This window comes from Streptomyces sp. NPDC050485 (assembly GCF_044458185.1).
Classification (GTDB): domain Bacteria; phylum Actinomycetota; class Actinomycetes; order Streptomycetales; family Streptomycetaceae; genus Streptomyces.
The window spans coordinates 1-170,724 of record NZ_JBITHR010000018.1 but is presented as its reverse complement, the minus strand read 5'-3'; the positions used below and the strand labels follow the sequence as shown (position 1 = coordinate 170,724).

Here is a 170,724-nt window from a genome sequence, read left to right as displayed (position 1 = left end):
CATCGAACACACCCCGGAAACGACAAAGATCCCGCCCGATCTTCCGATCGGACAGGATCTCGTCAACCGCTCCCGAGCTAACTCAAGAACAGTCGTTGTTGTGGACCTGAGGGGATTCGAACCCCTGACCCCCTCGATGCGAACGAGGTGCGCTACCGGACTGCGCCACAGGCCCTTGCAACGAGTGAAACTTTAGCACCCCGATCGGAGTGCTTGGAAATCCGTTCCCCGCTGGTCAGCGAGAGCCGGCTCACTCATTGGCGGCGCGGGGCCGGTCCTCGTCCGCGTACTGGTCGAAGAGCGGGGTCCGGCGGCGACTTGGGCCCGAGCGTCGGCGCGGCGGCGGCTCGGCGGCGGGCCCGGCCGGGGTGGGCTCGGCCGTCGAGGAGCGGGCCGAGGACCAGGTGTCCGGGGCGCCGAAGTCGATGCTGCCGGTGGCGCGCGGGGCGACCGGCGCGGTGACGTACGTGGGCAGCGGGACCGGCACCGGGTCCCAGCTGTCGCCGCGCTCGGGCCCGCGCTCGCGCTGCTGGTCGACCCACTCCGCGTGGTCGGTCTGCTCGACCAGCGCGCGCCGGCCCGCCTCCTGCGGGGAGACGGCCGGGGCGGGCGCTGGTTCGGGCACCGGCGGCGCCTGGTGGGACTCCGCTTCGTCGTCCGGCTCGGCACTCGGCGCCGCGGCCCTGGTACGCGGCCTGCTCTCGCGCAGCCGCTGGGCCGCGGCCTCGGCGCGTCGGCGGTCCATGGTGAAGGCGAAGCGCCGCCGCTCCTGGATGCGCAGATGCACGATGTACGCGCTCAGCAGGACGGCCGGGATGGCCGGCGCCCACAGGAAGCCGAGCCCGCCGACCGCCGCGACGACCGCGCCCAGCGTGAAGGCGAGGAAGAGGACGACGGTGGTGCGCCGGCGCCGCGCGAGCACCGCGCTGCGCTGGGCGCGCCGGGCCCGCTCCGCCGAGGCGGCGTTCGTGGCGCGGTCGCGGTTCGCGGGGCGCTCGCGCCGGGACTCCTCGGCCGGGCGCTCGCGGCGCTCCTGACGTTCCGGGTGCATGGGGGGCTCCGGGTGCGCGTGATCCGCCGGGTGCGCCCGGTGCTCCGGGTGCACGTGGCGCTCCGGGTGCCCGTGGTCCACCGGGTGCGCGTGGTGCTCCGGCTGTACGTGGGGCTCGGGCTGCTCCTGGCGGGCGGGGCGCTGGGGGCGGGGCTGGGGCACGGCGAAGTCCCGGGCGCCCGCGGGCTCCCCGGGCGCGGCGAGGGGTTCCGTCAGGGCGTCCGGGGGGACCGCGGGGCCCGCCTCGGACGCCGCCTCTTCGGCGGCCCGCTGCCGCAGCTCCTTGGCGTACCGGCGCTCCATGGCCGACCGTCCGGACAGCAGCCGGATGGCGGTGCTGAAGCGTTCCGTCGGTCGGGCCTCGTTGAGCTCGTCCTGCCTGCGGAGCCACATCGGCACCAAGTAGGCGGCCCAGGCCCCGACGATGACTGCGTAAATGAGGCCGCTGCTGCTCACACACCACACCGTAGAGGGACGGGCGCGCGGGGATACGCCAATTGAGCCGGTGTGTCGCACGATCTGGCTGATATCACCGGCTTTTTTTGTGATTCTTCAGATCGTTCGGCGGAGCGAAGGGATCAGATCGCGAACGAATTCGAACATTTATTTTATTTCTCGTGATGCGACTGCCGCGCCCGCTGCCACCGGGCAAGGAGCCCCTCGGGAACCTCCTCGGCCGTGAGCGCGTACACCAGGTGATCGCGCCATGCGCCGTCGATGTGGAGATAGCGCGGGCGCAGGCCCTCCTCGCGGAAGCCGAGCTTTTCCACCACCCGGCGACTTGGCCCGTTCTCGGGGCGAATGCAGACCTCCATGCGGTGCAGCCCGACCGTGCGGAAGCAGTGGTCCACGGCGAGCGCGACGGCCGTCGGCATCACACCGCGGCCCGCCACCTCCCGGTCCACCCAGTAGCCGACATGGCCCGAGCACATCGAGCCCCAGGTCATCCCCGCGACCGTCAACTGGCCCACCAAGCGGCCCTGGTACTCGATGACGAACGGCAGCATGCGGCCCGCGTTGGCCTCGGCGCGCAGATGGCGGACCATCTGCCGGTAGGTGGGGCGCTGGGCGAAGGGCGCGCCGGGCGCGGGCGGCGGGACCGTCGCCTCCCAGGGCCGCAGCCAGTCGCGGTTGCGCCGGTTGACCTCGCGCCAGGCCCGCTGGTCGCGCAGCTTTATGGGGCGGAGGACCACATCGCCCTCCGCCAGCTCGACCGGCCAGGAAGGAACGTTCAGCTCGGGCTCCCCGCGGGTCTCGGGTGGTCGCCGCCGCGGATCTGGTCGACGGCGTGCACCAGGATCCGCGCCAGGACGGCGAGTCCGTCGCGTACGCCGCCGGTGGAGCCCGGCAGGTTGACGATCAGGGTGCGGCCGCCGGCGACTCCGGCCAGGCCCCGGGAGAGCGCGGCGGTGGGAACCTTGGCCAGGCCCTCGGCGCGGATGGCCTCGGGGATGCCGGGCACCTCGTAGTCGATGACGCCCCGGGTGGCGTCCGGCGTGCGGTCGGTGGGCGAGATGCCGGTGCCGCCGGTGGTGACGATCACGTCGTACCCGGCGGCCGCTCCGGCGCGCAGCGCCTGCCCGACCGGGTCGCCGTCGGGCACGACCAGCGGCCCGTCCACCGCGAAGCCGATGGCGGCGAGGCCCTCGGCGAGCAGCGGGCCGCCCTTGTCCGCGTACACACCAGCGGCCGCACGGTTGGAGGCCGTCACCACGAGGGCCGCGTACGGGGCGCGCAGGGCCGCGCCGAGCGCCTCACCGCCTGCGGGGAAGGGCGTCGCGGCCTGCGGGCCCGGCCTGGTGGGAGCGGCCCGGTCCTGCTGGGGCGCGGTCACGCGCCGGCCGCCTCGGTGCCGGGCCGGTGCCAGTCGCCGGACTTGCCGCCGGTCTTCTCCTCGACCCGGATGTCGGTGATGACGGCGCCCTTGTCGACCGCCTTGATCATGTCCACGACGGTGAGCGCGGCCACGGACACGGCGGTCAGCGCCTCCATCTCGACGCCCGTGCGGTCGGTGGTCTTGACCGTCGCGAGGATCTCCACCGCGTCGTCGGCGACCTTGAGGTCCAGCTTCACGCCGGAGACCGCGAGGGGGTGGCAGAGCGGGATGAGGTCGGGGGTGCGCTTGGCGCCCATGATGCCGGCGATCCGGGCGGTGGCCAGCGCGTCGCCCTTGGGGACGCCCTCGCCGCGCAGGAGTTCCACCACACGCGGCGAGACGAGCACGCGGCCGCTCGCGCGGGCGGTGCGGGCCGTGACGTCCTTCGCGGAGACGTCGACCATGCGGGCCGCGCCCGCCTCGTCGATGTGCGTGAGCCTGCCTTGCGTCGTACTCATTCGGTGGCGCTCCCGGTACGGCTTCTGTGGGCAGACACCGTACCCCCACCGACTGACACTCAGCCGAGCAGGATCACGTCGACCTCGCTGCCGGGCTCCGCCGATGTGGTGTCCTCGGGGATCACGATCAGGCAGTCGGCCTGCGCGAGGGCCGCGATCAGATGCGATCCGGTCCCGCCGACCGGGCTGACGCTGCCCGCCCCGGCGTCGTGGGTGCCGCGCAGGAACTGGCGCCGGTCCGCCGGCGAGGAGAGCGCCTTGTCGGCCTTCAGGACGGCGCGCACCGTGGGCCGGTGCACGTCTTTCAGACCCATCAGGGTGCGGATCGCGGGGCGTACGAACAGCTCGAAGGAGACGTACGACGACACCGGGTTGCCGGGCAGCGCGAGGAGCGGGGTGTGGTCGGGGCCGATCGAGCCGAAGCCCTGGGGCTTGCCCGGCTGCATCTTCAGCTTGCGGAAGTCGATGCCGCTGCCCGGCTCGTCCTCGTCGCCGACGGAGGACAGCGCCTCCTTCACGACGTCGTACGCTCCCACGCTGACCCCGCCGGTGGTGACCAGGAGGTCGGCGCGGATCAGCTGGTCCTCGATGGTGTCGCGCAGCACCGCGGCGTCGTCGGTGACCGCGCCGACCCGGTAGGCGATGGCGCCCGCGTCCCGGGCGGCCGCCGCGAGGGCGAAGCTGTTGGAGTCGTAGATCTGGCCCGCGCCCAACTCCTCGCCGGGCTGGACCAGTTCGCTCCCGGTGGAGAGCACCACCACGCGCGGGCGCGGCCGTACGGTGACGGTGCCGCGGCCGATCGCGGCGAGCAGGCCGATCTGGGGCGGGCCGAGCACGGTGCCCGCCCGCAGCGCGAGGTCGCCGGCCCGGACGTCGCTGCCCCGCGCGCGGACGTGGGCGCGCGCCTCGGCGGGGCGGTGCACCCGGACTTCGCCGCTCGCCCCTTCGGGGGCGTGGCCGGCCGGGCGCATGGCGGTGGCGGCGCCCTGGCCGGTGCCGCCGTCGGTCCACTCGACCGGGACGACGGCTTCGGCGCCGGGCGGCATGGGGGCGCCGGTCATGATCCGGGCGGCCTGGCCGGGGCCCACGGTGGGCAGTTCGCCGCTGCCCGCCGCGACATCGCCGATGACGGTGAGCACCGCGGGGAACTCCTCGCTGGCGCCCGCGACATCGGCGGTGCGCACCGCGTAGCCGTCCATCGAGCTGTTGTCGAAGGGCGGCAGCGCGACGGGCACCGTGACGTCCTCGACCAGGACGCAGCCCTGGGCGTCGGGCAGTTGCAGCTCGATGGGTTCGAGCGGCCTGACCGCGGCGAGGATGTCGTCCAGGTGCTCGTCCACCGACCAGATCGGGTTGCTCACGGTGTCTGCATCTCCTCGGTGACGTACCGGCGAAGCCAGGCCTTGAAGTCCGGGCCCAGGTCTTCACGTTCGCACGCCAGTCTGACAATGGCGCGCAGATAGTCTCCGCGATCGCCGGTGTCATAGCGCCGGCCCTTGAAGACGACGCCGTGCACCGGGCCGCCGATCGACTCGTCCACCGCGAGCTGCTGGAGGGCGTCGGTGAGCTGGATCTCGCCGCCCCGGCCGGGTGCGGTGGTGCGCAGTACGTCGAAGACGGCCGGGTCCAGGACGTAGCGGCCGATGATGGCGAGGTTGGAGGGCGCCTCGGACGCCTCGGGCTTCTCGACGAGTCCGGTGACGCGTACGACATCACTCTCGGCGGTGGTTTCGACGGCCGCGCAGCCATAGAGGTGGATCTGCTCCGGATCGACCTCCATCAGCGCGATCACACTGCCACCCTGGCGTTCCTGGACCTCCACCATCCGCGACAGCAAGTCGTCCCGCGCGTCGATCAGGTCGTCGCCGAGGAGCACCGCGAAGGGCTGGCTGCCGACGTGCGGGGCCGCACACAGGACCGCGTGCCCGAGCCCTCGCGGGTCCCCCTGGCGTACGTAGTGCATCGTCGCGAGGTCGCTGGACTCCTGCACCTTCGCGAGCCGGTCGGCGTCGCCCTTGCGGGTCAGCGCCGACTCCAGCTCGTAGTTCCGGTCGAAGTGGTCCTCAAGGGGGCGCTTGTTGCGGCCGGTGACCATGAGCACGTCCGACAGGCCCGCCGCCACCGCCTCCTCCACCACGTACTGGATGGCCGGCTTGTCCACCACCGGCAGCATCTCCTTCGGCGTGGCCTTGGTGGCCGGAAGGAACCGGGTGCCGAGCCCGGCGGCGGGGATGACAGCCTTGGTGATCCGAGGGGGCGACTGAGTCATGCGGGCACCCTATCCGCTGCGTATGTGCGCAAGATTGTCCTCAGGTGAATTCGCTCCCTTACCCGCGCATTTGAGGGGATTACAGAAGCACGGTGAGTGATCAGACGTCTGAAAAGTCCCTCTTGCGGCGCAGCCTCCTCGACGCCAGGAAGCAGCTGAGCGACGACGAGCTGTGCGCCTCGGCCCAGGCGCTCGCCGGACAGGCCCTCGCGCTGCCCGAACTCGCGCGGGCCGGCATGGTGGCGGCGTACGTCTCGGTGGGCCGCGAACCGGGCACCCGCACCCTCATCGACGCGCTGCGCGCCCGGGGCGTGCGGGTACTGCTTCCGGTGCTGCTCGCTGACAACGACCTGGACTGGGCCGCCTACGACGGGCCCGGGCACCTGGTGCGGGCCGGGCGCGGACTGCTCGAACCGGACGGCCCCCGGCTCGGCCCCGACGCCGTGACGGCCGCGGACACCGTGCTGCTGCCCGGCCTCGCCGTGGACTCCCGCGGGATGCGGCTCGGCCGGGGCGGCGGCTCCTACGACCGGGTCCTGGCCCGCATCGAAGCCTGCGGGAACGCACCCGCCCTGGTGGTGCTCCTCTACGCGGACGAGGTGGTCGCGCGGGTCCCCGAGGAACCGCACGACCACCCCGTGCAGGCTGTCGTCACCCCCTACGGGGTGACGCGCTTCACCGCGTGAAGCTCCGTACTACGGCGTGAGCTTCAGCGTGTCCACGGTCGCGCCGTCGACCGCCTTCGCGCCGAACGACCAGTCCAGGAGCTGGCCCTTGGCCCACTTCTCGGTCTGGTCCGAGTAGTGCGCGCTGTAGGCGTGGCCGGAGGCGCCGGTGAGGTTGATCCACTTGGACTTGTCGAAGTCCTTGAGGTTCACGACCATCCGCATGGACGGGACCCAGGTGACGCCGTAGTCGCCGCTCGCCGCGTTCCAGCCGGTGGCGTTGACGGCGGCCTCGCCGCCGCCCAGGTTCCACGGGCCGCGGTTGAGGATGTACTGCAGGAAGCCCGGGCCCTCCTTGCCGAGGGTCTGGTTCTTCAGCATCAGCTGGTGCAGCCGGCCCCAGGTCCAGGTCGTGGTGTCCTTGCCGAGCTTGGCGGTCAGCTCCCAGCGGGCGTCCTTCAGGGCGCGCGCGAGCAGCTGGTCGCGGGTGGTGGTCGCCTTGTCCGTACGGGTCTGTGGCGACTGCCACCAGGCGTTGTTCTGGTCGTTGAAGATTTTGCGCACGACCTCGAACCAGCGGTCGCCGCCGTCCGGCTGCGCCGAGTCGCCGTCGCGCTCGCCGCACTCCATGACCTTCTGGTTGGGGTCGTCGACCGGGCCGGTGCCGGCCGGCGGAGTCACGTACAGGCACTCGCCCTTGGGGCGCAGCTCCTTGGGCAGCTTGTTGCCGAACGCCAGCTTCAGGACGTTGCGCCACACCGCGTTGAAGTAGGCGGCGGCCGCCGAGTCGTTCTCCTGGGTGTAGTCCCAGCCCTCAAGGAGCTTCTGGGCCTCGCGAACCGAGGGGTCCGACACGTCGATCTTGAGCAGGGCGGGCGTCAGCAGCGCGGCGATCTCGCTGCTGTTGTCCATCTGCATCTTCTGCATGTCCTCGGTGGAGATCTTCCCGCCGCCCTTGATCTTCGACTCGATGAGGTCGTTGATCCGCTGGCTTCGGGTGCCGTATCCCCAGTCCTTGGTGAGCAGGTACGGGTACTTCTTGTCGTCGATCACGGCCTGGTTGGCGGTGACGATGAAGCCGCGCGACGGGTTGTACTCGTAGGGCAGCGCGTCGAAGGGGATGTACTTCTTCCAAGCGTACTTGGAGTCCCAGCCGGGGGCGGGCATCGTGCCGTCGACACCTTCGGCGCGCACCGGGATCTTGCCCGGCGCCTGGTAGCCGATGTTGCCCTTGGTGTCGGCGTAGATCAGGTTCTGGGAGGGGACTTCGAAGTCCTTGGCCGCGGCCCGGAAGGACTTGAAGTCGGCGGCCCTGTCCAGCTCGAAGACGGCGTCCATGGACTTGCCGGGTTCCAGCGCGGTCCATTTCAGGGCGACCGCGTAGCCGGAGCCGCGATCGGGTGCCGCCGCGTTGACGGGCGCCTTCTGGCCGACCTTCTCCAGCTCGTCGTTGCGGTCGGAGACCAGCGGACCGTTGCCGGTCTCGCGGATGGTGATGGTCTTGCTGGCTCCGCCGGCCACCTTGATGACCTCCTCGCGCGTGGCGAGCGGCTTCTCCTCGTTGTCGTAGAGGTAGTTGGAGCCGGAGATCTTCTCCAGGTACAGGTCGGTCACATCGGCGCCGAGGTTGGTGAAGCCCCAGGAGACGTCCTGGTTGTGGCCGATGACCACGCCGGGCATGCCGGAGAAGGTGTAGCCCGCCACGTCGTAGCCGCAGCTGCTGGAGACCGTCCTGCAGTGCAGGCCCATCTGGTACCAGAGCGAGGGCATCATCGGCGCGAGGTGCGGGTCGTTGGCGAGCAGCGGCATGCCCGTCGTCGTGTACTTGCCGGACACCACCCAGGAGTTGGAGCCGATCCCGCTGCCGTTGGGGCCGAGCAGCGCCGGGATCTTGTCGAGGGTGTCGGACAGCGAGGAGAGCTGGCTCTGCATGCCCTGGAGCGCCCCCTGGGCGGTGCCTGAGGTGCCGTCACCGCTCGCGGGGGGCTTCTGGGGGTCGAACTTCCCGGTGGCCTTGTTGTACGAGCCCTCGTCCACGATGGGGCGGTGGGCGGCGGGATACGCCGGGTACAGGTCCTTGATCTGCTGGGCGCTGAGCCGGCTGGTCATCAGCGAGCGGTCGATCTCCTCCTGCATGTTGCCGCGCAGGTCCCAGGCCATCGCCTTGAGCCAGGCCACCGAGTCGACCGGCGACCAGGCCTCCGGCGTGTAGTCGTTGGTGAAGCCGAGGGCCGCGTACTCGACGGAGATGTCCTTGCCGTCCTTGCCCTTCAGATACGCGTTCACCCCCGCCGAGTACGCCTGGAGGTACTTCTTCGTCGAGGGCGACAGCTTGGTGTCGTACTCCTGCTGCGCGACCTTGCGCCAGCCCAGCGTGCGCAGGAAGGCGTCGGTGTCGACCTGGCCGCTGCCGAACATCTCCGAGAGCCGGCCCGAGGTCATGTGGCGGCGGACGTCCATCTCCCAGAAGCGGTCCTGCGCCTGGACGTAGCCCTGGGCCATGAACAGGTCCGCGTCACTGTCCGCGTAGATCTGCGGGACGCCGTAGTCGTCGCGCTTGACCTCGACCTGGCCGGCCAGGCCCGGGAGCTTGATGGTGCCGGTGGTCTGCGGGAAGGAGGCACGCACGGTGCTCACTCCCCAGTACGCGCCGTAGGCGACACCCGCCACGAGCGCCAGCACCAGGACGAGCACGAACAGCCTCAGGCGGCGCCCCCGCTTCCGGCTCGTCTTGCCGGCCGTCGTAGCGGCGGAAGGGGCGGTTGTGGTGGCGGGCATCGCTGTCCTTCGCGGGGCAGGGTGGTCCAGGAGTGCTGGAGCAACCATAGGCGCAGCCACTGACAGCGCCGGACGCGGTGTCTGCGTTGGCGCACCCGTGCGCCGCACAAAGGACCTCCTCCGTAAAGAAAGCGTCAAAGATTAGGTAAGGTAACGAAGTACCTTGGGCGACGGAACGTTTCATCAGGTGCGCCCGAGGACTCCCCGGATGCGCGCACGGCGCTCCGGGATGCACGATTTTCAGGGGGCGCCCAACGGCGTCTGAGGGGAAGGATCGGCCACTGACTGTCCACCAGCTCAACGAACTCCTGCTCATCTGCTCGCTCGTCCTGCTCATCGCCGTCGCGGCGGTGCGCATCTCCTCCCGCAGCGGGCTCCCCAGCCTGCTCCTGTATCTCGGCATCGGGATCGCCATCGGGCAGGACGGCATCTTCAACGTCAAGTTCAACAACGCGGAACTGACGCAGGTGATCGGCTATGCCGCACTGGTGGTGATCCTGGCCGAAGGCGGTCTGGGCACCAAGTGGAAGGAGATCCGGCCCGCGCTGCCGGCGGCGGTGGTGCTGTCGCTCGTCGGCGTCGCCGTGAGCGTGGGCGTCACGGCGGCCGGTGCGCACTACCTGGTGGGCCTGGAGTGGCGGCAGGCGCTCATCATCGGCGCGGTGGTGTCCTCGACGGACGCCGCGGCCGTCTTCTCCGTCCTGCGCAAGGTTCCCCTGCCCTCCCGCATCACCGGCGTCCTGGAGGCCGAGTCCGGCTTCAACGACGCCCCCGTGGTCATCCTGGTCGTCGCCTTCTCCACGCCGGGACCGGTGGACTCCTGGTACCTGCTCGTCGGGAAGATAGCCCTGGAGCTGGCCATCGGCGCCTCGATCGGCCTCGCGGTGGGCTGGCTCGGATCGTTCGGACTGCGCCATGTGGCGCTGCCCGCCTCCGGCCTCTACCCGATCGCCGTCATGGCGATCGCCGTGACCGCCTACGCGGCCGGCGCGATGGCCCACGGCTCCGGGTTCCTCGCCGTCTACCTGGCCTCCATGGTGCTCGGCAACGCCAAGCTGCCGCACTGGCCCGCCACCCGCGGCTTCGCGGACGGGCTCGGCTGGATCGCCCAGATCGGCATGTTCGTCCTGCTCGGCCTTCTGGTCACCCCGCACAACCTGGGCGCCGACTTCTGGCCCGCCGTGATCATCGGCCTCGTCCTGACCATGGTCGCCCGGCCCCTCGAAGTGCTGCTCAGCCTGCTGCCGTTCAGGATTCCGTGGCAGGAGAAGGCCCTGATGTCCTGGGCGGGCCTGCGCGGCGCCGTGCCGATCATCCTCGCCACCATCCCGATGGTCTCCGGGATCGACGGCAGCGAGAAGGTCTTCAACATCGTCTTCATCCTGGTCGTCGTCTACACCCTGGTCCAGGGGCCGACGCTGCCGTGGCTGGCCCGCAAGCTCCAGCTCTCCGACGCGGACGAGGCCGCCGACCTGGGCGTCGAATCGGCCCCCCTGGAGCGGCTGCGCGGCCATCTGCTGTCCGTGGCGATCCCGCCGAAGTCGCGGATGCACGGCGTCGAGGTGCACGAACTGAGGCTGCCGCCGGGCGCCGCCGTCACCCTGGTCGTACGCGACGGCAAGAGCTTCGTACCCGGGCCCACGACAGTGCTGCGGCACGGCGACGAGCTCCTGGTGGTCGCGACCGATCCGGTACGGGACGCGGCCGAGGCCCGGCTGCGCGCGGTCGGCCAGGGCGGCAAGCTGGCCGGCTGGCTGGGCACCGGCGTCACTGTGACCGAACCCGCAAAGAAGGCGAAGCCCAGGCGAACAGCGCATTAAGCCGCGCCGCGGCCGAATAAACACAGGCCGAAAGTTGGCACTCCGTGCTGAATCACAGGCACGGAGTGCCAAACCTCTGTATCATGAAGGCACACCACTGATCGACCAACTCTGCCTGACGCAGAGCTGGCGCGACCGTATGGCGGTCGGGAGCTCCCCGCAGTAGCCCCCGGCATCTACCGCAGTTCCGCGCAAGAGGACAGCTCTCGGCAACGCCCGCACCCACAAATCCGTGCATGGGGCGCGCTACCAGGCGGCAGAAAGGCAAGGGGCCGTGGCATCCACGGTCACTTCTGACAAGCGGCCCGGTTACGGGCAGCTTCTGCGCACACCTGGCGCACTGTCCTTCCTCCTGCCCGGCTTCGCGGCCCGGCAGCCCTTCGCGATGCTCACCATCGGCATCCTGCTGCTCGTCCAGCACACCACCGGCTCCTACGGCGGCGCCGGTGCCGTGGCCGCCTTCACGGGTGTCTCCATGGCCCTGTTCGCCCCGCAGAGCGGCAAGCTCGCGGACCGCTTCGGTCAGCGCGCGGTCCTGGTGCCCGGCGTGCTGGTGCACGCGGCCTCCGTATCGGCGCTGACCGCGCTGGCCCTGGCCGGCGCCCCCCTGTGGGCGCTGTTCATCGCGGCCGTGCCCACCGGCGCCTCGGTGCCGCAGGTCGGCCCCATGGTGCGGGCCCGCTGGGCGAACAAGCTCGACGGCTCGCCCCTGATGGCGACCGCCGCCGCCTTCGAGTCGGTGACGGACGAGTTCACCTTCGTCATCGGCCCGGTCCTCGCGACCGCTCTGTGCACCGGCGTGCACCCGGCGGCCGGCCTGATCACCGAGGCGTCGCTGACCCTCGTCGGCGGCCTCCTGTTCGCGGCCCGGCGCGGTACGCAGCCGCCGGTGCGCAGCGCCGCCGAGCACGAGCTGGCCGAACACACCTCGGCCCTGTCCATCCCCGGCGTACGCGTCCTCGCGATGGCCTTCCTCGGCATCGGCGCGGTCTTCGGCGGTATGCAGGTTTCGCTGACCGCCTTCGCGGAAGAGATCGGCAACCCCGGCATCAACGGCGTCCTCTACGGCATCTTCGCCGCCGGAAACATGCTGGCGGGCATCGCCTGCGGCGCCATCGCCTGGAAGTCCGCGCCCCGCACTCGGCTGATCGCCGGCTACGCGGCGCTGACCCTGGCGGCCTCCGGCCTGTGGGCGGCGCACTCCGCTCTGCTGCTCGGCGGCCTCGGCCTGATCGTCGGCCTGTGCATCGCGCCCGCCCTGATCACCGGCTACACGCTGGTCGAATCGCTGGTACCGGCCACCTCGCGCACCGAGGCGTTCACCTGGCTGACCGGCGCGGTCGCGCTGGGCCAGGCCGCCGCCGTCACCGTGGCGGGACGGCTGACCGACGCCCACGGTTCGACCGCCGGATTCCTGGTGCCGATGGCGGGCACGGCGCTGGCCCTGGTCACGCTGCTCGCACTGCGCTCGCGGCTCGCTCCGCGCGCCCAGGGACGTACCGTGGCGCGTGGCGTGGGTCACCGTGTCCCTGTCACGGTGGACTGATTCCCGGGAATACGTCACTATGGACCGTCGTTAGCACTCAATGAGTGAGAGTGCCAGGAGGAAGACAAGTGCCGACCTACCAGTACCAGTGCACCGAGTGCGGCGAGGGCCTCGAGGCGGTGCAGAAGTTCACCGATGACGCCCTGACCGTATGCCCGAACTGCGACGGACGCCTGAAGAAGGTGTTCTCGGCGGTCGGCATCGTCTTCAAGGGCTCGGGCTTCTACCGCAACGACAGCCGCGGCGCGTCGTCCAGCAGCTCGCCCGCGTCGAAGTCCTCGGCCTCGTCCAGCTCCTCCGGTTCGTCCGGCTCGGACTCCAAGCCGGCCGCCTCCACGTCGAGCTCCGGCTCGTCCTCGTCGAGCGCGAGCCCGGCCGCCTGACCCGCACACCGCGCAGAACCCCCGCCGTCACGACGGCGGGGGTTCTGGCATGTGAGCCCCCGGTTAATGTGACCGGCATGGCTAACGCAGAGATCGGCGTCATCGGCGGCTCGGGCTTCTACTCGTTCCTTGAGGACGTCACCGAGGTCCAGGTGGACACTCCTTACGGCGCCCCCAGCGACTCACTCTTCCTCGGCGAGATCGCCGGCCGCCGGGTGGCCTTCCTCCCCCGCCACGGCCGCGGCCACCACTTGCCGCCGCACCGCATCAACTACCGCGCCAACCTGTGGGCGCTGCGTTCGGTCGGGGCGCGCCAGGTACTCGGACCGTGCGCGGTGGGCGGCCTGCGCCAGGAGTACGGGCCGGGCACGCTCCTCGTACCGGACCAGCTGGTGGACCGTACGAAGGCGCGCACCCAGACCTTCTTCGACGGGCTGCCCCTGCCCGACGGCACGGTCCCCAACGTCGTGCACACCACGTTCGCCGACCCGTACTGTCCCGACGGCCGCAAGGCCGCGCTGACCGCTGCGGGCGGGCGCGGCTGGCAGGCCGTGGACGGCGGCACGATGGTCGTCATCGAGGGCCCGCGCTTCTCGACCCGCGCCGAATCGCGGTGGCATGCGGCGATGGGCTGGTCGGTGGTCGGCATGACCGGGCACCCCGAGGCCGTCCTGGCCCGCGAACTGGGGCTCTGCTACACCTCGTTGTCCCTGGTGACCGACCTGGACGCGGGCGCCGAGACCGGCGAGGGCGTCTCGCACGCGGAGGTCCTGAAGGTGTTCGGCGAGAACGTGGCGCGCCTGCGCGAGGTCCTCTTCGACGCGGTCGCCGCACTCCCGGCGGCCGAGGACCGCGACTGCCTGTGCGCGCGGGCACATGACGGCTGGGACCTGGGCATCGAGCTGCCGTGAGGGGCGGGGCGGGCGCCGCGCCGGGCGGGGCCGGTACGCCTGGGCAGGCTCGACCGGGGCCGATCCCGGGCGGGGCCTGACCGGCTGAGACGGGTCCGGGCGAGAGCCATCCCGGGCGAGGCCTGTCCGGCTGAGGCGGATCCGGGCGAGAGCCGTCCTGGGCGGGGTCCGACCACGGGCGGGTCCGACCATGGCCGACAGTCAGGCTGAATTCCCCTTCCGGGTGAGCGAGTTGTCCACAGGGGCCCGGTGGTCCACAGGCCCCGGCAGGATCCCGCGTGGCGGGGGATCGTGGGGAGCGTCCGAGCAGCACCGGCTCCTCACGATCGGCAGTGACCGCCATGTCCACGACCCCCGCATCGCCCGCCTCCCCCGCTCCCCGCCCGCTTCCCTACCTGCCTCCCGTGCCCGCGCCCGAGCCCGGCGGGGTGCCGTTCTTCCCTCCGCTGCGGGTGCGCGGAGGGCGGCACGGGCTGCGGCGCGCGATGCGCAGGCGACGGCGCGCCATGGCGGCCGGCCTCGCCGTGACGGCCGCGGCCCTCGCCGTCTCCAGCCCGCAGGCGGCAGAACGTCCGCACCCGGTCGCCGCACCCGCGCCACGGGAGCGCGGACCCGCGCGGCCGGCCGCGGTGGTGTCGGCACCGGTACGCATCGCGGACGCCGAAACCGTACGGTTGCTGCGCCCCGGCGACCGGGTCGACGTGATCGCGGCCGCCAACTCCCCCTCGGGCGGCGGGGGCGAGGCCCACGTGGTGGCAACGGACGTGCGGGTGATGGGAGTTCCGGGTGCGCGTGGCGCCTCGGCGGAAACGGGAGCGCTCGTCCTCCTTGCCGTGCCGCGCGAGACCGCCACGGCACTGGCCCGCGCGGGCACCACGTCCCGACTGGCGGTGACCTTGTGCTGATTCGCACGACCGAACGGTCAAGTCCCCCATTTACGTGTGCGGATTGGACAGCACGGGTGTGCGCTGCCCAAGGTGGCGCAGGAGTTTGCCCGACCCCCTGCACATGCGTAGAAAGGCTCATTGGTGAGCGAGGACAAGACAGGCGTACTGGCCGGATTCAAGGCCTTCCTGACCCGCGGCAATGTGATCGACCTGGCCGTCGCCGTGGTCATCGGCGCCGCGTTCACCAACATCGTGAACTCGGTCGTGAAGGGCGTGATCAATCCGCTGGTCGGCGCGTTCGGCACCAAGGACCTGGAGAGCTACAGCTCCTGCCTGAAGGGCCCCTGCACCGCGAACTCCGGCATCCAGATCCTGTGGGGCGGGGTGCTGAGCGCGGTGCTCAGCTTCCTCATCACCGCCGCCGTCGTGTACTTCCTGATGGTGCTGCCGATGGCCAAGTTCCTGGCCAGGCGGGCCGCGCACGAGAAGGCGAAGGAAGGCGTGCGGGAAACCATGGAGATCAGCGAGCTGGAGGTGCTCAAGGAGATCCGCGACGTCCTGATCGCCCAGCGCGGCTCGGGCCCCACGGGCTCCTAGCGCCACATGGTCCGTACGGCTCCAATGTTCCGTACGGCTCAGATGTGGTGGGGCGGCTTCTCGTCCAGGAAGCGCGCGAGGTCTGCGGCGCTTCCCGCGGAAGCGGGCCGCTCGCCCCACCCGCGGTCCGTATCGTCCGCGGATTGCTGGTCCAGCGGATCATCGAAGATCAGCGTCGGCTTGGACTGCTCCTTGGGCGCTGGTTCCCGATCGCGCGGTCCGGGGGCGGGGGCGGTGCTCATACCTCAAGGGTACGGCGGGTGCCGACGGTGTACGCGGCGGCCCGCTCAGCGGTCCCTCGGGTCGATCAGCCAGAGGCCGAGGACCACGAGGAACGACAGGCCGAGGAATCCGGCGCCCCACCAGGCAGTACCGGTATTGCCCTTCATCCACTCGTTGACCACCACCGTCAGGCCCCAGAGCTGGCCGATGACGACGGTGATCGCCAGGGTCAGCCGGGCCGTCAGCTTCGAGGACCGCTCCGGCTCCTGCTCACTGCCCGCGCCCGGACCGGGCCCGGTGTGCCTGATCCGGGGATCGCCGTAGCCGCTGGTCGCGCGGATCTGCGGATAGCGCTCGTGCACCGGCCGGTTGAGCCGGGGCTGCGCGGAGCCGGGGGCGTACGAAGGCCGCGGGGGGACGGCGGGTCCGTCGCCGGGGCCGGGGGGTGCGCTCAGCCCCGGACCGATGTGCCCGTCGCCGCTCGGGCCAGAACGCCCGTCCGGGCCAAGGCCCCCGCCGGCGCCGGGCCCGATGTGTCCGTCGGTGCTCATGTCCGTCCACTCCTCTCGGCCGCCCTGGCGTTCCCGGCCGCCTTGGCGTTTCCGGCCGCCTTGGCGTTTCCGGCCGCCTTGGCGTTTCCGGCCGACTTGGCGTTTCCGGCCGACTTGGCGTTTCCGGCCGCCTTGGTGTTCTCGGCCGACTTGGCGTTCGCGCCGGGGCAGCCCATACGGGCTGCCAGGTCGGGCCGTTTGCCGGCGAACTGCCTGCACATGGCGCCCTCGACGCTCTCCCCGGAGCGGGCCGTGGCCACCGCCCAGACGCTGCCGTCGGCCTGCTCGACGAGCAGCACCCTGGGCAGCGGGCGCGGCGGCGGGCCCGCTGTGACCTCACCGGTGCGGGCGTCGAAGACCCCCTCGTGGCAGGGGCAGTACAGCTCGCCCTCGCTGCCCCGGTCCTCGCGCCACAGCACCCCGCACGCCAGATGCGTACAGACGGCGGAGTAGCCGACGAGGGTGCCGTCCTGGAGGCGGACGGCCACCGCGCGGTCGTCGTCCCCGGGGAAGCGGAACGCGATGGACTCGCCGGGGGCCAGCGCGGCCGCGATCCGCCTGGGGTCGGGCGGGGCGTCACTGTCGCCGTGCCGGTGCAGCACTCCCCCGGCCACGGCGGCCCCGCCGACGGCGAGGCCGCCGGAGACGGTGACGACGATGCGGAGGTAGTCGCGGCGGGTGGTGAGGGAGTCGGCGGCGATGCGGTCGTGCAGGGCGGCCCGGGCCGGGTTCGGGCCGGGGTTGGCGCCGGGCGGCTGGTCGATGGCGCTCATCGGGTGACGTCCTTCCCGTTGACCTCGACGATCGGGAGGCCGCCGGGCACCGGCCACTGGACCTTGTCGGCGGGGACGACCATGGCCACGCCGGTGGAGACGACGACATCGCCGAACGTGAAGGAGTCGGCGACCCGCACACCGGGGCGCTCGGCCTGGAGCTCCTCAAGGGTTCCGTAGAACAGCGCACCGGTCGGGCAGACCGTGGCGCACATGGGGGCGAGGCCGTAGGCGGTGCGGTCGTAGCAGAGGTTGCACTTCATCTGCAGCTTCGCCTGGAGGTCGATCTTCGGTACGCCGAAGGGGCAGGCGTTGACGCAGTTCGCGCAGCCGATGCAGCGGGTGGTGTCGGCCTGCTGCACCACTCCGTCCGCGGTCACCAGGATCGCGTCGGCGGGGCAGACCTCGGCGCACGGCGCGACCGGGTCCTCGCAGTGCATACAGACGGTGGGAAGGGAGGCGACGGAATGACCCTCGTCGGGATAGTCGAGATGGATCATGGACTTGCCGCGGTGCGAGTCGCACTCGCGGCAGGCGGAGACACAGGCCTGGCAGCCGATGCAGCGCCCCGGGTCGATGAAGATCGTTCTGCCCATCATGGCGGGCGTCAGCTCCTCTCCGCAGTGCCGCGGCCCTGCGGCGACGTGGGCGGCAGGGGGTCGGTGCGCGAGACCTGGGTGGCCGGATACGCCTGCCGGCCCGGAGCGGTCGGCGGCGCCGGCACCTCGTCGATCCGCTCGGCGGCCTCGATACGGCAGGCGCACACCTTGTACTCGGGAATCTTGGAACGGGGGTCGAGGGCGTCGATGGTGAGCGCGTTGGCAGCCGTGGGAACGGGCCAGTGGTACGGAATGAACACGGTGTCGGGACGGATGGCCTCGGTGACCAGGGCGGGGAAGACCTCGCTGCCGCGCCGGGTGACGACCCGGACCGGGTCGCCGTTGCGAAAACCGTGCGAGGGGTGCACCTCAACCCACGGACGCGGCGTCTGCTCGACCAGCGCGCCGAGCCGGCGGGTCTGGTTGCCGGACAGGAAGTGCGCCACGGTGCGGCCCGTGGTCAGCGACATCGGGTGCTCTTCGTCGTACGGGTCCATCGGCGGATGCCATTCGACGACCTGCAGGTGCACCGTGCCGTCCGGGTGGAAGGTCTTCCCGCCCTCGAACAGGCGGGGCGTGCCCGGATGGTCGGTGGAGGGGCAGGGCCAGGCGATACCGCCGGTCTCCTCAAGGCGCTCGTAGGTGATGCCGTAGTAGTCGTTGACCGTTCCGGCCGATGCGGTCCGCAGCTCCTCGAACACCTCGCGCGAGCCCGCAAAGGCGAACTTGTCGCCCACGCCCAGGCGTTGGGCGAGCTGGCACATCACCCAGGTGTCGGTGCGCACCCCGCCGGGCGGCTCCTGCGCCTTGTTGTGCTTGACCACCCTGGCCTCGGCGTTGGCCATCACGCCCTCGTCCTCGGCCCAGGTGGTGACGGGGAAGACGACGTGCGCGTTGGCCGCTGTCTCGGAGAGGAAGAAATCGAATTGAGCGTGGAACTCCAGGGTGTCGTAACCGTCCTTGACCGTCCCGTAGTTGGGAAGGGAGACGAACGGGTTGTTGCAGATGCCGATCAGACCGCGGATCTCCCGGCGCTGCATCTGCCAGACCATTTCCATCATCGAGGTGCCCGCGGGCGGGAGTTCGGACTCCTCGATGCCCCAGATCTCGCAGATCTGCCGCCGGTGCTCCGGGTTCGTGATCGACCGTCCGCCGGGCAGCAGATCGGCCTTCTGGCCGTGCTCCCGGCCGCCTTGGCCGTTGCCCTGGCCGGTGATGGTGCCGTAACCGGCGCCGGGCTTGCCGAGGTTGCCGGTGGCCGCGCAGAGGTTGATGACGGTCAGGCAGTTCTCGACGCCCTGGGAGTGGTGCTCGATGCCCCGGGCGTGCCAGGCCATCGCCCGGGGGGCGCCCGCGAAGGCCCGGGCGACCTGGACGACCTGGGCGGCGGGGATGCCGCAGATGTCGGCGGCCCGCTCGGGGGTGTAGGGGGCGACGGCGGCGCGCACTTCGTCCCAGCCGGTGGTGTGCTCGGCGAGGAACCGCTCGTCCGCGAGCCCCTCGTGGATGACGACGTTCAGTACGGCGTTGAAGAAGGCCGCGTCGGTGCCGGGCTTGAGGGCGACGTGGATGTCGGCGGTGCGCGCGATGGCGGTCTCGCGCGGATCGACCACGATGAGGCTGGCTCCCCGGTCCCTGGCGCCCCACAGGTACTGGGTCATGACGGGGAAGCACTCCCCGACGTTGGACCCGGCGATCAGCAGGCAGTCGGTGAGGAGGATGTCGGAGAACGGGTTGCCGGCCCGGTCGATACCGAAGGCGAGCTTGTTGGCACCTGCGGCGGAGACCATGCACAGCCGGCCGTTGTAGTCGACGTGCCGCGTCTTGAGCGCGACCCGGCCGAACTTGCCGACCAGGTACGTCTTCTCGGAGAACAGGCTGGCGCCGCCGAGCAGCCCGAAGGCGTCGTTGCCGTGGGCGGCCTGGATGCGGCGGATCTCGGCGACCGTGAAGTCCAGCGCCTCCTCCCAGGAGGCCTCGCGGAACGGCTCGTCGCGGGAGCGGCGCAGCAGCGGGGCGGTCAGCCGGTCGGGGTGGTTGACCTGCTGGTAGGCGTTGATGCCCTTGGGGCACAGCCGCATCCGGTTGATGTCGTGGTTGCGGGGCTCGACCCCGAACACCTTGCCCGCTCTGTCGACGCGCAGATACATGCCACACTGCACGCCGCAGAAGCAGCAGTGGGTGGGGACGAGGGTCTCGCCGTTCTGGTCGGCGTGCCACTGGTCGGCGGGGATGCCGCCCGCGTCGCGGAAGTTGCGGGTGCCGGGCGGCGCGATCGAAGGATCGAGCGGAAGGGGCCGGCTGCTCACTCAAAAGCCCTTCTTGACGTGGCCGAGGTATGCGGAGCCGCGCAGCACCCGCTTGCAGCGCGGGCAGTACGCGGCCCAGGCGTCGAAGCCGAGCTTCAGGTCGCGCATGGTGCCCTGCAGGTTCTCGACGTACGGGGACGTGTCGATGGGCTCGCCGCAGCGCTTGCAGGGGAACACCTGCTTGTCCTGGCGGCCCGTGTACTTGAAGAGCTGCATGCCGACCGCGGCCGGGCGCTGCACGATGTGGAAGAACTTCCCGAACGGGATGTAGATGAGGGTGAACACCACCGACACCATGTGCAGCACCGCCAGGAACTGGTAGCCGCCGCCGTGCAGGAAGATCGACGAGAAGGTGAGGAGGAGCCCCGTCACGGAGATGACGATCAGCGCGATCAGCGGAACGAGGTCGTAGGCGAAGCGCTGGCCGGTGATGGCCCCGCGGTCCTTCATCCGCCGCCACAGGAAGTACGAGGCGCCGGGAATCACCAGGACGGCGGCGATGTCCAGGCCGTGGAACATCAGCCAGCCGACGAAGCTCAGCGAGTCGAAGCCAAGGATCTTGAACCCCCAGATCCGCATCTCGTAGCCGGGGCCCGGGCCGGAATCCCCGGTGAAGGTGAACCAGCCCCAGGTGAGGGGGAAGGTGATCGCGGCGGCCAGGATGCAGCCCCAGAAGATCAGTTGGTGGGCGGCCCAGCGGGCGTGCGAACGGGCGCCGAGGAATTTCTGGAAGCCGAGGTAGGTGGCGGTCATCCTCGGCAGGGCGGTGGGTGCCTGGCGGAAGTTGGCGACCGAGAACAGGCTGCGCCAGCCCTGCTTGAACAGGCGGCGCGCGCCGGGAGAGGAGATCCACACGGTGTAGCGGTAGGCGACACCGAAGGCCAGGAACACGGTGGCGACCGCGTACGGAAGGAGCGCGGAGTCGAAGTCCTTGAGCAGCTGGCTGCCGAACACGATGGCGAGGACGAGGAGGAGGGAGACGGCTGTGCCGGCCAGCGAGGCACGCAGCGCCACGGCACGCGGGGCGGCCGCCGTGGCTCTGGCCGGCACCGGTGGCGGCGGCGCATCCGGCAAAGACGCGTCCGGCGGTGCGGCGGGGGGTGCGGGTGGCTCGGTCACTCCGCCACGTTAGGGATATTTAAGCGCATACCACCTGTTTTAGTAGTCAACAGGGTGAGTGACCCCGGACGGAAGAGCCCGTCACACCCTCCGAGCAGCGGCCGGAGAAAGAATCTACGGAGGTGCTGCCGGACAGGGGGGTGAGGCGGTCTCCGGACACGACAAGGTCAGCGCGACAAGGTCAGATCGCGTTCAGGCCATGCGAGGTGAAGATGTCGCGGGCGGTCGCCACCTGGTCCGGGGGTGGTGACGGGGTGTCGTGGAGGGTGAAGTTCATGCCGAGGGCCTGCCGCTCGCAGGCGATGGCGGTGTCGTCGCCGTACTTGGGGCGCCTGAGTTCGTCGGACTCGAACTGGATGGCCGAGGTGTCGATGGCGGCCTTGGACGCGAAGTCCTTGAATCCGGTGGGGAGTTGCGGGGCCCGGCCCAGAAGACGGTGAGGTTGGGCTCGGGGGCGGGGCTCAGGTTGTAGAGGGTCTGCAGGGCGCGGAAGGTGGTACGGGAGACGAGCGCGCGGCCGTCCTCGCCGATGCCGGCCATGGACCAGGTGACCCAGGTGGGGTCGCCGGAGTACAGCTCGTTGCATTCGGGGGTGCGCAGGAAGCAGACGATGCGGAGCTTGATGACGAAGTCTTCGATGTACTCCTGGGCTTGGGCCTCGGTGATGAGGCCCTGCGCGATGTCGCGCTGGAGGTAAATGTCGAGGAAGTTGTCGATGCGGCCGATCGACATGGCGGCGCCGTTCTGCTCCTGGATGAAGAAGAAGCCGTACGCGGCGATCGCGGAGGTGAAGCCGTGACCGACCCCAAGGTCGAGGCCATCAACCGCTTCTTCGCCGCCTACGCCGCCAGCGACGTCGAGGGAATGAGCGCCATCCTGGCGGCGACCAGCACCAGATGGACACCTACGTCTGGGCCAACTTCCCGCTAGCTCCGCTTCCGGCGCGCCTTGCCTGACGAACGACACCCAGAACGACGGTCAGACGGACGAAGGGAACCCACATGAAGATCGTTGTGCTCGGAGCGACCGGCACCATCGGCCGCGCGGTGGCAGACGCGCTGGAGCCCGACCATGAGGTGATACGGACCTCACGCACTGGCGGCATTCAAGTCGACCTGGAGAATCCGGCCTCCATCGACGCTCTTTTCGACACCGTCGGCACGGTGGACGCGGTCATCCGCTGCGCGGCCAGCGGTCAGCTGGCTCCGCTCACATCGCCTTCCGACGACGACTTCACTCTCGGTCTGAAGGGCAAGCTGCTGGGGCAGGTGGCGCTGCTGCGCCGGGCGCTGGATCACGTCCGGGACGGTGGATCCATCACTCTCACCAGCGGCGCCTTTCGGGAGCCGACGCCGGGCGGCTCGTTCGGTGCTCTCGTCAATGCGGGACTGGAGGCATTCGTCCGGGCGGCGGCCGTCGAGATGCCCCGGGGGCTCAGGGTGAACGCCGTCAGCCCGGGTTGGGTGACGGAGACGCCCGAAAGGCTCGGCATGGACACCGAGGGAGGCACCCCGCCCGGCCAAGTCGCCCGCGCCTACGTCGAGGTCCTCCTGGGGGAATGCAGGGACAGACCGTGACCCCGTAGCTCGACTCGGCTCCACTCGCTCCGCAGGGACAAGACGGCCCCCGGGGAAGAACAGTCCAAAAGTCCCTCCCATCAAGGACTTTGGCAGGGCTCCGCTCCCCTCCCCCAGCGTTGGCGTGAGAACGCCGGGGTGCCACGACACCACCCCGGCACCTACGAAGCGCCGCTGCGGCCGAGCGGGCCATCGCCACGCACACGCCTCCCCGCCCCCCTTGTGCTGAACCGGTACGAATCCGCGCGGCCGGAGGTGTTCGCCGCTTGGCGCGGCGGGCCGGATGGTGTGCTGTGCGCATGCCACGTATGACCGCACGCAGCCGCCACGAGGCGCACCGCGCCTCGACCCCGCTGGAGCTGTTCTTCGACCTCTGTTTCGTCGTCGCCGTCGCCCAGGCGGGCGCCCGGCTCGTGCACGCGCTCGCCGAGGGCCACGTGGGCGCGGGGCTCGCCGGTTACGCGGCGGTCTTCTTCGCCATCTGGTGGGCGTGGATGAACTTCACCTGGTTCGCCTCCGCGTACGACACCGACGACGCCCTGTACCGGGTGGTGACCCTCGTCCAGATCACCGGCGTGCTGATCCTCGCCGCCGGGGTGCCCCGCGCCTTCGACAGCAACGACTTCACGATCTCCGTCATCGGGTACGTCGTGATGCGGCTCGCGATGACCAGCCAGTGGCTGCGGGCCGCCACGACCTGCCCGGACCCCGCCGAACGCCAGGTGTGTCTGCGGTACGCGGCGGGCATCGTGGTGTGCCAGCTCGGCTGGGTCGGCATGCTGTTCGTGCCGGAGTCGGCCCGCGCCTGGGTGTTCCCGCTGCTGGCCCTCGCCGAACTGTCCGTACCGATGATCGCCGAACGCCGGCACAGCACCAGCTGGCATCCGCACCACATCGCCGAGCGGTACGGCCTGTTCACGCTGATCGTGCTCGGTGAGACGGTGTCCGCCGCCACCATCGCCGTACAGCAGGCGCTCGACGAGCACGACGTGCTCGGTGATCTGCTGCCGCTGGCGGCGGGCGGGCTGCTCATCGTGTTCGCCGCCTGGTGGATTTACTTCGCCGTCCCCATCCACGCCCACCTGGCGTCCAACCGGCAGGGTTTCGTGTGGGGTTACGGCCACTACGTGGTGCTCTCGTCGGCGGCGGCGATCGGCGCGGGCATCGAGGTCGCGGTCGAGCAGACCGTCGGCAAGGCCCACATCTCGACGGCCGCCGCCGCGTCGGCCGTGACCGTCCCGGCCGCCGTGTTCATGCTGACGGTGTGGCTGCTGCACTCCCGCCACTTCAAGCAGGGCCTCGCCCAGCAACTGACGCTGCCCATCGCCGCGTTGGTGATCCTGCTGTGTACGTTCGCGGGCCGCACGGCGGTGCCGCTGGCCGGTGGTGTGGCGGCGCTGACCGTGGCGGTGGGCTCGGTCCTGAAAAGCCGCCGCCCGGAGAACCCGCAGAGCCCGGAGACCCCGCAGCGGACCACCCCACCGGACTAGCCCGCCGCCCGGAGAGCCCGAAAGAGCCCGAAAGAGCCAGAAGAGTCCCGAGCGGACCACCCCACCGGACACCCCCTGACCGCCCCGTGGGCCAGAATCGGCCGCATGCGCTATCTCCTGCTCGGCCCGCTGTGCATAGAGGGCCCCGAAGCCGTCCCCGCCGGGGCGCGGCTGCGCTCGCTGCTCGCCTTCCTGCTGCTGAACGCCGGGCGCACGGTGCCGGCCGGGCGCCTCGTGGACGCCCTGTACGGACAGGAGCCGCCGGCCGGGGCCTCGGGCGCGCTCCAGTCGCAGGTCTCCCGGCTGCGCAAGACCGTGGACATCGAGTACGGCCCGGCCGGTTACCGGCTCGTGGCGGACCCGGACGACGTGGACGTACTGCGCTTTGAACAGCTGGCCAGGGACGGTGCGCGGGCCCGGGAGGCGGGTGACCCGGCGCGCGCGGCGGTGCTGCTGCGTGAGGCGCTGGGGCTGTGGCGCGGGCCCGCGCTCATGGACGTACCGGACGCCCCGTTCGCCGCCGCGCAGAGCGCGCGCCTGGAGGAGCTGCGCGCGGGGGCCGTCGAGGAGCGCGCCGAGGCCGAACTCGCCCTCGGTACCGATCCGGCCGAGCTGCTGCCGTGGCTGCGCGAGGCGGTGGCGGCGCATCCGCTGCGGGAGCGGCTGCGGGGGCAGTTCATGCGGGCGCTGCGGCGTGCCGGGCGGGCCGCCGAGGCGCTCGCCGAGTACGAGCGGGCCCGCGCGCTGCTGGCCGATGAACTCGGCACCGATCCGTCCCCCGAGCTCGCGGCCGTGCACCTGTCCATCCTGCGCGGCGAGGAGTCGCGGCCGGCCGCCGCGTCCCGGCTCCCCGCCCAGCTGACCTCGTTCGTCGGCCGCGACGGTGAACTCGCCGCGCTGACCGGCCTGTTGGGGGCCTCGCGCCTGGTCACGCTGATCGGGACGGGCGGCACCGGCAAGACCCGGCTCGCCCTGGAGGCGGCGGCGCGGCTGCCCGGCGAGGTGTGCTTCGTGGACCTGTCGGCCGCGAGCGGATGCGTATCCGCCGTACGCACCGCTCTCGGCCTGCGCGACAGCGGCTCCGAGGACTCCGAATCCGCCCTGGTCGCAGCCCTCCAGGACCGCGGCCTGCTCCTCATCCTCGACAACTGCGAGCAGATCGTCGAGGACGCCGCCGCCCTCGCCCACCGCCTGCTGTCCCACTGCCCCGGCCTGCGCGTCCTGGCCACCAGCCGCGAGGCCCTCGGCATCACCGGCGAGTCCCTGCGCCCGCTCGGCCCCCTGGAGACGGCGGCTGCCGTACGCCTCTTCACGGATCGCGCGACGGCGGTCCAGCCGGACTTCACTCCGGACGGCCCCGACTCGCCTCTCCTGCACCGTATTTGCTCAGCCCTGGACGGACTTCCGCTGGCGATCGAGCTGGCGGCGGCCCGGCTGAGGCAGCTGCCCCTCGCCGAGATCGCGGGCCGCCTGGACGACCGCTTCCGGCTCCTGTCACGCGGCGACCGCACGAAGCCCGCCCGGCACCGGACGCTTCGCGCGGTGGTCGAGTGGAGCTGGTCGCTGCTGAGCGGGGAGGAGCGGGAGTTCGCGGCGAAGCTGACCGTCTTCGCGGGCGGCGCGACGGCCGAGGCGGCCGCGGGGGTCTGCGGCACCGGCCCCGACACGGACGACCTGCTCGCCTCGCTCTGCGACAAGTCGCTGGTGGAGGCGGGCTCCGGCCGCTACCGCATGCTGGAGACGATCCGGGCGTATGCGGCGGGGCAACTGGCCGATACTGAAGGGGAGTTGGCGGGCCGCGCCCATACGGCGTACTTCCTCGAACTGGCCGAGGCGGCCGACCCGGAGCTGCGCTCGGCGGACCAACTCCGGTGGCTGGACCGGCTTTCGGCGGAGCACCCCAACCTCCGGGCGGCCCTCGTCCGGGCGGTCGGAACAACCGGGACGGGAGCTGCCCAGCAGGAACGAGGGAACCGGCACGACCGCCCGTCCGCCCTGCGTCTGCTGTCGGCGCTCTCCTCCTTCTGGTGGCTGCGCGGCCTGCGCGGCGACGTGGCCCCCGTCGCGGCCGACCTGCTGCGCGCGCTCGACGGCTCCGTACCGGCGGGGTTCGAGGAGGAGTACGTGCTGTGCGTCCTCGCGGCGGGGGCGGGCGGGACGGTCCCGGAGGCGGACCGGGCGCGGGCCGCGCGGATCGTGGCGGGCCGGGACCGGGCCTTCGGCCAGCCGTTCACCGCGTTCCTGTGGGCGATCGCGGCGGGCCCGTCGGCGGGCGCCGAGCGACCCGAACTGGTCGGCGCCGACCCCTGGTCGCGGGCACTCGCCCGGGCGGGGGCGGGGCATCTGCACCTCTTCCACTCCCGGGCCGAGGAGGCCGCCCGCGAGCTCTCGGCGGCTCTCGCCGCCTTCCGCGAGCTGGGCGAACGCTGGGGGACGGCGACCACCCTGACGGGCCTCGCCGCCCTCTCAGCGGCGCAGGGCGACCCGGTGGCGGCACTGGCCCGCACCGGCGAGGCGCTGGAACTGTTGCAGGAGATCGGCGTCTGGGAGGACATCGCCGACCTGCACGACCAGCGGGCCGAACTCCTCGAATCCCTGGGGGACTTGGCGGGCGGGCGGCAGGAGCGGGAGCGGGGGGCGGCGGCGGGGCGGCGGGCGGGGGTCGCCCGCTGACGGCGGTCCGGGCTCCTCGTCAGCGAGCGGTGCGCGGGCGGTCAGCGCGCCCGGCGAGAGTCGTTCTCGCCGGGCGGGAAACACCCCCGGCGCGGACCGCCGACCGGCGGACCGCGAACAAGTAGCCGCGAACACAAGGGAGCATCACCATGTCCGAGCGTCTCGGAAAGCTGCACGACAAGACCGCCCTCGTCACCGGCGCCTCCCGTGGGATCGGGCGCGGCATCGCGCTGCGGCTCGCCGCCGAAGGGGCGCTCGTGGTGGTCCACTACGGGCACGACGGGGCCGCCGCCCAGGAGACCGTGGACGCGATCGCGGCGGACGGCGGCCGGGCCTTCGCCGTCGGCGCCGACCTGGGGAGCACCGAGGGCGTGGAGCGGCTCGCCGACGCCGTGCGCAGCGGGCTGCGCGCGCACACCGGTGAGGAGGCGCTCGACATCCTCGTGAACAACGCCGCCCTGACCGGTGCGCACGGGCCGTTCGCCGCGACGACGCCCGACGTCTTCGACCGGCTCTTCGCGGTGAACGTGCGAGCCCCTTTCTTCCTGGTGCAGAAGCTCCTGCCGAGCCTGCGCGACGGCGGGCGGATCATCAACATCGGCTCCGCCGTCACCCGGATCGCGCTCGGTGACGAGCTGGCGTACGCGATGACGAAGGGGGCGATGGAGACGTTCACGCGGACCCTCGCGAACGAGGCGGGGGCGCGGCGGATCACGGTCAACACGGTGGCCCCGGGGCCGACCGAGACCGACACGACCCGCGCCTTCCTGCGCTCCTCGCCGAAGGTGGAGGCGATGATGCTTCAGGGGCAGGCGCTGCCGTGGATCGGGCAGCCCGCCGACATCGCCGACCCGGTCGCGTTCCTCGCCTCCGAGGACGGACGCTGGATCACCGGCCATGTGCTCGACGCCACGGGCGGCACCTACCTCGGCCCGAAGTTCTGATCGAACTGGCGTGGTAGGCATGGGGCCATGAAGAGCTCCCTCACCGATGTAGCCGGGTTCCGGGTCGGCCACGCGGCCGTGCCCGGACCGGACGCCCTGAGCGGTACGACCGTGGTGCTGGCCCCGCCCGGCGGTGCGGTCGCCGCGGTCGACGTGCGCGGGGGCGGCCCCGGCACCCGGGAGACCGACGCGCTGGACCCGAGGAACGTGGTCGAGCGGATCGACGCGGTGGTGCTGACCGGCGGCAGCGCGTACGGGCTCGACGCGGCGGCCGGGGTGATGGCCTGGCTGGAGGAGCAGGGGCGCGGGGTACGGGTGGGGCCCGAGCCGCACCAGGTGGTGCCGGTGGTGCCCGCGGCCTGCCTGTTCGATCTGGGGCGCGGCGGCGACTGGCGGGCGCGGCCCGACGCTTCGGTGGGCCGGGCGGCCGTCGAGGCGGCCGCCTCCGAGGTCGCGGAGGGCAACGTCGGGGCCGGGACGGGCGCCGTGGTCGGGGGCCTCAAGGGCGGCGTCGGGACGGCGAGCGTCACGCTCGCCTCGGGTGCGACGGTCGGCGCGCTGGTCGTCGTGAACGCGGTCGGCTCGGCGGTCGATCCCGACAACGGTGCGCTGTACGGGGAGTACGGCGCCGGGCCGCTCCAACTGCCCGCGCCCAACGTGCACTTGGCGGCCCGGGAGCGGCTCGCGCGGGCGCGTGAGGGCATGGGGCTGCCGCCGCTCAATACGACGCTCGCGGTCGTCGCCACCGATGCCCGGCTCAGCCGGCCGCAGACGCAGAAGCTCGCCGGGACCTCGCACGACGGACTGGCCCGGGCGCTCCGCCCCGTACACCTGATGCACGACGGGGACACCGTGTTCGCGCTCGCCACCGGATCGCACGATTCCGGTACGGCCGGGGTGTTGGGCGCCGAGGAGCTGAACTTCGTTCTGGCCGCCGGGGCGGACGTCGTGGCGCGGGCGATCGTGCGCGCGGTGCGGGCCGCCGGGAGCGTCGAGGGGGCCGGGGGGACTTTTCCCTCTTATGGGGATCTGTACGGGAGTTGAGACTCCGGAACACCTGAAATGTGACTGCCGTCACAGTCGATTCCCGCAACCATTCACCCATTTGGGTGCTCTATGCACGTACTGGATTTTATCCCGCAGTACATCACGCAGACATGGAGCAGCCCGTGACACCGCCGGCGTCGGACAACGCAGCGCAGCCTCAGCAGTACAGCACTTCGCGCACCGCGCGTCCGCTTGCCCGGCGCCGCGCCCGGCTGATCGCAGGGGCGGCGGGGCTGCTGGTCGGCGCGCTCGCGCTGACCGCCTGCGGCGGCGACGCGAAGGCGAAGGACGACGGCAAGAGCGGCAAGGACGGCAAGGGCACGGACGCCTCGGCCGCCAAGGACGCCTCCACGCTGAAGATCACCATCTCGGCGAAGGACGGCTCCGCAAACGCCTCCATCAACGACGTCACCGTCAAGGCCGAGGGCGGCAAGCTGTCCGACGTGACGATGACCGCGGTCCAGGGCGGCAAGGCCGTGGCCGGCACGCTCGCCGCGGACGGGCTCTCCTGGAAGCCGACCGGCAAGGTCGAGCGCGGCACCCAGTACAAGATCACCGCGAACGGCAAGGACGACAAGGGCCGGGCCGCGACCGAGAATTCGCAGTTCACCACCGTCTCCTCGAAGAACAGCTTCATCGGCACCTACACGCCCGACGACGGCGCCACGGTCGGCGTCGGCATGCCGGTCTCCTTCACCTTCGACAAGGAGATCACCAACAAGAAGGACGTCCTGTCGCACATCACGGTGACCAGCAGCAGCGGGCAGCAGGTCGTCGGGCACTGGTTCGGCTCGCAGCGCCTGGACTTCCGTCCCCAGGACTACTGGAAGGCCAACTCCAAGGTGACGATGAAGATCGCCCTGGACGGCGTGCAGGGCGCGAACGGCGTCTACGGCGTCCAGTCCAAGGAAGTCACCTTCACCATCGGCCGCAACCAGGTCTCCACCGTCGACGTGAAGACGCAGGAGATGACCGTCCAGCAGGACGGCAAGACCATCAAGACGATCCCGGTCTCCACCGGAAGCGCCGAACACCCCACCTACAACGGGCAGATGGTGATATCCGAGAAGTTCACCCAGACCCGGATGAACGGTGACAGCGTGGGCTTCGGCGGCGAGTACGACATCAAGGACGTGCCGCACGCGATGCGCCTGTCGTCGTCGGGCACCTTCATCCACGGCAACTACTGGGGCGACCCGTCGGTGTTCGGCAGCGACGGCACCAGCCACGGCTGCGTCGGCATGAAGGACGTGAAGGGCGCCGCCGGGGACACTCCGGCCAAGTGGATGTTCGACCACAGCCTGATCGGCGACGTCGTCGTCGTGAAGGATTCGCAGGACAAGACCATCGCACCGGACAACGGCCTGAACGGCTGGAACATGCCGTGGGCGCAGTGGACGGCCGACAGCGCATCCTGACCAACTGCCGCTCTGCTGCGGCGATTTCTCCGGCCGGCCCCTCCGCCGCGAGGCGCCGGCCGGAGAATTTTTCGGCCATGCCCGCTGCGCGAACCGCGATCAGGGGCTACGTTGAGCACCTTCCACGTGACCAACAGCGACGGCCGGGAGAAGCCTTGGTGCGCAACGTGCCCAACCAGAGCGGCGGCGAGCACGAGCGGGGGCCCGGCGGCGAGTCGGCACCGGAGCAGCTGACCGGCCTGCTCGGCCGCGCGCTGAACTCCTTCGACCTGCCCGACGAGCTGGTCGGGCGCCTCGACTCCGCGCTGGCGCACACCACTTCGCTGCACTCCTCGCTGCACACCTCGGCGGCGGGCCCGGCCGGCCACCGCCTGAGCCGCGAGACGTACCGGCACTGCTACCTCCTCCTGGACGGCAGCACCATCACCCTGTGGGAGCTGGCCCACCACGACGGCCGGGCGTACACGCACGAGGTGTACGCGGCCGAGGGGGACGCCCGCATCGCCGCCGCCCGGCTGCACCACGCGGCGGGCGCACCGGAGTCGGCCCTGGTGGCGGAGGAATTCGGCTGCACCGGGGGCGAGTTGGGAGCGGTCGGCGCCTGCTATCCGCTGCACGAATTCGAGGACCTCGCGGGCTGCTGGGAGGCCGGACTCGGGCCCGACGCCCTCCTGGAGCCGGACGGCGCCGCTCTCGACCGGGAAGCCGGGAGCGACCTCGCCCTCCTGGCCGCACTGAGCGCCGCCCCGCTCCCCCGCCGGTACGCCCCCGACGACTCGGCGGACCACGCGCGCCGGCTGCTGCGCCGCGCCGAGAACCCGGACCGGCCCGGCGAGCGGACCGCGCGGCTGCTGCGGTCCGCGCACGCGCACCAGATCACCCAGGCCTTCGGCAGCCACTGCCGCGCGGCGGGCCGCGACGCCGGGTTCGTCCTCTACGAGCACGCGTTCCTGCTGCTCGACGGCGGCGAGCTCAGCCTGTGGGAGGTCGAGCACACGGCGACCCCGGACGGCCGCCACATGTGCGAGGTGTACGCGAGTGAGCAGGCGGCCCGGAGCGCCATGGAGCGCCGCGCTCGGGTGAGTTGAGACCCCGGCGGAGTCTCTTCTTACGTACGCTCAGGAGCGGCGGGGGCCGAGCTGGCGGATCAGGCCCGCGAAGGCGTCCCGCTCCGCCTCGGTGAGCGCCACCTTCTCCCGGGCGGGCGGCCCGGGCTGCCGGCCCACCGCGCGCAGGGTGCGCATCGCGCGCCACTCGGCCCGGCCGGCGCGCTCGCGGCGCAGGATGCGGACCAGGCCGACGACCCAGGCGACACTCGCCGCGGCGAGCACGGAGAGGCCTATCTGCTGAATGATCGTGATGTTCTGAGCCACGCGCCCCAGTAGACAGCACGGGGCGGGACTTGTGGCGGGGACCGCCGGGACTTTGGTCCTCAAGTGGTACATGTCACGCCAAGCCGGGCCGAAGACGCCCGGCCTCTCGGAGCCGGGCGTCCCCACCTCCCGGCACTGGCGCGGCGGGTCAGCCCCCGGCGACGCGGCGGTCCCTGCGGCGGCGCCTGATGGACGCCATGTACGTGACCAGCGACACCGTGATGATCCCGATGCTGAGACCGAGGATCAGGTGGTCGAGGTCCTCCACCCGGGTCAGCGCGTAGGCGATGCCCGCCAGCACCGCGCAGACCCCCAGGCCCTTGAGGGAGTTCATTGCTCTCCTTGAGTCATTTCCACGCGGATACGCGCGTCACGTAGGACTTCACGATCGACGAAACAAGCCAGTAGGTCCGCACCACGGTGTAGACCAGCTCCGGAATCAGCGCCGCTTCGACGAGCATCGCCTTCCAGCCGAGATTCCGTACCCGCAGCGCCGGATAGATGATCCAGAAGCTGAACAGCACCAGGAAGAGCGGGTGTCGGGAGAAACCGTGCTTGGCGGCGACCACGAGTTGCGTCGAGCCCCAGCCCAGAATGTAGGCGGCGCCGATGAGCCCCAGAATCATGGTGGTGATGGAGTGCCAGGTCAACTTCTCGGCCCTAAAGGACCGAGCTTGTCAGCCCAGTCCGTTAAGCCGAGTCGCGCTCCCGACTGCCCCCTACGGCGGGGCGGTCACGGGTCGCATCTACCAGTCGGGTGGTGTTAAGTCCGTTGTGGTAGGGGTCTGTTGACGAAAACCCACGCCGAGCGTGCGCGGTTGCGCACGTTGACCCCGGCAACGACATCGGCGGGGCCAGCGAGCCCGCACCGACGACAGGAGAAGGAGTCCCGGGTGGGACGGTTGTTCCTCGCGGTGTGCCCGCACCGGGGGCACATCTGCGAGGTGTAGTGGGCGTCCACCGAGATCACCGGCACTCCGGCCCGGCGGGCCTTGTACCGCAGGTGTTCTTCGAGCTGGTGGAACGGCCAGGAGGAGAGCACGGCCCTTCCCCAAGCTCTCGGCTTCGCTCGAGCAGGGGAGACCCCATCGTCGCGGGAGGGCCGTACCCGTTCGCGGATGCCATCGAGTTCTTCGACGGCGATTCCGCGTCCGGTGCGTTGTGCGACGGCCACGATCTCCTTGCTGATCTTGTGGTTGATGTGCGCGGCGTGCCGCGCCTCCTTCTTCGCCCGCCGTTTGGCCCGGCGGTTCGCACTGCGGGTCTGCCTGGCCTGGAGTTCGGCTCGTTTGGCCGTGTGCCAGCGCCGGTACCGACTGAGCCTGCGGCCCTGGTAGTTCGTACCGTCGGAGGTAGTGGCCAGGTTGGCGATGCCCCGGTCCACGCCGATCCAGTCGACCGGCTCGAACTGCGGCGTCTCGGGGATCTCACACACCGCGACCAGGAACCACTTCCCGCTCCGGTACACCAGATCCGTCTCACCCCGGCGGTAGCCGCGCAGGGTCTTGAGCTGGTCGGGGTGGCCCGCGTACCGCACGCCCTTCAGGCGCCCTGCGGTGGTCCAGACGGACACGGTCCGGGCGTCGTACTGCCACGACAGAATCCGGTCGTCAAACGGCTGCGCCGCATCCTGGCGGAACACGACCGGCTTCGACTCCGCACGCCTGCGGCGCTTGGATCCTTCGGGCCCGAGGTTCCCGGCCTTGATGTTCGCCTTGAGCGTCGCGTAGGCGTCCGCGACCTTCTTCACCGTACGCAGGGTCGCCTCAAGCGCCGCCGCCTCCTGGGGCGTCGGCAAGAGCTTCACCTGCACCACAACCTTCACCCGTTCACCGTAACGGGAGCCACTGACAATGACTGGCCATCCGTGCATCCCTGCACATCAGAGCAGTTTTGGGATGCGATTCCTCCCGGCCCTGAAGGAATGGGCTTCCTCTCAAGGAGTCAGGTGAACTTCGTCCAGCCGCGGGCGCGCAGGGTGTCCACGGTGCCCCGGCTCCACCGCTCGCGCTGCTGGATCAGCTCGCGCAGCGTGGGCATGAGGTCGGTGTAGGCGATGCAGAGCTGGTTGGCGGTGACCTTCCAGACGGATTCCTTGAGCGCCAACGTGGTCTCGTAGTCCTCGACCAGATTGCTGTGGTCCTCCCAGAAGACCTCGCTCTTCAGCGGCAGCAAGCACTTCCCGCGCGAGCACACGGGCATCCACTTCAGCGCCTGGCTCGTCGACCTCGGCTTCAAGGGGAGCCCGCGCACCTGGGACATGAAGGTCAACTGGCTCTACTACCAGGCCGGTCAGGCGGTCTCCATGCCGGATGTCCAGAAGGCCGTGGACGGTTACTACGCCGGCGGCACCCCCTACATCAACACCCTGCCCAAGTCCTGAACCAGGACTGCCGCCGCAGCCAAGCGGGAGGCCCGGCCCCTATCGGAGGCCGGGCCTGCTGGCCGTCAGGCGGCCACCGCCACCTCCGGCTCCTCCACCACCGGGGACGGCTCGGGCCGTCGCGTGCGCAGGCCCTTGAGGAGGACGACCAGGGCCGCGCTCACCGAGGTGCCCGCCGCGATCGCCAGCAGGTACAGGAAGGCGTTGCCGATCAGCGGGACCACGAAGATGCCGCCGTGCGGGGCCCTCAGGGTGCAGCCGAAGGCCATCGACAGGGCGCCGGTGACCGCGCCGCCCGCCATCGCCGACGGGATGACCCTGAGCGGGTCGGCCGCGGCGAACGGGATCGCACCCTCGGTGATGAAGGACGCCCCGAGCACCCAGGCCGCCTTGCCGTTCTCGCGTTCGGTACGGGTGAACAGGCCGCCCCGCACGGTCGTCGCCAGCGCCATCGCCAGCGGCGGCACCATGCCGGCGGCCATCACGGCCGCCATCACCTTGAAGCTGCCGTCGGTACCGGCGGCGAGCCCGCCGACCGCGAAGGTGTACGCGACCTTGTTGAGCGGTCCACCTAGCTACCTTGAAAGCACATCAAGGCAGAGAGGACCCCACCAGTGTCGGCAAACCATCCGCTGACCAGCCAGGATCTAACTACCCTCTCCCTCAAGGACGTTGAGGAGGAGGTTCCACGCGTGTTCCAGTTAGGTGCTTATCTACGGATCTCCGATGACGACCGCGACCCCGTAACGGGGGAACTCAGTCGTCAGGGCGTCACCAACCAGCTCAAGGACTGTCGCGCGCTCGCCGTCCAGTTGGGGGGCGAAGTCGTCAAGGTCTACGACGACAACGACACGTCAGCATCGGACCCGTACATCGTGCGCAAGCACTTCGAGGCGCTGCTGAAGGATCTAGCGGCAGGCGTTCTTGACGGCTTCGTGTTCAAGCACTCTGACCGTGTGGCCCGCCAGGCGTTCGACGCAGCTCGCGTCTGCCAGATATTCGAGCGCAACGGGAAGTTGGTCGGCCGAGCCGTAACCGGCGGCACCGACCTCAGTACCGACAATGGTCGCGCAATGTTCGTCATGCAAGCTGTGATGGGTGGCGTCGAGGCCTCATCAATTCGCCGTCGCAAGGCAGACGCAAACCGCCACAAGGCCATTGACGGAAAGGACCACATCGGCCGTCGCGCGTGGGGGTGGGACGCTGATGGGAAGTTGGTCCAGCCCTACGCAGATCTACGCAAGAAGGCAATTCTTGACATTGGCGATGGAGCCACAATCACCCAGGTCCAAGCCGATTGGGCCAAAGCCGGAATCACCGGAAAGAACGGAAAGCCCGTTCTCTACAAAACCGTAGTCTTGCGAATTACACACCCTCGCAACTGCGGATACAAAGCGTACATGCCCACGCGTGAGCGTCGGGAAAACCCTCACCCTTGGGGGCCCGACATCATCGTCTACGACTCAAAGGGAAAGCCTGTCATCGGCAAATGGGAGCCGCTAGTTACGCCCGAGGAGTATTGGCGAGCCGTCCGGGTGCTCGAAGAGAGGAAGGAGGTCGCTAAGGCAAAGGGACAGACAGGCGGCACCAGGCCAGGCCACAGAACGCACTTACTGTCTGGCCTCGTCCGGTGCGGAAAGTGCGGCACACGTCTTACGGCGTCCGCTCGAACGATCAAAGGAGAAAAGGTACCGTTCTACAGGTGCCCCACTACCAATAACGGGTGCGGAGGTATCACGCGTTCGGCAGCAACCTTGGAAGATCACGTGGAGGAAATCTATCTCGACGCCTTCGCGAAGAAGATTGCGCGCCAGGCCAAGCGGTCCAGCACCGCTGAGAGCACCCAAATCGCCGCCGACGAAGCCCGCCTAGAGGAAATCTCAGCAGAGATTGAATCAGTAATGGAGCGGAGAAAGCCCGGAGCAGTGAGCAGGATCTCTACGAGCACGGCCATGGACCTCATTGCCGAACTCGAAGAGGAGCGAGGGATACTCAGGCATCGCGTGCGCGACCTGTCAGCGAAGATCGAGGATCACAGGAAGACGAATCCGGCCCTCCTGAAGGAGTGGGAGGATTACACGCCGGACAAGAAGCGCCACGAAATGAGCAAGCTCATTAAGGCGATTATCGTGGAGAAGGCGCCTCGCGGTAGGCACTTTGACCCCGAGAGTGTTGATATTGCATGGGAAGAGGAAGACTGAGGACGGGGAGCCCCTGGAAGCGCCAGGGGCTCCCCGTCCTTCTACAGCTCAAGTCCCCAGCCTCGGAGAAGTCTTCTCCGGAACGCGTCGCTATAGTCAGGCATTTTCTCTAATTGCTTCTCCTTCCATGCCTCCTTTTTTAGCATCGTTCTACCCCAGCGCTCCACACGGGCTCTGCACTTTTGGCATTCCCTCATTGCCGCCACTCCCCGACTGCCCGTATCTCGTGGATCAAGTCGCGGTAGAGGGATTGTTCTGTAGCGATGCCTGCCGCGCATTCGGCTTCGGCGAGGGTGTAGCCGGAGCCGACGTAACGCCAGGCTGATTCCGTGGTCACGCCTGGGTCGCCGTCCCAGTCGGCCAGGGTGCCGCCGCTGTTGTGATCGGCGCGGGCCAGTCGAAGGGCGCCGTATGTGGTCGAGTAGTGCCGCGATTTGGTGATGATGTGGCCCCGGTAGCCGAGGGTGTGTGCCCAGGCCTGAAGGCGGAGTTCTTCGAGTTCCGGCAGGAAGCCGAGGCGCCAGCAGGTTGCCATGAGGGCGCGTATATGGGCGCTGACCGGGGCGCGGGTGATGGCGCTGTAGTGCCGTATCCGGTGGTCGATGCCGCCCGCGTCGCCGACCGACTTGGACACGTATTTGGCGACGTACGCGGCTACCGCATCATCAGTGACAACGCTCTCGCCAGCGAACGCGGTTGAGTGGATGGGGTGGGCGTCGAGCTGCGTACCGAAGCGCACCACGCGTTCCCCTACCGCGTCCGTGTACGGGGTGCGCACTTCCACCGCGTCAGCGGCCGAGCGCACCGCCGCGTCCAGGAGTTCAGCCGTTGCCCAGGAGGGCGGAGGGCTGTCGGGGCCGTCCGGCCCGTCGAGGCGCGCGACGGCATGGAAGTGCACGGCGCCCCGCTTCTGGTATTCGGCGACTTTGGCAAACGCCAAGGTCAGGTGCTCTTTTAGCCGGGTCTGGGGTATGCCGGCCGCCGTGGCCAGGTGGCGGCGCACGGTGTGGCAGTAGCGATTCCACAGCCGTCCCGCGCTGGCGTGCCAAAGGACGTGTCCGGGGTAGTCGTAGCAGTCCGGGCACAGCGGCTGACCCACCGCCGTATCCGAGTCAGGGTGACGGTGGAAGCACCCCAGGGGCCGCCCGTGCTCGCATCGCTCAGACGCACGGCGAGGGCGGCACACCTGGCCTGTGTCACCGGCTGCACGGTGTACCGAGCCGAACGAGGGCGCCGTGAGGGTCACGAACAGACGCGGGTGGAGCTGCACGCGCTCAACGACGCCTTTGCCGCCGAGGAGGCCGGAGCGGACCAGGTGGAAAGTATCGCCAGCGTGCAGGCGTGAGCAGGGTTCGCAGACTGTCGCGCGCCGGTTGCGGCACCGCACGGCGAGACGCTCTCCCGGTTCGCCCCGGGTGTCGTAGTGGTGCAGCACCTCACCCGCATCGGTGCGGGTGGTGGTGTATCCAGCGAGATAGATGGGGTGCGAGCAGCCGCCGACGGCTTGGATCTGTTCGCGCCACCGGGCGAATCCCGGATCGGTAATCATGCGGATCAAGTCGCGTTCGGTCAGCGACAGCGTGCGCTCATATGCAGCGATGGCCAACGCGGCGCGCCGGGCCTCATGGGTGGACGGGTACTCGCGGACTGCGGGCATGGCAGGACTCCTTGCAGACATGGCCCTGTGTGCAGGGCCGGAGATAAAGAGCGGCGCCCCGCACGGTGGAAAAGAACGTGTGGGGCGCCGGTAATGGATCAGGCAGCTGCGCGGCCGGATTTCGGGCGGCCTATTTCGTCCCGAAGAAATAGACGATGGTCCACCAGACGGGATAGGTCAGGGGCGTCATGGCGAACAGGTATCCGGCGAGAGCGATACCGATTACCTGATACGCCTTAATCTCCCGGGACCGGGCGAGCATGACGGCGAAGAGCCAGAGGAATCCGTCCCACATGTAGATCCAGTTTTTATCCATCCGCTTGCCCTCCTTCCTTTTCGAGGACCGGTCCGGACAGGAACGGCCAGCGCGGGCCGCGCGTGTGGGCGATCTGCGCGACGTCCGCCGCGCCGACGAGATCGGAGCGGGCCCGCTTCCACCGGCCGCCCGAGACCACGACCGCAACACCGCGTTCGTCCTCGCTGATGGTCTGCGCGACGATCACGGCGTCCTCGTTGACGTCGCCCAGCGTCATCACTGCCGACGCCTCGTCGTGGGAACGGTGCGCGATCCGGCCGCCGAGCTGTGAGCGCAGCGCGGTGACTCGGGGCCCGAGGTCGGAACCGACGCGCTGTCCGGCCAACACCAGGTGCACGCCGAGGGCGGCACCGAGTTGGGCCAGCCGCAGCAGACACACCGCGCACTGTTCGGTTTCGTCGCGCGCCTCCCGGGAGCCGTCCGACAGGAACAGCTCTGCCAGTTCATCGACGATCACGACGACGGGCGCGGGGCGCTCGATCTCGTGCAGGTCCCAGATCGAACGGACGCCCGCCGTGCGGCAGGCCCGCATTCTGGTCTCGATCTCGTCCACCAGGTCGCCGAGCACGCCGAGCGCTTCGGTGCGGCTGGTCGCCAGCAGGTGAAACCGGTTCTGAAACAGCCCCAGTTCCATGCCGCCCTTGCAGTCGATGCCGACCAGCGCCACCGGCTGTACGGACAGTGCGCGGATCAGCGCCGCCAGAAGTGTGGACTTCCCGCTCTGGGTAGCACCGGTCACGAGCCAGTGAGGCACCTTACGGAAGTCGATCACCCAGGAGTCACCTTCCTCGGTGCGGCCCACGTTCGCCTGCAACAGCCGCAGTTCCTCGCCGCCTTGTGCGGGCCGTTCTCCGGTCAGCGGGTCCAGTGCCGTGACCTTGAACTGCACCTGCCCTCGGGCCGGGGAGGAGACCCGCACGCCGTAGACGCGCCAGGCATGTTCCAGGGCGTGCGCAGCGCTCAGATAGGGCGATGGGGTCTGCCCCGGGTGCATGTACACGCGCACCGTGAGCCCGCCCCGGGTCGGCATCGGGAACGTCAGCCGGGGCGGTTTCGGCCGCAGGACCATGCCCGTCACGGCGATGTCACCGACCCGGCGCATGTTGCCCCGGTTGGACATCGAGAGCCCGTTGAGCAGGCACACTCGCCGCCAGGTGAACCACATACGCAGCACCACGCGCGGATAGCCGCCGATCCACCAGCGCAGCGGCCAGCCGTTCACGTCCACGCCCCGAGCCGCTAGGCGCGGTTCCCACCAGCGTTGGGTCATCACCGCCGTCAGGATGAGCGCGGTGAGGATCCAGACGATCAGCGAACCGGGCATCATGTGCCCCCGTCGCTCTGCTCCATACGGAGCACCAGCAACCGGGCTCGCTGTGAGGCCAGTTCGCCATGGACTCCCGCCATGCTCAGAAGGAAGCGGACGACCGCCACCGAGCTGGAGGCGGTCAGCAGGGCTTCCACGCCGACCAGAACCCGCAGGTCCCGCAGCAGGTAGCCGAACTCCCCGTCTTGCCCCAGGCTCGCGCCGTCCCCGCCGTCCGCAATGAAGTCGGCCAGCCCGGCGAGTTCGATCATTTCCCGGGCCTGGTCCTCCGCCTGCCGCACGACGTGCAGCGCGCACGGCCCCGCACAGGCGAACACCTGTGACCGCGTCTCGGCTGAGCGGCCCACCGGCACATGCCGTGCCTTATGGGTGCGGTAGTCGACGCCGCACACCACGCACGCCGTGCCGTCCGCCTGCTCCTGCGACAAGTGCCAGAACTCCCGCTCGCTCATACGGCACCGCCCTTGCCACCGCGCGCCGGGCTCGTAGCCGCCGACGTGCCACCACCGGCCGCAGGCACCGAGACGGGAGCCGGGGTGATGGCGTCCGCCCGAAACGAGACGCCCTTGCGGCCGTCTATCTCCCAGTCGTTCGCCCACAGATTCGTGATCTTGACCTCTCCACCCTCGACCAGACCCGTGGGCTTGAGGGGCGTCACCACGTCGAAGGTGTCGACCGTGCGCGACTCCAACTGTCGGACTGCAACCGACGTGACCCACAGCGGGTTGCCGTCGCGGTCGCGGCGCACTTCCCCGTCCATGTCCAGTCGCGGCTCAGGTTCGATCGCGCACCGCAGGGTGCCCAGTCGCGTCAGGTCGATGGGCTTGCGTTGCATTGGCATAGCTCACTCCTCCCGCTCACTCCTCCACTCATGATGATGAGTGGATGGGTGATCCATGGTGCGGGGATCCTGGGAGAAGGTCAACCACTTATTCTCATGAGTGGCTAAGGTGTGGTGCACTAGCACGCGGCACTGACAACGGCACGCATCAATTTCCACCGGCTCGTGCAACTTCGACCCGATACGCGACTTAGGAGCCCGCCCTATGCCAGCCTCTGAGCCCATCGGACGTCCCCGGCACATGCACGAACAGGTAGCCGAACGCATCGCGGAGCAGATCCGGACCGGCCGCTACAAGACCGGCGAACGTCTGCCGTCCGAGGCGGACTTGGTTGAGGCCTACGAAGTCGGCCGCACCACCGTGCGCAAGGCTCTCGCCGAGCTGCGTGAGCGAGGCATCATCGACGTGCAGCAGGGCAAACCGTCGACCGTGCGAAAGCGACCGTCCGGCCGTCGCGTCACACCGGCCGTCAGCGCCGAAGCCCGCGCCGGACGCCGCTACCTGCAATTGGCCCAGCTCCTCGCCGAGCAGATCAACGGCGGTGAGTACGCGCCGGGTGAGCGCCTTCCGTCCGAGAACGACATGGTGGAGGCCTACGGGGTAGGCAAGGCGACCGTCCGGGCCGCCATCGCCGAACTGCGCTCCCTGGGGCTCATCGACGTCCGCCAGGGCAAAGGCTCCATCGTCCGGGCGCAGACAACGCCCATGCTTACCGGCGCTGTTGACCGCTCGATCAGCTGCATCAGGTCGGTATGGAGCATCCCCGAACTTCCCGAGGTCGAGGCGCCCACCGTGTCCCGCACGACGCTGGACGGACTCGTCGCCTCCCTGTTGGGCCAGCAGGACCAGGACGCGCTCAGCGTCGACCGCCTCTTGTTTGACCCGTCCAGCGGGGCCCGCATCGCGCACCGCCTTCTCATCCCGATGGCCACGGCCGCCGACACCCCAAGCCTCGCGCACACCCCAGACGCGCCCGTCACCGAGCTGTACGCGCAACTAGCCGCCTCTGTAGGGCGGTTGATGTTCCATGAAGAAGTCACCGCCCACGCTCCCCTGCCCGACGAGCGCGCGGCCCTGGAGCTTCGAGATTCCAGCCCTTTGCTCGTCACCTACCGCATCACGTCCGCCGCCGACACCGGCCGCCCCTTGCTCTGCGAGGAACTGAAGGCTCCCAGCACCGTGCGTTTGCGCTTCCCGATCACGCCCAGCGAGCACGCCGGAGCCGCGCGCCCCTGAACAGCGAGCCCACCGGCGTAACTTGTCTCTACTTCCTCAAGCAGGGCGCGCCTTCGGCGCGCCCGCGCGGCCAAGCCGCTCGGTCGGGCGTGCGGCCTTCGGCCGGTCCCGCCCGGCGGCACCGCGCGGCTCGCAGCCACCCGCTTTGGAACGTGCGACAAGCCCCCGCGGAATCGTCCGCAAGGGCTTGTCACCTTCGCTCTTCACGTGCCGAGGATCCGACCAGCGGCGCAAGACCCCACTATCCCGCCCCGCAGAGCGCTTGCCAGGGTCAGTAGGCGGCCGGACCATCCGGGCCGTGCGCCTACGGGTCTCCGACCGGGGCCGCGCCACCGTCGGCGACCGCCACGCCGTAGCGGGCCAAGAACATGGATAGCGTGGCTGGGACCGGTGGGGGCTGACGGGGCCAGGTCCCGCCGCCATCCGGCCGACCCGCCGTCGTGGCTGGCTTTCGTCACCTCAGGTCGCAAGCGGGCCCAGGGGAGCTCACGCCGTCACTTCCGGCACTCCCGCGCGTGCTGACGCGCCGCCGCCGCAGCCGTCCCGAACCCCGTGACCTTGATAGGGCGCCGGCAACCGGTGCACTCGATGTACTCACCGCGCCGGTCCTGACGGATCCGCACCCGCTCACCGCTCGCCGTACGCCAGTCGTCCCGCATGTCCCCGTCCCCTCCCTCAGACTTCGCCACCCGTGCCAGCGTCGCCAGGACCGCCGCGACGTCCCTCGCCGCCTTCGGCCGCATGCGCACCCAAGGTTCCCCCTCCGGGCCCGTATGCGCCACCGCGCGCACGTCCTCATCCATGCCCAGCGCACCCGCCGCAGCGTTCAACTCCCGCGCCGCAGCGTCCGCCTCACGCCATGGCCGCACGTAATCGACCTCCCGCGAGAACAGCGACTCTTCCGCATCCCCACCGCGCTCCGGGTCGCTCTCTCCGCCCCGCGTGTCGTTCATCGCGCATACCACTCTCCTCACACGGCCAAGGCCGCCAATCCCCGTTTCCAACCCAGCCCCGCACGCGCCGAGTTGGCTCCGCCCGGAAGGCCACGTCCCGAGCGAGCGCCCCAGTCTGGTACAGGCCCCGCCGCTTGTGTATGCCAACGGCAATCTTTCTCCCCATCAAACCCAGGAAGAACAGCCATTCACCCTCACATCGGCTAATTGCCTACGCAACTACCGCCCCGTCACCGGGGAGTTAACGCAAAGCCCACGCGACCCAGCACGCCCCACCCCCGCACCCCGCTATGAGCGGCGGTCCCCTTCCCGACACAGCAGGAAAGGGACCGCCTCACTCACCGCCACTCACGCCAGCGGCTCAGTCCAGGTAGGTGTCAGCCACCCACCCGACGTAGCCACGCGGCAGGTCCCCCGAGCTCCGAGTGATCTTCACGTGTGACCACATGTACGGACCGCCGTTGCGCGCCTGGTTCAGCACCTCAACCCGGTCTCCCGCAAACACCAGCCCATGCACCCGCCGATCCGTCCCCGGACCCGACCGCACCCGCAGCGCACTCGCCGTGACCGACTTCGTCAGCGGCGTGACCCTTACCGGGCCCTGCACCTCTTGCGGCCAAGGGTCCCGATACGGCGACACCTGGTACCCGCCGCCTGGCGCCGGATCCGGCATCGCCGACGCCGACGGCGCCCCCATCACGCCCAGACCCAGCACCGCCACGCCCGCAGCCACAGCGACGCGAAGTCCCTTACGCATGCTCATATCTGACGACCTCTCAGTCATGAGGCCAGCGGCCAGCAACGCGACCACCGGCCGACCACTCATCCACTGATGCGGATGAGTGGCCAGCATGCGCCACCGCCGACGCGGGGTCAACCACTTATGGCCATGAGTGAATAAGTTGCCGTCGAGTCGCCACCACAAAAAACGGGCCCCGGCCAGCAACGCGGGGTCACTGGGCGGGGCCGAAAACACGAGCCCCGCCCCTCTGCCACGGGGGAGGGCAGAAGAGCGGGGCCGATTGCGGCCAGTCTCAGACCGGCGGTAGGTGGTGCGGGTAAATCACGGGCGTTGCCTTATCGGCTCCTCCCTGACACTTCACAGGGGCCTTGCAGAAGAACCCCCGCCGTGAGCAGGACCGGCACCCGTGTAACGACTGACCCGAACCCGTGTATCCGCGATGATCGGCAGCCATGGTCTCGCCTGTTACCTGACCGGCCCCTGAACACGCGTTACAGAGAAGGTGCGGGCCGGAGCACGCATCCGCGTTGCCGCTCTCGTCCTGGTCGTCACGCTCATCTGTCACCGGCTACCGCCCTCCACCCAGCCCGCGCCGTTGCACGTACCGCACGTCTGCTCTTCGAACTCGACGCCGCCGGGGTTGTCGGGCATGGAGTGCTGCCGCTGGACTTGAACCCTGCCAGAGCCGTTGCACGTACCGCACTGCTGCTGAGTCATCGCCGAACTCCTTTGCATCGAAGTTACTTCGGACTTGCCGCGCGCGTCCGGGCGTTACCCGAACGGGTCTTGCCCGCCCGTGCTCCTGTGGTCGTTGTAGACAACGGGTCCCCGGCTGATTCTCGACAGTCAGCCGGGGCCCGCCGCTGGTGCCGCCTACCGGTCAAAGGTCCGGATCACGAGCGGCCCATACCCGCGTGCGCCAGGGAATGGAAGGCCACGCGCGGGGGTTGCGCTCCGCTCTCTATGGCGACGCCGTGCGGCCGGGTGGCGCTTGGTCAGCGCGGGGTTCATGCCAAAGAGAGCGGAAGATCAGGGCTGCCCCAGGACTGCCAACAACACAACGGCTGTAGTGGCGTTGGAGAGGAGAAGTGCCAATAGCAGACCGGCGTACCGCGCTAAGTACCTCACGTCGTCCCCCTTCGGGCGGCTTCTGCTAGTGCTTCCACCACGTCGGCGGGCAGAGAGGGAAGCGTCACCGTCGGCACACCTTTATCCCCCGGCATCCCGTTAATGCGGTTCACAAGGTGTGGTGGGGCGCCCAGCGTCGTCAGCACGTCCCGCAGTGCCAGGCTGGCGTTCGCGGCCGTCTGTGCGGCGTCTCGCCATTGCTGCGCGGGCAGGATGGGCATTAGGTGATCTCTCCTCGGCTTCGTTGGTTGGCTTCGGCGACTGCGGCGCTCAACGTGTCCGCTCGTGTGGCCGGTTCGACGCTTCCAGGGGCAACGTCCCACTCACGTCCGCCGGTAAGCGGCCGAAGCTGAAGGCGCCCATTCCAGCGGTCCATGACGCGCCCTACGCGCCCCTGGGAGTCCACAACGGGGTCACCGGGCTCCGGCTCGTACGGGCGCTCTCGCGCGCTCACTGCTCAAGCCCCCTCAGCCGCTTCTGTAGCCCGGCTTCTACGGCTGTCACCACATCCCGAGTCGGCGGGGTGTACGGGCCGCGCGGGACACCAGGGGGCAACGGCGTCCAGGGATGAAACCAGACGCACCGCCTAGCGCCTACTCCGAGTTGAGCGGGGTCGCGCTTCAGGGGCATGGTTCGCTCCTCTCCGTAGCGGGAGCACTACCGGGGATGTTCAGCGTGGCCCACACCTGGGAAGCATTCAATCTATCCGCGAAGGAAGGAAGGTTGGTGAACGGCCTTTGAATCGCAACGAGTTGAACCCGGACGCCTCACCTCAGGCGGCCTACGGGGCGCATTTGCGCAGTCTGCGGGAGTCGCGTGGCTGGACTCAAGAACACTTGGCCGAACTCATGGAATATTCCAGTGTGCATATTTCAGCCGTCGAAAATGGTCGGAAACTTCCAACCTTCCGGTTCTCGCGTAGTGCAGACTGCGTCTTCGATCTTGGCGGCACAGCAGCCTCGTTCGAGAGTGAGTGTCGCAAGATCAAACACGGCAGCCTGAGCCTGCTGGAGGGCTTCCCCGAGTACGTCAAGCACGAGGGCCACGCCGCAGAGATCCGACTCTTTGAAGTGGGGGTGATCCCTGGCCCCCTTCAGACCCGTGAGTACGCGGCAGCCATCGAGGCGAGCAACGTCAAACGGAGATCCATCACGGCCGAACAGGCAGACGAACGGGTTGAGTTGCTGATAAGGCGGCAAGCCTCGCTTGTGCGGCCCAACACACCCTTGGTGCTTGCGGTGCTGGACGAAAGCTGTATCCGCAGACTGGTCGGCGGACCCCAAGTCATGGACGCCCAGTTGGAACGGTTGATTGCGTTCGCCGAGGAGCCGAACACGTCCCTTCAGGTCGCTCCGTTCGCTATGGGGGAGCGGCGGCCGTTCAACAGGTTGGTTCACTTGCTGACACTGGCGGATCGTTCCATGGTCGCGTATGTGGAGTCCCAGACCCAGGGTTACCTAGACCGTGAGATCACATCCGTACTCCCGCTGGTCAAGGCCTACCATCAACTACAGACGGAAGCGCCCTCGCAGGCAGAGTCTGTTGTCATGATTAATCAGGTACGAAAGGGCATCTTGTGACAACCGAACCCAACTGGATCAAGTCCTCATACAGTGGCAGCGGCGGGTCTTGCGTCGAGTGGGCCCCCGAGTACGCGGCGGCAACTGGCATCGTCCCCGTACGCGACAGCAAGAACCCCGATGGCCCCGCCCTCATGCTCTCCGGCGGAGCCTTTGCCGGACTCGTGGAGTTGGCCCGAGCCAAAGGCTGACAGCCAAACCCAAAGACCCCGCCTGCACTTGGGCGGGGTCTCATTTTGATCTCGTCGTGATGTGCTTCTGGACTTCATAGGTCCGCCCAGGTCGAAGCACATCATCAGGCCCAGGATCACACCGAGGACGATCACGTTGGCGCCGGAGAGCCCGCTCAGCCAACTGGTCAGCGCGGACTGGAGTTTGGCGATGGGCTCGCCGATGACGAGGAACATCAGGAAACCGACGAGCGCGGACGAGATCAGCGGGATCACCACCACCGGCATGATGCCGCGCAGCGGCGCCGGGATCCGCACCCGCTGGATCGCCAGCACCACCGCGCCCGCGATCAGACCGGCCGCGAGGCCGCCGAGGAAGCCCGCCTTGATGGCGACGGCGACCGCACCGCCGACGAAGCCGGGCACCAGGCCGGGCCGGTCGGCCATTCCGTACGCGATGTAGCCGGCCAGGACCGGCACGAGGAAGCCGAAGGCGAGCCGGCCGATCTGGAACAGCAGGGCCGCCCAGCTCGTGGTGTCGGTCCAGGCGAAGTGCTGTATGACGGAGGGCGCTTCGCTGACCTTGTAGCCGCCGATCGCGAAGCCGATCGCGATGAGCAGACCGCCCGCGGCGACGAAGGGCACCATGTAACTGACACCGGACATAAGCCATTTACGCAGTTTGGTGCCGTAGCCCTCGCCGGGCTCGCCCGCCGCCTCCACCGGGGTGGGCCGGTGCGCGCCCGCCTCACCGCGTTCGGCCTTGCCCCGCACCTCGGCGATCAGTTCGGCGGGCCGGTTGATGCCCGCCTTCACGCCGACGTCGACGGTGGGCTTCCCGGCGAAGCGCTCCTTGTCCCGTACCGGCACGTCGTGTGCGAAGACCACGCCGTCGGCGGCGGCGATGACCGCCGGGTCGAGCCGGGTGAAACCGGCCGAGCCCTGGGTCTCGACGACCACGTCGACGCCGCTCACGCGCCCGGCCTTTTCGAGGGACTCCGCCGCCATGTAGGTGTGGGCGATGCCGGTCGGGCAGGAGGTGACGGCCACGATCCGGAACGGCCGGGTCTCCTGCTGGGGCGCGGGTGTTTCCAGCGCCTGCGGCTCCGCCTCCTCGCCCCGGATCAGCGCGGCCGCCTGTGCGGCGGTGGGCGCCGCCCGCAGCGCGGTGGTGAAGTCGGCGTCCATCAGCTGGCGGGCCAGGCTCGACAGGATCGTCAGATGGGCGTCGTCCGCGCCCGCCGGGGCCGCGATCAGGAAGATCAGGTCGGCCGGGCCGTCCGGCGCCCCGAAGTCGATCCCGGCGGCGCTGCGGCCGAAGGCCAGGGTCGGCTCGGTGACGTGGGCGCTGCGGCAGTGCGGGATGCCGATGCCGCCGTCGAGGCCGGTCGGCATCTGGGCCTCGCGGGCGGCCACGTCGGCGAGGAAGCCTTCGAGGTCGGTGACCCGGCCGAGGGCGGCCATCCGCTCGGCGAGCGAACGGGCCGCGGCTTCCTTGGAGTTGGCGGCCAGGTCGAGTTCGAGGTCGACCAGTTCCGCGGTGATCATCTGGCTCATCGCGGGCTCCTTTGCACGCAGACGGGAGTGGGCGGGGCGGGGCTCATGGCGCCGGTTCGGTGAGGACGCGGTCCAGCGGGACGGCATCGGTGACGGTGACCGCCGCCAGGTCGAGGTCGCCCGGCGCGGGCATCACGCTGCCGGGGAGCTGCACGGCGGCCGCGCCGTGGGCGACGGCGGCCGCGAGCGCGCCGGGGCCTTCGCCGCCCGCCGCGAGGAACCCGGCGAGCGAGGCGTCACCGGCTCCCACGTTGCTGCGTACGGTGGCGACGGGGGCCCGGCCGAAGTACGTACCGGACGCGGTGACCAGGAGCTGGCCGTCCGCGCCGAGGCTGGCGAGGACGGCGCCCGCGCCCAACTCCCGCACTTCTTCCGCCGCCTTGACCGCGTCGCCGACGGTGGCGAGGGGGCGGCCGACGGCCTGGGCGAGTTCCTCGGCGTTGGGCTTGACCACGTCGGGACGTTCGCGCAGAGCGGCGATGAGGGAGGGGCCCGAGGTGTCGAGGGCGACCTTGGCGCCGGCGGCGTGGGCGCGGGCGACGAGTTCGGCGTACCACTGGGGTGCGAGGCCGCGCGGCAGGCTGCCGCAGCAGGCGATCCAGTCGGCCCGCGCGGAGTGGCGGCGCACTGCGGCGAGCAGCAACTCGCTCTCGGCAGTGGTCAGTTCGGGGCCCGGGGCGTTGATCTTCGTGAGTGTGCCGTCCGGTTCGGCGACCGCGATGTTGGAGCGGGTGTGCCCGGCGACGGGGACGGGGGCGACCTCGATGCCCTGCTCGCCGAGGAGTGCGGCGACCAGGGCGCCGGGGGCGCCGCCGAGCGGCAGGACGGCCACCGTGCGGTGCCCGGCGGCGGCGACCGCGCGGGACACGTTGACGCCCTTGCCGCCGGGGTCCATGCGCTCGCCGGTGGCGCGCAGCACTTCGCCGCGTACCAGGCCGGGGACCTCGTAGGTGCGGTCGAGGCTGGGGTTGGGGGTGACGGTGAGGATCATCATGCGCGTACGACTTCCGTGCCTGCGGCCTCGATGGCGGCCGCGTCGTCCGGGCTGAGCCCGGAGTCTGTGATGAGGACGTCCACGTCGGCCAGGTCGGCGAAGCGGGCGAAGTGTTCCTGGCCGTGCTTGGCGGAGTCGGCGAGCAGCACGACGCGCCGGGCGGCGGCGATCGCGGCCCGCTTGACGGCGGCCTCGGCGAGGTCGGGGGTGGTGAGGCCGTGCGCGAGGCCGAAGCCGTTGGTGCCGATGAAGACGACATCGGCGCGGATCTCGCCGTAGGCGCGCAGCGCCCAGGCGTCGACGGCGGCGCGGGTGCGGTGGCGGACCCGGCCGCCGACCAGGTGGAGGTCGATGGCGGGGTGGTCGGCCAGCCGGGCGGCGACGGGCAGGGCGTGGGTGACGAGGGTCAGCCCGCTGTCCAGGGGGATGTCGGCGGCGAGCCGGGCGATGGTCGATCCGGCGTCGAGGATGACGCTGCCCTCGGCGGGCAGTTCGGCGAGGGCGGCGCGGGCGATGCGGTCCTTCTCGTCGGCGGCGGTGGACTCCCGCTCGGCAAGGTCGGGCTCGAAGTCGAGCCGCCCGGCCGGGATGGCCCCGCCGTGCACCCGGCGCACCAGGCCCGCCCGGTCCAGTGCCTTCAGATCGCGCCGTACGGTCTCGGCGGTGACCTGGAACGTCTCGGCGAGCGAGAGCACGTCCACCCGCCCGCTCTCACGCGCGATCCGCAGGATCTCCTGCTGCCGCTCCGGTGCGTACATGTGTGTTTACGTCCGTTCCGTGCCCGAACCCGTGGTTACGCCGCCACAGTACGACCAAGTGACGCCGATGTAAATCAATTCGGGCATTCGACGGACACAAACGGACTTTGGTCCCGCCGACCGGGAGCCGCCCGGCCCGGGCCGGGGCAGGCCGACGGCCCCGCACCCTTTCCGGCTTGATGGCCGCGTACAGCGCAACGCCCCGCTCGCCGTTAGGTGAGCGGGGCGCTGGTGTTCCCGGGCCTTACGCGGCCTTCGGCACGGGGTTGCCGGGGGAGTCGAGCCAGACACACTGTCCGCCTGGTCTCACCGTCAGGCCGAACCGGTCGAACCCGGGGCGGCCCTGGGTGTCCCACCACCGCCACGCGGCCTCGACCTCGTCCCACAGGGAGCGTGGGCCGGACTGCACCACCTCGTACTCCGTGCGGGCCGGTTCGTAGTCGGCCGTCGCCCAGGACGTGACGGCGGTGTCGTGCAGCCACAGCGTGTACGTGCCGTCCTGGTAGCACTCCGGGCGGCAGAACGCCCCGGGTACCTGGGCGCCGATGGCGAACATCTCGGCCCATCCGCCGATGTCGTCTGGTGACAGCGCGGTCATGCTGCGCGTGCCGTCGGCGGGCCACTTCTTCCCGCCCAGGTACTCCCGCGTGAGGGCTTTGTGCACCCGCTGAGCGCGGAGCGACATGAACGCCGACGACCGGGTGAACCGGCCAGACGCGGTGCCGTCCTCGCCCACGACCAGGCGCAGGATGGCTTCGCCGCCGTACTCCGGCCCCCACGGCGCCACGATGACCGCGCCGGGCCGCGCCTGCGTGATCCACGCGGCCGGGACCTCCCGCACCGAACACGTAGCGATCACGCGGTCGTAGGGCGCGTTGCCCCGGTAACCGAGACGGCCGTCACCGACCACGACCAGCGGACGCCGTCCGGCGTTGCGCAGGTTCTCGCCCGCTGCCCGGGCAACGGTCTCGTCCACTTCGACGCTGGCCACGTTGTCGTCACCGAGCCGGGCCGCGAGCAGACCCGCGTTCCAGCCGGTTCCGGTACCGATCTCGAGCACCTTCATGCCCTCGGACACATCCAGGTCGTCCAGCATTGCCGCGACCATGGTCGGCATCGAGTTGGAACTCGTCGGCACCTTTCCCTTCCCGGTTCCGTGGTGTTGTCCGTCGTCCCACTGGGTCGTGAGGGGGATGTCGGAGTACACCGCCGCCCGCCAGGCTTCGGCGTCCTGGTCGCGGTTTACAGCGGCGTGTTGCTTATTGCCGCCAGCCGTACCGGGCCAGATCACGCGGGGAATGAACCACTCTCGCCGGACGGCCTCGAACGCGGGCAGCCAGTCCGAGGCGAGTGCGCCCTTCTCCACGAGCGCGGAGGCCAGCCCCTGGGGGCTGACCTCCTTCAGCGTCTCGCTGCTCACTTGCCGTCCGCCGGGCCTTGGCCGTCGGAGGTGTTGCCACCCTCGTCAGAACCGCCCCCGCCATGCTTGTTGCCGGAGTCGGAGTCGTCCTGCGGGTTCCCGTCGGCGGCCAGCAGCCACCATGCGCAGTCCATCATCTGTGTCCTCCTCGTTGTTCCATCCTGCCCGCACAGGCCGTTGCCTGTAAGGGAGTTGGGGCGCGGCGGTTCGGCCTCGGGGAAACCGGACCGCCGCCATCCCGGCCGGGCAGGAAACCTTCTCTGTCCGGCCGGGAAATCTGGGTTCAGGCGTCCGGCGGCGCGGTGTCCGGCACAGTCACGGGCGTTGCCTGGACGGCCGCCGGGGCACCCTGCCCGAAGACGAGCAACGCCGCGACCGCGCCCACACCGAGCACGTCCAGGGCGAGCAGCAGCGTCCCGACGGTGATGCCGTCGGCTGAGGGCCCACGCGGGCGCCGGTGGCGCGCCTCGGACCGGTCAGTGCTCACCGCGCACCGCCGGGGGCTGCGGGCCGCAGCCTGGCAATCTCGGCTTCCCATCCCAAGCCGCCGCCGACCGGCAAAAGGAACGCCGTTTTCGGGGGCGCCTCGTTGCGGTCGAAGAGATCACCAATCGCTGCGACCATGCCCGAACATCCTCTGTCGAGATCGTCAACGAGTACGCCGACGGCCAGCCACGCGGGTACGTCCAGCGTCATCACTGGCCAGCCCCCTCAGGACGCTCGCCGCCGGCTTCCTGCGTGGCGCCCGGGCCTCGAATGCCTTCCACCCGGCCTCGGCGCGGAGCATCGTGCGGCGCGAGAGCGTGCCGCCGGGCATACGGACGGGCAGCAGCTCGGCCCGGCGCCGGAGCTCCTCCGGGCTGAGACGGCGGATGGCGGCCATCGGGTCCTCCATGGGTTGGTACCGCTGCCCGCCCCCCGACGGGGGACGGAGACAGGCAGCGGAGAACAGGGGCCGCACCGTCGGGGAACGGGACCGGTTGGGGGTCTTTGGCGGCCACGGTCCAGTGAACGGCCCATCACAGGGGGTGCGGACCTGCCGCGCGATCTGCCATGGTGGCTGCCAACGCGGCAGATTGACACAGGAGTTGTGTTGTGCAGCAGCACCGGCAAGCGGGGATCGGAAATCTGATCCGCACAGCTCGCAGAGCCCAGGGCTTAACCCAGAAGGGACTCTCTGACCAGCTCAATCACGTGTCCGGATGGGACACGTGCACCGCGAACGACGTCTACCGGTGGGAGACCGGCCGCCGCACGCCGGGGCCGTGGCTGCCGCACATCGTGATCGTCCTTGCACTCGACCCGGACCGCGCCAAGGACACCTGGTCGTGCACACTGCCTGACCAGGACCCCGTACCCGCCGGGAACCCTGCGAGACACAACGACGCCCCGGAGGGCCTTGATGGCGCAGACGATATGAACCGGCGTGACTTCTTAGGCCTGGTGAGCGTGACGGGCACCCTGATCGCCCTGCACCCTGGCGGCCCCGGGACCCCCGAGGCCGCGACTAACTCCGCAGCCGTCACGACCTACGAGCTCCTCAACGGGCACTTGTGGCAGGTGTTCGCCCTGTCCCAGTCCAAGCAGGCCGTCTATCCCGTGGTGCGTCACCAGCTCAAGCTCCTGACGCAAGAGCTGGAACGGGCGCGGACCGAGGCCACCCACAGAGCCCTCTGCGCTCATGCGGGAGAGCTGTTCCAGCTTGCCGGTGAGATCTTCTTCGACGGCAACCGGTACACCGACGCGGCCCACTGCTATGCCCTCGCGGCCAGTGCCAGCAAGGAAGCCGGGGAATACGACCTGTGGGCCTGCGCCCTGACGCGGCATGCCTTCATCGGCCTGTACGAGCGGCAGTTCAGCGCTGCCGTGCCGATGCTGGCGGCGGCGGCGGCCGTCGCCCGGCGCGGCAACAGCCAGCTATCTACGCGGTACTGGGTGGCCGCCGTCCAAGCCGAAGCGTTCGCCGGACTGGGTGACCTCGACGCGTGCAACCGCGCCCTCGATACCGCCGAGCAGGTCCACTCCCTCAACGGCCCCGTGCACAACGGCGGATGGCTGCGGTTCGACGGCTCGCGGCTCGCGGCTCGCCGAGGAGCGCGGTACCTGCTACCTGGACCTGGGGCGCCCCGACCTTGCTGAGCGGTCGCTGACGGCCGCCCTGGGCCAAGACCTGTCCTTGCGCCGACGCGGCGCCGTCATGGCTGAACTCGCCGCGCTCGGCGCCGAACGCGGAGACCTCAACCAACTGATGCACTACAGCGGAAGCGCCCTCGAACTGGCCCAGCAGACCGGCTCCGGCTTCATCGGGAAGAAGCTCCAAGGGCTGCAAACACGGCTCGCCCCGCTCATGCCCGATGGGCGCGTGTCGAATCTGCACCGCCAGATCTCGACGCTTGCCATCACCTCCTGACCCACCGAAAGGACACACCTTGTCGACCGAAGGAAAGCTCTTCCGTGAGGCCTGGATCGCCGGTGTCACCAAGCACTACCCCGGCGAGCCGAAGCCCGGATACGTCACCCCTTGGGAAGAGACCCCGGACTGGGAGCGCGCTTGCGCGGCGGCCGTCGAGCAGCAGGTACGCGACTTCATCGAGCTGAGCGGGGGCAAGACCGACCGACTCACCCGCGAGCAGAAGAGCCGGTTCGTCGCCCTGTGCTGGATCGCCCAGATCTACAAGCACATCGAGGAACCGAAGCCGGGATACGTCGCCGACTGGCCCGAGCTGCCCGGATGGCAGCAGGAGACGGACGCGGACATCTTCGAGGCGATCGAGGCCGCCCGTACCACCGTCTGACGCTACAGACCCGTTGGTGGCAAGCCCCGTCGCTGCGCGATTCCGCGGTCGTGCTGCCGGCCGGCGTCAGCGTTCCCCGACCACCCAACGGCAGCATCGCCCTCCACCAGCCAGACGAGGCAGTGGAGGGCGATGTCGTTCCCACCCGAATTCGCAAACAGCATCTTGAGCAGGGTGCGGGGCCGTCGTTGCGCAGCGGTGGCTCAGCCGACCGGCTGCGCGTCCTTCGTCAGGTCGAGGAGCTCCGCCTCGTCCACCGCGCCCTCGACGTGCTGCTGCGGCTTGGCCGGCAGCGCGAACATCACCAGGAAGATCACCGCGAGGACTCCGGCGACGTACCAGAGCGAGTGCTGGAAGCCGGCCACGAAGGCCTGGTTCAGCTTCGGCGGTACGAGACCGTCGCCGATCCGGCCGAAGAAGACGACCGAGACGAGGCCGAGGCCGAGCGCGTTGCCCATCTGCTGCACGGTGTTGATGAGCCCGGACGCCGATCCCGAGTGCTCCTTGGGGACCTCCGAGAGCACCGCGTCGGTGAGCGGGGCGACGATCAGGCCCATGCCGAGACCCATCACGACCAGCGGCAGCGCCATCTGCCAGGGGGCGATGTCCAGGCCGTAGTGGTCGGCCTCCCAGATGTAGATGAGCAGTCCGGCCACCATCGTCAGGGCGCCCGCCTGGAGGACCTTGCGGCCGAAGCGCGGGACCAGCTTCTGCACCGACATGCCGGCCGCGACCGAGACCGCGATCGAGAACGGCACCCCGGTCAGGCCCGCGCGCAGCGCGGTCCAGCCGAGGCCGATCTGCATGTAGAGGGTCCAGACGAGGAAGAAGATGCCGAGGCCGACGCCGAAGGTGGCCTGCACGGCGATGCCCGCCGCGAAGCTCTTCACCTTGAACAGCGACAGCTCGATGAGCGGGGAGCCGTCCCGGGCCGCCTTCATCCGCTCGTACGCCACCAGGCCGCCGAATACCACGACGCTGCCCGCCATCGAGAGGTAGCCCCACAGCGGCCAGCCCAGCTCGCGGCCGCGGGTCAGCGGGTAGAGCAGCATCAGCAGGCCGATGATCACCAGGACCACGCCGACGAGGTCCAGCCTGAGGGCCTTGGGCGCCTTGGACTCGCTGATGAACTTGGTGCCGAGGATCAGGCCCGCGATACCGACCGGCAGGTTGATCAGGAAGATCGGGCGCCATTCCAGACCGAACAGGTTCCACTCGGTGAGCAGCGCGCCGAGCAGCGGTCCGGAGACCGCGCCGAGGCCGACGACCGCACCGAACAGGCCGAAGACCTTGCCGCGTTCATGGGCGGGGAAGGTGGCGTGGACGATCGAGAGGACCTGCGGCACCATCATGGCGGCCATCGCACCCTGCAGGATGCGCGAGGCGACGAGCATGTCCGGGTTGGCGGCGAAGCCGCACAGCGCGGAGGCGAGTGTGAAGCCGCCGATGCCGATCAGGAAGAGCTTCTTGCGGCCGTGGATGTCGCCGAGGCGGCCGCCGGTGATCAGGCCCGCCGCGAACGCGAGGGCGTAGCCGGCCGTTATCCACTGGATCGAGGAGAAGCTCGCCCCGGTGTCCTTCTGGATGGACGGGATGGCGATGTTGACGATCGTGACGTCGACCAGGTCCATGAAGGCCGCGGTCATCACGATGGCCAGGGCGAACCACCGGCGGCGGTCTGCTGCGGCAACCGCCGCGGTCTCTGGGGTACTACTGGTCGTTGTGGAGGTCATGAGAAGAAAGTTAGACCCCATATAGGTCAGGCTGTGTCCGCATTGGGACGGCATCCTGGATGACATGACCGACACCCCGGCACGGCTGCTGCATCTGCTCTCCCTGCTCCAGACCCCGCGCGAGTGGCCCGGCGGCGAGCTCGCCGAGCGGCTCGGGGTGTCCCGCCGCACGGTGCGCCGCGACATCGACCGGCTGCGCGAGCTCGGCTATCCGGTGCAGGCGGCGCGGGGCGCCGAGGGCGGCTACCGCCTCGTCGCGGGCAAGGCGATGCCGCCGCTGGTGCTGGACGACGAGGAGGCGGTGGCGATCGCGGTCGGCTTGCGCGCGGGCGCGGGCCATGCGGTGGACGGCGTGGACGAGGCCTCGGTGCGGGCGCTCGCCAAACTGGAGCAGGTCCTGCCGTCCCGGCTGCGCCACCGCGTCGCGAGCCTCCAGGCCGCGACGATGCCGCTGGCCGGGCCCTGGCGCGGGGACGGCGCGAGCGTCGACCCGCACACCCTGACCACGCTCGCCTCGGCCGTCACCGGCCAGGAGCGGCTGCGCTTCGCGTACGTGTCGGGCGACGGCACGCCGACCAAGCGCCTGGTGGAGCCCTACCGGCTGGTGTCGACGGGGCGCCGCTGGTACCTGGTGGCGTACGACGTGGAGCGCGGCGACTGGCGTACGTTCCGGGTCGACCGGGTCGCCGAGCCGTTCGCGACGGGCGCCCGGTTCGCGCCGCGCGAGCTGCCCGAGGCGAACGCGGCGGAGTTCGTCCGCAACTCGATGAACCGGCTGCAGCCCGTCCTCGACGTGGACGTGACCTTCGAGGCGCCCGCGGACTTCGTGACCGCCCGGCTGCCCGCCTCGCTCGGCGCGCCCGAACCGCTGGGCGCCGGGCGCTGCCGGCTGCGGACGACGTGCACCGACTCCCTGGAGTGGGTGGCGCTGCGGCTGGCCCTGGTGGACTGCGAGTTCACCGTCAACGGACCGCCGGCGATGACGGGCTATCTGCACGAGCTGGGCGAGCGCCTCACCCGGGCGACCGCGCGCGGGGAGTGAGAAACCGGGGCGACCACGCGCGGGCCATGAGAAAAGAGGGTGGCCCCGACACCAGGGGGGGGAGAGGTGCCGGGGCCTGGAGCCCCGACACCGGGGGGGGAAGGGTGCCAGGACTCGTTCTGGGGGGGGCGGGGCTCAGGCCGCCGCGTCGAAGCCCGTGTCTCGGGCCATCTTCTTCAGTTCGAGCAGCGCGTGCTTCTCGATCTGGCGGATCCGCTCGCGGGTCAGGCCGTGTTCCTTGCCCACCTCTGTCAGCGTACGCTCACGGCCGTCGTCGATGCCGTACCGCATCTTGATGATCGAGGCGGTGCGGTGGTCGAGCTTGCCGATCAGGTCGTCCAGCTCCTCGCTGCGCAGCAGCGTCAGCACGGACTGCTCGGGCGACACCGCGGAGGTGTCCTCCAGGAGGTCGCCGAACTGGGTCTCGCCCTGGTCGTCGACCGGCATGTTGAGGGAGACCGGGTCGCGCGCCCAGTCGAGCACGTCACCGACGCGCTCAGGCGTGGAGCCCAGCTCGGCGGCGATCTCCGTGTGCTCGGGGTCGCGGCCGTTCTCCCGGTTGAACTCGCGCTGGACCCGGCGGATCCGGCCCAGCTCCTCCACCAGGTGGACGGGGAGGCGGATGGTGCGGGACTGGTCGGCGATGGAGCGGGTGATGGCCTGGCGGATCCACCACGTCGCGTACGTGGAGAACTTGAAGCCCTTGGCGTAGTCGAACTTCTCGACCGCGCGCACCAGGCCGGCGTTGCCCTCCTGGATGAGGTCGAGAAGCGGAAGACCCGCCCTCGGATAGCGGCGGGCGACGGCGACGACGAGCCGGAGATTGGAACGGATGAAGAGGTCCTTGGCGCGCTCACCGGCGGCGTAGAGCGCCTCCAGTTCCTCGCGCGAGGCGCCTCCCGCCTTGCTCTCCACCTCACCGTCGAGGATGTGGCGGGCGTACACACCGGCCTCGATGGTCTGCGAGAGCTCGACCTCCTTGGCGGCGTCGAGCAACGGCGTACGCGCGATTTCGTCGAGGTACATACCGACCAGGTCGCGGTCGGCGATCTCACCGCTGACTGCGCGAACACTGCTCCCCGAGTCCGAACCGCGAGAGGCGGACTGTCGGCGGGCGACGGCGCGGGTTGCCATGCGTGCTCCCTTGCTGAGTGTGTCGCGACACCCTCCCGGGTGCCCTGCATCCGATGGAAACAACGGCTGGAATCCGGACAGAATTCCCGACCCGCCCATCGATTTTTGTGATCATGCAGTACCCTGTCCCGCCACGGGAGGGGGTCAGGTGCCGCAGGAACGTACAGAGGTGCAGGTCAGGCCCGGCGTCGAGGCCGATCTGGGGGCGCTCGCGGATATTTACAACCACTTCATCCGTGAGACCGCCATCACATTCGATACGGACGCCATCACCCCCGAACAGCGCCGTCCGTGGCTGCACTCCCACCCTGAAGACGGCCCGCACCGCCTTCTGGTTGCTCACGATGACCGATTTGTCGGCCAGGACGTCCAGGACAGGATTCTGGGCTACGCGACGAGCAGCCCCTTCCGCCCGAAGCCCGCGTACTCGACGTCCGTCGAGGTGAGCGTGTACTGCGCCCCGGAGGCGGTCGGCCGGGGCGTGGGCACGCTGCTGTACCGCTCCCTCTTCGCGGCGCTGGCGCACGAGGACGTGCACCGCGCCTACGCCGGGATCGCCCTGCCGAACGAAGCCTCGGTCCGGCTGCACGAACGCTTCGGCTTCGCCCACGTCGGCACGCACCGCGAGGTGGGCCGCAAGTTCGGCCGCTACTGGGACGTCGCCTGGTACGAGAAGGAACTCGGCTGACCCGGCCCCAACACCCTTTTCCCGCACGCCCGTTCAGCCGTACTGCACCGACCTCTTGGCCAGGCCCAGCCAGAATCCGTCGATGACGCTGCGCGCCCCGCCCGCCTCGCCCTCGCTCGCGCCCATCGTCACGAACAGCGGGGCGAAGTGCTCGGTGCGGGGGTGGGCGAGGTGGGCGGCGGGGGCCTTGTGCGCGAAGTCGAGCAGGGCGTCGACATCGGCGGCGGCCAGCGCGCGGGCGCCCCAGTCGTCGAACTCGGCCGACCAGCTCGGCACCCCGCCGCCGGTGTGCCGCAGCGCGGCCAGGTTGTGGGTGAAGAAGCCGCTGCCGACGATCAGCACGCCCTCGTCGCGCAGCGGCGCCAGCTTGCGGCCGATGTCGTACAGCCGGCGCGGGTCGAGGGTCGGCAGGGAGATCTGGAGGACCGGGATGTCGGCGGCGGGGAACATCTCCACCAGCGGGACGTACGCGCCGTGGTCGAGCCCGCGGTCGGGGATGTCCTGGACGGGCCTGCCGGGCGCGCGCAGCAACGCGCGTACGGAGTCGGCCAGTTCGGGGGCGCCGGGGGCGGCGTACCGCACCTGGTAGTAGTGCTCGGGGAAGCCCCAGAAGTCGTACACGAGGGGCACGGTCTCGGTGGCACCCAGGGCGAGCGGGGCTTCTTCCCAGTGCGCGGAGACCATCAGGACCGACTTCGGCCTGGGCAGGGCCGCGGACCAGGCCGCGAGCTCGCCGGGCCACAGCGGGTCGTCGGCGAGCGGCGGGGCGCCGTGGGAGAGGTACAGGGCGGGCATGCGCTCCGGCTGGGCGACGGTCATGGCGGACTCTCCGGGTCACTCACTGCTGTCGGCTACTGCTGTCGGCCGATCCGCCGGACGATCTGGCGACCGGCACTTACTTGAAATCTCAAGTTCACCTTCCCCGCCACCATAACCCCGGCTAGTTCAACTTTCAAGAAGTTCCCGAAGCGTCCGTAGAGTAGATGTATGACCTCGGCACCCCAATGGCTCAGCGACGAGGAGCAGCGCACCTGGCGCGCCTACCTCCACGCCACCACGCTCCTCGAAGACCACCTCGACCGCCAGCTCCAGCGCGACGCCGGGATGCCGCACGTCTATTACGGGCTGCTGGTCCAGCTCTCGCAGGCGCCCCGGCGCCGGATGCGGATGACCGAGCTGGCCAAGAACGCGAAGATCACCCGATCCCGGCTCTCGCACGCCATCGCGCGCCTTGAGAAGAACGGGTGGGTGCGGCGCGAGGACTGCCCGTCCGACAAGCGGGGGCAGCTCGCGACGCTGACGGACGCGGGCTTCGGCGTCCTGGAGCGGGCCGCGCCGGGGCATGTCGCCGCCGTACGCCAGGCGATGTTCGACCGGCTGACGCCGCAGCAGGTGGACCAGCTCGGCGAGATCATGCGGGTGATGGCCCAGGGCCTCCAGCCCACGGACGCGAAAGCGGACCTGCCCTGGCTCCGCTGAGTTCAGCGGAGCCAGGGCAGGTCGTGCGTCCGGGGAGCTACCGGGCGGTCAGTGGGCGACCACCGGGATGCGGACCTCGTCCTCGATGTCATCACCCTCACCGGCGTTCGATCCGGTGACCGAACTGCCGCCGGGGCGGCCGGTGTTGATGAAGGTGACGGCGATGACGGCGGCGGTCACCAGGATGCCGACCGCCCACCAGATGGCGGCGGTGAAGCCGCTCACCATGGCCTGGAGCTTGAGCAGCTCCGGGTTGGTGGCGCCGAGCGCGGCGTGCGAGGTGACGTACGCCGTGGTCGCCGAGGCGGCGATGGTGTTGAGCAGGGCCGTGCCGATCGCGCCGCCGACCTGCTGCGAGGTGTTGACCATCGCGGAGGCGACACCGGCGTCACGCGGCTCGACACCGATGGTGGCGAGCGACATGGCGGGCATGAAGGCGGACCCCATGCCGAGGCCGAGCAGGATCTGCGCCGGGAGGATCACGGCGGCGTACGAGGTGCCGACCTCCAGCTGGGTCAGGAACAGCATGCCGATGCCGGCGGTCAGGAAGCCGGGGCCCATCAGCAGGCGCGGCGGGACCCGGGTCATCAGGCGGGCGCCGATCTGGGTGGAGCCAGTGATCATGCCCGCGATCATCGGCAGGAACGCGAAGCCCGTCTTGACCGGCGAGTAGCCCTTCACGACCTGGAGGTAGTAGGTGAGGAAGAGGAACAGGCCGAACATCGCGATGATCGCGAGGCCGAGCGAGAGGTAGACACCGCCGCGGTTGCGGTTGGCGATGACGCGCAGCGGCAGCAGCGGGTGCTTGACCTTGGCCTCGGTGAGGACGAAGGCGGACAGCAGCACGGCCGAGGCGATGAACATCGACACGGTCACCGTGTCCGACCAGCCGGCCGACTCGGCGCGGGTGAAGCCGTACACCAGGGCGACGAGGCCGAGGGTGGACAGGACGACGCCCGGGATGTCGAGCCGCGAGCGGTTGCGGGTGCCTACGGGCTCACGGATGACGAGGTAGGCACCGGTGGCGGCGACGATCGCGAACGGGATGTTCACGAAGAAGGTCCAGCGCCAGTTCAGGTACTCGGTGAGGAAGCCGCCGAGGATCAGGCCCACCGCGCCACCGCCACCGGCGATCGCACCGTAGATGCCGAAGGCCTTGGCGCGCTCCTTGGCGTCGGTGAACATCACCGCGAGCAGCGACAGGGCGGCCGGCGCGAGCAGTGCGCCGAAGGCGCCCTGGAGTGCGCGCGAGCCCAGCAGCATCGCCTCGCCGGTGGCCGCGCCGCCGAGCGCGGAGGCGGCGGCGAAGCCGAGCAGTCCGACGACGAAGGTGCGCTTGCGGCCCCACAGGTCGGCGATGCGGCCGCCGAACAGGAGCAGCCCGCCGAAGGCGAGGGCGTAGGCCGTGATGACCCACTGCTTGTTGGCGTCACTGATGCCCAGCGCGTGCTGGGCGGACGGCAGGGCGATGTTCACGATGGTCGCGTCGAGCACGACCATCAGCTGGGCCAGGGCTATGAAGGCGAGCGCCTTCCAGCGACTGGGGTCGGGAGCGGAGAGCTGCGCCGTCTTCGACAGCGGGAGCTGGTCTGTTTTTGACATGGAGGTAGCCACCTTGGGACGCGGAATACCGAGTAAGTGTGCTGTAACTACGTTGAACTACGGGACGTGAACGGGGAGTTGAGGTTGGGAGGCGATCAACTCTTCCGGAGGTCGTCGAGGGTCGCCGCACTGCCCGGCAGCTGGGACCGCGCCGGGGCCTGAAGCCCGTCGAGGAACAGCTGCAGGTGGCGGTGGATGAACTGGTCGATGTTGCGGCAGCCCGTGCCGGGCAGCGGCCGGGTGAGCTGGGAGAGGGCGACCATGAGGTCGCCGACGGCGACGTCGGTGCGCAGCCGGCCGGCCGCGCGGGCCCTCTGCATGAGCCCCTCGACGTCGCGTTCGAGGCGGTCGCGGGCCGCCTGCAGCTCCGCGTGGTCCTGGTCGAAGGTGTCGGAGAGCATCGGGCAGAGTGCCCCGATCCGCTCGTCGGCCGCCGCGTGCACGAAGCGGCGCAGCGCGGCGAAGGGGTCCGCCTCCTCGGCGGCGGCCGCCTCCGCACGAGCCGAGACCCGGTCCATCACGGAGAGGACGACGCTGGTGATGAGCTCGGAGCGGTCGGCGAAGTGGCGGTAGATCGTGGCGTTGCCGACGCCGGCCCGGCGGGCGATCTCGTCGAGCGGCACCTCGGCGCCGTGCTCCACGAACATCTCACGCGCGGCGGCGATGATCCGCTCCCGGTTGCGCAGGGCGTCGGCCCGCGGGCGCGGGGTGCGGCGCGGTTCTGCGGCGACGGTGGCGGTCTTCACGGCACTGCTCCTTCTCGTACGGATCGGGGCCGGTGGGCCTCGGGGTGTCCGCTCGGGACCTGACCCAAGCGGGGAAGCACTCCCCGTTTCGCGGGGACACGAGTTCAAACGGGGAAACCTTCCCCGGTTATTTCCCTGATCCGGTGTGACCTGAGTCACATGCGTCGATATCAGGAAAAACCCACATTCGGGCTACCCAGCGCGCGGCCGCGACACGCCCGACACAGGGTGATCAGACCAGCGCAGTCAGGAGCGGCCTGCTGCCGCGTACCCGAAGGCGAGCGCGTGCGCATGCAGGACGTGAGCCAGCCCCGCCCGGCCCGGGCGCCCGGCCGCCGGATATGCGGTCGGCGCCGGAGCACCTTCGTCGGCGCCGCCCTCACCTCGGTCGCGCTCGCCGCGCTGACCACCGGCTCCACCACCCTGTCGAGTGCCACCCGCACCGCCGCGGGACCGGTGGCCGCCCCCGAGGACTCCTCGCTCGGCCCCTGCCGGATCCCGACCGCGCTCGGCGTGCAGATGTCGGAAGGCGTGCCGACCGCACCGGGTTACGCGCGCTCCACCGGCATCGTCCGCGCCCTCACCCTCATGATCGACTTCCCGGACGCACCCGGCCCCGGCTCCGCGCTCACCCGGTACAACGAGTTCTTCCCGCAGACCACCACCTGGTTCCACAACGCCTCCTACGGCCGGCTCGACTACCGCCCCGAGACGCCGATCCAGACCTGGCTCAGGATGCCGAAGGCCTTCTCGGCGTACGGGATCGACCGCGGCTCCCCCTATGAGCCCGGCTACCACCGGCTCGTGCAGGACATGGTCGCGGCGGCCGGGACGCAGGTGAACTTCGCCCACTACGACCTGGTGAACGTCCTGGTCACACCGAACGCGGGCCCCTCGGCGCTGGACAGCGTCCTGTCGGTGACGTTCTCCGGCAACGAGGACGCGCCCCGCGCCGACGGCGTGTCGCTCTCCAACACCTCGTTCGTCTACAGCCGCCAGGACGACGGCTCCGGCTCGTACGGCGAGACCGGCTACCGGGTGCTGCCGCACGAGAACGGCCACGTCTTCGGGCTGCCCGACCTCTATACGGAGCAGGGCGGCGGCGCCGTCGGGCACTGGGACATCATGTCCGAGGACTGGGGCGCCAACAACGACATGCTCGGCTGGCACAAGTGGAAGCTGGGCTGGCTCGACAACAGCCAGGTGTCCTGCGCGACCGAGAACGGTGCGAGCCAGTACGTGCTCACCCCGCTGGCCCTGACCGGCGGCCCCAAGCTGGTGTTCGTGCCGGTGACGAAGGAGAGCGGGTACGCGGTGGAGGTGCGCACCCGGGCCGGCAACGACGAGGTCGTGTGCAAACCCGGCGTGCTGATCTACCGCGTCGACGCGGGGGTCGACACCGGCCGCGGCCCGGTCACCGTCTCCGACAGCAAGCCCAACAGCGGCGGCTGCACCCGCCGTCCCAACATCAACGCGGAACTCTCCGACGCGCCGTACGCGACGGGCGAGACGTTCGTGGACCACGCGAACGGCTTGCGGATCGCGGTGACCGGGGTGGACGGGATGGGGAACTATCACGTACGGGTGACAAGGAACTAGGGCCTGTCCCGCAGGGCCGCCCAGTTCCACATGTCAGGCAGGGCCGCCCAGTTCCACCCGCAGCTCCCTCTTCAGGACCTTCCCCGTCGCGTTCCGCGGCAGCGGCTCCTCCCGCAGGATCACGTGCGCCGGGACCTTGAACGCGGCCAGCGTCCTGCCGACATGGGCACGCAGGTCGCCCGGGGTGACCGGGGCACCCGCCCGCACCTGCACCACCGCCGCGACCTCCTCCCCCAGCACCGCGTGCGGCACCCCGAGGACCGCCGCGTCGAGCACCTCGGGGTGGTCGTGCAGCACCGCCTCGACCTCCACGCAGTACACGTTCTCGCCGCCCCGGATCACCATGTCCTTGATCCGGTCCACCACGCCGACCCGCCCCTCGCGCGCCACCGCGAGGTCACCGGTCCTGAACCAGCCCTCCTGGAAGGCGAGTTGGGTGGCCGCCGGGTCGTTCCAGTAGCCCCGGATCAGCGACTGGCCGCGCAGCCACAGTTCGCCGACCTCGCCGTCCGCGAGCGCCGAACCGTCGGGCCCCGCGATCCGCACCTCGGTCACGGGCGTGGGCCGCCCCACACTGTCGGGCCAACTCCGGTACTCCGCACCGAAGTTGGCGAGCACCCCGCCGCTCGTCTCGGTCAGCCCGTACCCGTTGCGCGGCTCGACGCGCGAGCCGTACCGCGCGGTGATCTCGCCGACCAGGCCGGGCGGGGCCGCCGCGCCGCCGGTGTTGAGCGCGGTCAGGCTCTCCAGGCCGTCACCGGCCTCCTCGGCGGCGGCGAGCAACTGGAGCGCGGTCGCGGGCACCCCGGCGTAGTGGGTGACGTGGTGCTCCCGGATGAGCGCGAGGGCGCGGCCCGCGTCCCACTTGCGCATCAGGACGAGCGTGCCGCCGGCCGCCATCGCCGCGTACACCGAGGTGAACGCGGCCACGTGGAAGAACGGGAAGGTCATGAGGGTGACCGGCACGGGCCCCTGCCCCGGGACCAGGCCCCGGCCGAGCAGCGACATGGCTGCCTGGAAGCGGGGGTTCAGCACGGCCCCGGCCTGGGCGAGCTGGGTGGCGACGGCGCCCTTGGGGCGGCCGGTGGTGCCGGAGGTGTAGATGATGGTGGCGTCGGACTCGGGGTCGACGTCGACGTCGGGCGGTCCGGCCGCCGGGTCGGGCGCGGTGAGCTCGTCGAGGTCCGCGTACCGCTCGAAGCCGTCGGGCAGTTCGCCGGTGTGGTGGAAGACCATACCGCGCACGCCGTGCGCAGCGGCCCAGCCCGCCACCCTGTCCAGCCGTTCGCCGTCGACCAGCAGCACGCGCGGGGTGCAGTCGTCCAGTGCGTACGCGAACTCCTCGGCGGTCCACCAGGCGTTCAGCGGAACGGCCACCAGGCCCGCCAACTGGGCTGCCCAGAAGGCGACTTGCCATTCGGGATGGTTGCGCAGGGCGATGACGGCCCGGTCGCCGGGGCGCAGCCCGTAACTGCCGGTGAGCCGCCGGGCGAGCGCGCAGGCGGCGGCGAGGAACTCGGCGTAGGTGTACGTACCGGTCTCGGCCACCAGGAAGGGGCGGTCGCCGAAGGCCCAGACCGTCTCGGCGAACTCGCGCAGGGTGCGCGGCCCGGTGGCGTACTCGTACGCCCCGCTCTCCGTGCGGACGACGGCGAACGGCGCGCCGGGCGCGGTGAGCAGCGCCTCGGCGCGGGACGGTTCGATGTGCGGCTGCGTCGTCGCCACTCAGGCCCCTCCAGAACATCCGGCCCCGTGGCTCAGGACGGTATGCCGAGGGCCCGCGACCGTCAAGGTCCATGTATTACGCAACTACAGCCGCAGGCCCGGCGGGGGGCCGGTTCAGCCGGGTTTCACCACCACGCCGATCCCGTTCGGGCCCGACGCGGTGCCGCGCAGCGCCGCGTCCGGGACCGGGCGGTCGGCCTTCAGCGCGGCCCAGACCTGCGCGCACCGGGCCTCGTCCAGCGCGAGCCGGTCCTCGTCGGACTGGTCCAGCTGGGTGGGCAGGGTGAGCATCTGGACGTCGCCCGCGCCGAGCCCCTGCATCGAGTGCGCCAGCGAGGCGAGGGCGCCGACGTGGGCCAGGGTGGAGTCCGTGGTCAGGGACTTGGTGGCGGTGTCGGCGACGGAGAACAGCCGGGCCGGGTCGGTCAGCAGGTGCCGGCCCGCGATCTCGCTGAGCAGCGCCGTGAGGAACTGGTGCTGGAGCTGGATCCGGCCGAGGTCGCTGCCGCTGCCGACGCCGTGCCGGGTGCGGACGAGGTCGAGGGCCTGCTGGCCGTCCAGGTGGTGGCGGCCGGCCGGCAGGCGCAGCCCGCTCTGCTGGTCGTCAATGGGCCGGGTGAGGGTGATCCCGGTACCGCCGAGCGCGTCCACCAGCTCGGCGAACCCGTTGAAGCCGACCTCGATGTAGTGGTTGATCCGCAGCCCGCCGCCGAGCGCCTCGACCGCGGCGACCTCGCAGGGCGCTCCCCCGATTTCGTACACCGAGTTGAACACGACCCCCTCGCGCTCCGGCAGCTTGTGTCCGGTGGCGGTGGTGCAGGCCGGGCGGTCCACGATGGTGTCGCGCGGAATGCTGACGAGCGCGGCCTTCCTGCGGCCGGCGTACAGATGGATCAGCAGGGTGGTGTCGGAGCGCCCGGTGTCGTCGCCGCCGCCCGCCCGCTCGGCGTTCTTCCCGGCCCGCGAATCGGAGCCGACGACCAGGATGTTGAGGTCGGAGGTGGCGGAGGCGGCGGGCGTGAGCAGCGAGCCGAGTTCGACGCTGGAGAGGTTTCCGCTCAGCCGGTGGACGGTGTAGGCGGCCGCGCCGCCCAGGAGCAGCAGCACCCCGGCGAGCGAGCAGAGCACGAGGCGGGCGCGCCGGCCGATCCGGGGTATCCGCCCGCCACGGGGTGCGTACGCCATGCACCGGCTCCCGTCCCTCGCTGCCCCGGAACTCCCGTATGCGTACGCACCGGGATGTCCCGCACACTACAAGGAAGGTGCAGAACCCCGCATAACGGGCACCGCCGGCCGCCGGAGAGGAGAGGTCCGCGTTGAGAGGCAACCGCACGCACACCAAAGTGGCCCTGGCCCTGTTCGCCGTGGCCGTGCTGGCCCTGGGCGCCTGCTCGTCGGGCGGCGGCGGGGGCGCTGCGCCGAGCCCGAGCCCGACGGTGTCCCGGGCGCGGATCACCACCACGCCCAAGGACGGCGCCGGCCACGTCGGCATCACCGTCAAGGACGTCGGGGCGAGCGTCGCGGAGGGCACCTTCACCTCCGTCACCCTCACGGCCCAAGGCGGCAAGGCGATACCCGGGACGCTGGCGGCGGCCCGGAACTCCTGGCGGCCGTCGGCGAATCTGGCCCGCGGCACGGCGTACACCCTGACCGCCGAGGCCAAGGACCCGGACGGGCGGACGGCGACCACGACCACGCGCTTCACCACCGTCTCCCCCGCCCATTCGACGATCGCGTTCTACACCCCCGAAGACGGCGCCACGGTCGGCGTCGGCATGGAGGTCTCCTTCCGCTTCGACAAGCCGGTGACCGACCACCGGGCCGCCGAGTCCGCCGTGAAGATCACCTCCAGCGGCGGCCAGCAGGCCGTCGGCCACTGGTTCGGCGACCGGCGCATCGACTTCCGCCCGCAGGAGTACTGGCGGCCGGGCTCCAGGGTGACCGTCACCTTCGACTTCGACGGGCTCGAACTGGCCAAGGGGATATACGGAGTTCAGGACAGGTCGTACGCCTTCACGGTGGGCCGCGAGCAGATCTCCACGGTGGACGCGGCCACCCAGCAGATGACCGTCCAGCAGAACGGCGCCACCCTCAGGACGGTGCCGGTCTCCACCGGACGGCCCCAGTACGCCACGTACAACGGCACGATGGTCATCACCGAGCAGGCCCGCCAGACCAAGATGAACAGCACCACGGTGGGCCTCGGCGACGAGTACGACATCCCCGACGTGCCGCACGCCCAGCGGCTCACCGATTCCGGCACCTTCATCCACGGCAACTACTGGGCCTCGCCCACGACGTTCGGCGCCGACGCCACCAGCCACGGCTGCATCGGCCTCCCGGACAGCCAGGGCGGCGACCCCGCCACCCCCGCCTCCTGGTTCTACGCCAACTCGCTGCCCGGCGACGTGGTGATCGTGCGGAACTCCACGGGCGGCGGCACGGTCGCCCCGGACAACGGGCTCGGCGGCTGGAACATGGCGTGGCCTGCCTGGACGGCGGGCCGCGCCGGCGGGTGAGGGCCGCGTCGTCCAGTCCGTCCCGGGCCTGGCGACCGTCCAGCTGAACGCGTCACGTTCCCTGACGGTCCGTCAGGACTTCGCGGGGCCGAGCCCGTTGAGCAGGGTGTCGACCACGGCGGCCGCGAGGGTGTCCGGGTCGGCGGCGTTCTCGGCGGACTCGATGATGGCCTGCTCGATGAGCACGTGGTAGACGCGGCGCGCCCACGACAGATCGGCGTCCGGCCGCCAGTGTCGCCGCCGCCGCCATGATGACGGCCGGTGTGTCCGTCATGGCGAACATGTTCCAGGGCGCCGCCCGCACCAAGGTCTTCGCGTACGTCGGTGTCACCATCGGCGCCGGTCTGGCCCTCGGCCCGACCACCTCGGGGTTGCTGGTCTCCGGGCTCGGCTGGCGCTCCGTCTTCTGGGCCCAGTTCGTGATCGCCGTCCTGTCCCTGCTCGGCATGGGACTGATCCAGGAGTCCAAGGACCCCGACGCCAACGCCGTCGACTGGGCGGGCACCGTCACCTTCACGCCGGCCCTGTTCTTCTTCACCCTCGCCATCATCGAGGGCCCGCAGTGGGGCTGGGGCGGCGCCGCGGTGCTCGCACTGTTCGCCGGATGCGTGGTCATGCTCGCCGCGTTCGTCTTCGTGAAGCGCAGCCGGCGGCACCCCATGTTCGACCTGTCGCTGTTCACCGAACCCCGCTTCATGGCCGTCAACCTGCTGGCCACCGCCGTGTCCTTCGGCTTCGTCGGCCTGATGGTCCTGCTGCCGTCCTACCTGGTCGGCGCCAACGGGCTCACCGACAGCGGCGCCGGACTCACCATGCTGCTGCTGCTGACCGCCCCGGTCCTCGCCTTCCCGCTGGTCGCCGGGCGCCTCGTCCAGGCCGGTGTGTCCCTGCGCACCGTCCTGAGCGGCAGCCTGGTCCTGGTCGCGGCGGGGCTCGCCCGGCTGACCGTCATCCACTCCGGCATCAGCCTGCTCGGCCTGGCCGGACCGCTTCTGCTGACCGTCATCCACTCCGGCATCGGCCTGATCTACGGCCTGATGGACGGCGCCGCCGTCAGCACCGTCCCGCCCACCAAGGTCGGCATGGCGAGCGGCATGTTCAACACGATCCGCCTCGCCGGCGAAGCGGTCGCCGTGGCCGGTATGGTCGCCGCCCTCGTCTCCCTGGTCCAGGGTCGCATCAGCGGCGGGCTCGACCGCTTCACCCCAGGGCACCGGCCTCGACGCCCGCGCAGAACAGGCCGCCGACCGCACCCCCGCCGACGCGACGGTCTGATCCCACCCCCGTGCCGCGTGCCCGCCCCGTACCCCGTACCCGTACGACAGTCCTGATCGCCCGGAGTGCACCCCAGCACCTGACACCTGAAACGCACCGGGCGCCGCGTCGACTGCTCGACGCGGCGCCCGTGTCACGGCTTGGGCGGGACGCCCAAGTCACGGTCTCATGGTGACCGGGGTCGACCGGGTCTCATGGGTGGCGCTGAGCCAGTTCTTGAGCCGTCGGGCGACGGGGCGTTCGACCAGCCGGTGGACGGCCCAGGCGGCCGCCAGCATGCCCGCCACCAGTGTGGCAAGCAGCAGGTAGGGCGGCATCCGGTGCCGGAGGTGGGTGATCACGGTCCAGCCTATGAACTCGTGCAGGAGGTAGAGCGGATACGTGAGGGCACCGGCCGCGGTGAGGCGGCGCCAGTTGAGGAAGGACAGCTTCCCGAGGGCCGCGGCCAGCAGGATCGCGTAGAAGGCGGTGAGCACCGCCAGGGATACCGTCCAGGAGATCCGGACACCGACCTGTACCTCCTCGCGTACGAGAGTGAACAGTTGCTGCTGCGCCAGCAGCCAGGTGCCGCCAAGTAGCAGCCAGAGCATGGGAGTTGGCCGGAACCGGTGCATGAGGTAGATCACGATGCCGGCCACGAAGAACGGGGCGTACCGGGGCTGGAAGGCGACCGTCAGGAGCGGTATGCCGGATATGGGCGCGATTACGGAACCCAGCAGCCAGATGCCGCAGAAGGCCACTACGCGTTGGTAGGTGAGGCCCATGCACGCGACGACGGCGAACAGAAGGTAGAACCGCATCTCGGCCCAGAGCGACCAGTACACCGCGTCCACATGCGGGACGCCCAGCGGCTCGTGCAGCATCGTGAGGTTCGTCAGCACGCGGGACGGGGTGATCTGGTGGTCCCCGTTCGCCCGCAGGACGACAGCGGTTGTCAGCACGCAGACCCAGAAGGCGGGGTACAGGCGCACCACACGGGAGACGAAGAAGTCCCGTGGGGTACGGCCCCAGCAGCTCATGCAGATGACGAATCCGCTGATGAGGAAGAAGAGCTCGACACCGAGCCAGCCATAACTGGCTATCTTGTGCGCGGTCGGGAAGAGCACCGCGGTGCTCTGCCCCCACGCCCCCTTGGCGCCGTAGCGGTCGTACCCGACGAAGTGGAAGGCGACGACCATGAGCGCGGCTATGAGGCGCAACCCGTCGAGCACGTAGAGCCGTGGCGGCCGCTTCGTGGCAGCCCGCGGCGCCCCGGACGGGGACGGCAGCGGCCGGGCATGGGGGGCGTGCGAACGGATGGCTATGTCTGACAAGGCGGGATTCCTTGCCGGAGACCCGGTTGGGGCCGTTCCGGACGGATAGGAGACTGTGCGGTGCGAAGTCCAATGGCCAAAACTATGTGGGGTGCACGGTAGTACACGCGTTCACCGTGGCGTGGGCACGCTGAAGTGAACAACGGATCCACCGCGGCGGCAGCAGCCGACCCGGAGCGCTCGCCCGCGCCAGAGGACCACAGGCACCACAAAAACCCCAGGTCACAGGACATACTCACGGCGCAGCAGAACAGGCCCACCACTGGCGCACCGCCACCGGACACGATCCGCTACGCTGTCAGCGGTCAATGGACTGTCTGGACACATGTCAGCCGTCGCGTCGCCCGCGACACCACGACTCGTGTGCACTCAACCCACTGACCAGCACATTTGCCGCACCGAGCCCGAACCCCACACAAGGCGTTCCCGCAAGGCCCCGGCAAGCCCCGCCTCCGTAGCTCAGGGGATAGAGCACCGCTCTCCTAAAGCGGGTGTCGCAGGTTCGAATCCTGCCGGGGGCACAGGGTCTGATCAGCGCGTTTACCTCTCCGAGGTAGGCGCGCTGATCTAATCGGCAAGCTCCGCGCCCAGCCATCCCCGTGCCGAGGACGGCGCCGTCGCGCTCGGCGCCCGCGCCTGGGGCAGAACCCCGCCCCCCTCGGCGCCCCCCCTGAAGAAGAACCCCGCCCTCACCCGTCCCCGACACCGGCCGCCGGGGCCGCCAGGGTGGTCAGGGTCGTGGTGACCGTGGAGCGTAGGGCTGACGCGTCGGCGCGGGAGCGGGAGCGGACGTTGACGCCGTAGGCGAGGAGCGCCAGGGTCTCGGCGGTGGCCGCGGGGGCGACGCCCGGTGCGAGTTGGCCGTGGGTGGCGGCCGCGACCAGCGCCGTCCGCATCGCGTCCCGCAGCTGCCGGTGATGCCGGTCCAGTACGTCCTGAACGTGGGGGTCCCCGTTCTCGGCCCCGGCATGGGCGTTGACCACCATGCAGCCCCAGTGGGCGTACTCCCCCGAACAGCGCGCCTCGATCAGCCCGTTGAAGAAGGCGGCGATCGCGGGCAGGCCCCGGCCGTCCTCGGCCAAGGCGCGGAACGCGGGCGCCGACCACTGCTCCACATAGCGCTCCAGGGCAGCCCGGTGCAGTTCCCGCTTGCCGCCGAAGGTGGCGTACAGACTCGACCGGCTGACCCCGGTCGCGGTCACGACGTCCTGGATGCCCGTGGGGGCCATGCCCCGGCGCCAGAACAGCCGCACCACTTCATCGAGGACCGCCTCCGGGTCGAAGTGCTTCACGTCCGCCATCGGGTACCGCCTCCTTTCGCCGAGCCCGGCCGAGCCAAGCCGAGCCGAAAACGGGGATCCCCGTCCCGCCGCGTCCTGCCTTCCGTCCCGCCCCGCACCATCTCGGAACGGCTATTCCAAGATAGCGTGCGGCGGGATATCTTGGACCGGTCGTTCCAAGTTGCGTGGTGGACGCGGATCCGCATGCCGGATCCCGGACGGCCCCGTCCCGCGCGACCGATCCCGCACACCCCAGGAGGAACCGCCCCATGAGCCTCAACGCCGAACTCCGCGCCTACGAGACCCGCTTCAAGGACATCCCCGCCGAGCTGCGCGAGATCATGACCCGGGCCGGCCGGGAGCTCGCCGACTCCGGCCAGGCCGAGCGCGCCCTCGCCGTCGGCGACCAGGCCCCCGCCTTCAGCCTCCCCTCGGCCACCGGCGAGACCGTCACGCTCGACGGACTGCTCGCCGAGGGGCCGGCCATCCTCACCTTCTACCGGGGCGCCTGGTGCCCGTACTGCAACCTCGCCCTGCGCTCGCTCCAGCAGCACCACGGCGAAATCATCGCGCGCGGAGCCCAGTTGGCGGCCGTCTCACCCCAGATCCCCGACGAGTCACTCACCCTCACCGAGAAGCACCAACTCGCCTTCCCCGTACTCAGCGACCTCGGCTCGGAGACCGCCACGCGGTACGGTCTCGCCTTCGACCTCACCGATGAACTCGCCGCCCTCTACGACGAGTTCGGCTTCGATCTCCAGCGTGTCAACGGCGGCCACCCCCGCACCCTGCCGCTGCCCGCCACGTATGTCATCGACCGCGACGGCATCGTCCGCTGGGCCTTCGTCGACACCGACTACATCGCGCGCGCCGAACCGGCCGACATCCTGGCCGCGCTCGACACCCTGGACTGAGACACCCTGGACTGAGACACCCTGGACTGAGACACCCTGGGCTGAGACACCCTCACCCCAGCAACCCCAGCCCGCTGTACCAGAGCGGCCCGGGATTCAGCCGGTCGCCGTGAAGCTTCAGCATTTCCTCGAAGAACTCCTGCGGCGTCGGCCGGGCGGCCAGGATGCGGATCGCGTCGCGCAGGTATTCGCGGGTCTCGTCCAGGATCTTCGGGTCGTCCGGCAGGGCCTTGTTCTTGTGGCCCGCGACCACATGGCGCGGGTTCAGCGCGGCGATCTTCCCGATGTTGTCGTGCCACGCCTGGAGCCCGCCGTCGCCGCCTTCCAGCATCATCTGGTGCACCCCGTTGTAGACGACGTCCCCGGCGACGACCAGGCCGATCGACGGCACGTGCAGGGCGGAGGTGTCGTCGGTGTCGGTGTGGCCGGTCTCGACCGGCTCAAGGAGCCGACCCTCCAGGTGGAAGCCGCCGGGCGGTACGGGGACGGCCAGGATCGGGGTGTGCTCCGGGACTTCGGGGAACGTCTTCGCGAACCCCTTGTCCTTGTGCGCCAGTTCCTCGCGCATCTTGCGGATGGTGCCCTCGGTGGCGTACACGACGGTGTCGGGCTCGCCGAACCGGTCGAGCAGCATCGCCGTGCCGAACCAGTGGTCGGCGTGGCCGTGGGTGACGTACACGTACGCGAGCCGCTTGCCGGAGCGCGCCACGCCCTCCGCGACCTGCTCGATCTGGCCTCGGGTCAGCGGCGGGTCCACCAGGACGGCGTCCCGCTCCCCCTGGATCAGGGTGGACGAGACCGGCGAGGAGACGATCGGGTCGCCGTTCGGCAGCCGCAGGTCGATCTTCCTCGGGACTCCGTCCGCGACGAACACCTCGTACGACAGGGGCGGAGGCGGGGAATCGGTGGTCGACTCTGGCATGTCGGTCCCTCGGTGCTGGGCTGATACCGGCCCCCGGACCACTCTCACACGGCCCGCACCCCTACGCCTGTCGGAGCCGCGCCCTCAAGAACCCCCCAGCTCCGCCGGGCACCCCGTCCCCCGCGGAATGCTGTACGGGGCCGCCACGTGGTACGTGCCCGGTTTCGGGGCGAGGAGTTCGGTCCATTCGTCGCCCGAGCCGTCCTTCGAGGACTTGCGGAGGCAGCCGTTCACATTCGTGAAGGTCTTCGGGCCGTGGCCGCGGAGCTTGGACTCCGCCGTCTCCTGCGGGGGCTCGACGCCCTTGCCCTTGCCGTCCACGAGCTTCAGCCACGGCGAGTACGGGATGCGGATCAGGACCGTGCCGGGCGAGCGGACGTCCACGGTCAGTTCGCCCTCGCCCGCGTGCTTGACGGTGGCGGGCGGGTCGGCCAGCGGCGTCGGGTTGTCGACGGCGAACAGCCGCCAGTGCTCGTTCGACCACACCGGCTTCAGATACGGCTGGCCCTGCTGGAGGAGCTTGGCCTCCGCGATGGCGCCGGTGGCGTCCGGCGGGCCCATCGGCAGCACGACGTACCGCACGGCCCAGCGGTCCAGCCAGGCGCGGTAGCTCGCCGGGTTCAGGGTGTCGTCGTAGAACAGCGGGTTGCGCTGCATGTCCGCCTGCCGGTTCCAGCCGCGGGCGAGGTTCACGTACGGGGTGAACGCCGAGGCCTCGCGGTGGCTGGAGGCGGGGACCACCTCGACCCGGCCGGTCTCCGCGTCGGCCCGCTGCTGCAACTGGTCGACCAGCGGCGCCAGATCGCGCGCCCAGGACGCGGCGGGCGCGGTGCGCACGATGTCGTCCGCCGACTTGAAGCCGACCCACACGTTGAGGCCGACGAAGGCCAGCACCAGCACGTACCACTTGCGGGACTTCGGAACCGCGTACGGCAGGGCGGCGAGCAGCACCACTCCGCCGAACAGCATCACGAGCCGGGTGACGTTCGAGCCGATCTGCGAGTTGATCGCGAAGCACAGCACCACGCCGCTGCCGTACACCAGCGCGCCCGTGCGGACCGTGCGCCACTCCTTCGGTACGAGGACGAAGACGAGGACCGAGTACAGGAACGGCAGCGAGGTGGTGGCCAGCGACATCGGCTGGGTACCGGAGAACGGGAACAGCCAGGCCGACAGGGCGACCACCGCGACCGGCGGCAGGCCGATCGCGTACGCGCCCGGGCGGCGCTTGTTCAGGAACAGGGCGGCCGCGACGATGCCGAGGAACAGTCCGGCGACCGGGCTGCCCGCGGTGGCGAGCGCGGCGCAGGGCGCGGCCACGGCCGCCTTCCGCCAGCGGTCCTCGCGGCGGTTGTGCGGCCAGCAGAACACCGCGGCTACCGCGCCGAGCGCGAACATCGTGCCGAGCCCGAAGGTCACCCGGCCCGACATGGCGTTGCACAGGAAGGCGAACAGGGCCGCGAAGGAGCAGGCCAGCGGATCGCGGACCGCCTTCACCCGCACCAGGATCAGCGCGGTGAGCCCGGCGGACGCGGTCCCGGCGATCATCATCGTCGTACGGACGCCGAGCAGTGACATCAGATACGGCGAGACGACGCTGTATGAGACCGGGTGCATCCCGCCGTACCAGGCCAGGTTGTACGCGGACTCCGGGTTGCGGCCGACGAACTCGGCCCAGGCGTCCTGGGCCGCGAGGTCGCCGCCGCTGTTGGCGAACAGGAAGAACCACAGGACGTGGGTGACGGCCGCGACCGCCGTCACGAAGGCGACGGGGTGACGCCGCGGCCAGGAGTCCGGGCCCAGGCGTATTCGCCCCCTGGACACCCTGGTCCACGGGCTGGTGCTGTCGGCGCGGGTGGGCGTCGGCTCAGCGGTGGTCACTGCGGCTCTCCCGCCTCACGCTGTCTCACCTGGACCACGCGGACGTATGCGGTGGCGTACGTCCGCGCGCGGGGCCGCCCGGTCGGCCCGTACTTCCGTCCCCGTACTTCCATCACCGGGAGGACTCGATTCTGCCCGAGTCCACGGGCGCGGTCTGCGCGCCCGGGGTCGCCCGAAGCTAGCACGGGGGCCCACCCCGGCCTGCGGGGTGGGCTCCGTGCGGGCGGGTCCGGTCAGCCCACTCGGGTGAGCTTGTCGCCCGCACCGGGCTCGGTCAGGGCGCTGCCCAGCTCGACCGGCGCGGTCTGGCGGCCGGGGCCCGCACCGATGGACAGCTCGCCGACGACGGCGCCCGCCTTCGCCGAGTGCGGGACGGCCTTGCCGCCGTCGCCGAGCGTGACGTCGACCTTCAGGCCCGGCCAGCCGACGGCCTTGAGGTCCTTGGCGGCGACGAGGGGCGTCCGGCCGCCGAGCCCGTTGTCGACGTACCCGACGACCTGGCCCTTCTTGACGACGGTCGCCGAGGTGACGGCCTTCTGGACGGCCTGGATCAGCGTGTAGCTGTTGTTGATCGCGGCGGTCAGCTTGCTGTCGAGGGTGGTGCCGGAGTGGTGGCCCATGACGATGCCGTAGATCCGCTGGTTCTTGCCGTCCACGACGGTGTCGGCCGCCCACAGCAGATTGCCGCCGGCCGGGGTCGACGAGCCGGTCTTGATGCCGCTCACCCCCGGCTTGAGCACGATCTTGTTGTTGTTGTAGATCGTCGTGGGGATGCCCGGGATCTTGATCTGGGGCGTGTTGACGATCTCGCGGAACACATCGTTCTGCATGACGGCCTGGGCCAGCTTGAGCTGGTCGGTCGGCGTGGAGACCGTGGTCTCCTTCAGACCGCTCGGGTCGGTGTACGTGCTGCTGGTCATGCCGAGTTCCTTGGCGGCGGCGTTCATCTTGGCGATGAACGCCTCCTCGTTCCCGGCGTCCCAACGGGCCAGCAGGCGGGCGGCGTTGTTGCCGGACGGGATCATCAGCAGTTCGAGCATCTGCTTCTCGGTGAACTGCTGGTCCTTGTGGATCGGCGCCGTCGACTCGTCGGGCTTCTTCGCGTCGTCCTCGGCCTGCTGGTCGACGGTGATCTTCGTGCCCTCCTGCTTCCCGGTGATCGGGTGCTCCTTGAGGATCACGTACGCCGTCATCGTCTTGGCCACGCTCGCCAGCGGCGCGGGCTTCTGCTCCCCGTGCGTACCGAGGCTGCCCACGCCGTCCACCGCGACCGCCGACTGCCCCTCGGCGGGCCAGGGCAGGCCGAGCGTGCCACCGGCGAAGGTGTACGAGGGCGACGAGGTGAGGGCCAGCTTGGGCGCCGGGAGCGGGCGCAGAATCTGTACGACCGCAAAGGCTATGAGAAGCAGCAGGACCAGCGGGGTCCAGATCTTGAACCGCCGCACCGTCGAGCGGACCGGGGTCTGCGCCGGGGGCGGGGTGTTGGTCAGCTCGGCGAGCAGATCGAGCGGGGGCTTCGGCGGCAGGGGCTGCTGCCGCGTCCGCTCGGTGTGCTCGGGTATGACCTCACGGGGCCCGGCGGCCGGCGGCGGGGTGATCTTCGGCGCCCCGGGCTGCCGGACGGGCGCGTCCGTCGCCGCGCCCGCCTCGTCGGACCGCAGCGGTATGTACTGGCCGGCCCGCTCGGCGGCCGCCTCCCGCTTGGACGCGGGCAGCTTGAGCATCGCCGTCGGCTGATCGACGGCGGGTGGCGCGACGGCCTTGAACGCGGTGGTCGGCTGATCGATTCCGCTGCCCCCGGCGGGACGTGCCTGATCGATTCCGCTGGGCCGGGCGGAGCTCGGCTGATCGATTCCGCTCGCCCCGGCGGAGCTCGGCTTGGCGCCCCAGGAGGCGGCTCTGGAATCGGGGGCGGGCGGCCGGGCGGGGGTGCCGGTGGTGGTTCCGGCTCCGGTGTCGGTTCCGGTGGTGGGGGTGCTGCTGGGCTTGGGGGTGGCGGGCTTGGTGCCGGTGGCCTCGCCGTCGCTGGGCTTGGGGGTGGCAGGCTTGGTGCCGCTTGCCTCGTCGGCGTCGGCCTTCGCCGCGTCAGGCTTGGGGACCTCAGTCTTCGACGCGTCGGGCTTGGGGGCGTCGGCTTCGGCCGCATCAGCCTTGGAGGCCTCAGTCTTCGACGCGTCGGACTTGGGAGCGTCCGCCTTGGGAGCCTCGGCGGCGTCCGCCTTCGACGCGTCCGCCACGGGAGCAGCCTGCGACGTGGCGGGCTCGTCCCCCGGCCCCTCGGCCTCGGGGCCAGCCTCCGGGCCGACAGCCTCGGACTTGCGGGCCGCCGGCTCGGGGGCCTCGGCCTCGGGGGCGTCGCCCTTGGCGGCGTCCTCCTGCTCGGCGGCCGGGCTCTCGGCGGCGTCGCTCTCAGCCGCGTCCTTCGACTCGGGCGCCCCGCTCGCAGGCGCCTTGCTCTCGGCGGCGTCCTCCGACTCGACGGGGGCAGCCCCTGCCGTCGAAGCGGCCGCAGGCTCGGCAGCCTCAGCCCCCTCGGAGTCACCCGTACTCGACCCCTCGTCGGCCGCGTCGACCCACGCCGCCACCGCCGCCCGGAGCCGGGAGTCGCCGTCCTCCTGGCGCGGGGCCCTGAAGACCGCCGTCGCCTGATCCACGGCACCCGCCGCGGAGCCGGACACGGACGCGTCCCGGGACGCGGAACCGGAACCTGATCCGGAACCGTTGACCGCCACCGCGCCGTCCTCCCCCTTGCCGGAGGGGGACGGAGATGCGGAGACGGTGACACGCGGGTCGCGTTCACTGCGAGTCGTCTCCCCCGACGACCGCTTCTGCTCCGACTTGTCGGGGGACTCGCCCGCCACCGATGCCTCCTCCAGGCGCCCCGCGGCGCCGCCGACCTAGATACGGACCGTGTCCGAACCATGTACCAGTGTCCTGTGTGTCGGGCAGGACCCCCCGGCTAGACGAGAACGACATACCTGTCGGTTCCCGTACGAACCACCCAGGCGCTCTCGACAGATGAATGTGAGAGGGGTCACCCTGTCATTCATCCACGCGGGGAGGCATGGATGGGCAGGAGCCGCAGAACAATTCCGGAGGAGCTTCTGCTGCTCGCTCTGGACCCGGCCACGGGTACCACAGCGCAGCCGCAGTCGCTCGACCTCGGCCTCGCCGGAGCACAGCTAGTGGAGCTGGCTCTGGCAGGACGGATAGCCCCAGACGGGGATCGTATCGCCGTGGTGATGGCACGGCCGACAGGAGATCCGACACTGGACTCCGCACTGGAACTGCTGCGCAGGCGCGGCAGTCCGGTACGGGCCGTCCACTGGATCGGCGGGCCCCGACTGGGGCTCCGCCAGATTTACCTCGCGCATCTGGAGCGGTGCGGCATGGTGCATGCCGTCTCGGGCCAGATGTGCGGAGTGCTGCCGACGACTCGCTACCAAGCGACGGACACGGCGATCAGCCGGGACATCAGGGCCCGGCTGGACAGTGCGATCCGCACCGGCGTACCGCCGGACCCGCGGACCGCGGCGCTTGCCGCGCTGGCCCACGCAGTCGGGCTCGGCAAGCACCTCTACCCCGGCAACGAGGGGCGTTCATCGCGCTCCCGGCTAAGGGACTTGATCAGGCACGACCCGATGGGCGGTCTCGTCGCGCACGCCGTGATGGACGTCCAGAACGGCGCGGCCGCTCAGCCGCGTCGCAACGGCCAAGGCAACGGCCCCACCGCCGCGCCGAGCAACGGAAGCCGCCATGCCATGGCGGCCGGTGTCCCGATGCAGCCGCATCACGGGGCCATGGCCCGCGCCGTGGCCCACCACTAGCAGGACCGGCACCACCAGCACCGTCAGAAGAACCCGCACCACCAGCGCATGGGCATCACCAGACGCATACGCACCAACCGCCGCACCGTCGTCCCCCTCGACCCGGTTCGGGAGCCGCACCATGAACGCGCGGGGCTGCCACAACAGCCCCGCGCGTTCGCGTTGTCGCTGTGTGTGGCCGTTTTCCAGCGGGCGCCCGGAAGTTGGTGGCAGTCTGCTGGGCACAAGAACAGAAGAGCCGTGAGCCGGAGGTGCGTTACCCGTGGCGTCCAACGTCAATCCCACCGTCAGGCGGCGCCGACTGGGCCAGGAGCTGCGCAGACTCCGCGAGCTGAAGGGCATGACGGCCGAAGAGGTCGCCGAACGCCTGCTGGTCTCCCAGTCGAAGATCAGCCGTCTGGAGAACGGCCGCCGCTCCATCAGCCAGCGCGATGTCCGCGATCTGTGCGGGGTGTACGAGGTCGAGGACCACCGCATCGTCGATTCGCTGATGCAGATGGCCAAGGACTCCCGCCAGCAGGGCTGGTGGCACGCCTTCGGCGACATCCCGTACAGCGTCTACATCGGTCTGGAGACGGACGCGGCGAGCCTGCGCGTCTACGATCCGCAGGTCGTGCCGGGGCTGCTGCAGACCCGGCAGTACGCGGAGGCCCTGATCGCGGGGGCGCTGCCGGAGACCGCCCCGACCGACGTCGAGAAACGGGTGAACGTCCGGGTGCGACGGCAGGAGAGAGTGCGGGCGGAGGAGAACCCGCTGCGGCTGTGGGTGGTCATCGACGAGGCGGCGCTGCGCCGCCTGATCGGCGACCGGCAGCTGATGATCGACCAGCTGGAGCACCTGATCGTGCAGTCCCAGCTGCCCCATGTCACCGTCCAGGTACTGCCGTTCAGCATGGGCGCGCATCCCGGCATCAACGGCCAGTACGCGATTCTGGAATTCCCCGACGCATCGGACTCCAGCGTCGTCTACATCGAGGGCGTCACGAGTGACCTGTATCTGGAAAAGGCGAACGATGTCCAGAAATACAGCGTGATGTACGAGCACTTGCGCGCGCAGGCCCTGAATGTGGACCAGACCCGGGAATTCATTACCGGGATCGCCAAGGAGTACGCCAAGGGCACGGCGGACTGAAGTGTGGCACCGTACACCCCACGCGTACCGCCACGGAAGGCCTCGCCGGAATATGCCATCCGGTTGAGTGAACGGCCGCCGCACACCCCGGAACCTGCGAGTAGCGTCGATCACGCCAACGAAGAACGTTGGCCGAGAACGACCCAACTGGCAAAAACCGGAGCGAACATGGCAATTCTTCAGGGCGCCACGGACACCTGGACCAAGTCCTCGTACTCCACCGGAAACGGCGCATGCGTTGAGGTCAAGTCCCCCGAGACGCACGCAATCGCGGTGCGCGACTCCAAAGTCTGCGCGGGCCCGTCGATCTCCTTCGCCCCCGGCGCGTGGAACGCGTTCGTGGCCGAGGTGACCCGGGACTCCCTCAGCTGACCGGTACCGCGGCAAGCGCGATATCACCAGCACATCAGCAACACCGAAAGAGCCCTCTCGACTGGTCCGCCGTCCCGGCCGAGGGGGCTCGGCCATGTCCGCAGCCGGTCAGCGGAGTTGGTCCACGTAGCGGTCGGTGCCGGGCACGGTGGGGATGAACGGCGCCACCAACTCCACCCGCCCGAGGCCCGTTTCGGCCACCGGCGCGTCGAGTCCGGTGAAGTGGTCCGCCCAGACCTCCCTCGGGTCCCGCTCCAGGAACCAGAGCAGCGTGAGCCGGGTGTCGACGCCCTCGACCTGCTTCACGTACGTCATGCGGTCGCCCGGCAGCGGTGTCGGCCGGAAGACCGTCACCATCGCGGCCGGACCGCCGGCGATCCGCCGGGGCAGATGCCGGGAGCCCAGCCACTCCAGCAACTCGGCCCGCTGCTCCGGGCCTTCGGCATCGATGACCTCCAGCACGAGCCCCGCGTAAGGGTGGTCGAGGGCGTGGTAGTCACGGGGACCCGCGGCACCGTCCCGGTAGACGGTCACCTCGTGGTCCTGGAACGCGGTGAAGACGTGGGTGCGGTCCTGGTGGACGCGGCCGTCCCGGTTGAGGCGCCGGTTGATGCCGACGGTCCACTTCATGTGCTCGTCGTAGCGGCCCTGGGTGATCCAGTACGTCGAGAGGTAGCAGCCGGCGCTCACCGGCTGGGCGACCGCGGACTTCTCCGGATAGCGCAGCCCCTGGAGTTCGCGGGTGGCCACCCAGCGGCGCCCGGCGTACATCCAGGGCATGGCCATCGCGCCCGCGTAGTAGTGGTCGTCCTCGTACCAGCGGTTGTACGCGTACTCATGGCCCGGGTGCGGCTCCACCATGGTGATCAGCGCGTGCCCCGGGCGCACCCCGTAGGGCCCCACCGACGCCAGCTCCGCGTACGCCTCGGGCCGTGTGTCCTCCGTCATGCCGCATCCCTTCCCTCCACCACCGGACCGCCTTACTCTGACGCCCCGTCAGGAGATGTGCCAGAGCCGGGAGGCGACCGGATGTTGCTGAGTGGGAAGACCGTCATCGTGTCCGGGGTCGGGGCCGGTCTCGGACACCAGGTCGCCGCGGCCGTCGTGCGCGACGGGGGCAACGCGGTACTCGGCGCGCGCACCGAGGCCAACCTCGCCAAGTCCGCCGCCGAGATCGACCCGGACGGCGCCCACACCGCGTATCTGGAGACCGACATCACGGACGAGGGCCGGTGCGAGGCGCTCGCCGCGCTCGCCACGGCCCGCTTCGGGGGAATCGACGCGGTCGTGCACGTGGCGGCCTGGGACAGCTACTTCGGCGGCCTCCAGGACGCGGACTTCGCCACCTGGCAGCAGGTCATCGACGTGAACCTGCTCGGCACGCTCCGCATGACGCGGGCCTGCCTGCCGGCGCTCAAGCGGCGCGGCGGCTCGGTCGTCATCATCGGTACGCAGTCGGCGGTGGCGGCGCCCTCGCAGGTGTGGCAGGCGGCGTACGCGGCCTCGAAGGGCGCGCTGACCTCGGCGATGTACTCGATGGCGCGCGAGCTCGGGCCGGACCGGATCCGGGTCAACACCGTGCTGCCGGGCTGGATGTGGGGCCCGCCGGTGCAGGCGTACGTCCAGTTCACCGCGCACACCGACGGCGTGCCGGAGGAGGAGGTGCTGGCGCGCCTCACCGAGCGGATGGCCCTGCCGGAGCTGGCCACGGATGGCGACGTGGCGGAGGCGGCGGTGTTCCTCGCCTCGGACCGGGCCCGGTCCATCACCGGCCAGTCGCTGCTGGTGAACGCGGGCGAGTTGATGAGCTGACGCTCCGCTGCGTGTGCCGTTGTTCGGGTGCGGGCCGTACGTGGCTGGTCGCGCAGTTCCCCGCGCCCCTAGGGGGCGCCTCACAGTTCGCCAACTCACAATGCAGGTAAGGCAGTTGGGCCCGATTCTCGGCGATCCTGTGGGCCCTCTGGCCGACCGTCCTGTTCTTCCCCATGTGGTGCGCCCCGCGCCTGGGACTCGCGCGCGGGGCTGGTCGCGGCGCGGCTGTCCACGCTGGTCTTCCTCGGTCTGTCGATGACCATCGCGACGCAGGTCAACTCGCCTGCCTTCAGGGACATCATCACCGTCGTGATCAAGTGGGTGGCCGGGCTCATGGGACCGATCGCCATCCCGTTCATGCTGGGCATGCTCAGGACGTTCCGGAAGTCCGGTCCGACGGCGGCGCTCAGCAGCTGGGCGGCGGGGCTGCTCGCCTTCTTCTTCGTCAACTACAACCTGGACGGCTCGCAGAAGACCGATGTGGCTCTGCAGTGGCAGGTGTCGGTGCCGCTGGCGATCTCACTCGTCCTGTACGTCCTGATCGGTCTGCTCAAGCCGGAGGCCACCCCGGAGCGGGACGCGCTGCTCGCCCGCGTCAACTCCGATGACGACGGGCCGGGTTCGGCGGCCGGCGCGGCGGCCGTACCGGAGCAGCCGGAGGCGGGCGGCGCGAAGGCGGCGAGGGCCGACTGACGCCGGTGCCGGTGCCTGCCTGCCTGCCTGCCTGCCTGCCTCAGCCGATGATTTGCGGTTCGCCCGTGGTGTCCGCCGGGGGCCGGTCGTCGCTGCCCTCGGCCGGGTAGGCGGCATCGCGGTGCGGGCCGAACCACTGGTAGCCGCCCTTGGCGTCGTCGTCGCTCTGCGGCGGGCAGTGCTGGCCGCCGGCGTCGGCGTCCTCCTCCATCACCATCCGGTCGACGGCCTGCTGGGCGTGCTGGGCGTCGTACGGCGGGAGTTCGTCCTCGCGGGCCGCCGGGTCGGTGCGGCCCGGCCCGTTGTCGCCCTGGACGTACCGCGGGTGACCGCCGCCGCCGGCCGGGGCGGCGGCGGAGGTGCCCGTGCCGCTCCCCAGCAGCGCGAGGGCGACCATCGGCGCGGTGAACCAGCGGGCCGACCGGGTGCGGGCGGCCGGGGTGCGGGCCGCGGGAAGGGGGGTCATGGCGACGACCCTGGCGAATACGCGCGTGCGCGCGCGAGGGACACGCGGTCCCGGGGCCGTTCCGCCGCCCGCACGAGTGGTTTCAGCCCCTCGGATAGCGCAGCAGCCAGCCCGCGGTGTTGACGGCGGGGCCGTGCAGGGCGGGGCCCTGGGTCATCTCCATGGCGAAGTCGTCGGCGAGTTCGAGCAGCGTCGGGCGGCCTTCGAGCTGGGCGAGCCAGGCGGGCGGCAGCGCGGTCTCCCCGTGCATCGCGCCGAGCAGACTGCCGCAGACGGAGCCGGTGGCGTCGGAGGGCCCGTCGTGGTTGACGGCGAGCAGCAGGCCGTGCCGGATGTCCTCGCCGACCAGCGCGCAGTACACGGCGATCGCGAGGGCCTCGGGGGCGGTGTGCCCGGTGCCGAGGGTGGCGACCCGGGTCGGGCTCGGCATGCCCTGCCGTACGGCGCCGAGCGCGTGCTTGAGGGCCTCGCTGACCCGCTGGTGCCCGGGGCGCACGGCGAGCTGGGCGAGGGCCCGCTGGACGGCGCCGTCCATGGACTCGCCCCGGGCCAGGCCGTGCACGATGACGGCGAGCGCGCCCGCCGAAAGATAGGCCGCCGGGTCGCCGTGGGTCTGCGCCGCGCACTCCACGGCGAGTTGGAGCACGAGCTGCGGCTCCCAGCCGACGAGCAGCCCGAAGGGCGCGGAGCGGGTGAGCGCGGCCGGGTCGTCGGCGGCCGGGTTCTTGGGCTGCTCCAGGGTGCCCATGACGTCGTCGCCGAGCCCGACGAGACAGGCCTTGGCGGGGTCGCGCCGGGCGTAGAGCCACTCCTCGCGCGCCAGCCAGCCGTTGTCCTCGCGGCGCTCGTCGGGTCCCCATTCGCGCTGGGTTGCGGCCCACCGCAGATGGGCCCGGTGCACATCGGTGGGCGGGTGCCAGGCGCCGGTGTCGCGGCGCACCTGGGCGCGTATGAGTCCGTCGACGGTGAACAGGGTGAGCTGGGTGGCGGCGGTGACGGCGCCCGCGCGGCCGTACGCGGGGACGAGGTCGCCCAGCGCCTCCGGCCCGTACCGCTCGCGGATCCCGCCGAGGGTGAGCCCGGCGACGCCCGCGCCGAGCGCGTCCCCGATGGCCCCGCCGAGCAGACATCCCCGCACCCGGCTACGGAAGTCCTGCTGCTCGGCCCGACCCCATACGGGTCCACCGGCTCCGGCTGCTGCGCTCATGCGGCAGCACGGTACCTGAACGGATGCGCCCGTTTAAGAGGGCAAATTGACCAGCGTTGCTCAGCTGTGGGGTCCGCGGCACCCCAGCACCTGCCAGAGGCGCGGGGAACTGCGCGACCAGCCACGCACGGTCCGCGGCCGACGAACGCCACTCCGCGCGCAGCGCTCAGCCCCTCGGGGCGGGCCCCGGTTCCGGCGGGGTGGCCGGGTAGCGGGGGCCGCCCTCGTCGGCCGGGGGCGGCCCGGGCGGGATGCCCTGGGCCTCCCCCGCCCGCTCGGCACGGGCAAGGTCGGCCAGCGCATCCTCCTCCCGGCCGAGCACCCGGTGCAGCCGGGCCCGCTGCCGGTACGCCCAGACGTACCCCGGCACCATCTCGACCGCCCGGTCCAGGTCGGCCAGCGCCTCGGCGACGCGCCCCAGTTCCGCGCGGGCGATCGCCCGGCTCCCCAGCGCCCACGCGTACCCGGGGTCGAGGGCGAGTGCCCGCCCGTACGCCTCGACGGCCTCCGCGAAGCGCCCCGCGAACCGGTACACGTCGCCGCGCTCGCCGAGCACCCACGCCCACGACGGCGAGAGCCGCTCCGCCCGGTCCAGGTCGGCGAGCGCGCCCTCCGTGTCGCCGAGCAGCGCCCGCACATGGGCCCGGCGCACCAGCGCCCAGCCGTAGTCGGGGTCGATGGCAAGGGCCCGGTCGAAGTCCGCCAACGCCTCGGCGGCCAGGCCGAGTTGGGCCTTGGCCTGACCCCGGCTGCCCAGGATCAGCGCGTCGCCGGGGTCGAGCGCGAGGGCCCGGCCGAGTTCGGCGACCGCCTCCTCGTAGCGGCCCGCGCGCCGGTGGGTCTCGCCGCGCTCGCGGGGCGCGCGGGGCCGGCCCGGCTCCAGCTCTTCGAGCCGGTCGAGGTCGGCGAGCGCGGCCGCGTGGTCACCGACGGCCCGGTGCGCGACGGCCCGCCCGTGGTGGGCGTCGGCGCTGCGGGCGTCCAGGGTGAGGGCCCGCCGGTAGTCGGCGAGCGACTCCTCGTACGCCTCGGTCCTGAAGTGGCCCCAGGCGCGGGCGATGTGCACGGCGACCCGGTCCTCGTCGGTGAGTTCGGGCCGGGCCAGCATCATGCCGAGGACGTCGACGCAGTGGCGTTCGGCGTCGAGCGCGGCGAGGCAGGCGGCGCCCCATTTGCGCAGCGGCTCGCGGTTGCCGTCCTCGCCCGCCTCGGCGATCACCTGTGCCCAGCGGCGGGCGGTGACCGTGCCCTGCCGGCAGGCCGCGATGCCGTCGCGCAGCGCCGCCGGGAACGCGCCCCCGGGGTCGGCGCACAGCCGGTGGTACAGCTCCTCGAACCGCGGCTCGCGCCAGGCCTCGTCACGCCAGTGCTCGCCGGACCCGGCCTCGGCGGCCGCCCGCTCCTGCCCGTACCAGGCGGCGAGCCGTTCGTGCCCGGCCCGCCAGCGCTGCGGCGAGGAGGTGCGCTGGAGGCGCTGCATGGGGGCGCGGACGACGTCGTGGTACTTGATCCGGCCGCCCTGGTCCCGGACGAACGGCAGTGACCGCAGCCAGCCGAACAGCCCGGCCGCGTCCCCGCTCACGGCCGCCCGGAACACGTCCTCATCGAGCCGTCGCGGCAGCGCGCCTTCGAGTGCGGCGGACCGGCGCACCGGGTCGGGCTCCCACTTCAGGAACCGCTCCACCGCCGTGGCGCTGGGGTCGCCGATGTCGCCCGGCGTCGCGGGCCGGCTGCCCGCGAGGGTGCTGACGAGCACCGGGAGCCGCCCGGAGAGCCGCAGCACATCGCGTACGACCTCCTCGTCCACCACCCCTTTCGCGGCGAGGAGTTGGCGGGCCTCGTCCTCGGTGAACGGTTCGAGGGGGAGGTCGGCGACGAAGTCCGCGGCGGCGGGCCAGCGCAGCGGGTCGAGCCGGCCCTGCCCGGACAGCGTGACGACCGTGTTGGCGGGCAGCCCGCCGTACCGGTCGGTGGTGATCAGATCGCGCAGCCAGCCGTCGAGGAAGGCCCCGGTGCGCTCGTACGTGTCGAAGAAGACGGCCACCCAGGGCACCTGTGCGGCGACGCGCCCCAGCTCCGCCACGAACACGGGCGTGAGCACGCGCAGCGGGTCGAGCACCAGCTGCACGTCCTCCTGCCGCCCGAGCCGCGCACTGAGCGCGACCCTCAACCGCTCGGCTCCCTGCGCGAGTTGGGCCGGGTCGACGGCTCCGGCGAGCGCCCCGACGCCGGGCACGAGTCCGATCCCGGCGAGGCCCGCCTGCGCAGCGACGACCGCCCCCGCCGAGGGCCCCGGGTCCGGCCCGGCCCCGGCCGCCTCGGCCTCGTACCGGCGCTGGCGGTAGGTGGCCAGGATCCGGTCGAGCGCCTTGAGCGGCTGCCCCTGCCGCGCGAAGTGCGCACTGATCGCGCCCAGCGCCTCGGGAACGCTGTTGACGCCCTCGTCGGTGTACGCGGTCAGCGCCCCGCGCTCCAGGGCCGCCTGCTCCAACTCCCGTACCAGGAACGTCTTCCCGACCCCGGCGTTGCCGCGCACGGAGTAGACGAACCGGTGCTGCTCGTCGTCGACCGGGATGTCGAAGTTCCGCTGAAAGGCGGCGAGTTCCCCCCGCCGCCCCACGAACCCGGCCCGCTTGCGCCGCCGGATGAGCTCCTGCATCGAAGCCTGCACGCCCGAACCCCTCCCTCTCGGCCCCACCCGAGACCCCGCCCCACCTCGACCATATCGGGCGGCGCCAGAGGCTCCCGCCGGATGTGGCGATATCGGCCGCCGCGGTTCCTCGGCGGGGCGACGGACCGGACGGATCAGCCGTACCAGGTGACGTTGCAGACGTATACGCACTCGTGGCGCGGCACCGCGAGGAAGCTGATGAACCCTCGCCCGCCCAAGAGGTCGAACTCCCGAAGCCCGCCCTCCCTGTCGAAGGGCCTGCCAACCTTCACCTCGTCTCGGCCGAGCGCCGCAAGCTCTGTGGCCAGCCGTTCCACCTCGGCGACGACGCCTGCGGGCAGCCCGTCAGTGATGTACTCCGCACTCGGGTTGTAGTCCCATCCCCCAGTCCGTCACAGCCCTGCCTCCGCCTCGGCCGCCTCCCGGATCCGGCGGATCTCAGTGATCACCTCCGTGGGGTTCTGCTCACCTGCGTCCACGATGCGTTCGAGTTCTCGCAGTCGCGCCGCGCGCGCCGGATGCCGCTCGATCGCGACGAACACCCCCCACGAGTGGACGAAGGCCCGCAAAGGGGCGAGGCTCTGCGTCTGCTGCGCGTTCGTGGTCGCCTCGAACAGGTGCTGGGTGAGCGCGGGCACCCGGCTCGGCGCGATGCGCTCGACCGCGGCCCGCAAAGCGTCCGGCGTCAGCTCGGGCATGGGGATCAGTGGTCCGTACGGACCGTCGGGCTGGGCGCTCACGTGGCCTCCGGGGCAGGTGGCTCGGGCGATGCGGGCTTTGTACGGTACAGGCGGGCCGGGGCCGCCCGCGCGCCATCACCCGCACGGGCACGGTGGGACTCGCCGGCCCCTCAGTCCCCCACCACCGGCAGCAGCTCCGGCAGATGCCCGTCCGAGGCATGGGCCGCCCTCACCCGCTCCTCCGGCACCTCTCCGTAGAGCGTCGTGCGCGGGCGGGACGGGCGGCCCGCCGCGTCCGCGATCGCCACGAGGTCCTTGATGGAGCGGTACGAGCCGTAACTGGAGCCCGCCATACGGGAGATGGTCTCCTCCATCAGGGTGCCGCCCAGGTCGTTCGCGCCGGAGCGGAGCATCTGCGCCGCGCCCTCCTGGCCCAGCTTCACCCAGCTGGTCTGGATGTTGGGGATGTGGGGGTGGAGGAGGAGACGGGCCATCGCGGTGACCGCCCGGTTGTCGCGGGCCGTGGGGCCCGGGCGGGCGATGCCCGCCAGGTACACCGGGGCGTTGGTGTGGATGAAGGGGAGGGTCACGAACTCCGTGAAGCCGGCGACGTTGTGAGAAAGCGCGGACTCCTGGATGCGCGCCAGCGTGCGGAAGTGGCCCAGCCAGTGGCGGGGCTGGTCGACGTGTCCGTACATCATCGTGGAGGACGAGCGGATGCCGAGCTCGTGGGCGGTCGTCACCACCTCGATCCAGGTGGCGGTCGGCAGCTTGCCCTTGGTCAGGATCCAGCGGACCTCGTCGTCCAGGATCTCCGCCGCCGTGCCCGGAATCGAGTCGAGGCCCGCTTCCTTCGCCGCCGTCAGCCACTCCCGGATCGACATGCCGGTGCGCGTCGCGCCGTTCACGACCTCCATCGGCGAGAACGCGTGGACGTGCATCCCCGGCACCCGCTCCTTCACCGCCTTCGCGATGTCGAAGTACGCCGTCCCCGGCAGGTCGGGGTGGATGCCGCCCTGCATGCAGACCTCGACTGCCCCTACTTCCCAGGCCTGTTCGGCCCGGTCCGCCACCTGCGACAGAGACAGCGTGTACGCGTCCGCGTCCGTGCGGCGCTGCGCGAAGGCGCAGAACCGGCAGCCGGTGTAGCAGACGTTGGTGAAATTGATGTTCCGCGTGACGATGTACGTCACGTCGTCGCCCACCACCGACCTGCGGACGTCGTCGGCCACCGCGCACAGCGCGTCCAGCGCCTCGCCGTCCGCGTGCAGCAGCGCGAGCGCCTCGGCGTCGGTCAGCTTCGTCGGGTCGTCGGCGGCCACCGCGAGGGCCTGGCGCACGTCCGCGTCGATGCGGGAGGGGACCATGCCCGGGGCCGCCGCCTCGCGCAGCGCGCCCCAGTCGCCGTACACGGAGTCGAAGTCCTCGCGGCGGTCCGAGGTGCGGCCCTCGGTGTCGATGGTGTGGTGCAGGTCGGTGCGGCCGGACGCCGCGAACCCTTCGTCGGGCTCCTGCCAGGGCAGGCCCCGCACCTCGGCCGCCTCGTTCGCCAGGCCCGTCTCCGGATCCGCGAGGGCGCGTACGTGCGGGAGCAGCCGGGGGTCGAGCCAGGGCTCACCGCGCTGCACGAACTCCGGGTAGATGCACAGCCGTTCGCGCAGCGAGAAGCCCTCCGCCCCGGATTTGGCGGCCAGTTCATCGATCTGCGGCCACGGCCGCTCGGGGTTCACATGGTCGATGGTGACCGGCGAGACGCCGCCCCAGTCGTCGATGCCCGCGCCGATGAGCCGCCCGTACTCCCCCGCGACCAGGTTCGGCGGCGCCTGTAGGCAGGCCGCCGGGCCCATGATGTGCCGGGCCACCGCGACCGTCGCCACCAGGTCGTCCAGGTCGGCGTCTGGCATGCCGCGCATCGCCGTGTCCGGCTTGGCGCGGAAGTTCTGGATGATCAGTTCCTGGATGCCGTGGTACGAGCGCGAGACGCGGCGCAGCGCGAACAGGGACTCCGCGCGCTCCTCGTACGTCTCGCCGATGCCGATCAGCAGCCCGCTGGTGAACGGCACCGACGAGCGGCCCGCGTCCTCCAACACCCGCAGCCGCACGGCCGGTTCCTTGTCCGGGGAGCCGTGGTGCGGGCCGCCCGGCTCGGACCACAGCCGGGTCGCGGTCGTCTCCAGCATCATGCCCATGGAGGGGGCGACCGGCTTGAGGCGCTGGAAGTCGGTCCACGACAGCACCCCGGGGTTGAGGTGCGGCAGCAGCCCGGTCTCCTCCAGGATGCGGATCGACATGGCGCGCACGTACGCGATGGTGTCGTCGTAGCCGTGCGCGTCGAGCCATTCGCGGGCCTCGGGCCAGCGGTCCTCGGGCTTGTCGCCGAGCGTGATCAGGGCTTCCTTGCAGCCGAGTTCGGCGCCCCGGCGGGCGATGTCGAGCACCTCGTCGGGGGACATGAACATCCCGTGCCCGGCCCGGCGCAGCTTGCCGGGCACGGTGACGAAGGTGCAGTAGTGGCACTTGTCCCGGCACAGCCGGGTGAGCGGGATGAACACGCTCTTGGAGTACGTGATGACGCCGGGCCGGCCCGCGGCTTCGAGGCCCGCGTCGCGGACCCGGGCGGCGGAGCCGGTGAGGTCGGCGAGGTCGGCGCCGCGGGCCTGGAGCAGCACGGCCGCCTCGGCGACGTCGAGCGCGACGCCGTCCCTGGCGCGTTTCAGCGCGCGCCGCATCGAGTTGGCGGTCGGTGCGGCGGAGGTCTGCGGAGCAGGGCCGGGTCCTGCTGCCTGCGGGGGCTGCGCGCTGGAAGTCATCCCCCGAGGATACGAGCGTGCGTTTGAACCCGCTCCCGGCGCCGCCCCCGGCCGCCATCCGCCGCCCACTGCCGTACGTTTCCGGCCAATCTGCTCGAAAGGGCATGAACACGCAGAGCGTCCGCCCCGATACTGGGAGTCGCTCCGGGCCCGAGCGCGACACCCGTGCAAGTCGACGAAGTGGGATGGGACCGACGTGACTTCAAAGGGATTGCGACCGGCGGCAGCGGTGAGCCTCTACCCGGAACTGGACGAAGCAGCGCTCGCGCAGGTCGTGGAGGCGCTGCGCACCGGCGACACCGCACGGCTCGCCCCCGCGCGGGCCGCCGAGGTGGCCGAGGCACGGAAGGCGGCGACCTTCCTGGACGGCGTGGGAGTGCCGGTCGGCGACGGCGTGGAGCTCGACGCCGCCTTATGGCTGCACAACGGCGACGGACGCCACCCGCTGATCGTGATGCCCTCGCCGTGGGCCAAGCAGGGCTGGACCGTCTACGCGGTGCAGGCGCTGCGCTTCGCCCGCCGCGGCTATCACGTACTGGCCTACACCACGCGGGGCTTCGGCGAGTCCGGCGGCGAGGTCGAGGTGGCCGGCGAGGCGGACATCGCCGACGGCATCAAGGCGCTCAGCTACCTCATCGCCCAGGCCGGCGGCCCGGACGCGATCGGCAAGGTCGGCTTCCTCGGCGACTCCTACGGCTCCGGCATCAGCCAGCTGGTCGCCGCCGAGGACCCCCGGGTGCACGCCGTGGTCGCGCTCAGCACCTGGGGCGACCTGGGCGAGGCGTTCTACGAGAACGACACCCGGCACATCGCCGCCGTGCAGACCCTGCTCGGCGCGGCCAAGACCGCCCGGCTCAGCGCGCGCACCCAGCAGGCCTTCGACGACGTACTGGCCAACCGGAACGTCGAGGAGACGCTGAGGTGGGCGGCCACGCGCTCGCCGTACCACCGGGTCGGCAAGCTCAACGAGCGCGAAGTACCGGTGCTGTTCGCGCAGGCCTGGCACGAGACGCTGTTCCCCGGCAACCAGACGCTGAAGATGTTCAACGCGCTGAGCGGCCCCAAGCGGCTGCTGCTGTCGATCGGCGACCACTCGGGTCCGGAGATGACCGGAATCCTGGGGCTGCCCAACCGGATCTGGCAGGACGCGCACCGCTGGTTCGACCGCCACCTGCTCGAAGCGGACGACGGCGCCGCCCCGGAGACCGCCGCCGCCTTCGACGCCGACTCCGGCGCCGAGGACCAGGTCGTCAGCGAGATCATGTGGAGCCGCGCCCTGGAGACCCGGCCCACCTGGGACGCGGCCACCGGCAACCCGGAGCGCTTCTATCTCACCGGGCCCGCCGAGGGCGCCAAGGACGGCGGGCTCCTGGACAAGCCCGGCAACGGCTGGCGCACCACGTTCACCACCGGCACCGACACCCCGGCCACCGTCGCGGACGCGATCCTGCTCACCGGGTACGCCGAGCTGGCCGGGCTGCCCAAGGCGTACCGGACCGGCCGGATCGACCGGACCCTGGCCGGGGTGTGGACGACCGCGCCCCTGCCGTCCCGGCACCAGCTGCGGGGCGTGCCCCGGCTGCGGGTGACGGTCGCGCCGAGCGCGGCGGAGTCGACGTTCGTGGCGTACCTCTTCGACGTGAACGCGTTCGGGATCGGCCGCATCATCACGCACGCGCCGTACACCGTGCTCGACGGCGCCCCGGACGCACCGGCCACCGTCGACCTCGCGCTCCAGGCCACCGGGTACGACGTGCCGGCCGGGCACCGTCTGATGCTGGTGCTTGACTCGGTGGACCCGTTCTACGGTCCCGCCGCCGAGACGCCCGGCACCCTCGCGATCACCTCGCCCGACGAGGACCCGTCGTATCTGGAACTCCCGCTGAGCTGAGCACCGGGGGCGGCCTGCCGGCCCGGGCCGCCCCTCCCTCGGACCTGCGGCCTACAGATACGCCGCGTACTCATCAAGAACCTTGAGCACCCCCGTCTCGTCCGCGGGCGGCAGCTGGAGGACGACCTCCTCGATGCCGAGGTCCGCGTAGTGCGCGAGCTTGCCGGGGGTCGGCAGCACCGCGTACGGCACGACCTGGAGGTCCTCGGGCGCGCGCCCGGCCGCCTCCCAGGCCCGGCGGAGCACCGGCAGCGACTCGGTGAGGCCGCGCCCGCCGATCGGCAGCCAGCCGTCCGCGTACTCGGCGATGTGCGCGAACAGCTTCGGCCCCGCGGCCCCGCCGATCAGGGTGCGCGGCGCCCCGTTCAGCACCGGCTTGGGATGGGCGTACGAGGCCTTCACCGACCCGAACTCGCCATCGTGGGCGGTCGGTTCGGCCGCCCACAGGGCGCGCATCAGGGCGAAGCGGTCCCGGCCGAGTTCGCGCCGGGCCGACCATTCGACGCCGTGGTCGGCGGCCTCCTCCCGGTTCCAGCCGAAGCCGAGACCGAGCGTGAAGCGCCCGCCGGAGAGGTGGTCGAGCGTGGCGACCTGCTTGGCGAGGCCGATCGGATCGTGCTGGGCGATCAGCGTGATCCCGGTGCCGAGGTGCAGGTGCTCGGTCACCGCCGAGGCCTGGCCGAGCGCGACGAACGGGTCGAGGGTGCGGCCGTACTCGGGCGGCAGCTCACCGCCCACCGGGTACGGAGTGACCCGCTCGACCGGAATGTGGGTGTGTTCCGGCAGGTAGAGCCCGGAGAACCCGCGCTGCTCCAGCTCGCGCGCGATGCGGACGGGCGTGATCGTCTCGTCGGTCAGAAAGATCGTGGTGGCGATGCGCATCGGCATACTCGGCATACCTTCCGGGTCGGTCTGGAGAGGTTTCAATTCCTATCCGGAGTGCCGCGCGGCCGCAAGGGATGGCTCAACTCGGCGACTCCCCGCGTTCACGTGGGGGTACGACAGTGAGCAGGCACCCCCCAAGACACCCCCAGGCACCTCCTCCCGCTCCTCTCCAATCACTGGGAGCTCCGGTCATGACCGAGAACGGATCCGGATCCATCGGCAGACGAGGACTCATCGTGACGGGCGCGGCCGCCGCCCTTACCTTGGGAACCGTGAACTTCGCGAACGCGGAACCCGGCGGCGGCGCGAGCGCCGGCCGCGCCGACGAGACGAAGACAGTGCGCGGCACCCTGCCACCCGGCTCCCCCGACTTCGTGTACCTGCCGGTCGAAGTACCGCACGGTGTACGGGAGTTGGCGGTCTCGTACACGTACGAGAAGGAGACCGTCCCGGCGGGCACCCAGAACAACGCCCTCGACATCGGCATCTTCGACGAGCGCGGCACCGAGCTCGGCGGCGCGGGATTCAGGGGCTGGTCGGGCGGGGCACGCACGGAGTTCTTCCTCCGCGCCGACGACGCGACCCCGGGCTATCTGCCGGGCCCGGTGCGCGCCGGGACCTGGCACATCGCGCTCGGCCCGTACACGGTCGCCCCGCAGGGCCTGCCGTACGCGGTGACGATCACCCTGAAGTACGGCGCCGCCGCCCCCACCCCGAAGCCCGTCTACCCGCCGCAGCGCGCGAAGGGCCGGGGCCGGGCCTGGTACCGGGGCGACTGCCACCTGCACTCGGTGTACTCCGACGGCAAGCGCACCCCGGCCGAGATCGCGGCGCTGGCCCGCGCGGCGGGCCTGGACTTCATCAACACCTCGGAGCACAACACGAATTCGGCGCACCGGGCGTGGCAGGGCCTGTGGGGCGACGACCTACTGATCATGACGGGCGAGGAGATCACCACCCGCAACGGCCACGTGGTGGCGCTGGGGCTCGCCCCGGGCACCTTCGTCGACTGGCGCTACCGGGCCCGGGACAACCGCTTCGGCCACTTCGCGCGCGAGATCCGCCGGGCGGGCGGCCTGGTCGTCCCCGCCCACCCGCACGCCACGTGCGTCGGCTGCAACTGGAAGTTCGGCTTCGGCGAGGCGGACGCGGTGGAGGTGTGGAACGGCCCCTACACCCCGGACGACGAGGTGACCCTCCAGGAATGGGACAACTCCCTTACCGTGGCCGCCAGTTCGGACAAGCCCTGGACCCCGGCGATGGGCAACAGCGACGCCCACCGCGACCCGGACCGCATCGGCGGCCCCCAGACCGTCGTGCTGGCCGACGACCTGACCCGCGAGGCGATCCAGGCGGGCCTGAAGGCGGGCCGCTCGTACGTGGCGGAATCGGCGGCGGTGTCACTGTCCTTCTCCGTCTCCGGCGGCCACGGCCAGCACGCGGGCATCGGCGAACGCCTGAGAGCCGCCCCCGACGAACAGGTGACAGCCCACCTGGAAGTCTCCGGCGCGCCCGGCTGCTCGATCGCCTTCGTCACCGACCAGGGCACCCTGTACACCACCCAGCTCCCCGCCTCGGGCACGGGCACGGCGCAGTGGCAGACCACCCCGGCCTACGCGACCTACATCCGCGCCGAAGTCCGCCACGCCCCGATCATCCCCGGCCTGCCGGGACAATTGGCGGCGTTCACGAATCCGGTGTTCCTGGGGACGCGGTAGCCCGGCGTGACCTTGCCACCGTGCGTATCGTTGTACCGCGCGGCCGCGTTCGTTCGAGAGGCGGCCGGGGAGGAGCGCCACGATGACCGTTGTCGACGACCGGATCACGGACGACAGGACCGACGACAGGATCGAGATGGCCGAGCACAGGGACAGCGAGCACACGCTCGACTCGCTGTTCGAGTGGCTGGAGAGGACCGCCCCCGAGGGTTATCGGATCGACATTGTCGAGGGGGGCATCTTCATGACGCCGCAGCGGAGCATCCACTGGGACATCATCGCGGACATCTTCGAACAACTGAGGACGAAGTTCCCCCGGAAACGGATCCTCTCCGATGTCCGGATCGACTATCCCGGGCACCTCAACGGCTTCTGCTCCGACATCACCCTCGTCTCCGAAGCGTCCGTCGAGCACGGCGCGCGGCGCTTCGTCCACAACGACGTCGAGTTCGTCGCCGAGGTCATCTCGAAGGGCACCGGCCCCAACGACTACGGCCCGAAGCGGATCGCCTACGCGAAGGCCGAGATCCCCGTCTACCTGATCGCCGACCCTTACCAGGGCAGGTGCCACGTCTACACCCGGCCCAAGAAGGGCGACTACGTCAGCGAGCTCAAGGTGGACTTCGACAACGACGTCGACCTGACGGACACCGTCGTCGGCCTCGTCCTCTCCACGGACGAATTCCCCCGGGAGTAACCGGCGCCCATACCCTCGCCCCATGACCACCACCCCCCAGTCCGTCGACCGCGCCCTCGCGATCCTCGATGCCGTGGCCGACGCACCGGGCCCGGTCGGGGCCAAGGAGCTGGCGCGGGGGCTCGGGTGTTCGCTGTCGACCGTCTACCACCTGCTCGGGCCGCTGACCGCACGCGGGCATCTCACCCGGACCGCCCAGGGGTACGCGCCGGGGCCGCGCGTTCCAGCCCTGCACCGGTCCTTCCAGCGGCATCTGCGCCTCGCCCCCGGCATCGGCGAACTCCTCCCGCGACTGCGCCGGGCCACCGGCGCCGAGGCGTACTACACGGCGTACCGCGGCGGGCTGATCACCGTGGTCGACAGCACCGCCCCCGTCGCCGACACCGCCAACCCCTTCACCCCGGGCCCCGAAGTCCGCGCCCACGCCACCGCTCACGGCAAGGCGCTGCTCGCCGGGCTGCCCCGGCCGGTGCGGCGCCGCTATCTCGCCGAGCACGGCATGGCCAGGTTCACCGACCGTACGATCACCGCCGCCGACCGCTTCGAGGCCGAGCTGGACCGGGTGCGCGGGCAGGGTTTCGCCGTGTCGATGGGCGAGGCGGACCCGGCGTACACCTGCCTGGCTGTGGCGCTGCCAGGCCCGCGCGCGGACGGTACGGTGCATGCCCTGTCGGTGTCGCTGGCGACCACGGACTTCCGGCGGCGCGGCGGCGAGATCCGCGCCGCCGTGGCCCGGGCCGCGCAGGCCCTGGCCGACTGAACCATTCCGGGCGGGGCGTGCGGCGGCACTGGTAGGTGCCCGAGGGGGCCCGGCCCGCCTTGCCCGACGGGCACCGCTCCCGCCCCGCCTTCCGGCAGGGTCGGAATCCCGGCCACCCCCGCTTGCGGCACCCCGACCCCACCCGCACCGTAGAAGGCATGATCTTCATCGCTGTCAGGTTCACCGTCCGTCCCGAGCACGCCGACGACTGGCTGGCCATCGTGGACGACTTCACCCGGGCCACCCGCGCCGAGCCGGGCAACCTGTTCTACGACTGGTCGCGCAGTGTGGACGACCCCACCCAGTACACCCTCCTCGAAGCCTTCGCCGACGCGGCCGCAGGCGCGGCGCACGTCGACTCCGACCACTTCCGGGCGGGCCTGGAGTCGATGGCCGGCGCCGTCGCCACCACCCCGGAGATCATCAACATCGAGGTGCCGGGCCAGGGTTGGAGCAAGATGGCCGAGCTGTCCCCCAGGAACGGCTAACCCGGCCAGACGATCGACTGGAGTTCGCTGTACGCGTGCAGCGCGTACGAGCCGACATCGCGCCCCACCCCGCTCTTCTTGAAGCCGCCGAACGGCGCCTCCATGTTGCGGCCGACGGTGTTCACGCCGACCCCGCCCGCGCGCAGCCGGCGGGCGACGCGGAAGGCCCGTGCCACGTCGCCGGACCAGACGTAGTCGAGCAGCCCGTACTCGCTGTCATTGGCCAGCGCGATGCCTTCCTCCTCGTCCTCGAAGGGGACGACCACCACGACCGGCCCGAAGATCTCCTCCCGCACCACCCGCATGTCGTTGGTGCATTCGGCGAGGAGGGTCGGGGCGACGTAGAACCCCCGTGAGAAGTCCGGGCGTTGGCCGCCTGCCACCACACTCGCCCCCTCCTTCCTGCCCAGTTCGACGTACGCCTCGATGCGGTCGCGGTGCGCGGCGGAGATCACCGGCCCGACCACCGTGCCCCGCGCCGCCGGATCCCCCACCGTCATGAAGCCGAGGTATCCGGTGAGCTTGTCGATCAGCTGGTCGTGGACGCCGCGCTGGACCAGGACACGGGTCGGCGCGGTGCAGATCTGCCCGCTGTAGAAGGCGAACGTCGTGCCGATGCCCTGGGTCGCCGAGTCGAGGTCGGCGTCGTCGAACACGAGCGCCGCGCCCTTGCCGCCCAGTTCCATCAACTGCCGCTTCATGTCCCGCCCGCACACCTCGGCGATGCGCTGCCCCACCGACGTACTGCCGGTGAAGCTGACCATGTCGACGTCCGGCGAGTCGACGGCCGCCTCCCCCACGGCGGGGGCCGACCCCGTGACGACGTTCACGACCCCGCGCGGCACCCCCGCCTCCGCCAGGGCCTCGGCCATCCTGAACACGGACAGCGGATCCTGCGGGGCGGGTTTGACCACGACGGTGTTGCCCATGGCGAGCGCGGGTGCGACCTTGCCCGCCGGGTTGGCCCAGGGATTGTTGTACGAGGTGATGCAGCTGACCACCCCGACCGGCTGACGCACGGCGAGCGCCCCGAACACCCCGGCCTTCCCCATCGGCCCCGCCTCGTTGATCTGCGGCACAAGGGCCTGCTCGGCCGGCTCCAGGGCGCCCTTCGCGTACCGCCGGAACCGCGATACGCCGACCGCGACCTGCATGCCGCGCGCGGTGGCGGTGGTGGCGCCGGTCTCGGCGCGGGCCAGTTCGGCGTTCGGGGCGAAGTCGCGCTGCATGAGGTCGGCGGCCCGGTCGAGGATCGCGGCCCGCTCCTCGGGACGCGTACGGGACCACGAGCCAAAGGCTTCCCGGGCGGCCGCGGCGGCCCGGTACACCTGCTCACGACTGGCCTCGGGGGCATACCCGACCACGTCCTCGGTGGCGGGATTGAGCACGGGATAACACCCCCCATCCCCCTCAACCCACTCCCCCCCAATGAACAACTTCCGCTTATCCAGGCTCACTTGGTGCTCACCGTCCTGGTGTCGCGTCCGGATCGGAGCACCGTGCCGGGAACGGCCCCCGTCACCCGGTCGTCGCGGATCGTCTCGACGCCGTTGACCCGGACCGACACGATCCCGATCGCCTTGGAGTCGAGCCGGGGGCTGTCGCCGGGCAGATCGTGCACGAGGGTGGCGGGCCCGGCCTCGATGCGGGCGGGGTCGAACAGGACGAGATCGGCGTGCCACCCCTCCGCCACCCGCCCCCGCTCCCTGAGCCCGAACAACTGGGCCGGATCGTCGGTGAGCATCTTGACGGCCCGCTCCAGGGGGACGAGTTTGCGGCCGCGCAGACAGTCACCGAGGAAGCGCGTGGTGTACGGAGCCCCGCACATCCGGTCGAGGTGCGCCCCCGCGTCGGACCCGCCGAGCAGCACGTCCTCGTGCTCCCAGGTCTCGCGCCGCAGCGCCCACGTGGCGGGGTCGTTGTCGGTGGGCATGGGCCAAAGGACCGTACGCAGACGGTCGTTGGCGCAGATCTCCACGAGGCAGTGGAAGGGATCGAGCCCGCGCTCGGCGGCGATGTCATTGACCACCCGCCCGGAAAGCCCGTCATTCTCGTCACTGTACGTATCCCCGATGACATACCGCCCGAAGTTGGCGAGACGGCGGAAGATCCCGGCTTCCCTGCTGTCGGCGCGGCGCAGCATCTCGGCCCGCACGTCGGCGTCGCGCAGCTTGGTGATGCGCTCGGGGACGGGAAGGCCGAGGATCTCGCCCCAGCCCGGGATGAGGTTGAGGGCGCAGAAGGTGCCGAGGGACATGTTCATGGGGGTGAGGATCGGCATGGTGAGGGCGACGACGCGGCCACCGGCCTTGCGGGCGCGCTCACTTGGGACGAGCTGACGCGGTACGCGTTCGGGTACAGCGGCGTCGATGGTGAGAACGTTCCAATTGAGGGGCCGACCAGCGGCGGCACTCATCTCAACCAGAAGCTCGATCTCCTCATCCCCGAATTGATCGAGACACCCGGCGACGATGGCTTCGAGCTGGGTGCCCTCGTGCTCCCCAACGGCCCTGCTGAGAGCGAGGAGTTCACCGGGAAGGGCATGACGCGACGCGACAGGTTGTCCGTCCCCATCGGAGTGAGTGGAGGACTGGGTGGTGGAGAGCCCCCAGGCGCCGGCGTCCATGGCGTCGTGGAGGAGGCCCAGCATGGCGTCCAACTGCTCCGGGGTGGGCTGCCCGCCGACGGCATCGGCCCCCATGACATGCCGCCGAAGCGCACAATGCCCGACCATGAACCCGGCGTTGACGGCGATACGCCCGTCAAGAGCGGCGAGGTACTCCCCGAAGGAGGCCCACCCCCAACCGACGCCCTCCTCAAGGGCCTTGAGGGACATGCCCTCGACCTTGGACATCATGCGACGGGTGTAGTCGGCGTCCTCGGGGCGGTCGGGGTTGAGCGGGGCGAGGGTGAACCCGCAGTTGCCGCCCGCGACGGTGGTGACGCCGTGGTTCATGGACGGCGTGGCGTAGGGATCCCAGAAGAGCTGGGCGTCGTAGTGGGTGTGCGGGTCCACGAACCCGGGTGCGAGGACGAGCCCGGTGGCGTCCTCGCGGGCACGGGTGTCCTCGGTGACGGTGCCGGGTTCGGCGACCAGGGCGATCCGGCCGCCCCGGATCCCGACATCGGCGAGCCGGGCCGGGGCCCCGGTCCCGTCCACGAGGGTGGCCCCGGTGATGAGGTGGTCGAGCATGGCGGTCCCTTCCTGTCCTGGTATGCGGATGCGCCCCGCCTTGCCGGGGGTACGCGGGTGCGCCCCCGTCTTCCCGGGTACGCGGTGTGCCCCGCCTTGCCGAATGCGCGGTGTGCGCCCGCCTTGCCGGGGGTACGCGGGTGCGCCCCGGCCGGAGACCGCCGCGATGGCCTCCGGCCGGGGCCGGTTACGAGGCAGCGATCCGGGAAGACACCACCCCGCGTCTGTGTGGCCTGGCTGAGCCCCGGCACCCCCCCATACCGGGGCTACCCCCGAGCCCGGGGCCCGGCCGCTCTGGGGGCTGCGCCCCCAGTCCCCCAACGCCTTCGTCCGCGGACCGTGCCCGGTTGTGCCCACCCTCCCCCAAGCTCTTAAGGAGCAGGGGGGACCCCCATCGCCGTGCGGAACGCCTGCCCACAACCAGGTAGCAAATCCAGCCCCTCCGGCGTTTGAGGAGCGGGGTCCGGGGCGGAGCCCCGGGGGGTCAGGAACCCGATGCCGCGCGGAAGCGGGACGTCCGGTGGACCGGATCCGTATCGATCCGGGGAATCACATGCTCCCCGATCAGCCGAATCGACTGCATCGTCTCCTCGAACGGCACCCCGATAGGCAACCCGAACGACAGCTGATCCGCCCCCGCCTGCTCCCACCGCTTGCACTGCGCGGTGACCTCATCCGGATCCCCGCAGATCATCAGCTCCTCGGCGATCAACAGCTCGATGATCTCCGCGTTGTACTCCGGCAGGGTCTCCGGCCACTGAGGAATCCCCTCCGGCCGGGGGAACGTGTCGTGGTAGCGGAACACCAGCGACTGAAGCCGGTTGAGCCCGCCCTCCACCGCGATCCGCACCGCCTCGTCGTGCGTGGGCGCACAGATCGCCGTCGACGTCACCATCACGTTGTCGTTGACGAAGTCCGCGATCGGCTCCGCCTCCTGGATGGCCGTCTTGTACTGCTCAAGGACCCACTCCATGTCGGAGACCTTCTGCACGGAGAAGCCGAGCACCCCCAGCCCCTTGCGCGCCGCCATGGCGTACGAGGACGGCGACCCGGCCGCGTACCACATGGCCGGATGCGACTTCCCGTACGGCTTGGGGAAGATCTTCCGCGGCGGCAGCGACCAGTGCTTGCCCTGGAAGCCGGGGTACTCCTCCTGGAGCCACATCTTGGGGAACTCGGCGATGGTCTCTTCCCAGATCTCCTTGGTGTAGTTCATATCGGTGACACCCGGTATGAACCCCAGGATCTCGTGCGACCCCGCCCCTCTCCCCGACCCGAACTCGAAGCGCCCTTCGGACAGATGGTCCAGCATCGCCACCTTCTCGGCGACCTTCACCGGATGGTTGACCTGGGCCAGCGGGTTGAAGATGCCCGAGCCGAGGTGGATGCGCTCGGTGGCGTGGGCGAGGTAGCCGAGGAAGACCTCGTTGGCCGACAGGTGCGAGTACTCCTCCAGGAAGTGGTGCTCGGAGGCCCAGGCGTACTTGAAGCCGGACTTGTCGGCCTGGATGACGTACTGGGTCTCCTCCATCAGCGCCTTGTGCTCCGCCTCCGGGTCGACCGCGGACCGTGCGGCGGGCACGTATCCCTGCACAAAGAGTCCGAATTCCAAGGGACTTCTCCTTCACGTCCTTCACGAGATAACGCTTGTTTCTGACGCATCGTCAGATCGTGATGGGGTCGACTGTTCCACCGGCCGGATGGACCGTCAATACCTGACGCATGGTCAGACAAGCCGCCAGAACGAGCGGTCAGAACAGCGACACCCCGGCCAGCCACCCGCCGTCGATCACGAACGGCTGGCCGGTGATGTACGAGGAGTCCTCGGTGGACAGGAACAGGGCCAGCGCCGCCACCTCCTCGGGCCTGCCGACCCGGCCCAACGGCACGAGCTTGCGGTACAGCGCGTCCAGGGCCGCCGAGGTCTCGGCCGGGTCGGCGGACGGGTCGAGCTGGGCCGGATTGGACATCGGGGTGTCGATCGCCCCCGGGCACACCGCGTTGACCCGGATCCCCAGGTGCGCGAGTTCCATCGAGGCGACCCGGGTGAGCCCGAGGATCGCGTGCTTGGTGGCCGCGTACGTCCCCACCGCGCTCATGCCGGTCATCGCCGTGTACGAGGCGGTGTTGACGATGGTGCCGCCGCCCGCCGCCCCGATCTCGGGCGCCACCGTCTTGATGCCGAGGAAGCAGCCGACCTGGTTGACCTGGACGACCTGCATGAACTCGTCCAGCGGCGTGTCCACCAGCGCGTTGAAGCGCAGGATCCCGGCGTTGTTGACCAGCCCGTCGATCCTCCCGAAGGCGTCCTTGGCGGCGGCGACGGCGGCCACCCAGTCCGCCTCCTGGCTCACGTCGAGGTGGACGAAACGCGCCCGCTCCTCCCCCAACTCCTTTTCCAGTGCCTCCCCTTGGCCATCGAGTACGTCCGCTATGACGACCCTGGCGCCTTCGGCCGTGAACAGCCGCGCCTCCTGCTCACCCTGGCCGCGCGCGCCGCCGGTGATGACGACGACCCGTCCGTCGAGCTTGCCCATGCCGTACTCCTAGTCGTTGAGGTGCGGGGCGACCTCGGCCCCGAACGCCGCCATCTGGTCGGTGAGTTCGGTGCGCCCCCGGGACCGGAACCGCACCTGGATCTGGTCGACGCCCATCGCTCCGTACGCCCGCAGCGACTCGGCGAGCACCTCGGGCTTCCCGGTGAGGGTGCGGCGGCCGGTCTCCCAGCCGGGTTCGCCGACGTACAGCGCCTCGGTGATCGCCCCGATCACGATGGGTTCCGCGACTCCGGCCCCTTCGCGGATCGCCTTCAACCTGGCGATCTGCGCGGGGAGTTGATCTCTCCGGTCGCCCTGCGGCAGCCAGCCGTCACCGCGTACGGCGGCCCTGCGTACGGCGGCCGGCGAGGAGCCGCCCACCCACAGGGGGACACGCCGCTGCGCGGGCCTGGGCCGCTGGCCGAGCCCGCCGAAGGCGAACCGCTCGCCGTGGAACTCCGGATACTCCTCGGGCCCCAGCGCGGCCCGCAACGCGTCGATCGTCTCGTCCAGAACCGGCCCGCGACCCGCGAAGTCCGCGCCGACCGCGTCGAATTCCTCCTTTACGTGCCCGGCACCGACCCCCAGGATCAGCCGCCCGCCGCTGAGGTGGTCCAGGGTGGCGTACTGCTTGGCGGTGATCAGGGGGTGGCGCAGGCCGACGACCGCGACGTGGCTCATCAGCCGGACCCGCTCGGTGATGCCCGCCAGGAAGGCGAGGGTGGCGACCGGGTCGTACCAGACGGTGCCCATGGGTCCGGCGAGGCGGCGCGGGATCGCGATGTGGTCGCAGCTCGCGAGGTAGGCGAACCCGGCCCGGTCGGCGGCCCGCGCGATCTCGGCCAGCTCGCCGGGCCCCGCGTCCGCCTCCCAGCCCTCCGCGTAGATGGTGCTCTGCGACTGGACGGGGAGCTGCATCCCGTACACCAGTCGCCCGTCCGGCAGTATCCGCACCACGCGCCCGCCTCCATCCTGATCTGACGACCCGTCACATGACGGTTGGCGGACCCATCGTCATAGCTGACGCATCGTCAGGCAAGGGGTGTGCGGTGGCGCGGCGCGGCGGTGGGGGTTTGCACTGCGGACCGTGCGTGGCTAGTCGCGCAGTTCCCCGCCCCCCTTGAGGGATCCCGGCACGGGCGCACCGCTATTCTCCGCGGACCGTGCGTGGCTGGGCGCGCAGTTCCCCGCGCCCCTAGGGGGTGCCGTGCTGCACCCCTGGCCACAACCCCTCGTCCGTAAGACCCAGCAGCTCGATCGCGTTGCGCCGGACGATTCGGTTCACCACGTCCGGTGCCAGATGGCCCATCTGCGTCTCGCCGACCTCCTTGGACTTGGGCCAGGTGGAGTCGGAGTGCGGGTAGTCGGTCTCGTACAGCACGTTGCCCACCCCGATCGCGTCCAGGTTCCGCAGACCGAACGCGTCGTCGAAGAAGCAGCCGTAGACGTGCTCGGCGAAGAGTTCGGACGGCGGGCGGTGGACCTTGTCGGCGACGCCGCCCCAGCCGCGGTTCTCCTCCCAGACCACGTCCGCGCGTTCCAGGACGTACGGGATCCAGCCGATCTGCCCCTCGGCGTACATGATCCTGAGGTTCGGGAAGCGCTCGAACTTGCCGCTCATCAGCCAGTCGACCATCGAGAAGCAGCAGTTGGCGAAGGTGATGGTGGAGCCGACGGCGGGCGGCGCGTCCGGCGAGGTGGACGGCATCTTGCTGGACGAGCCGATGTGCATGGCGATGACCGTGCCGGTCTCGTCGCAGGCGGCGAGGAAGGGGTCCCAGTCGTCCGTGTGGATGGAGGGCAGGCCGAGGTGCGGGGGTATCTCGGAGAAGGCGACCGCGCGCACCCCGCGCGCGGCGTTGCGGCGTACCTCGGCGGCGGCGAGTTGGGCGTCCCACAGCGGGATCAGGGTGAGCGGGATGAGCCGGCCGTGCGCCTCGGGGCCGCACCACTCCTCCACCATCCAGTCGTTGTACGCCTGGACCGCGAGCAGTCCGAGTTCGCGGTCCTTGGCCTCGGTGAAGGTCTGGCCGCAAAAGCGCGGGAAGGTCGGGAAGCAGAGGGCGGACTGGACGTGGTTCACGTCCATGTCCGCGAGCCGCTCGGGCACGCTGAACGACCCCTTGCGCATCTGCTCGTACGTGATGACTTCGAGCTTGATCTCGTCCCGGTCGTAGCCGACGGCCGTGTCGAGGCGGGTGAGCGGGCGGTGCAGGTCCTCGTACACCCACCAGTCGCCGATCGGCCCGTCGTCGCCCTTCGCGCCCATGACCGGCGCGAACTTCCCGCCCAGGAAGGTCATTTCCTTCAGGGGGGCCCGTACGATGCGCGGTCCGGTGTCGCGGAACCGGGACGGGAGCCGGTCCCGCCAGACGTTGGGGGGCTCAACCGTGTGGTCGTCCACCGAGATGATCTTCGGGAAGGTCTCCATGCCGTCCACGGTAGACCCGATCTGACGATCCGTCAGCTAGTTGGCGGGCGTCCGCCGTGCGACCGGTGGGCGCATACCGGCCGGTCGGTGCCGCACGTACTGCGCCGCCGGCGCTTGCGCCGAGCGTGAAGGGCATGTGTCGAGGCCTTGTGCAGAGCACCACCCGCTGCTGACGCGACCCCTCCGGACAGGGCAGACTGGCAGGGGCACACCAGTAGTACGGGGGTACAGGGGGCAGCTATGGACCGTGACGGCGGGCCGCGCGTACCGGAGCAGCGCGCTCCGCAACCGACGCCGCAGCGCGCGACGGAGCACCACGCCGAAGAGGCGGCCGAGCACGGCCCGCAGGCACCGGGGGCCGGGCTCCGCTTCGGCGTACTCGGACCCGTACGGGCCTGGCGGGGCGAGCAGGCCCTGCCGTCCGGTTCGCCGCAGCAGCGCGCCCTGCTCGCCGCCCTGCTCATGCGCGACGGCCGCACCGCCACCGCCGGGGAGCTCATCGACGCCATCTGGGGCGAGGAGCCGCCCTCGCAGGCGCTGGCCGCGCTGCGCACCTACGCCTCCCGGCTGCGCAAGGTCCTCGACCCCGGGGTCCTGGTCAGCGAGTCCGGCGGCTACGCGATCCGGGTCGGCGCCGCCACCCTCGACCTCGCCCGCGCGCAGGAGCTGGCCATCGCCGCCGAGAAGGCGCGGGCCGGCGGCGACCAGGGCCGGGCCCGCGACCTGCTCAACAGCGCGCTGGCCCACTGGGACGGCGAACCGCTCGCCAATGTGCCGGGCCCGTACGCCGAGGCCCAGCGCACCCGGCTCGCCGAATGGCGCCTCCAACTCACCGAGGCCCGCCTCGACATGGACCTGGAGGCGGGCTGCCACGCCGAGGCCGTCTCCGAGCTGACCGCGCTCACCGCCGCCCACCCGCTGCGCGAGCGGCTGCGCGAACTGCTGATGCTGGCCCTGTACCGCAGCGGCCGGCAGGCCGAGGCCCTCGCGGTGTACGCGGACACCCGGCGGCTGCTCGCCGACGAGCTCGGCGTCGACCCGCGGCCCGAACTCGCCCGCCTCCAGCAGCGCATCCTCCAGGCCGACGAGGACCTGGCCCGCCCGCCCGCCGAGGCACCCGCCTCCGCACCCGCCCCGGTACGTCCGGCCCAACTCCCCGCCTCCGTACCGGACTTCACCGGACGCGCCTCCTTCGTACGGGAGCTCACCTCACGCCTCGCCGAGGCCGAGACCACCGTCATGGCGGTCTCCGCGCTGGCCGGCATCGGCGGCGTCGGCAAGACCACCCTCGCGGTGCACGTGGCCCACGCGGCCCGCCCGCACTTCCCGGACGGGCAGCTGTACGTCGACCTCCAGGGCGCGGGCGCCCGCGCCGCCGAACCCGAGACCGTGCTCGGCGCCTTCCTGCGCGCGCTCGGCACCCCGGACTCGGCGATCCCCGAGTCGACGGAGGAGCGCGCGGCCCTGTTCCGCTCGACGCTCGACGGCCGCCGGGTCCTGGTGCTGCTCGACAACGCCCGTGACGCCGCCCAGATCCGGCCGCTGCTGCCGGGCACGGCGGGCTGCGCGGCGCTCGTCACCAGCCGGATCCGCATGGTCGACCTGGTCGGCGCGCACCTGGTCGACCTGGATGTGATGTCCCCCGACGAGGCGCTCCAGCTGTTCACCAGGATCGTCGGCGAGGAGCGGGTGTCGGCGGAGCGCGAGGCGGCCCTCGATGTGGTGGCCGCCTGCGGATTCCTCCCGCTCGCCATCCGCATCGCCGCGTCCCGCCTCGCCTCGCGGCGCACCTGGACGGTCTCGGTGCTCGCTGCGAAGCTCGCCGACGAGCGCCGCCGCCTGGACGAGCTCCAGGCCGGCGACCTCGCGGTGAAGGCCACCTTCGAACTCGGCTACGGCCAGCTGGAACCCGCCCAGGCCCGCGCCTTCCGCCTGCTCGGCCTGCCCGACGGCCCGGACATCTCGCTGGCCGCCGCGGCCGCCGTGCTCGACCTCCCGCTCCAGGAGACCGAGGACCTCCTGGAGTCCCTGGTGGACACCTCCCTGGTCGAATCCGCCGCCCCGGGCCGCTACCGCTACCACGACCTGGTGCGGCTCTACGCGCGCTCCTGCGCCGAGCGCGACGAAATGCCGCCGGTGGAGCGGGAGTTGGCGATGTCGCGGCTGCTCGACTTCTATCTGGCGACGACGGCGGGGGTGTACGCCCTGGAGCGGCCGGGCGACCGGCTGGTGGACCACCTGGAGCCGACCCGCCGCGCGGGGCTGCCCTTCGCGGACCGCCATGCCGCGCAGGACTGGCTGTACGCGGAGGCGATCCCGCTGCTCGCGTGCGTACGGCAGGTCGCGGACCGGCCGGACGCGCTGCGCCGGGCCGTGGATCTCCTGTGGGCCGCCCTCGACCTCGCCGAGTCGGGCACCAACTCCAAGGAGTACGTGTTCACCGCCTCCGCGCTCCAGGTGTCCGCCCATGCCTACGGCGACGTACGGGCGGAGGGGCGCGCCCTGACCGCGCTGGCCAACGCCCGCCACACCGCGGGCAGTTTCGACCAGGCGGACCGGGAGGCCGCCGAGGGGATGCGGCTGGCCGAGGTCGTCGAGGACCCCCTCCCCGGCTGCTGGGCCCCCAACATCCGGGGCGTCATCGCGCTCTACCAGAACCGCTACGAGGAGGGCGAGAAGCACCTCACCACGGCGATCGAGAACTACTCCCGGGGCGGCGACCGGCCCGGCGAGGCCAGCGCGCTGTGCAACCTGTCGCGCATCCATCTCGCCATGGGCCGCACGGCCAGCGCGGTGACCCTCGCGCAGAACGGCATCGCCATCTACGACGGGCTCGGGAACTCGCTGCGCGGCGCCAACGCCCGCTACGCGCTGGGTCTCGCCCTGGCGAAGAACGGCCAGCACGCCGAGGCGGTGCTGCGGCTCCAGGAGGCGCTGGACGTCTTCCGGGACAGCCGCCAGCACCTGTGGGAGGGCATGGCGCTGTTCCGCCTCGCCGAGGTGGACGTCGTCGCCAGGCGCCCCGCGCAGGCCGCGGCCAACGCGGAGATGGCGCTGACCCGGCTGCGCGGCATCGGGGGCGACTGGCGGCGCGGGAACGTACTCACCGTCCTTGGCCGGGCGTTGGACGCGGTCGGCCAGACCGGCCGGGCGCAGGTCTGCTGGCGGGAGTCGCTTGAGCTGTTCGAGGCCCTGGGCGCACCCGAGGCCGAGGCCGTCCGCGCCCTGCTGACCCCGGCGCGGGCCGCCTAGGGGGTGCCCGGTGCGACCCCGGCCATGACCCACCGGACGGGAACTCCGGCGGCTGGGACAGGTCGTTCATCGTTCGTTTATCGCCGCCCGGCACTCTCTTACTTAGTCGTTCCGTGGCGCCGGGGGGCAAGCGGGAGGGCGAACGGCCGCAGTACTACGCTGAGCGGCCCTGATGGACCCGTCCGGAAGCCCTCGGGGGAGCGGCCGGACGGGTCCCATCCATCACACAGCAAGGCCAACGGGAGAGATACCACCATGGGCGACATCAAGAGCACCGACCCGATCATCAAGCCACTGGACGTCCACGCCACGGCGCTCGCCGACGACGGCACGGTCAAGCCCCTGGACGTGCACGCCACGGCCGCCGGGGACCTCGGCACGGTCAAGCCTCTGGACGTCCATGCCACGGTCACCGGGGACGACTCGACGGACGATGTCCACGCCACCTCGGAGCCGGTCAAGTAGCTCCTTCTGAGCGGGGGACGGCCGCGACGGCGCGGAGGGGAGCCGTCGCGGCCGCGGCATGTCCGGAGCCGGCGGATTCGAGCGTTCGCCTGTCCCTTGCCCTTACGGCAAGCGAACATACATACGCCTCACACTGATGCCACACATGCCCCACAGAACCAACACCCCGCACAGCACATGGAGTTGCCATGACCCGCACCACCCGCCTGCTCGCCACGCTCGCCGTCGCCATAGCGGCCGCCATCGGCGCCGCCACCCCGGCCCTGGCCGCGAGCGACGCGACCGCCCAGGACATCCACGCCACGGTGGCCACCCCTCAGGACATCCACGCCACCTGAGCCACCGCGCTCGCGCCGCGACGCGCGTCTTCCGCGCCCCCGGCTGGGCCGAGCAACTCCCGGGCCATGGCGTGAACGGCGCGGATCTCGGCCATGGCCTCCCGCCAGGCGGGATCGTCCCTGTTGAGGACCTGTGCCACGTACTCGGCGGAGTGCAGGCGCGAGGCGAGGGCGGGGAAGCGCGCGATCTCGATGACGGTCGCCCAGGCCTCCAGGAACTGCACGATCGGACCGAGCGAGTCCGTGCGCTGCGAGGGCGATCGCCTCGTCCTTCTGCTGCTCGATCCCGGCCAGCCGGTGCGGTGCGATCTGGGCCAGGGCGACCCGGAGCGCCGTGGGCGTTCGCTCCGGGCGCGGGATGAGGGGGCCGCCGGGCTCGGTTTGGTGTGCGCTCATCCTGGTCCTTCCTGAGGCGTCAGGGGTCACCGTACGACCACGTGACGCGCATCACTACCGATGGCGTCACAGCTCCGCCCTCCCTCCCGTCCACTTGTCGAGCGCGGTCACCGCACCGCGCCATCCCGGCCAGGAGAAGGGACGAACCATGGAGACCTTGACCGTGCGACGCGTCATCGCAGCGCCGATCGCCGACGTATTCGACTGGTGCGCCACGAGCACCAACTACACCCGCTCCCCGTACATCCTCAAGGCCCGCCTGGCCCGGCCGGGCACGGGGGCGCCGTACGGAGTGGGGGCGGTCCGGCTGCACACGTGGACGATCGGCTACTTCCGCGAGCGCATCACGGCGTACGACGCGCCGCACAGCTTCGACTACACCGTCGAGCGCAGCATCCCGGCCTCCCGGCACGAGCTCGGCCGCATGACCTTTACGGAGGTCGACGGCGGTACGGAGGTCGTCTGGACGACCAGGTTCGAGGTCCGCGCACCCTTCGGCGCCACCCTCACCCGCCTCGCCAAGCCCCTCATCGCCCACGCCTTCGCCAACATCCTGGCCACGGCCGACCGAGCACTCACAGCCAACCCGGCCGCCGCCAGCCGCGGGCGCGGTCGGTAGCGGGCGACCGAAGCTCGGGGACCGCCTTCGACAGGGCGGACAGGTGCACAGAGTCAGCGCATCCCCAACGCATCGGCGATGCCGTCGGGCAGCACATCGAAGTCGTCCGGGATGTGGACCTGTCCCCGGAGTGAACCTCGGCCGGTTCGACGTGCGTTGGGGCGGGCCGACACCACCTCTGCCACCGGCTCGCGACGCTGGTCAGCCGACCATTGGGTGGCAGCCTGTGGGTCACGTGACCAGCCCCGCGTTGCGGAGTGCGGTGAGGCCCTCCGGATAGTTCGTGCTGATGTGGGTCAGGACATCGGCGTCCGAGACGGTGAGCTGCTTGTGTGCGGCGCACTCCTGGAGCCAGACGATTCCGGGCTGCACGCTCAGACTCTTGAAGCTACTCTTCCCGTCGCTGCCCTGGAAGCCGTACTTCTTGTGGTTGTTGGTGAGCCACTGGATGACCGCGGCGGTGTCCTTGGGAAGCGGTTCGAGTGCCGTGACGCCAGGCATCTGAGCCCTGCCCGCGATCGCGGTGGCCACGTCGGAGTCGCTGGAGTCGCCGCCGAGAATCCCGGCCTTGTAGAGCGCCAGGCAGGCCCTCATGTACTCCTGGCGGCGTACCGCGTTCACCTGGCCGGTGACGCTGTCGGCCGCGTTCCGGGCGTGGTCGAGAAGGGAGGGGGAGGCCTTGAGGATGTCCTGGCGCATGAAGTTCATGGACACCTCGAACCGCCCGCGTTCGATCCAGTAGTTCGCGAAGATCATGGGGTCGTTCGTGATGTCGGGGCTGCCCGCCATCTGCCACTTGGCCGCGTTCGACTCGACCGTCTGTGCCGTCACCTGCGGATAGGCGATCTCGGCTACGTACGGCTTGGTCTGCCACCCGGAGCCGTCCTTCTCGAAGATGTGGCCCAGGCTCCTCGCGGACGTGATGTCGTACCAGGCGACCTCGCTCCCTTCGAGTTGGAGGACGACATCGGGACGGGTGTTGCCGTGGGTGACCTGCATGGCCACGGAGAACGTGAGGCCGGAGGCCGGACCGATCCAGGACTTCCGCTCGGTGAGGAACACCTTGGTGGCGAGGGACTCGATGGCGTAGCCGGCCATGGCGGGGACCAGCGCGGCTATCTCCGCCTTCTTCGCCGGGGTGGCCTGCAGGTATTCCTGCCACTGCTCCGCCCACCGGCTCAGATATCCGTCCGTACGCGCGAGATTGACGTCGGTCGGATTCTGGGTGGCCTGGAGCCAAGCGATCTGGACGGCCGCGTCGAGCTTCTCGCCGAAGCTCACCAGGTCCTTCCCGACCTGCTCGGTGGGGATCTTGCCGGACGTCGGGTAGGGGTGGATGGAGCGCTGGACGGACTCCGGGCCGCTGCCGGCCCGTTCGGCCGGGCTCTGCGTTGCCTGGCCGGGCACCGGCCCGCTCAAGGCCCTCGTGGCGTTGGCCTCCGCCTCCCGCTCGAAGCGGTCCGACGGGTCCGAGACGCGCAGCCCCGAGCCATTGTCCGTGCCGGCCACCGGTCCCTGCCGCTGCTGGATGACGTGGGTCAGCTCATGGGCCAGGGTGTGCCGGTCGGCGCCGCCCTCGCCGATGACGACATGGCTGCCCGAGGTGTAGGCGCGGGCGCCGACCTCGGCCGCCGACGCCTTGGCCGCGCTGTCGTTGTGGATGCGCACATCGGAGAAGTCGGCGCCGAGCCGCGATTCCATGTCGGTGCGGGTGACATCGTCCAGCGGCGTGCCACCCGTGCGGAGGACGTCATGGACGGCGGAGCGCTGCACTGCGGGCTGCTCGGCCTGCTGGTGACCACAGCCGGCTCCGTGCTGGTGCTGTTCCTGGGCCCAGGGGTGGCCGGCTTGGCGGAGCGTCTGGAGGACGACGGCGTTGCCCGCCGTTCCCTGCAGGGCAAGGAGCCCCGTGAGCGGCGTGCTGGTTCCGACCGCGGCTTTGCGGTCAAGTCTGCGACTGCTCTCGGTTCCGGTCGCTCTGGCGTTGTCGTGGTCGCGCAATGGAGCCTCTTCCGGCGCAGGGGTGTCAACTCTTCCTGGATACGCTGAATGTGATCCATGAGGCCAGGCACTGAAGGGCAGATGCGGGTGCCTGAACGGCCCTTTCGGGGACGGGCTGGACTGGGAAGACGTTGATTGATGTGTGGTCGGCGCCGCCGTGCTTCTACCGTGGCGGGGTTGATGCGGGGTGCCATTTCAGTTGGGCTGTTGCCTCGATCACCCTGACTGCCGAAATCGCAGCGACCGCAATAACTCCCTGGCGAAGCAGGGCCTTTCTCCGCAGGCGAAAGCCGCTCGGGAGAAAGGCAATCGCCTGATCAAGCTCGACTTGCACGATGCGCCGACAGGGGTGGGGTTCGGTATCGCCCGGCTGCCGGAAAGGATCACGGGCGTCCCTCCCCGCTGATCTCGTCGATCAGACGAGCCGGCCGTCCTCCGTGAACTTCTCCCGCAACTGCTCCGCCCCGCGCAAGGCCTCGGCCAGCCTCCGCGCCGTGTCGGTGTTGCAGTTGCCGAGCGCGACCAGGAGCGACGGGGCGGGGTACCGGCTCACAAAGCTCGGCAGGTCCAGGCGGAGGGAGGGCAGGATGATGCCGTGGGCCATCAGTGCGCGGCGCAGCTCTTCCACGCAGCGGGTCATGTCGTCGGCATCCGAGCGGTCGGAAGCGGGGCAGTTCTCGTGGGGGCTCATCGGGCAGCGCCTTCCTGTGTGTGCGTGCGTTCTGTGACGTTCCAGTCACACACTGGCGCGAAGTGCCCTACGGTAAAAGGGGTTTGAGTTCCCGTGCGCGAACTGTGAAGCCCCGCACGGACGTTGTGGAATGGGTGGGCAGACCATGGTGCGACGCAAGGACATCGACGGCTCGGAAAGCGTGCCCTGCTTCTACGGCAAGGAGCTGCGCTGGAAGCGGGAGGCTGCCGGGCTCACGTTGCAGCAGCTGGTTGAGGGGAGCTTCTACGGGCTGAGCTACCTCAGCGAGATCGAGCGCGGGCACCGCCGCATGCCCCGTGATCTGGCCGAGCATGTAGACCGGAGGCTCAAGACGGACGGCTTCTTCGCCCGAAACTGCGAGGACGTACGCAAGGCCAAACGGGCAGGCCAGGACCAGGGCTCGTACTTCAAGCGGATCCTGGAGGTGGAGAAGGACGCCGAGTACATCGAGGAATGGTGCGCCACCTGGATCCCTGGCCTCCTCCAGACCGAGGCGTACGCCCGCGCCGTGGTCCGGGCCGGGCACCCGTTGGAACCACAGGCCCAATCGGACGCGAAGGTGTACGAACGCCTCACGCGGGCGGGCGATCTCCTCAGTACCGGACTCAGACGGCCCGAGTACTGGGTGATCCTGCACGAGTCGCTGCTGCGTCAGCCGATCCTGCCGTCCTCGGAGATGGCTGAACAACTGAACCAGATCGCAGAGTTGGCCCACCAGCACCGGTTCACTCCACAGATCCTTCCGTGGAACTCCACGGCGCATCCCGTGATGGCCGGCACGGTCATGTCCCTGGGCTTCCCCGACGCTCCGCCGCTGGTCTACACAGAGTCGTCGTACAGCGGCAACACCATCGAGGACCCTGCCCCCGTGAAGCTGTACCGCCGGTCGTACGATCGGCTCAGGGCCGCCGCTCTGCCGCCGGAGGAGTCACTCGCCCTGATCGAGGGCGCGGCTGAGAACTTCCGGAATGGCAAGCACCAACTGTGGCTTGAGGAGCGCGACTTGACGCAAGAGCGCCTATAACAATGGGGGCGGCGGAAGCTGCGTCAAGGTCACCGACGACCTCGCGGCCTCGTCCCCGTACGCGACTCGAAGGTGCAGGAAGGCCCCGTCCTGCTCTTCCGGGCCCCCACCTGGGCCGCGTTCGTGGCCGACGTCAAGGGCTGAGCCGGGGGCCACCAGTACAAGGGCGGGCCCGTAGCTCACCCTTCACCACCTTCCCGCTCGCGTTCCTCGGCAGTTCGGCCACGAACTCGACCTCCCTCGGCACCTTGTAGTTCGCCATCTCGCGGCGGGACCAGGCGATCAGGTCGTCCGCTGTCAGGGGGGAGCCGGGGCGGCGGACCACGTAGGCCTTGCCGGCCTCGCCCAGGCGGGCGTCCGGGATGCCGATCACCGCCGCGTCGGCCACCTCCGGGTGCAGGAGCAGGAGTTGCTCGATCTCCGCCGGGTAGGCGTTGAAGCCGCCGACGATGAACATGTCCTTGATCCGGTCGGTGATGCGGAGGTTGCCCGCATCGTCCAACACCCCGATGTCTCCCGTGTGCAGCCAGCCCTGCGCGTCGATCGCCGCCGCCGTCTCCGCCTCGTCCTCGAAGTAGCCCCGCATGACGTTGAAGCCGCGCACGAGGATCTCACCCGGTTCGCCCGGGTCAGCGCAGACGCGCACCTCCGTGCCGGGTATCGCGCGGCCCGATGTCGAGGCGATCACCCCCGCCTCGTCGCCGCGCCGGCACATCGTGACGATGCCGCTCGCCTCGGACAGGCCGTACGCGGTCAGTACGGTGTCCACGCCCAGCTCGCCCCGCAGCCGTTCGACCAGGCGCAGCGGGACGACCGCCGCGCCCGTCACCACCAGCCTCAGCGCGCTCAGGTCGTGCTGGTCACGGGCCGGGTGGTCCAGGAGGGACTGGTGGAGGGTGGGCGGGCCCGGCAGGACCGAGATGTGTTCGGCCGCGATGTTGGCGAGCGCGGTGTCCACGTTGAACACCGGCTGCGGCACCATCGTCGCGCCCCGCATCAGGCACGCGATGATGCCCGCCTTGTAGCCGAAGGTGTGGAAGAACGGGTTCACGATCAGATAGCGGTCGCCCTCGCGCAGGCCCGCGAGCTCCGACCAGATGGCATAGCCGCGCAGCGTCTGGGCGTGGCTGATCACCGCGCCCTTGGGGCGGCCGGTGGTGCCCGAGGTGAAGATGATGTCGGAGGGGGCGTCGGGGGAGATGGCGTCCGCGCGGGACCTGACCTCCGTCCCCGAGATCCCTTCCCCGCCCGCCAGGAAGTCCTTCCACGTACGGAAGTTGTCGGGGGCGTCCTCCGAGAGGACCACCACCTGCTCCAGGTGCGGGAGAGACGGCAGCGGGCCGGGGCCACTCCCCTCGGCCGTCGCGCGGCGCAGTGAGGCGACGTACGAGGTGCCCAGGAACGTGCCGGTCACGAACAGCAGCTTCGCGCGGCTGCGTTCGAGGACGTACGCCGCCTCCGCGCCCTTGAACCGCGTGTTCAGCGGCACGAGTACCGCGCCCGCCGTCACCGCGCCGAGCGCCGAGACGATCCAGTCCAGGGTGTTGGGCGCCCACACCGCCACCCGGTCGCCCGCTTCGACGCCCGCCGCCATGCACGCGGCCGCCGCCCGTTCGACGCGCTCGCCGAGTTCCGCGTACGGGATCCGGCTGCGGCCCTCCACGACGGCCTCCCGCTCGCCGTACCGTTCGGCGGCGGCGCGCACCAGCTTCGCGATCGTGCCCCACTCCAGGTCTCCGCGCATCTCCAGGTCTCCGCGCATCGAAAGCCCCATCGAAAGCTCCTCCGCTAGCTGACTATCCGTCAGATTAGCTGTAGCCTCCTGCGCTGTCAGTACTGGTGACGCTCGTGGAGGTGGGGCCATGGCCACCCTGAAGGACGCGACAGCCATCGTCGGGATCGGGCAGACGGCCTTCGCCAAGCAACTCCCCGAGTCCGAGAAGGCGTTGGCGTGCCGGGCGATCCTCGCCGCCCTGGACGACGCGGGCATCAGCGCGTCGGAGGTGGACGCGTTCGCCTCGTACACCATGGAGGAGACCGACGAGGTGGAGGTCGCCAAGTCCATCGGGGCGGGCGATGCCACCCACTTCTCCAAAGTGGGCTACGGCGGCGGCGGTTCGTGCGCCACCGTCGCCCACCTCGCCGCCGCGATAGCCACCGGCCAGGCGAGCGTCGGTGTCGCCTGGCGGTCCAGGAAGCGGGGCAGCGGCCCAAGACCCTGGAAGAACACGGCGGTTCAGCTGCCCACCCCGGCCCAGTGGACGCGGCCCTTCGGTCTGCTGCGGCCCGCCGACGAGATCGGCATGCTGGCCCGCCGCTATCTGCACGAGCACGGCGCCAGCCGCGACCACCTCTTCAACGTCGCCCTCGCCTGCCGCAACCGCGCCAACCAGAACCCGGCCGCGATCATGTACGAGCGCCCGCTGACCCGGGAGATGTACATGACGTCGCGCTGGATCAGCGAACCGCTCTGCCTTTTCGACAACTGCCTTGAGACGGATGGGGCGTTGGCGTGTGTCGTCGTATCCGCCGAGCGTGCGCGTGACTGCCGGCAGAAGCCCGTGTACGTGCACTCCGCCGCCCAGGGCCTGCCCGCCCAGCACCACGGCATGGTCAACTACTGGAACGACGACCCGCTGACCGGCCCCGCCTGGACCGCCGCCCGACACCTGTGGAAGCAAGCGGACTTCGGGCCGGATGACGTGGACGTCGCCCAGATCTACGACGCGTTCACCCCGCTCATCCCGCTCTCCCTGGAGGGCTACGGCTTCTGCGGGCGCGGCGAGGGCGCCGCGTTCACCGAGGGCGGCGCGCTGGAGATCGGCGGGCGGCTGCCGATCAACACCGGCGGCGGCGGCCTCAGCGAGGCCTACGTCCACGGGTTCAACCTCATCAACGAGGGCGTGAAGCAACTGCGCGGCATCAGTACCGCCCAGGTCCCGGACGCCGCGACCTGCCTGGTCACCGCGGGCGAGGGGGTCCCCACCTCCGCCCTGCTGCTGAGGAGTTGAGAGATGCTGACACCTGTGGTGGACGCCGACGGCGCCCCCTTCTGGGAGTACGCGGCCCGGGGCGAACTCCGCGTCCAAGCCTGCGCCGCCCCCGACTGCGGCCAGCTGCGCTTCCCGCCCCGGCCGTGCTGCCCGCACTGCCAGTCCTTCGACAGCGAGTGGCGCCTCATGTCGGGGCGCGGCCGCATCTGGTCGTACGTCGTCCCGCACCCCCCGCTGCTCCCCGAGTACGCGGCGCAGGCCCCGTACAACGCGGTGGTCGTGGAGCTCGCCGAGGATCCGCTGATCCGGCTGGTCGGCAATGTGGTCGCCGAGCCCGACGCCCCGCTCGACTCGGTCGACCCGGCGCGGCTCAGGATCGGGGCGCGCGTGCAGGTCGCGTTCACCGAGACCGGCCAGATCACCGTGCCGCGCTGGCTCCTGGAGCGCTCATGAGCATCCTGGTGGCACGCGACAAGGAGACCGGCGTCGCGATCGTCACCCTGAACCGGCCGGAGCGTCTGAACGCGGTGGACTTGGGGATGGCGTCTCAACTGTCGTGTGTGTGGCGGGAGTTGAGGTGCGACGACTCGGTACGGGCGATCGTGGTCACCGGGGCCGGGGAGCGGGCGTTCTGCACCGGCATCGACCGCTCGGCCGAGGTGCCGCAGCCCTCGTCGCCGTACTCGACCGACGATCCGCTCCTCGCGATCGGCCCGAAGGCCAACGACCTGTGGAAGCCGGTGATCGCCGCCGTGCGCGGGATGGCCTGCGGCGGGGCGTTCTACCTGCTGGGCGAGGCGGAGTTCGTGGTCGCCGCCGAGGACGCCACGTTCTTCGACCCGCACACGACGTACGGGATGGTCAGCGCGTACGAGTCGATGTATCTGGCGCTGCGGATGCCGTACGGAGAAGTGGCCAGGCTGGCGCTGCTGGGGACGGCGGAGCGGATGTCGGCGCGGCGGGCGTACGAGGTGGGCTTCGTGAGCGAACTGACCGCGCCGGGTGGGGAGTTGATGGCGGCGGTGCGGTGCGCCGAGACGATCGCGGGGTATCCGACCGGGGCGGTGCAGGGCACGGTGCGGTCGGTGTGGGCGGCGAAGGAGGGCGCCCTCGCCCGCGCGGTGACGCTGGCCCCGCACCTCGTTTCCCTCGGGAGCCTGTCGCCTGAGCGGCAGGCTGAGCTTTTCGCTGAGCGGCGGTCGAAGGACTTCAGGGTGCGGTAGCGCTCCGCGGGGTGCGGTTGATTTTCGGCTGCGGTAGCGCTCCGCGGGGTGTGCGGTTGTTCGGCTGCGGGCCATCCGTGGCTGGTCGCGCAGTTCCCCGCGCCCCTTATGGGCTTAGCGGACTGGCCTGGCTGGGGCCATGACTGCCACCACGGCCTTGTGCACGGCTTCGGGGTGCGGTGTCGGCCCCGTGCGGTCGGCGAAGAGGAGGTGGGCGGTGCCGATCAGGGTGGGGGCGAGCTCGTCGAGGTCGGCGTCGGCGGCGAGGCGGCCCAGGTCGCGCTCGGCCGCGAGGTACGCGGCGATCATGGCAGTGGCCTCGGTGAGCAGGGGGATGCCGGTCGGGGTGGTCGCGCGCAGCCGGGCGCGCAGGCCGTCGCGGGAGGTGACGAGGCCGACGATCGCCACCGCGACCGGCCCGAACAGGTCCGTCAGCGCGCCGGTGACGTTGCCCGCGACGCTGCCGGTCCCGGCGGTCGCGCGCAGGGCGGCGGCCTGGTGGGCGATCCGGGCCATCCGGTCGAGGACGAGCTCGGCGAGGAAGGCGTCGAAGTCGGCGAAGTGCCGGTGCAGGACACCCTTGGCGCAACCCGCCTCCTCGGTGACCGCCCGGCTGGTCAGCGCGTTCGGGCCGCCCCCGAGCAGGACGCGCTCGGCGGCGTCGAACAATTGCTGCCGCACATCTCGGATGGCTGTCCCGGTCGGCACCGCGCACCTCTCCTTCGGTTCGTCGCCCCCGCCCGGTTGACGAGTGGGCGCTTGCCCACCAGAGTGGGCACATGCCCACTATAGCGTCGGGGCGCTCCACCCCCGACCGGCCCGACCCCCGTCAACTCCGGGACACCGCCGAGTCGTTCGGCTCCGACGCCGAGCGCTACGACCGGGCCCGGCCCCGCTACCCCGACGCCCTGGTGGACCGGATCACGACGGCCGCCCCCGGGCCCGCCGTCCTCGACGTGGGCTGCGGTACCGGGATCGTCGCCCGGCAGTTCCGGGCGGCCGGGCGCGAGGTGCTCGGTGTAGAGCCCGACGCGCGGATGGCCGCGGTGGCGCGGCGGGCCGGGACCGAGGTGGACGAGGCGCGGTTCGAGGCGTGGGACCCGGCCGGGCGGGCCTTCGACGCGGTGGTGGCCGGCCAGACCTGGCACTGGATCGATCCGGTCGCGGGCGCGGCCAAGGCGGCGCACGCGCTGCGGCCCGGCGGTGTGCTGGCCGTGTTCTGGAACGTGGCTCAGCTTCCGTCCGAGGTGACGGAGGCGACCGCGGTGGCCTGCCGCCGGGTGCTGCCCGACTCGCCGTTCGACTTCCAGGCGATGGCGAAACCGGCCCTGGACGCCTACACCCCGATGTTCACCACTACCGAGGACGGGATCCGGGCGGCGGGCGGCTTCGACGCCCCGGAGAGGTGGCGGTGCGACTGGGAGTGGCCCTACAGCCGGGCCGACTGGCTCGACCAGCTGCCCACCCACGGCCCCCTCACCCGGCTCCCGCCGGACCGGCTCGCCGAGGTGCTGGCGGACGTCGGGGCCGCAATCGACGCACTGGGCGGCGGCTTCACCGCGCGGTACGCGACGGTGGCGGTCATCGCGGTGCGGACCGGTACCACGGCGCCCTGACGTGACGAGCCAACCCCCGGTCCACGATCATGTGCGTCGGCGCGGCGGCGAGCGGAGGGACTGGGGGTTCCCGGTAGCGCGGTAGTCGCGCCGGGCGTAGCGTCGGCAGCGAGAGCCAGCTGGAAGGAGGGCTGGCGATGGTCCGCAACATCCTCGGCTCGATCCTCGCTCTCATCGGAGCGACGGCCGCCGTCTGGAGCCCCTTCCGTGCCTGGTACGACGGCCGTCACGGCAGCACCTACCGCATCGACGACCTGTTCAGCGGCATCTCCGGCAGCAAGGCGGAGGTGGCGGGCTCGATCCTGCTGCCCTTCGCCTTCGCGGCGCTTGTGACCCTGGTCGGTCTGGTGCTGCGCGCCCGGCTCCTGGTCGCCGTCGCCGGGTTGATCGTGCTCGGGTTCACCGTTTTCTGGATGGTGCGCCAGGGGCAGGCGGCCGGGAACCTGACCATCGACTCGTCGGGCCGGGGCCTGGGGCAGGGCGTGGCCGTCGCGCTCGGCGGTGGCCTGGTGCTGCTGCTCGCCTGCGCCCTGATGTCCGGCCGCCGCCGGGCCGCGCGCGGGCGGCACCGCTCCGATGCACCCACCCTGGACACCCCGTACGAGCGCCCTTACGAGCCCGAGCCTCCGTACGAGCCGCCCCATGAGCCGCCCGTTGAGCCCCCGGACGACCCCGGGCCGGAGTTCCCGCACCGGGCGTGACCGGTCAGAGCCGTACCCCGGTCACCACGTTCGCGTACAGCTCGTCCGAGGTGACCAGCCGGGCCCGCAGGCCGCCCGCGGACATCGCCGCCAGCGCCCCCGGCACCTGCCGCTCGCTGGTCTCGACCAGCAGCGTGCCGCCCGGGGCGAGCCAGTCCGGGGCTTCCAGGGCCACCCGGCGCATGATGTCCAGGCCGTCGCTGCCCCCGTCCAGGGCGACCAGCGGCTCGTGGTCGCGGGCCTCCGCAGGGAGCAGGCCGACCTCGTCGGAGGGTACGTAGGGGACGTTCGCGGCCAGGATGTCGACCCGGCCGCGCAGCGACGCCGGGAGCGGGGCGAACAGGTCGCCTTCGTAGACCCGGCCGCCGAGCGCCGCCACGTTGCGGCGGGCGCAGCGCACCGCGGCGGGTTCGATGTCGGCGGCGTGCAGTTCGGCGTGCGGCAGCGCCGAGGCCAGGGCGGCGCCCAGCGCGCCGGAGCCGCAGCACAGGTCCACGACGACGGCCGGGGAGGCGGCATCCGCGAGCGCCAGCGCCTGCTGGACGAGGAATTCGGTGCGGCGGCGCGGCACGAAGACCCCGGGGTCGACAGCCACCCGCACACCGTGGAACTCGGCCCAGCCCAGGACGTGTTCGAGGGGAAGCCCGGACACCCTGCGCGCCACCATCGCGGCGAGTTCGGCGGGGCCGTCGGCCGTGGCGAGGAGCAACTCCGCCTCGTCCTCGGCGAATACGCAGCCGGCGGCGCGCAGCCGGGTCACGACGGCGGAAGGGGAGAGGGGTTCACCTGACATGGAAGGAAGTATCCATTCCCGTCCGCGCGTTGCGACGGGGGCCCCAAGCCGCCGGCCCCCTCGCCGGGTTCGCCGGGTTCACTTGGTCCACCGGCCTCACCGCGCGCCCGAGGTCGCCGTCCCCTTCACCGCGTCCAGCGCGTACACGCAGCGGTCCTTGCTGCACGCGTAGACGACGCCGCCCCGGGCCACCGGCGAGCCGGTGATCTCGCCGCCGGTGGCGAGCTTCCAGCGGAGCTGGCCGCCCGCCGCATCCAGGGTGTAGAGGCAGTGGTCGGCCGAGCCGAAGTGGATGCGGCCGTCGGCGACGACGGGGGTGCCCACCACCTCGCCGCCCGCGGCGAAGCGCCACTTGGGGGTCGAGGTCACCGCGTCCAGGGTGTAGAGCGCGTTGCCGCTGCCCACGTGGACGTTCCCGTCGGCCACCAGGACCGGTTCGACGGACTGGCGGGACTCGGTGGCGATCCGCCAGCGGTCCTTACCGGTCGCCGCGTCCAGGGCGTACACGGTGCCGAGGTAGTCGGCGAGGTACACGCCGCCGCCGGCCACCGCGGGGCCCGGCGCGAACGTCGGCGGGCAGAGGAAGACGGCGGGCGCCTCGAAGTGCCAGCGGACGCGGCCGGAGGCGATGTCGACGGCGAGGACACGGGTGCCCGCCGAGACGTACACGTAGCCGTCCGGCGCGGGGGCGACCCGGACCGGGACGCCGCCGCAGGAGGCCGCGTCGCCGACCGGGTAGGACCAGCGCTCGGCGCCGGAACGGGCGTCCAGGGCACGAAGACGGGCGTCCTGCCAGACGTAGACCGTGCCGTCGAAGACCGTGGGTCCGGCCTCGGGGGTCTCGAAGTCGGTCTGGGCGCCGGAGATCTCCCACAGCTTCTCGCCGTTGGCGGCCTCCCAGGCCTGGACGCCGCCGCCGCGGGTGCCGGTGACGACGGTGCCGCGGTCGGTCTTCAGGGAGTACACCCAGGCATCCGTCGGCAGCCGCCACAGCTCGCCGCCGTCGGTGGCGTCCAGCGCGTACAGGGTGGGGCCGTCGGAGGCGTGGATGCGGCCGCCCTCGACGGCCATCGCCCAGGCGACGTCGCGCGTCTTGAACTGGCGGCGGCCGCTGGCCACGTCGAGGGCGTGCACCTCGAAGGAGGTGACGTACAGCAGGTCACCCGCGACGGCCGGGGTGCCCCACACGTCGTTCGACATGCGAAAGCGCCAGGGGCGCCAGCGGCCGGGGGCCTCGGGCGGATGGGCGGGCGGCGGTACGGGGGCGGCGGCCACCGCACCGTTGGTGACCGCGTGGGCGCCGGGCCTGCGCACCCAGCCGGTGGTGGGCCCGGCGTCGACGGAGACGCGGGCGGAATCGGCGCGCGGGCCGGGACCGATGGGGACCTTGGCGCCGGGCAGCCGCACCGGCTCCTCCGCCTGGAGGGGCGGATAGGTGACGGGGGCCGCGCCGTGCCGCGCGACGTACGGCGGCTCGGCCGGGCGGGGCGGCGCCACCGGGCCGCCCCTGCTGGAGCGCAGCGGCGAGCTCGGCGAGGGGTCGGCGGGCTTGGCGACGGGCTGGATGCGGCCGCCGCCCCTGCGCTGCTCGATCATGGCGACCGAGCGGGGCGGCAGCCAGGCCGACGCCGTACCGCTGTCGTCGGAGCCGGAGGCGAAGAGGTGGGGTGCGAGCTGGGCCTGGAGGTCTTCCGGGGAGGGGCGGTTGGGGTGCTCCATCTGCATGCAGGACTCGATGAGCGGGCGCAGCTCGTCCGGCAGCCCGCTGATGTCCGGGCCCTCGCGCAGCAGCATGAAGACCGTCTCGACCGGGTTCGCGCCGTGGAAGGGCGCGTGGCCGGTGGCCGCGAAGACCAGGGTGGAGCCGAGCGAGAACACATCGCTCGCGCCGGTCACGCTGCGGGAGTCCTTGGCCTGCTCGGGCGACATGTAGGCGGGGGTGCCCACCGCCACGTTCGTCATGGTCAGGCGGGTGTTAGAGACCCCGGACGCGATACCGAAGTCGATCACGCGCGGCCCGTCCTCGACGACCAGGACGTTCGACGGCTTCAGGTCGCGGTGCACCAGACCGGCGCCGTGGATGGACTGGAGGGCCTCGGCGATACCGGCCGCGAGCCAGCGCACCGCCTGGGCCGGGAGCGGCCCGCACTCATTCACTATTTCTTCGAGGGAGGGCGCCGGTACGTACGCGGTGGCCAGCCACGGCACCGCGGCGCGCGGGTCCGCGTCCACGACGGCCGCCGTGTAGAAGCCGCTCACCGCGCGGGCCGCCTCCACCTCGCGCGTGAAGCGGACCCGGAAGAGCTGGTCCTCGGCGAGCTCGGTGCGCACCGTCTTGATCGCCACGCGGCGGCCGGAGGCCGAGCGCGCCAGATAGACGAGGCCCATACCGCCGGCACCGAGCCGTCCCAGCACCTCGAAGGGGCCGATCCGCCTCGGGTCGTGCTGCGTCAGCTGCTCCACTGGCCTGCTACCTCCCCGTACGGGCCCTGCATGAATTCGGCCCCGTGCAGCGTCTCACGCGGCACCCCGATTCTCCCTGCCGGAGGTGGCCGGTGGCCAACCCGGGTCGAGATCGGAATGTCTCCCCCCGATCCGGGACACCTCGGGCACGTGGCCGGCCGGGACTATCCCTGAAGAACGGGTCTATCCCTGGAGAACGGCGAAGGTGGCGCCCTGGTTGTCGTTGAGCACCGCCATCCGCCCGTATGGAATGTCGAACGGTTGTGCCGTGACGCGGCCGCCCAGGCGCGCGCAGGCGGCGGCCGTCCCGTCGCAGTCCTCGACGGAGAAGTAGACGAGGAAGTGGTCGGGCAGTTCCGCGGGGAAGGCGTCCGTCATCAGGCTGCGGCCGCCGATGGCGGTGCCGGGGCCGGGTTCGGTGCCGGGCAGCGACCAGGTGCGGAAGTCGGCGCCCACCTCGTCGGGGCTGCCCGGACTGCCGCCCCGGTAGCCGAAGACGGACTCGTAGAACGCGTCGGCCGTGTCCTTGTCGCGGGTGTAGACCTCGGTCCAGCAGAACGATCCGGGCTCGCGGGTCAGCTCGAAACCGGTGTGCGCGTCGGCCTGCCAGAGCCCGAAGACCGCCCCGCCCGGGTCGGCGGCGACCGCCATCGTCCCGTACGGAGGAACCGGCAGGGGGTCGGTGATCACCTGGCCGCCAGCCGCGCGGATCCGGGCGGCGAGGGCGTGGGCGTCGGGGGTGGCGAGGTAGACGGTCCAGGTGGTCGGCATCCGGCCGTCCCGCTTGGGCTGGAGGGCCGCGACGCGCTTCCCGTCCTTGAAGGCGTTGGTGTAGTGGCCGTACCTCTCGTCGGTGTCCTCGTCGAAGGTCCACCCGAGGAGCTCCCCGTAGAACCGCTTGCCGGCGGCCAGATCGGACAGCGAGGCATCGGCCCAGCACGGCGCGCCTTCCGGATATCCGCCCATGCGCCTGATTCCTTCCTGGGGTGCCCCGTCGTGAGGCCGTCCCGGGGTCAAATTAACGACCCATCACGTCCGATGCGGTCGCATAATTCGAACATACGGCCAGATTTCGGCGGCCGGAGGGGCGGCGGCCCAAGCCCCGCTTGCCTTGTCCACCAAAGTTGTCCACAGGGTGTTGATAACACCATTCGAGTGGCCGCCCCGCTCGACGCACCCGCCGAGCCCCTCGGCGCACCCGCCGCCCGGCTCGACACACCCGCCACCCCGCTCGACACACCCGCCGACCGCCCCGCCGGACAGCCACCCGCGGCGCCCGCATCCCCGCACCGATCAGCACATCTCACCCCCGGGCCCCCATTTGCACTCGGCCGAATCGCGCTCCGATCACCCCTCGGTAAGCTGACGGCATGACAGGACAAGTACGCACCGTCGACGGCCGAGTGGCCGGCCGACGCGGCCAGGCGACCCGGCAGAAGCTGCTCGACTGCCTCAGTGAGATGCTCAGCTCCTCGCCGTACCGGGACGTAAAAGTCATCGACGTGGCCCGGAAGGCGGGCACTTCACCCGCGACCTTCTACCAGTACTTCCCCGACGTCGAGGGCGCCGTCCTGGAGATCGCGGAGGAAATGGCCAAGGAGGGCGCCGGGTTGACCTCTCTGGTCGAAGGCCGCTCCTGGGTCGGGCGAGCGGGCTGGCAGACGGCCGAGGAGCTCGTGGAGGGCTTCCTCGACTTCTGGCGCAAGAACGACGCGATCCTGCGGGTCGTCGATCTGGGCGCGGCCGAGGGCGACAAACGCTTCTACAAGATCCGCATGAAGATCCTGAACTCGGTCACCAACTCCCTTACGGACGCGGTCTCCGAGCTCCAGTCCAAGGGCAAGGTCGACAAGGACGTCAGTCCCGCGGCGATGGCGGGCTCGCTCGTCGCGATGCTCGCGTCGGTGGCCTCGCACCAGAAGGGCTTCCAGACCTGGGGTGTGAAGCAGGCCGAACTCAAGCCGAATCTCGCCCTGTTGGTCCACCTCGGCATCACGGGCAAGAAGCCGACGAAGTAGACAGGGGTCACACCCCGGCCGATTTTCCAGTCCTGTCGCGCCGGCGGCGCTTCATCCCCGACGCGGGGTGGGCGCCGCCGGCGTTCCCGTATCCGGGCCCCCAGGCGCCCTCAGACCTCAGGTGGTGCGCCGGGCCAGCCTGAAGAGCCGGATCTCGCGCTCGATCCGAGCCTGGTAAGTGGCGTACGGCGGCCAGAAGTTGAGGGCGGCCCGCCAGGCCGCGGCCCGTTCATCCCCCTCGAGCAGCCGGGCCCGCACCGCGATGTCCCGCCCCTTCCAGCTGATCTCCGCATCCGGGTGAGCGAGCAGGTTCCCGGTCCACGCGGGGTGGCCGGGGCGCCCGAAGTTGGACCCGATCAGCAGCCAGGTGCCGGTCTCCTCCTCCGGCATGCAGGCGAGCGGAGTGGAGCGCGGCAGACCGGACTTGGCGCCGCGCGCGGTGAGCACCACACCGGGCAGCAGCTGCGCGCTGAGAATGACCTTGCCCCGGGTGAGGCGGTGTACGGCGCGGTCCATGGCCGGAATGAAGTGCGGGGCGATCTTCGCGAACGTACGGGTCGACGACACCTTCTGCAGGAGCCGCACCCCGGGTGCGGTCCGGGTGGCCCCGGCCGTCACGCCGTCGCCTCCGCCGCGGCCGGGCCGAACAGTCCGGCCTGTTCGGCGGCGTGCCCGCGCAGGCGGTGCACGGGGCCGAAGAGGAGTTCGTCGGCGGCGGCCCGCTTGAAGTAGAGGTGCGCCTCGTGCTCCCAGGTGAAGCCGATGCCACCGTGCAGCTGGACGGCCTCCGAGGCGGCGGCGCGCAGCGCCTCCAGTCCCTGGGCGAGGGCGAGCGGGCCGGCGCCGGGGTCCCAGGCCGCGTAGTAGGCGGCCGACCGCGCCGCCTGGACCTGGACGTACAGGTCCGCGAGCCGGTGCTTGACCGCCTGGAAGGACCCGATGGCCCGGCCGAACTGCTCCCGCTCCTTGACGTACCCGACCGTCCGGTCCAGCGCCTCCCCCGCGGCCCCGACGGCCTCGGCGGCAAGACAGGCGGCGGCGGTACGCCCGACGGCGGCAAGCGCCTCGCAGATATCGGCCGCATCGTCACTCCCGAGCAACTCACCTCCCACATCCCGGAGTTGGATCCGGGCCTGCGCCCTCGTCTCGTCCAGCGTGGTCTGCCGGGTGCGCCGTACGCCGTCCGCGTCGCCGGGGACGAGGAAGAGCAGGGTGCGGCTGCGGGCGAAGCCGCCGGTGTGCGCGGCGACGAGCAGCAGGCCCGCGCTGTGCCCGTCGAGCACCTGGCCGGCCTCGCCGTACAGCCGCCAGCCGCCGTCCGGGGTGCGCCTGGCCTGCATCCCCCCGGCCCGCCCGCCACCGGCCCAGCCGTCGCCCTCGTTCGCGCCGGTGAGGCCGAGGGCGAGGGCGAGGCCAGCGCCGGGGACGGCGAGCGTGGCGGTCAGCCCGCCCCGGGCGAGGCGCGGGAGCAGGGCGGACTTCTGCGCGTCCGTGCCGAGCGCGGTGACGAGGGGGGCGGCGAGGGCGGCGGTGGCGAGCAGCGGGGAGGGCAGCAGGGCGCGGCCGGTCTCCTCGCAGGCGAGGACGAGTTCGGCGGTGGTGCAGCCGACTCCCCCGTACTCCTCGGGCAGCGCGAGGCCGGGCAGCCCGAGCTCGGCGGCGAGCCGGTCCCAGAGCGCGGTGTCGTGGCCGGCCGGGGTGCGCACGGCGTTCTTCACGTCCTGTGGGCCGCAGTGCTTGGTGAGCAGTTCACGCAGGGTGCGGCGGATCTCGTCCTGCTCCGCGGTGAAGGCGGCGTCCATCGTCGAGCTCCTCCCCCAGAGGCAGAGCCTCTGATCTGACGGGGCGTCATGTTAGGGGCGGGGGACGCAGATGCCCAGGGCGCAGGGGGAGTTGGTTTCGGGCGCCCGACGGGAGCCTGACCGACCGGCAACATCTGATGTACCGTCAGATCCATGCCACCGTCACCCCCAACTCACCATCGCCGCAAGGTCGCTGTCGTCGGTGTGGCGCTCTCGGACACCGGACGCGTGGACGACGCCACCCCGTACGCCCTGCACGCCCAGGCGGCCCGGCGGGCGCTCGCGGACTCCGGGCTCGCGCGCGAGGTCATCGACGGCTTCGGGTCGGCGGGCCTCGGCACGCTCGCGCCGGTCGAGGTCGCCGAGTACCTCGGGCTCCGGCCCACCTGGGTCGACTCCACCGCCGTCGGGGGCGCGACCTGGGAGGTCATGGCCGCGCACGCCGCCGACGCGATCGCCGCGGGGCACGCCAACGCCGTACTCCTGGTGTACGGATCGACCGCACGCGCCGACATCAAAGCGCGGCGGCGCACCTCGAACCTCGCCTTCGGCGGCCGGGGCCCGCTCCAGTTCGAGGTGCCGTACGGCCATACCCTCATCGCCAAGTACGCGATGGCGGCCCGGCGCCACATGCACGAATACGGCACCACGATCGAGCAGTTGGCGGAAGTCGCGGTGCAGGCGCGGGCGAACGCGGCCACCAACCCCGACGCGATGTTCCGCGACCCCATCACGATCGAGGAGGTCCTGTCCGGCCCGATGATCGCGGACCCCTTCACCAAACTCCACTGCTGCATCCGCTCCGACGGCGGCTGCGCGGTGCTGCTGGCAGCCGAAGAGTACGTACCGGACACGGCCAAGTCGCCGGTGTGGGTGCTGGGTTCGGGGACGTCGGTCTCGCACGCTGCGATGTCGGAGTGGGAGGACTTCACGGTGTCCCCGGCGGCGGTCTCGGGCCGGCTCGCCTTCGAACGGGCGGGGGTGCGCCCGGCGGACATCGACCTGGCCGAGATCTACGACGCGTTCACGTACATGACGCTGGTGACGCTGGAGGACCTGGGGTTCTGCGCGAAGGGGGAGGGCGGGGCGTTCGTGGCGAAGGGCAGGCTGCTGCGGGACGGCGAACTCCCGGTCAACACGGACGGCGGCGGCCTGTCCGCCTGCCATCCGGGCATGCGGGGCCTGTTCCTCCTGGTGGAGGCGGTACGGCAGCTGCGGGGCGAGGCGGGTGCGGGGCAGGTGCGGAGGCGGGACGGCAGCCTCCCGGAACTGGCGGTGGCGTCGGGCACGGGAGGCTGGTTCTGCTCTTCGGGGACGGTGGTGCTGGGGAGGGGTTGAGGGGGCGGGGGCGCGCGCTTCCGGCCCCGGGCGGGGGTGAGTATGGGGCCATGGAATTCAGCGAGTTTCTGCACACGCTGCGGGTCTGGGACGTATCGCTTCCGCACTTCGACCCCGATGCGGCACCGTCCTCACCCCTCCCCCTGTTCCAGGAGTGGCTGATGCATGCGGCCGGGGCGGGTCAGGCCGAGCCGCACACGATGTCGCTGGCGACGGTGGACGCCGATGGACGGCCCGACGTACGCACCCTGATGCTGCACGACGCCGATGCCCACGGCTGGCACTTCGCCTCACACTCCACCAGCGCGAAGGGACGCCAGCTTGCCGCCCACCCTGTAGCCGCGCTGGGCTTCTACTGGCCCGCGGTGGGCCGCCAGGTCCGAGTGCGCGGGAGGGTCACCCCGGCCGGGGAGGCGGCCTCGCAGGCGGATCTGCACGCGCGGTCCACGGGGGCGCTCGCGGCGGCGCTGGTGGGACGGATGAGTGAAGTACTGCCGGAATACGGGGAGTTGGAGCAAGCGTCGGAGGCGGCGTGGGCGCGGGCCGCGGCGGATCCGGCGACGGCTATACCGTCCTGGACCCGGTATGTGCTCGCCCCGGAGTCGGTGGAGTTCTTCCAGGGCGAGGCGAGGCGGCGGCATGTGCGGCTCCGGTACCGGAGGGTGGGGGCTGACGGTTGGGAGCGCGAGCTTCTTTGGCCTTAGGCGGGGGCGCACCGGCTGGTGCAAGCGCTCCCGGGCACGGCAGGATCAGGCCCCATGACGACCTGCGACCGGGCGACGAGCGCCCGGACTCGATAGCGTGCGGCGAGGAGGGCTAGTCCGTGGAGAGTCGTGCGTGGAGGTGTTGGTCGCGGAAGGTGTCTCTTCGGCCCGCCTCCCACATCGCGCCCCGCAGCGTGCCCTCCGCCGCGTAGCCGCCCCGCTCTGCCACGCGGCAGGACACCTCGTGGCCCACCGCGTGGCCCAGCTCGATGCGGTGCAGGCCGACCTCCTTGAAGGCCCAGTCGGTGATCAGGGACAGTGCGTGGCCTGCCACGCCGCGACCCCGGGCCTCGGGAAGCGTCCAGTAGCCGACCCGGGCGCAACGCATGGGCCATTGAAGGGAGTTGAGGCTCACTTGGCCGAGGACCGCGCCGCCGCTCTCGTCCGTGACGCAGTACGTGGCGAACTCCCCCCGCGCCCACCCCAGCGCCCGCAGCCTCAGCAACTCCGCCGCGGCCGCCTCGTCCTCGACTGGGAACGCGTGGGTGTTCCAGCGCTGGTATTCGGGGTCGGTCACCGCGCGCAGGAGGGTGTGGACGTCGTCGTCGCGCCAGGTGCGCAGCCGCAGGCCGTGGCCCCGCAGGTCGGCCGGTATGAGCTGGAGATCCATGCCGCCATTCAACCGCCCGGGCGACCGGGAGCAGGAGTGAATATCGGGATCGCGTGGCCCTCGCCTCCCGGTTCCGGGCGGAACGCCACGTGCAGATCCATTCCCACTCGCAGGTCCGCCCCTTCGCACCCCACCACCTCGGTCATCATGCGCGGGCCCTCGGCCAGGTCGACCACGGCGGCGACGTACGGCACGCGCTCGCCGAACGGCGGGAGGTCGTTGCGGTGGACGACCGACCAGGTGTAGAGCGTGGCGCGGCCGCTCGCCTCGCGCCATCGCACGGCCTCGCTCCAGCAGTGCGGGCAGAACTCGCGCGGGTAGTGGTGCGGGCGGTCGCAGGCGTCGCAGTGCCGGATCAGGAGGCGGCCCTCGGCGGCCGCTTCCCAGTACGTACGGGTGAAGGCATCCGCTTCGGGGGTGGCCGCGGTCATGAGAAGCCCCTTTCCTGGTCCTGGTTCCGGATTTCCTGATCCTGGTTCCGGATTTCCTGATCCTGGTTCCGGATTTCTGACGGTACGTCAGTTCAACGGATGCCCCGCCCGCGCGCAAGGGGTGCGTACGCGTGATCAGATCGCAATCGATTCCGGTCTTGACCGAGACCCATCAAGTGTTCGCGCCGTTACGCTCAGCAGTCATGGCCGACACCACCACCCCCACCAGCCCCGTCTATGTGATCGGCGCCGGGCCCGGCGGCCTCGCCGTTGCCGCCGCGCTGCGGGCGCGGGGCGTACGGGCCGTCGTACTGGAGCGGTCCGACGCCGTCGGCGCGTCCTGGCGGCGGCACTACGACCGGCTGCATCTGCACACCACGCGCCGCCTCTCCGCGCTGCCCGGGCTGAAGATGCCGCGCCGGTTCGGGCGCTGGGTGTCCCGCGACGACGTCGTGCGGTATCTGGAGAGGTACGCCGCCGTCCACGAGCTGGAGATCGTCACCGGGGTCGAGGTCGGCCGTATCGAGCGCGATCCCGAGGGGCAGGGCTGGGTGCTGCATGCGAGTGGCGGGCGGCGGCTCTCCGCACGGGCCGTGGTGGTGGCCACCGGGTACAACCACACGCCGTACGTTCCCGAGTGGGCCAGTGTCGAGGAGTACACCGGCGAGCTCGTCCACGCGAGCGGCTACCGCGATCCGGCTCCGTACGCCGGGCGGGACGTCCTGGTCGTCGGGGTCGGCAACACCGGTGCCGAGATCGCGGTGGACCTCGTCGAGGGCGGGGCCGCGCGGGTGCGGCTCGCGGTGCGGAGCGCGCCGCACATCCTGCGCCGCTCCACGGCGGGGTGGCCCTCGCAGGCCACCGGCATCCTGGTGCGGCGGCTGCCGGTCCGGCTCGTGGACCGTGCGGCGGCGCTGACCGAGCGGCTGTCGGTGCCCGACCTCTCCGCGTACGGGCTGCCCCGGCCGACCAGCGGGCTGTACACACGGGCGCGGCAAGGAGCCATTCCCGTGCAGGACGTGGGGCTGATCGACGCGGTGAAGAGCGGGCGGGTCGAGCCGGTCGGGGCGGTCGACTCCTTCGAGGGGGGCAAGGTCGTCCTCGCGGACGGGACGCGGATCTCGCCGGAAGCGGTCATCGCGGCGACGGGGTACGGGCGGGGGCTGGAGGGTCTTGTCGGACATCTCGGGGTACTGGACGGGCAGGGGCGGCCGGTCGTACGAGGAGTGCGGGCGGTGGGGGTTGCCGGGCTGTACTTCACGGGGTTCAGCACGCCGCTCAGCGGGACGCTGCGGGAACTGGGGATCGAGGCGCGGAAGGTAGCGAGGGCGCTGGCTGGGTGAGGCGGGCCCCTGGGGGGGCCAAAAACCAACCCCCTCCGTCTCCTTGGCGTTTAGCGGACCAAGCCCCCCGGGCATGGCAGACGCGCACCCCCTCAGCCCCGCAGGGGCCAGGCTTTGCTCGCACGGCGGTTCCTGACTGACCGTCAGGTCTGTAATCTGACTAAGCGTCAGCTACCACGTGCACGGCTCAGCCATGTTGGCCATCGACCAGGAGCGGGCGGAACGATGCTTGGATCGACTCACGGCACCCTCACGACCGACTTCCGCGCGCGGGTGGTCGCCTGCGGCGAGCAGCCCGGGCCCGGCGCCGTTCACGGCAGAGCGGCGGGCGCGGGCGACCTCGACGTCAGCGGGCGCCCGCTGTACGCCGACGTACCGGACCTGGACAAGTTCTTCCGGCCCGATTCCGTTGCCGTCATCGGGGCATCCGACGCCGAAGGGCGCCCCAACACCGGCATCACCCGCCAGCTGATCGCCTGGGCGGAACGGGTCGGTGCCCGGCTCCACCCCGTGCACCCCACCCGGGAGTCGGTCTTCGGTCTGCCCTGCGCTCCTTCCGTCGCCGAGCTGCCGGAACAGGTCGATCTGGCCGTGCTTCTGGTCGGCGATCCACTCCCGGTCGTCGAGGAACTCGCCGAGGCCAAGGTGAAGTTCGCCGTCGCCTTCGCGTCCGGATTCGCCGAGACCGGCGAGGCGGGCACCGTCGCGCAGGCCCGGCTCGCGGCCGCCGTGCGGCGCTCCGGGATGCGGCTGCTCGGGCCCAACACCAACCTCAACGCGTTCGAAAGGTTCCGGGACGACCTGGACGGGCCGGCCATCGCGCTCATCACGCAGTCCGGGCACCAGGGCCGGCCCGTGTTCACCCTGCAGGAGCTCGGCATACGGCTCTCCCACTGGGCGCCCACCGGCAACGAGGCCGACCTCGAAACCGCCGATTTCATCTCCTACTTCGCCGAGCGGCCCGAGGTGGGGGCCATCGCCTGCTATGTCGAAGGGCTCAAGGACGGGCGCTCCTTCCTGCTCGCCGCCGACCGGGCGGCCAGGGCCGGGGTTCCTGTGGTGGCGGTCAAGGTGGGACGTACCGAGGCGGGGGCGCGGATGGCCGCGTCACACACCGGCAAGCTGACCGGTGCCGACGACGTGGTGGACGCCGCCATGCGCCAGTACGGCGTGATCCGCGTCGACGGGCTCGATGAACTCCAGGACACCGCCGCCCTGTTGGCGCGCGCCCACAAGCCGGTCGCCGATGGCGTTGTCGTGTATTCGATCTCGGGCGGCACCGGCGCCCACTTCTCCGATCTGGCCACCGCCGCCGGACTGACGCTGCCGACCCTCTCCGCCGCCAAGCAGGCCCAGCTCCACGAATGGATACCGGCGTACCTGAACGTCGCCAACCCCGTCGACAACGGCGGGCATCCGGTCGGCGACTGGCGCGGCCGGAAGATCATCGACGCGATCCTGGACGACCCCTCCGTGGGCGTCCTGATCTGCCCGATCACCGGGCCCTTCCCGCCCATGAGCGACAAGCTGGCGCAGGATCTGGTGGACGCGGCGGAACAGACGGACAAGCTGGTGTGCGTGGTGTGGGGCTCGCCGGTCGGCACCGAGGCCGCCTACCGCGAGACGCTGCTCGGCTCGGACCGGGTCGCCACCTTCCGTACGTTCGCCAACTGCATCGGCGCCGTACGGGCGTACCTCTCGCACCACCGCTTCACCACCGGCTACCGCTCCCCCTTCGACGAGGCGCCGCGCGTGCCCTCCCCCTCGTTCCGCAAGGCGCAGGCGCTGATGCGCCCGGGCCAGCAGCTCAGCGAGCACGCGGCGAAGCAACTGCTGCGGGCGTACGGGATCCGGGTGCCGCGGGAGCAGCTGGTCACGAGCGCGGCGGCGGCGGTGCGGGCGGCGGGGCTCGTCGGCTACCCCGTCGTCATGAAGGCCTCCGGCGCGCGCCTCGCCCACAAGACCGAACTCGGCCTGGTCAAGGTCGGGTTGACCTCGGCCAGTCAGGTGCGGGACGCCTATCGCGAGCTCACCGACCTGGCCCACTACGAAGGTGTCGACCTCGACGGCATCCTGGTCTGCCAGATGGTCGAGCGCGGCGTCGAGATGGTCGTCGGCGTCACGCACGACGCGCTGTTCGGCCCCACCGTGACCGTCGGGCTCGGCGGCGTACTGGTCGAGGTGCTCGGCGACTCGGCCGTCCGCGTCCCGCCGTTCGGCGAGGAGCAGGCGCGGGACATGCTCGGCGAGCTCCGGGGACGGGCGCTCCTCGAAGGCGTACGCGGAGGGCCGCCGGTGGACGTGGACGCGCTGGTCGAGGTCGTCCTGCGCGTCCAGCGGATGGCGCTCGAACTGGGCGACGAACTGTCCGAGCTGGACATCAACCCCCTGATGGTGCTGCCCCGCGGGCAGGGCGCGGTCGCGCTGGACGCGCTGGCCGTCTGCCGCTGAGCCGTTGTGCCGTACCCCCGCCACCCCTCCACCCCTTCCACGCCGGAGCCGCTCATGGACTCGCCGGACTCGACAGAGTCATTGGATTCCCTCGATTCATTGGTACTGCACGCCACTGACAACGGCGTCTCGTGGATCACGCTCAACCGCCCCGAGGCCATGAACGCCGTCACCTGGGACCAGCGGGAACGGGTCATTTCGCTGCTCGGCGCGGCCTCCGCCGACCCGGCCGTACGGGCCGTCGTGATCACCGCCACCGGCAAGGGGTTCTGCGCCGGAGCCGATCTGCGCGGGGCTCCCGCGACCGCGACCGCGACCACGACGACGCCCGCGACCGGCGGCGAGCGGGTCGCGGGCGATGTCGCCCGCACCATCCGTCAGGGCGCCCAGCGGCTCATCGCGTCCGTACTGGACTGCGAGAAGCCGGTGATCGCGGCGGTGAACGGCACTGCCGCCGGCCTCGGCGCCCATCTCGCGCTCGCCTGCGATCTGGTCCTGGCCGCGGAATCGGCCAAGTTCATCGAGGTGTTCGTCCGCAGAGGACTGGTGCCGGACGGGGGCGGCGCCTACCTGCTGCCCCGCCTCGTCGGGCCGCAGCGGGCGAAGGAGCTGATGTTCTTCGGGGACGCCCTGCGGGCGGCCGACGCCGAGCGCATGGGCCTGGTCAACCGCGTCGTCGCCGACGCCGAACTCGCCGCCACCACACGGCAGTTGGCGGAACGCCTCGCCGCCGGCCCGACCCGCGCCCTCGCCCTGACCAAGCACCTGGTGAACGCCTCTCTGGACACCGACCGCACAGCCGCCTTCGCCGCCGAGGCCTGGGCCCAGGAGATCAACATGACCACCCAGGACGCGAACGAGGGCGTGGCCAGCTTCGTGGAACGCCGCACCCCGAAATACCGGGGTTTGTAAGGCTGGGGGCTGACTGGGACCGGCTCAGGGCTTCCTGTAAGGGCCTGAGGCTTCCCATCTGACGAGTCGTCAGTTTCAATGGCTGATGTGATGGGACACGCAGGGATGGCGGCCACCGTCGTCCGATACCTCAGGTCCGTCGGCGCCGCCACGGCCGCCGAGCCCGTCGAGTTCCTGCCCCGGCCGGACCTTCGGGCCGTACGGGACGACGAGCGGGCGCCGGTCGATCCGGCCGAATTCCGGCGGGTGCTCGGCCAGTTCGCCAGCGGGGTCACCGTCATCACCGCGCGGGACGCGGCCGGGCCCGCCGGGTTCGCCTGCCAGTCCTTCGCGTCGCTCTCGCTGGACCCGCCGCTGGTCGCCTTCATGGTGGCGCGTACGTCGACGACCTGGCCGCGCATCGCACGTGCCGGGGTGTTCTGCGTCAACGTCCTGGGGGCCGAACAGGGCGCGCTGTGCCGGGGGTTCGCGGTCAGCGGGGCCGACAAGTTCGCCGGGGTCGACCACGATCCGGCGCCCGCGACGGGCTCGCCCCGGCTGGCCGGCGTACCTGCGTGGATCGACTGCCGGATCCAGAACGTACACACCGGCGGGGACCACCTCATCGTGGTCGGCCGGGTCGAGGCGCTCGGCTGCGCGGACGAGGGCGAGCCCCTGCTGTTCCACCGGGGTCAGTTCGGCCGGTTCGGGCGGTTCGGCGGCTGAGCCCCGGCCGCCCTCCCGACCCCGCTCACCAGGACTCCTCCGTGACGAGGCCCCCGCTGCGGGTCTCCACGCGCAGCGTGCCCTTGTCGTCGTACGCCTCGTGCCGCCAGTCGGCGAAGACCTCGGCCACCCTGCGGCCGTCCGCGTCGCTTCCGCCCAGCGGAACGAAGGTGACCGTCACCACCGCTTCCTCGGTCCCGCCCTGCTTGCGGATCCGTACCGCGGCCACCGACGGCCACATCCCGTCGTCGGCCTTGGTGAGGTGCTGGGCGTAGTAGCCGGTGAACTCCCGCGTCATGTCGAACCAGCCGGCGGGGAGACAGGGCTTGGCCGTGCCGTCGGTGGGCGGGCCGGGGGTGCCGGGGTCGGCGTCGGTGGGCGGGCCGGGTGTGCCCGCGTCCACATCTGTAGGAGGCCCGGGATTCCCGGTGTCCGCGTCGGTGGGCGGGCCGGGTGTGCCCGCGTCCACATCTGTAGGAGGCCCGGGATTCCCGGTGTCCGCGTCGGTGGGCGGGCCGGGTGTGCCCGCCTTCTCATCCGTGGACGGGCCCGCGTCCCCCGCATCCCCATCGGTCGGCGGACCGGGGTTCCCCGCGGCCGCGTCCGTAGGAGGACCCGGACTCCCCGCATCCCCGTCCGTGGGCGGCCCCGGGGTCCCCTCCTCCGTCGTCTCGTCCCCGCAGGGCTGGGCCGCCGCGGCGGACGGCTTCGGCGGGGCGACGGCCGCCGGGTCGGCCGGGTGGGCCGTCCCGCAGGCCGTCACGGCGGTGCACAGCAGCGCCCCCACCAGCACCGCGCCCCGCGTCCTGCTCGGCTTCATGAAGTCGTCCCCCCTCGGCTCCCCCGCGAAGAAACGGTCGTTCCCCACGAAGGAACAGGGGATCACACCGCCAGCGGTTCCCCGCCAGGGCCTCGGCGGCGGACGGACAGCAGCGACGATTATGCCGCGTGACCAGTTGAATTTTTGGTACATCTTCGGGGCAGTTCAGTCGGCGAGCAGGAGCAAGGGGGAGACAGGACAGATGGGTGTCACCATCTACGTACGACTCAGCCTCGATCAGCACGGCGACGAGTTGGGCGTTCAGCGGCAGGAGGACGAGTGCCAGGCGTACGCCGCAGCCCGTGGCTGGACCGTACGAGAGGTAATCGCGGACAACGACGTCAGTGCCACTTCGGGCAAGGTGCGACCAGGGTTCGAGTGGCTGTTGGCGTCCAAGCCGGACGCGATCCTCTGTTGGCACACTGACCGGCTCGTGCGCAAGACGGAAGACCTGCTGCGAGTGATCGCACTCGGGATCAACGTCCACGCCATCCACGCCGGACACCTTGACCTCTCGACTCCGGCCGGTCGAGCTACGGCCAAGACGATCACAGCGTGGGCGGAATACGAGGGCGAGCAGAAGGCGCTACGACAGAAGGCGTCGAACCTTCAGGCCGCGAAGAACGGCACGCCGCACAAGACAGGCTTGCGGCCGTTCGGATACGCCGACGACTACGCGACCGTGGTCGAGGCCGAGGCGGAAGCGATCCGCAAAGGTGCCGAGATGGTTCTTCAGGGCGAGACCCTGGCGGCTGTCGCTCGTTACTGGACCGACCTCGGTCTACTCGCTCCCCGCTCGTCGTCCGGCAAGGCGAAGGGCGAGGCGAAGGGGTGGGGCGTAGGCGGAGTGAAGAAGGTGCTCATCTCCCCCCGGTACATCGCTCAGGCCACTTACCGGGGCGAAGTGATGGGTGAGGGCCAGTGGTTCGCGATCCTGGACGAGGCGACTCACTACGCCCTCGTGTCGGCGCTGACGAACCCCAAGCGGTTCACGGGTGGCGCCCGCACCGGCTCGGCCCCTCAGACCCTGCTCGCCGGACTGGCTACGTGTGAGCGTTGCGGGGAGGCCGTGCGGGGCGGCATGTACCGAGGGACACCGGTCTACCGTTGCGGACAGAAGCACGTACGCGTACCCCGAGAGCTGGCCGACAAGCGAGCCGGTAACGCAGTTCTGGCGCGGCTGGTCTTCCCCGACTTCCTGCTCTGGGTCCTCGCCGCTCGGCAGGAGCAGGGAGACGGCTCGGCCCATCTTCACCAGGAAGCGCAGACCCTGCGGGAACGGCTCGACGGGCTGGCTGTGGCCTACGCCTCGGGGTCCATCACCCTGTCGCAGATGACGGCCGGTACCGAGGCGATCCGGGCCAGGCTCGACGAAATCGACGAGAAGCTGTCCGGTGTCACTGGCCTGCCCCCGATCGACCCCGTGTCAGGCGTTGCCGGCCTGATTCAGGACTGGCCGAACACTCCGCTCCCTGTCCGTCGAGCGTGGGTCAAGTTCGTCACCACGATCACGATGCACCCGAACAACTTCAAGAAGGCGGCGAAGATGACCGTGGACGACTACCTGACCGTGGAGTGGAACCACACCGCCGACGAACCCGACGCGTAGCCTGCCCCGCTCGACTCGGGCCCTGCTCACCCGAGGGCGGGGCTCCGTCGTGCCAGGCCACCGGAGCCTCTCCCGCGGCCTCCTACGAGCTCGGCCCGGTCTTCGAGGAGGGCGTGCTCACCCCCGAATTGGCCGCCGCGCTCGCCTTCGTGCGCCCCGGCACCCGCATGGTGTCGATCTGCACGGGGGGTTACGTGCTGGCGGCGGCGGGCTGTCTGGACGGGCGCCCGGCCACCACGCACTGGGCCTCCGCCGACCACTTCCAGCGGCTGTTCCCAGCCGTCGACGTGGACCCGGACGTCCTGTTCATCGACGACGGCGACGTGCTGACGTCGGCGGGGGTCGCGGCCGGGATCGATCTGTGCCTGCACATCGTGCGGCGCGACCACGGCGCGGCCGTCGCCAACGACGTGGCCCGCCGCACGGTCGTCCCCCCGCACCGGTCCGGTGGCCAGGCCCAGTTCATCCAACGCCCGGTGCCCGAGCCTCAGTTGGCGACCACGACGACGGCGCGGGCCTGGGCGCTCGGCCGGCTGCACGAGCCGATCCAGCTGCGGGACATGGCGGAACAGGAGTCGATGTCGGTCCGCACCTTCACCCGCCGCTTCCGCGAGGAGGTCGGGCTGAGCCCCGGCCAGTGGCTCAGCCAGCAGCGCGTGGAGCACGCCCGCCAGTTGCTGGAGTCCACCGGCCTGTCGGTGGACTCCATAGCCCGCGACTCGGGATTCGGTACGGCGACCTCACTGCGCCAGCACTTTCAGGCGGCTCTCGGCGTCCCGCCGACGGTCTACCGCCGTACGTTCCGCGCGGGCGTGACCAGCTGAAGCGGAGGGGGCGCTCGCCGGTCCGGAACCCCGGCGGGCCTCAGAAGGTGAGCACCCCCCGGGCCACCCGCCCGTGGTGCAGATCGTCCGCCGCCTTCGTGAAGTCCTCCACCGGGTACGTCTTCGTGACGAGCTCGTCCAGGAGCAGGGTGCCCCTGCGGTACAGGTCGGCGTAGAGCGGGATGTCACGCTGGGGGCGGGAACTGCCGTACCGGCAGCCCAGGATGGACTTGTCCAGGAACAGTGCGGCCGGCAGGAAGGACGCCTCGGCCGTGGGGGCGGTCATGCCGAGCAGGACCGCCTGGCCGTGCCGGTCCAGGAGGTCGACGGCCGCGCGGACCAGTCCCGCCTGGCCCACGCATTCGAAGGCGTGGTCTGCGCCGGTCGGCAGGATGTCGCGGACGCCGTCGGTCGAGGCGAGGAAGTGCGTCGCGCCGAACCGGCGGGCCGCCGCCTCCTTCGCCGGGTTGTTGTCCACCGCGACGATCACGGACGCGCCCGCGATCCTGGCGCCCTGGATGACGTTGAGGCCGATGCCTCCGGTGCCGATGACGACCACCGAGTCGCCGCGGTCGACCTTCGCCCGGTTCAGGACCGCGCCCACGCCGGTCAGCACCCCGCAGCCGATCAGCGCCGCCGACGTCAGCGGAATGTCCTGCGGGATCTTCACCGCCTGAACGGCCGTGACCAGGGTGCGTTCCGCGAACGCCGAGTTGGAGGCGAACTGGTAGAGCTGCTGCCCGCCCCGCGAGAACGGGCGGCCCGGCCTGCCGATCGCCTTGCGGCACATCGTCGGCCGGCCCCGGTCGCACTGGGCGCACGCCCCGCAGTTGGCGAGGGTGGACAGTGCGACATGGTCCCCCGCCGCCACATGGCCGACCCCGGCGCCCACCGCCTCGACCACCCCCGCGCCCTCGTGGCCGAGGACCACCGGCACCGGGAAGGGGATCGTCCCGTCGATGACCGACAGATCGGAGTGGCAGAGCCCGGCGGCGGCGACCGCCACCAGGACCTCGCCCGGCCCCGGGTCCCGTATCTCCAGGTCGTCCACCACCTGGGTCTGCTTCCCGTCGAAAAGGACACCTCTCACGGAACCCGAACCTCCCTCGGCAGGCCGAGCACCCGCTCGGCGATGATGGTGCGCTGGATCTCGTCCGAGCCGCCGTAGATCGTGTCGGCCCTGGTGAAGAGGAACAGGTGCTGGAGCGGGTCGAGCCGGTAGGGCTCGGACTCGTTCCAGTCGTACGGGCCGACGGTGGCCGCCGCCCCCCGGACCGCCATCGCCAGCTCGCCGAGCCGCTGATGCCAGCCGCCCCACAGCAGCTTGGCCACGCTCGGCGCGCCCGCGTCGGCCGAACTCCCCAGCGTGCGCAGGGCGTTCCACCGCATGACCTTCAGCTCCGACCACTGCCGGACGAGCCGGCCCCGGATGGCGGGGTCGGATGCGGCGCCGTTGGACAGCGCGAGCGCCGCCACGCGCTCCAACTCGCCTGCGAATCCGATCTGTTGGGCCAGAGTGGACACTCCGCGCTCCAGGGCGAGCAGGCTCATCGCCACCTGCCAGCCGTTGCCCTCGCCGCCGACCACATGCTCGGCGCGGGCCCGTGCACCGTCGAAGAAGACCTCGTTGAACTCGCTCGTTCCGGTCAGCTGCCGGATCGGGCGGACCTCGATCCTGCCCGGCTGGTCCATGGGCACGAGGAGGAACGACAGGCCGTGGTGGCGCCGGGAGCCGTCTTCGGTGCGGGCGAGGACGAAGCACCAGTCGGCCTCGTGGGCGAGTGAGGTCCAGATCTTCTGGCCCGTGATGCGGTACGTGTCGCCTTCGCGGCGGGCGGTGGTGCGGATGCCGGCGAGGTCGGAGCCCGCGCCGGGTTCGCTGTAGCCCTGGCACCAGAGCTCTTCGCCCCGGGCGATCGCCGGGAGGAAGCGGGTCTTCTGCGTCTCGGTGCCGTGGGTGAGGAGGGTGGGAGCGAGGAGGTTTTCGCCTATGTGGCCCGTGCGGGGTGGGGCGGTGGCGCGGGCATACTCCTCGGCCCAGACGATCTGCTGGGGGAGGGTGGCTGTGCGGTTCCCGTACGCGGGCTCCGGCCAGCCGATGCCGATCCACCCGCCCCGCCCCAACTCCCGTTCCCAGTCGGGAGGTTGGGCTTGGGTGTGCTCGGCGAGCCAGGCGCGGGCGTCCTGGCGGAAGGTCTCATCCTCGGGGCCGAAGCTGAAGTCCACGGTGCCTCCTGTGAGTACGAGCCCCCACCCCGCCCCTTCCCGAGACCCTCCGGGGGTGGGGGTGGGGAGGGTGAGTTTCCCGGGACTCCGCCCCGGACCCCCCGGCGGGGGCTGCGCCCCCTGCACCCCCTTCGGGGCTCCGCCCCGGACCCCGCTCCTCAAACGCCGGAGGGGCTTGATTTGGCCCCCGGAGGGTTTCGGGAAGGGGCGGGGTGGGGAAGGACTACGCGTTCGGGCGGGAGCCCGACTCGGCGGCTCTCGCCATCTCCTCCAGCCGCGCCAGCATCGGCATCGGATCCACCCCCACCGTCCCCGGCAGGAAGTCCGCGATCCGTTCCGGGGTCCACGCCCCCTCCGCGTACCCCGCGCGCAGCTCCCGCGGCTGGGCCCATACCGCGATCTTGGGGCCCGCGATCGTGTACACCTGGCCGGTGATCCCCTCCGTGCGGGCCCGCTCGGACAGGAGGTAGACCACCAGCGCCGCCACATCCTCCGGCGAGCCGATCTCCTTCAGCTCCATGGGGACGTTCGCCGACATGCGGGTCCGGGCGACCGGGGCGACCGCGTTCGCCGTGACCCCGTACTTGTGCAGGCCAAGCGCCGCGCTGCGTACCAGCGAGATGATGCCGCCCTTGGCCGCGCTGTAGTTGGCCTGGGCGACACTCCCCTGGTGGTTGCCGCTGGTGAAGCCGATCAGGGTTCCTGAGCCCTGCTTGCGCATCACCGCCGACGCGGCGCGGAACACCGTGAACGTGCCCTTCAGGTGGGTGGCGACCACCGGGTCCCACTCCTCCTCCGACATGTTGAACAGCATGCGCTCGCGCAGGATGCCCGCGACGCACACCACCCCGTCGATCCGCCCGTACCGGGCCAGCGCCGTGTCCACGATGCGCTGGCCGCCCGCCATCGTCGAGATGTCGTCGGCGACCGCCACCGCCTCGCCGCCCGCCGCGACGATCTCCTTCACCACTGCGTCGGCGATCTCGCTGCTGGGCTCGCCGCCCTCGATCGAGACGCCGTAGTCGTTGACGACGACCCTGGCTCCCTCGGCGGCCGCGGCCAGCGCGACGGCCCGGCCGATGCCCCGGCCGGCCCCCGTCACTGCGACGACCTTGCCTGCCAAGAAGTTCCCCACGTCCGGCCCCTTCCCGCGGTTTCTGACGGACCGTTAGATTCTATGACCCGTCAGATACTCCACCACAAGCCCCCGGGAGGGACTCGTATGTCACTGCCACCCGAGTTCCACGAGATCGCCAAACGCGTTAACAATTGGGGCCGTTGGGGCGCCGAGGACCAGATCGGGACGCTCAATCTCATCAGCGACGAGGTGGTTCGGGAGGCCGCCGCCACCATTCGCACCGGGCGCCGCATCCCGCTCGCGCTGCCGCTCCAGCAGGACGGCGTCCAGACCGGGGTCATTCCCGGGCGGATCAACCCGCTGCACACCATGGTCCAGATCAACCAGGAGATCTTCGGGCCGGGCACGGTCGCGTGCAGCGACGACGCGGTGACCTTCGGGCTCCAGGCCGCCACCCACTGGGACGCCCTGACCCACGTCTCGCACTCGGGCAAGCTCTACAACGGCCGGCCCGCCGCCACCATCACCCCGCACGGCGGCGCCGAGTTCGGCGGCATCGACAAGCCCGGGCACATCGTCTCGCGCGGGGTGCTGCTCGACGTGGCCCGCGCCCGGGGGGTCGACCGGCTCGACGGGGGGCACGCGGTCACGCCCGAAGACCTCGACGCGGCCGAGGAGTTGGCGGGGCTCACCGTGCGGGCCGGGGACATCGCGCTCGTACGGACCGGGCAGATGCGGGTATATCTCGCCGGGGACAAGCACGGCTACGGGTACCCCTCGCCGGGGCTCTCCGTCCGTACGCCCGAGTGGTTCCACGCGCGGGACGTGGCCGCCGTCGCCAACGACACCCTCACGTTCGAGATCTTCCCGCCGGAGATCGAGGATCTGTGGCTGCCGGTGCATGCGCTGGATCTCGTGGAGATGGGGATGCTTCAGGGGCAGAACTGGAATCTGGAGGCGTTGTCCGTCGCCTGTGCGGAGGCTGCGCGGTACGAGTTCCTGTTGAGCGCGATGCCGGAACCCTTTGTGGGAGCGACCGGAAGCCCCGTTGCGCCGGTGGCCGTGCTGTAAGGGGCCTACTGCTCACGTTCCACGGGTGGCGGCGCCGCATGCTCGCCGCCACCCCGGCATCGGCGTGTCGGCGGCTCCTCGGGTGCCCTGAGAGGAGCCTCGCCCGGTGGAGCTGACGCCGTGCCACGACCCGCACTCGCCAAGGCCGTGCAGGGCCTCGGCGTCCCCTCGCAACGAATCGCTCATTCCAGGGTGATCAGGGCGACACGGCGCGTCAACACCTACTGAGGGCATCGCCGCTTATGCCGTATTTGTGACGGCGCGTTGGGGTTCGTACGCCCCGTTCTCGTACGCCCCATTCGTGCGCCCCGTACGCTCCTTGTGCCCCGAGTGCCTCGAATGCTCCGGGACGGGCGTCGGCCCGGGCGCGTCACGGTCCACCTCGCACCAGATGGACTTGCCCGCGCCCTCGGCCTGCCAGCCCCAGCGGTCGGCGAGGCCGTCGACCAGTTCGAGGCCGCGGCCGTTGGTGTCGTCGCCCTCCGCGTGGCGGGGCTTGGGCGGACAGCAACTGGTGTCCGCCACCTCGACGCGTACGGTGCCGCCCTCGTCGTCCGCGCCGAGCAGCATCCGCAGCACGGCCGGACAGCCCGTGTGCACCACGGCGTTGGTGACGAGCTCCGAGATCAGCAGGATCAACGTCTCGGCGAGCGGCTCGTCCAGCCCTATGCCGGAGCCCGCCAGCCGTGAGCGGGCCCACCTTCGGGCCCGGCCCACCTCGGCGGGATCGGGACCGACCTCCAACTGAACCTGAAGCACCTGCACCGTTCACACCATCCGAACCGGCGGACACATCGCCTCGCGCCTCACAGGGACCACAATCGGGGTCACGGAACGTGATTCCCATGAGAGACAGCATGGTTGACGTACAGTCACCGCAACAAGCGCTTCGGGCATATTCCAGCGCGAAGGAGTATGCGTAGTGCATACTGTGCGACGCACATTGCGGGGAGTCGAACGGGAGCGCGTACGACGCCTCCGTACGGGGCGAGCAGCGCGCGTTCCCGCCCCCGGAGCCGCCGCACTGGCAACACCGGGAGAGCCGCGCCACACCACCACTCGCATCCCACGGAGAGTACCGGAGACGGCCCCCGACTCCGGCGTGTGACGAGTGCGCCGGGCCGCCGATTGTCCACGCATCGTGACTGCTTACAGTGCTGAAGCCAGCGCCTCGGCCGCCTGCGCCGCCGACTGCCACTGCTCGGCCCGCACCCAGGCCCGCTTGAGGTGCAGATGCACATCGGCCTCCCAGGTGAACCCCATTCCGCCGTGCACCTGGAGGCAGTCGCGCGCGCCCCGCACGGCCGCCTCGTCGGCGAGCAGCTTGGCACCGGCGATCTCGTACGGGTCCTCGGTCACGGCCGCCGCGTACACCGCCGCCCGCGCCACCTCGGTCCGTACGAGCATCTCCGCGCAGAGGTGTTTCACGGCCTGGAAAGCGCCGACGGGCTGCCCGAACTGCTCGCGCCGCTTGGCGTGTTCGACCGCCAGCTCCGTGCTGCGGGCCGCACTGCCGAGTTGTTCGGCGGCGGTGAGGAGGACGGCTTCGGGGGCGGGCGTACGCGTCGCCCGCGTCCGGTGCAGCGGGGTCAGGGGGTCCAGCGAACGCATGGGCGTCGCTCCGGTGGTGTCTCCCTGTACGTGGTCGGCCTCCGCCAGCCAGGCGACGAGGCCGCCGTCGACGCGGGTCACCACCGACTGGCCGGTCGCCGCGCCCGCCACCGCGCCCGCCGCGAGATGGGTCGCCACCAGCGGGCCCGGCAGCAGCGCCCGCCCCGCCTCCTCGAACACGAGCACCGCCTCGGGAAGGCCGAGCCCGACCCCGCCCTCGCTCTCGGGCAGCCGCAGCGCGAAGAACCCCGCGTCGCCGAGGGCGCGCCACAACGCCCGGTCGAGCAGCGGCCGCTCCACGGCGGCCCGCAGCGCCTCCCGGTCGAAGCGGGCCGCCAGCAGCTCGCGCATGCCCGCCTTCAACGCCCGTTGCTCTTCGGTGAGTCGGAAGTCCATCAGCGCCCCTTGGGGAGGCCGAGGATGCGCTCGGCGACGATGTTCCGCTGGATCTGCGAGGTGCCGGCGGCGATCGTGTACGAGAGGGACGAGAGCCGGTCCTGGGTCCAGTCGCGGTCGAGGTCGAGCGAGTCGGGGCCGAGGATCCGGGCGGCCGTGTCGTACAGCTCCTGGCGGGCGTGCGAGTAGCGCAGCTTGAAGACGGACCCGCCGATGCCCGGGACCCCGCCGGTCCGCTCGGACTCGCTCACGTTCCACTGGGTGAGTCGCCAGAGCGCCGCGAACTCCGCGTTGAGGAGCCCGAGTTGGCGCCTGACCGCCATGTCGTCCCAGCTGCCCGTCTCCTTCGCCGCCGCCGCCAGCTCCGCGAGCGTCCTGCGGCAGGCGACCACCTCTCCCACGAAGGCGGTGCCGCGCTCGAAGGACAGGGTCACCATGGTGACCCGCCAGCCGTCGTTCTCCGCGCCGACCCGGTTGGCGACCGGCACCCGCACCTCGTCCAGGAACACCTCGGCGAACTCGGCCGTTCCGGCGAGGGTGCGCAGCGGGCGGACCGTGACGCCCGGCGCGTCCATCGGCAGGGCGAGCCAGCTGATGCCCCGGTGCTTCGGGGCGTCGGGATCCGTGCGCGCCAACAGCTCGCACCAGTCGGCGACTTCGGCGTGCGAGGTCCAGATCTTCGCTCCGGTGACGACGTACTCGTCGCCGTCGCGGACCGCCCTGGTGCGCAGCGACGCCAGGTCGGAGCCCGCGTCCGGCTCGCTGAAGCCCTGGCACCAGATCTCCTCGCCGCGCAGCACCGGCGGCAGCCAGCGGGCCCGCTGTCCGGGGGTGCCCTCGGCGGCGATGGTCGGACCGGCGTGCAGCAGCCCGACGAAGTTGGCGCCGACGTAGGGCGCGCCCGCCTTCTCGGTCTCCTCCAGGTAGATGAGGTGCTGTGTGGGCGTCGCGCCCCGGCCCCCGGCCGCCTCGGGCCAGTGCAGCCCCGCATACCCGGCGTCGTACAGCATCCGCTGCCAGGCGGTGTCGTACGCCCGCCGCGCCGGCCAGTCCAACGGGTCAGGTCTGGATGGGAGTTTGGGCAGTGACACCGCGAGCCATTCCCGCAGTCCGGCCCGGAAGGCCTCTTCCTCCTCGGTGTACGTCAGGTCCATCAGCGGGCCCGGTCGCGGGGCGCGCCGGCGCGGGTGGTGCTGTCGAGCGGTTCGGTCATGGGGTTCATGAGGTCGCCTCCGCGTATCTGATGGCCAGTCAGACTCCCAGGCTAGCTCCGCACCTCTGGACCAGCAAGGAGTGCGGGCTTACGCTCTGGCGACATCTGACGGGCCGTCAGTTAGGGAGCCGCCATGACCGGTACCGCCCACGCGTTGGGTGCGTCGCGCACGCTCTGGGAGCTCGTCGAGCGCCGCGCCGCGCTCACTCCGGACCGCCCGGTCCTCCTCCAGGGCGACCGCACCCTCACCTTCGGCGGGCTGCGCGAACGCTGCGAGCGGGTGGCGGCGGGCCTGTACGGCATGGGCGTACGGGCCGGGAGCGTGGTCGCCTGGCAGCTGCCGACCCGGATCGAGACGGCCGTGCTGTCGTTCGCGCTGGCCCGGCTCGGCGCGGTGCAGTCGCCCGTGATCCCCTTCTACCGCGACCGCGAGGTCGGCTTCGCGCTGCGCGCCTGCGAGGCGGAGTTCTTCGCGGTGCCGGGGGTGTGGCGCGGCTTCGACCACGCCGCCATGGCGCGGCGGCTCGGCGCACGGGGGGTGTTCGAGGCGTACGACCAACTGCCGGATGGAGAAGCGGAGTTGCTGCCGCCCCCGCCCGGCGACGGCACCTCCGTACGGTGGATCTACTGGACCTCGGGCACCACCTCCGACCCCAAGGGCGTGCTGCACACCGACCGTTCGCTGATCGCGGGCGGCTCCTGCCTCGCGCACTCCCTGCACCTGTCGGCCGCCGACGTGGGCTCCATGGCCTTCCCGTACGCCCACATAGCCGGGCCCGACTACACGGTGATGCTGCTGCTCTACGGCTTCCCCGCCGTGCTGTTCGAGCACTTCGCGCTGCCCGGCGCGCTCGCGGAGTACCGGCGGCACGGTGTGACGGTGGCCGGCGGCTCGACCGCGTTCTACTCGATGTTCCTCGCCGAGCAGCGCAAACAGCCCGGCCGGAAGGTGATTCCCACGCTGCGGCTGCTCGCGGGCGGCGGCGCGCCGAAACCGCCGGAGGTCTACCACGCGGTCGTACGGGAGATGGGCGTACAGCTCACCCACGGGTACGGCATGACGGAGGTGCCGATGATCACCATGGGCGCCCCCGACGACACCGCCGAGAACCTGGCCACCACCGAGGGCCGCCCGCCGCCCGGCATGGAGATCCGTGTCACCGACGAGGCGGGCGAGCCGGTGGGGCCCGGTGTCGACGGCGAAGTGCGGTTGCGCGGCGAGGCGGTGTGCCGGGGCTATCTCGACCCGGCACAGTCGGCGGCCGTCTTCGATGCCGAGGGGTTCCTCGTCACCGGCGACGTGGGACACCTCAGGGAGTCCGGGCACCTCGTCCTCACCGGCCGGATCAAGGACATCATCATCCGCAAGGGAGAGAACATCTCGGCCAAGGAGATCGAGGACCTGCTGCACACCCACCCGGGGGTGGGCGACGCGGCGGTGATCGGTCTTCCGGACCCCGAACGCGGCGAGCTCGTGTGCGCGGTGGTGGAACAGCCGTCGGGCGCACCGGAGTTAACGCTGGGCGGCATCACCGCTTACCTGCGCGAACAGGGCCTGTCGGTGCACAAGTTGCCCGAGCGCCTGGAGGTGGTGGAGGCGCTGCCGAGGAACGAGACACTGCGGAAGGTACTGAAATACAAGTTGCGGGAGCGGTTCGGCGGGGCATGAGCTCTGCGCCCCGCCACTCCCCCACGAGGATGGACCTATGGAACTCACCCGCAGACACCTCATACTCGGCGCCGCCGCGCTCTCCACCACCGCGCTGCTGCCGAACGCCGCCCACGCCGCCGTGCGGACCCGCGCGAGCGCGGACCCGGCCAACTGGATGGCCGCGCTGCCCGACAGCCGCTCGCTGCTGCGCATGACCATCCCCGGCACCCACGACTCCTGCTGCACCGACCCGCTCAACGGCACCGAGTGGTCGCACACCCAGAACTGGGGCCTGACCCAGCAGTTGCAGGAGGGCGTCCGCTTCTTCGACATCCGAGCCAACGGGCTCCAAGGCCATCTGAACGACGCGTTCGGGATCTACCACCGCGCGTTCTACCAGGGCATGACGTTCGGCGACGTACTCATCCAGAGCGCGGCCTTCCTGGACAGCCACCCGGGCGAAGTGCTGCTGATGCGGCTCAAGAAGGAGAACGGCACCAGCAACGACGTCGGCGCAAACTTCAAGAACGTGCTCAACGTCTACCTCGACCAGAAGGGCTGGCGGTCCCGGTTCTGGCTGGCCGACCGGGTGCCCACGCTCGGCGAGGCGCGCGGGAAGATCGTGCTCATCGCGCAGTTCGACAACGACTGGCCGGTCCTGCAGTGGCCCGGCGGCGACAACGACTTCCTGTCCAACCAGTACATCCGGCTCCAGGACGTCTACCAGGGCCTGGCCTGGCCGTCGTTGAAGACCGCCAAGGTCACCCAGCAGTTCGACAACGCGTACAACGACCAGAACTCCGCCCAGCTGTACATCAACTTCACCAGCTACGCGGGCGGCGGCTGGCCCAAGCTCAACGCGGACGCGATCATGCCGGGCGTGCAGAGCTATCTGACCGCCCGCCTCGGCCAGCAGACCCATCTGGGCGTCGTCCCGATGGACTTCCCCGACTTCCACTCGGACACGCTGCGCACGCTGATCGACTGGAACTGGCACTGACGTCTTTACGCGGTGAGTCTTTGCGCAGTCAGGGCAGGGTCGTGAGGTAGGCGGTCACGTCACGGCAGGGTCGTGAAGTAGGCGGCGAAGGCGGCCACCGCGTCCGGTTCGGTGACGCGGCCGTCGCCGTCCCCGTCCAGGGCCGCGGCCACGTCCGCCGCGACCATGGGCGACACTCCGAACGCCCGCAGCGCACGCTCGGCGTCGGACACGGCCACCGTGCCGACGCCGGCCGTGTCCGCCACCGCGAACGCGGCGTGCAGGAACGGCCGGGAGATCTCGGTGAACCCGGTCGTGCGGTCCCGCAGCCGTTTCAGCGCGCCGCCCACGAACTCCTGCCGCGTCACCCGCTGGTCGCCGTCCACGTCCGCGATCCCGGCCAGGCCCTGCCACAGCGCCTCCGCGCCGCCGTACAGCGCCTGGCCCTTGTCGCAGCGGGCGGTCGTGCCGAACTCGGCGAGCAGCGCGGCCGCCGCCGTCGAGAAGTCCTCGCGGTCGATCCAGCCGCTGCCGTCCTGGTCGAAGGAGGCGAACCGGGCCGCGACCCTGCGCTCGTACCCGGCACTCTCGGGACTGTCGATGCTGTCCATGCCCGGAGCGTACGACCCGGGGCGGCCGCGTGCGGGGGATACGGGAACCCGGGGCGTCGTCGCCGGGGCGGGCCGCGTTACGCGGAGAGCGGTTCGGCCAGGTCGTCGGCGGCGGAGCCGACATCGCCGTACACCTCGAAGAGGCGGCGCACCCCGAGGGCGGCGAGGACCTTGTTCACATGGGAGCCGTCCAAGGCGCCGCGCGCGGGCAGGATCAGCCGCAGCCGCCCCTGGCAGGAACGCATCAGACGGCGCGCCGCGATCAGCACGCCCACGCCCATGGAGTCGCAGAACACCACCCCGGAAAGGTCCAGGACCAGATCGTGGCGGCCCTCGGCGACCACGTCGTGCACCTGCCTGCGGAGCCTCGGCGCGGTCACCAGGTCCAGCTCGCCGCGCACCCGCAGCACGGTCCACGTGCCCCGCACGACCTCGTTCACCATCAGCGTCACGCCGCCGGCCCCTCTCTGTGCTGCCCGGCCCCCCTCCTTGCGCGGCTGCCCCGACGCGCTCCCGCGAAACACGTGCTTTTACCACCACGTCGCTTTGTGGGGGCGTACTTAGCGCAAACCAACCTGCATTGTCAGCCCGTCGCATTACATTCGTAGATACACAGAGACGGGCGCACAGGGGCACAGCGGGGAACGACAGGGTTGGGGAGCCTATGCCGAAGGACGCACCACCTCGGTGGGACCGCCGGATGCAGCAGCGGCTCGCGCGCGGGGAGGCGGCCGCTCTCGGCGAGTTCTACGACCGGTTCGCCTCGCTGGTGCACAGCCTCGCCCACCGCGTGCTCGACGACGAGGACGCGGCGGACCAGATCACCCGCGAGGTCTTCGGCTACGTGTGGGAGAACCCGGACGACTACGACCCCAAGCAGGGCTCGATGCGCTCCTGGGTCGCCAAGCTCACCCAGTGCCAGGCCGTGCAGCGGCTCCGCCAGTCCGAGGCGTCCTCGTACGCGGAGAACGGCGGGGGCTCGGCCGAGGAACTGGAGCAGAAAGTGCGGCGGGCCTCGGTGGCGGCCCGCGCCGACTACATCGTGACGTCGATGCCCGCGCCGCTGCGCGCCGCCCTCGAACTGGCCTATTTCCAGCGGCGCGACTACCGGCAGGCCGCCGCCGACCTCAGCATCACCGAGGACGAGGCGCGCCGCCGCCTGCGGCTCGGCCTGCAACTGCTGTCCACGGCCACCATCCGGCCGCCGGAAGGAGCCGCGCCGCCCGGTTACGGACGGGCGCTGTGAGCGGCCCGCTGGAGCAGGGCGAGCCCGCCCCGGACGACGACAACACCCCGCGCATACCGGCACCCCGGGCGGCGGGCGACGACCTGACGGGCGGCGGCCGCCGGGGCGGCTCCGGCACGTTCGTGCCCGGACCGCGCGAGGGTAACCGTTTCTCTGCGCCGGATGCGGGTGCGGAGGCGGATGCGGACCCGGCGCCGGAGCGGCCCGCCGTCGAGCGCCAGGCACCGGAGCGGCCCGCCGTCGAAGGCCCACTCACCGGCCCCGGCCCGCGCTCGCACACCGTGCTGAAGTCGCTGCTCGGGGCCTGGGCGCTGGCCGCGTGCTCGGCCGAGGAGACCGACGCCGTCGAGGCGCACCTCACCGAGTGCGCGCCCTGTGCGGAGGAGGCGCTGCGGCTGCGGGACGCGGTGGGGCTGCTACAGGCCGAGCGCAGCCTCGATCTGGACCCGCTGCTGCGCTCCCGGGTCCTGGAGAACTGCCTGGGCCGGCGCCCGGCCCGTATCCCGGTGCCGCTGTGGGCGGCCCCGTACGACGCGGAGACGGCCCGGCTCGACGCGCTGCTCAATGACTTCGGGGACGCCGAGTGGCACGCCCCGGTCCGGCTGAAGTGGTTCGAGCAGGAGCGGCAGGTCGGCCGCCGCACGACGGTCGCCGGGGTCATCGGACACCTGATGGCCGTCGACGCGCTGGTCGCGACCGCCCTCGGGCTCGAAGACCCGGTGCCGCTCGGCCCCGAGGAGGAGGCGGCCGGACCCACCGCGCGCACCGAGGCGCTGTGGCGGGCCGGTGCGTACCCGCTGACCCGCACGGTCCGCGAGCCCTGGCGCGACCAGTCCCACACACTGCTGCGCACGGTGTCGTTCGCGGGCCGGAAAGTGGCCGAACTGGACGTGCCCTACGGGGAGTTCGCGCTGCCGCTCCAGGACGCGATGCTGGACCGGGCCTTCGAGTGCTGGATCCACGCGGGTGACATCGCGGAGGCGGTGGACTATCCGTACGACCCGCCGTCCGGGGCGCATCTGCACCGCATGATCGACCTGGCCGCGCGGATCCTGCCCGCCACCCTGGCCGACCGCCGCCGGGCCGGGCTCGCCTCGCCCGCGCGGGGCCTGGTCGCGGCGGGCTCTCCGGGCCGTTCGCTGCGCCTGGAGATCGAGGGGGCGGGCGGCGGCGACTGGCACATCGCGCTGGACTCCCCGGCCGCCGTCGCCTCTCCCGAGCACGAAGTGGCCCATGTGGCCCTGGACGGCGTCGAGTTCTGCAGACTGGCCGCGGGCCACGTGCCGCCGCACGAGGCGGCGGTGGGCCAGCTCGGCGACCGGGAGGCGATCAGCGACGTACTGTTCGCGGCGGCGTCCTTGAGCCGGATGTGAACTCCCTGAGCCCCTCCGGCGATTGAGGAGCGGGGGTCCGGGGCAGCGCCGCGGACGACGGCCGTCGGCCCAAGACCTACGCGAACACGACGGTCCGCCGCCCGTTCAGCAGGATGCGGTGCTCGGCGTGCCACTTGACCGCCCGCGCCAGCGCCTGGCACTCGACGTCCCGGCCGATCGCGACGAGCTGCTCCGGCGTGACGTCGTGCCCGACGCGCTCGACCTCCTGCTCGATGATCGGCCCCTCGTCGAGGTCGGCCGTCACGTAGTGCGCGGTGGCGCCGATGAGCTTCACACCGCGGGCGTGCGCCTGGTGGTACGGCTTGGCGCCCTTGAAGCTCGGCAGGAACGAGTGGTGGATGTTGATGATCCGCCCGCTGAGCTGCTTGCACAGGTCGTCGGAGAGCACCTGCATGTAGCGGGCGAGGACGACCAGTTCGACGCGCTCCGAGCGCACCAGCTCCAGGAGCCGCGCCTCCGCCGCCGCCTTCGTGTCCTTCGCCACCGGAATGTGGTGGAAGGGCACGCCGTAGGAGGCGACGAGATCGGCGAAGTCGGTGTGGTTGGAGACGACCGCGGCGATCTCCACCGGCAGCGCGCCGATCTTGGAGCGGAACAGCAGGTCGTTCAGGCAGTGCCCGAACTTCGACACCATGAGGACGATCCGCATCCGCTCCTCGGGGCGGTGGATCTGCCAGTCCATCTGGAAGGAGTCGCCGACGGCCGCGAAGCTGGCGCGCAGCTTCGCGACGGTCACCGGGGCCTCGGCCGAGAAGTGGACCCGCATGAAGAAGAGACCGGTGTCGCGGTCGCCGAACTGCTGACTGTCCTCGATGTTGCAGCCCGTGATGTACAGATAGCTCGACACGGCATGCACGATGCCCTGCTTGTCCGGACAGGAGAGCGTGAGGACGTACTGGTCAGTCATCCAGGCAGGATGCCACAACCGGACACCCCCGCAGCCCCGCGCCCAGAATCCGGACCTCAGGCCGAGCGGGTCAGGATCCTCAGCACTTCGAGGGAGCGCGGCGGCGCGTCGGGGTCCTCGCCGTCGCTCTGCGCGAGCCGTACGTGCGCCTCACGCGCCGCCTGTACGGCCTCGGGCCAGGCGGGGTGGGCGAGGTAGGCGGAGACCGGGGCGTCGGCGCCGACCTGGTGCATGATGCGCAGCACCCGCAGCACCGCGAGGTCGACAAGCGCGGCCTCGCCGGAGTCCCGGAAGATCGTGCCGACGTACTTCTCGGCGGACCAGCTGTCCAGCCAGGTGTCCTCGACCAGCCGGTACACGGCGTCGGTGACGTCCCCGAACCCCTCGCGCCCGGCCAGCCAGGTCTCCTCGTGGAAGACGGGGTCGGAGAGCATGTGCAGCGCGGACCGTACGTTCGTACGCCAGCGCCACCACGGCATGTCATTCAACGGCATGCCGCCCATGGTGGAGGAGCGACGGCCGCGACGGGAAGAGCCTGCTGAACCTTGCTGCACGTTTTCGATCGTACGTTCCCCCCGTCCGCCGCCCGACCGGGCCCCGCAATTCACCTGTGCGTCACCCTGCGTTGACGTTTGCTCACTTCGCCGTTACCCGCGGGGCGGAAGTGTGTGGGCACATGACCGGTAACGGATGGCAGCGTCCTCGGGATCTTCGGCGCTCGACCCGGCTCCACCGCTCGCTCGGCACGACGGCCACCGTGTTCGCCACATGTTCGGCGGTGGGCGCCGGACTCCTGACCGGTTGCGGGGTGCTTCCTGGAGTCGCGGGGGGCTCCAGGGAGCCCATCACCGTCATGACCTGGGCCCCCGACGGCACCTCGGCCACCAACACCCCCGGCATGCCCGCCATGGCGAAGGCCTTCGCCCGCTGGGCCAACGCCAACGGCGGCCTCGGCGGACACGAGTTGAACGTCCTCACCTGCAACGAGCACAACACCGCGACCGGCGCGTCGGACTGCGCACGCCGCGCGGTGAAGGAGAAGGCGGTCGCCGTCGTCGGCTCGTACAGCCAGTACGGCAGCGCCTTCATGGCCCCGCTGGAAGCGGCCGGCATCCCCTACATCGGCGGCTACGGCATCTCCGACCAGGAGTTCACCAGCGGGCTCTCCTATCCCGTCAACGGCGGCCAGGCGGCGCTGATCGCGGGCAGCGGCCGGCAGCTGGCACCCGACTGCGAACTGGTCTCGCTGGTGCGCCCCGACACCATCTCCGGCGACATCCTGCCGGGCCTGCTCAACGCCGGGCTCGTCGCCGACCACCGCAAGCCCGCCACCGACATCCGTACGGCCGACGACGCCAGCGACTACACCCCGCAGGCCGAGCGCGCGCTCGGCCAGGCCGGGGCGGATCCGGCGCTGGCGGCCCGGCTCGGCCGGAAGGCGGCCGCGGAGAAGGCGCAGAAGGGCTGTGTGACGGCCGTGCTCGGCGACCGCACGGAAACGTTCTTCGACTCCTTCCGGCGGGTGGAGAGCGACGACCAGAAGGTGCGGGTGGCCTCCGTCATCGGCTCGGTCGGCCAGCCGCTGATCGACCGCACCGGCGGCAAGGACGGGCCGTTCGAGGGCGCCTACGTCACCGGCTGGTACCCGGAGGCCGACGATCCGCGCTGGGATCCGATGAAGAAGGTCATCAGCGAACAGGCCTTCGGGGACGACTCGATCGACGCGGCGGACGCCGGGGTGCAGACCACCTGGATCGCGTACACGGTCCTGAAGAAGGTCGTCGAGTCCCTCGGCCAGGACAGCGTCCACGCCCCCGATCTCGTCCGCGCGCTCAACACGGGCGTCAGCGTGGACACCGGCGGCCTCACCCCGGCCCTGCGCTGGCGCTTCGAGGACATGCTGGCCGCCCCGGACTTCCCGCGCATCATCAACCGCCAGGTGACGTTCCAGGTCGTACGCGACGGCCGGCTCGTCTCCCTGAGGAAGGGCTTCACTGATGTGAGCTCGACGCTGGAGGACGCGGCCGCCAACGGTTAGACGCCAACAGCTGGACGCCAACGGTCGCACGGGACTCTCGGACACGGGGCCCTCAGAGCTGGGTGGCGCCGCGCTTGGTGAGGCTGTACTTCGTGGCGATGCCGTTCCAGATGCCCGAGGCCTCCTGCTTGGCCTTGGTGGCGTCCCCGCTCGCCTTGTCGCCCTGGCCCGCGTCCTTGTCGCGCTTGGCGTGGCCGTCCTTGCAGTTCTTGCCCTTGTCGGCGGCCACCGCGTCGGCCCACGCCGCGTAGTGGTTGTCGGCGGCGGCCGAGGCCTGCCAGGCCTTGGTGAGGTCGCCGGACAGCTTGTCGTGGTCCGGCAGCTTGTCGAGGGAGAGCTGGCCGAGCCGGGTCACCAGGTCGGCGCGCTGCTTTGCGGCGCCGCGCAGCGCGGCGGCCGCCTGGTCGAGCTTGCCGCACGCGCGGATCTCGGCGACCGCGCCGATCACTGCGTCCCGGCTGCTGCCGCTGTCGGCGAGCACCTTGTCGAGCGCCTCGGCCTGGCCCTTGGCGGGGTCCGCGGCCCCGTCCTTGGCGCCGCCGCCGTCGCCGGTGGCGGGCGAACTGACGCCCGCGGGCTGCTGGTCGCCCTTCTTGGCGGAGCCGCTGTCGCCGCCGCTCAGCAGCGCGCCCGCGCCGAGCCCGATCACCGCGCAGCCGACGACGACGGCGGCGATCAGACCCACCGGCGACTTGCGCCGGGGCGCCTCGGGCTCGTACCCGGACTGCGGCCCGGCGGGCTCCGGGAACGGGGGTGCCGCCGCGAACTGCGGCTGCGGCTTGAACTGCTGCGCCGGGGCCTGCGGCGGCTGGTAGGGCGCCTGCTGCTGCGGCCGGTTCAGCGGTACGGAGGGCTGGAAGCGGGGCAACTGCTGGGTCTCGCCGCCCGGTTGCTGCGGACCGTCGGCCCGGAAGAGGCTGTCGAACTCGGCGGGGGGCTGCCGGTCACCCGGCGCGCCCGGGCGTATCCCGTACGGGGCGTCCTGCGGGGCCGGGGGCACCGGCGGCAGGACCTGGGTCGGGTCGGCGCCGACGGGGCCGGGGGCCGGGGCGCCGAGGAACCGGTTCGCCGCACCGGAGTTCTCCGGCGGCAGCGCGCCGGGCCCGCCGGCCACCGGAGCGATGAACTGGGTCGCCTCGGCATCACCGCCACCGGCCGGCACGGGGGCGAGGTACTGGGTGGCCTCGCTGCCCGAGCCCGCCGGGACAGGGGCTATGTACTGGGTGGCCTCACCGCCCTGACCGGCCGGCACCGGCGCGAGATACTGCGTGGCCTCGCTGCCCTGACCGCCGGGCACCGGGGCCAGGTACTGCGTGGCTCCACCGCCCTGACCGCCCGGGACCGGGGCTATGAACTGGGTCGCCTCCGCGTCCCGGCCGCCGTTCTCGGGCGGCAGGGGCTGCCCGAAGGTCTGCGGTCCCTGCGGCTGCGCGGCGGGGGGCGGCTGGGAGGCCTGGCCCTGGGGGCCCCACGGGCGGTCCCAGGGCTGGGCTCCAGGAGGCGCGGGCAGCGGCTCCCCGGCGCGCGGGCCACTGCCGTCGGCGGGCAGCACGACACCCTCGTGCGCGTGCCGCACAGCCGGATGCTGCGGCTCGTCACCCTGTCGGCTCTGCGTCACCGGAACTCCTGTACGTGGACCTCGTGGACCTTCTCAATCGTCGGTTCACGCTACCGGGTCCCCCCACGCCCTTGCCAAGCCCTCCCTCACCGCGGACCCGGGCGGGGTTCGGCCGCAGGTCCTGAGCAGGCCCGGGCGGAGTTCGGTCGTGGGTGCTCAGGCCGCCTGGGCCTCCATGCGCTCGCCGAACTCCCGCACCGCGGGCTCGTTCCCGTACGGCTCCAGTCGCTCCTGGAGGTCTTCCAGATAGTCCACGCCCCGGTTGGAGCGCACGGTGGACAGGAGCTCCACCGCCCGGGTGCCCGTCGCGCACGCCTCCTCCACCTCGCGCTGCTGGACCTGCGCGGTGGCGAGCAGGACGAGGCCGATGGCGCGCCGCCTGGCCCGCGTCTCGGGGTGCCCGGCCAGGGACTCCTCGGCCCGCCGCGCGGCGGCCTCCGGCTGGCCCAAGTCCCGGTGGCAGTGGGCGAGTTCGTCCGCGAGGTAGGCGTGGTCGAAGTGCGCGATCCACGCCGGGTCGTCGCCGGAGCCGTCCGCCGCCGCGTCCATCGCGGTGAGCGCCCGGCCCGCCACCGTCTGGCAGGTCCGCGCGTCGCCGAGCAGCGCGTGCCCGCGCGCCTCGGCGGCGTAGAACATCGCCTCGGCGCGCGGGGTGACCCGGCCGCGCGCTCCTTCCTGCGCGGCCCGCGCCAGCTGGGCGATCTCGCGCGGGTTGCCGAGCTGGGCGGCGAGGTGGCTCATGGACGCGGCCAGGACATATCCCCCGTATCCCCGGTCGTCGGCGGCCTGGGCGAGCCGCAGCGCCTGGATGTAGTAGCGCTGGGCGAGGCCGGGCTGGCCGGTGTCGACGGCCATGTACCCGGCGAGTTCGGTGAGCCGGGCCACCGCCGCGAACAACTGCCGCCCCACGGACTCCCGGTAGGACCCGGCGAGCAGCCCGGACACCACACTGTTGAGGTAGTGGACGACGACCGGCCGCACATGCCCCGCCCCGAACCGGTGGTCCAGCTGCACGAGGGCGTCGGTCATGGCGCGTACGGCCTCGACGTCGGCCGCGCCGACCCGCTGCCCCGCACTGCGCGCGACCTGGGTGTCGGCGCCGGTGATCAGCCAGTCCCGGCTCGGCTCGACCAGCGCCGAGGCGGCCACGGTGGAGCCGGACAGGAAGTCGCGGCGCCCCACGTCGCTGCGCCACAGCTCGCAGACCTGCTCGATCGCGCCGAGCACGGTGGGCGAGAACTGGAGGCCCACCCCCGTCGCGAGGTTCTTGCCGTTGGCCATGCCGATCTCGTCGATCGTGACCGTACGGCCCAGCTTGCGGCCCAGCGCTTCGGCGATGATGCCCGGCGCCCGGCCCCTGGGCTGCTGTCCGCGCAGCCACCTCGCCACCGACGTCTTGTCGTAGCGGAGGTCGAGGCCCCGCTCCGCGCCGACCATGTTCACCCGCCGGGCGAGCCCGGCGTTGGAGCATCCGGCTTCCTGGATGAGCGCCTGCAGCCGTTCATTGGGCTGGCGGGCGACGAGCGGCCTGGCTGCCATGAAAACCCCCTGAGGCGGCAGTTGATCACAACAGATCACTGCCCTGCGAATATGCAGAGAAACGAGGAGAATCCGGAAAATGGCGTCATTGCCAGCATTCCCGTGAGCTTCCCCGGCATATGGCTACCCCGCCGCCGCCCCGCAGCCGCACGCGCGCCCCCGCCCATGCACCCATGCGCCCCATATGCAGGACCGATACCGCTGATCCCGCGCTTCCCGCGCCCGTAACCCTCGGTGGTGGCGGGAGTTGAGTCCGTCGTGGAAGAAACCATCACAGGCACCGGCACCGGTACGGAATCCGCGCTGATCCCCAAGCAGCGCGGCGAACAGCTCCTGGACAGCGCCGTACGGTACGCGGAGGAACGGCACTGGGACGTGTTCCCCGGCACCTCCCTGGAGGCGGACGAGGGCGTCGAGCGCTGCTCGTGCGGTGACACCGCGTGCCCGAAACCGGGTGCGCACCCGGCCCGGCCGGACTGGGCGACCCAGGCCACCGGAAGCGCGGTCGCCGCGCGCCGCCTGTGGGCGAAGCAGCCCCGGGCCTCGATCCTGCTTCCCACCGGGCGCACCTTCGACGCCATCGACGTACCGGAGTCGGCCGGGTTCCTGGCGCTGGCCCGCATGGAGCGCATGGAGCTGACGCTCGGCCCGGTCACCTGCACCCCCGACCGCCGGATGATGTTCTTCGTGCTGCCGGGCGCGGGCGCCAAAGTCCCGGATCTGGTACGCAAGTTGGGGTGGACGCCCGCCGCGATCGACCTGGTCACCCGGGGCGAGGGCGACTACGTGGCGGCGCCCCCGACCCGGGTCGGGGGGCACGGGGCGGTGCAGTGGGCGCGCCGCCCCACCCCCGCGAACCGCTGGCTGCCGGACGCCGAGGAGCTGATCTGCCCGCTCGCCTACGCCTGCGGCCGCGAGGCCGCCGCGGCCAGGGCACGACGCCCCTAGCACAGCTGCCGCCCCCGGCTCTTATGGTGTCTTGGTAGGCACCATCACGGGGACGAAAGGCACCACCATGCCGGACCAGGCATACGAAGGAACGGCGGACACGGCGGGCGGAGCGCGTACGGCGGCGCCCGCCGTCCGCGTTCAGGGGCTGTGGAAGCGCTTCGGCGAGCAGATCGCGGTCGCGGGGATCGATCTGGAGCTGCCCGCGGGCAAGTTCATCGGGCTCGTCGGCCCGAACGGCGCGGGCAAGACCACCACGCTGTCCATGGTGACGGGGCTGCTCAGGCCCGATCAGGGCAGGGTGGAGGTGGCCGGCCACGACGTGTGGCGCGATCCGGTCGCCGTGAAGTCCCGCATCGGGGTGCTGCCGGAGGGCCTGCGCCTGTTCGAGCGGCTCTCGGGCCGCGAACTCCTCGGCTACTCCGGCCGGTTGCGCGGGCTGCCCGGCGCCGAGGTCGACAAGCGGGCCGCCCAGCTCCTGGACGTACTCGACCTCGCGGGCGCCCAGCACAAGCTGGTGGTCGACTACTCGACCGGCATGCGCAAGAAGATCGGCCTGGCCGCCGCCCTGCTGCACAACCCCGAAGTCCTGTTCCTGGACGAGCCGTTCGAGGGCGTCGACCCGGTGTCCGCGCAGACCATCCGCGGCGTCCTGGAGCGCTACACCGCCTCCGGCGCCACCGTCGTCTTCTCCAGCCACGTCATGGAGCTGGTCGAGTCGCTGTGCGACTGGGTCGCGGTGATGGCCGCGGGCCGCATCCGCGCCCAGGGCACCCTGGCCGAGGTGCGCGGCGACGCCGGCTCGCTGCAGAACGCCTTCCTCGAACTCGTCGGCGCGAACGGCCGCGACGCGGGGGACTCGCTGGACTGGCTCGGCGGCGGTACCCGATGAGCACCTCCACCCTCACCCCCGTCTTCGTACGCCTGAAACTGTCGCTGCTCAAGAACGGACTGCGGCAGTCCAGTGGCCGCCGGGCCGCCTACATCACCTCCGCGGTGCTGGCCCTGCTCTTCGCGGCGCTGCAACTGCTCGGCCTGATCGCGCTGCGCGGCACCGCGCACGCGAGCACCGTGGCCGTGCTGAGCGTGGCGCTGATGGCCGTCGGCTGGACCGTGCTGCCGCTGTTCTTCCCGAGCGGCGACGAGACCCTCGACCCGACCCGGCTCGTCATGCTGCCGCTGCGGCCGCGCCCGCTGGTCGGCGCGCTGCTGGTGGCCTCCGTGGTGGGGATCGGGCCGCTGTTCACGCTCTGCCTCGTGCTCGGTTCGGCCATCGCGGTCGCGCACGGGGCCGGCGCGGTCCTGACCGCGGTCCTCGCCGTGCCGCTCGCGCTGCTCGTGTGCCTCGCGCTGGCCCGCGCCGTCGCGGCCGCCAACACCCGGCTGCTCACCTCCCGCAAGGGCCGCGACCTCGCGGTGCTGAGCGGTCTGGTGATCGCGGTGGGGTTCCAGTTCGTGAACTTCGGCGCCCAGCGGCTCGGCAGGTCCGGCGGGCTCTCGGCGCTCGACCCGGTCGCGAAAGTGGTGCGCTGGCTGCCGCCGGCCTCCGCGATCGGCGCGGTCGACTCGGCGGGCGCGGGCGCGTACGGCCGCGCGACGGCCCAACTCCTGCTCACACTGGCCGCGTTGGGGCTGCTCCTGTACGCCTGGGAGCGCTCGCTGGTGAAGCTGATGACCACGCCGGACGGATCGACGCTCGCCGCGTCCGACGCCTCCCGCAAGGAGTCCTCGGGCAAGGGGCTCACCGGACTACTCCCCGAGGGCCGCACCGGCACCGTCATGCTGCGTACGCTGCGCTACGCCTGGCGGGATCCCAAGACCAAGGCGGCGTGGATCACTTCGCTCGCCATCGGGCTGATCATCCCGGTCTTCAACGCACTCCAGGGCCACGGCACCGTCTACTTCGCCTGCTTCGCGACGGGCATGCTCGGCATGCAGATGTACAACCAGTTCGGGCAGGACACCTCGGCGTTCTGGATGGTGCTGCTGACCATCTCCTCGACCCGGGACGCCTATCTGGAGCTGCGCGCCCGGGCGTTCGCGCTGCTGCTCGTGACGCTTCCGTACACGCTGCTCGTGACCGTGGTGACGGCGGGCATGCTGGGCGACTGGACGAAGCTGCCCGAGGTCGTGGGGCTCGCGCTGGCCCTGTTGGGCGCGATGCTGGCGACGGGTTCGGTGGCGTCGGCGACGCTGGCGTACTCGATTCCGCAGGACAGCCGCAAGAACGTGGCGCCGGGGCAGGGCGGCATCGCGTTCCTGTCGATCATGGGCGGGATGGCGGCGAGCGCGGTGCTGTGCGCCCCGCTGATCGCGCTGGCCATCTGGCTGCACGTGTCCGGGGACCACGGCGCGCTGTGGCTGCTGCTGCCGCTGGGCGCGGCGTACGGGGCGCTCATCGGCTGGGTGGGGCTGAAGGTGGCGGCGCCGCGCGCGGCGGCCCGGCTGCCGGAGATCCTGACGGCGGTCAGCACGGGGTGAGCGGGCGGGGCCGACGGAGGCCGCGCGGCGCGCTCATGGTGTGAGCACCCCGTCGAGGAACGGCTCGATCGCGTTGCGCCAGCCGTCCGGCTGGTCGTAGTGGACGAGGTGGCCGGCGTCGGCCACCTCCGCGTACTGGCCGCGCGGCAGGACCCGGACCATCTCCTGGGACTCCGCGCGGCCCAGCTCGCCGTCCAGACCCCGCACCACGAGGGTGGGGCAGTCGACCTGGGCGAGCTCCTCCCAGTGCGCGTCGTACACCCAGGTCTCGCGGGAGGTCAGCATCTGGCGGCAGGAGAACACCGGGCGCCAGCCGTCGGCGCGCTCGGCCATCACCTCGGCGAAGAACTCGCCCCGGGCGGGGCTGGGCCGCTCCACCCACGGGTCGTCCTCGCCGAACCACTTGCGTACGTCGGCGAGCGTCGCGAACGGCACCGGCCAGGACTTGAACCAGTCCTCCCACTCGCGCTGGGAGGCCGCGCCGAGCGCCGAGGCCCGCATGTCGCAGATGACCAGGGCGCGGACCAGGTCGGGGCGTTTGGCGGCGAGCTGCCAGGCGGTGAGGGCGCCCATCGAGTGGCCGATGAGGGTGACGGGGGCCAGGCCCAGCTGCTCTACGGCTGCCTCGGCGTCGGCCACATAGGCCTCGCGGGTGTACGGGCCGTCGGCGGGCTTGTCGCTGCGGCCGTGGCCGCGCTGGTCGATGGCGACCGGCCGGTGCTTCTCGGCGAGCCAGCGGGCCGTGGAGGCCCAGTGCGAGGCCCGGCCCATCAGCCCGTGGAGGAGTAAGACCCCCGGAGCCCCCTCGGTCTCCGCGCGGGCCTTGGGCTGCTCCGCGAACTCCCAGGCGGCGAGGCGAACCCCGCCGGTCCCTGTCACATCGATGCGCCGCACCATGTGTTCCGGCACCCCCTTCAGCCCCCGACAGCTCCCGAGTGGTCAGTTCCCGGCAGAGTATCGAACCCCTATTCGAAAACTCGCGTCTCTCACGCAACACCCCTCGTTCGAGTGACCACGCTCAAGGATTGACGCCCTGCGCCGAGGGGAGATCTTCTCCGGGAGGCGGGCCGCTCGGGGAAGACGGTCCGCGGGGGTCGACCCTGGGAGCTCGGGGCTCCGGGTCGACACCGGGGAGGACAGGCCCCGGCGCCGCGAGGCGCCGGGGCTCTGCTCTTTCCGAAGCGGGCGGGCTGGGCGGGCGACCGAGGGCGCACGGGCAGGCCGGGGCGTCGAAGGTGGTGCGAGTGGTCCGAACGGCCTCATGCCGCCGCCCCCTCCCCTGCCCGCGCCTCTCGGGTCATAAGCCTCAAGCCACAGCCTCGCACGCGATCCGCCCGGCCGCTGCCATTCCACCCGGAAACCGGCCTTCCCCGCAACCTTCTCCGCACCCTCGGCGGACTGCCCTCAACTGCCTTGACAGGAAAGGGCGATGACAGTCCGTTACGAGAGGTCGCGAAGGAGGGAGCAAGGGGGACGGAAGGGGACGCAGACGGAGAGCCGGCACCCGACCGCCCCCGACCGGCGGTCGGCTCAGCGCTTGGCGACGAAGACGTGCGAGGCGACGTCCGCGCCGAGCTCGGCGGCCTCGCCGCTGCTGCCCACGAGGACCCCGCCCGGCGACTGCGTCACGCTCACCACGGAGCCGGGCTGCACGCCCGCCCGTCGCAGCGTGTACATCAGCTGGGCGTCGGTCTGGATCGGCTCGCCGATCCGGCGCACGACGACCGTCTTGCCCTCGGGGCCCGGGTCGAGCTCACCCAGACTGATGATGCCGTCCTCCAGGAAGGCGTCCGCCTCGGCCTTCTCGCCCAGCTCCTCCAGGCCCGGGATCGGGTTTCCGTACGGAGACTCGGTCGGGTGGCGGAGCAGCTCCAGGACGCGGCGCTCGACCGCCTCGCTCATCACGTGCTCCCAGCGGCACGCCTCCGCGTGCACCTGCTCCCACTCCAGGCCGATGACGTCGACGAGCAGGCACTCCGCGAGGCGGTGCTTGCGCATGACGCGGGTGGCGAGGCGGCGCCCCTCGTCGGTCAGCTCCAGGTGGCGGTCGCCCGCGACCTGCACCAGGCCGTCGCGCTCCATGCGCGCCACCGTCTGGCTCACCGTCGGCCCGCTCTGGTCCAGGCGCTCGGCGATGCGGGCGCGCATGGGGACCACACCCTCCTCTTCGAGCTCGAGGATGGTGCGGAGATACATCTCCGTGGTGTCGATCAGTCCGGACATTCGTGCCCCTCGATGCTCTGACAAAAAACGTCGTACCGCTGGCCCTGACCCAATTCTGACGCATGCCACTGACAACCGTCCCGCAGCGGCCGGGTCGCATCTTGACCAGGTGCCGTCCAGCCCCGTATTGACAGGGGAAAGGTCCAGACCGCACCGTGAGCGCGCACGGTCGTTACCCCACCCCGGAAAGGGTCCTCGGCGATGAGCGAGAGCAAGCTGGCCGGTCAGTTCTTCGACGCCGCGATCGGGCTTCTCCAGCGGGTACGGGACGAGGAGTCGCTCAGCATCGCGGCCGCCGGGGCCATCATCGCCGACACCGTCCAGGAGGGCGGCCGGCTCTTCGCCTTCGGCGCCGGGCACTCCTCACTGGCCGCCCAGGACGTGGTCTACCGGGCCGGCGGGTTCGCCCTGATGAACCTGCTCGCGGTGCCCGGGGTGGTCGGCGTCGACGTCATGCCGGCCACGCTCGGCTCCGCCCTGGAGCGGGTCGACGGCCTCGCGGGGGCGGTCCTCGACTCCAGCCCCGCCAAGCCCGGCGACGTACTCGTGATCATCTCGCTGTCCGGGCGCAACGCGCTGCCCGTGGAGATGGCGATGAACGCGCGGGCGCTCGGCCTCAAGGTCATCGGGGTCACCTCGGTCGCCTACGCCGACAGTATGAAATCCCGGCACGTCTCGGGCACGTTCCTGCGCGACCACTGCGATGTCGTACTCGACAGCAAGATCGCGGTGGGGGACGCGGAGCTGACCCACGAGGACATCGAGGCGCCCTTCGCGCCCGCGTCCACCGTGGTCACCAGCGCGCTGATGCAGGCGACGATGGCGGCGGCCGTCGAAGCGCTGGTGGCCCGTGGCGTCGAGCCGCCGCTGCTCCGTTCGGGGAACGTGGACGGGGGCCATGAGTGGAACGGGCGGGTCATGGCCCAGTACCGGGACCGGATCTTCTTCCGGCACTGAGCGGTGGGCCGGTACCGACGCCGAGGTGCTGGGGCCCCGCCCCGGACCCCGCTCCGCAAGCTCCCCCAAGGCCTAACGGGCCAGGGGGGACCCCCATGAGGGGCTTGAGATCGCCGCGGCCAGATCCATCGCCGCCGCCACCCGTACCGCCACGCTCTCCGCGTACGCCGCGTCCGGGCGTTCGAAGGCCGGGCGGGACGCGCCGCGCAGGAAGGTGAGGACGCCCAGGGTCCGGCCGCGGCTGCGCAGGACCGCGCACAGGGCGTGCGCCGCGTCCGGCGGCCACTGGCGCTCCACCGCCCAGGGTTCGCCCGCCGCGCCCGCGCTGTCCCGTACGGAACCGGTCCGGTCCACCGACTGCAGCGCCGGGTGGCCCGCCGGATAGCGGACCGGGATGCCGCCGCCCGCCACCGGCGCGACCGGGCCGGGCGCGCCGGCCGGGGTGGCCGCGGCCCGCACCAGGCGCTCCCCGGCGAGCAGGTCCACCAGCGCGTGGTCGGCGAATCCGGCGAGCGCGAAGTCCAGGTAGCAGGTCGCCGCCTCCATCGGGTCCTCGCACTCGGCGGCGGTCCGCGCGGCGCGGTGCAGCTGGTTGGAGCGGAAGCGGAGCCGGTCCGCGTCCTGTTCGGCGCGTTTGGCGTCGGTCACGTCCTGGAAGAGCCAGCCGACCCCGAGCGGAACCGGTTCCTCCGCGAGCGGTGACGACAGCCGCAGGAAGCCGCTGCGCCAGCAGCGCCGCCGCTCCCCCTCGGCGGTGCGCAGCGTCACCCACAGCTCGGCGGGGCTGGTCGGCGACCCTTCGGCGAGTACGTGGTGGAGCGCGCCCTCCAGTTCTTCGACGCCCTGGACGATGAGCTCGCCCAGCGGGCGGCCGAGCGGGGTCGCCCGGCCGGTGCCGAGCGCGCGGGCCGCGTAGGAGTTGACGACGGTGGGCCGCAGGTCGACGTCGACCAGCAGCACGCCCCAGGAGCCGTCCTCGAACAGGGCCTCGCTCAGCGCGATGGACCGCTCCAGGTCGATCTGCGCGTGCACCTCGCTGAACGCGCAGTACACCCCGGCCGCGGCGCCGTCCGCACCCCGCACGCCCGCCGACTGGGTTCGGACCAGGACGCGGCTGCCGTCCTTCCTGAGCAGGGCGAACTCGTGCACCTGGCGGCCGGGCGCGGCCATCACCGCCATCAGCCGCCCCTGCACCTCCTCGGCGTCGGCGGCCCGTACCGCCCAGCCCGCGAACCCCCGCTGCCCGACGGCCTCTTCGGCCGGCCAGCCGAGGATCCGCTCGGCCTCGCGGTTCCAGTGGGTGACCACGCCGTCCGCGTCGAACGCGCACAGCGCGGCGTCCATTCCGTCGAGCAGCGCGGCGAGGAGGTCCCCGCCCGGTTCCGGCCCGGCTGGGCCCGTGGGTCCGGTACCGGACCCGTCCGGAACCGGAGCACTGGCGGTCTCGCTCCGGGAAGCACTCATCCTGGCACCCCCTGCAGGACGTGGTCGCCGCATCACGCGGCTGACGCGCGGACTACGCACGTCGGATCATTCAACTCGAACGTGACGCAGCCCACACCTGGTTCCCCGAAATCCCTTGCTCCATACGGTGGTTACCGGCCGCCGGACACGCCTTCCGGCCGGGCGGGCATAGTGGCGTCCATGACATCTCTCGTACGCCATGTCACGATCGACTGCGCCGACACCTACCGGCTCGGCACCTTCTGGGCACAGACCCTCGGCGGCACCCTCGCCGAGGACGACCAGGACGGCGACCCCGAGGCGACCGTCACCGCGGAGGGGATCGCCCTGCTCTTCATCGAGGTGCCGGACGCCAAGGCGGTGAAGAACCGCGTGCACCTCGACCTCCAGCCGCAGGACCGCAGCCGCGACGAAGAGGTCGAGCGCCTCCTTCTCCTCGGCGCCACCCTCGTCGCCGACCACCGCCGCCCGGACGGCACGGGCTGGGCCACGATGGCCGACATCGAGGGCAATGAGTTCTGCGTGGAGCGCAGCGCCGAGGAGCGGGCGCGCACCACCCGATAAATAGGTTGAGGGCCACCGGGGGGCTGCCTAATGTGTGGTGCACACGAGAAGGGAGGTGGTTTGACAGATGTATGCAAACCGGACGCGTGAGGTGACTGCGGGCTGACGCCTGCCAGTCGCACTCTTTGTGCGGTGCCGGCATGATGTCGGCCGAATTCCCAAGCAGTCACCGACCCGCGGGCTCGCCGGTACGTCCGGCCGGCTCCTCTCCGGAGGAACCCGAGCCCGCGGGTTTCTGCATTCCCGCCGGGTTTCTGCACGCCCGCGGGATTCTTCACGCCCGCCGGGTTTCGGAACCCGGCCCTCAGGGCGAGAGCCGCTCCACGCGCCAGGCACCCTCGTCCGCGACGTACCGCAGCCGGTCGTGGAGGCGGTTCTCGTGCCCCTGCCAGAACTCGACGGCTTCGGGCGTGATCCGGAAGCCGCCCCACTGCGGGGGCACCGGGACCTCACTGCCTTCGGGGTGGCGGGCCGCCAACTCCTCGTAGCGCGCGGTCAGTTCGGCCCGCGATGGGATCACCGTCGACTGGGCGCTGGCCCAGGCGCCGAGCTGGGAGCCGTGCGGCCGGGTGCGGAAGTAGGCCTCGGTCTCCTCTCGCGCGACCCGGGTCGCGGTGCCCGTGACGATGACCTGGCGGGCCAGCTGGTGCCAGGGGAAGAGCAGCGAGGCGTGCGGGTTCGCGGTGAGCTCGGCGGCCTTGCGCGAGGCGTAGTTGGTGAAGAAGACGAAGCCGCGTTCGTCGTAGGACTTCAGGAGCACCGTACGGGTGGAGGGGCGGCCGTCGCCGGTGGCGGTGGCCACGACCACCGCGTTGGGCTCGTGCAGCCCGCCGGCCACGGCCTCCTTGAACCAGCGGCCGAACTGCTCCATGGGCGTGGCGGCCAGATCCTCCTCCGAGAGGAGGGTGGTGCGGTACTGCGCGCGCATCGCTGCGGGGTCCAGGTCGGTCACGGCAACCATCCTGCCGCACCGCCGCCGCGGCCCCGGCGGGGGTGCAGTGTGCCCGCCGGGGCCGGTCACTAACCGTCCAGTGGTGCATTGGAGCGGTGTGCCGGATGTCACGCTTCCCCGTGTCGTCGGGACCCGCCAAACTCTGCGCTGGGCCACTGTGGCCTCCATACACGCGGTGGCCCCGCGGTGGGGTTTCGGCCCCCCGTACGGGGCATCACCGAGGGACCCGGGGCACACCGCCCGCCCGCAGCCCGTCGCACCCATCATGAGGAGCCGCCTGATGTCCGACTTCGTACCCGGACTTGAGGGAGTCGTCGCGTTCGAGACGGAGATCGCCGAACCGGACAAGGAGGGCGGCGCCCTTCGCTACCGGGGCGTCGACATCGAGGACCTGGTCGGTCACGTCTCGTTCGGGAACGTCTGGGGGCTGCTGGTCGACGGGGCGTTCAACCCCGGCCTGCCGCCGGCCGAGCCGTTCCCGATCCCCGTCCACTCCGGCGACATCCGGGTGGACGTGCAGTCCGCCCTGGCCATGCTGGCGCCCGTGTGGGGGCTGAAACCGCTGCTCGACATCGACGAGCGGACCGCCCGCGACAACCTCGCGCGGGCCGCCGTCATGGCGCTGTCGTACGTCGCCCAGTCGGCGCGCGGGCAGGGCCGGCCGATGGTGCCGCAGCGCGAGATCGACAAGGCACAGTCGGTGGTCGAGCGCTTCATGATCCGCTGGCGCGGCGAGCCGGACCCCAAGCACGTCAAGGCGGTGGACGCGTACTGGACGAGCGCCGCCGAACACGGCATGAACGCCTCGACGTTCACCGCCCGCGTCATCGCCTCGACCGGCGCGGACGTGGCGGCCGCGCTGTCCGGCGCGGTCGGCGCGATGTCGGGGCCGCTGCACGGCGGGGCGCCGTCCCGGGTGCTCGGCATGATCGAGGAGATCGAGCGCACCGGCGACGCCACCGCGTACGTGAAGCAGGCCCTCGACAACGGCGAGCGCCTGATGGGCTTCGGCCACCGGGTCTACCGCGCCGAGGACCCGCGCGCCCGGGTGCTGCGCCGCACCGCGCGCGAGCTGGGCGCGCCGCGCTTCGAGGTGGCGGAGGCCCTGGAGAAGGCGGCCCTGGACGAGTTGCACGCCCGGCGGCCCGATCGGGTACTGGCGACGAACGTGGAGTTCTGGGCGGCGATCGTGCTGGACTTCGCGGAGGTCCCGGCGCACATGTTCACGTCGATGTTCACCTGTGCGCGGACGGCGGGCTGGTCGGCGCACATCCTGGAGCAGAAGCGCACGGGCCGCCTGGTGCGCCCCTCGGCCCGCTATGTGGGCCCGGGTTCGCGGGACCCCCGGGAGATCGAGGGATACGCGGATATCACGGACATTGCGCACTGACCTGCCTGGACGCCAACGGGTCCCACGCGTGGAGTAGTCGTTAGGCCACTCAGCGCGACAGTGTGCCACGTTCGAGCTAGCGTCGGAATGGTCAGGTTTGTCCAGCGAATGAGGAGTTCAGCTGTGAGCATCTTCCGACGCGCCGCCGTTGTGGTCGCGCTTTCCGCCGCAGTCATAGTCCCCGCCGCCGCGTCCGCGCAGGCGGCTCCGCAGGCCGCTCCTCGCGTAGCGGCCGACGACGACGACGGTTTCTGGTGGCACCACCACGGGGGCGAGCACAACTTCATCGACATCCTCTGACCGGGGCCCCGGTCCGAACGGCACGGGCGCGGGGGGGGGGGGGGGGGGGGGGGGGGGGGGGGGCCCCGGGGCGCCGCCGCCCCCCCCCCCCCCGGCGGGCCGGGCCCCCCGGCGGGGGGGGGGTGGC

The 170,724-nt window shown here is 71.2% G+C and carries 158 protein-coding genes, 2 tRNA genes and 6 pseudogenes; 74 read left to right on the top strand and 92 right to left on the bottom strand.

The features are described from left to right. Positions 1-101: 101 nt before the first annotated feature. The 7 genes from ACIBK6_RS30815 to galU form a co-directional block, all read right to left on the bottom strand. Positions 102-175 (bottom strand) — tRNA-Ala (locus ACIBK6_RS30815). A gap of 75 nt (positions 176-250) precedes the next feature. Beyond that, positions 251-1,507 (bottom strand): gephyrin-like molybdotransferase receptor GlpR, encoded by a 1,257-nt coding sequence (gene glpR / locus ACIBK6_RS30810; RefSeq protein WP_399054708.1) that lies wholly within the window; start codon positions 1,505-1,507, stop codon positions 251-253. 152 nt (positions 1,508-1,659) lie between these two features. Beyond that, complete coding sequence (locus ACIBK6_RS30805; RefSeq protein WP_399054719.1) at positions 1,660-2,286, bottom strand: GNAT family N-acetyltransferase; 627 nt, start codon at positions 2,284-2,286, stop codon at positions 1,660-1,662. After that, positions 2,283-2,789, bottom strand: coding sequence for a molybdenum cofactor biosynthesis protein B (locus ACIBK6_RS30800; protein WP_399054718.1), 507 nt, complete (start codon positions 2,787-2,789; stop codon positions 2,283-2,285). Before ACIBK6_RS30800 ends, ACIBK6_RS30805 begins: the two co-directional genes overlap by 4 nt. Positions 2,790-2,881: 92 nt before the next feature. Next, positions 2,882-3,385 carry a cyclic pyranopterin monophosphate synthase MoaC gene (moaC, locus tag ACIBK6_RS30795; RefSeq protein ID WP_399054707.1) on the bottom strand — a complete coding sequence of 168 codons (504 nt, stop codon included), beginning with the start codon at positions 3,383-3,385 and terminating at the stop codon, positions 2,882-2,884. A 59-nt stretch (positions 3,386-3,444) separates the two neighbouring features. Next, positions 3,445-4,746: a gephyrin-like molybdotransferase Glp gene (gene glp, locus ACIBK6_RS30790; protein WP_399054706.1), complete on the bottom strand. Its 1,302-nt coding sequence runs from the start codon at positions 4,744-4,746 to the stop codon at positions 3,445-3,447. After that, positions 4,743-5,654, bottom strand: a complete 912-nt coding sequence (galU, locus tag ACIBK6_RS30785; RefSeq protein ID WP_399054705.1) for a UTP--glucose-1-phosphate uridylyltransferase GalU — start codon at positions 5,652-5,654, stop codon at positions 4,743-4,745. Before galU ends, glp begins: the two co-directional genes overlap by 4 nt. Positions 5,655-5,746: 92 nt before the next feature. On the opposite strand from galU, the gene ACIBK6_RS30780 reads away from it, so the two are divergent. Continuing rightward, a complete protein-coding gene (locus ACIBK6_RS30780; protein WP_399054704.1) occupies positions 5,747-6,340 on the top strand; it encodes a 5-formyltetrahydrofolate cyclo-ligase in 594 nt (197 codons plus the stop codon). Positions 6,341-6,349: 9 nt separating this feature from the next. On the opposite strand, the gene ACIBK6_RS30775 is transcribed toward ACIBK6_RS30780, so the two are convergent. Continuing rightward, the gene (locus ACIBK6_RS30775; RefSeq protein ID WP_399054703.1) at positions 6,350-9,097 is read right to left on the bottom strand and encodes a penicillin acylase family protein; all 2,748 of its coding nucleotides are present in this window, start codon (positions 9,095-9,097) and stop codon (positions 6,350-6,352) included. Between the two features lie 236 nt (positions 9,098-9,333). Between ACIBK6_RS30775 and ACIBK6_RS30770 the strand changes: the two genes are divergently transcribed. The 6 genes from ACIBK6_RS30770 to mscL all read left to right on the top strand — a co-directional run bounded on the left by ACIBK6_RS30770 (position 9,334) and on the right by mscL (position 15,241). Continuing rightward, positions 9,334-10,917, top strand: coding sequence for a potassium/proton antiporter (locus tag ACIBK6_RS30770; protein WP_399054717.1), 1,584 nt, complete (start codon positions 9,334-9,336; stop codon positions 10,915-10,917). 274 nt (positions 10,918-11,191) lie between these two features. Next, on the top strand, positions 11,192-12,463 hold the full coding sequence (locus tag ACIBK6_RS30765) for an MFS transporter (RefSeq protein ID WP_399054702.1): 1,272 nt from the start codon (positions 11,192-11,194) through the stop codon (positions 12,461-12,463). A 68-nt stretch (positions 12,464-12,531) separates the two neighbouring features. Continuing rightward, the gene (locus ACIBK6_RS30760; RefSeq protein ID WP_399054701.1) at positions 12,532-12,846 is read left to right on the top strand and encodes an FmdB family zinc ribbon protein; all 315 of its coding nucleotides are present in this window, start codon (positions 12,532-12,534) and stop codon (positions 12,844-12,846) included. 77 nt (positions 12,847-12,923) lie between these two features. Further along, positions 12,924-13,757 (top strand): S-methyl-5'-thioadenosine phosphorylase, encoded by an 834-nt coding sequence (locus ACIBK6_RS30755; protein WP_399054700.1) that lies wholly within the window; start codon positions 12,924-12,926, stop codon positions 13,755-13,757. 341 nt (positions 13,758-14,098) lie between these two features. Then, on the top strand, positions 14,099-14,662 hold the full coding sequence (locus ACIBK6_RS30750; protein ID WP_399054699.1) for an RcpC/CpaB family pilus assembly protein: 564 nt from the start codon (positions 14,099-14,101) through the stop codon (positions 14,660-14,662). 123 nt (positions 14,663-14,785) lie between these two features. Next, positions 14,786-15,241 carry a large conductance mechanosensitive channel protein MscL gene (gene mscL, locus ACIBK6_RS30745; RefSeq protein WP_399054698.1) on the top strand — a complete coding sequence of 152 codons (456 nt, stop codon included), beginning with the start codon at positions 14,786-14,788 and terminating at the stop codon, positions 15,239-15,241. A 38-nt stretch (positions 15,242-15,279) separates the two neighbouring features. On the opposite strand, the gene ACIBK6_RS30740 is transcribed toward mscL, so the two are convergent. From ACIBK6_RS30740 to ACIBK6_RS30710, 7 genes and pseudogenes are all read right to left on the bottom strand, one after another. After that, on the bottom strand, positions 15,280-15,483 hold the full coding sequence (locus tag ACIBK6_RS30740; RefSeq protein ID WP_329464735.1) for a hypothetical protein: 204 nt from the start codon (positions 15,481-15,483) through the stop codon (positions 15,280-15,282). Positions 15,484-15,528: 45 nt separating this feature from the next. Further along, positions 15,529-16,014, bottom strand: a complete 486-nt coding sequence (locus ACIBK6_RS30735) for a hypothetical protein (protein ID WP_399054697.1) — start codon at positions 16,012-16,014, stop codon at positions 15,529-15,531. Continuing rightward, entirely contained in the window at positions 16,011-16,787 is a 777-nt protein-coding gene (locus ACIBK6_RS30730) for a ubiquinol-cytochrome c reductase iron-sulfur subunit (RefSeq protein ID WP_399054696.1), read from the bottom strand. Before ACIBK6_RS30730 ends, ACIBK6_RS30735 begins: the two co-directional genes overlap by 4 nt. Beyond that, on the bottom strand, positions 16,784-17,386 hold the full coding sequence (locus ACIBK6_RS30725) for a 4Fe-4S dicluster domain-containing protein (RefSeq protein WP_399054695.1): 603 nt from the start codon (positions 17,384-17,386) through the stop codon (positions 16,784-16,786). The genes ACIBK6_RS30730 and ACIBK6_RS30725 overlap by 4 nt, the downstream gene beginning before the upstream one ends. An 8-nt stretch (positions 17,387-17,394) precedes the next feature. After that, a complete protein-coding gene (locus ACIBK6_RS30720) occupies positions 17,395-19,695 on the bottom strand; it encodes a molybdopterin oxidoreductase family protein (protein ID WP_399054693.1) in 2,301 nt (766 codons plus the stop codon). Next, positions 19,696-20,814 (bottom strand): MFS transporter, encoded by a 1,119-nt coding sequence (locus tag ACIBK6_RS30715; RefSeq protein WP_399054692.1) that lies wholly within the window; start codon positions 20,812-20,814, stop codon positions 19,696-19,698. A 295-nt stretch (positions 20,815-21,109) separates the two neighbouring features. Then, positions 21,110-21,570, bottom strand: a pseudogene (locus ACIBK6_RS30710) (pyruvate formate lyase family protein); the annotation flags it as partial. 39 nt (positions 21,571-21,609) lie between these two features. Here ACIBK6_RS30710 and ACIBK6_RS30705 point away from each other — a divergent pair. From ACIBK6_RS30705 to ACIBK6_RS30670, 8 genes are all read left to right on the top strand, one after another. Next, a complete protein-coding gene (locus tag ACIBK6_RS30705) occupies positions 21,610-21,744 on the top strand; it encodes a hypothetical protein (RefSeq protein ID WP_399054720.1) in 135 nt (44 codons plus the stop codon). 71 nt (positions 21,745-21,815) lie between these two features. After that, positions 21,816-22,391: a short chain dehydrogenase gene (locus tag ACIBK6_RS30700; protein WP_399054691.1), complete on the top strand. Its 576-nt coding sequence runs from the start codon at positions 21,816-21,818 to the stop codon at positions 22,389-22,391. A 299-nt stretch (positions 22,392-22,690) separates the two neighbouring features. Beyond that, positions 22,691-23,881, top strand: a complete 1,191-nt coding sequence (locus tag ACIBK6_RS30695) for a low temperature requirement protein A (protein WP_399054690.1) — start codon at positions 22,691-22,693, stop codon at positions 23,879-23,881. Positions 23,882-23,986: 105 nt separating this feature from the next. Continuing rightward, positions 23,987-26,554, top strand: a complete 2,568-nt coding sequence (locus ACIBK6_RS30690) for an ATP-binding protein (protein WP_399054689.1) — start codon at positions 23,987-23,989, stop codon at positions 26,552-26,554. Between the two features lie 149 nt (positions 26,555-26,703). Next, positions 26,704-27,498 (top strand): SDR family oxidoreductase, encoded by a 795-nt coding sequence (locus ACIBK6_RS30685; RefSeq protein WP_399054688.1) that lies wholly within the window; start codon positions 26,704-26,706, stop codon positions 27,496-27,498. 27 nt (positions 27,499-27,525) lie between these two features. Continuing rightward, a complete protein-coding gene (locus tag ACIBK6_RS30680; protein ID WP_399054687.1) occupies positions 27,526-28,542 on the top strand; it encodes a P1 family peptidase in 1,017 nt (338 codons plus the stop codon). A 113-nt stretch (positions 28,543-28,655) separates the two neighbouring features. After that, positions 28,656-29,963 carry an Ig-like domain-containing protein gene (locus tag ACIBK6_RS30675; RefSeq protein WP_399054686.1) on the top strand — a complete coding sequence of 436 codons (1,308 nt, stop codon included), beginning with the start codon at positions 28,656-28,658 and terminating at the stop codon, positions 29,961-29,963. A 167-nt stretch (positions 29,964-30,130) separates the two neighbouring features. Then, a complete protein-coding gene (locus ACIBK6_RS30670; protein ID WP_399054716.1) occupies positions 30,131-31,051 on the top strand; it encodes a DUF6227 family protein in 921 nt (306 codons plus the stop codon). A 30-nt stretch (positions 31,052-31,081) separates the two neighbouring features. Here ACIBK6_RS30670 and ACIBK6_RS30665 read toward each other — a convergent pair whose 3' ends face one another. The 5 genes from ACIBK6_RS30665 to ACIBK6_RS30645 all read right to left on the bottom strand — a co-directional run bounded on the left by ACIBK6_RS30665 (position 31,082) and on the right by ACIBK6_RS30645 (position 33,442). Continuing rightward, complete coding sequence (locus ACIBK6_RS30665; protein WP_399054685.1) at positions 31,082-31,336, bottom strand: hypothetical protein; 255 nt, start codon at positions 31,334-31,336, stop codon at positions 31,082-31,084. A 148-nt stretch (positions 31,337-31,484) separates the two neighbouring features. Continuing rightward, a complete protein-coding gene (locus ACIBK6_RS30660; protein ID WP_399054684.1) occupies positions 31,485-31,670 on the bottom strand; it encodes a hypothetical protein in 186 nt (61 codons plus the stop codon). A gap of 13 nt (positions 31,671-31,683) precedes the next feature. Beyond that, positions 31,684-31,986, bottom strand: a complete 303-nt coding sequence (locus tag ACIBK6_RS30655; RefSeq protein WP_399054683.1) for a hypothetical protein — start codon at positions 31,984-31,986, stop codon at positions 31,684-31,686. Between the two features lie 113 nt (positions 31,987-32,099). Beyond that, the gene (locus ACIBK6_RS30650) at positions 32,100-33,161 is read right to left on the bottom strand and encodes an RNA-guided endonuclease InsQ/TnpB family protein (protein ID WP_399054682.1); all 1,062 of its coding nucleotides are present in this window, start codon (positions 33,159-33,161) and stop codon (positions 32,100-32,102) included. Between the two features lie 119 nt (positions 33,162-33,280). Next, positions 33,281-33,442: a hypothetical protein gene (locus tag ACIBK6_RS30645; RefSeq protein ID WP_399054681.1), complete on the bottom strand. Its 162-nt coding sequence runs from the start codon at positions 33,440-33,442 to the stop codon at positions 33,281-33,283. Between the two features lie 25 nt (positions 33,443-33,467). Between ACIBK6_RS30645 and ACIBK6_RS30640 the strand changes: the two genes are divergently transcribed. Next, positions 33,468-33,719, top strand: a complete 252-nt coding sequence (locus tag ACIBK6_RS30640; RefSeq protein WP_399054680.1) for a hypothetical protein — start codon at positions 33,468-33,470, stop codon at positions 33,717-33,719. 65 nt (positions 33,720-33,784) lie between these two features. Here ACIBK6_RS30640 and ACIBK6_RS30635 read toward each other — a convergent pair. Continuing rightward, a pseudogene (locus tag ACIBK6_RS30635) lies at positions 33,785-34,294 on the bottom strand (fructose-specific PTS transporter subunit EIIC); the annotation flags it as partial. Between the two features lie 39 nt (positions 34,295-34,333). Between ACIBK6_RS30635 and ACIBK6_RS30630 the strand changes: the two are divergent. After that, positions 34,334-35,920 carry a recombinase family protein gene (locus ACIBK6_RS30630; protein ID WP_399054679.1) on the top strand — a complete coding sequence of 529 codons (1,587 nt, stop codon included), beginning with the start codon at positions 34,334-34,336 and terminating at the stop codon, positions 35,918-35,920. A gap of 193 nt (positions 35,921-36,113) precedes the next feature. Here ACIBK6_RS30630 and ACIBK6_RS30625 read toward each other — a convergent pair whose 3' ends face one another. The 5 genes from ACIBK6_RS30625 to ACIBK6_RS30605 all read right to left on the bottom strand — a co-directional run bounded on the left by ACIBK6_RS30625 (position 36,114) and on the right by ACIBK6_RS30605 (position 40,061). Further along, positions 36,114-37,577, bottom strand: coding sequence for a replication initiator (locus ACIBK6_RS30625; RefSeq protein WP_399054678.1), 1,464 nt, complete (start codon positions 37,575-37,577; stop codon positions 36,114-36,116). A 130-nt stretch (positions 37,578-37,707) separates the two neighbouring features. After that, complete coding sequence (locus ACIBK6_RS30620) at positions 37,708-37,893, bottom strand: hypothetical protein (protein ID WP_399054677.1); 186 nt, start codon at positions 37,891-37,893, stop codon at positions 37,708-37,710. Continuing rightward, complete coding sequence (locus ACIBK6_RS30615; RefSeq protein WP_399054676.1) at positions 37,886-39,220, bottom strand: FtsK/SpoIIIE domain-containing protein; 1,335 nt, start codon at positions 39,218-39,220, stop codon at positions 37,886-37,888. The genes ACIBK6_RS30620 and ACIBK6_RS30615 overlap by 8 nt, the downstream gene beginning before the upstream one ends. Next, positions 39,217-39,672, bottom strand: a complete 456-nt coding sequence (locus ACIBK6_RS30610; RefSeq protein ID WP_399054675.1) for a hypothetical protein — start codon at positions 39,670-39,672, stop codon at positions 39,217-39,219. Before ACIBK6_RS30610 ends, ACIBK6_RS30615 begins: the two co-directional genes overlap by 4 nt. Next, the gene (locus ACIBK6_RS30605; protein WP_399054674.1) at positions 39,669-40,061 is read right to left on the bottom strand and encodes a hypothetical protein; all 393 of its coding nucleotides are present in this window, start codon (positions 40,059-40,061) and stop codon (positions 39,669-39,671) included. Before ACIBK6_RS30605 ends, ACIBK6_RS30610 begins: the two co-directional genes overlap by 4 nt. Before the next feature lie 241 nt (positions 40,062-40,302). On the opposite strand from ACIBK6_RS30605, the gene ACIBK6_RS30600 reads away from it, so the two are divergent. After that, positions 40,303-41,298, top strand: a complete 996-nt coding sequence (locus ACIBK6_RS30600) for a GntR family transcriptional regulator (RefSeq protein WP_399054673.1) — start codon at positions 40,303-40,305, stop codon at positions 41,296-41,298. A gap of 494 nt (positions 41,299-41,792) precedes the next feature. On the opposite strand, the gene ACIBK6_RS30595 is transcribed toward ACIBK6_RS30600, so the two are convergent. From ACIBK6_RS30595 to ACIBK6_RS30580, 4 genes are all read right to left on the bottom strand, one after another. Further along, positions 41,793-42,251: a hypothetical protein gene (locus ACIBK6_RS30595; RefSeq protein WP_399054672.1), complete on the bottom strand. Its 459-nt coding sequence runs from the start codon at positions 42,249-42,251 to the stop codon at positions 41,793-41,795. A gap of 361 nt (positions 42,252-42,612) precedes the next feature. Next, on the bottom strand, positions 42,613-43,014 hold the full coding sequence (locus tag ACIBK6_RS30590) for an SH3 domain-containing protein (protein ID WP_399054671.1): 402 nt from the start codon (positions 43,012-43,014) through the stop codon (positions 42,613-42,615). Between the two features lie 540 nt (positions 43,015-43,554). Continuing rightward, positions 43,555-43,710: a hypothetical protein gene (locus ACIBK6_RS30585; RefSeq protein ID WP_399054670.1), complete on the bottom strand. Its 156-nt coding sequence runs from the start codon at positions 43,708-43,710 to the stop codon at positions 43,555-43,557. A gap of 407 nt (positions 43,711-44,117) precedes the next feature. Further along, positions 44,118-44,342 (bottom strand): hypothetical protein, encoded by a 225-nt coding sequence (locus ACIBK6_RS30580; RefSeq protein WP_399054669.1) that lies wholly within the window; start codon positions 44,340-44,342, stop codon positions 44,118-44,120. Between the two features lie 516 nt (positions 44,343-44,858). On the opposite strand from ACIBK6_RS30580, the gene ACIBK6_RS30575 reads away from it, so the two are divergent. Both ACIBK6_RS30575 and ACIBK6_RS30570 read left to right on the top strand, forming a co-directional pair. After that, positions 44,859-45,701 carry a helix-turn-helix domain-containing protein gene (locus tag ACIBK6_RS30575; protein WP_399054668.1) on the top strand — a complete coding sequence of 281 codons (843 nt, stop codon included), beginning with the start codon at positions 44,859-44,861 and terminating at the stop codon, positions 45,699-45,701. Continuing rightward, positions 45,698-45,892, top strand: a complete 195-nt coding sequence (locus ACIBK6_RS30570) for a DUF397 domain-containing protein (RefSeq protein WP_399054667.1) — start codon at positions 45,698-45,700, stop codon at positions 45,890-45,892. The genes ACIBK6_RS30575 and ACIBK6_RS30570 overlap by 4 nt, the downstream gene beginning before the upstream one ends. Positions 45,893-45,967: 75 nt before the next feature. Here the strand turns inward: ACIBK6_RS30570 and ACIBK6_RS30565 are convergent. The 7 genes and pseudogenes from ACIBK6_RS30565 to ACIBK6_RS30535 all read right to left on the bottom strand — a co-directional run. Beyond that, a pseudogene (locus ACIBK6_RS30565) lies at positions 45,968-47,428 on the bottom strand (fructose-specific PTS transporter subunit EIIC); the annotation flags it as partial. Positions 47,429-47,471: 43 nt separating this feature from the next. Beyond that, positions 47,472-48,419, bottom strand: coding sequence for a 1-phosphofructokinase (pfkB, locus tag ACIBK6_RS30560; protein ID WP_399054715.1), 948 nt, complete (start codon positions 48,417-48,419; stop codon positions 47,472-47,474). Continuing rightward, a complete protein-coding gene (locus ACIBK6_RS30555; RefSeq protein WP_399054665.1) occupies positions 48,419-49,180 on the bottom strand; it encodes a DeoR/GlpR family DNA-binding transcription regulator in 762 nt (253 codons plus the stop codon). The genes pfkB and ACIBK6_RS30555 overlap by 1 nt, the downstream gene beginning before the upstream one ends. Before the next feature lie 244 nt (positions 49,181-49,424). After that, complete coding sequence (locus ACIBK6_RS30550; RefSeq protein ID WP_399054664.1) at positions 49,425-50,600, bottom strand: protein-L-isoaspartate(D-aspartate) O-methyltransferase; 1,176 nt, start codon at positions 50,598-50,600, stop codon at positions 49,425-49,427. Then, on the bottom strand, positions 50,597-50,737 hold the full coding sequence (locus tag ACIBK6_RS30545) for a hypothetical protein (RefSeq protein ID WP_399054663.1): 141 nt from the start codon (positions 50,735-50,737) through the stop codon (positions 50,597-50,599). The genes ACIBK6_RS30550 and ACIBK6_RS30545 overlap by 4 nt, the downstream gene beginning before the upstream one ends. A gap of 146 nt (positions 50,738-50,883) precedes the next feature. Next, positions 50,884-51,087: a hypothetical protein gene (locus ACIBK6_RS30540; protein WP_399054662.1), complete on the bottom strand. Its 204-nt coding sequence runs from the start codon at positions 51,085-51,087 to the stop codon at positions 50,884-50,886. Continuing rightward, a complete protein-coding gene (locus ACIBK6_RS30535) occupies positions 51,084-51,296 on the bottom strand; it encodes a hypothetical protein (protein WP_399054661.1) in 213 nt (70 codons plus the stop codon). Before ACIBK6_RS30535 ends, ACIBK6_RS30540 begins: the two co-directional genes overlap by 4 nt. 498 nt (positions 51,297-51,794) lie before the next feature. Here ACIBK6_RS30535 and ACIBK6_RS30530 point away from each other — a divergent pair, with 498 nt between their 5' ends. From ACIBK6_RS30530 to ACIBK6_RS30520, 3 genes are read left to right on the top strand one after another with little or no spacing between them, the layout of a single operon-like run. Then, the gene (locus ACIBK6_RS30530) at positions 51,795-52,739 is read left to right on the top strand and encodes a transcriptional regulator (protein ID WP_399054660.1); all 945 of its coding nucleotides are present in this window, start codon (positions 51,795-51,797) and stop codon (positions 52,737-52,739) included. A gap of 58 nt (positions 52,740-52,797) precedes the next feature. Further along, positions 52,798-53,010, top strand: coding sequence for a hypothetical protein (locus tag ACIBK6_RS30525; protein ID WP_399054659.1), 213 nt, complete (start codon positions 52,798-52,800; stop codon positions 53,008-53,010). 19 nt (positions 53,011-53,029) lie between these two features. Then, positions 53,030-53,395, top strand: coding sequence for a hypothetical protein (locus ACIBK6_RS30520; RefSeq protein ID WP_399054658.1), 366 nt, complete (start codon positions 53,030-53,032; stop codon positions 53,393-53,395). A 203-nt stretch (positions 53,396-53,598) separates the two neighbouring features. Here ACIBK6_RS30520 and ACIBK6_RS30515 read toward each other — a convergent pair whose 3' ends face one another. Further along, complete coding sequence (locus tag ACIBK6_RS30515) at positions 53,599-55,128, bottom strand: MFS transporter (protein ID WP_399054657.1); 1,530 nt, start codon at positions 55,126-55,128, stop codon at positions 53,599-53,601. Between the two features lie 64 nt (positions 55,129-55,192). On the opposite strand from ACIBK6_RS30515, the gene ACIBK6_RS30510 reads away from it, so the two are divergent. Further along, positions 55,193-56,170 (top strand): helix-turn-helix transcriptional regulator, encoded by a 978-nt coding sequence (locus tag ACIBK6_RS30510; RefSeq protein WP_399054656.1) that lies wholly within the window; start codon positions 55,193-55,195, stop codon positions 56,168-56,170. Positions 56,171-56,305: 135 nt separating this feature from the next. Here the strand turns inward: ACIBK6_RS30510 and ACIBK6_RS30505 are convergent, their stop codons facing one another. Next, positions 56,306-57,304: an RNA polymerase sigma factor RpoD/SigA gene (locus ACIBK6_RS30505; protein WP_399054655.1), complete on the bottom strand. Its 999-nt coding sequence runs from the start codon at positions 57,302-57,304 to the stop codon at positions 56,306-56,308. A 148-nt stretch (positions 57,305-57,452) separates the two neighbouring features. On the opposite strand from ACIBK6_RS30505, the gene ACIBK6_RS30500 reads away from it, so the two are divergent. Next, a complete protein-coding gene (locus ACIBK6_RS30500; RefSeq protein WP_399054653.1) occupies positions 57,453-57,992 on the top strand; it encodes a GNAT family N-acetyltransferase in 540 nt (179 codons plus the stop codon). Between the two features lie 33 nt (positions 57,993-58,025). On the opposite strand, the gene ACIBK6_RS30495 is transcribed toward ACIBK6_RS30500, so the two are convergent. Further along, entirely contained in the window at positions 58,026-58,811 is a 786-nt protein-coding gene (locus ACIBK6_RS30495; protein ID WP_399054652.1) for a dioxygenase, read from the bottom strand. 168 nt (positions 58,812-58,979) lie between these two features. Here ACIBK6_RS30495 and ACIBK6_RS30490 point away from each other — a divergent pair, with 168 nt between their 5' ends. Continuing rightward, on the top strand, positions 58,980-59,471 hold the full coding sequence (locus tag ACIBK6_RS30490; protein ID WP_399054651.1) for a MarR family winged helix-turn-helix transcriptional regulator: 492 nt from the start codon (positions 58,980-58,982) through the stop codon (positions 59,469-59,471). Between the two features lie 48 nt (positions 59,472-59,519). On the opposite strand, the gene ACIBK6_RS30485 is transcribed toward ACIBK6_RS30490, so the two are convergent. Both ACIBK6_RS30485 and ACIBK6_RS30480 read right to left on the bottom strand, forming a co-directional pair. Beyond that, the gene (locus tag ACIBK6_RS30485) at positions 59,520-61,073 is read right to left on the bottom strand and encodes an MFS transporter (protein ID WP_399054650.1); all 1,554 of its coding nucleotides are present in this window, start codon (positions 61,071-61,073) and stop codon (positions 59,520-59,522) included. 95 nt (positions 61,074-61,168) lie between these two features. Then, the gene (locus ACIBK6_RS30480) at positions 61,169-61,819 is read right to left on the bottom strand and encodes a TetR/AcrR family transcriptional regulator (protein WP_399054649.1); all 651 of its coding nucleotides are present in this window, start codon (positions 61,817-61,819) and stop codon (positions 61,169-61,171) included. Between the two features lie 291 nt (positions 61,820-62,110). Between ACIBK6_RS30480 and ACIBK6_RS30475 the strand changes: the two genes are divergently transcribed. Further along, positions 62,111-63,418: a M6 family metalloprotease domain-containing protein gene (locus ACIBK6_RS30475; RefSeq protein WP_399054648.1), complete on the top strand. Its 1,308-nt coding sequence runs from the start codon at positions 62,111-62,113 to the stop codon at positions 63,416-63,418. A gap of 33 nt (positions 63,419-63,451) precedes the next feature. On the opposite strand, the gene ACIBK6_RS30470 is transcribed toward ACIBK6_RS30475, so the two are convergent. Further along, positions 63,452-65,143: a class I adenylate-forming enzyme family protein gene (locus ACIBK6_RS30470; RefSeq protein WP_399054646.1), complete on the bottom strand. Its 1,692-nt coding sequence runs from the start codon at positions 65,141-65,143 to the stop codon at positions 63,452-63,454. Between the two features lie 114 nt (positions 65,144-65,257). Then, positions 65,258-66,328, bottom strand: coding sequence for an LCP family protein (locus ACIBK6_RS30465; protein WP_399054644.1), 1,071 nt, complete (start codon positions 66,326-66,328; stop codon positions 65,258-65,260). A 131-nt stretch (positions 66,329-66,459) separates the two neighbouring features. On the opposite strand from ACIBK6_RS30465, the gene ACIBK6_RS30460 reads away from it, so the two are divergent. Together ACIBK6_RS30460 and ACIBK6_RS30455 are read left to right on the top strand one after the other, a co-directional pair. Beyond that, positions 66,460-67,662, top strand: coding sequence for an Ig-like domain-containing protein (locus tag ACIBK6_RS30460; RefSeq protein WP_399054643.1), 1,203 nt, complete (start codon positions 66,460-66,462; stop codon positions 67,660-67,662). A 239-nt stretch (positions 67,663-67,901) separates the two neighbouring features. Continuing rightward, positions 67,902-68,993, top strand: a pseudogene (locus ACIBK6_RS30455) (MFS transporter); the annotation flags it as partial. Positions 68,994-69,095: 102 nt separating this feature from the next. Here the strand turns inward: ACIBK6_RS30455 and ACIBK6_RS30450 are convergent. After that, positions 69,096-70,250, bottom strand: coding sequence for an acyltransferase family protein (locus tag ACIBK6_RS30450; protein ID WP_399054642.1), 1,155 nt, complete (start codon positions 70,248-70,250; stop codon positions 69,096-69,098). Between the two features lie 448 nt (positions 70,251-70,698). Between ACIBK6_RS30450 and ACIBK6_RS30445 the strand changes: the two genes are divergently transcribed. Continuing rightward, a tRNA-Arg gene (locus ACIBK6_RS30445) sits at positions 70,699-70,771 on the top strand. Positions 70,772-70,939: 168 nt separating this feature from the next. On the opposite strand, the gene ACIBK6_RS30440 is transcribed toward ACIBK6_RS30445, so the two are convergent. Next, positions 70,940-71,551, bottom strand: a complete 612-nt coding sequence (locus tag ACIBK6_RS30440; protein ID WP_399054641.1) for a TetR/AcrR family transcriptional regulator — start codon at positions 71,549-71,551, stop codon at positions 70,940-70,942. A gap of 248 nt (positions 71,552-71,799) precedes the next feature. On the opposite strand from ACIBK6_RS30440, the gene ACIBK6_RS30435 reads away from it, so the two are divergent. Continuing rightward, positions 71,800-72,444 carry a peroxiredoxin-like family protein gene (locus ACIBK6_RS30435; RefSeq protein ID WP_399054640.1) on the top strand — a complete coding sequence of 215 codons (645 nt, stop codon included), beginning with the start codon at positions 71,800-71,802 and terminating at the stop codon, positions 72,442-72,444. A gap of 52 nt (positions 72,445-72,496) precedes the next feature. On the opposite strand, the gene ACIBK6_RS30430 is transcribed toward ACIBK6_RS30435, so the two are convergent. The 3 genes from ACIBK6_RS30430 to ACIBK6_RS30420 form a co-directional block, all read right to left on the bottom strand. Next, the gene (locus tag ACIBK6_RS30430) at positions 72,497-73,366 is read right to left on the bottom strand and encodes an MBL fold metallo-hydrolase (RefSeq protein ID WP_399054639.1); all 870 of its coding nucleotides are present in this window, start codon (positions 73,364-73,366) and stop codon (positions 72,497-72,499) included. A gap of 84 nt (positions 73,367-73,450) precedes the next feature. Continuing rightward, positions 73,451-75,247: an MFS transporter gene (locus tag ACIBK6_RS30425; protein ID WP_399054638.1), complete on the bottom strand. Its 1,797-nt coding sequence runs from the start codon at positions 75,245-75,247 to the stop codon at positions 73,451-73,453. A 233-nt stretch (positions 75,248-75,480) separates the two neighbouring features. Continuing rightward, entirely contained in the window at positions 75,481-78,108 is a 2,628-nt protein-coding gene (locus tag ACIBK6_RS30420; protein ID WP_399054637.1) for a serine hydrolase, read from the bottom strand. A gap of 207 nt (positions 78,109-78,315) precedes the next feature. Between ACIBK6_RS30420 and ACIBK6_RS30415 the strand changes: the two genes are divergently transcribed. The 3 genes from ACIBK6_RS30415 to ACIBK6_RS30405 all read left to right on the top strand — a co-directional run bounded on the left by ACIBK6_RS30415 (position 78,316) and on the right by ACIBK6_RS30405 (position 80,578). After that, positions 78,316-79,074, top strand: a complete 759-nt coding sequence (locus ACIBK6_RS30415) for a GPP34 family phosphoprotein (RefSeq protein WP_399054636.1) — start codon at positions 78,316-78,318, stop codon at positions 79,072-79,074. 262 nt (positions 79,075-79,336) lie between these two features. Next, complete coding sequence (locus tag ACIBK6_RS30410) at positions 79,337-80,206, top strand: helix-turn-helix domain-containing protein (protein WP_399054635.1); 870 nt, start codon at positions 79,337-79,339, stop codon at positions 80,204-80,206. 168 nt (positions 80,207-80,374) lie between these two features. Beyond that, complete coding sequence (locus ACIBK6_RS30405) at positions 80,375-80,578, top strand: DUF397 domain-containing protein (protein ID WP_399054634.1); 204 nt, start codon at positions 80,375-80,377, stop codon at positions 80,576-80,578. Between the two features lie 108 nt (positions 80,579-80,686). Here the strand turns inward: ACIBK6_RS30405 and ACIBK6_RS30400 are convergent, their stop codons facing one another. Then, on the bottom strand, positions 80,687-81,526 hold the full coding sequence (locus ACIBK6_RS30400; RefSeq protein ID WP_399054633.1) for a hypothetical protein: 840 nt from the start codon (positions 81,524-81,526) through the stop codon (positions 80,687-80,689). A gap of 81 nt (positions 81,527-81,607) precedes the next feature. Here ACIBK6_RS30400 and ACIBK6_RS30395 point away from each other — a divergent pair, with 81 nt between their 5' ends. Together ACIBK6_RS30395 and ACIBK6_RS30390 are read left to right on the top strand one after the other, a co-directional pair. Continuing rightward, positions 81,608-82,390 (top strand): SDR family oxidoreductase, encoded by a 783-nt coding sequence (locus ACIBK6_RS30395; protein WP_399054632.1) that lies wholly within the window; start codon positions 81,608-81,610, stop codon positions 82,388-82,390. 119 nt (positions 82,391-82,509) lie between these two features. After that, positions 82,510-83,083: pseudogene (locus ACIBK6_RS30390) on the top strand (hypothetical protein); the annotation flags it as partial. Positions 83,084-83,123: 40 nt separating this feature from the next. Here ACIBK6_RS30390 and ACIBK6_RS30385 read toward each other — a convergent pair. The 6 genes from ACIBK6_RS30385 to ACIBK6_RS30360 form a co-directional block, all read right to left on the bottom strand. Beyond that, positions 83,124-83,549 (bottom strand): hypothetical protein, encoded by a 426-nt coding sequence (locus tag ACIBK6_RS30385; protein ID WP_399054631.1) that lies wholly within the window; start codon positions 83,547-83,549, stop codon positions 83,124-83,126. A gap of 82 nt (positions 83,550-83,631) precedes the next feature. Beyond that, positions 83,632-84,756, bottom strand: a complete 1,125-nt coding sequence (locus tag ACIBK6_RS30380) for an ADP-ribosylglycohydrolase family protein (RefSeq protein ID WP_399054630.1) — start codon at positions 84,754-84,756, stop codon at positions 83,632-83,634. Between the two features lie 166 nt (positions 84,757-84,922). Beyond that, entirely contained in the window at positions 84,923-87,427 is a 2,505-nt protein-coding gene (locus tag ACIBK6_RS30375) for a tetratricopeptide repeat protein (protein ID WP_399054629.1), read from the bottom strand. Between the two features lie 134 nt (positions 87,428-87,561). Continuing rightward, positions 87,562-87,744, bottom strand: a complete 183-nt coding sequence (locus ACIBK6_RS30370; protein ID WP_399054628.1) for a hypothetical protein — start codon at positions 87,742-87,744, stop codon at positions 87,562-87,564. Between the two features lie 75 nt (positions 87,745-87,819). Continuing rightward, the gene (locus ACIBK6_RS30365) at positions 87,820-88,167 is read right to left on the bottom strand and encodes a DUF6247 family protein (RefSeq protein WP_399054627.1); all 348 of its coding nucleotides are present in this window, start codon (positions 88,165-88,167) and stop codon (positions 87,820-87,822) included. Between the two features lie 110 nt (positions 88,168-88,277). Further along, the gene (locus tag ACIBK6_RS30360; protein ID WP_399054626.1) at positions 88,278-90,917 is read right to left on the bottom strand and encodes a bifunctional FO biosynthesis protein CofGH; all 2,640 of its coding nucleotides are present in this window, start codon (positions 90,915-90,917) and stop codon (positions 88,278-88,280) included. A gap of 229 nt (positions 90,918-91,146) precedes the next feature. Between ACIBK6_RS30360 and ACIBK6_RS30355 the strand changes: the two genes are divergently transcribed. Next, positions 91,147-92,808 (top strand): CocE/NonD family hydrolase, encoded by a 1,662-nt coding sequence (locus tag ACIBK6_RS30355; protein ID WP_399054625.1) that lies wholly within the window; start codon positions 91,147-91,149, stop codon positions 92,806-92,808. Between the two features lie 51 nt (positions 92,809-92,859). Here ACIBK6_RS30355 and ACIBK6_RS30350 read toward each other — a convergent pair whose 3' ends face one another. Continuing rightward, positions 92,860-93,690 carry a TIGR03619 family F420-dependent LLM class oxidoreductase gene (locus tag ACIBK6_RS30350; protein WP_399054714.1) on the bottom strand — a complete coding sequence of 277 codons (831 nt, stop codon included), beginning with the start codon at positions 93,688-93,690 and terminating at the stop codon, positions 92,860-92,862. A gap of 194 nt (positions 93,691-93,884) precedes the next feature. Here ACIBK6_RS30350 and ACIBK6_RS30345 point away from each other — a divergent pair, with 194 nt between their 5' ends. From ACIBK6_RS30345 to ACIBK6_RS30330, 4 genes are all read left to right on the top strand, one after another. Then, positions 93,885-95,411, top strand: coding sequence for a CehA/McbA family metallohydrolase (locus ACIBK6_RS30345; RefSeq protein WP_399054624.1), 1,527 nt, complete (start codon positions 93,885-93,887; stop codon positions 95,409-95,411). Positions 95,412-95,493: 82 nt separating this feature from the next. Further along, positions 95,494-96,108, top strand: a complete 615-nt coding sequence (locus tag ACIBK6_RS30340; protein WP_399054623.1) for a Uma2 family endonuclease — start codon at positions 95,494-95,496, stop codon at positions 96,106-96,108. A gap of 22 nt (positions 96,109-96,130) precedes the next feature. After that, complete coding sequence (locus ACIBK6_RS30335) at positions 96,131-96,868, top strand: IclR family transcriptional regulator (RefSeq protein ID WP_399054622.1); 738 nt, start codon at positions 96,131-96,133, stop codon at positions 96,866-96,868. A 158-nt stretch (positions 96,869-97,026) separates the two neighbouring features. After that, on the top strand, positions 97,027-97,356 hold the full coding sequence (locus tag ACIBK6_RS30330; RefSeq protein WP_399054621.1) for a putative quinol monooxygenase: 330 nt from the start codon (positions 97,027-97,029) through the stop codon (positions 97,354-97,356). Here ACIBK6_RS30330 and ACIBK6_RS30325 read toward each other — a convergent pair. From ACIBK6_RS30325 to ACIBK6_RS30300, 6 genes are all read right to left on the bottom strand, one after another. Next, the gene (locus ACIBK6_RS30325; protein WP_399054713.1) at positions 97,353-98,807 is read right to left on the bottom strand and encodes an aldehyde dehydrogenase family protein; all 1,455 of its coding nucleotides are present in this window, start codon (positions 98,805-98,807) and stop codon (positions 97,353-97,355) included. The two genes, ACIBK6_RS30330 and ACIBK6_RS30325, sit on opposite strands and share 4 nt — an antisense overlap. A gap of 2 nt (positions 98,808-98,809) precedes the next feature. Then, complete coding sequence (locus ACIBK6_RS30320) at positions 98,810-100,549, bottom strand: amidohydrolase family protein (protein WP_399054620.1); 1,740 nt, start codon at positions 100,547-100,549, stop codon at positions 98,810-98,812. A gap of 484 nt (positions 100,550-101,033) precedes the next feature. Beyond that, positions 101,034-102,161 carry an LLM class flavin-dependent oxidoreductase gene (locus ACIBK6_RS30315; RefSeq protein ID WP_399054619.1) on the bottom strand — a complete coding sequence of 376 codons (1,128 nt, stop codon included), beginning with the start codon at positions 102,159-102,161 and terminating at the stop codon, positions 101,034-101,036. Between the two features lie 139 nt (positions 102,162-102,300). After that, complete coding sequence (locus tag ACIBK6_RS30310) at positions 102,301-103,086, bottom strand: SDR family NAD(P)-dependent oxidoreductase (protein ID WP_399054618.1); 786 nt, start codon at positions 103,084-103,086, stop codon at positions 102,301-102,303. A 9-nt stretch (positions 103,087-103,095) separates the two neighbouring features. After that, positions 103,096-104,040, bottom strand: a complete 945-nt coding sequence (locus ACIBK6_RS30305) for an LLM class F420-dependent oxidoreductase (RefSeq protein ID WP_399054712.1) — start codon at positions 104,038-104,040, stop codon at positions 103,096-103,098. 241 nt (positions 104,041-104,281) lie between these two features. Beyond that, on the bottom strand, positions 104,282-105,517 hold the full coding sequence (locus tag ACIBK6_RS30300; protein WP_399054617.1) for an amidohydrolase family protein: 1,236 nt from the start codon (positions 105,515-105,517) through the stop codon (positions 104,282-104,284). Positions 105,518-105,757: 240 nt separating this feature from the next. Here ACIBK6_RS30300 and ACIBK6_RS30295 point away from each other — a divergent pair, with 240 nt between their 5' ends. From ACIBK6_RS30295 to ACIBK6_RS30285, 3 genes are all read left to right on the top strand, one after another. After that, positions 105,758-108,769 carry a BTAD domain-containing putative transcriptional regulator gene (locus ACIBK6_RS30295; RefSeq protein WP_399054616.1) on the top strand — a complete coding sequence of 1,004 codons (3,012 nt, stop codon included), beginning with the start codon at positions 105,758-105,760 and terminating at the stop codon, positions 108,767-108,769. A 255-nt stretch (positions 108,770-109,024) separates the two neighbouring features. Continuing rightward, positions 109,025-109,234, top strand: coding sequence for a hypothetical protein (locus ACIBK6_RS30290; RefSeq protein WP_399054615.1), 210 nt, complete (start codon positions 109,025-109,027; stop codon positions 109,232-109,234). A gap of 188 nt (positions 109,235-109,422) precedes the next feature. Next, a complete protein-coding gene (locus ACIBK6_RS30285; RefSeq protein WP_399054614.1) occupies positions 109,423-109,572 on the top strand; it encodes a hypothetical protein in 150 nt (49 codons plus the stop codon). On the opposite strand, the gene ACIBK6_RS30280 is transcribed toward ACIBK6_RS30285, so the two are convergent. Then, a complete protein-coding gene (locus ACIBK6_RS30280) occupies positions 109,551-109,796 on the bottom strand; it encodes a hypothetical protein (RefSeq protein WP_399054613.1) in 246 nt (81 codons plus the stop codon). The two genes, ACIBK6_RS30285 and ACIBK6_RS30280, sit on opposite strands and share 22 nt — an antisense overlap. 320 nt (positions 109,797-110,116) lie before the next feature. Here ACIBK6_RS30280 and ACIBK6_RS30275 point away from each other — a divergent pair, with 320 nt between their 5' ends. Next, positions 110,117-110,587 carry an SRPBCC family protein gene (locus ACIBK6_RS30275; RefSeq protein WP_399054612.1) on the top strand — a complete coding sequence of 157 codons (471 nt, stop codon included), beginning with the start codon at positions 110,117-110,119 and terminating at the stop codon, positions 110,585-110,587. 231 nt (positions 110,588-110,818) lie between these two features. On the opposite strand, the gene ACIBK6_RS30270 is transcribed toward ACIBK6_RS30275, so the two are convergent. Both ACIBK6_RS30270 and ACIBK6_RS30265 read right to left on the bottom strand, forming a co-directional pair. Beyond that, positions 110,819-112,588 carry a DUF4157 domain-containing protein gene (locus tag ACIBK6_RS30270; RefSeq protein WP_399054611.1) on the bottom strand — a complete coding sequence of 590 codons (1,770 nt, stop codon included), beginning with the start codon at positions 112,586-112,588 and terminating at the stop codon, positions 110,819-110,821. Positions 112,589-113,003: 415 nt separating this feature from the next. Continuing rightward, positions 113,004-113,279 (bottom strand): hypothetical protein, encoded by a 276-nt coding sequence (locus ACIBK6_RS30265; RefSeq protein ID WP_399054610.1) that lies wholly within the window; start codon positions 113,277-113,279, stop codon positions 113,004-113,006. 145 nt (positions 113,280-113,424) lie between these two features. On the opposite strand from ACIBK6_RS30265, the gene ACIBK6_RS30260 reads away from it, so the two are divergent. Both ACIBK6_RS30260 and ACIBK6_RS30255 read left to right on the top strand, forming a co-directional pair. Beyond that, complete coding sequence (locus ACIBK6_RS30260) at positions 113,425-114,324, top strand: Scr1 family TA system antitoxin-like transcriptional regulator (RefSeq protein ID WP_399054609.1); 900 nt, start codon at positions 113,425-113,427, stop codon at positions 114,322-114,324. Positions 114,325-114,396: 72 nt separating this feature from the next. Beyond that, on the top strand, positions 114,397-114,468 hold the full coding sequence (locus ACIBK6_RS30255; RefSeq protein WP_399054711.1) for a DUF397 domain-containing protein: 72 nt from the start codon (positions 114,397-114,399) through the stop codon (positions 114,466-114,468). On the opposite strand, the gene ACIBK6_RS30250 is transcribed toward ACIBK6_RS30255, so the two are convergent. Beyond that, the gene (locus tag ACIBK6_RS30250) at positions 114,458-116,068 is read right to left on the bottom strand and encodes a FadD3 family acyl-CoA ligase (protein WP_399054710.1); all 1,611 of its coding nucleotides are present in this window, start codon (positions 116,066-116,068) and stop codon (positions 114,458-114,460) included. The genes ACIBK6_RS30255 and ACIBK6_RS30250 overlap by 11 nt on opposite strands. Positions 116,069-116,186: 118 nt before the next feature. Here ACIBK6_RS30250 and ACIBK6_RS30245 point away from each other — a divergent pair, with 118 nt between their 5' ends. The 3 genes from ACIBK6_RS30245 to ACIBK6_RS30235 are packed head-to-tail and all read left to right on the top strand — an operon-like array spanning position 116,187 to position 118,540. Beyond that, entirely contained in the window at positions 116,187-117,335 is a 1,149-nt protein-coding gene (locus tag ACIBK6_RS30245) for a lipid-transfer protein (RefSeq protein ID WP_399054608.1), read from the top strand. Positions 117,336-117,338: 3 nt separating this feature from the next. After that, the gene (locus ACIBK6_RS30240) at positions 117,339-117,770 is read left to right on the top strand and encodes a Zn-ribbon domain-containing OB-fold protein (RefSeq protein WP_399054607.1); all 432 of its coding nucleotides are present in this window, start codon (positions 117,339-117,341) and stop codon (positions 117,768-117,770) included. Next, complete coding sequence (locus tag ACIBK6_RS30235) at positions 117,767-118,540, top strand: enoyl-CoA hydratase/isomerase family protein (RefSeq protein ID WP_399054606.1); 774 nt, start codon at positions 117,767-117,769, stop codon at positions 118,538-118,540. The genes ACIBK6_RS30240 and ACIBK6_RS30235 overlap by 4 nt, the downstream gene beginning before the upstream one ends. A 114-nt stretch (positions 118,541-118,654) precedes the next feature. Here the strand turns inward: ACIBK6_RS30235 and ACIBK6_RS30230 are convergent, their stop codons facing one another. After that, entirely contained in the window at positions 118,655-119,248 is a 594-nt protein-coding gene (locus tag ACIBK6_RS30230) for a TetR/AcrR family transcriptional regulator (RefSeq protein WP_399054605.1), read from the bottom strand. A gap of 71 nt (positions 119,249-119,319) precedes the next feature. Between ACIBK6_RS30230 and ACIBK6_RS30225 the strand changes: the two genes are divergently transcribed. Further along, complete coding sequence (locus ACIBK6_RS30225) at positions 119,320-120,156, top strand: class I SAM-dependent methyltransferase (RefSeq protein ID WP_399054604.1); 837 nt, start codon at positions 119,320-119,322, stop codon at positions 120,154-120,156. Between the two features lie 137 nt (positions 120,157-120,293). Further along, positions 120,294-120,857, top strand: a complete 564-nt coding sequence (locus ACIBK6_RS30220; protein ID WP_399054603.1) for a hypothetical protein — start codon at positions 120,294-120,296, stop codon at positions 120,855-120,857. Positions 120,858-120,861: 4 nt separating this feature from the next. Here ACIBK6_RS30220 and ACIBK6_RS30215 read toward each other — a convergent pair whose 3' ends face one another. From ACIBK6_RS30215 to ACIBK6_RS30205, 3 genes are all read right to left on the bottom strand, one after another. Then, positions 120,862-121,650: a putative protein N(5)-glutamine methyltransferase gene (locus tag ACIBK6_RS30215; protein WP_399054602.1), complete on the bottom strand. Its 789-nt coding sequence runs from the start codon at positions 121,648-121,650 to the stop codon at positions 120,862-120,864. Between the two features lie 96 nt (positions 121,651-121,746). Next, positions 121,747-124,113, bottom strand: coding sequence for a PQQ-binding-like beta-propeller repeat protein (locus tag ACIBK6_RS30210; protein WP_399054601.1), 2,367 nt, complete (start codon positions 124,111-124,113; stop codon positions 121,747-121,749). Between the two features lie 183 nt (positions 124,114-124,296). Next, a complete protein-coding gene (locus ACIBK6_RS30205; RefSeq protein WP_399054600.1) occupies positions 124,297-125,079 on the bottom strand; it encodes a VOC family protein in 783 nt (260 codons plus the stop codon). 404 nt (positions 125,080-125,483) lie between these two features. Between ACIBK6_RS30205 and ACIBK6_RS30200 the strand changes: the two genes are divergently transcribed. Further along, entirely contained in the window at positions 125,484-126,131 is a 648-nt protein-coding gene (locus ACIBK6_RS30200) for a TetR family transcriptional regulator (protein WP_399054599.1), read from the top strand. Between the two features lie 117 nt (positions 126,132-126,248). Here ACIBK6_RS30200 and ACIBK6_RS30195 read toward each other — a convergent pair whose 3' ends face one another. Together ACIBK6_RS30195 and ACIBK6_RS30190 are read right to left on the bottom strand one after the other, a co-directional pair. Further along, positions 126,249-126,749: a nitroreductase family deazaflavin-dependent oxidoreductase gene (locus ACIBK6_RS30195; RefSeq protein WP_399054598.1), complete on the bottom strand. Its 501-nt coding sequence runs from the start codon at positions 126,747-126,749 to the stop codon at positions 126,249-126,251. Then, positions 126,746-127,933 (bottom strand): acyl-CoA dehydrogenase family protein, encoded by a 1,188-nt coding sequence (locus ACIBK6_RS30190; protein ID WP_399054597.1) that lies wholly within the window; start codon positions 127,931-127,933, stop codon positions 126,746-126,748. The genes ACIBK6_RS30195 and ACIBK6_RS30190 overlap by 4 nt, the downstream gene beginning before the upstream one ends. A 153-nt stretch (positions 127,934-128,086) precedes the next feature. Between ACIBK6_RS30190 and ACIBK6_RS30185 the strand changes: the two genes are divergently transcribed. Beyond that, positions 128,087-129,271, top strand: a complete 1,185-nt coding sequence (locus ACIBK6_RS30185; protein ID WP_399054596.1) for a thiolase C-terminal domain-containing protein — start codon at positions 128,087-128,089, stop codon at positions 129,269-129,271. A gap of 50 nt (positions 129,272-129,321) precedes the next feature. Then, a complete protein-coding gene (locus ACIBK6_RS30180) occupies positions 129,322-129,975 on the top strand; it encodes a pyridoxal 5'-phosphate synthase (protein WP_399054595.1) in 654 nt (217 codons plus the stop codon). Between the two features lie 112 nt (positions 129,976-130,087). On the opposite strand, the gene ACIBK6_RS30175 is transcribed toward ACIBK6_RS30180, so the two are convergent. Beyond that, a complete protein-coding gene (locus ACIBK6_RS30175; protein ID WP_399054594.1) occupies positions 130,088-130,645 on the bottom strand; it encodes a GNAT family N-acetyltransferase in 558 nt (185 codons plus the stop codon). Positions 130,646-130,653: 8 nt separating this feature from the next. After that, entirely contained in the window at positions 130,654-131,076 is a 423-nt protein-coding gene (locus ACIBK6_RS30170) for a Zn-ribbon domain-containing OB-fold protein (RefSeq protein WP_399054593.1), read from the bottom strand. Between the two features lie 203 nt (positions 131,077-131,279). Between ACIBK6_RS30170 and ACIBK6_RS30165 the strand changes: the two genes are divergently transcribed. The 4 genes from ACIBK6_RS30165 to ACIBK6_RS30150 all read left to right on the top strand — a co-directional run bounded on the left by ACIBK6_RS30165 (position 131,280) and on the right by ACIBK6_RS30150 (position 136,487). Continuing rightward, entirely contained in the window at positions 131,280-132,419 is a 1,140-nt protein-coding gene (locus tag ACIBK6_RS30165; RefSeq protein ID WP_399054592.1) for a flavin-containing monooxygenase, read from the top strand. Between the two features lie 225 nt (positions 132,420-132,644). Further along, on the top strand, positions 132,645-134,870 hold the full coding sequence (locus ACIBK6_RS30160) for an acetate--CoA ligase family protein (RefSeq protein ID WP_399054591.1): 2,226 nt from the start codon (positions 132,645-132,647) through the stop codon (positions 134,868-134,870). A gap of 54 nt (positions 134,871-134,924) precedes the next feature. Next, positions 134,925-135,782 (top strand): enoyl-CoA hydratase/isomerase family protein, encoded by an 858-nt coding sequence (locus ACIBK6_RS30155; protein ID WP_399054590.1) that lies wholly within the window; start codon positions 134,925-134,927, stop codon positions 135,780-135,782. Positions 135,783-135,887: 105 nt separating this feature from the next. Continuing rightward, entirely contained in the window at positions 135,888-136,487 is a 600-nt protein-coding gene (locus ACIBK6_RS30150) for a flavin reductase family protein (protein ID WP_399054709.1), read from the top strand. Between the two features lie 25 nt (positions 136,488-136,512). On the opposite strand, the gene ACIBK6_RS30145 is transcribed toward ACIBK6_RS30150, so the two are convergent. Next, the gene (locus ACIBK6_RS30145) at positions 136,513-137,355 is read right to left on the bottom strand and encodes a hypothetical protein (protein ID WP_399054589.1); all 843 of its coding nucleotides are present in this window, start codon (positions 137,353-137,355) and stop codon (positions 136,513-136,515) included. A gap of 154 nt (positions 137,356-137,509) precedes the next feature. Here ACIBK6_RS30145 and ACIBK6_RS30140 point away from each other — a divergent pair, with 154 nt between their 5' ends. Together ACIBK6_RS30140 and ACIBK6_RS30135 are read left to right on the top strand one after the other, a co-directional pair. Next, positions 137,510-138,916, top strand: a complete 1,407-nt coding sequence (locus ACIBK6_RS30140; RefSeq protein ID WP_399054588.1) for a recombinase family protein — start codon at positions 137,510-137,512, stop codon at positions 138,914-138,916. Between the two features lie 77 nt (positions 138,917-138,993). Further along, positions 138,994-139,740: pseudogene (locus ACIBK6_RS30135) on the top strand (GlxA family transcriptional regulator); the annotation flags it as partial. Positions 139,741-139,780: 40 nt separating this feature from the next. Here ACIBK6_RS30135 and ACIBK6_RS30130 read toward each other — a convergent pair. The 3 genes from ACIBK6_RS30130 to ACIBK6_RS30120 all read right to left on the bottom strand — a co-directional run bounded on the left by ACIBK6_RS30130 (position 139,781) and on the right by ACIBK6_RS30120 (position 143,101). Then, positions 139,781-140,830 carry a Zn-dependent alcohol dehydrogenase gene (locus tag ACIBK6_RS30130; RefSeq protein ID WP_399054587.1) on the bottom strand — a complete coding sequence of 350 codons (1,050 nt, stop codon included), beginning with the start codon at positions 140,828-140,830 and terminating at the stop codon, positions 139,781-139,783. Then, positions 140,827-141,966, bottom strand: a complete 1,140-nt coding sequence (locus ACIBK6_RS30125; RefSeq protein ID WP_399054586.1) for an acyl-CoA dehydrogenase family protein — start codon at positions 141,964-141,966, stop codon at positions 140,827-140,829. The genes ACIBK6_RS30130 and ACIBK6_RS30125 overlap by 4 nt, the downstream gene beginning before the upstream one ends. A 223-nt stretch (positions 141,967-142,189) precedes the next feature. Beyond that, on the bottom strand, positions 142,190-143,101 hold the full coding sequence (locus ACIBK6_RS30120) for an SDR family oxidoreductase (protein ID WP_399054585.1): 912 nt from the start codon (positions 143,099-143,101) through the stop codon (positions 142,190-142,192). An 87-nt stretch (positions 143,102-143,188) separates the two neighbouring features. Between ACIBK6_RS30120 and ACIBK6_RS30115 the strand changes: the two genes are divergently transcribed. After that, on the top strand, positions 143,189-144,115 hold the full coding sequence (locus ACIBK6_RS30115; protein WP_399054584.1) for a cyclase family protein: 927 nt from the start codon (positions 143,189-143,191) through the stop codon (positions 144,113-144,115). A gap of 240 nt (positions 144,116-144,355) precedes the next feature. On the opposite strand, the gene ACIBK6_RS30110 is transcribed toward ACIBK6_RS30115, so the two are convergent. From ACIBK6_RS30110 to ACIBK6_RS30100, 3 genes are all read right to left on the bottom strand, one after another. Beyond that, positions 144,356-144,880 carry an ATP-binding protein gene (locus ACIBK6_RS30110; RefSeq protein ID WP_399054583.1) on the bottom strand — a complete coding sequence of 175 codons (525 nt, stop codon included), beginning with the start codon at positions 144,878-144,880 and terminating at the stop codon, positions 144,356-144,358. A 384-nt stretch (positions 144,881-145,264) separates the two neighbouring features. After that, entirely contained in the window at positions 145,265-146,122 is an 858-nt protein-coding gene (locus tag ACIBK6_RS30105) for an acyl-CoA dehydrogenase family protein (protein ID WP_399054582.1), read from the bottom strand. Next, entirely contained in the window at positions 146,122-147,276 is a 1,155-nt protein-coding gene (locus ACIBK6_RS30100; RefSeq protein ID WP_399054581.1) for an acyl-CoA dehydrogenase, read from the bottom strand. Before ACIBK6_RS30100 ends, ACIBK6_RS30105 begins: the two co-directional genes overlap by 1 nt. 192 nt (positions 147,277-147,468) lie before the next feature. On the opposite strand from ACIBK6_RS30100, the gene ACIBK6_RS30095 reads away from it, so the two are divergent. Together ACIBK6_RS30095 and ACIBK6_RS30090 are read left to right on the top strand one after the other, a co-directional pair. Beyond that, entirely contained in the window at positions 147,469-149,004 is a 1,536-nt protein-coding gene (locus ACIBK6_RS30095; RefSeq protein WP_399054579.1) for a class I adenylate-forming enzyme family protein, read from the top strand. Between the two features lie 37 nt (positions 149,005-149,041). Then, the gene (locus ACIBK6_RS30090; RefSeq protein WP_399054578.1) at positions 149,042-149,986 is read left to right on the top strand and encodes a phosphatidylinositol-specific phospholipase C; all 945 of its coding nucleotides are present in this window, start codon (positions 149,042-149,044) and stop codon (positions 149,984-149,986) included. 59 nt (positions 149,987-150,045) lie between these two features. Here ACIBK6_RS30090 and ACIBK6_RS30085 read toward each other — a convergent pair whose 3' ends face one another. Together ACIBK6_RS30085 and ACIBK6_RS30080 are read right to left on the bottom strand one after the other, a co-directional pair. Then, on the bottom strand, positions 150,046-150,576 hold the full coding sequence (locus ACIBK6_RS30085) for an EF-hand domain-containing protein (RefSeq protein ID WP_399054577.1): 531 nt from the start codon (positions 150,574-150,576) through the stop codon (positions 150,046-150,048). Positions 150,577-150,653: 77 nt separating this feature from the next. Next, positions 150,654-151,028 carry an STAS domain-containing protein gene (locus ACIBK6_RS30080; RefSeq protein ID WP_399054576.1) on the bottom strand — a complete coding sequence of 125 codons (375 nt, stop codon included), beginning with the start codon at positions 151,026-151,028 and terminating at the stop codon, positions 150,654-150,656. A 212-nt stretch (positions 151,029-151,240) separates the two neighbouring features. On the opposite strand from ACIBK6_RS30080, the gene ACIBK6_RS30075 reads away from it, so the two are divergent. Both ACIBK6_RS30075 and ACIBK6_RS30070 read left to right on the top strand, forming a co-directional pair. Next, complete coding sequence (locus ACIBK6_RS30075) at positions 151,241-151,822, top strand: sigma-70 family RNA polymerase sigma factor (RefSeq protein WP_399054575.1); 582 nt, start codon at positions 151,241-151,243, stop codon at positions 151,820-151,822. Then, positions 151,819-153,195, top strand: coding sequence for a zf-HC2 domain-containing protein (locus ACIBK6_RS30070; protein WP_399054574.1), 1,377 nt, complete (start codon positions 151,819-151,821; stop codon positions 153,193-153,195). Before ACIBK6_RS30075 ends, ACIBK6_RS30070 begins: the two co-directional genes overlap by 4 nt. 76 nt (positions 153,196-153,271) lie before the next feature. Here ACIBK6_RS30070 and purU read toward each other — a convergent pair whose 3' ends face one another. Continuing rightward, entirely contained in the window at positions 153,272-154,123 is an 852-nt protein-coding gene (purU, locus tag ACIBK6_RS30065) for a formyltetrahydrofolate deformylase (protein ID WP_399054572.1), read from the bottom strand. A gap of 56 nt (positions 154,124-154,179) precedes the next feature. After that, positions 154,180-154,617, bottom strand: coding sequence for a hypothetical protein (locus ACIBK6_RS30060; protein ID WP_382805796.1), 438 nt, complete (start codon positions 154,615-154,617; stop codon positions 154,180-154,182). Between the two features lie 182 nt (positions 154,618-154,799). On the opposite strand from ACIBK6_RS30060, the gene ACIBK6_RS30055 reads away from it, so the two are divergent. Then, on the top strand, positions 154,800-156,161 hold the full coding sequence (locus ACIBK6_RS30055; protein WP_399054571.1) for an ABC transporter substrate-binding protein: 1,362 nt from the start codon (positions 154,800-154,802) through the stop codon (positions 156,159-156,161). A 52-nt stretch (positions 156,162-156,213) separates the two neighbouring features. Here ACIBK6_RS30055 and ACIBK6_RS30050 read toward each other — a convergent pair whose 3' ends face one another. Beyond that, a complete protein-coding gene (locus ACIBK6_RS30050) occupies positions 156,214-157,779 on the bottom strand; it encodes a hypothetical protein (RefSeq protein WP_399054570.1) in 1,566 nt (521 codons plus the stop codon). 156 nt (positions 157,780-157,935) lie between these two features. Further along, entirely contained in the window at positions 157,936-159,318 is a 1,383-nt protein-coding gene (locus ACIBK6_RS30045) for a transcriptional regulator (protein WP_399054569.1), read from the bottom strand. 258 nt (positions 159,319-159,576) lie between these two features. On the opposite strand from ACIBK6_RS30045, the gene ACIBK6_RS30040 reads away from it, so the two are divergent. The 3 genes from ACIBK6_RS30040 to ACIBK6_RS30030 all read left to right on the top strand — a co-directional run bounded on the left by ACIBK6_RS30040 (position 159,577) and on the right by ACIBK6_RS30030 (position 162,747). Further along, a complete protein-coding gene (locus ACIBK6_RS30040) occupies positions 159,577-160,266 on the top strand; it encodes a bifunctional DNA primase/polymerase (protein ID WP_399054568.1) in 690 nt (229 codons plus the stop codon). A 67-nt stretch (positions 160,267-160,333) separates the two neighbouring features. Further along, positions 160,334-161,158: an ABC transporter ATP-binding protein gene (locus ACIBK6_RS30035; protein WP_399054567.1), complete on the top strand. Its 825-nt coding sequence runs from the start codon at positions 160,334-160,336 to the stop codon at positions 161,156-161,158. Next, complete coding sequence (locus tag ACIBK6_RS30030; protein WP_399054566.1) at positions 161,155-162,747, top strand: transporter; 1,593 nt, start codon at positions 161,155-161,157, stop codon at positions 162,745-162,747. The genes ACIBK6_RS30035 and ACIBK6_RS30030 overlap by 4 nt, the downstream gene beginning before the upstream one ends. A 33-nt stretch (positions 162,748-162,780) precedes the next feature. Here ACIBK6_RS30030 and ACIBK6_RS30025 read toward each other — a convergent pair whose 3' ends face one another. Continuing rightward, complete coding sequence (locus ACIBK6_RS30025; RefSeq protein ID WP_399054565.1) at positions 162,781-163,644, bottom strand: alpha/beta fold hydrolase; 864 nt, start codon at positions 163,642-163,644, stop codon at positions 162,781-162,783. A gap of 633 nt (positions 163,645-164,277) precedes the next feature. Beyond that, positions 164,278-164,970, bottom strand: coding sequence for a metal-dependent transcriptional regulator (locus ACIBK6_RS30020; RefSeq protein WP_329464597.1), 693 nt, complete (start codon positions 164,968-164,970; stop codon positions 164,278-164,280). Positions 164,971-165,171: 201 nt separating this feature from the next. Between ACIBK6_RS30020 and ACIBK6_RS30015 the strand changes: the two genes are divergently transcribed. Beyond that, complete coding sequence (locus ACIBK6_RS30015) at positions 165,172-165,927, top strand: SIS domain-containing protein (protein ID WP_399054564.1); 756 nt, start codon at positions 165,172-165,174, stop codon at positions 165,925-165,927. 72 nt (positions 165,928-165,999) lie between these two features. On the opposite strand, the gene ACIBK6_RS30010 is transcribed toward ACIBK6_RS30015, so the two are convergent. Then, on the bottom strand, positions 166,000-167,391 hold the full coding sequence (locus ACIBK6_RS30010) for a PAS domain-containing protein (RefSeq protein WP_399054563.1): 1,392 nt from the start codon (positions 167,389-167,391) through the stop codon (positions 166,000-166,002). A gap of 180 nt (positions 167,392-167,571) precedes the next feature. On the opposite strand from ACIBK6_RS30010, the gene ACIBK6_RS30005 reads away from it, so the two are divergent. Next, on the top strand, positions 167,572-167,955 hold the full coding sequence (locus ACIBK6_RS30005) for a VOC family protein (RefSeq protein ID WP_399054562.1): 384 nt from the start codon (positions 167,572-167,574) through the stop codon (positions 167,953-167,955). A 304-nt stretch (positions 167,956-168,259) separates the two neighbouring features. Here ACIBK6_RS30005 and pdxH read toward each other — a convergent pair whose 3' ends face one another. Continuing rightward, positions 168,260-168,916: a pyridoxamine 5'-phosphate oxidase gene (gene pdxH / locus ACIBK6_RS30000; protein WP_399054560.1), complete on the bottom strand. Its 657-nt coding sequence runs from the start codon at positions 168,914-168,916 to the stop codon at positions 168,260-168,262. A 271-nt stretch (positions 168,917-169,187) separates the two neighbouring features. Between pdxH and ACIBK6_RS29995 the strand changes: the two genes are divergently transcribed. Together ACIBK6_RS29995 and ACIBK6_RS29990 are read left to right on the top strand one after the other, a co-directional pair. After that, positions 169,188-170,297, top strand: a complete 1,110-nt coding sequence (locus ACIBK6_RS29995; protein ID WP_399054559.1) for a citrate synthase 2 — start codon at positions 169,188-169,190, stop codon at positions 170,295-170,297. 123 nt (positions 170,298-170,420) lie between these two features. After that, positions 170,421-170,597 (top strand): hypothetical protein, encoded by a 177-nt coding sequence (locus tag ACIBK6_RS29990; RefSeq protein ID WP_399054558.1) that lies wholly within the window; start codon positions 170,421-170,423, stop codon positions 170,595-170,597. The last annotated feature ends 127 nt before the right edge of the window (positions 170,598-170,724 follow it).

What these genes read in the sequence shown, in the direction of transcription:
- moaC (WP_399054707.1), bottom strand. Translation starts at nt 3,385, where the DNA reads ATGAGTACGACGCAAGGCAGGCTCACGCACATCGACGAGGCGGGCGCG.
- galU (WP_399054705.1), bottom strand. Translation starts at nt 5,654, where the DNA reads ATGACTCAGTCGCCCCCTCGGATCACCAAGGCTGTCATCCCCGCCGCC.
- ACIBK6_RS30775 (WP_399054703.1), bottom strand. Translation starts at nt 9,097, where the DNA reads ATGCCCGCCACCACAACCGCCCCTTCCGCCGCTACGACGGCCGGCAAG.
- ACIBK6_RS30755 (WP_399054700.1), top strand. Translation starts at nt 12,924, where the DNA reads ATGGCTAACGCAGAGATCGGCGTCATCGGCGGCTCGGGCTTCTACTCG.
- ACIBK6_RS30750 (WP_399054699.1), top strand. Translation starts at nt 14,099, where the DNA reads ATGTCCACGACCCCCGCATCGCCCGCCTCCCCCGCTCCCCGCCCGCTT.
- ACIBK6_RS30740 (WP_329464735.1), bottom strand. Translation starts at nt 15,483, where the DNA reads ATGAGCACCGCCCCCGCCCCCGGACCGCGCGATCGGGAACCAGCGCCC.
- ACIBK6_RS30735 (WP_399054697.1), bottom strand. Translation starts at nt 16,014, where the DNA reads ATGAGCACCGACGGACACATCGGGCCCGGCGCCGGCGGGGGCCTTGGC.
- ACIBK6_RS30730 (WP_399054696.1), bottom strand. Translation starts at nt 16,787, where the DNA reads ATGAGCGCCATCGACCAGCCGCCCGGCGCCAACCCCGGCCCGAACCCG.
- ACIBK6_RS30725 (WP_399054695.1), bottom strand. Translation starts at nt 17,386, where the DNA reads ATGATGGGCAGAACGATCTTCATCGACCCGGGGCGCTGCATCGGCTGC.
- ACIBK6_RS30700 (WP_399054691.1), top strand. Translation starts at nt 21,816, where the DNA reads ATGAAGATCGTTGTGCTCGGAGCGACCGGCACCATCGGCCGCGCGGTG.
- ACIBK6_RS30695 (WP_399054690.1), top strand. Translation starts at nt 22,691, where the DNA reads ATGCCACGTATGACCGCACGCAGCCGCCACGAGGCGCACCGCGCCTCG.
- ACIBK6_RS30690 (WP_399054689.1), top strand. Translation starts at nt 23,987, where the DNA reads ATGCGCTATCTCCTGCTCGGCCCGCTGTGCATAGAGGGCCCCGAAGCC.
- ACIBK6_RS30685 (WP_399054688.1), top strand. Translation starts at nt 26,704, where the DNA reads ATGTCCGAGCGTCTCGGAAAGCTGCACGACAAGACCGCCCTCGTCACC.
- ACIBK6_RS30680 (WP_399054687.1), top strand. Translation starts at nt 27,526, where the DNA reads ATGAAGAGCTCCCTCACCGATGTAGCCGGGTTCCGGGTCGGCCACGCG.
- ACIBK6_RS30675 (WP_399054686.1), top strand. Translation starts at nt 28,656, where the DNA reads ATGGAGCAGCCCGTGACACCGCCGGCGTCGGACAACGCAGCGCAGCCT.
- ACIBK6_RS30660 (WP_399054684.1), bottom strand. Translation starts at nt 31,670, where the DNA reads ATGAACTCCCTCAAGGGCCTGGGGGTCTGCGCGGTGCTGGCGGGCATC.
- ACIBK6_RS30625 (WP_399054678.1), bottom strand. Translation starts at nt 37,577, where the DNA reads ATGCCCGCAGTCCGCGAGTACCCGTCCACCCATGAGGCCCGGCGCGCC.
- ACIBK6_RS30620 (WP_399054677.1), bottom strand. Translation starts at nt 37,893, where the DNA reads ATGGATAAAAACTGGATCTACATGTGGGACGGATTCCTCTGGCTCTTC.
- ACIBK6_RS30615 (WP_399054676.1), bottom strand. Translation starts at nt 39,220, where the DNA reads ATGATGCCCGGTTCGCTGATCGTCTGGATCCTCACCGCGCTCATCCTG.
- ACIBK6_RS30610 (WP_399054675.1), bottom strand. Translation starts at nt 39,672, where the DNA reads ATGAGCGAGCGGGAGTTCTGGCACTTGTCGCAGGAGCAGGCGGACGGC.
- ACIBK6_RS30605 (WP_399054674.1), bottom strand. Translation starts at nt 40,061, where the DNA reads ATGCCAATGCAACGCAAGCCCATCGACCTGACGCGACTGGGCACCCTG.
- ACIBK6_RS30600 (WP_399054673.1), top strand. Translation starts at nt 40,303, where the DNA reads ATGCACGAACAGGTAGCCGAACGCATCGCGGAGCAGATCCGGACCGGC.
- ACIBK6_RS30595 (WP_399054672.1), bottom strand. Translation starts at nt 42,251, where the DNA reads ATGAACGACACGCGGGGCGGAGAGAGCGACCCGGAGCGCGGTGGGGAT.
- ACIBK6_RS30590 (WP_399054671.1), bottom strand. Translation starts at nt 43,014, where the DNA reads ATGAGCATGCGTAAGGGACTTCGCGTCGCTGTGGCTGCGGGCGTGGCG.
- ACIBK6_RS30585 (WP_399054670.1), bottom strand. Translation starts at nt 43,710, where the DNA reads ATGACTCAGCAGCAGTGCGGTACGTGCAACGGCTCTGGCAGGGTTCAA.
- ACIBK6_RS30580 (WP_399054669.1), bottom strand. Translation starts at nt 44,342, where the DNA reads ATGCCCATCCTGCCCGCGCAGCAATGGCGAGACGCCGCACAGACGGCC.
- pfkB (WP_399054715.1), bottom strand. Translation starts at nt 48,419, where the DNA reads ATGATCCTCACCGTCACCCCCAACCCCAGCCTCGACCGCACCTACGAG.
- ACIBK6_RS30555 (WP_399054665.1), bottom strand. Translation starts at nt 49,180, where the DNA reads ATGTACGCACCGGAGCGGCAGCAGGAGATCCTGCGGATCGCGCGTGAG.
- ACIBK6_RS30545 (WP_399054663.1), bottom strand. Translation starts at nt 50,737, where the DNA reads ATGATGGACTGCGCATGGTGGCTGCTGGCCGCCGACGGGAACCCGCAG.
- ACIBK6_RS30535 (WP_399054661.1), bottom strand. Translation starts at nt 51,296, where the DNA reads ATGACGCTGGACGTACCCGCGTGGCTGGCCGTCGGCGTACTCGTTGAC.
- ACIBK6_RS30525 (WP_399054659.1), top strand. Translation starts at nt 52,798, where the DNA reads ATGGCTGAACTCGCCGCGCTCGGCGCCGAACGCGGAGACCTCAACCAA.
- ACIBK6_RS30515 (WP_399054657.1), bottom strand. Translation starts at nt 55,128, where the DNA reads ATGACCTCCACAACGACCAGTAGTACCCCAGAGACCGCGGCGGTTGCC.
- ACIBK6_RS30510 (WP_399054656.1), top strand. Translation starts at nt 55,193, where the DNA reads ATGACCGACACCCCGGCACGGCTGCTGCATCTGCTCTCCCTGCTCCAG.
- ACIBK6_RS30505 (WP_399054655.1), bottom strand. Translation starts at nt 57,304, where the DNA reads ATGGCAACCCGCGCCGTCGCCCGCCGACAGTCCGCCTCTCGCGGTTCG.
- ACIBK6_RS30495 (WP_399054652.1), bottom strand. Translation starts at nt 58,811, where the DNA reads ATGACCGTCGCCCAGCCGGAGCGCATGCCCGCCCTGTACCTCTCCCAC.
- ACIBK6_RS30490 (WP_399054651.1), top strand. Translation starts at nt 58,980, where the DNA reads ATGACCTCGGCACCCCAATGGCTCAGCGACGAGGAGCAGCGCACCTGG.
- ACIBK6_RS30485 (WP_399054650.1), bottom strand. Translation starts at nt 61,073, where the DNA reads ATGTCAAAAACAGACCAGCTCCCGCTGTCGAAGACGGCGCAGCTCTCC.
- ACIBK6_RS30475 (WP_399054648.1), top strand. Translation starts at nt 62,111, where the DNA reads ATGCAGGACGTGAGCCAGCCCCGCCCGGCCCGGGCGCCCGGCCGCCGG.
- ACIBK6_RS30465 (WP_399054644.1), bottom strand. Translation starts at nt 66,328, where the DNA reads ATGGCGTACGCACCCCGTGGCGGGCGGATACCCCGGATCGGCCGGCGC.
- ACIBK6_RS30440 (WP_399054641.1), bottom strand. Translation starts at nt 71,551, where the DNA reads ATGGCGGACGTGAAGCACTTCGACCCGGAGGCGGTCCTCGATGAAGTG.
- ACIBK6_RS30435 (WP_399054640.1), top strand. Translation starts at nt 71,800, where the DNA reads ATGAGCCTCAACGCCGAACTCCGCGCCTACGAGACCCGCTTCAAGGAC.
- ACIBK6_RS30430 (WP_399054639.1), bottom strand. Translation starts at nt 73,366, where the DNA reads ATGCCAGAGTCGACCACCGATTCCCCGCCTCCGCCCCTGTCGTACGAG.
- ACIBK6_RS30415 (WP_399054636.1), top strand. Translation starts at nt 78,316, where the DNA reads ATGGGCAGGAGCCGCAGAACAATTCCGGAGGAGCTTCTGCTGCTCGCT.
- ACIBK6_RS30405 (WP_399054634.1), top strand. Translation starts at nt 80,375, where the DNA reads ATGGCAATTCTTCAGGGCGCCACGGACACCTGGACCAAGTCCTCGTAC.
- ACIBK6_RS30400 (WP_399054633.1), bottom strand. Translation starts at nt 81,526, where the DNA reads ATGACGGAGGACACACGGCCCGAGGCGTACGCGGAGCTGGCGTCGGTG.
- ACIBK6_RS30395 (WP_399054632.1), top strand. Translation starts at nt 81,608, where the DNA reads ATGTTGCTGAGTGGGAAGACCGTCATCGTGTCCGGGGTCGGGGCCGGT.
- ACIBK6_RS30385 (WP_399054631.1), bottom strand. Translation starts at nt 83,549, where the DNA reads ATGACCCCCCTTCCCGCGGCCCGCACCCCGGCCGCCCGCACCCGGTCG.
- ACIBK6_RS30380 (WP_399054630.1), bottom strand. Translation starts at nt 84,756, where the DNA reads ATGAGCGCAGCAGCCGGAGCCGGTGGACCCGTATGGGGTCGGGCCGAG.
- ACIBK6_RS30360 (WP_399054626.1), bottom strand. Translation starts at nt 90,917, where the DNA reads ATGACTTCCAGCGCGCAGCCCCCGCAGGCAGCAGGACCCGGCCCTGCT.
- ACIBK6_RS30350 (WP_399054714.1), bottom strand. Translation starts at nt 93,690, where the DNA reads ATGCGCATCGCCACCACGATCTTTCTGACCGACGAGACGATCACGCCC.
- ACIBK6_RS30345 (WP_399054624.1), top strand. Translation starts at nt 93,885, where the DNA reads ATGACCGAGAACGGATCCGGATCCATCGGCAGACGAGGACTCATCGTG.
- ACIBK6_RS30340 (WP_399054623.1), top strand. Translation starts at nt 95,494, where the DNA reads ATGACCGTTGTCGACGACCGGATCACGGACGACAGGACCGACGACAGG.
- ACIBK6_RS30335 (WP_399054622.1), top strand. Translation starts at nt 96,131, where the DNA reads ATGACCACCACCCCCCAGTCCGTCGACCGCGCCCTCGCGATCCTCGAT.
- ACIBK6_RS30330 (WP_399054621.1), top strand. Translation starts at nt 97,027, where the DNA reads ATGATCTTCATCGCTGTCAGGTTCACCGTCCGTCCCGAGCACGCCGAC.
- ACIBK6_RS30320 (WP_399054620.1), bottom strand. Translation starts at nt 100,549, where the DNA reads ATGCTCGACCACCTCATCACCGGGGCCACCCTCGTGGACGGGACCGGG.
- ACIBK6_RS30310 (WP_399054618.1), bottom strand. Translation starts at nt 103,086, where the DNA reads ATGGGCAAGCTCGACGGACGGGTCGTCGTCATCACCGGCGGCGCGCGC.
- ACIBK6_RS30300 (WP_399054617.1), bottom strand. Translation starts at nt 105,517, where the DNA reads ATGGAGACCTTCCCGAAGATCATCTCGGTGGACGACCACACGGTTGAG.
- ACIBK6_RS30295 (WP_399054616.1), top strand. Translation starts at nt 105,758, where the DNA reads ATGGACCGTGACGGCGGGCCGCGCGTACCGGAGCAGCGCGCTCCGCAA.
- ACIBK6_RS30290 (WP_399054615.1), top strand. Translation starts at nt 109,025, where the DNA reads ATGGGCGACATCAAGAGCACCGACCCGATCATCAAGCCACTGGACGTC.
- ACIBK6_RS30285 (WP_399054614.1), top strand. Translation starts at nt 109,423, where the DNA reads ATGACCCGCACCACCCGCCTGCTCGCCACGCTCGCCGTCGCCATAGCG.
- ACIBK6_RS30275 (WP_399054612.1), top strand. Translation starts at nt 110,117, where the DNA reads ATGGAGACCTTGACCGTGCGACGCGTCATCGCAGCGCCGATCGCCGAC.
- ACIBK6_RS30265 (WP_399054610.1), bottom strand. Translation starts at nt 113,279, where the DNA reads ATGAGCCCCCACGAGAACTGCCCCGCTTCCGACCGCTCGGATGCCGAC.
- ACIBK6_RS30260 (WP_399054609.1), top strand. Translation starts at nt 113,425, where the DNA reads ATGGTGCGACGCAAGGACATCGACGGCTCGGAAAGCGTGCCCTGCTTC.
- ACIBK6_RS30250 (WP_399054710.1), bottom strand. Translation starts at nt 116,068, where the DNA reads ATGCGCGGAGACCTGGAGTGGGGCACGATCGCGAAGCTGGTGCGCGCC.
- ACIBK6_RS30245 (WP_399054608.1), top strand. Translation starts at nt 116,187, where the DNA reads ATGGCCACCCTGAAGGACGCGACAGCCATCGTCGGGATCGGGCAGACG.
- ACIBK6_RS30240 (WP_399054607.1), top strand. Translation starts at nt 117,339, where the DNA reads ATGCTGACACCTGTGGTGGACGCCGACGGCGCCCCCTTCTGGGAGTAC.
- ACIBK6_RS30235 (WP_399054606.1), top strand. Translation starts at nt 117,767, where the DNA reads ATGAGCATCCTGGTGGCACGCGACAAGGAGACCGGCGTCGCGATCGTC.
- ACIBK6_RS30225 (WP_399054604.1), top strand. Translation starts at nt 119,320, where the DNA reads ATGCCCACTATAGCGTCGGGGCGCTCCACCCCCGACCGGCCCGACCCC.
- ACIBK6_RS30220 (WP_399054603.1), top strand. Translation starts at nt 120,294, where the DNA reads ATGGTCCGCAACATCCTCGGCTCGATCCTCGCTCTCATCGGAGCGACG.
- ACIBK6_RS30215 (WP_399054602.1), bottom strand. Translation starts at nt 121,650, where the DNA reads ATGTCAGGTGAACCCCTCTCCCCTTCCGCCGTCGTGACCCGGCTGCGC.
- ACIBK6_RS30205 (WP_399054600.1), bottom strand. Translation starts at nt 125,079, where the DNA reads ATGGGCGGATATCCGGAAGGCGCGCCGTGCTGGGCCGATGCCTCGCTG.
- ACIBK6_RS30200 (WP_399054599.1), top strand. Translation starts at nt 125,484, where the DNA reads ATGACAGGACAAGTACGCACCGTCGACGGCCGAGTGGCCGGCCGACGC.
- ACIBK6_RS30190 (WP_399054597.1), bottom strand. Translation starts at nt 127,933, where the DNA reads ATGGACGCCGCCTTCACCGCGGAGCAGGACGAGATCCGCCGCACCCTG.
- ACIBK6_RS30185 (WP_399054596.1), top strand. Translation starts at nt 128,087, where the DNA reads ATGCCACCGTCACCCCCAACTCACCATCGCCGCAAGGTCGCTGTCGTC.
- ACIBK6_RS30180 (WP_399054595.1), top strand. Translation starts at nt 129,322, where the DNA reads ATGGAATTCAGCGAGTTTCTGCACACGCTGCGGGTCTGGGACGTATCG.
- ACIBK6_RS30175 (WP_399054594.1), bottom strand. Translation starts at nt 130,645, where the DNA reads ATGGATCTCCAGCTCATACCGGCCGACCTGCGGGGCCACGGCCTGCGG.
- ACIBK6_RS30170 (WP_399054593.1), bottom strand. Translation starts at nt 131,076, where the DNA reads ATGACCGCGGCCACCCCCGAAGCGGATGCCTTCACCCGTACGTACTGG.
- ACIBK6_RS30165 (WP_399054592.1), top strand. Translation starts at nt 131,280, where the DNA reads ATGGCCGACACCACCACCCCCACCAGCCCCGTCTATGTGATCGGCGCC.
- ACIBK6_RS30160 (WP_399054591.1), top strand. Translation starts at nt 132,645, where the DNA reads ATGCTTGGATCGACTCACGGCACCCTCACGACCGACTTCCGCGCGCGG.
- ACIBK6_RS30155 (WP_399054590.1), top strand. Translation starts at nt 134,925, where the DNA reads ATGGACTCGCCGGACTCGACAGAGTCATTGGATTCCCTCGATTCATTG.
- ACIBK6_RS30150 (WP_399054709.1), top strand. Translation starts at nt 135,888, where the DNA reads ATGGCGGCCACCGTCGTCCGATACCTCAGGTCCGTCGGCGCCGCCACG.
- ACIBK6_RS30140 (WP_399054588.1), top strand. Translation starts at nt 137,510, where the DNA reads ATGGGTGTCACCATCTACGTACGACTCAGCCTCGATCAGCACGGCGAC.
- ACIBK6_RS30115 (WP_399054584.1), top strand. Translation starts at nt 143,189, where the DNA reads ATGTCACTGCCACCCGAGTTCCACGAGATCGCCAAACGCGTTAACAAT.
- ACIBK6_RS30105 (WP_399054582.1), bottom strand. Translation starts at nt 146,122, where the DNA reads ATGGACTTCCGACTCACCGAAGAGCAACGGGCGTTGAAGGCGGGCATG.
- ACIBK6_RS30100 (WP_399054581.1), bottom strand. Translation starts at nt 147,276, where the DNA reads ATGGACCTGACGTACACCGAGGAGGAAGAGGCCTTCCGGGCCGGACTG.
- ACIBK6_RS30095 (WP_399054579.1), top strand. Translation starts at nt 147,469, where the DNA reads ATGACCGGTACCGCCCACGCGTTGGGTGCGTCGCGCACGCTCTGGGAG.
- ACIBK6_RS30090 (WP_399054578.1), top strand. Translation starts at nt 149,042, where the DNA reads ATGGAACTCACCCGCAGACACCTCATACTCGGCGCCGCCGCGCTCTCC.
- ACIBK6_RS30085 (WP_399054577.1), bottom strand. Translation starts at nt 150,576, where the DNA reads ATGGACAGCATCGACAGTCCCGAGAGTGCCGGGTACGAGCGCAGGGTC.
- ACIBK6_RS30075 (WP_399054575.1), top strand. Translation starts at nt 151,241, where the DNA reads ATGCCGAAGGACGCACCACCTCGGTGGGACCGCCGGATGCAGCAGCGG.
- purU (WP_399054572.1), bottom strand. Translation starts at nt 154,123, where the DNA reads ATGACTGACCAGTACGTCCTCACGCTCTCCTGTCCGGACAAGCAGGGC.
- ACIBK6_RS30060 (WP_382805796.1), bottom strand. Translation starts at nt 154,617, where the DNA reads ATGCCGTTGAATGACATGCCGTGGTGGCGCTGGCGTACGAACGTACGG.
- ACIBK6_RS30055 (WP_399054571.1), top strand. Translation starts at nt 154,800, where the DNA reads ATGACCGGTAACGGATGGCAGCGTCCTCGGGATCTTCGGCGCTCGACC.
- ACIBK6_RS30045 (WP_399054569.1), bottom strand. Translation starts at nt 159,318, where the DNA reads ATGGCAGCCAGGCCGCTCGTCGCCCGCCAGCCCAATGAACGGCTGCAG.
- ACIBK6_RS30035 (WP_399054567.1), top strand. Translation starts at nt 160,334, where the DNA reads ATGCCGGACCAGGCATACGAAGGAACGGCGGACACGGCGGGCGGAGCG.
- ACIBK6_RS30030 (WP_399054566.1), top strand. Translation starts at nt 161,155, where the DNA reads ATGAGCACCTCCACCCTCACCCCCGTCTTCGTACGCCTGAAACTGTCG.
- ACIBK6_RS30025 (WP_399054565.1), bottom strand. Translation starts at nt 163,644, where the DNA reads ATGGTGCGGCGCATCGATGTGACAGGGACCGGCGGGGTTCGCCTCGCC.
- ACIBK6_RS30020 (WP_329464597.1), bottom strand. Translation starts at nt 164,970, where the DNA reads ATGTCCGGACTGATCGACACCACGGAGATGTATCTCCGCACCATCCTC.
- ACIBK6_RS30015 (WP_399054564.1), top strand. Translation starts at nt 165,172, where the DNA reads ATGAGCGAGAGCAAGCTGGCCGGTCAGTTCTTCGACGCCGCGATCGGG.
- ACIBK6_RS30010 (WP_399054563.1), bottom strand. Translation starts at nt 167,391, where the DNA reads ATGAGTGCTTCCCGGAGCGAGACCGCCAGTGCTCCGGTTCCGGACGGG.
- ACIBK6_RS30005 (WP_399054562.1), top strand. Translation starts at nt 167,572, where the DNA reads ATGACATCTCTCGTACGCCATGTCACGATCGACTGCGCCGACACCTAC.
- pdxH (WP_399054560.1), bottom strand. Translation starts at nt 168,916, where the DNA reads ATGGTTGCCGTGACCGACCTGGACCCCGCAGCGATGCGCGCGCAGTAC.
- ACIBK6_RS29995 (WP_399054559.1), top strand. Translation starts at nt 169,188, where the DNA reads ATGTCCGACTTCGTACCCGGACTTGAGGGAGTCGTCGCGTTCGAGACG.